At 65.0% G+C, this 227,682-nt stretch carries 196 protein-coding genes, 3 tRNA genes, 13 pseudogenes and 2 riboswitches (2 of these 214 cut by a window edge); of the genes and pseudogenes, 113 read left to right on the plus strand and 99 right to left on the minus strand.

The features are described 5' to 3' along the window. Positions 1-216, plus strand: partial view of a succinate dehydrogenase iron-sulfur subunit gene (locus ACUXVA_RS05575; protein ID WP_265081169.1) — the 3' portion only. 567 nt of this gene lie to the left of the window's left edge; the window shows 216 of its 783 coding nt (coding positions 568-783); its start codon lies off the left edge, out of view; it ends in the stop codon at positions 214-216. A gap of 199 nt (positions 217-415) precedes the next feature. Next, a complete protein-coding gene (locus tag ACUXVA_RS05580) occupies positions 416-1,444 on the plus strand; it encodes an LLM class flavin-dependent oxidoreductase (protein ID WP_445491195.1) in 1,029 nt (342 codons plus the stop codon). 196 nt (positions 1,445-1,640) lie between these two features. Here the strand turns inward: ACUXVA_RS05580 and ACUXVA_RS05585 are convergent, their stop codons facing one another. After that, positions 1,641-2,600 (minus strand): aliphatic sulfonate ABC transporter substrate-binding protein, encoded by a 960-nt coding sequence (locus tag ACUXVA_RS05585; protein ID WP_265081168.1) that lies wholly within the window; start codon positions 2,598-2,600, stop codon positions 1,641-1,643. 425 nt (positions 2,601-3,025) lie between these two features. Between ACUXVA_RS05585 and ACUXVA_RS05590 the strand changes: the two genes are divergently transcribed. From ACUXVA_RS05590 to ACUXVA_RS05605, 4 genes and pseudogenes are all read left to right on the plus strand, one after another. Beyond that, complete coding sequence (locus ACUXVA_RS05590) at positions 3,026-3,940, plus strand: aliphatic sulfonate ABC transporter substrate-binding protein (RefSeq protein WP_265083497.1); 915 nt, start codon at positions 3,026-3,028, stop codon at positions 3,938-3,940. Between the two features lie 583 nt (positions 3,941-4,523). Continuing rightward, positions 4,524-6,156, plus strand: a pseudogene (locus ACUXVA_RS05595) (methyl-accepting chemotaxis protein). 188 nt (positions 6,157-6,344) lie between these two features. Further along, positions 6,345-8,303, plus strand: a complete 1,959-nt coding sequence (locus ACUXVA_RS05600; protein ID WP_445491198.1) for an ABC transporter ATP-binding protein/permease — start codon at positions 6,345-6,347, stop codon at positions 8,301-8,303. Positions 8,304-8,366: 63 nt separating this feature from the next. After that, positions 8,367-8,753: a VOC family protein gene (locus ACUXVA_RS05605; RefSeq protein ID WP_265081166.1), complete on the plus strand. Its 387-nt coding sequence runs from the start codon at positions 8,367-8,369 to the stop codon at positions 8,751-8,753. Here the strand turns inward: ACUXVA_RS05605 and ACUXVA_RS05610 are convergent, their stop codons facing one another. Next, complete coding sequence (locus tag ACUXVA_RS05610) at positions 8,754-9,128, minus strand: MAPEG family protein (RefSeq protein ID WP_265081165.1); 375 nt, start codon at positions 9,126-9,128, stop codon at positions 8,754-8,756. A 121-nt stretch (positions 9,129-9,249) separates the two neighbouring features. On the opposite strand from ACUXVA_RS05610, the gene ACUXVA_RS05615 reads away from it, so the two are divergent. From ACUXVA_RS05615 to ACUXVA_RS05625, 3 genes are all read left to right on the plus strand, one after another. Further along, positions 9,250-9,735: a pyridoxamine 5'-phosphate oxidase family protein gene (locus ACUXVA_RS05615; RefSeq protein ID WP_265081164.1), complete on the plus strand. Its 486-nt coding sequence runs from the start codon at positions 9,250-9,252 to the stop codon at positions 9,733-9,735. Further along, positions 9,735-9,956 carry a hypothetical protein gene (locus ACUXVA_RS05620; RefSeq protein ID WP_265081163.1) on the plus strand — a complete coding sequence of 74 codons (222 nt, stop codon included), beginning with the start codon at positions 9,735-9,737 and terminating at the stop codon, positions 9,954-9,956. Before ACUXVA_RS05615 ends, ACUXVA_RS05620 begins: the two co-directional genes overlap by 1 nt. A 1,162-nt stretch (positions 9,957-11,118) precedes the next feature. Continuing rightward, a complete protein-coding gene (locus tag ACUXVA_RS05625) occupies positions 11,119-12,120 on the plus strand; it encodes an OmpA family protein (protein WP_445491201.1) in 1,002 nt (333 codons plus the stop codon). Between the two features lie 123 nt (positions 12,121-12,243). On the opposite strand, the gene ACUXVA_RS05630 is transcribed toward ACUXVA_RS05625, so the two are convergent. The 6 genes and pseudogenes from ACUXVA_RS05630 to ACUXVA_RS05655 form a co-directional block, all read right to left on the minus strand. Continuing rightward, entirely contained in the window at positions 12,244-14,004 is a 1,761-nt protein-coding gene (locus tag ACUXVA_RS05630; protein WP_265081161.1) for an alkaline phosphatase, read from the minus strand. 236 nt (positions 14,005-14,240) lie between these two features. Continuing rightward, a pseudogene (argG, locus tag ACUXVA_RS05635) lies at positions 14,241-15,577 on the minus strand (argininosuccinate synthase). 84 nt (positions 15,578-15,661) lie between these two features. Continuing rightward, entirely contained in the window at positions 15,662-16,468 is an 807-nt protein-coding gene (locus tag ACUXVA_RS05640) for a phosphatase PAP2 family protein (protein WP_445491204.1), read from the minus strand. A gap of 83 nt (positions 16,469-16,551) precedes the next feature. Beyond that, complete coding sequence (locus tag ACUXVA_RS05645) at positions 16,552-17,028, minus strand: hypothetical protein (protein WP_265081159.1); 477 nt, start codon at positions 17,026-17,028, stop codon at positions 16,552-16,554. A gap of 139 nt (positions 17,029-17,167) precedes the next feature. Then, positions 17,168-18,412 carry a 23S rRNA (adenine(2503)-C(2))-methyltransferase RlmN gene (rlmN, locus tag ACUXVA_RS05650; RefSeq protein ID WP_445491206.1) on the minus strand — a complete coding sequence of 415 codons (1,245 nt, stop codon included), beginning with the start codon at positions 18,410-18,412 and terminating at the stop codon, positions 17,168-17,170. A 230-nt stretch (positions 18,413-18,642) separates the two neighbouring features. Continuing rightward, the gene (locus ACUXVA_RS05655; protein WP_265083496.1) at positions 18,643-19,236 is read right to left on the minus strand and encodes an invasion associated locus B family protein; all 594 of its coding nucleotides are present in this window, start codon (positions 19,234-19,236) and stop codon (positions 18,643-18,645) included. A gap of 231 nt (positions 19,237-19,467) precedes the next feature. Here ACUXVA_RS05655 and ACUXVA_RS05660 point away from each other — a divergent pair, with 231 nt between their 5' ends. Further along, positions 19,468-20,442: an NADPH:quinone oxidoreductase family protein gene (locus ACUXVA_RS05660; protein ID WP_265083495.1), complete on the plus strand. Its 975-nt coding sequence runs from the start codon at positions 19,468-19,470 to the stop codon at positions 20,440-20,442. A 178-nt stretch (positions 20,443-20,620) separates the two neighbouring features. On the opposite strand, the gene ACUXVA_RS05665 is transcribed toward ACUXVA_RS05660, so the two are convergent. The 3 genes from ACUXVA_RS05665 to ACUXVA_RS05675 form a co-directional block, all read right to left on the minus strand. After that, a complete protein-coding gene (locus ACUXVA_RS05665) occupies positions 20,621-21,019 on the minus strand; it encodes a host attachment family protein (RefSeq protein WP_265081157.1) in 399 nt (132 codons plus the stop codon). A 103-nt stretch (positions 21,020-21,122) separates the two neighbouring features. Further along, positions 21,123-21,506, minus strand: a complete 384-nt coding sequence (locus ACUXVA_RS05670; RefSeq protein WP_265081156.1) for a YkvA family protein — start codon at positions 21,504-21,506, stop codon at positions 21,123-21,125. 77 nt (positions 21,507-21,583) lie between these two features. Further along, positions 21,584-21,889, minus strand: a complete 306-nt coding sequence (locus tag ACUXVA_RS05675; RefSeq protein WP_265081155.1) for a 4a-hydroxytetrahydrobiopterin dehydratase — start codon at positions 21,887-21,889, stop codon at positions 21,584-21,586. 201 nt (positions 21,890-22,090) lie between these two features. Here ACUXVA_RS05675 and ACUXVA_RS05680 point away from each other — a divergent pair, with 201 nt between their 5' ends. Continuing rightward, positions 22,091-23,527, plus strand: coding sequence for a TAXI family TRAP transporter solute-binding subunit (locus ACUXVA_RS05680; RefSeq protein WP_445491209.1), 1,437 nt, complete (start codon positions 22,091-22,093; stop codon positions 23,525-23,527). Positions 23,528-23,688: 161 nt separating this feature from the next. On the opposite strand, the gene ACUXVA_RS05685 is transcribed toward ACUXVA_RS05680, so the two are convergent. Beyond that, positions 23,689-25,140, minus strand: a complete 1,452-nt coding sequence (locus ACUXVA_RS05685; RefSeq protein ID WP_445491211.1) for a PepSY domain-containing protein — start codon at positions 25,138-25,140, stop codon at positions 23,689-23,691. Positions 25,141-25,142: 2 nt separating this feature from the next. Then, positions 25,143-27,422 carry a TonB-dependent receptor gene (locus ACUXVA_RS05690; RefSeq protein ID WP_445491213.1) on the minus strand — a complete coding sequence of 760 codons (2,280 nt, stop codon included), beginning with the start codon at positions 27,420-27,422 and terminating at the stop codon, positions 25,143-25,145. 105 nt (positions 27,423-27,527) lie between these two features. Continuing rightward, positions 27,528-27,721: riboswitch (cobalamin riboswitch) on the minus strand. Between the two features lie 142 nt (positions 27,722-27,863). Between ACUXVA_RS05690 and ACUXVA_RS05695 the strand changes: the two genes are divergently transcribed. From ACUXVA_RS05695 to typA, 5 genes are all read left to right on the plus strand, one after another. Further along, complete coding sequence (locus ACUXVA_RS05695; protein ID WP_265081153.1) at positions 27,864-29,417, plus strand: alkaline phosphatase D family protein; 1,554 nt, start codon at positions 27,864-27,866, stop codon at positions 29,415-29,417. 97 nt (positions 29,418-29,514) lie between these two features. Beyond that, positions 29,515-30,231: a prolipoprotein diacylglyceryl transferase gene (locus ACUXVA_RS05700; RefSeq protein WP_265081152.1), complete on the plus strand. Its 717-nt coding sequence runs from the start codon at positions 29,515-29,517 to the stop codon at positions 30,229-30,231. Further along, positions 30,212-31,627: a radical SAM protein gene (locus ACUXVA_RS05705; protein WP_265083916.1), complete on the plus strand. Its 1,416-nt coding sequence runs from the start codon at positions 30,212-30,214 to the stop codon at positions 31,625-31,627. Before ACUXVA_RS05700 ends, ACUXVA_RS05705 begins: the two co-directional genes overlap by 20 nt. Continuing rightward, positions 31,624-31,866 carry a hypothetical protein gene (locus ACUXVA_RS05710; RefSeq protein WP_265081151.1) on the plus strand — a complete coding sequence of 81 codons (243 nt, stop codon included), beginning with the start codon at positions 31,624-31,626 and terminating at the stop codon, positions 31,864-31,866. The genes ACUXVA_RS05705 and ACUXVA_RS05710 overlap by 4 nt, the downstream gene beginning before the upstream one ends. A gap of 306 nt (positions 31,867-32,172) precedes the next feature. Continuing rightward, the gene (gene typA, locus ACUXVA_RS05715) at positions 32,173-33,996 is read left to right on the plus strand and encodes a translational GTPase TypA (RefSeq protein ID WP_265081150.1); all 1,824 of its coding nucleotides are present in this window, start codon (positions 32,173-32,175) and stop codon (positions 33,994-33,996) included. A 226-nt stretch (positions 33,997-34,222) separates the two neighbouring features. Here typA and maiA read toward each other — a convergent pair whose 3' ends face one another. After that, entirely contained in the window at positions 34,223-34,885 is a 663-nt protein-coding gene (gene maiA / locus ACUXVA_RS05720; protein WP_265081149.1) for a maleylacetoacetate isomerase, read from the minus strand. Between the two features lie 150 nt (positions 34,886-35,035). Between maiA and ACUXVA_RS05725 the strand changes: the two genes are divergently transcribed. Continuing rightward, positions 35,036-36,289, plus strand: a complete 1,254-nt coding sequence (locus ACUXVA_RS05725; RefSeq protein WP_445491217.1) for a flavin monoamine oxidase family protein — start codon at positions 35,036-35,038, stop codon at positions 36,287-36,289. 3 nt (positions 36,290-36,292) lie between these two features. Here ACUXVA_RS05725 and ACUXVA_RS05730 read toward each other — a convergent pair whose 3' ends face one another. Genes ACUXVA_RS05730 through ACUXVA_RS05745 form a run of 4 tightly spaced genes read right to left on the minus strand, consistent with a single transcriptional unit; the run spans position 36,293 to position 39,418 of the window. Next, positions 36,293-36,715, minus strand: coding sequence for a thiol-disulfide oxidoreductase DCC family protein (locus ACUXVA_RS05730; protein WP_265083915.1), 423 nt, complete (start codon positions 36,713-36,715; stop codon positions 36,293-36,295). An 11-nt stretch (positions 36,716-36,726) separates the two neighbouring features. Continuing rightward, complete coding sequence (locus tag ACUXVA_RS05735) at positions 36,727-38,043, minus strand: SDR family oxidoreductase (RefSeq protein ID WP_445491219.1); 1,317 nt, start codon at positions 38,041-38,043, stop codon at positions 36,727-36,729. Positions 38,044-38,051: 8 nt separating this feature from the next. Then, entirely contained in the window at positions 38,052-38,522 is a 471-nt protein-coding gene (locus ACUXVA_RS05740; protein WP_265081146.1) for a DUF2269 family protein, read from the minus strand. Then, positions 38,519-39,418 (minus strand): dienelactone hydrolase family protein, encoded by a 900-nt coding sequence (locus ACUXVA_RS05745; protein WP_265081145.1) that lies wholly within the window; start codon positions 39,416-39,418, stop codon positions 38,519-38,521. Before ACUXVA_RS05745 ends, ACUXVA_RS05740 begins: the two co-directional genes overlap by 4 nt. Before the next feature lie 267 nt (positions 39,419-39,685). Between ACUXVA_RS05745 and ACUXVA_RS05750 the strand changes: the two genes are divergently transcribed. The 3 genes from ACUXVA_RS05750 (at position 39,686) to ACUXVA_RS05760 (ending at position 42,442) form a co-directional block, all read left to right on the plus strand. Continuing rightward, a complete protein-coding gene (locus ACUXVA_RS05750) occupies positions 39,686-40,195 on the plus strand; it encodes a GNAT family N-acetyltransferase (protein WP_265081144.1) in 510 nt (169 codons plus the stop codon). Positions 40,196-40,297: 102 nt separating this feature from the next. After that, the gene (gene ppa, locus ACUXVA_RS05755; protein WP_265081143.1) at positions 40,298-40,834 is read left to right on the plus strand and encodes an inorganic diphosphatase; all 537 of its coding nucleotides are present in this window, start codon (positions 40,298-40,300) and stop codon (positions 40,832-40,834) included. Positions 40,835-40,966: 132 nt separating this feature from the next. Further along, positions 40,967-42,442 (plus strand): M20 family peptidase, encoded by a 1,476-nt coding sequence (locus tag ACUXVA_RS05760; protein WP_265081142.1) that lies wholly within the window; start codon positions 40,967-40,969, stop codon positions 42,440-42,442. Positions 42,443-42,613: 171 nt separating this feature from the next. Here the strand turns inward: ACUXVA_RS05760 and ACUXVA_RS05765 are convergent, their stop codons facing one another. Continuing rightward, positions 42,614-44,536, minus strand: coding sequence for an FAD-binding monooxygenase (locus ACUXVA_RS05765; protein WP_445491223.1), 1,923 nt, complete (start codon positions 44,534-44,536; stop codon positions 42,614-42,616). Positions 44,537-44,746: 210 nt separating this feature from the next. Here ACUXVA_RS05765 and ACUXVA_RS05770 point away from each other — a divergent pair, with 210 nt between their 5' ends. Next, positions 44,747-45,229, plus strand: a complete 483-nt coding sequence (locus ACUXVA_RS05770) for a MarR family winged helix-turn-helix transcriptional regulator (RefSeq protein ID WP_265081141.1) — start codon at positions 44,747-44,749, stop codon at positions 45,227-45,229. 8 nt (positions 45,230-45,237) lie between these two features. On the opposite strand, the gene folD is transcribed toward ACUXVA_RS05770, so the two are convergent. Genes folD through ACUXVA_RS05785 form a run of 3 tightly spaced genes read right to left on the minus strand, consistent with a single transcriptional unit; the run spans position 45,238 to position 46,764 of the window. Further along, positions 45,238-46,122 (minus strand): bifunctional methylenetetrahydrofolate dehydrogenase/methenyltetrahydrofolate cyclohydrolase FolD, encoded by an 885-nt coding sequence (gene folD, locus ACUXVA_RS05775; protein WP_445491225.1) that lies wholly within the window; start codon positions 46,120-46,122, stop codon positions 45,238-45,240. A gap of 20 nt (positions 46,123-46,142) precedes the next feature. Beyond that, on the minus strand, positions 46,143-46,463 hold the full coding sequence (locus ACUXVA_RS05780) for a DUF167 domain-containing protein (RefSeq protein ID WP_445491227.1): 321 nt from the start codon (positions 46,461-46,463) through the stop codon (positions 46,143-46,145). 10 nt (positions 46,464-46,473) lie between these two features. Continuing rightward, entirely contained in the window at positions 46,474-46,764 is a 291-nt protein-coding gene (locus ACUXVA_RS05785) for a YggT family protein (protein ID WP_265081139.1), read from the minus strand. Positions 46,765-46,957: 193 nt separating this feature from the next. Between ACUXVA_RS05785 and ACUXVA_RS05790 the strand changes: the two genes are divergently transcribed. Continuing rightward, positions 46,958-47,033: transfer RNA gene (locus tag ACUXVA_RS05790), tRNA-Ala, on the plus strand. A 129-nt stretch (positions 47,034-47,162) separates the two neighbouring features. On the opposite strand, the gene ACUXVA_RS05795 is transcribed toward ACUXVA_RS05790, so the two are convergent. The 6 genes from ACUXVA_RS05795 to ACUXVA_RS05820 form a co-directional block, all read right to left on the minus strand. Further along, positions 47,163-47,930 (minus strand): glutamine amidotransferase, encoded by a 768-nt coding sequence (locus ACUXVA_RS05795; RefSeq protein WP_265083914.1) that lies wholly within the window; start codon positions 47,928-47,930, stop codon positions 47,163-47,165. Positions 47,931-48,097: 167 nt separating this feature from the next. Further along, the gene (locus ACUXVA_RS05800; RefSeq protein WP_445491229.1) at positions 48,098-48,877 is read right to left on the minus strand and encodes an SDR family NAD(P)-dependent oxidoreductase; all 780 of its coding nucleotides are present in this window, start codon (positions 48,875-48,877) and stop codon (positions 48,098-48,100) included. Between the two features lie 226 nt (positions 48,878-49,103). After that, positions 49,104-49,583 carry a tellurite resistance TerB family protein gene (locus ACUXVA_RS05805; protein ID WP_265081137.1) on the minus strand — a complete coding sequence of 160 codons (480 nt, stop codon included), beginning with the start codon at positions 49,581-49,583 and terminating at the stop codon, positions 49,104-49,106. A gap of 119 nt (positions 49,584-49,702) precedes the next feature. Beyond that, positions 49,703-51,112 carry an adenylate/guanylate cyclase domain-containing protein gene (locus ACUXVA_RS05810; RefSeq protein WP_265081136.1) on the minus strand — a complete coding sequence of 470 codons (1,410 nt, stop codon included), beginning with the start codon at positions 51,110-51,112 and terminating at the stop codon, positions 49,703-49,705. Between the two features lie 53 nt (positions 51,113-51,165). Further along, positions 51,166-52,554: a cytochrome P450 gene (locus tag ACUXVA_RS05815; RefSeq protein ID WP_265081135.1), complete on the minus strand. Its 1,389-nt coding sequence runs from the start codon at positions 52,552-52,554 to the stop codon at positions 51,166-51,168. An 85-nt stretch (positions 52,555-52,639) separates the two neighbouring features. Then, positions 52,640-54,013, minus strand: coding sequence for a hydrolase (locus ACUXVA_RS05820; protein ID WP_265081134.1), 1,374 nt, complete (start codon positions 54,011-54,013; stop codon positions 52,640-52,642). A gap of 166 nt (positions 54,014-54,179) precedes the next feature. Here ACUXVA_RS05820 and ACUXVA_RS05825 point away from each other — a divergent pair, with 166 nt between their 5' ends. Continuing rightward, complete coding sequence (locus tag ACUXVA_RS05825) at positions 54,180-55,865, plus strand: MFS transporter (protein ID WP_445491233.1); 1,686 nt, start codon at positions 54,180-54,182, stop codon at positions 55,863-55,865. Between the two features lie 2 nt (positions 55,866-55,867). On the opposite strand, the gene ACUXVA_RS05830 is transcribed toward ACUXVA_RS05825, so the two are convergent. Further along, on the minus strand, positions 55,868-56,080 hold the full coding sequence (locus ACUXVA_RS05830) for a cysteine rich repeat-containing protein (protein ID WP_265081133.1): 213 nt from the start codon (positions 56,078-56,080) through the stop codon (positions 55,868-55,870). A gap of 238 nt (positions 56,081-56,318) precedes the next feature. Here ACUXVA_RS05830 and ACUXVA_RS05835 point away from each other — a divergent pair, with 238 nt between their 5' ends. Next, a complete protein-coding gene (locus ACUXVA_RS05835; protein ID WP_265081132.1) occupies positions 56,319-57,620 on the plus strand; it encodes a L,D-transpeptidase family protein in 1,302 nt (433 codons plus the stop codon). A 186-nt stretch (positions 57,621-57,806) separates the two neighbouring features. Then, positions 57,807-59,111 carry an MFS transporter gene (locus ACUXVA_RS05840; protein ID WP_445491234.1) on the plus strand — a complete coding sequence of 435 codons (1,305 nt, stop codon included), beginning with the start codon at positions 57,807-57,809 and terminating at the stop codon, positions 59,109-59,111. 82 nt (positions 59,112-59,193) lie between these two features. Here the strand turns inward: ACUXVA_RS05840 and ACUXVA_RS05845 are convergent, their stop codons facing one another. Then, positions 59,194-60,783: a gamma-glutamyltransferase family protein gene (locus ACUXVA_RS05845; protein WP_445491236.1), complete on the minus strand. Its 1,590-nt coding sequence runs from the start codon at positions 60,781-60,783 to the stop codon at positions 59,194-59,196. A gap of 227 nt (positions 60,784-61,010) precedes the next feature. Here ACUXVA_RS05845 and ACUXVA_RS05850 point away from each other — a divergent pair, with 227 nt between their 5' ends. Next, positions 61,011-61,214: a hypothetical protein gene (locus tag ACUXVA_RS05850; protein ID WP_265081130.1), complete on the plus strand. Its 204-nt coding sequence runs from the start codon at positions 61,011-61,013 to the stop codon at positions 61,212-61,214. Between the two features lie 20 nt (positions 61,215-61,234). On the opposite strand, the gene ACUXVA_RS05855 is transcribed toward ACUXVA_RS05850, so the two are convergent. After that, positions 61,235-63,328: a molybdopterin oxidoreductase family protein gene (locus ACUXVA_RS05855; protein WP_265081129.1), complete on the minus strand. Its 2,094-nt coding sequence runs from the start codon at positions 63,326-63,328 to the stop codon at positions 61,235-61,237. A 288-nt stretch (positions 63,329-63,616) separates the two neighbouring features. On the opposite strand from ACUXVA_RS05855, the gene ACUXVA_RS05860 reads away from it, so the two are divergent. From ACUXVA_RS05860 to ACUXVA_RS05890, 7 genes are all read left to right on the plus strand, one after another. Beyond that, positions 63,617-64,366 carry a glucose 1-dehydrogenase gene (locus ACUXVA_RS05860; protein ID WP_265081128.1) on the plus strand — a complete coding sequence of 250 codons (750 nt, stop codon included), beginning with the start codon at positions 63,617-63,619 and terminating at the stop codon, positions 64,364-64,366. A gap of 172 nt (positions 64,367-64,538) precedes the next feature. Beyond that, complete coding sequence (locus tag ACUXVA_RS05865; RefSeq protein ID WP_265081127.1) at positions 64,539-64,739, plus strand: hypothetical protein; 201 nt, start codon at positions 64,539-64,541, stop codon at positions 64,737-64,739. Positions 64,740-65,066: 327 nt separating this feature from the next. Next, entirely contained in the window at positions 65,067-66,311 is a 1,245-nt protein-coding gene (locus tag ACUXVA_RS05870) for an ABC transporter substrate-binding protein (protein ID WP_265081126.1), read from the plus strand. Positions 66,312-66,331: 20 nt separating this feature from the next. Further along, positions 66,332-67,051: an ABC transporter ATP-binding protein gene (locus tag ACUXVA_RS05875; RefSeq protein ID WP_265081125.1), complete on the plus strand. Its 720-nt coding sequence runs from the start codon at positions 66,332-66,334 to the stop codon at positions 67,049-67,051. Further along, the gene (locus ACUXVA_RS05880) at positions 67,044-67,748 is read left to right on the plus strand and encodes an ABC transporter ATP-binding protein (RefSeq protein ID WP_265081124.1); all 705 of its coding nucleotides are present in this window, start codon (positions 67,044-67,046) and stop codon (positions 67,746-67,748) included. The genes ACUXVA_RS05875 and ACUXVA_RS05880 overlap by 8 nt, the downstream gene beginning before the upstream one ends. A gap of 12 nt (positions 67,749-67,760) precedes the next feature. Beyond that, positions 67,761-68,627, plus strand: coding sequence for a branched-chain amino acid ABC transporter permease (locus ACUXVA_RS05885; RefSeq protein WP_445491241.1), 867 nt, complete (start codon positions 67,761-67,763; stop codon positions 68,625-68,627). Next, positions 68,624-69,604, plus strand: coding sequence for a branched-chain amino acid ABC transporter permease (locus tag ACUXVA_RS05890; RefSeq protein ID WP_445491243.1), 981 nt, complete (start codon positions 68,624-68,626; stop codon positions 69,602-69,604). The genes ACUXVA_RS05885 and ACUXVA_RS05890 overlap by 4 nt, the downstream gene beginning before the upstream one ends. 41 nt (positions 69,605-69,645) lie before the next feature. Here ACUXVA_RS05890 and ACUXVA_RS05895 read toward each other — a convergent pair whose 3' ends face one another. The 3 genes from ACUXVA_RS05895 to ACUXVA_RS05905 form a co-directional block, all read right to left on the minus strand. Then, positions 69,646-69,813, minus strand: a complete 168-nt coding sequence (locus ACUXVA_RS05895; RefSeq protein ID WP_265081121.1) for a hypothetical protein — start codon at positions 69,811-69,813, stop codon at positions 69,646-69,648. A gap of 185 nt (positions 69,814-69,998) precedes the next feature. Next, complete coding sequence (locus ACUXVA_RS05900; RefSeq protein ID WP_445491246.1) at positions 69,999-71,582, minus strand: Na+/H+ antiporter; 1,584 nt, start codon at positions 71,580-71,582, stop codon at positions 69,999-70,001. Positions 71,583-71,949: 367 nt separating this feature from the next. Next, a complete protein-coding gene (locus ACUXVA_RS05905; protein ID WP_265081119.1) occupies positions 71,950-73,014 on the minus strand; it encodes a glycosyltransferase family 4 protein in 1,065 nt (354 codons plus the stop codon). A gap of 304 nt (positions 73,015-73,318) precedes the next feature. Between ACUXVA_RS05905 and ACUXVA_RS05910 the strand changes: the two genes are divergently transcribed. The 4 genes from ACUXVA_RS05910 (at position 73,319) to ACUXVA_RS05925 (ending at position 79,261) form a co-directional block, all read left to right on the plus strand. Then, positions 73,319-75,082, plus strand: coding sequence for an ABC transporter ATP-binding protein (locus ACUXVA_RS05910; protein WP_265081118.1), 1,764 nt, complete (start codon positions 73,319-73,321; stop codon positions 75,080-75,082). Positions 75,083-75,149: 67 nt separating this feature from the next. Continuing rightward, entirely contained in the window at positions 75,150-77,348 is a 2,199-nt protein-coding gene (locus ACUXVA_RS05915) for an amylo-alpha-1,6-glucosidase (protein ID WP_265081117.1), read from the plus strand. 43 nt (positions 77,349-77,391) lie between these two features. Further along, the gene (locus ACUXVA_RS05920) at positions 77,392-77,934 is read left to right on the plus strand and encodes a PRC-barrel domain-containing protein (RefSeq protein ID WP_445491249.1); all 543 of its coding nucleotides are present in this window, start codon (positions 77,392-77,394) and stop codon (positions 77,932-77,934) included. A 73-nt stretch (positions 77,935-78,007) separates the two neighbouring features. Beyond that, positions 78,008-79,261 carry an MFS transporter gene (locus ACUXVA_RS05925; protein WP_265081115.1) on the plus strand — a complete coding sequence of 418 codons (1,254 nt, stop codon included), beginning with the start codon at positions 78,008-78,010 and terminating at the stop codon, positions 79,259-79,261. 151 nt (positions 79,262-79,412) lie between these two features. Here the strand turns inward: ACUXVA_RS05925 and ACUXVA_RS05930 are convergent, their stop codons facing one another. The 4 genes from ACUXVA_RS05930 to ACUXVA_RS05945 form a co-directional block, all read right to left on the minus strand. Beyond that, entirely contained in the window at positions 79,413-80,591 is a 1,179-nt protein-coding gene (locus tag ACUXVA_RS05930; protein WP_265081114.1) for a pyridoxal-phosphate-dependent aminotransferase family protein, read from the minus strand. Positions 80,592-80,702: 111 nt separating this feature from the next. After that, entirely contained in the window at positions 80,703-81,554 is an 852-nt protein-coding gene (locus ACUXVA_RS05935) for an LssY C-terminal domain-containing protein (RefSeq protein ID WP_413776424.1), read from the minus strand. 59 nt (positions 81,555-81,613) lie between these two features. Next, positions 81,614-82,339 (minus strand): thermonuclease family protein, encoded by a 726-nt coding sequence (locus ACUXVA_RS05940; protein ID WP_265081113.1) that lies wholly within the window; start codon positions 82,337-82,339, stop codon positions 81,614-81,616. A gap of 131 nt (positions 82,340-82,470) precedes the next feature. Continuing rightward, positions 82,471-84,195 carry a hypothetical protein gene (locus ACUXVA_RS05945; protein WP_265081112.1) on the minus strand — a complete coding sequence of 575 codons (1,725 nt, stop codon included), beginning with the start codon at positions 84,193-84,195 and terminating at the stop codon, positions 82,471-82,473. 362 nt (positions 84,196-84,557) lie between these two features. On the opposite strand from ACUXVA_RS05945, the gene ACUXVA_RS05950 reads away from it, so the two are divergent. After that, positions 84,558-85,433, plus strand: coding sequence for a caspase family protein (locus ACUXVA_RS05950; protein ID WP_265081111.1), 876 nt, complete (start codon positions 84,558-84,560; stop codon positions 85,431-85,433). 75 nt (positions 85,434-85,508) lie between these two features. On the opposite strand, the gene ACUXVA_RS05955 is transcribed toward ACUXVA_RS05950, so the two are convergent. Beyond that, positions 85,509-86,387: a LysR substrate-binding domain-containing protein gene (locus tag ACUXVA_RS05955; protein WP_265081110.1), complete on the minus strand. Its 879-nt coding sequence runs from the start codon at positions 86,385-86,387 to the stop codon at positions 85,509-85,511. 98 nt (positions 86,388-86,485) lie between these two features. On the opposite strand from ACUXVA_RS05955, the gene ACUXVA_RS05960 reads away from it, so the two are divergent. Continuing rightward, positions 86,486-87,514 (plus strand): bile acid:sodium symporter family protein, encoded by a 1,029-nt coding sequence (locus tag ACUXVA_RS05960; protein ID WP_445491254.1) that lies wholly within the window; start codon positions 86,486-86,488, stop codon positions 87,512-87,514. 37 nt (positions 87,515-87,551) lie between these two features. On the opposite strand, the gene ACUXVA_RS05965 is transcribed toward ACUXVA_RS05960, so the two are convergent. Further along, positions 87,552-88,406, minus strand: a complete 855-nt coding sequence (locus ACUXVA_RS05965) for a DUF4118 domain-containing protein (RefSeq protein ID WP_265081108.1) — start codon at positions 88,404-88,406, stop codon at positions 87,552-87,554. Between the two features lie 375 nt (positions 88,407-88,781). Here ACUXVA_RS05965 and ACUXVA_RS05970 point away from each other — a divergent pair, with 375 nt between their 5' ends. Continuing rightward, positions 88,782-89,675, plus strand: a complete 894-nt coding sequence (locus ACUXVA_RS05970; protein ID WP_445491257.1) for a hypothetical protein — start codon at positions 88,782-88,784, stop codon at positions 89,673-89,675. Positions 89,676-89,956: 281 nt separating this feature from the next. Here the strand turns inward: ACUXVA_RS05970 and ACUXVA_RS05975 are convergent. The 4 genes and pseudogenes from ACUXVA_RS05975 to ACUXVA_RS05990 all read right to left on the minus strand — a co-directional run bounded on the left by ACUXVA_RS05975 (position 89,957) and on the right by ACUXVA_RS05990 (position 94,183). Next, a tRNA-Thr gene (locus ACUXVA_RS05975) sits at positions 89,957-90,032 on the minus strand. A 290-nt stretch (positions 90,033-90,322) separates the two neighbouring features. Next, positions 90,323-92,125 (minus strand): heme biosynthesis protein HemY, encoded by a 1,803-nt coding sequence (locus ACUXVA_RS05980; protein ID WP_445491259.1) that lies wholly within the window; start codon positions 92,123-92,125, stop codon positions 90,323-90,325. A gap of 7 nt (positions 92,126-92,132) precedes the next feature. After that, positions 92,133-93,383, minus strand: coding sequence for a COG4223 family protein (locus ACUXVA_RS05985; protein ID WP_265081106.1), 1,251 nt, complete (start codon positions 93,381-93,383; stop codon positions 92,133-92,135). A gap of 52 nt (positions 93,384-93,435) precedes the next feature. Beyond that, a pseudogene (locus tag ACUXVA_RS05990) lies at positions 93,436-94,183 on the minus strand (uroporphyrinogen-III synthase). A 136-nt stretch (positions 94,184-94,319) separates the two neighbouring features. Here ACUXVA_RS05990 and tsaD point away from each other — a divergent pair. From tsaD to ACUXVA_RS06010, 4 genes and pseudogenes are all read left to right on the plus strand, one after another. Next, a pseudogene (tsaD, locus tag ACUXVA_RS05995) lies at positions 94,320-95,392 on the plus strand (tRNA (adenosine(37)-N6)-threonylcarbamoyltransferase complex transferase subunit TsaD). 2 nt (positions 95,393-95,394) lie between these two features. Further along, a complete protein-coding gene (locus ACUXVA_RS06000) occupies positions 95,395-96,375 on the plus strand; it encodes an NAD(P)H-dependent glycerol-3-phosphate dehydrogenase (RefSeq protein ID WP_445491261.1) in 981 nt (326 codons plus the stop codon). Beyond that, positions 96,376-96,790 (plus strand): annotated as a pseudogene (locus tag ACUXVA_RS06005) (EVE domain-containing protein). A 31-nt stretch (positions 96,791-96,821) separates the two neighbouring features. Then, on the plus strand, positions 96,822-97,523 hold the full coding sequence (locus ACUXVA_RS06010) for a class I SAM-dependent methyltransferase (RefSeq protein ID WP_265081103.1): 702 nt from the start codon (positions 96,822-96,824) through the stop codon (positions 97,521-97,523). Positions 97,524-97,628: 105 nt separating this feature from the next. On the opposite strand, the gene ACUXVA_RS06015 is transcribed toward ACUXVA_RS06010, so the two are convergent. Next, entirely contained in the window at positions 97,629-98,738 is a 1,110-nt protein-coding gene (locus tag ACUXVA_RS06015) for a DNA topoisomerase IB (RefSeq protein WP_445491264.1), read from the minus strand. Positions 98,739-99,125: 387 nt separating this feature from the next. On the opposite strand from ACUXVA_RS06015, the gene acs reads away from it, so the two are divergent. After that, the gene (gene acs, locus ACUXVA_RS06020; protein WP_265081102.1) at positions 99,126-101,075 is read left to right on the plus strand and encodes an acetate--CoA ligase; all 1,950 of its coding nucleotides are present in this window, start codon (positions 99,126-99,128) and stop codon (positions 101,073-101,075) included. Between the two features lie 51 nt (positions 101,076-101,126). On the opposite strand, the gene ACUXVA_RS06025 is transcribed toward acs, so the two are convergent. After that, positions 101,127-102,092, minus strand: a complete 966-nt coding sequence (locus ACUXVA_RS06025; protein WP_445491267.1) for a glutathione S-transferase family protein — start codon at positions 102,090-102,092, stop codon at positions 101,127-101,129. A gap of 282 nt (positions 102,093-102,374) precedes the next feature. Between ACUXVA_RS06025 and ACUXVA_RS06030 the strand changes: the two genes are divergently transcribed. Next, positions 102,375-102,890: a L,D-transpeptidase gene (locus ACUXVA_RS06030; protein WP_265081100.1), complete on the plus strand. Its 516-nt coding sequence runs from the start codon at positions 102,375-102,377 to the stop codon at positions 102,888-102,890. A gap of 69 nt (positions 102,891-102,959) precedes the next feature. Here ACUXVA_RS06030 and ACUXVA_RS06035 read toward each other — a convergent pair. Both ACUXVA_RS06035 and ACUXVA_RS06040 read right to left on the minus strand, forming a co-directional pair. Continuing rightward, positions 102,960-103,526, minus strand: a pseudogene (locus tag ACUXVA_RS06035) (thermonuclease family protein); the annotation flags it as partial. A gap of 207 nt (positions 103,527-103,733) precedes the next feature. Beyond that, complete coding sequence (locus ACUXVA_RS06040) at positions 103,734-103,952, minus strand: DUF1674 domain-containing protein (protein ID WP_265081099.1); 219 nt, start codon at positions 103,950-103,952, stop codon at positions 103,734-103,736. A 197-nt stretch (positions 103,953-104,149) separates the two neighbouring features. Between ACUXVA_RS06040 and ACUXVA_RS06045 the strand changes: the two genes are divergently transcribed. From ACUXVA_RS06045 to purH, 3 genes are all read left to right on the plus strand, one after another. Further along, positions 104,150-105,502: an RsmB/NOP family class I SAM-dependent RNA methyltransferase gene (locus tag ACUXVA_RS06045; RefSeq protein ID WP_265081098.1), complete on the plus strand. Its 1,353-nt coding sequence runs from the start codon at positions 104,150-104,152 to the stop codon at positions 105,500-105,502. Between the two features lie 159 nt (positions 105,503-105,661). Then, positions 105,662-107,413, plus strand: coding sequence for a heparinase II/III family protein (locus ACUXVA_RS06050; RefSeq protein ID WP_265081097.1), 1,752 nt, complete (start codon positions 105,662-105,664; stop codon positions 107,411-107,413). 62 nt (positions 107,414-107,475) lie between these two features. Further along, positions 107,476-107,557, plus strand: a riboswitch (ZMP/ZTP riboswitch). 24 nt (positions 107,558-107,581) lie between these two features. After that, entirely contained in the window at positions 107,582-109,174 is a 1,593-nt protein-coding gene (purH, locus tag ACUXVA_RS06055; RefSeq protein ID WP_445491271.1) for a bifunctional phosphoribosylaminoimidazolecarboxamide formyltransferase/IMP cyclohydrolase, read from the plus strand. 187 nt (positions 109,175-109,361) lie between these two features. On the opposite strand, the gene ACUXVA_RS06060 is transcribed toward purH, so the two are convergent. Then, on the minus strand, positions 109,362-110,753 hold the full coding sequence (locus ACUXVA_RS06060) for an MFS transporter (RefSeq protein WP_445491273.1): 1,392 nt from the start codon (positions 110,751-110,753) through the stop codon (positions 109,362-109,364). A gap of 103 nt (positions 110,754-110,856) precedes the next feature. On the opposite strand from ACUXVA_RS06060, the gene ggt reads away from it, so the two are divergent. The 3 genes from ggt to ACUXVA_RS06075 all read left to right on the plus strand — a co-directional run bounded on the left by ggt (position 110,857) and on the right by ACUXVA_RS06075 (position 114,862). Next, a complete protein-coding gene (gene ggt / locus ACUXVA_RS06065; RefSeq protein ID WP_413776423.1) occupies positions 110,857-112,608 on the plus strand; it encodes a gamma-glutamyltransferase in 1,752 nt (583 codons plus the stop codon). 66 nt (positions 112,609-112,674) lie between these two features. Next, the gene (locus ACUXVA_RS06070) at positions 112,675-113,979 is read left to right on the plus strand and encodes an MFS transporter (protein WP_265081095.1); all 1,305 of its coding nucleotides are present in this window, start codon (positions 112,675-112,677) and stop codon (positions 113,977-113,979) included. Continuing rightward, entirely contained in the window at positions 113,966-114,862 is an 897-nt protein-coding gene (locus ACUXVA_RS06075; protein WP_265081094.1) for an amidohydrolase family protein, read from the plus strand. Before ACUXVA_RS06070 ends, ACUXVA_RS06075 begins: the two co-directional genes overlap by 14 nt. A gap of 145 nt (positions 114,863-115,007) precedes the next feature. Here the strand turns inward: ACUXVA_RS06075 and ACUXVA_RS06080 are convergent, their stop codons facing one another. Further along, positions 115,008-115,670, minus strand: a complete 663-nt coding sequence (locus ACUXVA_RS06080; RefSeq protein ID WP_265081093.1) for a glutathione S-transferase family protein — start codon at positions 115,668-115,670, stop codon at positions 115,008-115,010. 109 nt (positions 115,671-115,779) lie between these two features. Here ACUXVA_RS06080 and ACUXVA_RS06085 point away from each other — a divergent pair, with 109 nt between their 5' ends. The 5 genes from ACUXVA_RS06085 (at position 115,780) to panE (ending at position 120,409) form a co-directional block, all read left to right on the plus strand. After that, positions 115,780-116,385 carry a DUF2239 family protein gene (locus ACUXVA_RS06085; protein WP_445491277.1) on the plus strand — a complete coding sequence of 202 codons (606 nt, stop codon included), beginning with the start codon at positions 115,780-115,782 and terminating at the stop codon, positions 116,383-116,385. 118 nt (positions 116,386-116,503) lie between these two features. After that, entirely contained in the window at positions 116,504-117,802 is a 1,299-nt protein-coding gene (locus tag ACUXVA_RS06090) for an MATE family efflux transporter (RefSeq protein ID WP_265083910.1), read from the plus strand. 98 nt (positions 117,803-117,900) lie between these two features. Beyond that, positions 117,901-118,506, plus strand: coding sequence for a 2-hydroxychromene-2-carboxylate isomerase (locus tag ACUXVA_RS06095; RefSeq protein ID WP_265081091.1), 606 nt, complete (start codon positions 117,901-117,903; stop codon positions 118,504-118,506). Between the two features lie 121 nt (positions 118,507-118,627). Beyond that, positions 118,628-119,365: an SDR family oxidoreductase gene (locus ACUXVA_RS06100; RefSeq protein ID WP_265081090.1), complete on the plus strand. Its 738-nt coding sequence runs from the start codon at positions 118,628-118,630 to the stop codon at positions 119,363-119,365. Between the two features lie 123 nt (positions 119,366-119,488). Further along, a complete protein-coding gene (gene panE / locus ACUXVA_RS06105; protein WP_445491280.1) occupies positions 119,489-120,409 on the plus strand; it encodes a 2-dehydropantoate 2-reductase in 921 nt (306 codons plus the stop codon). A 149-nt stretch (positions 120,410-120,558) separates the two neighbouring features. Here the strand turns inward: panE and ACUXVA_RS06110 are convergent, their stop codons facing one another. The 6 genes from ACUXVA_RS06110 to ACUXVA_RS06135 all read right to left on the minus strand — a co-directional run bounded on the left by ACUXVA_RS06110 (position 120,559) and on the right by ACUXVA_RS06135 (position 126,836). Continuing rightward, a complete protein-coding gene (locus ACUXVA_RS06110; protein ID WP_445493250.1) occupies positions 120,559-121,155 on the minus strand; it encodes a c-type cytochrome in 597 nt (198 codons plus the stop codon). 175 nt (positions 121,156-121,330) lie between these two features. Then, positions 121,331-122,587, minus strand: coding sequence for a PQQ-dependent sugar dehydrogenase (locus ACUXVA_RS06115; RefSeq protein ID WP_445491282.1), 1,257 nt, complete (start codon positions 122,585-122,587; stop codon positions 121,331-121,333). Between the two features lie 198 nt (positions 122,588-122,785). Then, positions 122,786-125,077, minus strand: coding sequence for a DUF2235 domain-containing protein (locus tag ACUXVA_RS06120; RefSeq protein ID WP_445491284.1), 2,292 nt, complete (start codon positions 125,075-125,077; stop codon positions 122,786-122,788). Between the two features lie 130 nt (positions 125,078-125,207). After that, complete coding sequence (locus tag ACUXVA_RS06125; RefSeq protein ID WP_265081087.1) at positions 125,208-126,143, minus strand: DUF5996 family protein; 936 nt, start codon at positions 126,141-126,143, stop codon at positions 125,208-125,210. Further along, entirely contained in the window at positions 126,140-126,583 is a 444-nt protein-coding gene (locus tag ACUXVA_RS06130; RefSeq protein WP_445491286.1) for a hypothetical protein, read from the minus strand. The genes ACUXVA_RS06125 and ACUXVA_RS06130 overlap by 4 nt, the downstream gene beginning before the upstream one ends. Before the next feature lie 178 nt (positions 126,584-126,761). Continuing rightward, positions 126,762-126,836, minus strand: a tRNA-Gly gene (locus ACUXVA_RS06135). 295 nt (positions 126,837-127,131) lie between these two features. On the opposite strand from ACUXVA_RS06135, the gene trxA reads away from it, so the two are divergent. The 3 genes from trxA to ACUXVA_RS06150 all read left to right on the plus strand — a co-directional run bounded on the left by trxA (position 127,132) and on the right by ACUXVA_RS06150 (position 129,060). Next, complete coding sequence (gene trxA / locus ACUXVA_RS06140) at positions 127,132-128,049, plus strand: thioredoxin (protein WP_445491288.1); 918 nt, start codon at positions 127,132-127,134, stop codon at positions 128,047-128,049. Between the two features lie 30 nt (positions 128,050-128,079). Next, positions 128,080-128,754 carry an LON peptidase substrate-binding domain-containing protein gene (locus ACUXVA_RS06145; RefSeq protein WP_445491290.1) on the plus strand — a complete coding sequence of 225 codons (675 nt, stop codon included), beginning with the start codon at positions 128,080-128,082 and terminating at the stop codon, positions 128,752-128,754. A 105-nt stretch (positions 128,755-128,859) separates the two neighbouring features. Then, positions 128,860-129,060, plus strand: coding sequence for a Trm112 family protein (locus ACUXVA_RS06150; protein ID WP_265081084.1), 201 nt, complete (start codon positions 128,860-128,862; stop codon positions 129,058-129,060). Positions 129,061-129,108: 48 nt separating this feature from the next. Here the strand turns inward: ACUXVA_RS06150 and ACUXVA_RS06155 are convergent. Then, positions 129,109-130,338 (minus strand): annotated as a pseudogene (locus ACUXVA_RS06155) (ubiquinone biosynthesis hydroxylase); the annotation flags it as partial. A gap of 110 nt (positions 130,339-130,448) precedes the next feature. Between ACUXVA_RS06155 and tesB the strand changes: the two are divergent. The 8 genes from tesB (at position 130,449) to ACUXVA_RS06195 (ending at position 140,086) form a co-directional block, all read left to right on the plus strand. Next, the gene (tesB, locus tag ACUXVA_RS06160; RefSeq protein WP_265081082.1) at positions 130,449-131,324 is read left to right on the plus strand and encodes an acyl-CoA thioesterase II; all 876 of its coding nucleotides are present in this window, start codon (positions 130,449-130,451) and stop codon (positions 131,322-131,324) included. Between the two features lie 147 nt (positions 131,325-131,471). Continuing rightward, positions 131,472-131,810, plus strand: coding sequence for a P-II family nitrogen regulator (locus tag ACUXVA_RS06165; RefSeq protein ID WP_265081081.1), 339 nt, complete (start codon positions 131,472-131,474; stop codon positions 131,808-131,810). A 444-nt stretch (positions 131,811-132,254) separates the two neighbouring features. After that, positions 132,255-132,593 (plus strand): P-II family nitrogen regulator, encoded by a 339-nt coding sequence (locus tag ACUXVA_RS06170; RefSeq protein WP_068730208.1) that lies wholly within the window; start codon positions 132,255-132,257, stop codon positions 132,591-132,593. 37 nt (positions 132,594-132,630) lie between these two features. Next, entirely contained in the window at positions 132,631-134,070 is a 1,440-nt protein-coding gene (locus ACUXVA_RS06175; protein ID WP_265081080.1) for an ammonium transporter, read from the plus strand. Between the two features lie 285 nt (positions 134,071-134,355). Continuing rightward, complete coding sequence (locus ACUXVA_RS06180) at positions 134,356-135,615, plus strand: aminotransferase class I/II-fold pyridoxal phosphate-dependent enzyme (RefSeq protein WP_445491295.1); 1,260 nt, start codon at positions 134,356-134,358, stop codon at positions 135,613-135,615. Further along, the gene (locus ACUXVA_RS06185; RefSeq protein ID WP_445491297.1) at positions 135,612-138,089 is read left to right on the plus strand and encodes a DNA translocase FtsK; all 2,478 of its coding nucleotides are present in this window, start codon (positions 135,612-135,614) and stop codon (positions 138,087-138,089) included. The genes ACUXVA_RS06180 and ACUXVA_RS06185 overlap by 4 nt, the downstream gene beginning before the upstream one ends. 182 nt (positions 138,090-138,271) lie before the next feature. After that, entirely contained in the window at positions 138,272-139,123 is an 852-nt protein-coding gene (locus ACUXVA_RS06190) for an outer membrane lipoprotein carrier protein LolA (protein WP_265081078.1), read from the plus strand. 147 nt (positions 139,124-139,270) lie between these two features. Continuing rightward, positions 139,271-140,086, plus strand: coding sequence for an exodeoxyribonuclease III (locus ACUXVA_RS06195; RefSeq protein ID WP_445491299.1), 816 nt, complete (start codon positions 139,271-139,273; stop codon positions 140,084-140,086). Between the two features lie 51 nt (positions 140,087-140,137). Here ACUXVA_RS06195 and ACUXVA_RS06200 read toward each other — a convergent pair whose 3' ends face one another. Together ACUXVA_RS06200 and ACUXVA_RS06205 are read right to left on the minus strand one after the other, a co-directional pair. Next, entirely contained in the window at positions 140,138-140,587 is a 450-nt protein-coding gene (locus ACUXVA_RS06200; protein WP_265081076.1) for a cyclic nucleotide-binding domain-containing protein, read from the minus strand. 129 nt (positions 140,588-140,716) lie between these two features. Next, positions 140,717-141,403 (minus strand): response regulator transcription factor, encoded by a 687-nt coding sequence (locus ACUXVA_RS06205; RefSeq protein WP_265081075.1) that lies wholly within the window; start codon positions 141,401-141,403, stop codon positions 140,717-140,719. A gap of 191 nt (positions 141,404-141,594) precedes the next feature. Between ACUXVA_RS06205 and ACUXVA_RS06210 the strand changes: the two genes are divergently transcribed. Beyond that, entirely contained in the window at positions 141,595-142,161 is a 567-nt protein-coding gene (locus tag ACUXVA_RS06210; RefSeq protein WP_265081074.1) for a L,D-transpeptidase family protein, read from the plus strand. Here ACUXVA_RS06210 and ACUXVA_RS06215 read toward each other — a convergent pair. After that, positions 142,158-142,835, minus strand: a complete 678-nt coding sequence (locus ACUXVA_RS06215) for a YggS family pyridoxal phosphate-dependent enzyme (protein WP_265081073.1) — start codon at positions 142,833-142,835, stop codon at positions 142,158-142,160. The genes ACUXVA_RS06210 and ACUXVA_RS06215 overlap by 4 nt on opposite strands. Positions 142,836-142,961: 126 nt before the next feature. On the opposite strand from ACUXVA_RS06215, the pseudogene ACUXVA_RS06220 reads away from it, so the two are divergent. The 4 genes and pseudogenes from ACUXVA_RS06220 (at position 142,962) to holA (ending at position 149,085) form a co-directional block, all read left to right on the plus strand. Continuing rightward, a pseudogene (locus tag ACUXVA_RS06220) lies at positions 142,962-144,658 on the plus strand (diguanylate cyclase domain-containing protein). A 133-nt stretch (positions 144,659-144,791) separates the two neighbouring features. Continuing rightward, complete coding sequence (gene leuS / locus ACUXVA_RS06225) at positions 144,792-147,416, plus strand: leucine--tRNA ligase (protein ID WP_265081071.1); 2,625 nt, start codon at positions 144,792-144,794, stop codon at positions 147,414-147,416. Beyond that, complete coding sequence (locus tag ACUXVA_RS06230; protein WP_265081070.1) at positions 147,403-147,957, plus strand: hypothetical protein; 555 nt, start codon at positions 147,403-147,405, stop codon at positions 147,955-147,957. Before leuS ends, ACUXVA_RS06230 begins: the two co-directional genes overlap by 14 nt. A 96-nt stretch (positions 147,958-148,053) precedes the next feature. Further along, entirely contained in the window at positions 148,054-149,085 is a 1,032-nt protein-coding gene (holA, locus tag ACUXVA_RS06235; protein WP_265081069.1) for a DNA polymerase III subunit delta, read from the plus strand. A gap of 144 nt (positions 149,086-149,229) precedes the next feature. Here holA and ACUXVA_RS06240 read toward each other — a convergent pair whose 3' ends face one another. From ACUXVA_RS06240 to rsmG, 3 genes are all read right to left on the minus strand, one after another. Then, a complete protein-coding gene (locus ACUXVA_RS06240) occupies positions 149,230-150,117 on the minus strand; it encodes a ParB/RepB/Spo0J family partition protein (RefSeq protein WP_265081068.1) in 888 nt (295 codons plus the stop codon). Positions 150,118-150,267: 150 nt separating this feature from the next. Then, on the minus strand, positions 150,268-151,122 hold the full coding sequence (locus ACUXVA_RS06245; protein ID WP_265081067.1) for a ParA family protein: 855 nt from the start codon (positions 151,120-151,122) through the stop codon (positions 150,268-150,270). Next, a complete protein-coding gene (gene rsmG / locus ACUXVA_RS06250) occupies positions 151,119-151,832 on the minus strand; it encodes a 16S rRNA (guanine(527)-N(7))-methyltransferase RsmG (protein ID WP_265081066.1) in 714 nt (237 codons plus the stop codon). The genes ACUXVA_RS06245 and rsmG overlap by 4 nt, the downstream gene beginning before the upstream one ends. Positions 151,833-151,972: 140 nt before the next feature. Between rsmG and ACUXVA_RS06255 the strand changes: the two genes are divergently transcribed. Next, positions 151,973-152,188, plus strand: a complete 216-nt coding sequence (locus ACUXVA_RS06255) for a DUF4269 domain-containing protein (RefSeq protein WP_413776421.1) — start codon at positions 151,973-151,975, stop codon at positions 152,186-152,188. 63 nt (positions 152,189-152,251) lie between these two features. Then, entirely contained in the window at positions 152,252-152,593 is a 342-nt protein-coding gene (locus ACUXVA_RS06260) for an MmcQ/YjbR family DNA-binding protein (protein ID WP_265081065.1), read from the plus strand. 24 nt (positions 152,594-152,617) lie between these two features. Here the strand turns inward: ACUXVA_RS06260 and mnmG are convergent, their stop codons facing one another. The 4 genes and pseudogenes from mnmG to hemJ all read right to left on the minus strand — a co-directional run bounded on the left by mnmG (position 152,618) and on the right by hemJ (position 158,308). After that, entirely contained in the window at positions 152,618-154,489 is a 1,872-nt protein-coding gene (gene mnmG, locus ACUXVA_RS06265) for a tRNA uridine-5-carboxymethylaminomethyl(34) synthesis enzyme MnmG (RefSeq protein WP_445491307.1), read from the minus strand. Between the two features lie 241 nt (positions 154,490-154,730). Continuing rightward, positions 154,731-156,089 carry a tRNA uridine-5-carboxymethylaminomethyl(34) synthesis GTPase MnmE gene (gene mnmE, locus ACUXVA_RS06270; protein ID WP_445491309.1) on the minus strand — a complete coding sequence of 453 codons (1,359 nt, stop codon included), beginning with the start codon at positions 156,087-156,089 and terminating at the stop codon, positions 154,731-154,733. Between the two features lie 255 nt (positions 156,090-156,344). Then, positions 156,345-157,611, minus strand: a pseudogene (rho, locus tag ACUXVA_RS06275) (transcription termination factor Rho). Positions 157,612-157,885: 274 nt separating this feature from the next. Then, entirely contained in the window at positions 157,886-158,308 is a 423-nt protein-coding gene (gene hemJ / locus ACUXVA_RS06280; RefSeq protein WP_265081062.1) for a protoporphyrinogen oxidase HemJ, read from the minus strand. A gap of 475 nt (positions 158,309-158,783) precedes the next feature. On the opposite strand from hemJ, the gene ACUXVA_RS06285 reads away from it, so the two are divergent. From ACUXVA_RS06285 to dnaQ, 4 genes are all read left to right on the plus strand, one after another. Then, complete coding sequence (locus tag ACUXVA_RS06285; protein WP_265083909.1) at positions 158,784-159,623, plus strand: pyruvate, water dikinase regulatory protein; 840 nt, start codon at positions 158,784-158,786, stop codon at positions 159,621-159,623. Continuing rightward, the gene (locus ACUXVA_RS06290) at positions 159,620-160,228 is read left to right on the plus strand and encodes a Maf family protein (protein WP_445491311.1); all 609 of its coding nucleotides are present in this window, start codon (positions 159,620-159,622) and stop codon (positions 160,226-160,228) included. The genes ACUXVA_RS06285 and ACUXVA_RS06290 overlap by 4 nt, the downstream gene beginning before the upstream one ends. Positions 160,229-160,436: 208 nt before the next feature. After that, positions 160,437-161,036, plus strand: coding sequence for a dephospho-CoA kinase (gene coaE, locus ACUXVA_RS06295; protein ID WP_265081060.1), 600 nt, complete (start codon positions 160,437-160,439; stop codon positions 161,034-161,036). A 20-nt stretch (positions 161,037-161,056) separates the two neighbouring features. After that, entirely contained in the window at positions 161,057-161,749 is a 693-nt protein-coding gene (gene dnaQ, locus ACUXVA_RS06300; RefSeq protein WP_445491314.1) for a DNA polymerase III subunit epsilon, read from the plus strand. A gap of 139 nt (positions 161,750-161,888) precedes the next feature. On the opposite strand, the gene secB is transcribed toward dnaQ, so the two are convergent. Next, on the minus strand, positions 161,889-162,365 hold the full coding sequence (secB, locus tag ACUXVA_RS06305) for a protein-export chaperone SecB (RefSeq protein ID WP_445491316.1): 477 nt from the start codon (positions 162,363-162,365) through the stop codon (positions 161,889-161,891). 474 nt (positions 162,366-162,839) lie between these two features. On the opposite strand from secB, the gene ACUXVA_RS06310 reads away from it, so the two are divergent. The 3 genes from ACUXVA_RS06310 (at position 162,840) to ACUXVA_RS06320 (ending at position 165,833) form a co-directional block, all read left to right on the plus strand. Beyond that, entirely contained in the window at positions 162,840-163,544 is a 705-nt protein-coding gene (locus ACUXVA_RS06310; RefSeq protein ID WP_445491318.1) for a Tim44/TimA family putative adaptor protein, read from the plus strand. 124 nt (positions 163,545-163,668) lie between these two features. Then, positions 163,669-165,228: an MltA domain-containing protein gene (locus ACUXVA_RS06315; RefSeq protein ID WP_445493252.1), complete on the plus strand. Its 1,560-nt coding sequence runs from the start codon at positions 163,669-163,671 to the stop codon at positions 165,226-165,228. Beyond that, on the plus strand, positions 165,225-165,833 hold the full coding sequence (locus tag ACUXVA_RS06320) for a Smr/MutS family protein (protein WP_265081058.1): 609 nt from the start codon (positions 165,225-165,227) through the stop codon (positions 165,831-165,833). The genes ACUXVA_RS06315 and ACUXVA_RS06320 overlap by 4 nt, the downstream gene beginning before the upstream one ends. 167 nt (positions 165,834-166,000) lie before the next feature. Here ACUXVA_RS06320 and hslU read toward each other — a convergent pair whose 3' ends face one another. The 3 genes from hslU to hslV are packed head-to-tail and all read right to left on the minus strand — an operon-like array spanning position 166,001 to position 168,520. Continuing rightward, complete coding sequence (gene hslU, locus ACUXVA_RS06325; RefSeq protein WP_445491320.1) at positions 166,001-167,302, minus strand: ATP-dependent protease ATPase subunit HslU; 1,302 nt, start codon at positions 167,300-167,302, stop codon at positions 166,001-166,003. 40 nt (positions 167,303-167,342) lie between these two features. Continuing rightward, the gene (locus tag ACUXVA_RS06330) at positions 167,343-167,891 is read right to left on the minus strand and encodes a DUF2585 domain-containing protein (protein WP_265083907.1); all 549 of its coding nucleotides are present in this window, start codon (positions 167,889-167,891) and stop codon (positions 167,343-167,345) included. A 59-nt stretch (positions 167,892-167,950) separates the two neighbouring features. Then, entirely contained in the window at positions 167,951-168,520 is a 570-nt protein-coding gene (hslV, locus tag ACUXVA_RS06335) for an ATP-dependent protease subunit HslV (RefSeq protein ID WP_265081057.1), read from the minus strand. A gap of 178 nt (positions 168,521-168,698) precedes the next feature. Here hslV and hisB point away from each other — a divergent pair, with 178 nt between their 5' ends. From hisB to coaA, 7 genes are all read left to right on the plus strand, one after another. Beyond that, on the plus strand, positions 168,699-169,292 hold the full coding sequence (gene hisB / locus ACUXVA_RS06340; RefSeq protein ID WP_265081056.1) for an imidazoleglycerol-phosphate dehydratase HisB: 594 nt from the start codon (positions 168,699-168,701) through the stop codon (positions 169,290-169,292). A gap of 38 nt (positions 169,293-169,330) precedes the next feature. Then, positions 169,331-169,858 carry a DUF2628 domain-containing protein gene (locus tag ACUXVA_RS06345; RefSeq protein WP_265081055.1) on the plus strand — a complete coding sequence of 176 codons (528 nt, stop codon included), beginning with the start codon at positions 169,331-169,333 and terminating at the stop codon, positions 169,856-169,858. Next, a complete protein-coding gene (hisH, locus tag ACUXVA_RS06350) occupies positions 169,855-170,505 on the plus strand; it encodes an imidazole glycerol phosphate synthase subunit HisH (protein WP_265081054.1) in 651 nt (216 codons plus the stop codon). The genes ACUXVA_RS06345 and hisH overlap by 4 nt, the downstream gene beginning before the upstream one ends. 187 nt (positions 170,506-170,692) lie before the next feature. Beyond that, complete coding sequence (gene hisA, locus ACUXVA_RS06355) at positions 170,693-171,433, plus strand: 1-(5-phosphoribosyl)-5-[(5-phosphoribosylamino)methylideneamino]imidazole-4-carboxamide isomerase (RefSeq protein WP_445491324.1); 741 nt, start codon at positions 170,693-170,695, stop codon at positions 171,431-171,433. A gap of 8 nt (positions 171,434-171,441) precedes the next feature. Then, positions 171,442-172,218: an imidazole glycerol phosphate synthase subunit HisF gene (gene hisF / locus ACUXVA_RS06360; RefSeq protein ID WP_265081053.1), complete on the plus strand. Its 777-nt coding sequence runs from the start codon at positions 171,442-171,444 to the stop codon at positions 172,216-172,218. Positions 172,219-172,284: 66 nt separating this feature from the next. Further along, positions 172,285-172,608 carry a phosphoribosyl-ATP diphosphatase gene (locus ACUXVA_RS06365; RefSeq protein WP_265081052.1) on the plus strand — a complete coding sequence of 108 codons (324 nt, stop codon included), beginning with the start codon at positions 172,285-172,287 and terminating at the stop codon, positions 172,606-172,608. A gap of 16 nt (positions 172,609-172,624) precedes the next feature. Then, complete coding sequence (gene coaA / locus ACUXVA_RS06370) at positions 172,625-173,578, plus strand: type I pantothenate kinase (RefSeq protein ID WP_265081051.1); 954 nt, start codon at positions 172,625-172,627, stop codon at positions 173,576-173,578. A gap of 174 nt (positions 173,579-173,752) precedes the next feature. Here coaA and ACUXVA_RS06375 read toward each other — a convergent pair whose 3' ends face one another. The 3 genes from ACUXVA_RS06375 to ACUXVA_RS06385 all read right to left on the minus strand — a co-directional run bounded on the left by ACUXVA_RS06375 (position 173,753) and on the right by ACUXVA_RS06385 (position 177,860). Beyond that, the gene (locus tag ACUXVA_RS06375; protein WP_265081050.1) at positions 173,753-174,709 is read right to left on the minus strand and encodes a GNAT family N-acetyltransferase; all 957 of its coding nucleotides are present in this window, start codon (positions 174,707-174,709) and stop codon (positions 173,753-173,755) included. Positions 174,710-174,957: 248 nt separating this feature from the next. Then, positions 174,958-177,213 (minus strand): ATP-binding protein, encoded by a 2,256-nt coding sequence (locus tag ACUXVA_RS06380; protein ID WP_265081049.1) that lies wholly within the window; start codon positions 177,211-177,213, stop codon positions 174,958-174,960. Between the two features lie 161 nt (positions 177,214-177,374). Continuing rightward, a complete protein-coding gene (locus ACUXVA_RS06385; RefSeq protein WP_265081048.1) occupies positions 177,375-177,860 on the minus strand; it encodes a hypothetical protein in 486 nt (161 codons plus the stop codon). A 315-nt stretch (positions 177,861-178,175) separates the two neighbouring features. On the opposite strand from ACUXVA_RS06385, the gene ACUXVA_RS06390 reads away from it, so the two are divergent. Beyond that, positions 178,176-178,499, plus strand: coding sequence for a hypothetical protein (locus ACUXVA_RS06390; RefSeq protein WP_445491329.1), 324 nt, complete (start codon positions 178,176-178,178; stop codon positions 178,497-178,499). Positions 178,500-178,655: 156 nt separating this feature from the next. Here the strand turns inward: ACUXVA_RS06390 and ACUXVA_RS06395 are convergent. Beyond that, a pseudogene (locus ACUXVA_RS06395) lies at positions 178,656-178,910 on the minus strand (transposase); the annotation flags it as partial. Between the two features lie 149 nt (positions 178,911-179,059). Between ACUXVA_RS06395 and ACUXVA_RS06400 the strand changes: the two are divergent. The 3 genes from ACUXVA_RS06400 (at position 179,060) to ACUXVA_RS06410 (ending at position 184,192) form a co-directional block, all read left to right on the plus strand. Next, positions 179,060-180,790 carry an outer membrane beta-barrel protein gene (locus ACUXVA_RS06400; RefSeq protein WP_265081047.1) on the plus strand — a complete coding sequence of 577 codons (1,731 nt, stop codon included), beginning with the start codon at positions 179,060-179,062 and terminating at the stop codon, positions 180,788-180,790. A gap of 277 nt (positions 180,791-181,067) precedes the next feature. Then, entirely contained in the window at positions 181,068-183,029 is a 1,962-nt protein-coding gene (locus ACUXVA_RS06405; RefSeq protein WP_445491331.1) for an autotransporter domain-containing protein, read from the plus strand. A 77-nt stretch (positions 183,030-183,106) separates the two neighbouring features. Then, positions 183,107-184,192, plus strand: coding sequence for an IS5 family transposase (locus ACUXVA_RS06410; protein ID WP_265079700.1), 1,086 nt, complete (start codon positions 183,107-183,109; stop codon positions 184,190-184,192). 140 nt (positions 184,193-184,332) lie between these two features. Here the strand turns inward: ACUXVA_RS06410 and ACUXVA_RS06415 are convergent. Beyond that, a pseudogene (locus ACUXVA_RS06415) lies at positions 184,333-185,112 on the minus strand (IS630 family transposase); the annotation flags it as partial. 401 nt (positions 185,113-185,513) lie between these two features. On the opposite strand from ACUXVA_RS06415, the gene ACUXVA_RS06420 reads away from it, so the two are divergent. Next, positions 185,514-186,185: a hypothetical protein gene (locus ACUXVA_RS06420; RefSeq protein WP_265081044.1), complete on the plus strand. Its 672-nt coding sequence runs from the start codon at positions 185,514-185,516 to the stop codon at positions 186,183-186,185. Positions 186,186-186,217: 32 nt separating this feature from the next. Further along, a complete protein-coding gene (locus ACUXVA_RS06425) occupies positions 186,218-187,261 on the plus strand; it encodes a diguanylate cyclase domain-containing protein (protein ID WP_265081043.1) in 1,044 nt (347 codons plus the stop codon). Between the two features lie 33 nt (positions 187,262-187,294). On the opposite strand, the gene bchJ is transcribed toward ACUXVA_RS06425, so the two are convergent. The 6 genes and pseudogenes from bchJ to rsmI form a co-directional block, all read right to left on the minus strand. Next, entirely contained in the window at positions 187,295-187,909 is a 615-nt protein-coding gene (gene bchJ, locus ACUXVA_RS06430) for a bacteriochlorophyll 4-vinyl reductase (RefSeq protein ID WP_265081042.1), read from the minus strand. A 20-nt stretch (positions 187,910-187,929) separates the two neighbouring features. Beyond that, positions 187,930-189,276: pseudogene (gene bchE, locus ACUXVA_RS06435) on the minus strand (magnesium-protoporphyrin IX monomethyl ester anaerobic oxidative cyclase); the annotation flags it as partial. A 175-nt stretch (positions 189,277-189,451) separates the two neighbouring features. After that, positions 189,452-190,420 carry an MBL fold metallo-hydrolase gene (locus tag ACUXVA_RS06440; RefSeq protein ID WP_265081041.1) on the minus strand — a complete coding sequence of 323 codons (969 nt, stop codon included), beginning with the start codon at positions 190,418-190,420 and terminating at the stop codon, positions 189,452-189,454. Between the two features lie 229 nt (positions 190,421-190,649). Then, positions 190,650-191,591, minus strand: a complete 942-nt coding sequence (gene gshB / locus ACUXVA_RS06445) for a glutathione synthase (RefSeq protein WP_265081040.1) — start codon at positions 191,589-191,591, stop codon at positions 190,650-190,652. 37 nt (positions 191,592-191,628) lie between these two features. Then, positions 191,629-192,051, minus strand: a complete 423-nt coding sequence (locus tag ACUXVA_RS06450; RefSeq protein WP_265081039.1) for a YraN family protein — start codon at positions 192,049-192,051, stop codon at positions 191,629-191,631. Further along, entirely contained in the window at positions 192,029-192,997 is a 969-nt protein-coding gene (gene rsmI / locus ACUXVA_RS06455) for a 16S rRNA (cytidine(1402)-2'-O)-methyltransferase (protein ID WP_265083906.1), read from the minus strand. The genes ACUXVA_RS06450 and rsmI overlap by 23 nt, the downstream gene beginning before the upstream one ends. A 218-nt stretch (positions 192,998-193,215) precedes the next feature. On the opposite strand from rsmI, the gene ACUXVA_RS06460 reads away from it, so the two are divergent. After that, positions 193,216-194,421, plus strand: a complete 1,206-nt coding sequence (locus ACUXVA_RS06460; protein ID WP_265081038.1) for a penicillin-binding protein activator — start codon at positions 193,216-193,218, stop codon at positions 194,419-194,421. 150 nt (positions 194,422-194,571) lie between these two features. Here ACUXVA_RS06460 and hemW read toward each other — a convergent pair whose 3' ends face one another. The 3 genes from hemW to rph form a co-directional block, all read right to left on the minus strand. Next, positions 194,572-195,732 carry a radical SAM family heme chaperone HemW gene (hemW, locus tag ACUXVA_RS06465; RefSeq protein WP_265081037.1) on the minus strand — a complete coding sequence of 387 codons (1,161 nt, stop codon included), beginning with the start codon at positions 195,730-195,732 and terminating at the stop codon, positions 194,572-194,574. Next, on the minus strand, positions 195,722-196,360 hold the full coding sequence (gene rdgB / locus ACUXVA_RS06470) for an RdgB/HAM1 family non-canonical purine NTP pyrophosphatase (RefSeq protein ID WP_265081036.1): 639 nt from the start codon (positions 196,358-196,360) through the stop codon (positions 195,722-195,724). Before rdgB ends, hemW begins: the two co-directional genes overlap by 11 nt. Before the next feature lie 144 nt (positions 196,361-196,504). Continuing rightward, on the minus strand, positions 196,505-197,230 hold the full coding sequence (gene rph, locus ACUXVA_RS06475) for a ribonuclease PH (RefSeq protein ID WP_265081035.1): 726 nt from the start codon (positions 197,228-197,230) through the stop codon (positions 196,505-196,507). A gap of 155 nt (positions 197,231-197,385) precedes the next feature. On the opposite strand from rph, the gene hrcA reads away from it, so the two are divergent. Continuing rightward, on the plus strand, positions 197,386-198,474 hold the full coding sequence (gene hrcA, locus ACUXVA_RS06480; protein WP_445491338.1) for a heat-inducible transcriptional repressor HrcA: 1,089 nt from the start codon (positions 197,386-197,388) through the stop codon (positions 198,472-198,474). A gap of 105 nt (positions 198,475-198,579) precedes the next feature. Beyond that, a complete protein-coding gene (gene grpE, locus ACUXVA_RS06485; RefSeq protein WP_265081033.1) occupies positions 198,580-199,173 on the plus strand; it encodes a nucleotide exchange factor GrpE in 594 nt (197 codons plus the stop codon). A gap of 142 nt (positions 199,174-199,315) precedes the next feature. Here grpE and pncA read toward each other — a convergent pair whose 3' ends face one another. Together pncA and ACUXVA_RS06495 are read right to left on the minus strand one after the other, a co-directional pair. After that, positions 199,316-200,032: a bifunctional nicotinamidase/pyrazinamidase gene (pncA, locus tag ACUXVA_RS06490; protein ID WP_265081032.1), complete on the minus strand. Its 717-nt coding sequence runs from the start codon at positions 200,030-200,032 to the stop codon at positions 199,316-199,318. A 111-nt stretch (positions 200,033-200,143) separates the two neighbouring features. Further along, entirely contained in the window at positions 200,144-201,085 is a 942-nt protein-coding gene (locus ACUXVA_RS06495) for a hypothetical protein (RefSeq protein ID WP_265081031.1), read from the minus strand. Between the two features lie 360 nt (positions 201,086-201,445). On the opposite strand from ACUXVA_RS06495, the gene dnaK reads away from it, so the two are divergent. The 8 genes and pseudogenes from dnaK (at position 201,446) to ACUXVA_RS06535 (ending at position 208,721) form a co-directional block, all read left to right on the plus strand. Continuing rightward, the gene (dnaK, locus tag ACUXVA_RS06500; RefSeq protein WP_265081030.1) at positions 201,446-203,344 is read left to right on the plus strand and encodes a molecular chaperone DnaK; all 1,899 of its coding nucleotides are present in this window, start codon (positions 201,446-201,448) and stop codon (positions 203,342-203,344) included. A 153-nt stretch (positions 203,345-203,497) separates the two neighbouring features. Then, positions 203,498-204,640 (plus strand): molecular chaperone DnaJ, encoded by a 1,143-nt coding sequence (dnaJ, locus tag ACUXVA_RS06505; protein WP_265081029.1) that lies wholly within the window; start codon positions 203,498-203,500, stop codon positions 204,638-204,640. 93 nt (positions 204,641-204,733) lie between these two features. After that, on the plus strand, positions 204,734-205,336 hold the full coding sequence (locus ACUXVA_RS06510) for a class I SAM-dependent methyltransferase (RefSeq protein ID WP_265081028.1): 603 nt from the start codon (positions 204,734-204,736) through the stop codon (positions 205,334-205,336). A gap of 53 nt (positions 205,337-205,389) precedes the next feature. Continuing rightward, complete coding sequence (locus ACUXVA_RS06515; protein WP_445491343.1) at positions 205,390-205,965, plus strand: NADPH-dependent FMN reductase; 576 nt, start codon at positions 205,390-205,392, stop codon at positions 205,963-205,965. Positions 205,966-205,971: 6 nt separating this feature from the next. Then, the gene (gene pyrF / locus ACUXVA_RS06520) at positions 205,972-206,685 is read left to right on the plus strand and encodes an orotidine-5'-phosphate decarboxylase (protein ID WP_265081026.1); all 714 of its coding nucleotides are present in this window, start codon (positions 205,972-205,974) and stop codon (positions 206,683-206,685) included. 168 nt (positions 206,686-206,853) lie between these two features. After that, the gene (locus ACUXVA_RS06525; protein WP_265081025.1) at positions 206,854-207,156 is read left to right on the plus strand and encodes a DUF1330 domain-containing protein; all 303 of its coding nucleotides are present in this window, start codon (positions 206,854-206,856) and stop codon (positions 207,154-207,156) included. 106 nt (positions 207,157-207,262) lie between these two features. Beyond that, positions 207,263-208,079, plus strand: a pseudogene (dapB, locus tag ACUXVA_RS06530) (4-hydroxy-tetrahydrodipicolinate reductase). Between the two features lie 18 nt (positions 208,080-208,097). Further along, positions 208,098-208,721, plus strand: a complete 624-nt coding sequence (locus tag ACUXVA_RS06535) for a 2,3-bisphosphoglycerate-dependent phosphoglycerate mutase (protein ID WP_265081023.1) — start codon at positions 208,098-208,100, stop codon at positions 208,719-208,721. A 338-nt stretch (positions 208,722-209,059) separates the two neighbouring features. Here the strand turns inward: ACUXVA_RS06535 and ACUXVA_RS06540 are convergent, their stop codons facing one another. Both ACUXVA_RS06540 and ACUXVA_RS06545 read right to left on the minus strand, forming a co-directional pair. Continuing rightward, complete coding sequence (locus ACUXVA_RS06540) at positions 209,060-209,968, minus strand: bifunctional helix-turn-helix domain-containing protein/methylated-DNA--[protein]-cysteine S-methyltransferase (protein WP_265081022.1); 909 nt, start codon at positions 209,966-209,968, stop codon at positions 209,060-209,062. A gap of 54 nt (positions 209,969-210,022) precedes the next feature. Then, positions 210,023-210,541, minus strand: a complete 519-nt coding sequence (locus ACUXVA_RS06545) for a DUF2244 domain-containing protein (protein ID WP_445491346.1) — start codon at positions 210,539-210,541, stop codon at positions 210,023-210,025. A gap of 22 nt (positions 210,542-210,563) precedes the next feature. On the opposite strand from ACUXVA_RS06545, the gene nth reads away from it, so the two are divergent. Further along, on the plus strand, positions 210,564-211,331 hold the full coding sequence (gene nth / locus ACUXVA_RS06550; protein ID WP_265081020.1) for an endonuclease III: 768 nt from the start codon (positions 210,564-210,566) through the stop codon (positions 211,329-211,331). A gap of 172 nt (positions 211,332-211,503) precedes the next feature. Here the strand turns inward: nth and ACUXVA_RS06555 are convergent, their stop codons facing one another. Both ACUXVA_RS06555 and ACUXVA_RS06560 read right to left on the minus strand, forming a co-directional pair. Continuing rightward, the gene (locus ACUXVA_RS06555; RefSeq protein WP_265081019.1) at positions 211,504-212,658 is read right to left on the minus strand and encodes a winged helix-turn-helix domain-containing protein; all 1,155 of its coding nucleotides are present in this window, start codon (positions 212,656-212,658) and stop codon (positions 211,504-211,506) included. 4 nt (positions 212,659-212,662) lie between these two features. After that, positions 212,663-213,415: a sulfate transporter family protein gene (locus tag ACUXVA_RS06560; protein ID WP_265083905.1), complete on the minus strand. Its 753-nt coding sequence runs from the start codon at positions 213,413-213,415 to the stop codon at positions 212,663-212,665. Positions 213,416-213,816: 401 nt separating this feature from the next. On the opposite strand from ACUXVA_RS06560, the gene ACUXVA_RS06565 reads away from it, so the two are divergent. Both ACUXVA_RS06565 and ACUXVA_RS06570 read left to right on the plus strand, forming a co-directional pair. After that, positions 213,817-214,227 carry a response regulator gene (locus tag ACUXVA_RS06565; protein WP_265083904.1) on the plus strand — a complete coding sequence of 137 codons (411 nt, stop codon included), beginning with the start codon at positions 213,817-213,819 and terminating at the stop codon, positions 214,225-214,227. Continuing rightward, the gene (locus ACUXVA_RS06570; protein WP_445491349.1) at positions 214,211-216,187 is read left to right on the plus strand and encodes a PAS domain S-box protein; all 1,977 of its coding nucleotides are present in this window, start codon (positions 214,211-214,213) and stop codon (positions 216,185-216,187) included. The genes ACUXVA_RS06565 and ACUXVA_RS06570 overlap by 17 nt, the downstream gene beginning before the upstream one ends. A 27-nt stretch (positions 216,188-216,214) precedes the next feature. On the opposite strand, the gene ACUXVA_RS06575 is transcribed toward ACUXVA_RS06570, so the two are convergent. Then, a complete protein-coding gene (locus ACUXVA_RS06575) occupies positions 216,215-217,120 on the minus strand; it encodes a YiiX/YebB-like N1pC/P60 family cysteine hydrolase (RefSeq protein ID WP_265083903.1) in 906 nt (301 codons plus the stop codon). 192 nt (positions 217,121-217,312) lie between these two features. On the opposite strand from ACUXVA_RS06575, the gene ACUXVA_RS06580 reads away from it, so the two are divergent. Beyond that, complete coding sequence (locus tag ACUXVA_RS06580) at positions 217,313-218,722, plus strand: flavin monoamine oxidase family protein (protein WP_265081017.1); 1,410 nt, start codon at positions 217,313-217,315, stop codon at positions 218,720-218,722. Positions 218,723-218,897: 175 nt separating this feature from the next. On the opposite strand, the gene ACUXVA_RS06585 is transcribed toward ACUXVA_RS06580, so the two are convergent. The 5 genes from ACUXVA_RS06585 to rpmI form a co-directional block, all read right to left on the minus strand. Next, the gene (locus tag ACUXVA_RS06585; protein WP_265081016.1) at positions 218,898-219,083 is read right to left on the minus strand and encodes a hypothetical protein; all 186 of its coding nucleotides are present in this window, start codon (positions 219,081-219,083) and stop codon (positions 218,898-218,900) included. A 49-nt stretch (positions 219,084-219,132) separates the two neighbouring features. After that, positions 219,133-221,538, minus strand: a complete 2,406-nt coding sequence (gene pheT, locus ACUXVA_RS06590) for a phenylalanine--tRNA ligase subunit beta (protein WP_265081015.1) — start codon at positions 221,536-221,538, stop codon at positions 219,133-219,135. Further along, positions 221,535-222,617, minus strand: coding sequence for a phenylalanine--tRNA ligase subunit alpha (gene pheS / locus ACUXVA_RS06595; protein ID WP_265081014.1), 1,083 nt, complete (start codon positions 222,615-222,617; stop codon positions 221,535-221,537). The genes pheT and pheS overlap by 4 nt, the downstream gene beginning before the upstream one ends. Positions 222,618-222,798: 181 nt before the next feature. Continuing rightward, a complete protein-coding gene (rplT, locus tag ACUXVA_RS06600) occupies positions 222,799-223,158 on the minus strand; it encodes a 50S ribosomal protein L20 (RefSeq protein ID WP_265081013.1) in 360 nt (119 codons plus the stop codon). Positions 223,159-223,229: 71 nt separating this feature from the next. After that, positions 223,230-223,430 (minus strand): 50S ribosomal protein L35, encoded by a 201-nt coding sequence (gene rpmI / locus ACUXVA_RS06605; protein ID WP_044405954.1) that lies wholly within the window; start codon positions 223,428-223,430, stop codon positions 223,230-223,232. A gap of 428 nt (positions 223,431-223,858) precedes the next feature. On the opposite strand from rpmI, the gene ACUXVA_RS06610 reads away from it, so the two are divergent. Together ACUXVA_RS06610 and ACUXVA_RS06615 are read left to right on the plus strand one after the other, a co-directional pair. Then, the gene (locus tag ACUXVA_RS06610; protein WP_413776420.1) at positions 223,859-224,122 is read left to right on the plus strand and encodes a hypothetical protein; all 264 of its coding nucleotides are present in this window, start codon (positions 223,859-223,861) and stop codon (positions 224,120-224,122) included. 110 nt (positions 224,123-224,232) lie between these two features. Then, positions 224,233-224,667, plus strand: a complete 435-nt coding sequence (locus ACUXVA_RS06615; RefSeq protein WP_265081012.1) for a hypothetical protein — start codon at positions 224,233-224,235, stop codon at positions 224,665-224,667. Positions 224,668-224,795: 128 nt separating this feature from the next. On the opposite strand, the gene infC is transcribed toward ACUXVA_RS06615, so the two are convergent. Continuing rightward, positions 224,796-225,335, minus strand: a complete 540-nt coding sequence (gene infC / locus ACUXVA_RS06620) for a translation initiation factor IF-3 (RefSeq protein ID WP_265083902.1) — start codon at positions 225,333-225,335, stop codon at positions 224,796-224,798. A 285-nt stretch (positions 225,336-225,620) separates the two neighbouring features. On the opposite strand from infC, the gene ACUXVA_RS06625 reads away from it, so the two are divergent. After that, positions 225,621-226,412, plus strand: coding sequence for an alpha/beta hydrolase (locus ACUXVA_RS06625; protein WP_265081011.1), 792 nt, complete (start codon positions 225,621-225,623; stop codon positions 226,410-226,412). Between the two features lie 170 nt (positions 226,413-226,582). On the opposite strand, the gene queG is transcribed toward ACUXVA_RS06625, so the two are convergent. Beyond that, positions 226,583-227,682: the 3' portion of a tRNA epoxyqueuosine(34) reductase QueG gene (gene queG / locus ACUXVA_RS06630; protein WP_445493256.1), read on the minus strand. It continues 25 nt past the right edge of the window; the window shows 1,100 of its 1,125 coding nt (coding positions 26-1,125); its start codon lies beyond the right edge, outside the window — the gene reads right to left on this strand; it ends in the stop codon at positions 226,583-226,585.

Genomic DNA, 227,682 nt, shown 5'->3' on the forward strand with positions numbered 1-227,682 from the left:
CGCTTCCTCGGCCCGGCCGCCCTCCTTCAGGCCACCCGCTGGGTCAAGGACAGCCGCGACGAAGCCACCGGCCAGCGCCTCGACAATCTCGAGGATCCGTTCCGGTTGTATCGCTGCCACACCATCATGAACTGCGCCAAGGCCTGCCCGAAGGGACTGAACCCCTCCGAAGCCATCGCAGAACTCAAGCTGAAGATGGTCGAGCGCCAGATCTGATCGACGGACGGCTCACCAAATGCCACTGTCATCGCCCGGCCTGCGCGCAATTGCGCGCCAGGACCGGGCGACCCAGTAAACGCGAACGCTTGCGATAGAGCGGCGTTTCCAGCGTGTACTGGGTCACCCGCTTTCGCGGGTGACGACAACCGAGTGTCGTCCGTGCAATGCCCGGCAATGAATTAGACTGAATCCCATCATGGCAGCGCTCGAACTCGGCCTCGACACATTCGGCGACGTGACCAACGACGCCGACGGCACGCCGCTGTCGCACGCGCAGGTGCTGCGCAACCTGGTCGACGAAGCGGTTCTCGCCGACCGCATCGGCATCGATTTCATCGGCATCGGCGAACACCACCGCGCCGACTTCGCGGTGTCCGCGCCCGATGTGGTGCTGGCGGCGATCGCCTCCCGCACCTCGCGCATCCGACTCGGTTCCGCCGTCACCGTGCTTTCTTCCGACGATCCTATCCGGGTGTTTCAACGCTTCTCCACCCTCGATGCGCTGTCGAACGGCCGCGCCGAGGTGATCCTGGGCCGCGGCTCCTTCACCGAATCGTTTCCGCTGTTCGGCTTCGCGCTCGCCGACTACGAAATGCTGTTCGAACAGAAGCTCGACCTGTTCGCGGCCCTGATCCATGAAAAATCCGTCACCTGGGAGGGCAGCATCCGCCCGCCGCTGAAGGACCAGCAAGTGTTCCCGCCGATCGAGGTGGGAACACTGAAGACCTGGATCGGCGTCGGCGGCAGCCCTGAATCCGTGGTGCGGGCGGCGCGCTATAATCTGCCCTTGATGCTGGCGATCATCGGCGGCGATCCGACGCGCTTTGCACCCTATGTGGATCTCTCGAAGCGAGCTTACGCCCAACTTGATCGGCCGGTTCAGCCGATCGGTGTGCATTCGCCGGGCTACGTCGCCGACACCGACGAACTGGCCCGCGAGCGGCTGTGGCCGGACTATAAGATCATGCGCGACCGCATCGGCGCCGAGCGCGGCTGGCCGCCGATGCAGCGCCGGGAGTTCGACCAGGAGGCCGATCACGGCTCGCTCTATGTCGGCTCGCCGGAGACCGTCGCGAAGAAGATCGCCGCGACGGCGAAGGCGCTCGGCCTTTCCCGCTTCGACATGAAGTACTCCGCCGGCGGTTTGTCCCACGAGCGGATCATGCATTGCATCGAGTTGTACGGCACCCGGGTTATCCCGATGGTGCGCGAGATGCTGGGGTAGATCCTTTAAGCTTGCAGGGAACGTACCCCGGATGCTGCGCAACGCGCGGCCCTGGCCGCATGGTGCGCTGCTGATCCGGGGCCCACGCGATCACGCACAAGGACGGGGTCCCGGATCTGCGGAGCGGCATATCGGCGATGCAAGCGCATCGCCTGAGAATGCCGCACCGCGTCCGGGACACGATAGCAAAGCTTCCTCACGATCCCGGCGTCCACCTCCATACGATCTCCTTCACATCGATCGCCTTCGGAATCAGTCCGAGCTTGAAGAAACGATCCGCGGTGGCCTGCTGGCTCGCCACCACCCTGTCGGTGATCGGCGTGACCAGGAACGTCGAACGGTTCACCGCCCGCGTCAGCGCCTCGCTGTCCACGCCGGTGGTCTCATGCAGGCTGGCGACGATCTCGGCGCGGTGCTCGCCCGCCCATTTCGATTCTTCGGCAAAGGTCTGGTTCAGCAACGCGACGATGTCGACGTGCTTGGCGGTGAAGTCGCGGTTGGCCAGGAAGAACGAGTTGGCGTCGTGCACATCCTTCGCGGAAGCGATGACCCGCACCTTGCCTTTCTCCGCTAGCGCCAGATAGGGATCCCAGATCGTCCAGGCGTCGAGGTTGCCGCCGGCGAAGGCCGCCACGGCGTCGGCCGGGCCAAGCGTCACCGGCGTGATCTCCGAATAGGCAATGCCGCCCTTCTCCAGCGCCGCCACCGTCGTGTTGTGCGCGCTCGAGTCCTTGGCAAAGCCGATCTTCTTGCCCTTGAGATCCGCAAGCGTCTTGATCGGCGAGTTCTCCGGCACGATGATCGCCTCATTGGCGCCGGCCGACGGCAGCGCCGCAACGTAAAGCAGGTTGGCGCGCGCAGCCTGCGCGAAAATCGGCGGCGCGTCGCCGGTAAAGCCGAAGTCCACATTGCCTGTGTTGATCGCCTCTAGAATCGGCGGCCCGAACTGGAATTCAACCCACTTCACCTGGATGCCGCGCGACTTCAGCACCTTCTCGAGCGTGCCGCGGGCCTTCACGGCGGGAAAGATGCCGGCCTTCTGGAAGCCGATGCGGACCTCCTTCAACTCCTGCGCCATCGCAGGCAATGCGGCGAGGCCGGAGAATAGCAGCGCGGCCGAAAGGCCGGCGAGGATCGTTCTGCGGGATCTGGACATTTGCTTTCTTGCTCCGTTGCCATTGGCCATGGGGTGAATGCGGCATGACAAAGCTACGCCGGCGCCGCGAGATTATGCTTTCAAAGAAAAGCGCCAACCGACAACGTTTTGTTTTGATAGTTTTGCGGCGCGCGCGTTTACGTCTCTTTGCGGCGCGGGCGCGTGGAGGCGACGGCGGAACTCGCCGGCAATACCGGAGAATGTTTTCGCTACGTGAGGGGCGCTGCGCAGAACAATCGCGCCGTCGCGGTCACAACTACAGTCGGCCGTTCCATTGACTGGCGCTGGTCTGAGTCTAGCCTTCGGTCACCGTCTTCACAGCCCGCAAAGCACAGCCCTTCATGATCACCATCATCCTTGCCAATCTATTCAAACGTATGTCCGAGAGGTCAGCCCTGCTGCCTCTTGCCGCTGCGGCGTCGATCATGTCGGTGCATTTTGCCTGCGCCCAGACGCCTGCCGCCACCGAGACGATCCGGATCGGCTATCAAAAGTCGTCGACACTCACGGCCATCCTGAAAACCAACGGCGACCTCGACAAGGCGCTGGCGCCGCTCGGCATCCGCGTGTCCTGGCATGAGTTCTCAAGCGGTCTGCCGCTGCTAGAGGCAATCAACACCGGCAATATCGATTTCGGCGCTGACGTCGCCGACACCGTACCGATCTTCGCGCAGGCGGCCGGAGCGAAGCTCGCTTATATCGCCGAAGAGGCCGCATCGCCATCGGCGCAGGCGATTCTGGTGCCGGCGGAATCGCCGATCAAGACGCTGGCCGATCTCAAGGGCCGCAAGGTCGCCGTCACCAAGGGCGCCGGCAGCCACTTCCTGCTGCTCGCCGCGCTCGGCAAGGCCGGCCTCAACTTCAAGGAAATCACGCCGGCCTATCTGCCGCCGGCCGACGGCCGCATTGCCTTTGTCGGCGGCAACGTAGATGCCTGGGTGGCATGGGATCCATTCCTCACCAGCGCTCAACGCGCTTCAAATGCACGCGTACTCGCCGACGGCAGCAACGGGCTGGCGAGCTACAAACGCTATTATCTGTCTTCGGCCGCCTATGCCGATCGCCATGGCGATGCGCTCAATGTGATCTATCGCAAGCTCGATGAGACCGGCCAGTGGGTCAAGGCGCATCCGAAGGACGCCGCCGCCCTGCTCGCGCGCCTGTGGGGCATCGATGCCGCCACGGTCGAGGAGGCGAACAGCCACCGCTCCTATCGAGTCGGCACCGTCACTCCGGAAAAGCTCGCCGAACAGCAACGTATCGCCGACGCCTTTCACGCCGAAGGCCTGATACCGGTCAAGGTCAACGCGGCTGATGTAAAACTATGGGCTCCGAAATAGCGTGCTATCAACACAAGCTGAAGATGATCGCGCGCCAGATCGGACGTACAGCGGAATTGACAGGCGGGCAGGCGCGAGCTCCTGACTGATCGGACATCTAGCGGCGCCGTGAATCGATTTGCACGGCGCCGTTATCGTTCGGCAAAATGACGGAACCTCACGTTTCGCATTCAGGCAGAAATCGCCACGACGCGCAGCCGATTCGCGATAGCCACGCATGATCGAGCGGCCGCGCACCTCCGCACGTTGCTGCTCAAGCATTCAAACACCTCGGATTGCATTGCGGTAAGCCCTTATAATACCGTGGGTATTATAAGGCGCGCGCATTAGAGTTAACCGACAGGTAATGACAGCGAGGTACAATTAGTACCAAGTCATACAGGGGGCACTCAGCGTCTGAGCGTGTTGCTCAGACTCCTAGAATGACGACGATCATATTTTATTCGTTTCTCGGCTGCACGAGCCTCGTAGCCGATCTAGCACTGCCCCCATTTCAGCAACGTGCATTCGGAGCCATCAGAAGATGCTGTCCTTTTTCTCCAATCTTAAAATCGCCCAGAAGATCGCAGCAGTTTTCCTGCTGATGACGCTCATTTCGCTGACGGTCAACGGGCTGATCTGGCGCAATGTCTCCACGATGGAAAGCACCTCAGAGCGGATTGACCATACGCACAAGGTCGTCGAACAGATCAACCGCATCGTGGCGGCGATGGTCGACGGCGAAACCGGCGTTCGTGGATACCTCGTATCCGCCAAAGAAGGTTTCCTTGAGCCGTATCTCGCGCACGAGAAGAAATTCTCCGCGGCGGTGGACGAGGCGCGCCGACTGACGTCCGACAATCCGGTTCAGCAGCAGCGCTTTGCCGATATCAGCAAGGCCGCCCAGGGCTGGCGAACCGAGGTTGCTGAAAAGGAAATCGCGCTGATGAAGAATTCGCAGACCCAGACCGAGGCGCGACAGATGGAAGCCGGCGGCGCCGGCAAGAAGTACATGGACGGCATCCGTGAGTTGGCGAGCGCCGCAAGCGACGCCGAAGCCTCGTTGCTGGGCGCCCGTGCCGCTGCCAGCGCTGCGGCCGCCTCTTCGTCCTACACCACCATTGTCGGCGGCGGCGTCGGCATGGTCGCAATTGCGCTCATCGGCCTGTTCACATTGAGCCGCGGCGTTGCCCGCCCGATCGTCACGATGACCGGTGCGATGTCGCAACTTGCCGCCAACGACCTCGAAGCGGCGATTGAAGGCTCGGACCGCCGCGACGAAATCGGTGCGATGGCCAAGGCGGTTCAGGTCTTCAAGGACAATGCCATCCGGGTAAAGGCCCTGGAAGCCGCACAGGCTGAAACGGAACAGGCGAACGCTGCCCGGCGCAAGGCCGAGATGTTCCAGCCGGCGGACGATTTTGAAAGTGCCGTCGGCCGGATCGTGCAGACTGTCTCGTCCTCGTCGACGCAGCTCGAGAGCGCCGCCGGCACATTGTCGAAGAATGCCGATCGCGCGCAGGAGCAGACCACGATGGTTTCGGCCGCATCGGAAGAAGCCTCGACCAATGTGCAGTCGGTTGCTTCAGCGACCGAGGAAATGACGTCGTCGGTCAACGAGATCAGCCGCCAGGTCCAGGAGTCGGCCCACATCGCCCGCGAAGCCGTGGAGCAGGCACGCAAGACCAACAGCCGCGTCAGCGAACTCGCAAAGGCGGCTGCCCGTATCGGTGACGTCGTCGAACTGATCAACACCATCGCCGGTCAGACCAACCTGCTGGCGTTGAACGCCACCATCGAGGCAGCGCGTGCCGGCGAGGCCGGACGGGGCTTCGCGGTCGTGGCGTCCGAGGTCAAGGCCCTGGCGGAACAGACCGCCAAGGCCACCGGCGAGATCAGCCAGCAGATCACCGGCATCCAGGGCGCGACGCAGGAATCCGTCGATCTCGATCAAGGAGATCGGCGACACCATCGGCAGGATGTCTGAAATCGCTTCGACCATCGCATCCGCGGTCGAGGAACAGGGCGCGGCGACCCAGGAGATCTCCCGCAACGTCCAGCAGGCTGCGCAGGGAACCCATCAGGTTTCGTCGAACATCACCGACATTCAGCGCGGTGCCGGAGAGACCGGGGCGGCCTCTGCCCAGGTGCTGTCGGCAGCGCAATCGCTGTCAGGGGAAAGCGGCCGGTTGCGCGATGAGGTCGGCAAGTTCCTGAGCACCATCCGCGCCGCCTGACGCGGGGCACAGCACAGCAGCTTCAAGCGGGCGCCCCTCCGGCGCCCGCTTTTGTTTGAGGGCCACAGGCGCGGACCGGCACGGCGTGCCGTCAGCCACGCAGCAGCTCGTCAAATCTGCGAGGGAACCTGACGCACGAACTCCGGGAACCCGATGGAACCTTCTGATATCGTTCGCGTTGTTCGCGCATGAACAAACATTCTCCGAACGATTCCGCTTCTCCCTCCCCCGCGACCATCGTTGAAGTGGTTGCCGAGACGGGCAAGCAGGTCGAGCCACCGCCGCCGGAATTGCTGGAGCCTGATCCCGACCTGACTCCTGAAGAAGCGGAACAGGCGCGGAAAGATTATCTGCTGACGCGGTTCTGGATCAGCGCCAAGGGATTCTGGGGCGCTGCGGGCGACAAGCTGGCCTGGGCGTTTTCGATCGGCTTGCTGTTGCTGATCGTCACCAATGTCGGCTTCCAGTACGGCATCAACGTCTGGAACCGGTCCATTTTTGACGCGATCGAGAAGCGCGACGCCGCGAGCGTCTGGCATCTGACCGGCATCTTCTTTCCACTGGCCATCGGCAGCGTGCTGCTGGGAGTCGGCCAGGTCTATGTGCGGATGTGGCTGCAGCGGAACTGGCGCGCATGGCTGACCAACTCGGTGGTGTCGCGCTGGCTGACCTCGGGTCGCTACTACCAGCTCAATCTGGTCAGCGGCGATCATCAGAACCCGGAATATCGCATCGCCGAGGACCTGCGCGTCGCCACCGATTCGCCGATCGACTTTGCCTCCGGCGTGGTCTCGGCGTTTCTCTCGGCGACGACCTTCATCGTGGTGCTGTGGACCATCGGCGGCGCGCTAACGCTGACATGGGGCGGCTCGACCGTCACCGTTCCCGGCTTCCTGGTGATCGCAGCCGTGCTTTACGCAGGCATCGCCTCCGGCTCGATCATGGTGATCGGCCGCGCCTTCGTACAGACCTCCGAAGACAAGAATCAGGCCGAGGCGGAGTATCGCTACGCGCTGACGCGCGTCCGCGAGAACGGCGAGAGCATCGCGCTGCTCGGCGGCGAAGAGGAAGAACGCGCCGGCATCGACAAGACCTTCGGCAATACGCTGCGCCAGTGGGCCCGCCTGGCGCACCAGCACATGCGCACCACGCTGGTGTCGCAGGGATCCGGCCTGATCGCGCCGGTGGTCCCGCTTCTACTCTGCGCGCCAAAATTTCTTGAGGGCAGCATGTCGCTGGGGCAGGTGATGCAGGCGGCCAGCGCCTTCACCATCGTGCAGGCGGCGTTCGGCTGGTTGGTCGACAACTATCCGCGGCTTGCCGACTGGAATGCCTGCGCGCGGCGCATCGCCTCGCTGATGATGTCGCTCGACGGGCTGGAGCGCGCCGAGCGCGGCGATGGCATCGGCCGCATCACGCGCGGCGAAACCACCGGCGACACCGCGCTCAGCCTGCACGATCTCTCGGTGACCCTCGACGACGGTACCGCCGTGGTCGGCGACACCGAAGTCAAGATCGAGCCCGGCGAGCGCCTGCTGGTGGCCGGCGAGTCCGGCACCGGCAAGAGCACGCTGGTGCGCGCCATTGCCGGTCTGTGGCCGTGGGGCGGCGGCAGCATCAATTTCCATCCCGACCGCCGGCTGTTCATGCTGCCACAGAAGCCCTACGTGCCATCCGGCACGCTGCGCCGCGCCGCCGCCTATCCGGCTGCCGCAGAGGATTGGAGCGTCGAGGAGATCGGCCGCGCGCTCGACAAGGTTGGGCTCGGCCATCTCAAGGAGAAGCTCGAGGAAGACGCGCCATGGGACCAGACCCTGTCCGGCGGCGAGAAGCAGCGACTGGCCTTCGCACGGCTGTTCCTGCACAGCCCCGATATCATCGTGCTGGACGAGGCGACCTCGGCGCTCGACGCCAAGAGCCAGGACAAGATGATGGAGCTGCTCACCGAGGAACTGCCCAACGCGACCGTGGTCTCCGTGGCCCATCGCGAAGAGCTCGAAGTCTTCCACAGTCGCAAGATCGTGCTGGAACGTCGCAAGGGCGGCGCCAAGCTCGTCAGCGACATCGAGCTGGTGCCGCGCAAAAGCAAGCGGAAGCTGCTCGGCCGGTTTCTGCGGGGCCGCAAGGCACCGACGAAGGCCGCGTGATTGCCGTTGTCTGTGGGGCGGGAATCGACTTAGGATTTCGGTTCAGAAGCGAGGTGGTTGCTGATGCTCGACCATATCGGTTTTTCGGTTTCCGACTACGAGCGTGCCAAGGAATTCTACGTCCGTGCGCTGGCGCCGCTGGGCTATGGCGTGGCCATGGAAGTCACCGAAGAGGAAACCGGCGACTATGCCGCCGCGGGCTTTGGCGCCAATGGCAAGCCGGATTTCTGGATCAGCGGTCAGGGCGCGATCAACATTCCCGTGCACATCGCCCTTGTCGCCAAGGATCGCGCCACGGTCGATGCGTTCTATCAAGCCGCGATGGCTGCGGGCGGCACCGACAACGGCCCGCCCGGCATCCGCGCCCATTATCATCCGAACTACTACGGCGCCTTCGTGCGCGATCCCGACGGCCATAACATCGAAGCCGTCTGCCACGCGCCGGCGTAGCTACTTGAACGCCGGCAGCACGAAGATCGCGATGTTGACGAACAGCGCTCCGGCATAGGCCATCGAGCGCAGGCTGGGCTTGTCCGCGACATAAAGCAGCCCGTGGGCAACGCGGAAGGCGATGTACAGCACCGCGAGCCAGTCCACCACGCCCGGGCTGGCGCCGAAGCTTAGCGCCGCCATCACCGCCACGGCGAAGAACGGAAAATTCTCGTAGGCATTCTGGTGCGCGGCATAAGCGCGGCGCTTGGCGCCGTCGAGCCGGTCCGCGTCGTCGCGCGGCGCGTTGTTGTCACGCGATCCCGATTTGGCATAGCCGACCCAGACCAGCGGCAGCAGCGCCGCAATCAAAATACACCAATAGGCAACCGGCATTGCACCCTCCCCTGCTTCATCCATGTGATGCGAGGTTCCTTGATCGCTGTCAAACGATGTTCGCGGAACCTCGTCGCCGCCGCGCCGTTATGCCTCCGACCGTCACAGGAGAATGCACATCATGGCCACCGACACCGCCGCCGACATCGACCGTACCTGGGAGTTGATGAAGAAGATTGGCTTCGCCATGCTGGTAACCCATGACGGCGACAAGTTGCGTGCCCGACCGATGGCCGCGCATGTGGATCGCGACGCCAACACCATCTATTTCCTGACCGATGCCCGTCGTCACAAAGACGAGGAGATTGCACGCAATCCCAACATCAATCTGTCCTTTGCGGACGCTAGTGACCAGAAGTATGTCTCGGTCACCGGCACCGCCGAAGTCTCCAATGACCGGGCCAAGATAAAAGAGCTGTTCTCGATGCCGGCAAAAGCCTGGTGGGACAGCGCCGAAGATCCCAACATCCGCGTGCTCAAGGTCACCCCTGACGATGCGGAGTTCTGGGATTCGCCGGGCTCGGCAATCAGCTATGTGAAGATGGCGGCGGCGGCTGTCACCGGCACGCGGCCGGACATCGGGACCAACCGCAAGGTTGCGATCTGATGGTCGGCCCGGTCGAGGACCCGCCCATCCAACCTGGCAAGCCGACGGAGCCGCCGCAGGAACAGCCGCCGGGAAATCCGCGACCCGAAATTCCTCCTCCGGTCCGCGAGCCCGGCGAGCCGCAACTGCCGGACGAATTGCCGGGCTATCAGCCTGAGGAAATTCCGGAGCGCGGACCCGACATCAATCCCGGGCCGCCCGAGCAACCCGCGACGATGTAGTTCGGCATGACAAGCGACGGCCTGAATGCGCAATGAACGAAGCGCATTCGGGCCGTTGTCATATCAGAAATAAAAGCTGACCGCGTCGGATGGGGTGCCACACTGCGGCCTTACCATTGTCAGTTGATTGCTCGCTGCGCCGGTGTGCGACCACCAGCGCTCGTTAGAATTTTCCAGAGGACTTCAGTTCATCATGACAAAAATTCGCCTCGTACTACTGGCCACGACAGCGCTCAGCGTTGCGTCGTTCGCAGCACCCGCTTTGCATGCGACGCAAACCGATGCATCGTTTGTAGTTGCACAGGCCGCGCCACCGGCACCCGAGGGAGAGCCGAAAGGTGAACCGAAGGCACCTCCGAAAGCCCCGCCGGCTGCAGCACCGCGTCCTGCTGCTCCTCCGGCTGCTGCGCCGCCGCGCCCTGCCGAGGCACCGCGTCCCGCACCACCGGCAGCCGAACGTCCGCCTGCGCCTGCCGCTGCGCCGGAACGCCCCAAACCGCCAGCGGCCGAGCCGCCGCGTCCTCCTGCGCCGCCGGCCGCCGAGCGCCCCGCACCGACGCCTCCGGCTGCGGAGCGTCCGCGCCCGGTGACACCGCCCGCCGCACCCGAACGTCCAGCTCCGCCCGCCGCGGCGCCCAAACCTGCGACGCCAACGCCACCCGCTGCACCGACGCCGCCCGCCGCACGGCAGACCCCGGCTGCAGTCGCGCCTGCTGCCAAGCCTGAAGCTCCTGGTGCCAAACCAGCAGCCCCCGCTCCCGCCGCCGCTGCGCCCGAACCCGATCGCCCCGCACCTGGTGCCGGCCGCCCCGGACGTCCCGGTGAGCCAGAGTCCGGTCGCCCCGAGCGCGACCGCAACGGCCCGCGCGGTCCTGCAGGGCCGAATGGCGCAGCCGCACCTGCTCCCGGCACGCCGGCGGCAACCGCTCCCGGCACCCCTCCCGCGGCTCCTGCAGCGCCGAACGCTGCCCCGCCAGCGCCGGCTGCTCGTACGCCTGGTGCGCCGGCGACCGCTCCAGGTGCGGCAGCTCCTGCAGCACCCAGCGCCGTTGCGCCCGGTGCCGCAGCGCCGGCCGCGGTAGCACCCGCCGCGCCTGCCGCAGGGGCGCCCGCCGCCGATCCCAGCTTCCAGCAGCGCCGCGAGCTGCAGAAACAGTCGACGTTGCCGCCCGGCGCACCGGTAGCGCCCGTTGCACCGCCCGCCGCAGCGCCGATCCCGGCGGCGCCCCCGCCGGCCCAGGCACTGGCTCCGATCGCGCCGGGTGCTCAGGCTCCAGGTCCGCGCAACATCACCGAATTCCGCGGCCAGCGTGTCGAGCGTCGCGAGGGCGGACGTACGGTGTTCACCGAACCCGGTCGCATCATCGTGCAGGATCCGAACGGGCAGTCGTTCATCCGGCACGACGAGATGGATCGCTTCCGCTACGGCGCACGCGATATTCGCGTCGAGCGCGACGGCGCCGATTCCCGCACGATCGTGATCCGTCCGGATGGATCGCAGATCATCACCGTCACCGGCCGCGACGGCCAGCTGCTGCGCCGCATCCGCCGCGACGACCGGGGCCGCGAGGTGATCATCATCGACAACACCTATCGCGATCCCCAGGCGATCGGTGGCTTCTATGTCGACCTGCCGCCGCCGGTGATCCGCATCCCGCGCGACCGCTACATCGTGGAGTCGGAAGATGCATCGCCGGAGCTCATCTACGACACCATGCTGGCGCCGCCGGTGGAACGCGTGCCACGACGCTTCTCGCTGGACGAGATTCGCTACAGCCCGTCGGTGCGGCAGCTGATGCCGTCGATCGACCTCGACACCATCAACTTCGCAACCGGGTCGTGGGATATCGCCCCCGACCAGGCGGCCAAGTTGCAGGCCATCGCGGACGGCCTCAACAAGGCGATCTCGCGCAATCCGAAGGAGGTCTTCCTGATCGAAGGTCACACCGACGCGGTCGGCTCGGACGTCGACAACCTGTCGCTCTCTGACCGTCGCGCCCAGGCCGCCGCCGAATTGCTGACCCGGCAGTTCCAGGTGCCCGAAGAGAACCTGACGTCGCAGGGCTATGGCGAGCAGTATCTGAAGGTGCCGACGGACGGCCCGGAACGCCGCAACCGCCGCGTCACCATCCGCCGCATCACGCCGCTGCTAAACGGCGGATAGGCGTCATTGCCGCCGCCGCCGGCCGGCATCGCGCCGCCACGCTGATCGGCTGGATTAAGAAAATGGCCGGGAGCAATCCCGGCCATTTTTATTTTGATAGTTGAAAGGCAGAGCCGGAAAAAGTCAGCGCTTCTCCGCCAGCCCCAGCGCATCGGCGATCACGCGAAACACCTCGGTATTATCCATCGATCCATGCACGCGATCGCTGCCCGGTCCGGTCGCGGTGAGGATGACGTCCTCGCCGGAATGCACGCTGGCATTCATCATCGCCGGCAGGTTGCCGAGTCGTAGCACCGCACCGGGCACATCCTTGTATTTCGCATTGGCCTTGAAGCTGCCGGGCGTGTCGCCCTTCTCGGTGGGCTCGTTGGGATTGTCGAGCTTGGGACGCAGCGTCTCGTAGTGATCGGGGATGCTCGCCGAGAAGATCGCCAAGCGGCGGCTGACGTCGACCCGCGAAGGATAACCGTCAGCGTCGGGAGCGGGATAGTTCGGGAAGCCGGCCTTTTCGTAGACGCCGACGCGCTCGCGCAGCGGCGTGTTGGGCAGCGCAGCCATGTCATCATTGACGGTGCCGACCAGGCTGTTCGGATGGTTGTGATCGGCGACCACCAGGATCAGCGTATCCTCGCCGCGCGCGGTCGACCAGTCGCGCGCCAGCCGCACAGCATTGTCGAGCATGATGGTGTCATAGACCGCGCGCTCCATGTCGAGGGCATGGGCATATTTGTCGATCAGGCCGGATTCGACCATCAGGAAGAAGCCGTTGTCGTTACGCGACAGGATGTTCAGCGCGCCCTGCAATTGCTCGGTAAGATCCGGCTGTTCCGGATTTTTCCTGACCCCACCGCCTTTCAGGAACTTGCGGTCGAGCACGCCGTCCATGTTGCCCGGCGCGAACAGGCCAAGCAGTTTGCGCGTGTCGGGTTTCGCCGCCAGCGCGTTGAGTTCGGGCGCGGTCGCCGCGAACGGATAGCCGGCGTCGCGGAATTTCGCGATGTAGTCGAGGTCATCCTTGCGCTTCGAGGCATCGTTGGCCTGCGGCAGGAAGTTCGCCGCGCCGCCGCCCATCAGCACATCCGGCTTCGCGGCGAAGAACTGCTCGACGATCTGGTCGTAGGCAGCGCGGCGGCGGGTATGCGCCACCATGGCCGCCGGCGTGGCGTCCTCGATCTCGGTGTTGGTGACGATGCCGATGGCCATGTCGCGCTGCCGGCGGATCACGCTGGTGATGGTCTCGACGCGCGGATCGTCGAACGGGTTGGCGGTGCGGTCCGCATAGACGCCCATCGCGTTGACCGCGGTCTTGTGGCCGGTGGCATAGGCGCAGGCCGCATTGGCAGAATCGGTGATGATCGAATCCGATCCTGCCGTCGCCACGAAAGCCATGTGCGGCATGTCGTCGATGGCCAGCTTGCCGAGGCTCTTGCCCTCGCTGATGCCCTTCGACAGCAGCCGCGCGCCGATGCGGTGCGCCGGCGACAGGCCGTCGCCGATGAACAGGATGACGTTCTTCGCCTTGCGGACGCCGGTGCCGTACACGTTCCAGGCGATGGAGCGGCTGGTCGTGCCGTCGCTGACCTCGATCGTGTAGGCCCCGGGCTTGCTCAGCGCGACGTCGCGCAGCAGCAGCGCCGACTGTTCCTTACCATCCTCGCGCGCGATGTAGGTCGCAGCCTTGCCGAACGCGGTGGCAACGTCTGCGCCGTTGACGGTGACCTTGATATTCCCGGCGTCGACCGGTCCGGGGAATTCCACCTTGAAGTCGAAAGTCGCGCCGGCAAGGATATCGGCGCGGTCTATCGGATAGATGGTCTGCGCGGCGAGCTGCGAAGCGCTGGACAGCAGCAGGGCAAACGCTGCGGCGGCAACGGGATACTTCATGATGGAGGCCTCAAGCGCCCGTCACGGGCGGGTGGCCTCCATTACGACGGCCGGATAACGGGTCAATGACGGAGCTGGAGTCAGTTCGCGGTGGTCGTTCCCCGGACGCGATGCACTGCGCCGCGTCTTCGCGGCGTGGTGCGCCGCAGATCCGGGGTCCAGCTTGCTGCAAGAAAAGATGGGTCCCGGATCTGCGGAGCGGCACTTCGCGCCGCACCGCGTCCGGGACACGATCCTCAGCTCTTGTCGTTATCCAGCTTCGGGATGCTGGAGCCCTCGCCGGCGCTCAGCAGGCCGGCCTTGGCGTAAAGGTCCAGCTTGGCGCGGGTGTCGCTGATGTCGAGGTTGCGCATGGTGAGCTGGCCGATGCGGTCGCCCGGCGTGAACGGCGCGTCCTCGACCTTTTCCATGCTGAGCCGCTCCGGCGCATAGGTCAGGTTCGGGCTCTCGGTGTTGAGCAGCGAATAGTCGTTGCCGCGGCGCAGTTCGAGCGTGACTTCGCCGGTGATGGCGCGCGCGACCCAGCGCTGCGCGGTCTCGCGCAGCATCAGGGCCTGCGAGTCGAACCAGCGACCCTGATACAGCAGCCGTCCGAGCTTCATCCCGCTCATGCGGTACTGCTCGATGGTGTCTTCGTTGTGGATGCCGGTGACGAGGCGCTCATAGGCGATGTGCAGCAGCGCCATGCCCGGCGCTTCGTAGATGCCGCGGCTCTTGGCCTCGATGATCCGGTTCTCGATCTGGTCGCTCATGCCAAGGCCGTGACGGCCGCCGATCGCGTTGGCCTCGAGGAACAGAGCGACGGGATCGGCGAAGGTCTGGCCGTTCAGCGCCACGGGCTGGCCTTCGACAAACCGCACCGTGACGCGCTCGGCCTTGACGACGCAATCGTCGCGCCAGAACGGCACGCCCATGATCGGCTTGACGATCTGGATGCCGGTGTTGAGGTGTTCGAGATCCTTGGCCTCGTGCGTGGCGCCAAGCAGGTTGCTGTCGGTCGAATAGGCCTTTTCGGCGGACATCTTGTAGGCGAAGCCGTGGGCGGTCATGAACGCCGACATTTCGGCGCGACCGCCCAGCTCGTCGATGAACTGGTCGTCGAGCCAGGGCTTGTAGATCTTCAGGTCCGGATTGGTCAGCAGGCCGTAGCGGTAGAAGCGCTCGATATCGTTGCCCTTGTAGGTCGAGCCGTCGCCCCAGATATTGACGCCGTCTTCCTTCATGGCCGAGACCAGCATGGTGCCGGTCACCGCGCGGCCCAGCGGCGTGGTGTTGAAATAGGCGATGCCACCGGTCGAGACGTGGAAGGCGCCGGCCTGGATGGCGGCGATACCTTCATGAACCGGCTGCGAGCGGCAATCCACCAAGCGGGCCTTCTCGGCGCCGAACTCCATGGCCTTGCGCGGAATCTCGTCGTAGTCGGCCTCGTCGGGCTGGCCGAGGTTCGCGGTATAGGCGAAGACGCGAGCGCCCTTCTGCTTCATCCACAGCAGCGCGGCGGACGTATCGAGCCCGCCGGAGAAGGCGATACCGACGTTTTTTCCTGGGGCAGGCTCTTCAAGATCGTGATCATCGAACGTCCAATCGGGGCAATTTCTGCCGCCAGCGATAGCCCGGCCAGGCAAAGCGCGTCAACGCGGCATCGCAAGCGGCCTGCTCAATCGTGATGCTGCTCGGTGATCCGGTCGACGAAGGACGGCTTGGAGGGCCTGCGGCCACCCAGCAGGCGCCGCCGCCAGGCATAGCTTGGCCAGGCCAGCTTGGTCAGTTCGGCATCGATGCCCTCATCCGTCAATCTTGTAGAGGGCCAGCGGTAGATGTAACCGTGGATCAGCCAGATCACCAGGAAGGTCACCAGCCCGGCAATCGCCACGTCGGTGAAGAAATGCCCGCCGAACGCCACTCTGAGGCCACTGGTCACCGCGCCGAACGCTGCGGCGGCCACATAGGCCACCGGCCGCCAGGCGGGTGGCGTCAGGGCGGCGGGCGCGAAGGTCCAGAATGCGGTGGCGCCCTCGCCCGAGAAGAACGAACAGTTGCGGCCGCATTCGCCGGTCGGATCCCACCACGCCTTGAACTGCCACGGACCGCTGAATTCGCTCACCATCACCGGCCGCGGCCGGCCCCAGTGGCTCTTGAAGGTCAGGTTGGTGAGGATGCCGGCAGCGAGGATGATGGTGACCAGCAGGAACATGACGGTGCGGCCGGGGACCAGCAGCTTGCGATTCGGCCAGATCAGCTTGACGAGCAAAGCGACGATGGACGGCAGAACGAAGGCCCAGCAGATCCACATGGCTGCATCGCGCGCGAATGCGGCCAGCGCATCGGATTTCAGCGGAAATGACTTGGTGGCGGGGTCGTAGAACAGCGCCGCCAGCTTCAGGTCGAGTTCCGGATGGAGCCCGAAGGTCAGTCCGACGACGAGGCAAAGCCCAAGCGCAATGAAGAGTCCGGTCCGGTTCATGGCGGGCGGTTTAGCCGACGAGGGTGCAGATGAAAAGGCTGCGAAATGTCATCCTTCGAGGCCGTCGCACCTGCGGCGGCGCCTCAGGATGAGGGCGGGGCTGGCGGCTGCGGCAAAACGCCCCTCGGCTGCCGCCAGCGGCCGGCATTGCGACCGGCGATCACCCAGTAGATCAGGCCACCAACGATGCTGGCCCCCGTCATCACTTCGAGGTGACGGCGAACGATGCCGTCGAAATGCAGTGTCGCGGGATCGAAGGGGATCAGGCCGAGATAGCAGGCAAGACCCACCACCGCGCCGCCGATCGCATAAGCCAGCGCGCTGCGCACGTCGAAGGCCTCGGTGATGACAACGATCACCAGCGCCGGCAGCAGCGCAAATCCGCTGACGAAGATAAAGCCGAAGCCGAGCAGAACATTGAGCGCGTCGGGATCGAAGCCGCCGGTGTCGAGTGCGCTCATTTCCGGAAATAGGATCGCACAGACGACAATGCCGCCGGCCACGAGGCAGGCGGCAAGGAAGCCGAACAGGACGACGAACAACCGGCCGATCAGGGACATTGTAATCTCTTCTTCGCCGCATCATGTGCTGGCCCCTCACCCTGAGGAGGCGCATTTTGCGCCGTCTCGAAGGGCGAGGGCAGTTCATCCTCATGGTTCGAGACGCGCGAAGTCGCGCTCCTCACCATGAGGTTCTGCATCAGTCCGTCATCGCCATGGCGCGCAATGCGGCGCGCTCGCGTGCCGAGAGCTTTTCGGTCTCCGACTTCGGCTGCCCGCAGGCGGCGAGAATGTCGCGGCCGCGCGGGGTGCGCACCGGCGAGGAGTAGCCAGCGTTGAAGACGTATTCGGAAAACTTCTCGATCTGGTCCCAGTCCGAGCACTCGTATTTGGTGCCAGGCCACGGGTTGAACGGGATCAGGTTGATCTTGGCGTGGATGCCCTTCAGCATCTTCACCAGCAGCTTGGCATCGTCGAGCGAATCGTTGACGCCCTTCAGCATCACATACTCGAAGGTGATGCGCCGCGCATTGGAGGCGCCGGGATAGTCGCGGCAGGCCTGCAGCAGTTCCGCCAGCGGATATTTCTTGTTGATCGGCACCAGCTCGTTGCGCAACTCGTCGCGCACCGCGTGCAGCGAGATCGCCAGCATCACGCCGATCTCGTCGCCGGTGCGGAAAATGTTCGGCACCACGCCGGAGGTCGACAGAGTGATCCGGCGGCGCGAGATGCCGATGCCTTCATTGTCGGAGACGATCAGCAGCGCGTCGCGCACCGCGTCGAAATTGTACAGCGGCTCGCCCATCCCCATCATCACCACATTGGTGACGAGACGGTTGCCGTTCGGAGTCTCCCGGTCGGCCCAGTCATTGAGGCGATCGCGGGCGACCATGACCTGGCCGACGATCTCGCCGGGTGTCAGGTTGCGCACCAGCCGCTGGGTACCGGTGTGGCAGAACGAACAGGTCAGGGTGCAGCCGACCTGCGAGGAGACGCACAGCGTGCCGCGGTCGGTCTCGGGGATATAGACGCACTCGACCTCATGGGCCTTCTCGCCGGCGGTGCCGCTCGGCAGCCGCAGCAGCCATTTGCGGGTCCCGTCATTGGAGATCTGCTCGGCCACGACTTCCGGCCGCGCGACCGTGAAATGCTGTTCGAGCTGCGCCCGCATATCCTTGGAAATGCTGGACATCTCCGCAAAGTTCTGGACCCCGCGGACATACATCCAGTGCCACAGCTGCTGGCTGCGCATCTTGCGCTGGGCCACCGCGACCCCGATCGAGCCGAGCTGATCGGCGATTTCCGCCCGCGACAGGCCGATCAGCGACGGTTTCGCCAGCGGAACATAGGTCTCGAGGGCAGTCTTCTCGAGCGGCGCTTCGCCGTGCGGAACGCCCGTCGGGACGTCAATGGCGGAACCGGCCTCGGCTGAAACAGGGGTCATGGTGGTCGATCTGTGATGTCGCGGGAATGTCAGCCTCAGATAGGCTTTCCGGCACGCCCTGAAAAGGCGCTAATTGCGGCAATATTAACGGCGGCAATGATTTAGCGGGAAATCGGCCACTTGTCCCGGACGCGGTGCGGCGCGAAGTGCCGCTCCGCAGATCCGGGACCGTTACGGCCACGGCTTTTTGGCGGTCCCGGTTCTGCGGCGCACGCGCCCGGGACAAGAAATTAGCGGCGGCAATCCTGAGCCAGCCGGTCCAGCGCCTGCGCCAGCCCCTTCAGCGAGAAGGTATCGGTGGTCTCGGTGCCCTTGGCAGAGACGCCCTTGACCGTGACATCGGGCGCCTTGCGCAGCGCTTCGACCATGCGCTCTTCCTCGGCGGCGTTCTTGATCCACAACCCGTCGCCCTGGGTATACATGGCGTAGCGCGCACCGCCGACTTCCAGCGCCGATTCCGAGCCGGGCTTGAGCTGGTAGCCGATCATGATCGAGACTTCGTTGACGACCTTCTCGGCCGGACGCGTCGAGATGAACGCATAGGCGGGATCGCGCGGGCGATTCGGCGGATTGGTTTTCGACGACGACGGCTTGGCCAGCGCGAAGCAGACCTTCTTGCCGTTCGGGGTCGCGGTGTAGGCGCCCCAGGTACCGAACTGGCCGATCAGGGTCGGCTCGGCGCCGCCGCTCGCGGCGGCAGGCGTGGCCGCAGCGGGCTTGGCGGCAGTAGTGGCCGGCTTCGCCGGCGCAGGTTTCGCCGCAGCCGGTTTTGCGCCTTTGGACGGGGCGCTCTGCGCATGCACGCCACTGGACATGCTGCCCATCAACGCGCCCATCGCCACAACCGTCAGAATTCGCCGCACCAACATCAAGTCTCGATCCCTCATTATTGTGACTGGAAGATGGCCCGCATCCGCGCCGTCACGTCGTCTGACTTAACCGGGAAACCCCGGTTTGGAAAGGCAGCCCGGCAGGCACGGATGCGAATCAGATTGTAGGCATCCGACAAATCCGGCAAGAAGCACCAACTGTCTCAATCAGAAGGTCAGATGTCGATGAAAGCCATTCTCTGCTCGCAGTTCTGCGAACCCGACGATCTCGTATTGGCCGACATCGCGGATCCCGTCGCCGAACCCGGCCAAGTGGTGATCGCGATCAAATCCGCGGCGCTGAATTTCTTCGACATCCTGATGATCCAGGGCAAGTACCAGATCAAGCCGCCGTTCCCGTTCTCGCCGGCGGCCGAAGTCGCGGGCGTGATCGACAGCGTCGGCGAAGGCGTCAGCGACCTCAAGGTGGGCGACCGCGTGGTGGCCTCGGTCGGCTACAACGGCGCGCGCGAGAAGGTCGCCGTGCCCGCGGCGTCTGCGGTGAAGATTCCCGACAACCTCGACTTCGATCGCGCCGCAGGCTGCATCATCACCTACGGCACCGCGCTGCATGCGCTGGAAGACCGCGCCAGCCCGAAGCCCGGCGAGACGCTGGCGGTGCTCGGCGCTGCCGGCGGCACCGGGCTTGCGGCCTGCGAACTCGGCAGGCTGATGGGCCTCAAGGTGATCGCCTGCGCATCGTCGGACGAAAAACTCGATTTCGCCAAACAGCACGGCGCGGAACTCGGCCTCAACTACGCCACAGAGGATCTCAAGGAAGGCCTGAAGCGGCTGACTGGCGGCAACGGCGCGGATATCATCTTCGATCCGGTCGGCGGCACCTACGCCGAAGCCGCCTTGCGCGCCATCGCCTGGGAAGGCCGCTTCCTGGTGATAGGTTTCGCGGCCGGCGACATTCCCAAGATGCCGCTCAATCTCGCGCTGCTGAAGGGTTGCGACATTCGCGGGGTGTTCTGGGGCGCGTGGGTGAAGAAGAACCCGGCGAAGAACCGCGCCAATCTGGAAAAGCTGGTGAGGTGGGCCGCCGAGGGCAAGATCTCATCCCACGTCGACCGCACCTTCCCGCTGGCGCAGACCGCCGACGCGCTCAACGTGCTGGCGGGACGGCAGGCCATGGGCAAGGTGATCTTGAAGCCGTAGCTATCCGCTTATCATCCGCAGCTACCTAATGCTCCGTTGTCATCGCCCGGCCTGGCGCGCAATTGCGCGCCGGGACCGGGCGACCCAGTAATCGCCGGCATTGGCGATGGATCTCGACGACAGCGTTTACTGGGTCCCCGCTTTCGCGGGGACGACAAGCGAGTGTGTGGTCGAATTATTACGCGGCGTGGATCGACTTCTCGATGTCGGCGATCGAATGCCCCGTGAGGTCCTTGGCGATCTCGCCGACCAACGCCTCTTCCAGCTTCTTGTGATAGTGCTTGCGCATCTCGCCCAGCGTCTTCGGCGCGGCGATGATCACGATATTGCTGAACTTGCCGGCCAGCACACGCTGGTTCAGCATCGCGACAATGCCGGTGGCGAAGCCGTCTTCCTCGACGCGGCTCTGGTCGGGATTGGCCGACGAGCTGTTCGTGCCGCCGGCGCCGACGGCGGCTTCGACGTCCTGATCCGCAGCCGCAACAAGGCTCATCTCGGTTTCGGTGCCGGTATTGCGGAACAGATTCAGCTTTTCGCCGTCGGCGACGGCGACGATGGTATCCGTGGGAAGGATCATCGAATTCTCCATGATGGGATGATTGCCGGAGTGAGATCGCTCAAACGGCTCATCGCACCAATGGATCAGACGTCGCGAAGTTCCTGCCGCGCGCCGCGACAAATCAGGCCGCGGCGTCGCCCTTGTCGAGACCGCGCGCCATCGCCGCACGCGCCGCCTCGTGATGCTCCGGCCTGATGTGGCTGGCGACCATGCGCAGCGCGGTAGCGAGGATCGCGGCGTCGTCGGTGAAGCCGAGAATGGGCAGCATGTCCGGCACGAAATCGAACGGCAGCACGAAATAGGCGATGGCGCCCAGCAGCGCTGCCTGGACATGGCGCGGCGTCTGGCGGTCGAATGCGCAATAATACGCAGCCAGCAGATCCTCGACAAAAGGCAGCCGCACGGCCAGCCGCTTCAGCTTGATCCAGAACCGCCTGCGCACGCTGTCATGGTCCTGCGCCAGCCGGTCGGCCGGCTCGAAGCCCACGCTATGCTCGAATTCCATCGACAAGATCCTCTCGACCGTAACCGGCCGCTGTCAGGAAAGTGGTGATGTCGGCCGTGCCTCGCAAGATTGGGCGCTCAGGCAACGCCGGACTGCGCGGCGATGGCGTTCATGGCGGTGGCCAGGGCAACGTCGCGCGCGGTCACGCCGTCGGCGTCGTGGGTCGACAGCACCACCTCCACCACCTTGTAAACATTGCGCCATTCCGGGTGATGGTCGGCCTTCTCGGCGACCAGTGCGGCACGTGACATGAAGCCGAAGGCCTCGTTGAAATCCTTGAAGGTAAAGGTCCGGGCAATGGCATCGCGCCCGGTCACCTCGCTCCAGCCCGGCAATCCGGCCAGCGCCGCCTTGCGCGCCTCCGCCGACAGACGTTCCACCATCGCGACCTCCTGCTTCACTCACTGTTGACCTTAACACCCCGTGACAGCGGAAGGATCCCTGCCACAATAAGGCAGCAATGCCGTGCAGGATGCGAAAGGTAACCAAGGCCGCCGGTAACCATCATGCCGATGGAACTGCGCGCCGTCTGTGCGATTTGCTAAGCTCGATACACTGTCCCCGCAATCCGACCGTATGGCCAAATGACCTTCAGGCTGAAGCGATTGTTTTCGAGATCGATTGCGGACGGTCCCGAGGTGATCGCACCGGTCGGTCCGCCGTCGCCGCGTTCGGTCAAGCGCAAGATGACGCTGATCGTATTGGCCGGGACGCTGGCGCTGGTCGGTGCCATCTCCAGCGCCTATTATTTTGCGATGAAGCCGGTGCCGTTGCGGATCGCCGTCGGCCCGCCCAACAGCGACGACGTCAAGGTGGTGCAGGCGCTGGTGCAGGCGTTCTCCCGCGACCACAATACCGTTCGATTGCGCCCGGTCCTGACCGAGGGGGCGACCGCCAGCGCCAAGGCCCTGGCCGACGGCAAGGTCGATCTCGCCATCATCCGCGGAGACCTCGACGTGCCGAAGAATGCCCGCGCCGTTGCCACCTTGCGCAAGAACGTCGCGGTGCTGTGGGTGCCGCCGGCGGCAAAGGGCAAGAAAGCTGCGCCGAAGATTACCAAGATCTCACAATTGTCCGGACGGCGGATCGGCGTGATCGGCCGCACCCCGGCCAATATCAACCTGCTCAATATTATTCTCCGACAGTACGGCGTGGATCCCGCCAAGGTCACCAAGGTGCAGTTCTCCACCACCGAAGTGGCGGAAGCGGTCAAGGATCAGAAGGTCGATGCGTTCCTGGCGGCAGGCCCGGTCAACAGCAAGATCACCAACGACGCCATCACTGCGTCGTCGCGCGATGGCGGCACGCCGACCTTTCTCACCATCGATTCGGCGGAGGCGATCGCACAGAACTTCCCGATGTACGAGGCGGCGGAAATTCCCGCCGGCGTGTTCGGCGGCTCGCCGGCCCGGCCCGACGACGATCTCAAGACCATCAGCTTTTCGCACCATATCGTCGCCCGCCAGGGCTTGTCCGACGCAACGATTGCGGCATTCACCCGACAACTGTTCGCGATCCGCCAGCAATTGATCACCGACTTCCCGCTCGCCGCCAAGATAGAGACTCCCGATACCGACAAGGACGCGGTGATCCCGGTGCATCCCGGCGCCGCCGCCTATGTCGACGGCGAGGAGAAGACATTTCTCGACCGCTACAGCGACTATATCTGGTGGAGCCTGATGGGCCTGTCGGCGATGGGCTCCGCGGGCGCCTGGTTCGCCAGCTACATGAAGCGCGACGAACGCAACAACAACAGCACCCTGCGCGAGCGGCTGCTCGACATGCTGGCGATCGCCCGGCACAGCGAATCGCTGGAAGAACTCGACCGGATGCAGGCGGAAGCCGACGCTATCCTGCGCGACACGCTGAACTGCTTCGAGCATGGCGCCATCGAGGAGGGTTCGCTGACCGCCTTCAACATCGCGCTCGAGCAATTCCACAACGCCGTCGCCGACCGCAAGGCGCTGATCGGCATGATCCCGCCGGAGCCGGCGCGGCTGAACCGGGTCCAGGTGGCGTAAGCTGCGACACACTCGGTTGTCATCCCCCGCGAAAGCGGGGGACCCAGTAAACGCTGACGTTGTGGCTATCACCACTGCCTGTGTAGTGGGTCGCCCGGTCCTGGCGCGCAAATGCGCGCGACCGGCGATGACAGCAGAGAGTGCGGAGGCGTCGCAACGCCCTATGTCTTCCTTAGATACCGCCAGCCGATGACCACGCCGCTGACCGAAACAATCATTCCCAGCAGCGACAACAGCCACACCACCACATCCCAGGCTGGACGATAGGTCAGCAGCAGCGGGAAATCGAAGCTGTGCAGCGCATTGAACAGCCAGCGATAGCTGCGGCGGCTGGTATCGCTGCGGCCAAGCACGTCACCGGTCACGGGATCCAGATGAAACCAGCTCTGCGCGACATCGTCGAAGCCGGCGCGCAGCACCGGCAGCACGCGGGTTCCGTGATGCGCGTACCAGTATGAATCGTATTGGTCCAACCGCGCCTGCATGGTCATTGCGACGTCGGGCAGCAGGGTGCGGGCCGCTGCGAATATCCGATCATCGGACAAAGGCGTCGCTGTTCCAGTTAAGGGATCGACGGCAGCTTGCGCCCCCTGACGATTTGCCAGCAGCATCAACGGCGCGCCGCCCAGCCAGACGAAGCGCGCTTCGACGGCACGCGACGACGGCGTTACGGCAACGACAGCAGCGACGGTCGGCGCGTCATGGCCGGCGTAACGCTGCAGCATCTCGCGCGACGGCCCCCGGCTGCTGAAGACCTCGCCGGGATTGACCGACAGCCAGCCTGAGAACATCCAGGTCAGCACGAACACCCCCGCGAACAGGCCGGTGACGTGATGCCACGCCATCCAGCCGCGATAGGGCGTGACACGGCCGCCGCTATAGCGCCTGCGCAGCCGCACGCGCAGGATGCCGATCCAGATGCCGCTGACCGCCACCACCAGGCAGATCCCGGACAGCCACAGGATGACCTGTCGCCACAGCGCGTTGTCCTTCCGCAGAACGGTCGGATAGATCCAGTGCGGAATTGATCCGAGCCAGTTCCAGACGCGCTCGGTGGCGCTGGTATCGAGCACGATTTCGCCGGTACGCGATGACACGTAGAGCCGCGTCCCGGCGGCGTCGTTGAGAGCGATCTGATACAGCGGCCGAAACGGATCGTAGCGCGCGGTGACGCTCCACTGGTCACGCTCAACCATCTCGATCGATTGCACATCGGCGGCCCCCGGATAGTGGCGCGCCACCGCCAGCGCCCGATCCAGCGTCACGCCGTCGATGCCGTGGCCGTCACTGGCGGAGATCGTCTGGCGCTGTCCATCCCAGCCGGTCAGCCGGTACACCGGTTCGTCGTCCAGCATCTGGAGCCGGAGATCGCGCGGAAAGGTCTTGGCGCCGGCCGCGGCCATCGCCGCGTCCGGCGACAACCGGACCTTTTCCCACGCCATGTCGGGCAGCGCCGCCAGCCTCTCCTTTTCGGAAAGGCCGGGAAACGCCACATACATCATCACCACGCCGGACACGAACCACATGGCAAAGAACAGACAGGTGATAATCCCGATCCAGCGGTGGCCGATATACAGCCACCGCCGCAGTGTCCGCGTCAGTCTGCGCGGCACGCTCAGAACTTCACGTTCACGGCGAGTTGTGCTGTGCGCGGCATGCCGAGCAGCCACTGATTGATGCCGCCCGACGTCGCATAGATCGTGTCGAACAGGTTATAGACGCGCAACGAGACGGTGGTGTTGACGTCCGGCTTCCATTGCAGGCCGGCGTTGACGACGTTGTAGGCCGGCATTTCCAACGTATTGGCGAGGTCGGCAAAGCGCTTGCCTATGATCTGCACGCCGGCATTGGCCGACCAGTTCTGCGCGAAGGCCCAGGTCACCCAGATATTCGAGACGTTTTGCGGCACGTACACCGGCACGTTGCCGGCGTAGTTAATCGGGACGCCGCTGACCACCTGCAGGTTGTTGTCATACTTCGCACGCAGGAAGGCCGTGTTGGCGTCGATGCGCCAGCCCTGGTCGAGGGCAAGTCCGACCGAAGCCTCGATTCCACGCGACGATTGCTGGCCGATCTGCAACGTCACGTTCAGGTTGTTCGGATCGCGCGCCAGCAAATTGTTCTTCACGATCTCATAGCCGGCGAGCGTCCACTCGCCGCGCCCGTTCCAGAACAACTGCTTGACGCCGACCTCCACTTGGTTGCCGTTGGACAGCTGATAGGTGCTGTTCGCCGCCGAGTTGGTGATCAGGTTGCTCACCGGATCGACGGCCACGGAATACTGGCCATAAAAGGCGAGATCCTTGATCGGCGTATAGACAGCACCGGCGCGCCAGCTGGTCGCGTGATACGACTTCTCATAACTGTTGGCGGGCGTCACGTAATCAGTGCGCGCGACGGTCGGCTCGTCCTGACGGATACCTGCGATCAGCGCCAGCTGGTCGGTGACCGAAAGGCGATTTTCCGCAAATACGCCATACTGGTTGGTGGTGGAGCTGAAGCCCGGAACGGTCGGTGACGTGGTGGCGGAGAACGAGCCGGGATTGAAATTGAACAGCGGCACTGACGACGCGCCCGCATAGGGCGAGTTGTTGGTGTGGGTGAAGGAAATGTTGTTGACGTCAAAGCCGGTGACGAATTCGTTGGCCATGCCGAGGAGATGGCCGTGGAACGTCGCATCGAAACGATCGCCGATCTGCGCTTGGTCGTGAAAGATTTCGATATAGTTGCCGCCGCCCCGATCGATCAGGCCGGTTCTGGCGTTGTAGACGTAGCTTTCCTCGTCGCGCCAATGCCGCTGGCTGTCGAGGTAATACAACGTATTGCGCAACGTGACCCCGTCGCTCACCTGCCACTCGGTCTTCACCTGACTCTGGCTGTCCTGATAGCGGATGCTGCTGTCGCCGACGTTGTAGTTCTGGAAGCGCAGCGACGTGTCGAGCTTGCCGTTGATCAGCGGCGTGCCGAAATAGCGCGACGGGCTGCGATCGCCGTAATCGGTCGAGATTGTCCAGCCGATGTCTTCGGTCTGCTTGATCTGCACGGCAGCATGAACTTCGACATTGGACTGGCGGTCGCGATCGACCCAGCCGTCCGACATGTTGCCGGTGGCGGTGATGCGATAGGCGAGGTCCTTGCTGATCGGGCCGCCGCTATCGACGGCGATGCGGCGCTCCAGATTGGTGTCGAGCGAAATTTCCGCCTGGTTGCGCGGCACCCACAGCGGCAGCTTCGAGATGACGTTGACGGCGCCGCCGATGGCGCCTTCGCCATACATCACGGATGCCGGACCGCGCAGCACTTCGATGCGCTCCGACGACCAGGTGTCGTAGGGAAAGGTCAGCGTACCCGAGCCGACATAGAGACGGGTGCCGTCAAGCAGCGTCATGACAGTGCCGTTGCCGGTAAAGCCGCGTGTGTTGAAGGCGATGCTGCCGTTGCCCGGCGCCGGCGCGGCGGTGAAGCCGGCGGCATTCTGCGTCACAGCGGCAATGATGTTCTGCTGACCACGCTCGGCCATTGTCTCGGCGGTGATGATTTCGACACTTGCCGGCGTCTGCAATCGTGTCAGACCAAGGCGGCTGCCGGTCGATGACGTACCGGTGAGGTTGAGCGTCGGCGCGGCAAAAGCTGCGGGGCCGGCCGGCGATGCCACGGGCGCACCGGTGGCTGTCGCACGCTGCTGGCGCGTCCGTATTGCGCGCGACGCGCTGCCGCTGTTGGCCACGCGGCGCCTGGCGGACGGTGCGGCCGGCGATTGCACCACGACTGGGTCGAGCGCCTGGCTGGGGCTGGCACCCTGGCTCCAGCCGTCAGTCGGGCAGAGCAGGCAAGAGAATGCGACGGAATACAGGAAGGGATTGCATCGGTTCGATGCAGAGACGACGGAGGTCATGTTCGACTCGCGGTTACGTGGCACGTCACCGCGAACGAAGTCGGACCAAATCCCTGAGGGGATACGGTTCGGCTACCACCAGGACACCCCGCCCAATGTGCTCGCGTGTGACCACGACTGGCGGCAGGTCTCCTGGCTCGCGGGTCAGTGCCTTGTGCCGCCTTCCCAGACGCGAACGTCCAGTGGCTGATGGCAGAAGGCTCGCCGCTTACAGTTGCGGGGGCAGCCGCGGAATCGGGAAATCCCTCACCGCATTCCCTTTTTGATCCCCGAAGGGAACCGTCGCGGCCACGTTACGGTGCGATTTCGGAATGTGTCAATGCGGATTCATCTGTCGTGCCGGCGTGCGCCAGGACGAAGGAAAGAGCTGCGACCGCATGTCACAGCGCCGTCAGCAAAACTCTTTAGAGCCGTTCTCATCCGGGACTTCAGGAGTTTTCCATGGCCACGACCTTTTCGCGCCGCCGTTTCCTGTCCACGACCGCCGCCGCCGGCATGGGCGTGCTGGCGATGCCCTATCTCAGCCGCGCCGCGGACCGGCCCGTGATCGGCCATGGCGTGCAGTCCGGCGACATCGGCGTCGACAGCGGCATGGTGTGGTCGCGCGCAGACCGGGCGTCGCAGATGATGGTCGAGGTCTCGACCACCGAATCCTTCAAGAATGCCCGCGCGCTGCCGCCGATCAACGCCCTGCCGGAGAGCGACTTCACCGCAAAAATGCTGCTGGAGAACCTGCCCGCCGGGCAGGACATTTTCTACCGCGTCAAGTTTCGCGATCTCTCGCACTTCGACATCGTCAGCGAGCCGGTGATCGGCCGCTTCCGCACAGCGCCGGCCGATCGCCGCGATGTCAGCTTCGTGTGGGGCGGCGACGTCGCCGGCCAGGGCTTCGGCATCAATGCCGACGATGGCGGCATGTTCACCTTCGCCACCATGCGGAAACACAATCCGGATTTCCTGATCCACTCCGGCGACACCATCTATGCCGACGGCGTCATCACCGCGGAAACCAAGACCACCGACGGCAGGGTCTGGAAGAACACCACCATTGTACCGGAGAAGGCAAAGGTCGCCGAAACGCTCGACGAATTCCGCGCCGCGCACAAATACAACCTGCTCGACGAGCATGTCCGCGCCTTCAATGCGCAGGTGCCGGTGTTCGGCCAGTGGGACGACCACGAGGTCACCAACAACTGGTCGCTGTCGAAGCAATTGCCGGCCTCCTACAAGGAGCGCGACGTCACGCTGCTCGCGGCGCGGGCCGGGCGCGCCTATCACGAGATGTATCCGATCCGCGAGAGCATCGTCGAACCCGGCCGGGTCTACCGCACGCTGAATTACGGTCCGTATCTCGACGTCTTCATGCTCGACGAACGCAGCTATCGCGGCCCCAACGGCGCGAACCTGCAGGAAAAGTACGGTCCCGATGCGTATTTCGTCGGTCCGGACCAACTGGCCTGGCTGAAGCGCGCGCTGCTGGCCTCGAAGGCGACCTGGAAGGTGATCGCGTCGGATATGCCGATCAGCATCATCGTCGAGGACGACGCCGTCAACCACAAGGGCTCCGAGGCGATCGCCCAGGGCGATGGCCCGGCGCGCGGTCGCGAGCTGGAAATCGCCGAGCTCCTGCGCTTCATCAAGTCCTCGGGCGTCCTCAACACCGTGTGGCTGACCGCCGATGTGCACTACACCGCCGCGCACTACTACAATCCGGAGAAGGCCCAGTTCCAGGATTTCGAACCGTTCTGGGAATTCGTCTCCGGCCCGTTCCATGCCGGCTCGTTCGGCCCGGGCGGCATGGACAATACGTTTGGACCCGAGGTGAAGTTCGTCAAGGCACCGGGCGCCGACAAGCAGAACCTGCCGCCCTCCGCCGGCATGCAGTTCTTCGGCCACGTCAGGATCGACGGGGCCTCCGGCCAGATGACCGTCACCCTGCGCGACCGCGCCGACGTGGCGCTGTGGGCCACCACGCTGGATCCGAAGATCGCCTGATCGGCATTGCGGGGCGCGCAAGGCGCCAGCCGCACGCGCCCCGCAACGACAGTGAATTGGCGGGACATCCCCGCCGCATCCTTGCTACGCTTCTTTCATGAGCGGATCGATCCACGCCATCTTCGATATCGCGGCATGGCTTGCCGCCGGCTTTGCCGGCCTGTGGCTGTCGCGGGTGCGGCATCTGCAGTTTCCGAAACAATCCACCGCGCTGCCCTATGTCGCGGCGCTGGTGTTCGGCGCCGGCGTCGGCGCCTACCTGTTCGGCAGTCTGAATCTCTGGCTGTCGGGCGTGCCGGGCGTCGCGCGCTCGGTGGAAGGCGCCATTGCCGGGGGCGTCGTCGCCATCGAACTCTACAAATGGCGCCACGGCATCACGCAGCGCACCGGCGCGCGTTTCGCGCTGCCGCTGGCGGTGGGCATCGCCGTCGGCCGGCTCGGCTGCTACTTCGCCGGGCTCGACGACTTCACCTATGGCACGCCGACATCGCTGCCCTGGGCGCATGACTTCGGCGACGGCATCTTGCGGCATCCGGTGCAGCTCTATGAAAGCATGGCCATGGCCGGCTTCGCTGCCGCCTATGCCGTCGCCGTATTCCGGCACAGTACCTTCATCATCGCCAACGGCTTCTATCTCGCGCTCGCCTTCTATGGACTGCAGCGCTTTGCGTGGGAGTTTTTAAAACCCTATGCTGCGGTGGTTGGCCCACTGACGCTGTTTCACCTGCTGTCGCTCGGCATCGCGGTCTATGCCGCGCTGATGCTAGGCACGGCGCCCGTCGCGAGATTGAATGATGAACGCGCCGCTGCGTAGATCGCGCCCTTACATTTTCTGGGGCCAGACCCAATCGCTGTGCGAAGTCTGCCTCAAGCTGGTGCCGACAAAAATCCAGATCCTCGGCAACGAGGTCTGGTACGAGAAGCGCTGCCGGCAGCACGGCGTGCAGTCGACGCTGGTGTCCGATGACGCCGCCTACTGGCGCAAGTGCAAGGATTTTATCAAGCCCGGCGACAGGCCGTTGTCGTTCCAGCACAAGACCGAATTCGGCTGCCCCTATGATTGCGGGCTATGCCCGGATCACGAACAGCATTCCTGCCTGGCACTGATCGAGATCACCGACCACTGCAACCTCACCTGCCCGGTGTGTTTTGCCGAATCCTCGCCGGCGCGCTCGACCTTCCTGCCGCTGCCGACCATCGAAAGGATGCTCGACGCGCTGGTGGCCAGCGAGGGCGAGCCGGACCTGGTGCAGATCTCCGGCGGCGAACCGACGCTGCATCCCGACTTTTTCGCCATCCTCGACGCGGTGCGGGCGCGACCGATTCGCCATGTGATGATCAATACCAATGGGCTGCGCATTGCCCGCGACGTGGAATTTGTGAAGCGCCTCGCCGAACAGAAGCGCGGCCTGGAAGTCTATCTGCAATTCGATTCGCTACAGCGCGACGCGTTGGTCAACCTGCGCGGCGCCAACCTGCGAAAGATCCGCCAGCAGGCGCTGGAAAATCTCGAGGCGCACGGAGTCTCGGCGACACTGGTCGCCACCGTGAAGCGCGGCGTCAACGACCACGAGATCGGCGACATCGTGCGTCATGCCTTGACGTGGAAGTGCGTGCGCGGCGTGACCCTGCAGCCGGTGCAGGACGCCGGTCGCAACGAGAATTTCAACAAGGATACCGACCGCATCATGCTGTCGGAGATCCGCCGCCGCGTGGTCGAGACCGGCGTGTTCGGCGATGCCGATATGATTCCCCTGCCGTGCAATCCGGAAAGCATTTCCATCGGCTACGGCGTGCGCAACGGCGACAAGGTGCTGCCGGTGACCTCGCTGATCCCGCAACAGCAGTTGGTCGACATCATGCCCAACACCATCAGCCTGGAAAAACATCCCGTGCTGCGGGAAAAATTCATCGAGCTGTTCTCGCTGTCATCGGGGCCGCTGAACACCGGGCAGCGCATCAGCGAATTCCTGTGCTGCCTGCCGCAGTTCGAGGCGCCGGCCAATCTCGGCTACGAAAGCGTGTTCCGCGTCACCATCGTGCAGTTTCTCGACCGCTTCAATTTCTGCGTCGGCAACGTCAAGCGCTCCTGCATCCACTTCGTGACACCATCTGGCCAGATCATCCCGTTCGACACCTACAACCTGTTCTACCGCGACGGCAGCATCGACGGCATCCGCAAACGCATGGCGAAGGAGGTCATCCCATGAGCGACCCGGCGAACGACGCGCCACAGCAGCAGCAGCCGCGCAGTGGTTGGCTCACGGCCCTGATGGTCGTCACCGGAACCATCCTGCTGCTGCCGGGCCTGTGCGCACTGGTGGTCGGGGCGGTGTCCATCAACGACCCGATAGTCTCGACCTTCCTGCCCCTGATCCTCGTCTGCCTCCTGATCGGATTTGGCGGCATCATGCTGCTCCGGGCCGCGTTTCGGGGGCGCCGGCGTTAAGCATTGGCGCGGGAATCGGCTCCGGGCCGCAAAAATCCCCGAAAACGCCGGGAACGGCCGCCGTTTTTTGGCCGACCCGGCGACCTTTATCGTTGTTTTCTAGCGATTTCCCACTATATTGCGACGCAACGCGTCCGAGTACCCGGCCCCCTTTGGCCGGGTTTGCTTTTGGAGGGATTGCCCCAGCGCGTTTTCAGACGAGGCAGAACCGACGGCGCGGTGAGCGCAAGGCCTGATGGCTTTGTTGGACATGCCTTAGTTGAACCCGCTCCGGGCACCCAGACCGTAGAACCCAGAAGAAGACCTATGAACCTTCGCAACATCGCCATCATCGCACACGTTGACCACGGCAAGACGACCCTCGTCGACAAGCTGCTGCAGCAGTCCGGCACCTACCGCGACAACCAGCGGCAGGTCGAGCGCGCCATGGATTCGAACGACATCGAAAAAGAGCGCGGCATCACCATTCTCGCCAAGTGCACCTCGGTGCATTGGGAAGACGTCCAGATCAACATCGTCGACACCCCGGGCCACGCCGACTTCGGCGGCGAGGTCGAGCGCATCCTGTCCATGGTCGACGGCGTGATCGTGCTGGTCGACGCCGCTGAGGGCCCGATGCCGCAGACCAAGTTCGTGGTCGGCAAGGCCCTGAAGCTCGGCCTGCGCCCGATCGTCGCCATCAACAAGGTCGACCGTCAGGACGCCCGCATCACCGAAGTCGTCAACGAGGTGTTCGACCTGTTCGCCGCCCTCGACGCCACCGACGACCAGCTCGACTTCCCGATCCTGTACGGGTCCGGCCGCAACGGCTGGATGGCCGACAGCCCGGACGCGTCGCATGACGTCGGCATGAAGCCGCTGTTCGACCTGGTCATCAAGCATGTGCCGCCGCCCGTGGTCGAAGAAGGCCCGTTCCGCATGCTCGGCACCATCCTCGAGGCCAACCCCTATCTCGGCCGCATCATCACCGGCCGCATCGCGTCGGGTTCGGTGAAGCCGAACCAGGCCGTGAAGGTCATCTCGCGTGACGGCAAGCTGGTGGAAACCGGCCGCATCACCAAGATCCTCGCCTTCCGCGGCCTCGAGCGCCAGCCGGTCGACATCGCCGAAGCCGGCGACATCGTGGCCATCGCCGGCCTGCCCAAGGGCACCGTCGCCGACACCTTCTGCGATCCCTCGGTCGAGATCCCGATCCAGGCCCAGGCGATCGATCCGCCGACCGTGTCGATGTCCTTCATCGTCAACAACTCGCCGCTCGCCGGCACCGAAGGCGACAAGGTCACCAGCCGCCTGATCCGCGACCGCCTGCTGCGCGAAGCCGAAGGCAACGTCGCGCTCAAGGTCGTCGAATCCGCCGACCGCGATGCGATGGAAGTGTCCGGCCGCGGCGAATTGCAGCTCGCCATCCTGATCGAAAACATGCGCCGCGAAGGCTTCGAGCTTTCCGTGTCGCGTCCGCGCGTGGTGCTGACCAAGGACGAGGACGGCAACGTGCTCGAGCCGGTCGAGGAAGTCGTCATCGACGTCGATGAGGAGTTCTCCGGCGTGGTCGTGCAGAAGATGAGCGAACGCAAGGCCGAGATGATCGAGATGCGCCCGTCGGGCGGCAACCGCCTGCGTCTGGTGTTCTACGCACCGACCCGCGGCCTGATCGGCTATCAGGGCGAGTTGATGACCGACACCAAGGGCACGGCGATCATGAACCGCCTGTTCCACGCCTACCTGCCGTACAAGGGCGAGATCGCCGGCCGCCGCAACGGCGTGCTGATCTCGAACGACGCCGGCGAAGCGGTGGCCTATGCCATGTTCAAGCTGGAAGACCGCGGCCCGATGATGATCGAGCCCGGCTGGAAGGTCTACAAGGGCATGATCATCGGCGAGCATACCCGCGAGAACGATCTCGAACTCAACGTTCTCAAGGGCAAGCAGCTCTCCAACATCCGCACCACCTCGAAGGATGAAGCCGTCCGCCTGACCCCGCCGATCCGCATGACCCTCGAAAAGGCGCTGGCCTATATCGAGAGCGACGAACTGGTCGAGATCACCCCGAAGTCGATCCGCCTGCGCAAGAAGCATCTCGATGCCAACGAGCGCAAGCGCGCGGAAAAGACCAAGGAAGTTATCGCGTAAGCGACGACGACTTGAGTTGATAATTACAAAATGCCCGGCTCATGCCGGGCATTTTTATTTTGAGTGCAGGGTTTTCAGCCCACCACACACGCCGCTGTCATCGCCCGCGAAAGCGGGCGACCCAGTAAACATCGTCGTTCATGAGCCGCGAAGCCGGCGTTTACTGGGTCGCCCCGGTCCTGGCGCGCAATTGCGCGCCGGCCGGGCGATGACAGTTGCGTTGTGGTTAGACCGGCGCACCGATCTGCTTCATCGGATCGGCCTTGGCAAAGGCCTCCAGCGCCTCGCAGCGCGCCACGATGGCACCAATGGTCGGAATATCCTGCACCGTGATGCCCAGCGCACGCATCACCGCGGTGATGCTGGCAAGGCAGATGTCCGCCATGGTCACCTGGTCGCCATGACAGAACGTCCCTGTCGCGGCCTCGCCGGCGAGCCGCGTCTCGACGGCCGCCAGCCCCACCGTGAACCAGTGCACGATCCAGGCGCGCACCGCCGCATCGTCAAAACCGCCAGTACCTGCCAGATATTTCCGCACTCGTGGCGTGATCAGCGGATGGGTGTCGCCGGCCAGCATCTGGGCGATCGACCGCACCCGGGCGCGGCCGTGCGGATCGGCCGGAAGCAGCGGCGGCGCCGGATGGGTCTCGTCGAGAAACTCCAGAATCGCCAGCGATTCCGTCAGCGGCGGATGACCGGGCGTGACCAGCGCCGGGATCGCGCCCATCGGATTGATCTTCAGAAAGGCCGGGCTGAGCTGCTCGCCTTTGTCGAGATCGATGACGTGCTCATGGGCCACCAGCCCTTTAAGATTCAAGGCGACGCGGACCCGGTAGGTCGCCGACGTCCGCCAGAAGCCATAGAGCTCGAAGTCCGGGGTGTCAGTCATGGAACGATCCTTTGTGAACGGGCTTGGGACGGACACGACCGTGACGCCCGGCGGCTTGAATAATTCAAGCAAGACGATATCCCACTGTCACGACAATCCGGCGTGAGGCCGCATCACGATCCCTGCAACCCGCAACGATTCACCGGTGCGATGACAAACTTTCCCTCCGAGATCGACGTCGCCATCATCGGCGCCGGTGCCGCCGGCCTCGGCGCGGCCCGCGCGCTGGAGAATTCCGGCCTGTCAGCGATCGTGCTGGAAGCCCGCGACCGGATCGGCGGCCGCGCCCATACGGTGATGGCCGCGCCCGGCATCCCGTTCGACATGGGCTGCGGCTGGCTGCACTCCGCCGACAAGAATTCATTCGTGGCCATCGCCCAACAACTCGGCTTCGCGATCAACAAGGCCCGCGCGCCGTGGCGCGAGGGCAGCTATGAGAGGACCTTTCCGAAGGCCGACCGGATCGATTTCTTCCAGGCCATCGACGCCTTCTACGACCGCGCCGAGGCCGCCGCCGAGAACGACGCGGACGCCCCTGCCAGCACCTGCCTGGAGCCGGGCAACCGCTGGAATCTTATGATCGATGCCATCAGCACCTATATCAACGGCGTCACCCTCGACCGTGTCTCGCTGCACGACATGGACGCCTATGAAGACACCGAGGTGAACTGGCGGCTGTCGGCCGGCTATGGCGCGCTGATCTCGGCCTATGGCGCGCCGTGCCCGGTATCGCTGAATACCCGGGTGACGCTGATCGATCATTCCGGCGCGCGCATCAGGATCGAAACATCGAAGGGCACGCTGAGCGCGGCAGAGGTCATCGTCACCATGCCGAGCAACCTGCTCGCCAATGAATCGATCCGCTTTGATCCGCCGCTCGTCGCAAAGGTCGATGCCGCCCGCGGGCTGCCGCTCGGCACCAACAACAAGGTGCTGCTGGCGCTCGCCGGCGCCGACAACACGCCGAGCGATTCCGGCCTGCGCGGCGCCACCACTAGTAGCGGCGTCGGCAGTTTCCAGATCCGGCCGTTCGGCACGCCCACCATCGAAGGCTTTTACGGCGGACCGTTCGCCCGCGAGCTGGAAGACGCCGGCGCCGGCGCGCTGTCGGCGCAGGCCATCGACGAGATCGTCGCCCTGCTCGGTTCGGATTTTCGCAGACGCCTGACGCCGCTCGCCGAATCGCGCTGGGCCCACGACCCCTTCGCGCAGGGCGCCTACTCCGCCGCCAGCCCCGGCCACGCCGGCGCCCGCGCCATCCTTGCGGCGCCGGTGGATGGCCGAATGTTCTTTGCCGGCGAAGCGACGTCACCGAACTTCTTCTCGACGGCGCATGGGGCAAGGGACAGCGGGGAACGGGCGGCGGGGGAGTTGCTCCAGGAGCTTGATCGCCAGCGAACCTAGCGTCTACTCCATTACCCTCTTCCGCAACTCCGCATCCGGCACCATGCACACCGCGCTACGCCCAAAAATCCGATAGCGATTTCTGGCGACGAGATTGTAGACGGCGTCGCGCAGCCCTCGCGGCACGACGCGCAGGACACGCACCCATCCAAAGCCTGGCAGCAGCGACAGCACGGTCAGTGCGGCGTCAGATTTGAAGTACGCGACGCCGCCATGGATTACGGCGTTGGTGTCAGGATTTTCCGGATCGATGCCGAAATGTTTCGCAAGACTTATGCCGTAGTCCGACTGTATCGCGGTGAAGCGGAAGCGCCTGCTCACGTCGCGTGCGGCGACGAAGCGGATCCAGTGCGAACAGAAGATGCAGACGCCGTCGTAAAGGATGACGTCGTCGTCGGGCCAGGCTGGCGTCACGTTGTCCGTCATCGCAAGATCGCTCACCGATTGTCCAGCGTCAGCAGCGCCACCAGCATCAGCACGATGGCCGGACCGGTCTTGACCAGCGCGCCGAGCGGTTCGAGCCAGAGGTCCGGGGTTAGCAGCGCGCAGCCCACCATGTAGCCGAGCGACACCAGCATGCCGGCGATCAGACCGAATGCGCAACTGCGGCGGAATGCGATCAGCACGCCGATGGTCATGTCCATCACGCTCGTGCCAATGGCGAGCGGCGCAACCCAGACCGACGGGAAATCATGACTGACGAGGATCGCTTTGGTGGCCGGCAGCGACAGCACCACGGCGATGAAGCCCGAGGCGATCCAGAACAGCGCCAGACTGGTAATGACCAGCGCCTTGATCAGGAACAACCGGGCGAACCACTTGTCCTGGATGCTGGCGCCGCGGTCGCCCACCGCCTGTGCCAGCGTCGTTGGCGCGATGCCGGTGGCCGCCATCCACGGCGCGGGATCGCCCCGCACGCCGCGGCGCAGTTCGGCAATGGCCGTGCTGCGCATCGGCGGCGACCAGCCTAGCCAGCCGACGCCATCGCCGAGTCGCGCGCCGAGATCGAGCAAAAATGCCGGCAGCGCGAAGCGCGGTATCTGGGTCGTACCGAAGGCATGGCGGAATTGTGCGACCACATCGCCCAGTGCTGCCGGATGTGGCGCCATCAGGTCCCATACCACGCCGGGGCCGGCTGCCGCATCGTGCTCCGCCAGCCATGCCACGGTGGCGGCGACGTCCGTCACCGCCACCGGCTGAAACGGCGTCGCAGACTCGGCGGCCGGCAGGTCCACCGGCAGCGCCGCCAGCGCACGCAGCATGGCGCTGCCGCCATAGGCCGATGGCGCGATCACGAAGCCGGGCCGCAGGATGGCGTAGCGCACGGCAGAGGCAATGATCAGCTGTTCGGCCTCGCGCTTGGTGCGGCTGAATGCGGTCTGGTCGTCGGCAGCGCTGCCCGGAATCGAGACGTGGACAAAGCGGATGTCGCGGCCGCTGTCGCGGATTGCCTGCAGCAGCCGCGCGACAAAATCGCGATGCACCGCGCCGGTATCGCTGCCCGGACCGTCCTGCAGTATGCCGAGACAGTTGACGACCAGATCGATCTCCCGCGTGCGCATCAACTGTGCCAGGGCGGTAACGTCCATCGCCATCACCGGCAAGGCGAGATCGCCGGCGGATGCCTGCGATGGCGAGAACCGTCGCGCCAGGCCGGTTGCCGCAAAGCCGCGAGCGCGCAGATCGTCGGTGATAAAACGGCCGATCAGACCGGAGGCGCCGAGCACCAGAACATGTGGCATGGCGTGGGTCATGAGCATTCCTAGAATTGCGGTTTGGCGATCATCAGCCACAGGATCGTCATCACCGATCCGAAGCCGGGAATTCCAAATGCGAACCAGCGGCGATACAGCGCAAAGTAGCGCGGCGGCAGCGGCGCGCCTCGGGTCACCGCAGCACGCGCTAGGTCCCGCATCTCGATCTGCATGAACACCACGGGAATCCAGAATGCGCCGGCCACCGCGTACAGCGCCAGCGATGTCGCCAGCCAGCGCTCGCCCGGCGCGGTCGATGACAGCAGCATCAGCACGCCGCCGCTCAGCGGCTGCAGCACGACGGCGCTGGCGGTGAACAGCATGTCGGCAATCACCACGGTCGCGGCGGTGCGCGCGATAAAAGCAGCGTCGCCGCTGCGGTGGGCCATCAGCATGAAGAAGGCGATGCCGGTCCCGGTGCCAAGGATGACGATGGCACCGAGCACGTGCAGATACTTGGCGATGAAATACAGGGTCATCGCTTGCGCGCCGGCCGTGCGGTGAACGCCTTCAGCGCGCTGTCCAGCGTCGCGCCGTAGATCTCGTCGCCGCCGTCGCTGTCCGCCAGGAAGTGGCCCTCGCCGCGAAACTCCGGCAGCACGCGAAAATCCACCTTGCCGCCGGCGCCGCGAAACGCCTCGGCCATCTGCCGGGAAAACTCCGGCGCGAAATAGCTGTCGTTGCGCGTCACCAGCCAGACCACCGGCACATGGGCCTGCCGGCCGAACTCGCCCGCGGTCGCGACCAGCGCCTGCGGCGCGCAGATCTGGTTGGGCCGGTCATGGGCATGGCCGCCGCGGCCCGGCGCAAAGGCGACGATGGCGGTCACGCCGAGCAGGTTCTGGCCGGCCAGCGCCAGCGCGCCCAGACCGCCGGCGGAATGGCCGACGATCAGCGTGCCTCCCTGGCGGATGAAATCCTGGCTGCGCAGATAGTCCATCGCCAGCGCGATCGACTGCGCGGTGGCGCGGCCGGCATTGAGATAGTTGGCGTCGTCGCAGCCGCCCTGGTCCTCGAGATAGCGACCGCCGGTGCCGCCGTGGCCGGGCCGTTCCGGCACCAGCACCGCATAGCCGCGCGTCACCAGCCAGCCGGCCAGCGCGCGATAGTCCGGCTGCGCCATCTGCGCACGACGCAGCGGATTTTGCGTGCTGGCATGGGCGATCACCGCCAGCGGAAACGGCCCCTCGCCCGGCGGGCGATACAGGATCGCCCGCGCCACCGTCCCTGACGCCGGCGTCGGCACCGACCAGACCTGCCTTCGGTCCGGTGCGGCCTCGGCGCCCTGCGCGCCAAAACGGGATTGCGCCAGCCCCGGCTGTGTCCAGAGCCCGCCGAGCGCCGCGACGACGCTCCAAATCTGCAACAGTCTCATATCCGCGGCGCCGCCCACCCGATGTCGTCCCCGGGACAGATTAGCCGCAGCGAATCAAATCCGGCGCTTTTTCTTGCGACGCCGAATCGTCGCGAATCGGTTTCCGGTGAGGTTTTGGGGAAAACGCGCGCGCAGTGGGCATTCCGGACGCCACCTGTCCCTTTTCGGCACAGAAGGACGGCCAAACTGATGCTGAAAATCCACAGGTTAACCGATAATTAACGATGGACCTTGAAGCCGGGCCGCTGACTTGCTTTGATCAGGTTCATGAGCACAACCCTAATCGAGGTTCGTCCCGCCAAGACTTCGGATGCGTCCGCGGTGGCGTCCACCCATGATGAAGCCTGGCGCTCCGCCTATCAGGGACTGATCCCCGGGGCCGAGCTGGAAAAGCTGATCAACCGCCGCGGTCCGCAGTGGTGGGATTCGGCGATTCGCAAGGGTAGCCGCGTCAGCGTGCTGTGCTTCGGCGACAAGGTCGCCGGCTATGCCAATTACGGCCGCAACCGCGCCCGCAGCCTGCATTTCGAAGGCGAAATCTACGAGCTTTACCTGCGCCCGGAATTCCAGGGCCTCGGTTTCGGCCGCCGCCTGTTCACCGCCGCCAAGCGCGATCTGGTGCAGAGCGGCCTCAAGAGCATGGTGATCTGGGCGCTGTCGGACAACGAGGGCGCCACCGAGTTCTACCGCGCGCTCGGCGGCCGCATGGTAGCCCGCTCCTCCGAGCGTTTCGGCGCCAAGTCCCTCGACAAGGTCGCCTTCGCCTGGACCAACTGAGCTCTTCACCGGGCTCGCCATTCGTGGCAATGCAGGCGTTGAATCCGGGCGCCCGCTCGGCTAGGCCTGTTGCAACTTTTCTTACATTTTCTGGAGCTTCCCATGCGCATTGACGCAATCAAGCTTGGCGTCAACCCGCCCCATGACGTCAACGTCGTCATCGAGGTGCCGGTCGGCGGCGAGCCGATCAAGTACGAGATGGACAAGGAATCCGGCGCGCTCATGGTTGACCGCTTCCTGTACACGCCGATGCGTTACCCCGGCAATTACGGCTTCATCCCGCACACTTTGTCCGGCGATGGCGATCCCTGCGACGTGCTGGTGGCCAACACCCGCGCCATCGTGCCCGGCGCGGTGATGAGCGTGCGCCCGGTCGGCGTGCTCCTGATGGAAGACGAGGCCGGCCTCGACGAGAAGATCATCGCGGTGCCGTCGTCGAAGCTGACGCAGCGCTACGACAAGGTGAAGAACTACAGCGACCTGCCGGACATCACGCTGCAGCAGATCCAGCACTTCTTCGAGCACTACAAGGATCTCGAGCCCGGCAAATGGGTCAAGGTCGTGCGCTGGGGCAGCGCCGACGACGCCCACAAGCTGATCCTCGAAGGCATCGAACGCGCCAAGGGCGCGAAGGTCTGAGACTTTTCCGGCCTTATCCCGGACGCGGAGCGGCCCGCCTGGACCGCTCCGAAAGGCGACGCGCAGCTGCGTCTCGCAATGATCATCGAACATCGCTAGCCTGAGCGCGACAACGCCACATAAGGGCCTGCGATGCGTATTTTCAGACTGCTCCGCAACCTCATTCTGGTCATCGTCGCGGCCGTCGTCGTGCTCGCCGGTGTGCTGGCGTTCAATGCCGTCACGGTGTCATCGCGGCAGTTGCAGGTCGCGGCCATTCCGCGCGTGGCGGTGGACGAAGCAGCGGCCAACCGGCTCGCCGAAGCGATCCGCTTCCAGACCATTTCCAGCGCCACCAATCCCGAGCAGAACGCCGAGGCGCTGCGTGCCATGCAGGCGCATATGGCAGCCAACTTTCCGGCGTTTCACGCCGCGGCGAAACGCGAGACCATCGGCGGCTACGGTCTGCTCTACACGTGGCAGGGCTCCGATCCGGCGCTGAAGCCGATCGCACTGCTGGCGCATCAGGACGTGGTCCCGGTGGCACCGGGCACCGAGAAGGACTGGCAGCATCCGCCGTTCCAGGGCGTGGTCGCCGACGGTTTTATCTGGGGCCGCGGCTCGTGGGATGACAAGGGCGACCTGTATGCGATCCTCGAAGCAGCCGAACTGCTGGCGAAGCAGGGCTTTCGCCCGAAGCGCACCATCTATTTTGCGTTCGGCCATGACGAGGAGGTGTCCGGCCAGCGCGGCGCTACCGCCATAGCCGCGCTGCTGGCATCGCGCCATGTAAGGCTGGAGTTCGTCCTCGACGAGGGCCTGCTGATCACCGAAGGAATCCTCAAGGGGATCGACCGGCCGCTGGCGCTGATCGGCGTCGCCGAAAAGGGCTACGCCACGTTGACCCTGACCGCGCAGGCAACCCCCGGCCATTCCTCGATGCCGCCGCACGACACCGCCATCGGCCTGCTCAGCGCCGCGCTGGTGCAGCTCGAGGAGCACCGCCTGCCGATGCGCGTCAACAGCACCGTCGCCGCGATGCTGGCCACCATGGCGCCGGAGATGCACGGCATGAACCGCGTGGTGCTGTCGAACCTGTGGCTGCTGCGGCCTTTGCTGCTGCACGAATTCGAGAAGATCGGGCCGACCGAGGCCAATGTGCGCACCACCACCGCGCTGACCGTCTTCAAGGCCGGCGAGCAGGACAATGTGCTGCCGGGCAATGCCGAGGCCACGGTGAATTTTCGCCTTCTGCCCGGCGACACCCAGGCCAGCGTCACCGAGCATGTCCGCCGCACCGTCAACAATGAGCGCATCGCGATCGCGCCGTATCCCGGCAATACCGATCCGCCGCCGGTCACCGCCGCGGATGGACCGTCCTACACGGCGCTGAACCGTACCATCCGCGAGGTCTTTCCCGACGTCCTCGTCGCCCCCGGCCTGATGGTCGCCGCCACCGATTCGCGGCATTACGCTGGGATCGCCGACAACATCTTCCGCTTCTCGCCGGTGCGCGCCACCTCGGAAGACCTCAAGCGCTTCCACGGCACCGACGAACGCCTCAGCATCGACAACTACGGCGACATGATCCGGTTCTATCGCCGACTGATCGAAAACGCGGCGGAGTAGTCGGGCGGCATCGCGGTGCATTCATGCTGTCATCACCCGCGAAAGCGGGTGATCCAGTAACCGGCGTCATCGCGCCTCGTCGCTACCGTCGCGGAATACTGGATCGCCCGGTCCTGGCGCGCAATTGCGCGCCGGCCGGGCGATGACAGCTTTATTTGTGGCACGGGCGATTCACACCGGCCGAATCATGAAGCCGTCGAAGAACACCGCGAGCGCGGCGTGACCATCGAGCGGCAACACATGCGCCACATACTGGTCGGGCCGCACCACCACCATGCAACCCAGCTTGCGATCGATGCCGCGCATGGCGAAAATGTCGTTGCCGCTCTTGAGGTCGGCGCTGAACATTTTCTCATAGTCGCAGAGACTGTAGCGTCCCTTGCGCGGCAGCAGCAGCGGCGGCGTGGTATCGATGGCGATGTCGCGGTGGTCCTGCTGGAACACCGCGCGGACATCGATCACCGAATCGATGTCATCCCCGTGCGGCGTATATTTCTTCACCGGCGACTCCGCGGCCTCGGCCAGAAAGCGGCACAAGCTGCCGATGCCGGAATCCGGCGCGGCCGGATCACCGGCGCCGGCGAACGCAAAAATGCGCCAGCGGCCATCGGCCTTCACCGTGTGGCCGAGTTGCATCGGCCGGGCGTCGGCGACGCGAATCACCGGCGCGGAATGAAAGCGCATGCCGATCGTGAGCCCCGCGGCGAGATGCTGATGGGGCGCCGTGCCGGTCAGCAACGACGGGCTGTAGCGCGCCGCCGTGCCCGCGGTGTAGCGACCGTGCCTGACGAAGTAGTCCTGGGTCCTGGCGGCATCGAAGCCTTTGCTCGATGCCAGCATCGCGGCCCATTCGCGATCGAACTCGATGAGCTCCCGGGCGATGGCCTGACGTTCGGCCGAATAGCTGTGCAGCAGATTGGGCGCGCAGCGCTTGCGCAGCACCGCCGCCAGCTTCCAGCCGAGATTGAATCCGTCCTGCATGGAGACGTTCATCCCCTGCCCGGCTTTCGGGCTGTGGGTGTGACAGGCATCGCCGGCGATGAACACCCGCGGCAGGCGCTGCGCGGTGTCAGCTTCGGGCACGTCGTCGAACTTGTCGCAGATGCGCTGGCCGATCTCGTAGACCGACCACCAGGCGATCTCTTTGACGTCGAGCGTATAGGGATGGAGAATGCGGCGCGCAGCGCCCACCAGATCGTCGGACGTGATGTTGCGGTTGGATACCCGTTCGCCGGCATCGAGCTTGTCCATCTCGATATAGAGGCGGAACAGATAGCCGCCTTCGCGCGGGATGATGATGATACTGCCATGCGCGGCGGACTGGATCAGCGACTTGAAGCGGACGTCCGGAAAGTCGGTCACGGCCAGCACATCCATCACGCCCCAGGCATGGTTGGCGGAGTCGCCATGCAGCGCGCGCCCGATCAAGCTGCGCACAGCGCTGCGGGCGCCGTCGCAACCGACCACATAGCGCGCCTTGATGGTCTCGGTCTGCGGCGCCTGGCCGGCATCGCTGCGCTCGAGCCTTGCCGTGACGGTGTAGGGGTCGTGGTTATCGCCGGCAGGCTCGGGGGCAATCTGCAGATCGAGCAGACGCCGGCCGTAATATGGCGCGAGCCGAGCCGGTGCGCTACGCATGACGTCGAGATAGAAGTCGTGCACCCGGACCTGGTTGAGCACGACATGGGGAAATTCCGACAGCCCGTCCTCGGTGTCCTGCACCCGTCCGCTGCGCACGATGTTATCAGGCTGTGCGGCGTCCGGTTTCCAGAACGTCGTCTCGTTGATCCAGCTGGCTTCCTTGAGCACGCGTTCGCTGAAACCGAAGGCCTCGAACATCTCCATGGTGCGGCAGGCAATGCCATCGGCCTGGCCACGCAGCATCGGCCCCGGCTTCTGCTCGACGATGCATGTCCTGATGTCGGGAAAGGCGGAGAGTTGTGCGGCCAGCGTCAGCCCCGCCGGACCGCTGCCGACGATCAGCACGTCGACCTCCTCCGGCACAGGGCCGGGCGATCCTGCAGCAGGAGTCCGCTGCGCGGGGTCGGCGATCCCCGGGTCTCCGGGTTCGAATCCATTGAGGTGAAACTGCACGAAACCTCCCTTTCAAGCTGGCGACCCGTTCCGGCCGCAAGGGCGGAGGAGAGGCGCGGTCAGGTCTGACCCGGCTCGGCGGGTCTTTGCGGCGATGGCTGCAGCTCACGAGTCGCCCGGGATCGGTGGCTGCATCAAACACCGCTTCCATATTGATATGTATGCTGATCATCAGTATGCTTGTCAATATTTCGCCACCGCGGGGATTTCATGACCGACAACAATGACAAGCCGGGCCATCTGGCGCGCCGCTTCCAGCAGATCGCGGTGGCGGTGTTTCATGCCGAGGTCGAGGCGGCCGGCTACGACCTCACGCCGGTGCAGTATGCTGCGCTGACCACCATCGCCGCACATCCCGGAATCGATCAGGCGACCCTTGCCGGCGTCATCGCCTATGACCGGACCACCATTACCGGCGTGGTCGACCGGCTGGCGCAGAAGGAGCTGGTGCTGCGCCAGGCCAACAGCAGGGATCGTCGTGTTCGCGAATTGCAGATCACCGAACAAGGCCGGCGCATTCTCGACGGCATCGAGCCGGCAGTGCAGGCGGCCCAGCGCAGCATGCTACGCGGCCTCACCGCGGATGAGGCCAGCCAGTTGGTGCGGCTGCTGCAAAAGGCGATCGCCGCCGGCAACGAACTCAGCCGTGCGCCGATGCGGGATGCGTCGCCCGATGCAGCAAAGGCGGAATAGCCTGCCGGCTAAACCTTTGGCGCCGCGAGTCCATGGATCGCGCAAGCCGCGCGCAGGGTGTTGACCAAAAGGCACGCCACTGTCATCTGGCCGACGCCGCCCGGCACCGGGGTGATGGCGCTGGCGACCTCCAGCGCTTCCTGAAAAGCGACGTCGCCGACCAGCTTGGTCTTGCCGTCGTCGCCGGCAATCCGGTTGATGCCGACGTCGATCACTGTGGCGCCCGGCTTGATCCAGTCGCCGCGCACCATTTCCGGCCGGCCCACCGCAGCATAGACCAGATCGGCCTGCGCGCAGAGTTTCGCCAGATCGCGCGATCGCGAATGCGCAATGGTCACCGTGGCATTTTCGTTGAGCAGCAGCTGCACCAACGGACGGCCGACCAGATTCGAGCGGCCGATCACGATGGCATTCATGCCTTCCAGCGATGGATGCACCGTCTTCGTCAAAATGATGCAGCCCAGCGGCGTGCACGGCGACAGCGCGGGCAGTCCGCCGGCGAGACGGCCGGCATTGTTCGGGTGCAGCCCGTCGACGTCCTTGGCGGGATCGATGGCATTGATGACCGCCTCGGTGTCCAGCCCCTTGGGCAGCGGCAGCCGCACCAGGATGCCGTGCACCGTGGTGTCGGCATTCAGCTTTGCCACCAGCGCCAGCAGATCGGCCTGCGCCACATCGGCGGGCAGCTTGTGTTCGAACGACGCCATGCCGGCGGCCTGGGTCTGCTTGTGCTTGCTGCGCACATAGACCTCGGAAGCGGGATCGGAGCCGACCAGCACCACCGCGAGACCCGGCGTCACGCCATGCTCGCTCTTGACCCGCGCCACTTCGGCGGCGACGCGGTCGCGCAGCTCGGCGGCAATGATCTTTCCATCGATGATGCGGGCAGTCATGGTCTTGCGTCCTGTTTGCGTCAGTCGGGTTGGGCGGCGGTCAGGCTGCGCATGAGCTCGCCGAGTTTTTTGGGATCGCCGTCGACGGCGATCTGCTTGTGCCGCGACGTGGTGCCCGACAGCACCCGCACGTCGCGTTTCTTGACGCCGAGCGCCTTCGCCAGCAGTTCGGTCACGGCGCGGTTGGCCTCGCCGCCCTCGGCGATGGCGCGGACCCGCACCTTCACCACTGCGCGGCCGTCGGCCAGCGTCTCGATGCCGTCGATGCCGTCACGGCCGCCGCGCGGCGTCACCCGCAGCGCGATGCTGATTCCTTGGGTGGAATAGCGCCACGGATCCACCGGACCGCGATCAGATGACGTTCGGGTAGATGTAGTAGGTAATGACCCGCTGGATGAACATGATGATCAGGATCAGCACGATCGGCGAGATGTCGAGGCCGCCGAGGCTGGGCAGCGAGCGGCGGATCGGCGCCAGCACCGGCTCGGTGATGCGGAACAGGAATTCCGCGATCGAGGCAACGAACTGGTTGCGGGTGTTGACGACATTGAAGGCGATCAGCCAGGACAGGATCGCCGAGGCAATCAGCAGCCAGACATAGAGATCGAGGACGATCAGCACGATATCGAGAACGGCACGCATGACGGGGCTTGCTCGCGGGGTTACGTCGCGGATTCGACTGCCACGTAAATATCGACTCGTTCCCCTGCAAACAAGGGAACTGGCCGCCCAAAAGACCGACAAAGCCGCGATTCCGGTCGTTCTTGACTTGCCGTTGGCGGGGATTGTAAATGGCGGCGATTGCCGACCGGTTTGTTCGCGAACCGTCCGCAACGGGGCCATAGCTCAGCCGGGAGAGCGCGTCGTTCGCAATGACGAGGTCGGCGGTTCGATCCCGCCTGGCTCCACCATCCTTCGCTTGCTTCGCAAGCTACGGCTCGGCAAGCCACGCCGGTCTATCGGGGCGAAGCAAGCGAAGGATGTCACGCCGTAGCCCGCAGGGCGCAGGCGGACCTCGGCAACCGCCCTGCCAAACTCAGCTACTCCGCCGCCTCGCGCATCGCCGCCACCAGCGGCATCTGCGCCAGCCAGCCATCGAGAAAATGCTTCAGCCAGGCGCGCTCGGCGACGTCGTGCAGGGCGCGATAGGCGAAATGATCGCCGCGCGGCCGCGCGCCCGGCAGCGCCAGCCGTTCATGGCCCCGCGTGGTCCAGCGATGCATCATCGCGGTGGTGACGTCGGGATGAAACTGGAAGCCGTAGGAATGGCCGTAGCGCAATGCCTCGACCGGGAAATCGCTGCCTTCGGCGAGCAGCTCGGCGCCTGCCGGCAATCCAAAACCCTCGCGGTGCCAGTGATAGACGTGGTCCGGCCAGTCGGCGCAGACCGCCAACCCTGCCGCGGTGGGGCGGATCGGATAATAGCCGATCTGGGCGCGGCCCTGCGGATGCGGCGCGACCGTGGCGCCGAGCTGGATGGCCAGCATCTGGGCGCCGAGGCAGATGCCGAGGAACGGCCGGTCTTCCTTCAGCGGTACGGAAATCCAGTCGATCTCCCGGCGCACATAGTCGTCCGGATCGTTGGCGCTCATCGGGCCGCCGAACATCGCCGCGCCGGCGTAGTCGTCGAGCGACTCCGGCAGCGGATCGCCGAAACGGGGGCGGCGGATGTCGAGCGGATGGCCAAGCAGCCGGAGCGCATTGCCGACCCGGCCGGGGGTGGAACTCTCTTGGTGCAGGATGATCAGGACCGGGCGCGGGTCGGCGGCATGCAGGGGAATCGGTGGCGCCGGTGCAATCCCGCGCACTCCGGCCAGATCTGACAGGCGTGACACCGTCCCGGCGTCAAAGGCTGCCGCTCCAGCAATCAAGTGAATCTCTTCGTCTTGCTGCTTCATCTGGACAGAAGCGTACCTTGCACGTGGTTAACCAGATCTGAATTCAAGCAAATGATGGGCCAAATGAGACCCGCAGGTCAGGTGCGGCGCAACTGTATCCGCGCTACCACGCCGGCCACGAAGCCGCGCGGGAACAGGCGCAGCATCAGCGGGATCATCTTGATCCCGAGGCCCGGCAAAACCACCCGCTTGTTGGCCATCAGGCCGCGATAGCCGGCCAGCGCGACCTTGGCGGGCGAGACGCTCAGGATCGCCGAATCGAGGCCGGGCTCGAAGCCGGCGCGCAGCCGGAATTCCGACGACACCGGCCCCGGGCACAGCGCGGTGACGCGGACGCCTTTCGGGCCGAGCTCCTGATGCAGCGCCTCGGTGAGGGACAGCACATAGGCCTTGCTCGCATAATAAACCGCCATGCCGGGCCCCGGCAGAAAACCGGCGATCGAGCTGACGTTCAGAATCCCGCCGCCGGTCCGGATCACGCTCTCGGAAAACCGCAGCGACAGCTCGGTCAGCGCGCGCACGTTGACGTCGATAAGCCCGAGTTGCTGGACGCGATCCATCTCGACCGCCTTGCCGAACATGCCGAAGCCGGCATTGTTGACGACAAATTCAACGTCGACATCGGCAGCCACCAGCGCCGCGGCGATGCAGTCGCCGGCATCGCGCGCTTCGAGGTCGCAGGGAATGATGATCGGCGCGGCGCCGCCGGCAGCAACGATCTCGGCGGCGAGCGCTGTGAGCCGGTCGCCCCGGCGCGCCACCAGCGCAACGCGGTGATCGTTGGCCGCGAACACCTTCGCGAGCTCGGCGCCAATGCCGGCCGACGCACCGGTAATCAACGTCACGCGTTCAGTCACAATGCAATGCTCTTGAAAAACGACACAACCAGCGGGCGCGAAAACAGCCCTTCATAGGCATTAATGGGGATACCCCGCTGCTGCAAGCCCGAATGAATATTCAAATACCTTGAGTTGACTTCGTACACATCCCGACGAGACAATTCATCGCGCCGTCATGCAACATAACCGGTCGTTGGATCCGCGATGCGGCCGAGCTACCTGTCGACCATTCCACCCTTCGCCCTCAGCTGGTCGCGCCGGTGTCCGCCGCGTCACCGGCAATGCGGCGCTTGAGGTTGATACGATCCCGCGACGAGACCGCGAGCAGATCCGCTGCGCGCCACACCACATTCTCCTCGAACTCGCTGACGCGGCCGTCCACATAGACCAGCTCCCACATCATTTCGATGATGCGCAGCCGGCCCTCTTCATCGACCGAACGCATGATGACGCTGGTGAAGTGGTAGAGATCGACCGCCTCGCCTTCCTCCAGCGTCGCGGCGGCGATCAGCCGGTCCGCAGTGCCGGGATCGAGCCCGAAGCGCGTTTCGATCAGGCTGTGCAGCTTGCTCTTCTCGATGGCCGACGGTTCGCCGTCCAGCGAGATCACGTGGATGAGCAACGCCGTCGCCGCGAGGCGATAGCCGCTATCGTCGAATGCCTGATTGGCGTGCGCGTCAGGGGAAACCACGTCGGCAATGAATTGGCGCAATGTCTCCAGCATCAAGTCCTGCTTCCGTCCAGAATTGAAGTTCTCGATCGATTGATTTCGGGCCTCGCATCGGCGAATGCAAGCCTTCTACCCTGTCGCAATTGCCGCAGCAGCATTAAAGTTCCGCAAGGTTATGGGATTTCGTAAACCATGATCTTGTCGGTGATGCCGCGTAGTGCCGCTTGCTTTTCGATCGGCGTGATCGCTGCCTGCTGCAGCATCGCCTCCACCGCGCCGGCTGCCATGATCGGGCCGGTGACGTGGATGGCCTGCGAATTGGACAGGCCCTGGACGCGCGCGGCGATGTTGACCGTCTGGCCGAAGTAGTCCTGCCGCTCGTTGAGCATCACCGCCAGGCACGGACCCTCGTGGATGCCGATCTTCACCACCAGATCGCGGGTGCCGCGCTGCTCGTTGAGCTTGTCCATCGCCGTGCGCATGCGCAATGCGGCGGCAAGCGCCTGTTCCGGCCGCACGAAGGTGGCCATCACCGCATCGCCGATGGTCTTCACCACCGCGCCGGCCTCCGAAGAAATGATCTCCAGCAGCGCATGGAAATGCGCGCGCACCAGGTCGAAGGCGGCGAGATCGCCGACACGCTCGTAGAGCGCCGTGGAGCCCTTGAGGTCGGTGAACAGGAAGGTCAGCGAGGTGATCTTCAGCCGCTGGTCGATGTCGAGATTGTCGGCCTTATAGACGTCCCGAAACGTCTGGTTGGACAGTATCCGCTTGGCGGTGACGAACGGCTTGCGCTTACCTATCAGGTGATGGAGCGCATCCGCCGCCACCAGCACCGACGGCAGCACCCGCGCGCCGGTTTGGTTGTCGAGCGACAGCCGCAGCGGCCCCGGCCGCAGCGTGGTGGTCTGGCTCGGCGCATGGTCGCCGCGGTAGACCAGTGCGAGCTGCTGCACCTCCCCGGTCGGTTCGCCCTGCACGTCGATGAACTGCGCGACATGGGTCACCGGTTCGAACACGATCAGGAACTGAGGCGGCAGTTGCAACGCCAGGTCGGCCTTCTGGTGCGCCGGCAGTTCGCGCGCGGCGAGCACGATGTCGTCCGACAGCGAGGCAAAGGACGCCGCGTCGAAATCGACGCCAGAACTCCAGAACACCTGCCTGAAGTACTCCCAGATTGGCAGCGAGTTGGGATCGTGCGCAGCGATCCGCCGGATCCGCGGCGCCACCGTGAAGGCAACCTCGACCTGCTCGTCCACCGACGCCGCATAGCCGCAGCCGCACAGGCCGCATTGATAGTCGTCGGATCGCAGCGACTTCAGCGTGCCGTGGGCGTCAAGCACCCCGCTGCAACCCGGGCACAATACGTTCCAGGTGAGGTCGAACAGGCCGAGCCGCGCCGCATGCAGGAAGCCGGCGATCGCCCGCTCCTCGTCGAGGCCGTTGCGCGCTGCAAAGTCGAGCACGTTGATGCGGTTGAGCGCGTGGTCGGCGCCATCGACGATCAACTGCTCGATGGCCCCGGCAACGGCAGGATCGACCGCCTGTTTTAGCGCGGCGAATTGGACGTGAAGATCACTCATCCAGCAAGTTTAGTGGAATTGCGCGACGCGTCCAAGACAACGAAACGTGCAGCTCAGCGACGTTCGATCCGGAACCTGGGCGAGCGGTCCGGCTGGGTGGTGACGATGCCGACCGGCATCACCGGCTCCTGGTCCTGCAGCGTCACGCGAAAGCTGCCGACGATCTTCGCCAGTGCCAGCGTCGCCTCGACCAGCGCAAAATGTGCGCCGATGCACACCCGCGCGCCGACCCCGAACGGCAGATAGGCAAAACGATCCGGCGGCGGCGTGCCGGGCAGGAAGCGGGCCGGCATGAAGGCCTCGGGATCGCGCCACAATTTCTCGTGCCGGTGCAGCAGCCATGGCGCGATCAGGATCACGTCGTTGCGCGCCACATCGAACTCGCCGAGCCGGTCCGGTCCGGAGGCCGCACGCGCGATCAGGAACGCCGGCGGATACAGCCGCATGGTCTCGTCGATCACCGCGCGGGTGAACGGCAGGTTTTCGGCGGCCAGCGGCCCATGCGCAGCGGCGGCGTTTGCCTCCGCGGCAAGCTGCTGCTGCGTCGCCGGATCGAGCGCCAGCAGATACAGCGCCCAGAACAGCGCTGTCGCCGTCGTCTCATGGCCGGCGAGGATCATCGTCGCCACCTGGTCGCCGAGCTGTGCATCGGAAAACGCAGCACCGGTTTCCGGATCGCGCGCCGCCACCATCAGGTCGAACAGGTCGCGCGGCGGCGCGCTTTCGTTCTTGCCGGCGGCACGGCGGGCGGCGATCAGTTCGGCCACAAAGCGGGTCCAGCGCTTGCGAAACCGGTTGCGGGCAAATTCCTGCGGCGTCGGCCAGGACAGCGGCAGCAGCAGGTCGAAGAAGTGCGGCCGCGCCAGCTTGCTGCCGTATTCCAGCACGAAACCGCGCAGCTCCGCCCCACGCGCGCCCATGTCGAAGGAGAACATGGTGCGGCCGGCGATTTCCAGCGTCATGCGCTGCATGATCTCGCGCAGGTCGACCGGACCATGGCGCGCGGCCTCAAGCTCATCCAACGTCTCGTCCACCGCCGAGATCATGTGCGGCACCAGGGTATTAACCGCGCGCGGCGTGAAGGCCGGCGCGAGCGTGCGGCGCTGGTGCTTCCAAGCGCGGCCCTCGGCCAGCAACAACCCCTCGCCGAGCATCGGCCGGAGCACGCGGATACCAGCGGCGGTGCGGGTGTAATTCTCGTAGTTGTCCACCAGCACATGGCGGATGGTGTCGGGTGTATTCAGGATGAAGGAGGCACGGCCGAAGAAGCGGCCCTTGATGATGTCCTCTTCATAGGCGCGCTGGCCCCAGGTTCCGATGACGCTCTTGCGCGTCGCCGCCATCCGCCCGAGCGGCCCCATGGTCGACGACGCCCGCGGCGGTGACGGCGGCACCAGCGGCGCGCGCGCCAGGAGATGATCGAAGGTTTCGGCGATGCTCATGGACGGCCTCGCGGTTGGATCGAGCTGGTGAGGTTATCGCGGCCAGTGGAGGCGGCAATCCGGGCGCGATGAAGGCGCCCGCCGCTCAGTAGGTCAGCTCCGCCACCGTGATGCGGTTTTCCGCCGCGGGCCAGGCCCGGGCCACGATGCGCTCCTCGTTGAACAGCGCCGGCACCGGGCGGCCGACATCGGTCGCCGCGAGCCGCAGCGTCGCCGACGTATCGGTCGGCACGCCCGGCTTCACATCGGCGGGCTCGCGACCGTCGAACAGCACCACGTCGCGTGGCAGACCGAAATAGCCGCGCGCCCGCGACAGGATGACCACCGCGCCGGCGCCGGCATCGGCGGCGCCCAATGGACGCGCGGCGCGCAGATGCACCACTTCGGAGGAGCGCGGAAACGGCGAACGATAAGTGTGGGTGATCGGCGCGCCTGCCTGGGCCAGCACGATTTCCAGCGGCCAGGTGGGATCGACTTGCACCGGACCCCAGCGCCCGTCGGCCGCCGTCCGTGCCGAGAGAAGCGCGGCGCCGATCCGCTCACCGGAATCCGGCGCCACGCGGAACACCTCGACGGACGCGTCGGCCACCGGCCGGTTCGTCGGCACACCACCGGGCGTGCCGGTCACCAGTCCGCTCAGCCGCACCTGTGCTTCGGGAACGATGGCGATCCGCTGCGGCTCGCGGCCGGCGATGAACTTGTAGATCTCGCGGAAAGCGCGCGGATGGTAGGCGGTCTCGCGATGGTCGACGGGGCCGAGCACCAGATTGGTGGCGCCGCGCAGCTCGGGCCCTTCGGCGGTAACGCCGGTGGCCACGCCGGGCTTGCCGAGAAACCGGCCGTCCGGCTGCGCGTACTTGTCCATGCCGTCGCTGCGCAGGGTCAGGAAGGCCGTGCCCTCGGTCACTTCCGACCCGTCGCTGCCAATGAGGCCGCGCAAAAACGGCCCGCTGCCGTTGAACTCCATGCCCGGCGCCTCCGGCCAGGTATGGACACCGTGGTTGGGCGTGCCGCACAGCACGGCGTGACCGACGTCCTTGCCGCCGCCGTTCTTGATGTAATTGCGCAGCGCATTGCCGCCACGTGAATTGGCCACCAGCGCGACGCGGCTGGCGCCGGTCCGCTGCTTGAGCTGGGCCACCGCTTCGCCGAGCTCGCGACGCGCATCCTCGGTCGAGGACCGGTATTGCTGTGGAACCGCATCGTCGTTGCGCGCCAGCGGATCGGTGAAGTTCAACGCCATCAGGCGGTCGCGCGCGACGCCGTTGGATTCCATGCGCCACAGCGTGGTGAGCCACAAGGCGGCGTGGTCGCCATTGCCATGGACGAACAGGATCGGCGGCACATCGGTGACATCAGGCGCAACAGCGGGCGTTTGCGCTGCGGCGCGGAAACTGACCGCCCCCGCGAAGGGCAGCGCCGCCAAGCCTTTGAGGATCGCCCGTCGCACTGGCTGCATCGTTCCGTCTCCCTTGGTTGCGCGCTGACGGCGCTTGATCGCCGTGATAGCGGATCAGCCACTGGACAGACAACGCGTTTCGCAGGCATCAACCTGTTTCGGTCCCGCAGAATCATATCTGCTGCGGTTGCCGCGATCCCTCACCGACGTTGACGACGGGACGATGATGACCGACGCACCGAGATCCAGCCTGTTCCCCGCCGACGGCGTTGCCGCACCGCTGCGCTATCCGGTGTTCCGGCGGATCTGGCTGGCCAGCCTGCTGTCCAATCTCGGCCTGATGATCCAGAGCGTCGGCGCGGCCTGGGCGATGACCCAGATGACCTCCTCCGCCGACAAGGTGGCGCTGGTGCAAACCGCCTTGATGCTGCCGATCATGCTGATCTCGATGCCGGCCGGGGCAGTCGCCGACATGTATGACCGCCGCGTTGTGTCGCTGGTCTCGCTGGTGCTGTCGCTGGTCGGCGCCGGCACGCTGACGGCGCTGACCTGGCTCGGGCTGGTGACGCCCAATATCCTGCTGGCATTCTGCTTCATCATCGGCAGCGGCATGGCGCTGTTCGGCCCGGCCTGGCAGTCCTCGGTCAGTGAGCAGGTGCCACACGAAGTGCTGCCGTCGGCTGTGGCGCTGAACGGCATCAGCTACAATATCGCGCGAAGCTTCGGCCCCGCGATCGGCGGCATCGTGGTGGCCAGCGCCGGTGCGGTGGCTGCCTTCGCCTGCAATGCGGTGCTCTACGTGCCATTGCTGGTGATGCTGCTGATCTGGCGCCGCAACGTCGAAGTATCGCGGCTGCCGCGCGAGCGGCTCAGCCGTGCCATCGTCTCCGGCGTGCGCTACATCCTGAATTCGCCGTCCATCCGCGTCGTGCTGGCGCGCACCCTGATCACCGGCATCTGCGGCGGCTCGGTGTCAGCGCTGATGCCCCTGGTGGCGCGCGACCTGCTGCACGGCGGCGCGCAGACCTACGGCATCATGCTCGGCGCCTTCGGCATGGGCGCGGTGATCGGTGCGCTGAATATCGGCCATGCCCGCAAGCACCTCAGCGGCGAAGCCTCGATCCGGCTCTGTGCGCTGATCATGGGCGCGGCCATCGCGGTGATCGCCGTCAGCTCGGAGCCGGTGCTGACCGCGGCGGCTTTGGTGGTCGCGGGCGCGGTCTGGATGCTGGCGGTGGCGCTGTTCAACATCGGCGTGCAGCTGTCGGCGCCGCGCTGGGTGGCCGGGCGCTCGCTGGCCGCGTTCCAGGCGGCAATCGCCGGCGGCATCGCCATCGGCAGCCGGGGCTGGGGCTACCTCACCGATCACGTCGGCGTCGAGCTGGCCTTGCTGACATCGGCTGCGGCGATGTTCGTCTCGCCGCTGTTCGGCCTGTGGCTGCGGATGCCGCCGATCGGCGCCCGCGTCGAGGATGCCGATTCGCTCGAAGATCCCGAGGTCCGGCTGGCCCTGACCGGACGCAGCGGCCCACTGGTGGTGGAGATCGAATATCGCGTCGACCAGGAGCAGGCCCGCGCCTTCCACGGCGTGATGCAGGACGTCCAGCTCAGCCGCCAGCGTAACGGCGCCTATGGCTGGTCGATCGCCCGCGACATCGCCGATCCCGAATTGTGGACCGAGCGCTATCACTGTCCGACTTGGCTCGACTACCTGCGCCAGCGCAACCGCTCGACCCAGTCCGAACGCGCGCTGCACCAGCGCGCCATGGCGTTCCACCTCGGCCCCGATCCGGTCCGGGTGCGCCGCATGCTGGAGCGGCCGTTCGGATCGGTGCGCTGGAAGGACGATACGCCGGACATCGCCGCCAACGACGTGCTGCCGGTATCGACTCCGGCCGGCAGCAGCGGCTGAGCCTACTGGCCGTTATCGGTCAGCACCTTGGCGCAAGCCTTGCTGAGCCTGGCGCGATTCTCCTTCAGGCAGGCCAGCACAACGGAATCGCCGTCGTTCATCTTGGCCCGGCAGAACCGCGACACGTCGCGCGCGCAGGCCGAATGGCTATCGTTGGTCTGCGCGGACGCCGGCGCGACCGGCAGCAGAAATGCAATGAGCAACAGACGCTTCATGGGACACCTCTCACACTGACAGCAATGCCGCCGATATTGCCCCATGCGGTCATGCGCGCCAGCGCAAAATAGCCGGTCACCCGATAGCGGCGCGGCTACACCGGCCGAGCTTCGCGCCACCCACATGATTAATGTTTGGTTGACGATGTTTCCTTAATCTGAGGCATCGCGCGCAACGCCGCCTCCGGGCGGGCGTTTATGTCCCAGTCGCGCTGCGCGATGGTTCAGGACTGAAGATATGAAGCATTTTTCAATCATTGCCGCGACGCTGCTCGCCACCGGAACGGCCTGGGGCCAGACCGCCGTTCAGCCGCCGGCAGCGCCCGCTGCGGCCGCGGCCAGCACGGTCGGCGCTGCCGCGACGACGCCGCAGCCTGCCCGCAATGTCGTCTCAAGCCCGGATGCGCGTTCGGCCGCCGCGCTGGCGCTGTCCGACCAGCCGACCTTCGACACCGGCACCGCCGCTCGTCTTCTCCACGCCATTGTCAGCTATAGCGAGATCGCCCGAAGCGGCGGCTGGCCGTCCATCCCGGCGGACGCCAAGTTTGCCCTCGGCGTGAACGGCAGCAGCGACGCCTTGTTGCGCCTCCGCCTGATCGTCACCGGCGACCTCGCCGCCGACAAGGCCAGTGGCGCTTACGACAAGACGCTCGCAGACGCCGTCAAACACTTCCAGGCACGCCATGGCCTGCCCACCACCGGCATGGTCGGGCCGCTCACCCTCGCCGCACTCAACGTGCAGGTGCAGAAGCGGGTCCAGCAGCTTGAGGCTTCGCTCGAGCGCATCAAGCAGATGGGCTTCGGTTTCGGTCCGCGTTATGTGGTGGTCAATCTGCCCGCCGCCTATGCCGAGGCGATCGAGAACGACGTCGTGGTGCGGCGCTATCGCGTCATCGTCGGCAAGACCGAGAAGCCGTCGCCGACGCTGATCGCCGAGATCAGCAACGTCAACCTCAACCCGACATGGACCGTGCCGACCTCGATCACCAGGAACGAGATCGCCGCGCATATGCGCAAGGATCCGACCTATCTGACCCGCATGCACATGCAGCTGCTGGACAGCAAGGAAGCGGTGATCGATCCGGCCACGGTGGACTGGTCGCAGACGCCGAACTTCACCGTGCGACAGGTCCCGGGCGAGTGGAACGCGCTGGGCCAGGTGCGCATCGACATGCCGAACAACTACGCCGTCTACATGCACGACACCAACCAGAAGAACCTGTTCACCGACGACTATCGTTTCGACTCGCACGGCTGCGCCCGGATCGACAATGTCCGCGATCTCGCCGCATGGATCCTGAAGGACCTGCCGAAGTGGGACCGCGCCGCCATCGACGCCAAGATCGCCAGCGGCGAGCGCGAGACCATCAAGCTGCCGACCAAGATTCCGGTGGCCTGGACCTATCTCACCGGGTGGATGACCCGCGACAACACGGTCAACTTCCGCAACGACATCTACGACCAGGATGCGCAGCTGGTGGAAGCCACCGCAGAGGAAGAGGCGTTCTTCGGCAAGGCCGCGCAGCCGGTCGCGAGGTAGTTCGCCCGAGCTGCCAGTTCGAAAGGAGCTTCAGCCGGGTGGTCGGCGGAACCGATATTCCGCCCGATGCAATGCAGCCTCCCGAAATCAACGGAGCAAGCGCAATTTAATTACGTTAAAGCACCCTGAAATGGGTTTGGACGTCACGCAGGTGCGCGGCGAGACCGCATCTGCTGAGTTCTGACAATGATCGACGCGACAACTGCCATGCCATCTGCTGCCGCCGCGCAGCGTGCCACGCCGCTGAATTCCCCCGCCCGGGTGCTGCTGGCGAGCCTAATCGGCACCACCATCGAATTCTTCGACTTCTACGTCTATGCCACCGCCGCGGTGCTGGTGTTCCCGACGCTTTTCTTTCCCAACTCCGATCCGACCACGGCGCTGCTCGCGTCGTTCGCGACGTTCTCCATTGCGTTCTTCGCGCGTCCGTTCGGCGCCATCATCTTCGGCCATTTCGGCGACCGCGTCGGGCGCAAGACCACACTGGTGGCGGCACTGCTGACCATGGGCATTTCCACCGTGGTGATCGGCCTGCTGCCGACCTACGCACAGATCGGCGTGATCGCGCCGCTGCTGCTGGCGCTGTGCCGGTTCGGCCAGGGTTTTGGGCTCGGCGGCGAGTGGGGCGGCGCGGTGCTGCTGGCCACCGAGAATGCGCCCGAAGGCAAGCGCTCTTGGTACGGCATGTTTCCGCAGTTCGGTGCGCCGCTCGGGCTGTTCCTGGCCTCCGGCGCGTTCTGGATCCTGCTGCACTTCATGTCCCAGGAGGCGCTGCTGAGCTGGGGCTGGCGGATTCCCTTCGTCGCCTCGATCGCGCTGATCGGCATCGGCCTGTGGGTGCGGCTGTCGATCACCGAGACGCCGGAATTCCAGAAGGCCATCGACAAGGCCGAGCGCGTCGCCGTGCCGGTGGTGGAGCTGTTCCGCAGCCACAAGATGAGCCTGTTCCTCGGCACCTTCATGGCGCTGGTGACCTTCGTGCTGTTCTACATCTGCTCGGCCTATCTGTTGTCCTACAACGTCAAGGTCGTCGGCATCTCCTTCCTCGACGCGCTCGCCGTGCAGATCTACGGATCGGTGCTGTTCGGTCTCACTACCGTTGCCGCCGGCAAGCTCGGCGACCGCTTCGGCCGGCGCGAACTGCTGATCGTCAGCACCATCGCGGTGGCGGTGTTCTCGTTTGCGCTGGGGCCGCTGCTGAGCTCCGGCATCGTCGGCATCTACGTCTTCATCACCGCCGGCATGCTGCTGTTCGGCCTCAACTACGGCGTGATCGGCACCGCGCTGGCGGCCCCCTTCCCGACCGAGGTGCGCTACACCGGCTCGTCGATCACCTTCAACCTCGCCGGCATCTTCGGCGCTTCGCTGGCGCCCTATGCCGCGACCTGGCTGCAGGTCAATTACGGCATGGCCTATGTCGGTTACTATCTGCTGGCGGCGTCGCTGGTGACGCTGGCCTGCATCTTCGCGGCGCCGAAGGGCGATATCTGACGTCTGAGGCGGCTCGTTATCCCCTCTCCCCGCTTGCGGGGAGAGGTGAAGGAAGCTACCGCGCTGGATTGAAATAGTTACATCACCACGCCGCCACCGCGCCATCGGAGCGCGGGTCGGTGGCGCCGTCGAGCACGCCGTTGGGATGCAGGACGATGGCGCCGGCGTGGCCCATGGTGCTGGAATAGCCCTCGAGCACCTCGACCTCGTGGCCGGCGGCCTTCAATTGCGCAACCAGCTCCGGCGCAAAACGGTCTTCCAGTTTCAGCGTGACGCTGGCGTCGCCCCAGGTCTTGCCGAGCAGCCAGCGCGGCGCCGACACCGCCTGCTGCAGCGGCATGCCGAACAGGCCGTAGCGCGAGAACACCGCCGACTGGGTCTGCGGCTGGCCTTCGCCGCCCATGGTGCCGTAGACCATCCGCCTTCCGTCGTCGAAGATCGCCATCGCCGGGTTGAGGGTGTGGAACGGTTTGCGGTTGGGCTTCAGCGCATTCCAGCCGCCCTCGGCCAGCCGGAATGACGAGCCGCGGTTCTGCCAGCAGATGCCGGTCTGCGGCAGCACGACGCCGGAGCCGAATTCGAAATACACCGACTGGATGAAGGAGACCGAACGGCCCTGGCCGTCGATGACGCCGAGCCAGATCGTATCGCCGGGCTTGGCCACATGGGGCCACGGCAGCGCGTGATTGCGATCGATCCTGGCGGCCAGTCTGTCGAGCAGCGCGCTGTCGAGGAAGGATGCGGGATCGGCGGTCATGTGGTCGGGATCGCCGACGTGCTCGTCGCGCACGATGAAGGCCTGCTTGGTGGCCTCGACCAGACCGTGGATGTGATCGAAGCCTTCGCCCGCGGTGACGCCGAGGCGGTCGAACAGCGCGAGAATCATCAGCGACGACAGTCCCTGGGTCGGCGGCGCCATGTTGTAGAGGCAGGCATGATGCAGCCGAGTCGACAGCGGCGGCCGTTCGCTGGCGCTGTGGCGCTGCAGGTCGGCTGCGGTGATCGGCGCACCGGTCGCGGCGAGGTCGGCTGCGATATCGTCGGCGAGCTTGCCCTTGTAAAAGGTGTCGAAGCCGTCGGCCGCCAGACGCTTCAGGGTCTGCGCCAGCGCCGGCAGCCGCAGCAGGTCGCCTTCCTTCGGCGCCTGTCCGCCCGGCATGAAAGTCGCGGCGAAATTGGGCTGGCCCGCCAGTTCGGGCGCCTTGGCGGCAGTCAGTTCGGCCTGGCTGCGGGTGACGACGATGCCGTCCTCGGCATAGGCAATCGCGGTTTCCAGCGGCTGCTCGCGCGTCAGCGGCGCCTGCCAGTGGCGCGTGGCGTCGAGGGATTTCTGCCAGCCGGAGACCGTGCCGGCGACGGTATTGGCGGCCAGCGGGCCGCGGTTCGGAATGACCGTGCAGCCGTGCTTGGCGTAATAAGCGAGGTCGACCGCGGCGCCGGAGCGGCCGCAGGCGTCGATGGACACCGGCGGCTTGCCGGGCTCGGCGATCAGCCAGAAGCCGTCGCCGCCGATGCCGGTCATGTGCGGATAGACCACGGCCAGCGCGGCGGCCACGGCAATCGCCGCTTCGACGGCGGTGCCGCCGTCCTTGAGGATCTGCAGGCCTGCTTGCGAAGCAAGGTGATGCGGCGAGGTGACCATGCCGCGGCGGGCATGCGGTGTTTCAATCATGTCGTGGCTCCCATAGGCACCTACGCATGCCTCCATCCTGCAACACTGTCAAAGGTGCGCGGGCACTGCGCGCGCGATGAATCGGAGTGGCCGGGGACCGGGACAGCCCCGCATTCTTACGGTCAGCGGCGTTAACGAGCGTGAATTCCCGCCGGTGCTAGCCTTTGGCCAGACCGACGTATTGCTGATCGACACGCGAGCAAAGCGCGGCAGGAAAGGCGGACAACATGCAGACCATCGAAACAGACTGCGCCAAGGAAGCCAGGCGGTGCCGTTTTGCCCAATTCTCTGGCCGCAGCACGACCCTGGTTCTCAGCGGCGCGAAGGTGAGCGGCGTGGTCTGGGCGGTGAAGCCTGACAAGCCGAAGGCGCCGTCGCGCTGGACCATCACCATCATCCCCGAGCACTCCCGCAATGTGAGCCTCGGCTGAGTTGACGGCGCCCTGAACGGTCAGGACGCCGCCTTTTTCACCCACACCTTGTTGTCGTGGAAGGCCGCGCCGCCATACGGCGCCACGGCTGTGGCACCGGTCAGCATGTTGATACCGTGGCCGCCCTTGTGCGAACGGTTCGGATGTACCGACTCGGCGATCAGCACGCCGCGTTGCAGTCCGCCGAAAAGCTTTGCCGTCAGCGTGGTCTCGCCGCGAGTATTGCCGAGGGTGACGAAATCGCCATCGGCGATCGACAATCCTGCAGCATCTTCGGGATGGATCATCACGCTCGGCGCGCCCTCGCGCGCCTGCGATGACGGGGTCTCGTTGAAGCTGGTATTGAGATAGCTGCGGGACGGGCTGGTGGCGAGACGGAACGGATGTACCTCGTCGGCCTCCTCGATGACGGCGCAGTGGTCGGGCAGGCCCGGAAGCTTCTGCCAGTCGCCCATCATGCCGTCATTGTTGAGCGGCACCGCAGCCCAGTCGGCCTTAAAGTGAAACTTGCCGTCGGGATGCGCGAAGCCATCGAGACAATGTGACGCGCGAAAATCCGGCTGGATGTCGCGCCACAGCTCCTTTTCCAGCGCATCGATACCGCCATGGCCGCTGTCCGCCAGGGTCTTGTCGATCAGTTGGCGCGGCGTCATCGCGAAGCCCGGATGCTGCGCGCCGAGCCGCGCGGCCAGCGCCACAATCACCTCGTGATTGCTGCGGCATTCGGCGGGCGCATCGATCAGCTTTGCGCCGACGGAGATATGCTGGTGGCCGCCGCCGTAATACATATCGTCATGTTCCATGAACATGGTGGCCGGCATCACGATGTCGGCCATAGCGGCGGTCTCGGTCATGAATTGCTCATGCACCGCGACGAACAGGTCGTCGCGCGCAAACCCCTGCCGCACCAGCGCCTGTTCCGGCGCCACCACCATCGGGTTGGTGTTCTGGATCAGCATCGCCTTCACCGGCGGCCCGTGCTTCAGCGCCGCGGGATCGCCGGTCAGGATGCGCCCGATCTTGGACTGGTCGAGCAGCCGCGTAGTCCTGTCCATCGCATCGCGGCCCTCGATCACCGATTCATCGAAATGCCAGATCGAGAAATTGTTGAAGAAGGCGCCGCCGCCTTCGTGCTGCCACGCGCCGGTCACTGCCGGGATGCACAGCGCCGCATGCATCTGCGCCGCTCCGTTGCGGCTGCGGGTGAAACCGTAGCCGAGCCGGAAGAAGGTCCGCGGCGTCTCGCCGACGGCGCGCGCGAAGGCCTCGATGTCGGCGACCGGGACGCCGCAGATGGACGAGGCCCATTCCGGCGTGCGGCTGGCGAGGTGCGCCTCCAGCTCGGCAGGGCAATCGGTGTAGTCGGCAAGATAGACGCGATCGGCATGGCCGTCGCGAAACAGCACATGCATGACGCCGCAGGCAAAGGCGCCATCGGTGCCCGGCCGCAGGATGATCTTGATGTCGGCCTGCTTCATGGTGTCGTTGTCGTAGATGTCGATCGCCGCGATCTTCGCCCCGCGTTCCTTCCGCGCCCGCGTCGCATGCGTCATCACATTGACCTGGGTCGACACCGGGTTGGTGCCCCAGATCACCACCAGGTCGGATTTGGCCATCTCGCGCGGATCGACGCCGGCGACCTTGCCCGTGCCGGCGGCGAAGCCGACACGCGCGATGGTCGAGCAGATCGTGCTGTAGAAGCGCGAATACTTCTTCACATGCGACAGCCGGTTGATGCCGTCGCGCATCACCAGACCCATGGTGCCGGCATAGTAATAGGGCCACACCGATTGCGCGCCGAAGTCGCGCTCGGCCGCATCGAACCGGCCGGCGATTTCGTCCAGCGCCTCGTCCCACGAGATGCGTGCGAATTGTCCGGACCCCTTCGGGCCGGTGCGGCGCATCGGATGCATCAGCCGGTCCGGATGATGGATCCGTTCGGCGTAGCGCGCGACCTTCGCGCAGATGACGCCGGCGGTGTAGGTCTGCTGTTTCGAGCCGCGCACCCGGCCGATCGCCGAGCCGTCGATGACCTCGATGTCGAGCGCGCAGGCAGAGGGACAATCGTGCGGGCAGGTGGAATGGCGGATGTCGATCTTGGCTACAGAATTCATGCCGTCACGATAGCATAGGACATTCCGCAGGGAAGCGCGCACCACCCTGCGCTGCGCCCAACATCGCGGCACGGACGGTGAAAATTCGGCAGCACACCCGGTGCACACAACCCGTCGTTGAATACCGCCGTCATGCGATCTTTTTCGGGCGCGATGAAATGCGAAGGGCGACGGGCCAGGACGACCGGCGTTCGTGCCCTTCTCAGAGGCGCGAGCGACGTCTAGTCTCCCGCGGTACGTTGTTACGACCAGCGCCGGGAGACACGGCGCGGATCAGGGAGTTGAACCATGAGACTGCAGGGAAAATCCGCCATCGTCACCGGCGGCGCGTCTGGATTCGGCGCCGAGATCGCCCGCGCCTATGTCCGCGAGGGCGCCAGCGTCGTCATTCTCGACCTCAATGACGAGGGCGCCCGAAAGGTCGCTTCCGAGATCGGTGCCGGAGCGGTGGCGATCGGCGGCGATGTCACCAGCAAGGCCGACATCGCAGCCTGCGTGAAGCTGGCGATCAGCCGGTTCGGCAAGCTCGACATCGTAGTCAACAATGCCGGCTGGACGTTTCGCAACAAGCCGCTGCTTGAGGTGACCGAGGAGGAATTCGACCGCACCTTCGCCATCAACGTCAAGTCGATCTTCCTGATGACCAATGCGGTGGTGCCGATCATGCGGCAGCAGAAGAGCGGCCGCATCATCAACATCGGCTCGACCGCCGGCGTACGGCCGCGGCCGGGCCTGACCTGGTACAATGCCAGCAAGGGCGCGGTGAACCTGATGTCCAAGTCGATGGCGGTGGAACTGGCGCCCGACGGCATCCGCGTCAACTGCATCGCGCCGGTAATCGGCGAAACCGCGCTGCTGGAATCCTTCATGGGCGTGCCCGATACGCCCGAGAACCGCGCCAAATTCGTCTCGACGATTCCGCTCGGCCGGATGTCGCGTCCATCGGACATCGCCAGTGCCTGCGTCTACCTCGGCAGCGAGGAGGCCGAGTTTCTGACCGGCGTGATCCTGCCGGTCGATGGCGGCCGCACCATTTGAGGCCGCCGTCGGGCGGGCGCCGCAGCACCGCGGCCATCACTTCCACGGCGATGGTAATCCCCGGGGGCTGGTCGGATCGGTTTTTCGCGCTATGCTCCGGTTTGCGTCGTACTGATGACGCATATCGACAACAGTCGGTCGAGGCGCCGCCAGAGCGCCGGGAGGAGGTCTCTTGCCTTATTTCGTGAAAGCAACTGATACGTCGGGCACGGTCACTTTGCGGCGCGATACCGTCGCGGCAGCGCTGAAGAAAGCGACCGAGCTCACCAATGACGGATCCTGGGACGTCCAGATCGGGACGCCCGACGGTCGCGTCTACGAGTCGGACGCCTTCGGGGAGCTTCGCGCCGACGCCGAAGCGCACTCCGGCTGACCTTGCGTATCTGAGGCGCGACATGCTGCTTCCCGGTCGATCGGCGCCGCTGGCGCCCGTCGACCGCGATACTTCATTGCAGCGTCTGTTTCATGAGCCGGAATATCGTCGTGTGGAGACGATGATATCGCGGCCATGCATGCCGCGCATTCGCGATGCGCATCGGCAGCGCATTTGACGACGTCGCGCAAAGCCGGCTAAATCCGATCAAGCGAAATTTCGCAGGTGGCAGCTTTGATCGGCCCCGTGAGGGCCGATCGGACCGTCATTCAACGATAATAAAATGGCGCACGCGTTGTCGTGTGCCCGCCGACCGGAGGAAGCCGCATGACCATCACCCGCCGCACATTTAGCATTGGCGCATCCGCCGCGCTGCTCGGGCCGGTTGCGGCGCCGTTCATTCGCACGGCGGGCGCGGCCGAGCCGGCGATCCGCATCGGCGTGGTCAATTCCATGAGCGGCGGTCTGGCCGCCTATGCCCAGGAAGGCCAGCCGGCCTTCGAATACATCATCAAGAAGATCAACGCCGAAGGCGGCATCAAGAGCAAGGGCGGCGCGAAGATCGAGCTGGTGATGGCCGACGACACCAGCCAGCCGGCGCGCACCGCCGCCGAGGCACGCCGGCTGATCACCGAAGAGAAGATCCAGCTGCTCACCGGCACCATCCTCAGCGCGCAGATGCTCGCGCTCACGCCGGTCATCGACGAAGCGAAAATGCCGACGCTGTCGGTCTGGGCCGGCGGCGCGCAGTCGAACTACATGTTCACGCTGGGCTATCCCTACGACCGCGGCTACGCGCAATCGATGCATGACTTCGTCATCTCGCTGCGCGACGACAGCAAATTCCCGATCAAGACCGCGGTGATGGGCTATTCCAACTACGAAGCCGGTCAGCAGTCCAACAAGTTCCTGGTGGAGAAGCTGAAGAAGAGCGGCATCGAGATCATCGGCGAGGCCGCGCTCGACATTCGCGCCCAGGACCAGACTGCGGCGATGATCCGCATCCGCTCGCTGAAGCCCGACGTGGTCGTCGGTCTCGTCACGCCGCGGGATGGCATCCTCCTGCATCAGGCGCGCTACAACCTCAACTATCACGGCAGCATCTTCTGCGGCGGCACCGGCGGCTATTCCGACCTGTCGCTGTGGAAGGATCTCGGCCCCGAAATCGGCAAGGCCGTGCTGACCCGCAACCTGTTCGGCATGACCGGCTTCAGCGAAGGCGCCAAGATTCCGTCGATGCAGGCCATCGTCAAGGAATTGCGCGACGTCGCCAAGCTGGACAAGATCGGCCAGGGCGCCATCCAATATGCCCAGGCCGCCCGCGTGCTGCAGCAGGCGCTGGAGAATGCCAAATCGCTGCAGCCCGACGATCTGCTGTCGGCGCTGAAGAACGTCAATATCCCCTATGGCGATCCCAACCTCTACGTCTCCAAGCCGCAGGGCTTGCAGTTCGCCGAGGATCGTCTGCTCAAGGACGGATCGGCGATGTTCATCCAGTGGACGCCCGAGCAGCAGCAGCAGGTCGTGTTCCCCAAGGAATTCGCCCAGGTGGCGCCGCGGCCCAAATCCTAGCAACGGCTTGAGATCCCGCCGTGGCATTTCTTGAAATCGCTGATGTCACCAAGAAGTTCGGCGGGCTGGTCGCGGTCAACGCGATCAGCTTCTCGGTCGAGAAGGGCGAGATCGTCGGCATCATCGGCCCCAACGGCGCCGGCAAGACCACGCTGTTCGGCGTCATCTCCGGCTTCATGGCGCCGACCAGCGGCGACGTGCGGTTCGACGGCGCCAGCATCACCGGCGTGTCGCCGGACCGTCTGGTGCGCCGCGGGCTGATGCGCAGTTTCCAGATCGTGCAGAGCTTTGCCGACATGACGACGCTCGACGTGGTGACGACGGCGGCGCTGACGCGCCGGCCGATGCGCGAGGCCGTGGACTACGCGGCCGAGACGCTGCAGCGCGTCGGACTCGGCGGCAAGGAACTGATGACGCCGCTGACCCTGTCGCTGCAGGACAAGAAGCTGCTCGAGCTGGCGAAGTGCATCGCCACCGATCCACGCTGCATCCTGCTCGACGAGGTGATGGCCGGCCTGACCATGGCCGAGACCGCGGCGCCGATCGCCATCATCGAGGAGTTGAACCGGCAGGGCGTCACCATCGTGATGGTCGAGCATGTGATGCCGGTGATCATGCGGCTGGCGCGACGCATGGTGGTGATCAATTTCGGCGAGAAGATCGCCGAGGGCACGCCCGACGAGATCATTAGGGATCAGCGCGTGATCGATGCCTATTTCGGGGATCACATCGATGCTTGAGATCGATCACCTGGTCGCAGGCTATGGCGGCGTCGCGGTGCTGCACGATATTTCCGCCACGATTGGCGCCGGCGAGATCGTCGGCCTGCTCGGCGCCAACAATGCTGGCAAGACCACGCTGATCAACGCGCTGTCCGGCACGGTCAAACCGATGTCCGGCCGCATCCGCTTTCAGGGCAAGGACATCTCGAAGATGACGCCGCAGGCCCGCGTCGAGGCCGGCATCGTCCAGGTGCCGGAAGGCCGGCTGGTGTTCCCCGACATGACGATCCGGGAAAACCTCCTGCTCGGCGGCATCAATGCGCGCGCGCGAAAAGGCCGGCCGCAGCAGATGGACAGGGTGCTCGGCCTGTTTCCGCGGCTCAAGGAGCGGCTGACGCAGCATGCCGGCTCGCTGTCCGGCGGCGAGCAGCAGATGCTGGCGATCGGGCGCGGGCTGATGGCCGAGGCCAAGCTCCTGATGCTCGATGAGCCCTCGCTCGGCCTGTCGCCTCTGTTCGTGCAGTACATCTTCGAGATCATCGACAGGCTGCACGCCGAGGGCCTGACCATCCTGCTGGTCGAGCAGAACCTGAACCTGACATTGCGCCATGCGAAGCGCTGCTACGTGCTGGAGCGCGGACAGGTGGCGGTCGAAGGCGAGGCCGACCTCGTCCGCAACGATCCGCGCACCCGCAGCGCCTATCTCGGACTGTGACCGGAGAACGATGTGACTGAGCTCTATCAGGCGCTGGCGCAGGGCCTTCTGATCGGCAGCACCTACGGTCTGCTGGCGCTCGGCATGGGCCTCGTCTATGGCGTGTCGGGCGTGGTCAATTTTTCCCACGGCGATTTCATCTCGCTGGGCATGTTCATGTGCCTGGCGCTGTATTCCGCCTTCTCGCTCGATCCCTACGTGTCGGTGATCATCACCGTGCCCGTGATGACCGCGATCGGCGCGCTGGTCTATCTCTACCTGATCCGGCCGATGGTCGGGCACCAGTTCCTGATGGTGGTGCAGCCGACCTTGGGCCTGAGCCTGGTGCTGCAGAACGGCATCCTGATGGTGTTCGGCGGCCAGCCCGCGCGCACGCCGTCGGTCGTGGAATCCAAGCTGTTCATCCTCGGCGACGTGGTGCTGCGCGTGCCGCACATCATCGCCTTCGCGATTTCCTTCGTGCTAGCCATCGGGCTCTACATCATGCTGCGCTCCACCGATTTCGGCCGCTCGATCCGCGCCGTGCACCAGAACGCCCATGCGGCGGCGCTGATGGGCATCGACGTCGGCCGCGTCCAGGTGCTGACCTTCGCGCTCGGCATCGGCATCCTCGCATTGGCCGCGGCGCTGCTGCTGCCGGGAACGCCGATCCAGCCGACGCAGGGACTGCGCTACACGGTGATCACGCTGCTGGTCGTGGTGCTTGGCGGCATGACCAATTTCGTCGGCATCATGCTGGGCGGGCTGATCATCGGCATCGCCGAGGCCTTCGGCACCATCTATCTGGACGGCCCGCTGGGATTGCTGATGCCCTACATTATCTTCGTCGCGATCATGCTGTTCCGGCCGCAAGGCCTGACCTGGAAGTCGCAGCGATGAGGGAGGAATTCTACAACACGCTGAGATCGCCGATCTGGTGGGGTGCGCTGGCCCTCGCGGCAATGGTGCCGTTCGTGCTGCCGAGCTATTACGTCCACATTCTCACGCTGTCGCTGGTCTATGTGGCGCTGGCCTCGTCGTGGAATATCGTCGGCGGCATGGCCGGGCAGATCTCGCTGGCGCACAGCCTGTTCATCGGCACCGGCGCCATGCTGTCGACCGCGCTGCTGCTCAAGCTCGGCGTCAACATGTGGCTGGGCCTGCTGATTTCGGCGGCGATCTCGGGCGTGCTCGGCGCGCTGATTGCCTGGATCGATTTCCGCTTCCAGCTCGGCCACCTCTCCTTCGTGCTGATCACCCTGGCCTTCGCGGAAATGGGCAGCATCGTGGTCGAGGGCTCGGAATTCTTCGGCGGCGCCTCGGGCCTGCTGCTGCCGAAGGACACCGGCAATTTCCTCGCCTTCCAGTTCGGCGGCGGCTCCGGTGCGTTCTGGATGATGCTGGCGCTGGCGGCGATCTGCGTGCTGGTCAGCGTCGCCATCCTCAATGCGCCGCTCGGCTATTATCTGCGCACCATCCGCGACAACGAGAAGGCCGCGCAGGCCATCGGCGTCGACATACTCCGCTACAAGATCACGGCCATGGTGATTTCCGCCGTGCTGGCGTCGGTGGTCGGCACCGCCTATGCGCGCTACCTCACCTTCGCCGATCCCTATCTGCTGGTGTCGCCGGTGATCACCATCGAGATCGTGCTGTTCGCCACCGTCGGCGGCCTCGGCCGCGCCTATGGTCCCGCACTGGGTGCGCTGCTGCTGGTGCCGCTCGGCGAGGTGCTGCGCGGCAAGCTCGGCAGCACCCTGCCGGGCCTGCATTATTTCATCTACGGGATCGTGGTGATCGCGGTGATCCTGATCACGCCGCGTGGCTTGCTGCCATTGTGCGAGAAAATGTGGGCGCGCCTCCGGCGCGCGGCATAGTCGTCGTCATTCCGGCTTCGCTCGCGCCCCGGAATGCAACCTCAGAATTTCTTGACGATCATCAGGCACAGCAGGATCGTCGCGCACGACGCCATCACCGCAGCCATGTTCAGCAGGTTGCGCGCGGCCACGATGACCGTCGAGGTCGGATAGACCGCGGCCGTTGCATTGGCCTTCTTGCGCGGTGCCGATCGTTTCTTGTTCGCCATGCTGGTTCCCGAATGGAGGGTCAGGCTGTTGTGCAACCTGACCCTGACGCCGTCCCTGCCGAGGTTTGTCCCTCGATCATGGCCGGACCATAGCATGAACGGGGGCTGAATTGCTTAATCGATGTGGTGAATCAATCCTGACCGGAATCGATGGTTTATGAAATTCTGCCGCCCGTACGCGCGGCTCACACGAAGCGACGCACGTTGACCTCTTCGAGATCGAGTTCCCGCTCGATGGCATGCAGCACGTCGTCATGGATCTCGCCGCTGCGATGCAGCCGCAGCAGTTCGGCGCGGCCGGCGGCATTGGCGGCCAGCACGGCGTTGTAGTGATCGATGCGATGCGGCGCGAGCGTGTCCTTCTCCTCGCTGAACCGTGTCGCCGCGCGGACGCGGTAGGAATACTGTTCGAACAGCCGGGGATGGCGATGGCTGCCGTCGGGATTGAGCGATTGCACCTCCACTGCAGCCGGCTGTGCGGTGGCGACGCGGGCGCGCGTCTGCTCCTCCGTCAGCGTCGAGCGGTGCTGTGCCGTGAAATCGCCGCGTAACACCAGCCGCACCAGCGGCGCCAAAGTGGTGCCCTGCACCAGCACGGTGACCAGGATCACGACGAAGGTCACGGCGAGAATGAAATCGCGGCCGGGAAAGCCTTCCGGCAGCGACAGCGCCACGGCGAGACTGACGACCCCGCGCAACCCGGCCCAGCTCATGATGAACGGCACCGCCAGCGGCGGATAGGGATCCCGCGCCCGCAGCGCCGGCGACATCAGCCGCGGCAGGTAGGTACCGGGAAAGATCCAGACGAAGCGCGCCACGATCACCGCGGCGACGATCGCCGCGGTGGCCGGCAACAGGCTCATCAGGGTGTCGCCGTTGTCGCTCAGCCGCGTCAGCACGCCCCTGAGCGACAGGCCGATCAGGATGAACACCAGCGATTCCAGCGCGAATACCATCACGCCCCACACCGAGAGCGCCCGCGTGCGCGTGGCGGCATCGATGATCTCGTGCTGCTTCCAGCCGAGGATAATGCCGCAGGTGACGGTGGAGAGCACGCCTGAAACCCCGAGCTTTTCCGCCGCGATGTAGGAGATCCAGGCGTTGAGAAAGGTCCAGATGATGATCAGGTCGGTGTCGCGCAGCCGCTTCACGGCGAAGATGCTGATGACGGCGCAAGCGATGCCGGCGGCGATGCCGCCCGCAGCCAGCCAGACGAAGGTCAGGCTGGCTTCGCCGATGCTGAAGCTTCCGGTCAGCGCCGCGGCGACCGCAAAGCGAAACAGCACCAGGCCGGAGGCATCGTTGACCAGGCTCTCGCCCTCGAGCAGCACGATGACGCGCGGCGGCAGCGGCAGCTTCGACAGCACCGCCTTGGCGGCGACGGAGTCCGGCGGCGACACGATGGCACCCAGCGCAAAGCACGCCGCCCATGGCAGCGACGGCATCACCAGATGGGTCACCACGCCGACCACCAGCGTGGTGAAGAACACCGCGCCGACAGCGAGCTGCAGGATGATGCGAATGTCGGCGCGAAAATCCCGCCACGAGGTGAACCAGGCGCTGGACATCAGCAGCGGCGGCAGGAACAGGACCAGCACCAGATCGGGATCGAGTTCGATATCCGGCGTGCCCGGGATCAGCGCGAAGCCGATGCCGCCCAGAATCAGCGCCGCCGCCCGCGGCAGGTTGAAGCGCCGGGCCACGAGGTCCAGCAATAGGATGACGGCCATCAGCAGAAGGATCAGTTCGAAGCGCGAGACGGCGGTCATGATGGCCTGACAATGCGAGAGAAAACGAATGAGCGTTTCTCGCAAATGCCGGGCGGGCTGTACAGGCTAACGGCCTAGCAGGATCCAAGCGGCTCATGCTCATCCCTCCCCCCGCGTCTTCGCGGTGGGGAGGGTGGCCGGCCGCAGGCCGGTCGGGTGGGGGGCGGCACAACATGGAGAGCAGCGCGTTGTGCGCCCCCCACCCCGGCCTCCACTTCCGACGATGCTGTCGCATCGTCGTTCGTTCGGCCGACCCTCCCCACCTTGCGCAGCTTCGCTGCGCTTGAGGGGAGGGATGTTATTGACGCCTCATCAAACAAAAAGGGCGGCCACCGGCCGCCCTTCGTCGTCGTCAAGAACTGCGCGTCTACTCCGCGCTGCTGACCAGCCGCAGCGGTGCGGTGTGCTCTGCCAGGCTGCGATACACCGCCATGTAGTCCAGCGCCATGCGCCGCGCCGTGAAGCGCGCCTCGAACTGCCTGCGGATGGCGCCGCGGTCCATTCCCGGCAGCCGCCCCACCGCCGCCACCGCGCTGGTCTCGTCTTCGACGATGAAGCCGGTCAGCGCCTCGTCGATGATCTCCGGCACCGAGCCACGGTTGTAGGCAATGACCGGCGTGCCGCAGGCCATGGATTCGATCATCACCAGCCCGAACGGCTCCGGCCAGTCGATCGGCAGCAGCAGGCCGAGCGCGCCCGAGAGGAATTGCGGCTTCTCGCGGTCGCCGATCTCGCCGATATATTCCACCAGCGGGTGATCCATCAGCGGACGGATCACCTCGTCATAATAGTCCTGATCGGCGCGATCGATCTTGGCGGCGATTTTCAGCGGCATGTTGGCGCGAATCGCGATCTTGATGGCGCGGTCGACACCCTTTTCCGGCGCGATGCGGCCCAGCACCGCGAGATAGCTCGGCGTCACCGACTGCGGCGTCAGCAGCTTCTCCGGCAGGCCGTGATGGATGGTGCGCACGAAATTCGCCTGCGGCACCGGGCGACGCTGCGCATTGGAAATCGAAACCACAGGGGCCTTGGAGAAGGTGGTGAACACCGGCTGATGTTCGGGAAGGTCGAGCCGGCCATGCAACGTGGTGAGAAACGGCGTGGGCTGGCGGGCGAACAGCGAGAACGGATAGTAATCGAGATGGAAGTGCAGGAAGTCGAACTCGTCGTCATCGGATTTCTGTCGGACCCTTTCCAGCATCTCCATGTGGAGTGCATTGGGATCGCGAACCGAGCCGTCGAGCCGCAACGCCTTGGGCCATCCGGCGTCGAGTCTTGCCGATGTCTGCGAATCGCCGCTGGCAAACAGCGTGACATCGTTTCCGAGTGCGACAAGTTCCTCGGTCAACCAGTGAACGACACGTTCGGTGCCGCCGTAAAGCTTGGGCGGTACGGCTTCCGTCAGCGGGGCAACCTGCGCGATGCGCATCTCAACGTCTCCTGTTGTTGTCGCGGATAAGAGTTCCCTCACGACTAGCGGCACCGGCATGCCGGATCGGGAACGTTTTCGCAGATGCGAAGTTCCTCACTGCGAGCGTACTTCCTCCACACTGTGGTCTTGCTGATGCCACCTCATCAAACCAGAGTTTCCCAATCGCTTGTGCTGCATGAATGTTGCGCAGTGATGGCGACAACATGGGGATTCGAAGTGAGCAGTATTGATCGGCGGCTCACCGGGCGGCGCGACCCTTCCTGACGATTCTCTTTATCCTCCAACGAGTTTTGTGGGTCACATGGACAGTCTTTCCGGATATTCGCACCGCCCTTTCGCCTTCGTGTTGCGCTATCTGAAGCAACGGCCTGCATCACATCTCATCATCCTGCTTTCGGTGATCGCAGCGGTCGCCTGCTCGGTGGGCACGCAATACGGCGTCAAGTATCTGGTCGACGGGCTTTCCGCCGGGCCATCGCAAGACAACCGCGTATGGCTGGCATTCGCATTTCTCGTGGCTCTGATCGCCGCCGACAATTTTCTCTGGCGGATCGCCAGCTGGACCGCGAGTTTCACTTTTGTGGGCGTCACCGGCGACCTGCGCCGCGATATTTTTCGGCATCTGACCGGCCACTCGCCGAACTACTTTTCCGACCGGCTGCCGGGCATGTTGACGAGCCGCATTACAGCGACTTCCAACGCGGTGTTCACCGTCGAGAACATGTTCGTCTGGAACGTGCTGCCACCGTGCATCGCGACCTTTGCGGCGATCATGCTGATCGGCACCGTCAGCCTGCCAATGGCGGCGGGCCTCACTGTCGTTGCCGGCATCGTGGTGGTGGCAATGTTCAAGTTGGCCGCCGCCGGCAAGCCGCTGCATGACGATTTCGCCGACAAGGCCGCCGCGGTCGATGGCGAAATGGTCGATGTCATCAACAATATGCCGCTGGTCCGCGCGTTCTGCGGGCTCGGCTACGAACACGACCGCTTCGACGCCACGGTCAACCGCGAACTCAATGCGCGCGGCCGCAGCCTGCGCTACCTCGAGAAGCTGCGCCTGACCCATGCCGTCATCACGGTGGTGCTGACCATCGGGCTGCTCGCCTGGGCGATCCGGCTGTGGCAGGCCGGCGGCGCCAGCACCGGCGACGTGGTGCTGGTCTGCACCCTCGGCCTGTCCATTCTGAGCGCGACGCGCGATCTCGCCGTGGCGCTGGTCGACGTCACCCAGCACGTGGCGAGGCTGACCGAAGCGATCGCCACGCTGCTGGTGCCGCACGATCTGAGCGATCATCCGGAGGCGGAACCGCTGGTGCGCAGCGGCGCGGCGATCGCCTTCAACAACATCTCTTTCAAGTATCCCGGCGGTCTGCAGGTGTTCGATCGATTCACCCTGCGTCTGCACGCCGGGCAGCGCGTCGGCCTGGTCGGGCAGTCCGGCGGCGGCAAGTCCAGCCTGTTCGTGCTGCTGCAGCGTTTTTACGACGTGGAAAAGGGCAGCATCACCATCGACGGCCAGGACATTTCGCGGGTCACCCAGCAGAGCCTGCGCGAGGCGATCTCCGTGGTACCGCAGGACATCTCGCTGTTCCATCGCTCCATCATGGAGAACATCCGCTACGGCCGACCCTCCGCCAGCGACGACGAGGTGCTGCGCGCGGCGATTGCGGCGCGCTGCGATTTTGTCGAGACCATGCCGGAAGGCCTGCACACCATGGTCGGCGATCGCGGCATCAAGCTGTCCGGCGGACAACGCCAGCGCATCGCGATCGCCCGCGCCTTCCTGAAGGATGCGCCGATCCTGCTGCTGGACGAGGCCACCGCGGCGCTCGATAGCGAATCCGAAGAAGCGATCCGCGAGGCGCTGTCGCGTCTGATGCGCGGTCGCACCGTGATCGCCATCGCTCATCGCCTTGCGACGCTGCGCAACTTCGACCGCGTGGTGATGTTGCAGGGCGGCAAGATCATCGAGGACGGCAAGCCGGACAGCCTGATGCAAGGCACCGGTCCGTATCGCGAACTCGTGACTCAGGAAATGAGCCGCCTGGCTCAGCACGCCGCCTGAGCGGCTTACAATCCCGGACCGGATCGCCTGCGATTCGGTTCCGTCCCGGAACCTGCCGAGGTCTCCCATGCCCATCGACGCCGCCGCCAAGATCAGCGCCATCCCGGTCGAAACCGTCTCGGAATCCCCGTTCTATATTCCGATGACCGGCCCCGCCGCGCGACCGCGCCGCGCCCTGAAACACGACGACACCTTCGTGGTGCTCGATAGTCATGGTGACATCGGCGCCTCCGCTGGCGGTCCCGACGGTCTGTTCAACGCCGACACCCGCTATCTGGCGCGGCTCGAACTGACGCTCGACGGATTGCAGCCGCTGCTGCTCGGCTCCAACCTGCGCGACGACAATTCGGCGCTGACCGTGGATCTCACCAATCCGGACATCTACAGCGGGGGTCGCCTGGTGCTGCAGAAGGACATGCTGCACATCGTGCGCACCTTCTTTCTCTGGCGCGGCACTGCCTATCAGCGCATCGGCCTGCAGAATCATGGCGAGCATCCGGCCAGCTTCGATCTCACGCTGGCCTTCGACAACGATTTCGCCGATCTGTTCGAGGTGCGCGGCTCGCAGCGACCGCGCCGCGGCGTGGCTACCAGCCGGCTGCTCGGCCCCAGCGACGTTGCGCTGGAATATACCGGCCTCGACGATACGCCACGCAGCACCATGGTGCATTTCGACCCGCGGCCAACGCGGCTGTCGCCCAATCTGGCGACCTATCATTTCGAACTGGCGCCGCAGCAAGCCACCTCACTGTTTGTCGCTGCGTCTTGCAACGCCGCTCCCGGGCATCAGCCGGCGCCGTTCTTCAAGGCCCTGCTGGCGCACCGGCGCGAGATGCGCAACTTCTCGAAGGGCGCCACCTCGATTGAAACCTCCAACAACATCTTCAACGAGGTGCTGTGCCAGGCCATGGCCGACCTCAACATGCTGCTGACCGAGACGCCGCAGGGCCGCTATCCCTATGCCGGTATTCCCTGGTATTCGACCACGTTCGGCCGCGATGGCCTGATCACCGCATTGCAGATGCTGTGGATCGATCCGCGCGTCGCGCGCGGCGTGCTCAGGCGCCTCGCCAGGTTCCAGGCGACGACGGTCGATCCGCTCAACGATGCCGAGCCCGGCAAGATCCTGCATGAAATGCGCGGCGGCGAGATGGCCGCTCTGCGCGAGGTGCCGTTCGCGCAGTATTACGGCAGCGTGGATTCCACGCCGCTGTTCGTGATGCTGGCCGGCCTCTATGTGGAGCGTACCGGCGACGACCACACGCTGCGCGAATTGTGGCCGGCGATCGAGGCTGCCTTGCGCTGGATCGATGGGCCCGGCGATCCCGACGGCGACGGATTTGTCGAATACCAGCGCGCCACCGACCAGGGCCTGCAGAACCAGGGCTGGAAGGATTCCTTCGACGCTATCTTCCACGCCGACGGCAAGCTCGCCGAGGGCAATATCGCGCTCGCCGAAGTGCAGGGATATGTCTACGCCGCCAAGCAACTGGCCTCGAAGCTGGCATTGCGCATGGGCTTGACCGACAAGGCCAGCGAGTTGTCAACGCAAGCGGAGAAACTCGCCGCAGCGTTCGAGGATGCATTCTGGTGCGAGGAGCTCGGCACCTATGCGCTGGCGCTGGACGGCGAGAAGATGCCTTGCGAGGTGCGGACCTCCAATGCCGGTCAGGTGCTTTTCACGGGCATCGCCCGCGAGGACCGCGCGCGCATGGTCGCCGCCGATCTGATGCGGCCGCACTTCTTCACCGGCTGGGGCATCCGCACCGTCGCGCGCGGCGAGGCGCGCTACAATCCGATGTCCTACCATGACGGCTCGATCTGGCCGCACGACAATGCGCTGATCGCGCTGGGCCTTGCGCGCTACGGATTGAAGCATTCGGTGGAGGCGGTGTTCAAGGGCCTGTTCGATACCGCGACCTATATGGACCTGCGGCGGCTGCCGGAACTGTTCTGCGGCTTCCAGCGCGAGAAGCGCCGCGGGCCGACTCTGTATCCGGTGGCCTGCGCGCCGCAGGCCTGGGCCAGCGCCACGCCGTTCACGCTGCTCGAAGCCGCGCTCGGCATCGAATTCGACGCCGCGCGCGGCGAGATCCGGCTGCGCAACCCACGGCTGCCGTCATTCCTGACCGAAGTGGTCCTGCGCGATCTCACACTGAATGAGTCCAGCGTCGACCTGCGGCTGCGCCGTCACAACGACGATGTCTCGCTAGAAGTGCTGCGCACCCGTGGCCGCATCCAGGTCTCGATCGTGCTGTCGCACTGACATGGCGGCGCGGTCGCTCCGCCGAACCTTGCCGGGAGGCTGTATGCGTCAATCAGGTTGGACGATCGCCGTAATGATCGCCGTCGGGCTTTCGACGGGTCGGGCATGGCCGGCCAATGACACACTTGCGCCGCAAGCTGCCCCGGCTTCGCCGCAAGCGATTCCGGGCGCTCCGGACAAGAAACCGGCCGATGCCGCGCCGGCCGAGGCGACGACACCGCCCGTGGTGACCGTGATCGACGCCGTCGATGCGCGCGGCATTCTCGGCCGCGACGTGCGCAGCCCGACCGGCGATAACATGGGACGCATTGCCGATGTGATCGTCGATCGCGGCGGCCAGACCCGCGCCGCGGTGATCGACTTCGGCGGCTTTCTCGGCGTCGGCAGCCGCAAGATCGTGGTCGACTGGAGCGCGCTGCGGTTTGGCAACGTCGCCAACAAGAGCGAGAGCATCAGCCTCGGCCTGACCCGCGAGCAGGTCCGCGCCGCGCCGGAATACAAGGATGACCAGCCGATCGTAGCGCTCGGAGCCTCCGGCAAGCTGGAGCCGCTGCGCTATCCGCCATTGAACGGACAGGAGAAGTAGACTGTCCACGCATGCACCCATCCTTGCCAATGACGATGCTCCGCGCGATGACCACGCGGTACCGGAACTTGGCGTGCATGCGCCCGGCATCGCGCCGGATCTCGACGGCGAGCCGCCGCCGAAGCCTGCGCCCTCGCGGCAAAGCCTGCGCGGCCTCGACTGGTTCATCTTCTTTCTCGCCGACGTGCAGACCGGCTTCGGTCCGTTCGTCGCGGTCTATCTCACCACGCAGAAATGGACGCAGGTGGAGATCGGCTTCGTGCTGTCGATCGGCGGGATCATCGCGCTGATCGGACAGATGCCGGGCGGCGCCATTGTCGACGCCGCCAAATCGGAAAAGCTCGTTGCCGGTTTAGCGGTGGCGACGATCGGCTGCTGCGCGCTCGGCTATGCCGCGCTGCCGATCCTGCCGGTGGTGATGACCGCGGCAACGCTGCATGCCATGGCGAGCTGCGTGCTCGGTCCGTCGATTGCCGCGATCAGCCTCGGCCTGGTCGGCCCGCTGCGGATCGGCGAACGGCTCGGCCGCAACGCGCGCTACGCCTCGCTGGGCAACGGCGTTGCCGCCGCGGTGATGGGCACCTGCGGCTATTTCCTGTCGAGCCGGTCGGTGTTCGTGGTGACGTTCCTGCTGGCGATGCCCACCTTGCTGGCGCTGTCGCGGATCCGCGCCCGCGAGATCGACGCGGCGCAGGCTCATGGCGCGACGCCGCACAAGAGCGCCGAGCGGAAATCCATTCGCGTGGTCGATCTGCTGCGCCAGCGCCCGCTGCTGATCTTCGCCGCCGCAGTGCTGCTGCTGCAGCTTGCCAATGCGGCGATGCTGCCGCTGATGGCCGGCGTGGTGACGACGCGGTCGGCCGACTGGGCACCGGTGCTGATCGCCTTCTGCATCGTGGTGCCGCAGGCCATCGTCGCGCTGTCATCGCCGACTGTCGGCCGCAAGGCGCAGCAATGGGGCCGCCGGCCGCTGCTGCTGCTTGGCTTCGCCGCGCTGGCCATCCGCGGCCTGCTGTTCGCGATCGTGAAGGATCCTTACGTGCTGGTCGCCGTGCAGGTGTTCGACGGCATCACCGCCGCGGTGTTCAGCGTGATGATCCCGCTGATCGTCGCCGACGTCGCCTTCGGCAGCGGCCGCTTCAGCCTCGCCCAGGGCATCGTCGGCACTGCGACCGGCATCGGCGCCTCGCTCAGCACGATACTCGCCGGCTTCGTCGCCGATCGCTTCGGCGCGCCGGTGGCCTTTGTCGGCCTCGCCTGCGTCGCAGCCCTCGGGCTGTTGATGATCTGGACCATCATGCCGGAGACAAGGCGGGAAGTTTCATAACCTCTCCCCGCACACAGTTGTCATCGCCCGGCCAGGCGCGCACTTGCGCGCAAGGACCGGGCGACCCAGTATTCTGCGGCGTCGGTGGCGACGCCGCAGCGCTTGCGTCTACTGGGTCACCCGCTTGCGCGGGTGACGACAACCGAGAAGGTTAGGCCGCGACGTTCTCGCCGAGATAGTTGATCGCAGCTTCGGTGCCGCCCTTGCCGTGGGGAATGCCGAGCGCCTGCAGGCCCATCTCGATGACCCCCAGCGTGCCGAGGATCATCGGCGCATTGACGTGGCCCATATGGGCGATACGGAACGCCTTGCCCGAGAGATCGCCGATACCGACGCCGAGAACGACGCCGCACATGTTCTTGCAATAGGCCAGCAGCGGCGCCGGATCCTGAATCGTCACCGTCGTCACTGTATTGGAGCGCTCGCGGGCCTCCTCGATGTTGAAGTTGACCACCTGTCCCTCTGACCACACGGCGACCGCGCGGCGCACCGCTTCGGCGAGCAGGCTGTGGCGCCGGAACACGTTGTCCAACTTCTCATCGAACAGCATGTCGATGGCCTGTCGCTGAGCGAACAGCAGATGAACCGGCGCGGTGCCGGAATATTTGTTGTAGTGCTCCGGCCCCTCGCGCTCGGTCCAGTCCCAATAGGGCGTGCGCAAATTCGCAGTCTTGTGCACCGCGCGGGCGCGATCGTTGGCGGCGACGAAGCCGAGGCCGGGAGGCGCCATCAGGCCCTTCTGTGAGCCGGACATGGCGACGTCGATGCCCCATGCGTCCATCTCGAACGGCATGCAACCGAGCGAAGCGACGGCATCCACCATGAACAGCGCCGGATGGCCGGCGGCCTTGATCGCCTTTCCGATGGCTTCAATGTCGTTGTAGGCGCCAGAAGCTGTGTCGACCTGTACCGCCAGCACCGCCTTGATCTCGTGGTTGGTGTCCGCGCGCAGCCGCGCTTCCACTTCCGCGGGGCGGATGGCGCGGCGCCAGTCGCCCTTGAGGCCCTCGACATCGACGCCCATCGCCCGGGCAGCCTGCCCCCAGCCGATCGCGAAGCGACCGCTCTCCAGCACCAGGATCTTGTCGCCGCGCGACAGCACATTGGTCAGGGTCGCTTCCCACGCGCCATGGCCGTTGGCGATATAGATGTAGGTCCGGCCCTTGGTGGCGAACAGCGTGCCGAGATCGCGCAGGATGCTCGCGGTCATCTGCACCATGGTGTCGGAATAGATGTCGAGGGCCGGGCGATGCATGGCGCGCAGCACTTCGTCGGGCATGGTGGTGGGGCCGGGGATGGCCAGAAACTCACGCCCCGCTCGAACGACCATTTCAAATTCCTTGCTGGCAACCGGATGACTGGATGGGGATGGTGGCATGACGCAGCGCGGAATCAAAGCGCGCGCACCGCATGCGATGGATGCAGCGCCGGAGCGGGAATTTCAAGGCGGCGCGGCGTTATTTCCGAGCGCGGTGCTGATGGCGCTCCAGATGGCATCCTTGATCTCGGTGGCCGGCGGGCTCGGGATCGTCACCGCGGGCCCGTCGCGCTTCTGGCAGGCGACCACCAGGCGCACGATCCACACCTCGCCGTCGGTGAAATACGCATCGCCACCGCCATTGCGTCCGGCCAGCGTCGGTCCGATGCCGGTCACCTGATATTTCGCGGTGACCATGCCGGCATTTTCAAGGTCGCCGGTCAGCAAGGTGCGCTCGGCATCGATGTCGGCGGCGATGTGGTGGGTGATGGCACCGGTGTATGAGCTGATGCCGACGCTTCGATCGAACGTGGCGTCGCCGAGCCAGACCGGCCGGTCTTCCTGGCCGCGGTCGAGCACCTTCCAGAACCGCACATGGTGGCGATGATCGGCGCTGCTGCCGACCGGCTTCTCGAAAGCGAGATCCTCGCGACGGCCGAGATAGAAAAGCGGACTCACCGGCGCGTCGCGATAGGGCCGGTCAAGCAGCACGCTGCCGACGATCTCGACCGACGATTTCAGCGTCACGGGATCGGCGGGATACCAGCCCGCTTTGCTCATCGCGCACAGCACGTCCGTGCGGTCGCCGATCAGCCCGACATTGATGGGGTCGCCAGCGATGCCCTGCGCGGTCATGGTGACCATCGGCAGGCCGGCCAGCCGCTGCTGGTGCTCGTAATGGGTCCAGAACGTCGGCAGCAGAAAGTAGGCGACGGCGCCGTAGACTGCGAGCAGGAATACGGTGAGCCGTGCGGTCTGGTGCAGCCGTCCGCGCCGGGGCTTCGGCGCCGGCGCGTCGGGTCGGATGTCAGCCAATGCGTCGCGCCCTCGAGAGTCCGACTGGCGTGAAGCCTAGCATGGGATCGCGGAAAAGCTCAGCGCCGGGTCTCGCGGCAGCCTGCGGCCTGGGCCTCCTCCACCGAGCAGAACCAGCGCGTGCCCTTGCTGATCTTCATGCTGATCTTGGCGTACCAGCGGCTCTTCGGCGTATGATAGATGCAGACGCCGGAGCGGTTGACGTTGCCCTTGATGGTGCAGGTCGGCGACGGCGCCACCGATCCGGACGCCGAGGCCAGCAGGATGGCCAGCGCATTCTCCGGCGGCTTGACCGATCCGAGGATGGTCGTCTTCTTGTTGCGGACGCGCCAGTCCCACGGCGCGATGAAGGCGCCTTCCCACAATCCAATCTTGGCGTCGCGCGCGACCTTCTCGTCGGCGTCATAGGTGTGCGCGAACTGCACGAAGGACAGCGCCCAGCCGTTGGCCACCATCCATTTCTGGACGTCTTCGCCGTCGACCTCGCATTTGGCCACCGAGCGGCCGAAGCGGTCGGTGCGGGTGACATGGCAGGTCCAGCTCTTGTCGCCGACATGCTTCACCAGCGCGTCGTGGGCCGCGACGCCGCAGGTCCAGCGCTCGCCGGTCGCATTGATGCAGAGCTGGTCGAGCGCCGGCGCGTCGATGCCGGCGAGACGGATGCGGGTGCTGCCGATGGCGATCTGGTCGCCGTCGCGGATTTTCGGGATGCCGGTGATATCCGCCGCCTGCGCCAGGGTCGGTAGGCCGAGCAGCAACAGCGACAACAGAAATCGATTGAACATTATCAATATCCCGGCAATGGGCGGAACTGAGCTTTGAACACCAATTGTGCGGGGAATTGGGCAGCCGCGCCAGCACGGCGACACGTGCCGGATTCAACTTAGCGCGATATGGCGCGGCGCTGGGAGATGCGTCACGACTTGATAGCCCGCCGCGCCAGCGCCAGTCCCATCAGCACGAAGGCCGAGGTCACCTCCGGCCCGCCCACCAAAATCCGGGTCGGCGTCTTCATCTTGTTCCATTCATAGGCCCGAAACGGCCCCTTGCGGCCGCCTTCGCCGAAATGGCCGACGATGCACTGCAGCGCCGGGGCGAAGCTGCTCGCCTCGGCGCCGAGGTGGCCGAGCGCGATCAGCGCCAGCGCCGCGTCGAACACGTTCATCTCGGCGGCCATCAGCGTGTGCTGCACGTAAGCCAGCACGCGGCTGCGGATGAAGGCAAAGGCGCCATCGGGATCGATCGCCTGGCGGGCGGCTGGCGGCAGCAGCAGGAACGCGGCATGGCAGCGGCCGAAATAGGCGCAGTACAGTTCCGGCAGGTAATAGATGTGCGAGCGCGGATCGGCGAAGGCGCCGGACGCCACCAGCCGGTGCTGAAAGCCGATGATTCGCTGCAGCGTCTGCAGCCGCTGCGGCGTTTCCAGAATCCTCCAGCGCGCGCAGTTGCGAAAACTGACCTCGAGAATGTCGAGGTTCAGCGTCGGATCGAGATCGTTGCCGAACGGCCGCTCGTTTTTGAGATTGTCGATCCAGGTGACCACGCCGCCGGCGTAGTCGATATGATCGTTGAGCGGCACGGTGACCATCGGCGCGTTGGCGCCATTGCCGACCTGGTAGCCGGCGTAGAAATCCAACAGCGGCTGGTCGAGCAGCGGATCGCATGAGCCGGCCTGGGTGGCCGCGGAAAACGAACAGGCGGTGGTGTCGCAGTCCGGCACATAGACGTCGAAGCCGAGGCTGTGCTTGATCCCGGTAAAGAACTTGCTGAAGCGCGGCTGCGGAGGCGGCGCCAGCGCGGTGATGACGCCGACCGTGCGGCCGTCATGGCAACGCACCTGCTCGCGGCTGGTGGTCAGGCAGAACGTGACCATGTCCGAAATCGCGCGCTCTGTCGCCTGCGCCTGCTCGGCCGTGGCGAGTCCGCTGCCGGCAAAGCTCAGCAGCGCCTCGGTGAAGAACGCATCGTAATAGGCCGAGCGATGGCGGATCTGCACCGGCGCCCACATCGGCTCGGCGATTCCCGTCCATGGCGGATTGATCAGTTTTGCTGCCGGCGAGCGCGCGATGAAGACGCGCGCCAGGTTGAACAGCAGCGTCGAGTTCTTGTAGTTGCGGGCGTTGAGCCCGGTCAGCGCCATCAGGAATTCGCGGCCGTGCAGGTCGGGATCGCCGATCAGGTTGAAGGCGGCGTAGGCCGGAATGAAACCGTTACTGCCGAACGAGCGCAGCAGATGCGCGCCACAGGTGCGGATCACATGGTCGATCGCGGCGAGATCGGGCGCGGTTGCCGGCGCGGACACTTGCGGAGGCGCGGGATGGCTGAGTGTCACGCTGTCCAGCAGCTCGGCCACCGGCCGGCCGATCGCCGCCCAGTCCGGCGCCGCGTCGTCGCGGGCGCGGATCAGGGCGTCCTGCAGGCTGCGAAAGCGGCCGGGATCGCGCAATTCCGGCAGTCCGGCCCGCCGCAGCAGGGCCCGCAGCGCCGGATTGCCCAGCGCCGTCTTGTAGAATCTTGCGATGTGGGGATCGCCGCCGCGATCGCCGAGAAAGACGGGGTCGCAGAGATCGTACAGCGACGGGCCATCCTTCGGGCCAGTGAGCGCCTGGCAGGCGGCACGGACGAAATACGGGATACTCATCTGCGGGTCCGGCGCTGAGGCATGCAAGTCCTTGCAGAAATTACACAAATGCAACGGGAACACAATCTCGTGGAACCCGCAGCGGGAGATGCCGATGGCAGCAAGCCCTCTTGCTGCCGCAAGCGAGCCGTTCGGCACGGCAGTCCGGAGGCAGCGGCGCGTGCCTGGATACCTGCAGCGTGCGGCGGCCAGGCGCGGCGCGCACGGGTTGCCGGGAAAGCCGCACCGGGTTAACTGTCTGTTTGCTGCGGTGCCGCAAATTGAGCGCAATTGCTGCCCAATAACTCGGGCACCCCCACAAACCTATATCGACGTTGGCGCGACCAAGAAGCGCGTGTCCAATGCTGACAGGGATGGCTTATATGAATGTACGGTTGTTTGGCGTCACGCGCCGCTCCATCACCATTGCAGCCGCTTTTGTCGGCCTGGTGTCGCTGGCGCTGGGTGCCAACGCCGCGTTCAACAAGCGGCCCATCGCTGTCGCCGCCGCGACGCCGTCGAATGCCACCGTCGACGTCGCCGGCAAGGCCGGGCGCATCGCGCTGGTGATCGGCAACGGCCATTATCCCGACGCCAGTGCGCCGCTGACCCAGCCGATCAACGATGCGCGCGCGTTGACCAGCGCCCTGCGCCATGACGGCTTCGACGTCGATGTGGTGGAGGACGCCACCCGCGATGATCTCGCGCGCGCAGTGCAGCGCCTGAAGGCGAAGATCAAGCCGGACTCCATCGTGATGCTGTATTTCGGCGGCTACGGCGTGCAGGTCGGCCGCGAGAGCTACATGATCCCGGTCGATGCCGCGATCTGGAAAGAGGCCGACATCCGCCGCGACGGCGTCAGCATCGAGGCCGTGCTCGACGTCATGAAGGAGAAGGGCGCCCACGCCAAGCTGGTGGTCATCGACGCCTCTCGCCGCAATCCCTATGAGCGCCGCTTCCGCGGCTACTCGCGCGGCCTGGCGCCGATCAACGTGCCGGACAATGCGCTGATCCTGTCCTCGGCGACGCCCGGCAAGGTCGCCGACGACGTCGAGGGCGCCAACAGCCTGCTGGCCGGCGAGCTCCTGAAGAACCTCAAGGAAAAGGCCTCCGGCGCCGAGGCGCTGTTCACCCGGACCCGCGTCGCCGTCACCCGCGCCTCCGACGGCGAGCAGGTCCCGGCGGTGTCGTCGTCGCTGGTGGACGACATTCCGCTCGGCAGCGGCCTCGCCAGCACCGCCGAAAAGGCCGGCAGCTAGCTTCGGCGCCGCTGCTCCGGCCGGGCAATTCCACGAGCTTGCCCGTTGCTGACATCGTCCATGCCATCTTCGCCGTCACATCCGCTCGCTTGAGCTGGCGCGATCGCGCGGTCCCGCCCAGTTCATGATGGTCGCGGCGAGGGCCTGGACCGCGGGGCTGGGGCCGTCCGGGGCGATCACCGCGAACTGGATGTCCGGCAGTTTCGGCAGGCCCTGGCGCGGCGACAGGATCGTCAGGCCCGGCGGCATCAAACGGGTGGAATGCGGCAGCACGCCGATCCCGGCCCGCGCGGCCGCGCTCAGGCCGGAGACGTTGGCGCTGGTGAATGCCACGCGCCACAGCCGCCCCGACGCTTCCAGCGTCTGCAGGACGCCGACGCGCGTGATGCTGGGCGGCGGATACATGATCAGCGGCAGGGGACTGTCGGGGTCGAGGCGGAATTCGGGATGAGCCATCCATTCGATCGGCTCCGTCCAGACCATCTGGCCGCGGCTGTCGCCGTCACGCCGTTTGATCAGAGCGAGATCGAGCCGCCCCGCATCGAATTCGGCACGCAGATTTTCACTCAGTCCCGAATGCAGTTCGATGTCGAGTTCGGGATGCTGGCGCGCGAAGGCGGCGAGCACGTTCGGCAAGGCCGACAGCACGAAATCCTCGGAGGCGCCGAAGCGCAGCCGGCCGCGCAGCGGCGCTGCCGCCAGATGCTGATGCAGATGCGCGTAGCGGCCCAAGATCGACCGCGCATGGTCGAGCAGGGCCTCGCCATCCGGGGTCAGAGCGAGGCTGTGCGTGTCGCGGTCGACGAAGCGGCGCCCGGTCTGTTCCTCGAGACGGCGGATTTGCTGGCTGACCGTCGACTGGCGCAGGCCCAGCAGACGCGCGGCGCCGGTGAAGCTGCCGGCATCGGCGACCGCGACGAAGGTTTGCAGGAGATCGACGGGCAGATAGGTCATGGTCATCACCATACGTGATGACTAATATCGTGGTTATGAGGATTTCGCATGACAGGGCGCCGACCTAGATTTGCCTCGATCAAACGAGGTCCTTCCCAATGTCCAGCTTCCCGCTCCGCCGTATCCGCCTGCCCGTCGACCCGTTCCTGCTGCTGCTGATCGGCACCGTTGCTTTGGCCGCGCTGCTGCCCGCCCGCGGTGCCGCGACCGGCTATGTCGACCATGCGGTCACAGCGGCCGTGGCGCTGCTGTTCCTGCTGTACGGCGCCCGGCTGTCGCCCGCCGCGGTCAGGGAAGGCCTGCTGCACTGGCGCCTGCAATCGATGGTGTTCGCCAGCACCTATCTGCTGTTTCCGCTGGTCGGCCTCGTGGCCAGCCTGTTGCTGCGCCCCTATCTGCCGGGCGACCTGGCGATCGGCATCCTGTTCATGTGCCTGCTGCCCTCGACGGTGCAGTCGTCGATCGCCTTCACGGCGATCGCCCGCGGCAATGTGCCGGCGGCGCTGTGCAGCGCCTCGGTGTCCAACCTGCTCGGCGTGGTGCTGACCCCGCTCCTGGTCTCGCTGCTGCTGTCGTCCGCCGGCGGCGGAGTCTCCATGGTGGCCTTCGAAGAGATCGCCGCGCAGATCGTCGCGCCCTTCATCGTCGGTCAGCCGATCCGGCCGTGGGTCGGCGCCTGGCTGCTGCGCCATGCGCGCATCACCTCGGCGGTCGACCGCGGCTCCGTGCTGCTGATCGTCTACGCCGCCTTCAGCGCCGGCATGGTCGAGGGCATCTGGGGCCAGTTGTCGCCGGCCAGCCTGGCCTTGGTGCTGGCGATCGATCTCGCGGTGCTGACCATGGTCATCGTCACCACCACGCTGGCCAGCCGCTGGATGGGCTTTGCCACGGAAGACGAGATCGCCATCGTGTTCTGCGGCTCGAAGAAGAGCATGGCCAGCGGCATTCCCATGGCCGCCATCCTGTTCTCCGGCCACGCGCTGGGATTGATCGTGCTGCCGATCATGCTGTTTCACCAGGCGCAGCTGTTCGTCTGCGCCATCCTGGCCCGGCGCTACGCGAGGCGCACGACGGCGCACGACATCGAAGCGGGGACTGCCATGCTGTCGACGCCAACCGCATCCTGAGAGCGCGATCGCGCCGGCCGCGACCGCTCGGCCGACTTCAGCCGGCCGGCGGGGCCGCTTGCCCAGCGCGCGGCTGCTGGCGGTCCAGCACCAGGCCCAGCATCCGCACGACGACGTCGACCGCCACGTCCGGCAGCGGCGGGCGCTCATCGGGATCGAAGGCGAGGCCGATGACGGCAGTGCGGCCCTCGGCCGCCGGCACCGGCCAGAAGTCGAAGCGCGAGGCCAGATCCGGATAGACGCCGCCGCGCACCACGGTTCCGGTCGCCAGCGCCGAGCGCGCCGCCTCCAGTTCGGCCTCGCGCGGTTCGAGCTCGCCGACCTGCCGGAGCGCCACCACCCGGCCCTCCGCCATTAGCATCACCACCGCGGGAACCTGGAACAGCGCCGCCAGCGCCTGGGCGGTGACGGTCAGGACCCCATGGACATTGCCGGCCGCGACCACGTCGCGGCTGTAGCCGCTCAGCACATTGGCCTGCCGTCGCAGCAGCGCCGCCTCGCTGGCGCGCTGGCGCGAGGTGAAGGCCACGCCGCTGACGATGACGCCGACCACCAGCAGCAGCCCAATCGCCCAGATGTTCGCGGCGTCGTCGACGGCCAGCGAGTAGCGCGGCTCGGTCAGGAAGAAATTGAACGCCAGCGCGCCCAGCACCGCCGAACACAGCGACGGCCCGAGGCCGAGGCTGACGCCGGCGATGACCACCGGCACGACGAAGACCAGGGACAGGTTGGGGATCGACACCTTGCTGTCGGCCGCGATGGCGGCGAGCGTGGCGACGGCGGTCATGGCGATCGCCGCCAGATAGCCGATCAGCCCGGATGCGACCGGGCCAAGCAGCGGGGCGGCCTCCGGCGCGATGTCCTGCTGCAGGTTCGATTGGGTATCGGCCACGGCTTGCCTCCTGCCCGGCACCTGAGCGGCAACGCATTGGCTAAAGGAACCAGCCAAAGCAAGGTCGCGGCCCGGACCGACTGGTTAAGTATATCCCAACTTCATCGGTGCGCGAACCACATGAAGCGGAAATTCGCTTCTCCCGCCGGTCGCGTTCTCGCGCCTCGATGAGCCGGACCTTTGCGAAAATTCTCGGATCGAGATGAGGGAGACAGCGCGCCCGGCAGACGGGGGATGGTGGTTGGGATCCGATCCGCATTGCTGCGAAGCGCGGCGCCTATACCGCGCCACATCGCAGGCAATTGACGCAGCCTGTGGCTGCTATGGGTGGGCGATCGAAATTCGATCCGGAAAGAGATTGCTGGAAAATTGCGGGTGGCAATCCGCGACGAGACTTTGAGAGACTATTTTAGAAACTTTTGTGCCTTTCCAATCGCCGATCTCAGAGAAGGCAGGTTGGATAGTGGATCAGAGGAATTTTCGGCAGCTTTGGTTGCCGTTGTCGCGGAGCTGAAACGCGCCTCAAAAGACGCTCCTTCTTCAATCGAAAAACTTGTTACAGATTTGGGGCTGCTAGAGTCTGCAAGCCACTTCCCAGAAATTGTTAGATTGAGATCTCGGATTGAGCAAATAGACCTACTCGTCACTTTCGTTACGGAAATGGAGGACGCGACGCGGGCGGAAATCCGAGCGCAAACTACTTCAGTCATCAAAAGCATTAGCGACGATATCCAAAAAATGTGGGCCGTCCTTCATCCTCAAGAACCTATAGATAGCGTGCATCTCTACCAACCAGAGGCTGCGGACAAAGCTTTGGATTTGGCACTGCGTTTCTACGGCAGAAAGCAGTTAAGCCTGCGGCTGACGCTATCGGAAGGACATCGTAATAGCTTAGGCCTCTGTGTGTTCTTGGCTTTTGCCAAACGGGACGGAACTAATATTCCGCTTGTTCTAGACGATGTTGTGAGCAGCTTTGATCGTGAGCACCGGAGTTACGTGACCGACCTTTTGACCCAAGAGTTCTCTGACCGACAGGTTTTTATCTTCACACACGACTACGATTGGTATGTTGAACTACGGACTCGCCTGCCCGGTAAATTCTGGCGCTTCGGCATTTTGCTCCCATGGAAAGAACCTACGGTAGGAATTCGGTGGGCTAACAACGTCGGGGGCTTCGATCTTGCCCGGGAGCTACTAGCTAGCGATCCAGCGAGCGCTGCGGCTAAGGCCAGAGCCGTTATGGATACGCAGCTAGCGGCAACAGCTTAAGACGCAGAGCTCGGAAGCTTTCGCGCGAGAGGTTCCACCACCACAGCGCGCCTACGCCAATAGCCTCAGTGCACGAAAACTATCGTGGCGCCTTAATCATTCTTATATGATCGGCCGACCGTCCTGATAACCGAACTGCAGTCACACCTTCTTGATAGGCCTCTGCGACTCCGAGCGATCTACAAATAGCGTCATAGATCACGAAAATCGCCGCCTTTGATGCGGCGTGAGCGTGCGGCCCCACGCAAGGTTGGCAATTTCGTTCGGGACGGAGGAATGGTTGGTGCCGCAAACAGGACTCGAACCTGTGACCCCGTCATTACGAATGACGTGCTCTACCAACTGAGCTATTGCGGCGAACCAACGGTGCGTTCGGCGAGGGGCCGAAACACAGGCGCATCTGATATCGGGCGCGGGGTGATTTTGCAAGAAGCGGCAGCGCTGGAAGGGGCGGAATCGGGCGAGGGGCGGAATGCTGCGGAGCGGCCGAGGGGCGCTTTGCCGGGGTTTCGCGCCAAGGTGGTCCGATTTAGCACTCAGCGGGAGTGAGGCCGTCGGGCCGCCGAGAGTCCCCTCACCCGGAACCGGGCTGGCGCCCGGCTCCGACCTCTCCCCGCAAGCGGGGAGAGGTTAAGGAGCGGCGGGCTTCAGCCGCCCCAACGGGCCAGGAAGCCGCGCCAGCCGCCGGCCTGCTGGGCGCCGTTCAGCTCGGCGAATTCGTCATGCAGGGGATCGTCGTCGACGCCGGGGTCGTCGGGCGCGCGGACGATGGGAATCACCGCGGGAATGGGGCGGACGATGTCCGCGCGCGCCCGGAACAAGGGCGGCGGCGCGGCGGGGGCGGTTGAGGCCGGGGCGGGCGGCGCGGTGGGAACAGGGGCCGCAGCGGGGGCCGCGGGCGCAGCCGACGTGGCGGGCGCAACCGGCTCTGGCGGCTCGGCGGCCTCCGGCGGCGCGGGCTTAGGTGCAGGCTTGGGCGCGGGCTTGGGCGCGGGCTCGGCCGTGACAGCGGGTTCGGATTCGGCCGCAATCGGCGCCGGGACATTGTCCTGCGCCGCGGGCGGCAACGGCTCGGCCTCGGCCACCGGCCGGGCCGGCACGGGCGCCGGCGGTGCCAGCACGGTGGCGTGCAGGATCTCGGATTCGATGGTCGACATGCGGTCCGACGGCAACGAGGCCAGCGGCGTCTGCCACTGGAACGCGTCGAGTCTCCCGGTGACCGGCGACACCGGGCGCCAGCGGTCGGAGACGTAGCCGTCGGCGGTCCATACCGGATCGTGGGCGGCGCGCACCGCGCGCAGGGTCCAGGCGCGGGCACGGCCGCTGTCGCCGTGCTCCAGCCGCTCGATCTCGGCCATCAGCATGGCCACGCGCTGGGTCGGCGCCGCCACGAAGGGCTCCAGCGCCGCGCGGGCGCGGGCGAATTCGCTGGCGTCGACGGCGGCGCGGGCCAGCGCCAGCGCGCTTTCGATATGGCCGGGCGCCTTCTGCGCCAGAGTCTCGACCCGCACCAGCCGCTGGCGGGCGGAATCGCCGAGCTTGATATGGGCATAGGCGTCGGCGAGATCGGGATGCGGCTGCGCCAGCCAGGCGGTCTCGACCGTCTTCATGGCACGGCGGATCTGATGCGCCTCGCTCTCGAATTTCGCGGCCAGCACCGCCGCCGGGATCAGCGTCGGCGCCAGCTTGACGGCCTCCATCACGCTTTCGCGCGCCAGATCGCGGTCCAGCGTCTCCAGCGCCAGCGCGCGGGCCGTCAGCAGCACGCCGCGCTGGCGGCGAAACGCCGGCTTGTCGATCAGGCCGGAGGCGAGATTGTTGTCGAGGATCGCCAGCGCGCCGCTCCAGTCATTCTGCGCGCAACGGAAACCCAGCACGGCGTGGGAGGCCCAGGTCGAGCCCGGCGCCAGCTTCAGCGCCTCCTCGGCGATGGTCACCGCGGCCAGCGGATCGTCGGCGCGCTGCGCCTCGATGAACAAGCCGCGCAGCCCGAGCAGCCGTGTGTCGGCGCGCTCGGCCATGGCGTGGAAGGCGCGATGGGCGCCCTCGCGGTCGCCGTCGAGCTGCGCCGATTGCGCATGCAGCAGCAGCGCCAGCGGATCGTTGGCGGCAAAGCGCCTGGCGTGGCCGGCATGCAGCCGCGCGGCCTCGCTGTCGCCGTGGCCGATGGCCAGCAGGCCCTGCGTGATCGCATGACGGCCTTTGGCCAGCCGCTTCTCGCGCCGGCTCGTGCGCAGCCGCGCCGGCGTCCGCCACAGCCCGCGCAGGATCGCCCACGCCACCATGGCCGCGATAATCGTCAGCAGCAGCACCAGCAGGAACACCGGCAACGACGGCGCGGCGCGCCGGCTGCCCCATGTCAGCACCACATCGCCGCCCTGATCGGCCACCCAGGCCGCGCCCAGGGCCGCGAGCGCGATCAACACCAGAAACAGAATGATTCGGAGCATCGGATTCCTATGGCGCCGGCTTGTTGAGCGCCGCCATCGCGTCGGCTGCGAACTGGCGGGAAGCGGCGAGCGCGGCATCGCGCGCGTCGACCTTGTCGATCCAGGCCTGCACGGCGCCGCGATCGGCCGGCTGCAGCGCATTGAGCTCACGCCGCGCCGAAGCGACGTCGTTGCGCAAGGCCGCGGCGGTGGCGCGGGACACGATGGCGTTGCGGTCGTCGCCGGCCACCGCGTCGGTGCGTTCGATGCGCAGCAGCCGGACGGCGCCGGCCTGCAGCCGGTCGACGAATCCGGTGCCGGTGGTCGGCGCCGGCTCCGGCGTCGCGGTCAGCTTCGGCAGCACCGCGAGCAGCTCGCGGCTCAGCGCCGCGGCGGTCGGCAGGCCGGACGCGGCGAAGGCGTCGAGCGGCTTCAGTGCATTGGCGTCCTCCGCCAGCGGCTTGGCGGCGCCGAGCTGCGCCGCATAGGGCTCACTTTGGCGCAGCGTGCCGTCGAGCAGCGAGGCCGCGACGACGCGGCGCAACGGTCTGTCGTCGGCGGGTTTTGCGGCCTGCTGCGCAGCCTCGGCCCGCAGCGCCGTGGCGGCACGTTCGATCTTGCTGAGCCGGTCGTTGATCGGCGCAAGATTCACCGGCGGGGCAGCGGCCGGCGGCGCGGATTTGAGGTCGGCGACCGCGGCTGCGGCGCGTTCCGACTGGGCGCTGATGGCGGCGAGGTCGCTGCGCAGCGCGGTGACGGATTTTTCCAGCGCATCGAGGCGCGCGGCCAACGCGGGATCGGGCGCCGCGGCAGCGCCTGGCGACGCGGTCGGCGCCGGCCGCGACTCGACGCGGGCAATGCGGGCGCTGAGCGCGTCCAGCGCCATGCTGTTGGCCTGCGGGGCTTCCGGGGCACTCGGGGTCGCCTGCCAGCCGGCGAACCATGCAATGCCGACCACGACGGCTGCGGCAAGGGCGCCGGACCCGGCGGCGAGGGCGGCAGAGGATTTGGGCGCAGGGGGCGCGGCCGGCTCGGTGGCGGCGGCCTCCACTTCGGCGGGGGATTCAGTCTCAGCGGCGGCCGGGGGCTCGGACGTATGCTCCAGCTGGGGTTCGGCCTGCGTCTCAGCCGGGGCTTCGGGGGCACCGGCGTTGCTGGCGGCGGTTTCGCTGGTCACCTCGGTGGCCGCGAGGTCGATGGTCGGCGGCGGGCGCTTCGGCCTGCCCAGATCGGGCCGGCCCAGATCCGGCGCAGTGTGTTCGGGCCTGTCATCGACCATCGCCGGAGTTCCTTGTTACGGGCATCAAGACCTAGCAGATTCGTCCCTCTCCTTAGCGCGATAACGGGGCCAAGGCACGGTCGAGCGCAGCAAAAAGGGCGGCCTCGTCGGGCCGGTCAGCGACCAGCACCCGGGTTGCGCCGGCGTCGCGCACGATCGACGCCACCTGCTCCGACAGGCAGCATTGCGGGATCGCCAGCGCTGAGATCTCCACCCCGGCGGCGCGGGCGGCATCGACGAAGGCGCGGGCGCTGCGCCGGGAGTAATTTAATACCGCCTCCACCCCGCCGGAGGCGAAGGCCTCACCGACCTCGGCGGGAAACGCGGTCACCGGCACCATGCTATAGGTGGTCTGCACCGTCACATTGAAGCCGCGCGCGCCGAGCTCGCCGGCCAGGTCGCGCGCCAGATCGGCGCCGGCCAGATAGAGCAAGGTCTGCGACTTCCTGAGACGTTTGCTCCGCACGCTGTCGGCCACCAGATCGCGCAGCGCATTGGCATCGCCGTCGGCGGACGTCACGTCGTCGAAGCCGACCTCGCGCGCGGCCTCCGCCGTGCGCTCGCCCACCGCAAACAGCGGCAGCTTGCGCAGCGTTGCGAGCACCGGCTGATCGGCGATGGCGCGCAGGGCGTTGGCCGAGGTGACGATGACGGCGCCATAGCTGGCGCCGGCATCGTCGTTGAAGGGGATCTGTTCGAAGCGCAGCATCGGCGCCGGCAGCACTTTGAGCCCGCGCGCGCGCAAGGCTGCGGCGGTCGAGATCATTGTCCGGCTGCGGGCGGGTGACGAGAATGGCCATGGCGACAGCGCCTGTGCTTTGGGGGTCATCGCGGCCGCTGGCGATTGCATGGCGCGACCTCGGAATGCTACGCCGGGGAAGCAAAAGCCCGGCTGGGCCGCAAACGCAAGGACCGAGATTGACAACCGACCGACCGATGCTGGTGCTGGGGATCGAGACGACCTGCGACGAGACCGCCGCCGCCGTCATCGAACGGCACAGCGACGGCCGCGGCAGCATCCTGTCCAACATCGTGCATTCGCAGATCGCCGACCACGCGCCGTTCGGCGGCGTGGTGCCGGAAATCGCCGCGCGGGCCCATGTCGACCTGCTCGACGGCATTATCGGTCGCGCCATGTCCGAGGCCGGCATCGGCTTCGCCCAGCTCGACGCCGTGGCCGCCGCCGCCGGTCCCGGCCTGATCGGCGGCGTCATCGTCGGTCTGACCACCGCCAAGGCCATCGCCATGGTGCACGACACCCCGCTGATCGCGGTCAATCATCTCGAGGCCCACGCGCTGACGCCGCGGCTGACCGACAATATCGCCTTTCCCTATTGCCTGTTCCTGGCTTCCGGCGGCCACACCCAGATCGTCGCCGTGCTCGGCGTCGGCGATTATGTGCGGCTCGGCACCACCGTCGACGACGCCATGGGCGAGGCCTTCGACAAGGTCGCGAAAATGCTCGGCCTGCCCTATCCCGGCGGCCCGCAGGTCGAACAGGCCGCACGCGACGGCGATCCCGCCCGCTTCGCCTTCCCGCGCCCGATGCTGGGCCGGCCGGACGCCAATTTCTCGCTGTCGGGCCTGAAGACTGCGGTGCGCAACGAGGCCAGCCGGCTCGACCGGCTAGACCGGCAGGCCATCGCCGACCTCTGCGCCAGCTTCCAGGCCGCAGTGATGGACGCCACCGCCGACCGGCTGCGCGTCGGGCTGCGGATCTTTCACGAACGGTTCGGCACGCCCAACGCGCTGGTCGCCGCCGGCGGCGTCGCCGCCAACCAGGCGATCCGCGGCGCATTGCAGGACGTCGCGACCAAGGCCGGGACGCAGTTGATCATGCCGCCGCCGGCGTTGTGCACCGACAACGGCGCGATGATCGCCTGGGCCGGCGCCGAACGCCTCGCGCTCGGCCTGGTCGACGACATGGAAGCCGCCCCCGTGCGCGCTGGCTGCTCGACAGCAATGCCACCGCGCCGGCAGGTTTCTCCAAGACCCGCGCGGCATATTGACCGTGGCCGCCTTCAACAGCATCGCGGTGATCGGCGCCGGGGCCTGGGGCACCGCGCTGGCCAGCGTCGCCGCGCGGGCCGGGCGCGATGTGGTGCTGTATGCGCGCACGCCAGCCGCAGCGACGCTGATCGACGACAGCCGGGAAAATCCACGGCTGCCGGGCGTTCCGCTGGACGACGCCATCAAGGTCACCAGCGATCTCGCACTGGCCGGGCGTGCCGATATCATCCTGCTGGCAACCCCGGCGCAGAATCTGCGCGAGGCGCTGACCGCGCTGGCGCCGCATCTGCGCGACGCCGCGCCGGTGATCGCCACCGCCAAGGGCATCGAGCGCGGCACCCACCAGTTCATGACCGAGGTGATCGCCGCAGCCGCGCCGACGGCGATCCCGGCGATCTTGTCCGGACCGAGTTTCGCCGACGACGTGGCGCGCGGGTTGCCGACCGCGGTGACGCTGGCGACCTCGAATGAGGCGCTAGCCATTGCGCTTGTGCATGCGCTGGGCTCGGCGACGTTCCGGCCCTATCACTCCACCGACGTGCGCGGCGTCGAGATCGGCGGCGCGGCGAAGAACGTGCTGGCGATCGCCGCCGGCATCGTCGCCGGCAAGCGGCTCGGCGCCTCGGCGCTGGCGGCGCTGACCACGCGCGGCTTCAGCGAATTGTCGCGGCTCGGCCGCGCCTGCGGCGCGCGCGTTGAGACCATGGCCGGCCTGTCCGGCCTCGGCGACCTGATCCTCGGCTGCTCCAGCGCGCAGTCGCGTAATTTCTCGCTCGGCGCGGCGCTCGGCCGCGGCGAGCAACCGCCGCGCAACAAGCTCGCCGAGGGCGAATTCACCGCGCCGGTGCTGACCGAACTGGCGGCGTCGAAAGACGTCGACATGCCGGTCGCCCGTGCCGTCGCCGCCATTCTCGCGGGGCATGCCACCATCGACCAGGCCATCGAGGGCCTGCTGACACGACCGTTCAAGGCTGAGGGATAGATGAAACACTGGCTGATGAAATCCGAGCCCTCGACCTGGTCGTGGGACCAGCAGGTCGCCAAAGGCGCCAAGGGCGAGGCCTGGACCGGCGTGCGCAACCACAGCGCCAAACTGTTCATGATGCAGATGAAGAAGGGCGACCGCGCGTTCTTCTATCACTCCAACGAGGGCAAGGAGATCGTCGGCGTCGTCGAGATCATCAAAGAGCACTATCCCGACCCTACCGATGAATCCGGCAAGTTCGTCTGCGTCGACATCAAGGCCGACAAGCCGCTGAAGACGCCGGTGACGCTGGCCGCGGTCAAACTGGAGAAGCAGACTGTCGGAAATGGCCTTGATCAAACTGTCGCGGCTGTCGGTGCAGCCGGTGACACCAGAGGAATGGAAGATCGTCTGCAAGATGGGCGGGTTCTGAGCGTGCGCCCGCACGCACGCGTCGTTTCACGGTGAGCGCCGGCGACGCCACCAACCTTCCGGCGGTCGGCGATCCGGCCGTCTTCGTCCTCGCCAATACCTTGCTGCTGCCGGTGCCGATGGTGCCGGAGATAAAGCTGCACGTCGCAGCCGAAGCCGTGCCGCTGTGGAGCAAGACCGAGGACGAGCTCAGCGAAATCGGACTACCCCCGCCTTTCTGGGCCTTCGCCTGGGCCGGCGGCCAGGCGCTGGCACGTTATGTCATCGATCATCCGGCCAGCGTCGCCGGCCGGACCGTGATCGACCTTGCATCCGGGTCGGGGCTGGTCGCCATCGCCGCCATGAAGGCCGGCGCCGCGCGCGTGATCGCCTACGACATCGACAGCTTTTCCCGCACGGCCATCGTGCTCAACGCCCGTGCCAACAAGGTGATGGTCGATGTCAGCGGCGACGATCTCCTGGCGGCAGCCGAAGCGCCTCTCGCTGAGACGATTCTCGCCGGCGACATTTTTTACGAGCGCGACACTGCCGAGCGCGCGTTTGCCTTTCTCGCCGCCAAGGCCGCCGAGGGTGCGCTGGTGCTGATCGGCGACCCCGGCCGCAGCTATCTGCCCAGGGACAAATTGCGCAAGATCGCGGAATACCAGGTGCCGGTGACGCGCGACCTGGAAGATGCCGATATCAAGAACACCGCGGTGTGGACGCTCCTGTCTGCTTGCGATGCCGCAACATAAGGCTGTCATCACCCGGCTTTACCGGGCGATCCAGGAAGCGCCGGCGTCCCAACATACTGGGTCACCCGGTCAAGCCGGGTGACGACAACTGCGAGGTGAAGGGGGTCACCCCGCCGCGGCGACCACCTGCGCCAGCGGCTGCTCGCGCTTCGATTGCGAGCGGTAGCCCTTCATCGTCGCGGCGAAGCGTTCGAGGATGCCGTCCTCGAAGGCGGTGACGATGGTGTCGTGGACGTAGCTCTTGCGGCAGATCGCCGGCGTATTGGACAATTCATCGGCAGCGGCGCGCACGGCTTCCAGCACCTGCATCTTGCGACCGGTCGCGCTGGTCGCAGGCGTGATCCGCGACAGCGATTCCAGCACCACGGCCGAGGCCATCAGCGTGCGAAAATCCTTCAGCGAGATCTTGATGCCGGCGATGTCGCGCAGAAACGCATTCACCGCGGTGGTGTTGACGTTGTAGACGCGGCCGGCATCGTCCCGATACTGGAACATGCGCTTGCCCGGCACGGTCCGCAGGATGCCGATGGCGCGCACCAGCTTGGCGGCGTCGCATTCCTTGCGCACGGCCTTGCCCCCCTTGGCCTTGAAGGTCAGCACGATGCAGTCGCCTTCCAGCGCAACGTTGGACTTCAGCAGCGTGGTGGCGCCGCGGGTGCCGTTGAGCTTCATGTAGGATTCGTTGCCCGGCCGGATCGCGGTGCGCGCGATCAGCTTGATCACCGCGGATAGCGCCAGTTCGCGGGTCGGCGCATCGCCGGACAGATGCATCGATACGGCGCGCCGGATTTTCGGCAGCGCGCCGACCAGCGTGGCGAGGCGATGCGCCTTGCGCTGCTCGCGCACCTTCTCCCAGTCCGCATGATAGCGATATTGCAGCCGGCCGGCGGCATCGACACCGACCGCCTGCAGATGCGAGGCCGGATCGGCGGCATAGCGAACCTTGGCATAGGCGGGCGGCACGGCCATGGCGTTCAACCGCTTGATGGTGCCGGTATGCTTGATGGCCGTGCCGTTGGCCCGGACGAAGGAATACGCCTTGCCGCGCCGGATCCGGCGGATGGTCAGGTCGGTCTGATCGCCGAGCCGGAGACCGAGTTCGCCGGCCAGCGCCGCGACGCTCGCCGGAACCGGGCTGTTGCCGCGCGAGGGCGCCACGGCGACGGATTCCGCGGAAGGCAGCCCGCCCGGCACAAAATTCTGCTGATCCATCATCTCGTTACGGCCTCAAGCGGCACTCAGCGCGGTAATGCCCACAGTCGGTTTTTGGTTCCGACCCCGTTTTGGCGCTCGACGAGGCCATTTAGGAGTTTGGACCGGCCATTGCGAGTCGATTTGGCCGCAATCCGGGCCACTGGTATCGGGAACCCGCCGAAATGACCGCAAAACGCCCGTTTCCGGCACCTGAAACGCGATCGTGATCGGTCCGGCTTGACCCAGCGCAATGCCGCCGGCCACGCCGGATGGACATTTGGGGTACCGGAAAGCAGACAAAAGGCTGAGGCGGGCTGCCTTGTACCGGTACACCGCGCCGACGCATAATCAGACCAAGAATGAAGCTCGGCCAACCACGCTGGAGGCGGTCGCGCGATGGAGGGAACCATGTCCGAGAAGATTTACGACGTACCTGCCGAATGGAAGACGCGCGCCTGGGTCGACGACGCCAAGTACAAGGACATGTATGCGCGCTCGATCTCCGATTCCAATGGCTTCTGGGGCGAGCAGGCCCAGCGGCTTGACTGGATCCACCCTTTCACCAAGGTCGAGAACAGTTCGTTCGCGCCGGGCAAGGTGTCTATCAAATGGTTCGAGGACGGCGTCCTCAACGTCGCCTGGAACTGCATCGACCGCCACCTGAAGACCCGCGCCAACCAGACCGCGATCATCTGGGAAGGCGACGATCCCTCGCAGTCCAAACACATCACGTATCAGGAGCTGCACGACGAGGTCTGCAAGTTCGCCAACGTGCTGCGCAACCGCAACGTCGTCAAAGGCGACCGTGTCACCATCTACCTGCCGATGATCCCCGAGGCCGCCTATGCCATGCTGGCCTGCGCGCGGATCGGTGCAATCCATTCGGTGGTGTTCGCGGGTTTCTCGCCCGACAGCTTGGCGCAGCGCATCGGCGACTGCCAGTCCAAGATCGTCATCACCGCCGATGAAGGCCTGCGCGGCGGCAAGCGGGTGCCGCTGAAGGCCAATGTCGATGCTGCCATCGCCAAGTCCGGCGGCGTCGACTGGGTCGTCGTGGTCAAGCACACCGGCGGGGCAGTCGAGATGGATCCGTCGCGCGACTTCTGGTACCGCGAAGCCAGCGAGGTCGTGACCACCGAATGCCCGTGCGAGCCGATGAATGCGGAAGATCCGCTGTTCATCCTCTATACGTCCGGCTCGACCGGCCAGCCCAAGGGCGTGCTGCATACGTCAGCCGGCTATCTGATGTATGCCGCGATGACGCATCAATACGTGTTCGACTATCACGACGGCGACATCTACTGGTGCACCGCCGACGTGGGCTGGGTCACCGGCCACAGCTACATCCTGTACGGACCGCTCGCCAATGGCGCGACCACGCTGATGTTCGAGGGCGTGCCGACCTATCCGACCGCATCGCGGTTCTGGGAAGTCATCGACAAGCACAAGGTCAACATCTTCTACACCGCACCGACCGCGATCCGCGCGCTGATGCAGGTAGGCGACGATCCGGTGCACCTCACCTCGCGCAAGAGCCTGCGGTTGCTGGGCTCCGTCGGCGAACCGATCAATCCGGAAGCCTGGGAATGGTATCACCGCGTGATCGGCGAAGAGCGTTGCCCGATCGTCGACACCTGGTGGCAGACCGAGACCGGCGGCATCCTGATCACGCCGCTGCCAGGCGCGACGAGGCTGAAGCCCGGCTCTGCCACTCGGCCGTTCTTCGGCGTAGTGCCTGAAATCGTCGATGCCGACGGCAAGGTGCTGGACGGCGAATGCCAGGGCAATCTGTGCATCGCCAAGTCGTGGCCGGGCCAGATGCGCACGGTCTATGGCGACCATGCCCGCTTCGAGCAGACCTACTTCTCCACCTATCCCGGCAAGTACTTTACCGGCGACGGCTGCCGGCGCGACGCCGACGGCTACTACTGGATCACCGGCCGCGTCGACGACGTCATCAACGTGTCCGGCCACCGCATGGGTACCGCGGAAGTCGAGAGTTCGCTGGTGGCGCATGCCATGGTCTCGGAAGCCGCGGTGGTCGGCTATCCCCACGACATCAAGGGTCAGGGCATCTACGCCTATGTGACGCTGATGAACGGCGTGGAGCCATCCGATGCGCTGCGCAAGGAACTGGTGGCCTGGGTGCGCAAGGACATCGGCCCGATCGCCTCGCCGGACCTGATCCAGTTCTCGCCCGGTCTGCCGAAGACACGCTCCGGCAAGATCATGCGCCGCATCCTGCGCAAGATCGCCGAAGACGAATCCGGCAGCCTCGGCGATACATCGACCCTGGCCGATCCCGCCGTGGTCAACGACCTGGTCGAGCACCGGCAGAACAAGAAGGCCGGGGCGTAAGCCGGTTGGACCGCTAACGTCGACGGGATCTTCCCGTCGACGGCGCCGCCGTCATGAGCACCGCGCTAAGAAATCCAGCTTAGGCCCGACCGGCACGATCCGGCTCGGGTTCGGCTGCGGATGGCTTTCGTAGTAGTGATGCTTGATGTGATGGATATTGACGGTCTCGGCGATGCCGGGCTGCCGGTACAGGTCCTTCAGGTAACGCGTCAGATGCGGATAGTCGGCAATGCGCCGTATGTTGCATTTGAAGTGCCCGACATAGACGGCGTCGAATCGGACCAGGGTGGTGAACAGCCGCCAATCCGCTTCGGTCAGGCGGTCGCCGGTGAGCCACCGTCGGCTCGATAGCATGTCCTCGAGCCAATCCAGCGACTCGAACAAGGTCGCCACTGCCTCGTCATAGGCCTTCTGGGAGCGCGCGAAGCCCGACTTGTAGACCCCGTTGTTGACGGTGTCGTAGACCCGCGCATTGATCGCATCGATCTCCTCGCGCAGGTCTTCCGGATAGAAATCGCCGGGCGCGGCGCCGACGCCATCGAAGGCGGAGTTCATCATGCGGATGATCTCGGACGATTCATTGTTGACGATCTGCGCGGTCTTGCGATCCCACAGCACCGGCACGGTGATCCGCCCGGTGAAATGCGGGTCGCCGGCCGTATAGACCTGATGCAACAGCGTCGCGTGCTGGATCGGATCGGGGATCACGCCGGCGACGTCGACGAAGGTCCAGCCGTCCGCGCCCATGTACCAGTGCACCACCGACAGGCCGATCATCTCCTGCAGGCCTTTCAGGACGCGGAAGATCAGGGTGCGGTGCGCCCACGGACAGGCCAGCGAGACATAGAGGTGATAGCGGCCGGGCTCGGCGGCAAAGCCCCCGATGCCGCTCGGTCCGGCTGCGCCGTCGGGCGTCACCCAGTTGCGCAGCGGCGACGCCACGCGGGTGAACCGCCCGCTGCCGTCCGTCGGGAAGGCATCCTCCTGACGCCAGACTCCATCGACCATAAAACCCATGCGCGATCATCCATGTTTGAACTGCTCTTCTATAGACGAGAGCGCCCTGCGCTGGCGAGCGCGTCTGCTTCCTGGCCCGCTCACGCAAAAGTCAGGGACAGGCGTGCGGCGCAGACGCTTTTGCCGACGGGTGTTGTTTTCCGGGCATTTACTTTGTTGGCAGGATTTTCTTTGTTGCCGCCGCTGGCGTCCGGCCCGGGCAGGCAAATGCACGGGTTATTTAACGCGACCGGCCGAAGATCACCGAAGTGCTACATATTACTGTCGGATTGGAGATACTTGATGTCATTGAAGATGGCGGTGGCTCTGGCAGCCACCATCGTGGTTGGCGCGGTGGCCGCGAATCCTGCGCAGGCGCGACCCGATCTGGTTGGCTTCCGTGGCGACTATTCGCCGGGCACCATCGTGGTGAAAACCGGCGAACGCCGGCTGTACCTGGTGCTCGATGATGGCCATGCCGTGCGCTATCCCGTCGGCGTCGGCAAGGCCGGCAAGCAGTGGGCCGGCACCACCAAGATCGACGGCAAGTATCGCCAGCCGGCCTGGGCGCCGCCGGCCGACGTGAAACGCGACAACCCGAACATTCCCGACGTCATCGCCGGCGGTTCGCCGGCCAACCCGATGGGCGTGGCGGCGATGACCCTGGCCGGTGGCGAATACGCCATCCACGGCACCAACCGTCCGGCGTCGATCGGCGGCTACGTGTCCTATGGTTGCGTGCGCATGTACAACGAGGACATCAGCGACCTGTTCGAGCGCGTCCCGGTCGGCACCCGGGTGGTGGTGACCCAGCGCTAGGCGCTCTCTCCGGTCCGAGCGAGTGAATGCCGCGCCCAAGGCGTGGCATTTTGCTTGCGGGGTCATCGATCTCGCATCACACCAACCGTTGCGGTGTCCGCCGCCATAGACGCGCACGTGGCCGCTGGCGAGCAGCGCGGCCGAAACGTTGGGCGTTCGCCGGGTCGCGACGTCCGCCACCACGCGGCCGGGATATTTGTCGGGACCGATATTGTAGATGGTGATCTCACCATCGCCGAGCAGGCCGCGCAGGGCGTAGCTGGCGGCTTCCGCCAGCCTCACCTCCTGCGCGCATTGGCCCTTGAGCTCCGGCGCATCGATGCCGCGCAGCCGGATTCGCGTCTTCAGGTCGATGCCGGGCAACAGGTGCACCCGCGCTTCAAACGTATCGCCATCGATGGTGTAGAGCACATCGACCGGATGTCGCACGGCGGGATTGCCGGCGCGCTTCCAGATCGTCTCTGCGTCGCGCGCCGCCGGGGTCTGGTCCTGTTCGGCGGACGGAAACGGCCAGAGCACCCAGCGCTTCACGGGCAGCATGGTGCCGGCCGCCATGCCCAGCACGAACACCCACGGCAGCGCTGCAGAGAACCTGCTCCGCCACGGCGTCGAGCGATGGATGCGCGAGGGATTCATACAGAGAGAGATCAATGCGAGTCGCGGATGCGCGCAAGCCAAATGTCATTCCGGGGCGCGGGCGGCGGAAGTGGCGGCACCAAACTGGGTGTCCTCACCCGGCTTGACCGGGCGACCCAGTAATCATTGGCATGGAGATCGCATCGCGCCGTCTGCGTTTACTGGATCAACCGCATGCGCGGGTGACGACAGTCCGGCCTCGCCTCCTCAAAAATCCGAGGCGATGCCCTTGCGTTCCCAGTCGCCGAATCGGGTCGGTTCGGGCCCGGTCGGCCCGTTGAACTCTTTTGCTGCCGCGGCGGCATTCGCTGCGGCCGCAGTGCGCCGCGCCTCGGCTTCGGCCAGCGCGCGCTGGGCCGCCGGCGGCAACGGCTTGCGCGCGGCCTCGTCGGTCTCAGTTGCAGGTGTGGAAGGAATGTCGTTCATCTGGTGTTCCCGCTGAACCGGCGCGCTTCGCACGCGTTGGCACTGGTCGGATTTGGACAGGCCATATCTGACCATGAGCATATAAGGCGATTCTTACATTTGGCATATTCGCATGCGATCAGACCGCTTCCCATACGACGATACGCGCTGAGGCCGGCCGTATCGTTGCCCTTTCTCTGTCGCGATGTTCACCGCTCATGCCGCCAGTAAGATTTGCATTGCCCGTAGAGGTGCCCGGACTGGCTGCCCGCCGGATCGCGGCCGATATTCTCGATGGCGTGCTGCAGAAGCATCGGACGCTCGACGAGCAGCTTGAGGGTGCGGGGGCGCATCCCGGCCTGAAAGCCCTGTCTGATCGCGACCGGGCCTTGATGCGCCGTCTGGTCGCGACGATTCTTCGCCGATTGGGAACGCTCGGCCATGTGCTCGGCAAACTGCTCGACAAGGGCATCCCCACCGACGCACCGCGCGCGCAGAGCGCGCTGCTGATCGGCGCCGCGCAGATTCTCTGGATGGATGTTCCCGACCACGCCGCCGTCGATCTGTCGGTGCGGATGGTCCAGTCGGACCGGCGCGCCGCGAAATATGCCGGCCTCGTCAATGCCGTGCTGCGCCGCTGCGCCCGCGAGGGCCAGCCGCTGATCGATGAGATCGCCGGCCAGTCTCTCGACGTTCCGCCATGGCTTATGGCGCGCTGGACCGCGCATTACGGCGAGGAGACCGCCCGGGCGATCGCCGTCGCCCTCAGCCATGAACCGTCCCTCGACCTGACCGTGAAGTCGGAGGCCGCCGCCTGGGCGACTCGCCTGCACGGCGAGGTGCTGCCGACAGGGTCGGTACGCACCCTGTTGCAGGGCTCGGTGACCATGCTGCCCGGATTCTCCGATGGCCAATGGTGGGTGCAGGATGCCGCAGCCGCGCTGCCGGCGCGGCTGTTCGGCGACATCAAGGGCAAGGCCGTCGTCGATCTGTGCGCTGCGCCAGGCGGTAAGACCGCGCAGCTGATCCATGCCGGCGCCCACGTCACTGCCGTCGACCGGTCGCAGAACCGGGTTGCGCGGTTGCGGGAAAACCTCGCCCGGCTGTCGCTGGAGGCCGAAACGTTCGTCGCCGACGGCGCCGAATGGCAACCCGCCGCCGGCCATGGCGGCTTTGACGCCGTGTTGCTCGACGCGCCCTGCGCCTCCACCGGCACCATCCGCCGGCATCCCGACGTCGCCTGGCTGAAGCAGGAGTCCGACATCATTCTGCTGACCGCACTGCAGCGTCGGTTGTTGAAAAACGCGGTCACCGTGCTGAAGCCCGGCGGAACCCTGGTCTATTGCACCTGTTCGCTGGAGCCGGAGGAGGGCGAGCACGCCATCGCCGACCTGCTGGCCACCGATTCCAGCATGCGCCGCGCCCCCATCGATCCGAGCGAGGTTGCGGGTCTGGCGGAAATCGTGACCCCCGACGGCGATCTGCGCACCCTGCCCTGCCACCTGCCCCACGACGACCCCCGGCTCGGCGGTCTCGACGGCTTCTATGCGGCGCGGCTGGTTAAAGCCTGATATTTACAGGTTGTTTTCGCGAATCGGGCAACTTCCACAAGAAGCTGCCCGATTAGTGTGTGTTGAGCGCGTTTCCGGATTAAAAGGATTTGCGGCAAAGTTTAATAATCCTCAGCCCGATCCCAAGGCTTATTCCCAAGGCTCATTCCCAAGGCGCGCGTGGTCGCTCATCGCAGACGTATTTCAAGATTGATACTTGGCCGGTTCGCGCGGAATGCGTTGTCGCGCGCGTCTGGCGGATCTGTTGCATTGGCGCGGCTGTGGCCCGGCCGCACCGACCGGCTGATCATCGCGCCCCACGACCTGCGCACCGCCGACGCCACCCGCGCCGCCGAAATCTATGCCGGGCGCTTCGTGTTCGCCGGCAAGATCGTCACCTGCCATGGCCGCTCGATCTTCGATCTGGAACCGCCCTCCGAAGATTGGGAGGTCGCCCTGCTCGGCTTCGGCTGGCTGCGCCACCTGCGCGCCGCCGACACCGCCATCACCCGTGCCAATGCCCGCTCGCTGGTGGATGACTGGATCTCCAATCCCAAGCGCAAGCGCCCGATCGGTCGCCGCGCCGACGTGCTGGCACGGCGTGTCATCTCGCTGCTGTCGCAGGCACCGCTGGTGCTGGGCGATACCGATGGCAAGTTCTATCGCCGCTACCTGCGCGCGCTGAGCCGCGAAATTCACACCCTGCGCTACACAATGGCGGACACCGCCGATGGCGTGCCGCGGCTGCAGGCGCTGATCGCGCTGTGCTACGCCTCGCTGTGCCTGGCCAACCAGGCGCGCCACATCCGCACCGCCACACGAAAACTGTCCGACGAGCTGCAGCGCCAGATCCTGCCGGACGGCGGCCATATCTCGCGCAATCCAGGCGCGCTGATCGAGCTGCTGATCGACATGCTGCCGCTGCGGCAGACCTTCGCCGCGCGCAACATCGCGCCGCCGCCGGCGCTGCTCAACGCCATCGACCGCATGATGCCGATGCTGCGCTTCTTCCGCCACGGCGACGGTTCCTTCGCGCTGTTCAACGGCATGAGCAATGCGCCGTCGCATCTGCTGGCCACCCTGCTGGCCTATGACGACACCCACGGCGTGCCGATGGCGCACATGCCGCATACCGGTTTCCAGCGCCTCGATGCCGGCGCCATGACGTTGATCATGGACACCGGTCCACCGCCGCCGCCCAATGTCAGTCACGACGCCCATGCCGGCACGCTGTCGTTCGAACTGTCGTCCGGCACCAGCCGGATCGTGATCAATTGCGGCATGCCCTCGACCGGCCGCGACAACTGGCGCGCTTTTGCGCGCAGCACGCCGGCGCACTCCACCGTGACCTACCACGGCACCTCATCGTGCCAGTTCATCGAGCGCTCGGCCATGAAACGCTTCCTGCAGGGCGCGCCGATCGTCACCGGTCCCCAGGTGGTGGAGAGCTATCGCGAGGTGACGGCGAGCGGCACCATGCTGACGACCTCCCATGACGGCTATCTCAGCCGCTTCGGCGTCGTACACCGCCGCATCCTCAGCATGGCAGAAGACGGCAACCGGCTCGACGGTGAAGACATCCTGGCGGCCGCGCCGGGCGCCCGCATCAGGGGAGCCAATACCGACTACGCGCTGCGCTTTCACCTGCATCCCTCGGTCAAGGCAAGCCGGCTCTCCGACGCCCGCGGCGTCATGCTGGTGCTGCCCAACCGCGACGTCTGGACCTTCGAGGCGCTCGACGACAAGGTGGAACTCGAAGACAGCGTGTTCCTGGCCGGCAATGACGGGCCGCGCCGTACCGCGCAGATCGTGATCCACCAGAATTCCAAGCAGGCCGCCAGCGTGCGCTGGAGTTTTGTCCGCTCCAACGCCTCGGCCTCCGCCACCTCGGCGCGCCGCAACGCCCGCCGCGAGCCGGAATTGCCGCTGTAGGGGTTCGATACCAGGGGCTATTCGGTCCACGTTGTGCACGACGGCGAAAACTGCTAATTGACCCTCGCTCGCGCGACTGGCGACCTTGGATGGAGCACCATCGGGAAGCGCGAGCCATATCTGCCGCGCGCCTGGGCATCATATTCCTTCAACCAGAGGATTTTGCCCATGACCGATCACCCGCGTAAGATCACCCGCGCATTGCTGTCCGTTTCCGACAAATCCGGCCTTATCGAATTCGCCCGCGCGCTTGCAGCTCACGGCGTCGATCTGGTGTCGACCGGCGGCACCGCCAAGGCGATCGCCGCTGCCGGCCTCAAGGTTTCCGACGTCTCCAATCTCACCGGCTTTCCGGAAATGATGGACGGTCGGGTCAAGACGCTGCATCCGAAGGTCCATGGCGGGCTGCTGGCGATCCGCGACAATGCCGAGCACGCCAAGGCCATGAAGGATCACGGCATCGCGCCGATTGATCTCTTGGTGGTCAATCTCTACCCGTTCGAAGCCACTGTCGCGAAGGGCGCGGCCTACGACGACTGCATCGAGAACATCGACATCGGCGGCCCCGCGATGATCCGCGCCGCGGCCAAGAACCATGACGATGTCGCCGTGGTGGTCGAGCCCGCCGACTATCAATCGGTGCTCGACGAACTCGCCACCAACAACGGCGCCACCACCCTGACGCTGCGTAAGCGTCTCGCTGCCAAGGCCTATGCACGCACCGCGGCCTATGATGCCGCGATCTCCAACTGGTTCGCCGACCAGCTCAAGATCGGGACGCCGGATTTCCGCACCATCGGCGGCCACCTGATCCAGTCGCTGCGCTACGGCGAGAACCCGCACCAGGCCGCCGCCTTCTACCGCACGCCGGATGCACGGCCGGGCGTCACTACTGCGCGACAGCCGCAGGGCAAGGAACTGTCCTACAACAACATCAACGACACCGACGCGGCCTATGAGTGCATCGCCGAGTTCGACGCCAAGCGCACCGCCGCCTGCGTCATCGTCAAGCATGCCAATCCCTGCGGCGTCGCCGAAGGCGACGACCTGCTCGATGCCTATCGCAAGGCACTGGCCTGCGATTCCACCTCGGCATTCGGCGGCATCGTCGCGCTGAACCGCACGCTGGATGCGGAAACTGCCCGCGCCATCACCGAGATCTTCACCGAAGTCATCGTGGCGCCCGACGCCACCGAGGAAGCCATCGCCATCGTCGCCGCGAAGAAGACCCTGCGCCTATTGCTGGCCGGCAGCCTGCCGGATCCGCGCGCGCCTGGCCTGACCTGCAAGACCGTCGCCGGTGGATTGCTGGTGCAGTCGCGCGACAATGCCGTGGTCGACGACATGACGTTGAAGGTGGTGACGAAGCGCCAGCCCACCGACGCCGAGTTGCGCGATCTGAAGTTCGCCTTCCGGGTGGCCAAACACGTCAAGTCCAACACCATCATCTACGCCAAGGACCTTGCCACCGTCGGCATCGGCGCCGGCCAGATGAGCCGCGTCGATTCGGCCCGTATCGCCGCGCGAAAGGCCCAGGACGCCGCCGACACGCTGAAGCTCGCTGAGCCGATGACCAGGGGTTCGGTGGTCGCCTCCGATGCCTTCTTCCCGTTTGCCGACGGCATGCTGGCCTGCATCGAGGCCGGCGCCACCGCGGTGATCCAGCCCGGCGGCTCGGTTCGCGACGACGAGGTCATCAAGGCCGCCGACGACGCCGGCATTGCCATGGTGCTCACTGGCGTGCGGCATTTCAGGCACTGAGCCACTGGAAGCCACGAGGCTTCCCCATACGCGACTGTCATCGCCCGGCCGGCGCGCAATTGCGCGCCGGGACCGGGCGACCCAGTCAACACCGCCGCCGGTGATGGAGCCGAAGCCCCTGCGTTTACTGGGCCACCCGCTTCCGCGGGTGACGACAGCGGAGTGTGGTGCAGCTTCGATGTTGCTTCTACTTGTCCTTCACCCGCGCCAGCAGAACGAGCCCCGCTAAAAAGAACAACACCAGCACCGCCATGCCGGCCTTCTGGCTGGCCGTCACCGCCGTGACGAACCCGATCAGCAGCGGCCCGATGAACGACGTCACCTTTCCGGTCAGCGCGAACAGGCCGAAGAATTGCGCGATGCGGTCCTGCGGCGCCATGCGGATCAGCAGCGTGCGCGATGCCGCCTGCAAGGGGCCGCCGGCTATCCCGATCAGGCAGCCGAGCAGCAGATAGGCTTTTTCGGCCGGTGCCGCGAACAGCGCGCCCCCCGGCACTGGCGGCGCCACCTTGATAAAGAGGATGGAATCCTTGTCGATCAGCAGGATGCCGGCAATGGACAGCAGCAGCAGCAGCATGCTGCCGGCGATCACGCGTTTTGGTCCGAGCAGATCGTCGAGCCGCCCGCCGGCGAACGCGCCGAAGGTGGCGGCCACTGCCAGCGTGACGCCGAAGCTGCCAATCTGGATCGTGTTCCAGCCGAATGTGCCGGCGGCGTAGATGCCGCCGAACGCGAACAGCGACACCAGGCCGTCGGTGTAGATCATGTTGGCGATCAGGAACGCCAGCATCGAGCGATGTTGCGGCAATTCGCGCAACGTGGCGCGCAGGTCGGTCAGTCCGCCACGCACCGCCGCGCGCGCCGACAGTTTCGCCGGGAAATCCGGCGTCAGCAGAAACATCGGCAGCACGAAGACGACGAACCATAGCGCCGTCAGCGGCCCGGTGATGCGGTCGCCCTGGAATGTTGCGGGATCGAGCCCGAACAAGGGGACGAAACCGAACAGGGTCCGCCCGCTCTGCGGATTTGCGGCGAAAAATCCCAGCACGATGACCAGGCTGATGATGCCGCCGACATAGCCCAGCGCCCAGCCGGAACCGGACAATCGGCCGATCTTATGCGGCGGCACCAGCGACGGCATCATGGCGTTATTGAAGACCGTGGCGAATTCCACGCCGACTGTGGCGATCGCATAGGCGATCAGCAGCGGCGGGATGATGGCTGGATTGCCGGGCTCGCCGATCCACATCAAGCTGGCGCCGATCACCAGCAGCGCGCCGAACGCGGCAATCCACGGCTTGCGTCGTCCGCTGGCATCGGCAATCGCCCCCAGCACCGGCGACGCCAGCGCGATCAGCAGCCCCGCAGCGGCGGTGGCGAATCCCCACAATGCTTGTCCGGTCGCCGGATCGGCGGCGACATGGGTGGCGAAATAGGGCGCGAACACGAAGGTGGTGATCAGCGTGAAATAAGGCTGCGCCGCCCAGTCGAACAACATCCAGCCGACCACGGCGGAATAAGGTGGGTAGCGGGTCACGACCTCGGCAACCCCTTCGTCTGCGGCGGCGGTGAGCGCCATGTGTCATCCTCGCGAATCGCCGGGGGCGTTGTGCCTGCCGTCTCGACAGCCATATAGCATTCATCCTGGTCACGAGATTGTGGCAGTCCCCGCGTCGGAGCAAATGATGATTCCGCTGGCCACCCGTCGCTTCGTTCTGTTCCTCGCTCTCGTCCTGATTTCCGGCAGCTGTGGCGCGGCGCGGGCGCAGGACCTGCGCAACGGCACCGTCGCGCCCCTGGCGGGCGACGTGCGCCCGGTGGTCGCCAGCCACGGCATGGTGGTCGCGCAGGAAAAGCTCGGCGCGCAGATTGGCCGCGACGTGCTGGCGCGCGGCGGCAACGCCGTCGATGCGGCGGTGGCCACCGGCTTCGCTATGGCGGTCACCTATCCCCGCGCTGGCAATATCGGCGGCGGCGGTTTCATGGTGATCCATTCCGCAGATCGCAAAGAGGACATCACCATCGACTACCGCGAGACGGCGCCCGCGGCGACGACCCGCGATATTTTCCTCGGTGCCGACGGCAAGCCGGACGCCGCGGCGTCGCGTTTCTCCGCGCTGGGCATCGGCGTGCCCGGCACCGTCGCTGGGCTGGCGCTGGCGCTGGACAGATACGGCTCGCAGAAGTTCTCTTTGTCCGACCTGCTGCAGCCGGCGATTGCACTGGCGCGCGACGGTTTTGTCATCGCCGACGACACGGCAGCGACATTGCCCGAACTGCAGGGGCGGATCGCGCGCTGGCCGTCGTCGGTGGAGATCTTTTCACGTCCTGACGGCACGCCGCTGCGGCCCGGCGACACGCTGGTGCAGAGCGATCTTGCCGCGACGCTGACGGCGATTGCCGCGCAGGGGCCGCGCGGCTTTTACGAAGGACCGGTCGCGGAAAGGCTAGTCAGCAGCATTCGCGGCGCCGGCGGCATCTTCACCGCCGATGACCTCAAATCCTACCAGCCGGTGATTCGCCCGCCCGTCCGCGGCAATTATCGCGGCTACGACATCGTCGCGATGCCGCTGCCCTCCTCCGGCGGCACGGTGCTGATGGAGACGCTGAACATTCTCGAAGGCTTCCCCATGCGCGACCTCAAGCAGGGCTCGGCGCCGTCGCTGCACCTGCTCATCGAGGCCATGAAGCGCGCTTATGCCGACCGTGCGCGCTATCTCGGCGATCCGGCCTTCGCCCATGCGCCGATCGCCACGCTGCTCTCGAAGGATTATGCCGCGCAACAGCGCGCCTCGATCGACATCGCTCGCGCCACGCCATGGACCGATGCGCTGTCGGCGGTGCCGCCGCGCGAGGGACAGAACACCACGCATTTCTCGGTCATCGACAGCGCCGGCAATGCGGTGAGCAACACCTATACGCTGAACTTCCCCTACGGCGTCGGCCTCGTGGCGGAGGGCACCGGCGTGCTGATGAACAACGAGATGGACGATTTCACCGCCGCGCCGGGCGCGTCCAATGCTTTCGGTCTGGTCGGCTTCGAGGCCAACCTGCCCGGCCCCGGCAAGCGGCCGCTGTCCTCGATGTCGCCGACCATCGTGCTGAAGGACGGCAAACCGGTTTTGATCACGGGCTCGCCGGGCGGCAGCCGCATCATCTCCACCGTGCTGCAGGTGATCGTCAACGCGCTGGACTACGATATGAATATCGCCGCCGCCGTCGCCGCGCCAAGGTTGCATCATCAATGGCTGCCCGACGAGGTGCGGATCGAGCGCGGATTTTCGGTGGAGACGCTCACGACGCTGAAGGCGATGGGCCACAACGTCATCGAGCCGATGGGCCAGACCTCGGCCAACTCCATCGCGGTGACGCCCGACGGCTTGCTCGGCGCGCCAGATCCGCGTACGTCCGGCGCGGAAGCATCGGGATATTGACAGCCTGATGCCGCGGTCGAGCCGGGTGCACAACACCGGCCGTAGTCAATGCTGGGGAGCATCGCCATGAACACGGGTCAACCGGACAAATCCGGCGCCATCGAAGTCGCCGAGATCGAAGATTCCAGCCTGCTGGCCTTTTACCGCGACATGAACGCTCCGGAACGCCGCACCTTCTGGGCCTGCGCCACGGGCTGGGCGCTCGACGGCATGGACTTCATGATCTATCCGCTGGTGATCGGCACCATCATCGTCATGTGGAAAGTCGATCCCGGCACCGCCGGCCTGGCCGGTACCGTGACTCTGCTGGCCTCGGCCATCGGCGGCTGGCTCGGCGGCTACCTTGCCGACCGCATCGGTCGCGTGCGAACGCTGCAGATCACCATCCTGTGGTTCTCCTTCTTCTCGTTGGTCTGCGCCTTCGTGCAGAATTTCGATCAGCTATTGGTCGCCCGCGCATTGCTCGGTCTCGGCTTCGGCGGCGAATGGGCGGCCGGCGCGGTACTGATGGGCGAAGCGATCCGCCCGCAATATCGTGGCCGCGCGGTGGGCTCGGTGCAGTCGGGCTGGGCGATCGGCTGGGGCCTCGCGGTGCTGTCGCAGGCCATCCTGTTCTCGTATCTGCCGCCGGAAATGGCCTGGCGCTGGATGTTCGCGATCGGCGCGCTGCCGGCGCTGCTGGTTTTATATCTTCGCCGCTATGTCGAAGAACCCAAGATCGCTAAGGAGACCCGCGCCCGGCAAAATGCCAGCGGCGACCGGCCGAAACTGCGCGAGATCTTTGCGGGCCCGATGCTCAAGACCACGATCCTGGCCTCGCTGGCCGCGACCGGCTGCCAGGGCGGGTACTATGCCATCACCTTCTGGGTGCCGCGCTTTCTCACCACTGAACGCAAGTTGTCGATCGTCTCTTCGACCGGCTACCTCTCGGCGCTGATCATCGGTTCTTTTGTCGGATATCTCGTCGGCGCCTGGCTCGCCGACAAGATTGGACGGCGCAACCTGTTCCTGACTTTCTCGTTGGGCGCCATCGCCGTGATCATCGTTTACACGCAGGTGCCGCTGACCAATGAAGTGCTGTGGCTGCTCGGCTTCCCGCTGGGCTTCTTTGCCTCCGGCTACTTCTCGGGCATGGGCGCGTTCCTCACCGAACTCTATCCGACGCGCCTGCGCGGCTCCGGCCAGGGCTTCTGCTACAATTTCGGCCGCGGCGTGGGCGCCCTGTTCCCGTTCCTGGTCGGCACGCTCTCGACCACCACGACGCTCGGCAATGCCATCGCGATCTTCGCGGTGCTGGCCTATGGACTGTTCTTTATGGCGGCATTCGCGCTGCCGGAAACCCGCGGACGTATTCTCTATGCAGACAGCTGATCCTGCCAGCGCGGCCCCGGCATGCCCGGGGCCGCAACCGGTGCAGCACCGCGCCACGCGCTTCAACGTGCCGAAGGGCGCGGTGGATACCCATGCCCATGTGATCGGACTGCCGCCAGAATACCCCTTCGTCACCGCGCGCAGCTACACCCCACCGGCGGCAACGGCGACCGAGTATCTTTCGATGCTCGACGCGACCGGCATGACCCATGGCGTGCTGACGCAAGTCAGCGTGCACGGCACCGACAATCGTCTGCTGGTCGAGACGCTGCAGGCCAACCGCGCGCGGCTGCGCGGCATCGCGGTGATTGCACTGGATTGCCCGGAGAGGGACAAGGCCGCACTGAAGGACGCCGGCGTGGTCGGACTGCGCATGAACGTGCTGTATGGCGGCGGGGTGGGTTTCGCGCAGCTGGAGGGGTATGCCGCCTTGTGTGCAGAGATGGGCTGGCATCTCCAGTTCCTGATCGACGCCAAGGACATTCCCGCGCTGGCACCGCGCTTCGCAAAACTGCCCGTGCCGTTCCTGATCGACCACATGGGCCACTTTCCCACCACACGCGGCACCGACGAGGCCGGCTTTCAGGCGCTGCTCGGCCTGGTCCGCGATGGCGCCTGGGTGCGGCTGTCCGGCGCTTATCGCACCAGCGTGCAGGGCGGCCCGCCCTACAGCGACACGATCCCGTTCGCGCGGCTGCTGGTCGAGGCAAATCCCGACCGCTGCGTGTGGGGATCGGACTGGCCTCACGTGGCCAATTGGGACGCGATGATGGGCGTCAGCGATCTGCTCGATCTGCTGGTTGACTGGGTGCCCGACGGCGCGCAGCGCAACCGCATCCTGGTGGACAATCCGCAACGACTGTTCGGATTTCCCGCGGCTTAGTTCGGCAATAGTTACTTGCCCCGGACGCGATGCGATACGGAGTATCGCTTCGCAGAGCCGGGGCCGTAGCAAGCACCGGCGTTTGGGATGGTCCCGGCTCTGCGCGGCAGCACTTCGTGCTGCATCGCTTCCGGGACACGACAAATTACTTCCCCACCGTATACGGCCCGCCCTTGTCCAGCGCGCGTTGATACGCCGGCCGCGCATGGATGCGCGCGAGCCACGCCATTGCCTTGGGGTGGCCCTGCGCTAGGCCGGCGCGCGCCGAGGCGGCCTCAAGCGGAAAGCTCATTTGGATGTCGGCCGCCGTGAATTCGCTGCCGGCGAACCAGTCGCTCTTGCCAAGCTCGCTTTCCCAGAACGACATGTGGGTCCTGAGTTGCGGATCGACCAGCGTCGCCAGCGCCTTGGATGAGATCGCATTGACCAGCGGGCGCAGCAGCAGCGGGGCGCGTTTGGGCAGCATCAGGAAGATCAGCTTCAGCAGCAGCGGCGGCATCGCCGAACCCTCGGCGTAATGCAGCCAGTAGGTGAAGCGCAGCCGCTCCGGCGTGTTCGGCGCCGGAATCAGGCCACTGCCGTAGGTGTCGACGAGGTACTGAACGATCGCGCCGGATTCCGCGACCGTGTTGCCGTTGTCGGTGATGACCGGCGACTTGCCGAGCGGATGGATGGCGCGCAGCTCGGGCGGCGCCAGCATGTTGGACTGGCGCTGGTAACGCACGATCTCATAGGGCACGCCGAGCTCTTCGAGCAGCCACAGCACCCGCTGGGAGCGGGAATTGTTGAGATGATGGACGGTCAGCATGGTCGATGCACCTCATTGCCCGGCTGCATTATTATCCGGGTGTTATTGACGCAGATATGATCCGGGTATAAATAGGCGTGCTAAACCCTCATGATCTGAAAGCCTTACCATGGATCAGGCAGCCGCAGGCCCGTTCACCGCATTCTCCGGCCACCACCGCCTAGCCTCCGGGCGGCTTGCCGAGGTGGCGCTCGCGGTCAAGATCGCCTCGGCGGGCGAGGCGCCGCCGCCGATTGTGATCTTCGACGACTCCACCGGCCGCTCCATCGATCTCGATCTGCGCGGCAGCCACCGCGAGATTGTGGCGCGGCTGACGCCGCCGGCCGAGCCTCCCGAGGTGGATGCGGTGGCGCAGCCGCGCGGACGCGGTCGGCCGAAACTCGGCGTCGTCGCCCGCGAGGTGACGCTGCTGCCGCGGCACTGGGAGTGGCTCGGCGCCCAACCCGGCGGCGCTTCGGTGGCACTGCGCAAGCTGGTCGAAGAGGCCCGGCGCGTCAACGCCGACAGGGATCGTGCGCGCGCCGCGCGCGATGCCGCCTACCACTTCATGTCGGTGATGGCCGGCAACCTGGCGGGCTTCGAAGAGGCGACGCGCGCTTTGTTCGCCGCCGACCGAACGAAATTCGATACGTTGATCGCCGCATGGCCAGACGATATTCGCAACCACATCATCAAGCTTGCTTTCGGCGATCGGTCAGAACCGACGTCGCTATAGTCAGGTGGATCGGCTTCCCCGGCCGGACTGACTGACTCTCTCAACCTTTGTTCGCAAGGAATACGTCGTGCCGAACGCAGATCCGCTCTGGAAAAGATTTCTGGTCTTTCTGCTGCCGATGATGCTGAGCAACATCCTGCAGTCGCTGATCGGCACCATCAACAGTATCTATGTCGGCCAGATGATCGGCATCGAAGCCCTGGCAGCGGCTTCGGTATTCTTTCCGGTCATGTTCTTCTTCGTGGCCTTTGTCATCGGGCTGGGCGCCGGCGCGTCGGTGCTGATTGGCCAGGCTTGGGGCGCCGGCGAGACCGACAGGCTCAAGGCCGTCGCCGGCACTGCGCTCGCAGTGGCACTTCTCATCGCCGTGGCCATCGCCGTACTGGGCGGCGTCTTCAGCCGGCAGTTCATGATCGCATTGGCCACGCCGCCGGATATTCTCGACGATGCCAGCGCCTATGCCCGCATCATGATGCTGACGATGCCGGCAACCTTTACCTTCATCCTGTGGACTTCGACCATGCGCGGCGTCGGCGACACGATCACGCCGCTCTGGGCGCTGGCGCTGTCAACCGTGATCGGCCTCGCGCTGACGCCTGCGCTCATCCGCGGCTGGCTGGGGCTACCGCCGCTGGGCGTCGCCAGTGTCGCCTGGGCCTCGGCCGTATCGACCCTGGTGACGCTGCTTTTCGTTGCCGTTATTCTTCGCCGCAGAAATCATCCGCTTGCGCCTGATGCAGAGCTGTTGCGCAATATCCGTCTGAATGCCGGGTTGCTGCGCAAGGTCTTGCGCATCGGCATTCCCGCAGCCTTGGGCATGGTCGTGATGTCGCTGGCGGAACTGGTGCTGCTCGGCCTCGTCAACGGCTTCGGCTCCAACGCCACCGCGGCCTATGGCGCGGTCAATCAGGTGCTGAGCTATGTCCAGTTCCCGGCGATGTCGATCTCCATTACCGTATCGATCTTCGGCGCACAGGCGATCGGCGCCGATCGCATCGACAGACTCGATGCCATCGTCCGTACTGGCCTGCTGATGAATCTCGTGCTGACCGGCAGCATGGTCGCGCTTGCCTATCTGTTCTCCCGCAACCTGATCGGGTTGTTCATCGTCGACCCGACAGTGCTGGAACTGGCGCAGCGTTCGCTGCACATCGTGCTGTGGAGCATGGTCCTGTTCGGCATGGCGACGACCTTCTCGGGAATGATGCGCGCCAGCGGCACCGTATGCGCGCCGCTGGCGCTACTGGTCTTCGCGATCGTCGCCATCGAGGTGCCTTTCGCCATCGTTCTCAGTCGCGAAATCGGCCTCGATGGCGTCTGGATGGCCTATCCGGCCGCATTCGGCTCCATGTTCGTTCTGCAGATGGGCTATTACATGTTGGTATGGCGCAAACGCGCGGTGCGGCGACTGATTTGAGCCGGCCCCGGATCATATTACGACCGTCATAAAGCGGTGGACGTTTCAGGTCTGCTGCGCCACACTGCGGCAACAACAAGATAACCCGGGAGGCCAACTTGACCGCGACATCCCCGCTCTTCCTGTTCGATTTCGGCAGCCCCAACGCCTACCTCGCCCATGAGGCGATCCCCGCCATCGAGGCGCGCAGCGGCGTGAAATTCGCCTATGTCCCGGTGCTCCTCGGCGGCATCTTCAAGGCCACCAACAACAAGTCGCCTGCCGAAGCGCTGGCAGGCATCAAGAACAAGCGCGAGTTTCACGAGATCGAGACCGAGCGCTTCCTCAAGCGCTTCCAGGTGCCACCCTATGTGATGAACCCGTTCTTTCCGGTCAACACGCTGAACCTGATGCGCGCGGCGGTCGCCGCCCAGCTCGAAGGCGTGTTCAAGCCATACATCGAGGCGGCGTTTCATCACATGTGGCGCGAGCCGAAGAAGATGGACGATCCCGAGATAGCGGTCGCCGCACTCACCGCGTCCGGACTCGATGCCGCCAAACTGTTCGCGCGCGCGCAAGAGCCCGAGGTAAAGGCCAAGCTTGTCGCCAATACGCAATTCGCCGTCGATCGCGGCGCGTTCGGCTCGCCGACTTTCTATGTCGGCGACGAGATGTTCTACGGCAAGGAGCAGCTGCGCGACATCGAGGAGCTGATCTCGCGCTAGACGTAGGATGGGTTGAAGCCGTCACGCGTCTGCGCGGCCGGCGAAACCCATCGACCGCACTCGCTGCAAGAGGATGGGTTTCGCAAGAGCTCAACCCATCCTACGAAAATGGAGAGGTCGATTGCAAAAGCGCAACGCAACCGTCGCGGTGATCGGCGCCGGCGATTTCATCGGCGCCGAGATCGCCAAAAAGTTTTCCGCCGAGGGATTTACGGTGTTCGCCGGGCGCCGTAACGGCGACAAGCTGGCGCCGCTGGTGGCCGAGATCGAGGCGGCAGGGGGCACCATCTTCGCGCGTTCGCTCGACGCGCGAAAGGAAGACGAGGTGACGGCCTTCCTCAACGACGCCGATGCCCACGCGCCGCTCGAGGTATGCATCTTCAACGTCGGCGCCAATGTCAATTTCCCGATCCTGGAGACCACCGAACGGGTATTCCGCAAGGTGTGGGAGATGGCCTGCTATTCCGGCTTCCTCGCCGGGCGCGAGGCAGCGCGGCTGATGCTGGCGCGCGGCGCCGGCAAGATCTTCTTCACCGGCGCGACCGCCAGCCTGCGCGGTGGCTCGGGCTTTGCCGCCTTCGCCTCGGCCAAGTTCGGCCTGCGCGCGCTGGCGCAGGCGATGGCCCGCGAACTCGGGCCGAAGAACATCCATGTCGCGCACCTTGTTATCGACTCCGGCGTCGACACTGCCTGGGTGCGCGAACGGCGCAAACAACTGTGGGGCAAGGAGGCACTCGACAATCCCGATTTGTTGATGCCGCCCGCCTCGGTCGCTGCGTCATACTGGCAGCTATACCAGCAGCCCCGCAGCGCCTGGACGTTCGAAATGGAGATTCGTCCATTCGGCGAAAAGTGGTAGGACGCTGATCGAATTGCTGGACGCGGTCATGCCCGGCCTTTGTGCCGGGCATCCACGTTCTTCCCAGATGTCGTGGATGGCCGGGACAGGCCCGGCCAGGACGGAGAGAAACAGGAACAACTCATGCGTATTCTCGTGGTTGGGGCCGGCGCGATCGGCGGCTATTTCGGCGGCAGGCTGTTGCTGGCCGGCCAGGACGTCACCTTCCTGGTGCGGCCGAAGCGCGCCGGCGAACTCGCCAGCGCCGGCCTCGTCATCAAGAGCCCGCATGGCGACGTCGTGTTGAAGAACCCGCCGACCGTTCAGGCCGACCAGCTCACAGACAAGTTCGATGTCGTGTTGCTGAGCTGCAAGGCATTCGATCTGGACGATGCCATCGCCTCCTTCGCGCCCGCTGTCGGCCCCGGCACCGCTATCATCCCGCTGCTCAACGGCATGCGCCATCTCGACGTGCTGGAAGCGAAATTCGGCGCCGACGCGGTGCTCGGCGGCCAGTGCAAGATCGCCGTCACGCTGAACGAGGCGCGTGAGGTGGTGCAACTGGCGCCAATGCAGTCGCTGTCGTTCGGCGAGCGCAAGGGCGGCAGTTCGGACCGGGTCAAGGCGATCGCCGAGGTCATGGCCACGGGCAAGTTCGACGGCGTCGCAAGCGCCACCATCATGCAGGACATGTGGGAGAAGTGGATCTTCCTCGCCACCATCGCCGGCGCGACCAGCGCCATGCGCGCCGCAGTCGGTGACATCGTGGCTGCACCCGGTGGGCGCGATTTCATTCTCGGCGTGCGCGACGAATGCAGCGCCGTGGCGTCCGCCAACGGTTTTACCCCCCGCACGCCATTCCTCGAAAGCAGCGGCGCCATGCTGACGGCCGAGGGTTCGAAGATGACGGCATCGATGTATCGCGACATCCTCAACAACGCGCCCATCGAGGCCGACCAGATCATCGGCGACCTGATCGCCCGCGCCGACGCCGCCAAGGCACCGGTGCCGCGGCTGCGCATGATCTATACGCACCTGAAGGCCTATGAAGCGCAGCGCGACTAGGCGCTTAACCGCCACGGGTGGAATTATCTGTAGGATGGGTAGAGCGACGGCCGCGCTTGCGCGACCGTCGGCGAAACCCTTCGCGACATCGCCCGCTATCGATGGGTTTCGCTTCGCTCTACCCATCCTACGCGATTGTGAGTCGCTCCCTACAAATGCGCGAGGTAGTGCGCCAGCGCGTCGATCTCTTCCGCGCTGAGCGGATAGGCGACGTCGGCCATCGCCGCCATGCCGCCGCCGGAGCGCACGCCGGACTTGTAGTCATGCAGCGCCTTGCGCAGATAGTCCTCGCGCTGGCCGGCGATCCGCGCCACGCCCTTGGTCCCGGCATAGGTGTCAGTGTGGCACGACGCGCAGCGGCGGCCGGCGGCTGCCTGGGCGCCCTTCGCCGACAGATCCGGATCGGCATCCGGCGTCTTGTCCTTTTTCGGCGGCAGCGACGCGAAATAGGCACCGAGATTTCGCACGTCCTCATTGCTGAGGGTTTCGATGATCGGCTGCATCGCCTCATTCTTGCGGGTGCCGCTGCGGAAGAAGATCGGCTGCCACTGGATGAACAGATCGGGTTGCCCCGCCAGCGACGGGATATTTTCGGTCTGCGAGATACCGCCCTCGCCATGGCAGGCGGTGCAGACCTCGGCCTTGGCCTTGCCGGCGGCGAGATCCGCGGCGTGGATTTTGTCCAGGTGGGTGAAGAACAGCAAAGGAAGTGCAGCGAGAACCAGTCGGAGTCGCATGAGGGGCATTTCCATTCAAACTTAGAAGCTCGTCATCCCGGGATGCGCTTCGGACGGCGACGCCGGCCGGAGTGCAGACCCGGGATCTCGAGATGTTCAGCCACTTCGGGATTCCCCGTCACTCCAATTGGAGTGGCTGAGGTTCGCGCGCAGCTTGCGCTGCGCGCGTCCGAAGTGACAACGGTCACTTCTTGTAGCTGATGCGGTAGATCGCACCGGCCCAGTCGTCGGCCACAAGGATCGCGCCGTCCTTGGCCATCACGATGTCAGCGGGACGGCCGAGATAGCCCTGATCACCCTCGATCCAGCCCGAGGCGAACACCTCCTGCTTGGCGTTCTTGCCATCCGGCCCGACCATCACCCGCATGATCCGCGCGCCCTGGTACTTGTGCCGGTTCCAGGATCCGTGCTCGGCGATCAGGATGTTGTCCTTGTACGCGGCCGGAAACATGCTGCCGGTATAGAACTTCATGCCGAGCGGAGCGACGTGAGCGCCGAGGTTCAGCACCGGCGGCGTGAACTCCGAACACTTGTGGCCCATGGCAAATTTCGGATCCGGCATATTGCCCTGGTGGCAGTGCGGATAGCCGAAATGTTCGCCGAGCTTGGAGATCATGTTGAGCTTGTCGCTTGGCGTATCGTCGCTCATCCAGTCGCGGGCGTTTTCGGTGAACCAGTATTTTCCGGTGCGCGGATCGATATCGCCGCCGACGCTGTTGCGGACGCCGAGCGCCACGATCTCGGCATTGCCGGTTTTCGGATCGACACGACGGATCTGCGACAGCGAGGTCGGCGGAATGCCGATATTGAACGGAGGTCCGAACGGCACGTAGAACCAGCCGTCCTTGTCCGCGACCAGATACTTCCAGCCGTGGGCGGCATAGGACGGCATGTCGTCATAGACCACCTTGCCGTCGCCGAGCTTGTCGAGATTGGCCTCGGCATTGTCGTAACGGATCAGCTTGTCGATATCGATCACGTATAGGGCGCCATCGCGGAACGCGATGCCGGTGGGCATCTTCAATCCCTTGATGACGGTCTTGACGTCCTTCTTGCCGTCTTTTTCGGTGATGGCGTAGACGTTGCCGAGACCGAACGAGCCGACGAACAGCGTGCCCTTGTCGCCCCATGCCATCTGCCGCGCTGCCAGCACGCCTGACGCATAGACCTCGATCTTGAAGCCCGCCGGCAGCTTGATCTTCTTCATCATGGTGGCGAGTTCGGCCTCCGACGAGCCGGTCGGCGGTCCGGATGGCGGTGCCAGCCCCTTCTGGGCTTCGGTCTCGTCACCGAGGAACCAGTCATCCGGCGGATGAGTCCAGAATTCCTTTTTGCCGGATTCGTATTTCTTGAGTTGTTGCTGGGCGCTGGCCTGGCTGATCCCCGCGATGGCGATGATGGCGGCGCATGCAAGCACGGATCGACGGAACATCGATGGCATCGTGTCACTCCCTGGGCAGCTCGTTGCGGCTGCAATGTTTTATTGAACGTACGAGACGAACCTTGTTGGTCTGGCTTAGCCCGACGGCGCGATGCTACCACAAGTTCTGCAAGCGCCAAGGGCCACCACGATCAGGCAATGCTGCACGAGCTGGCACTTCGTTGCATTGCGGCAATAGCGGATCCGCGACGCGTCCCTTTACTTGGTTCGGGTCACCGTGATCCGCGCAGAACCCTGATTGTTGCGATAGAAGCGATCGTACAACCCCGGCACACCGATCACTGCATCGTTGACGAAGATGAACAATTCGCCATCGCGAGTCGGGGTCATGTTGAAGCGAATGAGGGGATCGGTCGGATCATAGAGATAGAACGCCTCCTCCCCGCCCGTCCTGCCATAGCGGAAGACGACCTCGAACCAGTCCTCGAACAGCTCACGTCGTAACGGAACGGCCGCGTAGAACAGAATGGACTTGAACCAGCCGGCCGACGGCAACGGCGATGCCCCGGCCTTGACGGCAATGCCTCCGTCGGACCAGTCCGCCGTCGGCACCATCCTGATATTGTATTTGGTCCGGCCACCCTTCAGCATCACGCCGGTGGCGTGACAGAATTCCGCAGTCCTGAACTCCACCGGCAAATCCACGCTCTGATTGACGTCGAGATGGATCGTCTCGGCTGACTCCTTGCAGGTCGCTCCCCAGACATCCTGAATGTTGAACAGCAGGTGGCTGGCGATCGCGAGCCCCAGATACAGGAACATCACGGCAAAGACGAACGGCGCGACATGGGATTTGGCGCCGGTGAGAACCGCGGAATACACCGCGCTGCTGCGGATCCGGTAGAGCAGGCTGCTCGGCAGGCCGCCGGGCGCGCCGGGCCGTCGTAGCCAGATGGCGCCCATCTTTCCAGACGTCACGCCGGCGATATGGCTCCCGAGATAGAGCAGACCGGCAACCAGCGCGACCGAGAACAGGAAAAGGCCAGGCTCCCGGGCATAGCCGTCGATCCAGAACCGCGCATGGGTCGGTAGAAAGCCCTGAAAAACACGGAGGATGTCGGAGGCCCAACGAAACCGGCTGTTCAGCTCGTCGACGGGCTGGGCGTCGCGCACCAGAGGAAAGATCACCAGCCACAACGTCGCCGCCACCGTCAGGAAGTAGACGGCGCGCCGCTTCCAGATTTCATTCCAGACGTGTTCCTGCGCCAGCGCACGCTCGGCCGCGGCCGCATTGCTTTCGAATGGCCGGCCATCCGGCGAGAGAGTGAACTGGTCGGGCGTTACGATCTCGCCATCGTCCTTCACGACATCGTAGAGCGGCGGCAGGCCGACCGGGGCATAGGCATGGGCGCGATTGCCGATGCGCTTGAAGACGCTCTCATGAATCTTGGCACGGCCGACCTGCACCTCGTCGCCTTCGCCCTTGGCGGCCTGCGGATAGAAGTCAGGCACCAGCTTGCGCGGACCGTAGCGGTAATAGCCGCCCATTCCCTTGCGCGGATCGTAGAGCCGGCCATCCTTGTCGCGCTTCGAGATGGCGTTCTTGAACGTGTCGGGATCGGCGATCATGGCGCCGGGCGGCGGCGGTGCGGGCAGCAGGCCTGAGTAATCCGTCTTGAACCGCAGACCGCAGCGCTGCGCCTCGACAATCATCCAGACCAGCGCGACGTAAGCGAGCGAATCGTCGGGGTAGCCGCCACCGACATTCGAATGCACGCCGGGAAACCAGACCTGCGCGATGCGCTCGGCCGCGACGGTGCGGTTTCCGGCCGGGCTGGCGGCGGTGGCGTTGTCTTCGCGCCACGGCTGCGGGTGAAAGGTCGTGCGCTCCTCGTCGAGCGCCAGCGCCTGCCGCGCCCAGGTGACCTTGTCGCTCAACTGACCGTCGGGAAGCTCGATCGGCCACAAGTACTTGTGAATTCCGTCGTTCATCTCCTTCACCGGGAAACCGTAGGCGGAAACGGTGTCCCACACCCCGATGAAATGAATTTTCGCGACGGCATCCTTCTTCCCGACGGGCGGATAGACCGGTCCGAACTTGTTGCGAATATATTGATAGGGGCCTTCGAGCAGCAGCCGCTTGTAGCGATCCTTGCGGTAGGCGCGATAGGCGGCACTGGCGAGACTGTGCAACTCGGCTTCGTTGTCCGATCTCACCAGCCCCTGATTGGCAATCACGCCCATGACAATGCGGATCGTGAAAGCGCCGCGGCTGAAGCCGAAACCGAACAGCCTGTCGGATTCGTCGCGGTAGTTGCGGCAGGCGAACTTGTAGATTTCGATCACATTGCGCCGCAGCCCGAAGCCGAAGGCGCCGCCGAGAATCGCCCACGGCTTGAACGAGGACGTGCCGACGCCGTCGTCGTAATAGGCAACCTGGTCAGACTCCGACAGGTCGAGCGCCTCGAAGATGCGCCAGACGTTGGTTCGCCAGACCTTGGCCGACGAATTGCCGGTGCCGTCCGACAGCAGGACAATGTTTCTGCCCATCAACGCCTCCCCGAACGACACGACCGACCATTGCCCGCAGGCGAGGGAGGATCATCTCGCCGGGCGGCAAATTCAATCGCCCATTGTAGTTGGAACGAGGATCGCGCGGCGGTCTGTGAGGCAGCGCACACTACAGTTGGCGCGGCTGGCCCGTCTGGCCGATGGCGCACTCCAGCGCCCCGCGATCCCACCCGGCAAGATTGGCGGCGGCTTCGTAGGTACTCTGCAGGAATTGCATCAGGGCGGCGTCGGGATCGGCGGCGGTGCGAACCGCATCGTAAGGCAGAATGAATTCGCCGAGGTCCTTGCTGAAGAATGCCGCATCGGGCCGCACCGGCGCATCGGCAAAGCCGGCCGGCGCCGGATAGGCGTAGGAATAGAAGGCGGGATAGTCGATGGCGCCGCCGCCGGGCCAGAAGCCGGCGCTGGAGACCTCGTGCGAATAGGCCTCGCGCGCGACGGCGTCGGCGAGATGCGGCACGCCACCTGGATGCGGGGGTGCGCCGCGTCCGGAAAACCGCGTCACCGCCAGATCAAAACTACCCCAGAAGAAATGCACCGGACTGGCTTTGCCGATGAAGCCGGTACGGAATTGCTTGAACACGCGATCGGCCTGCCGCAGCACCTGCCCGAACCGCGCAACAGCATCGGGATCGTAGGACGCATGGACCGTATCGGCACCGAACCGGATCGGATTGGCGACCTCGTTGGGCAGGTCGTCGATGCTGACGGAAATGTCGAGCTCCGCCAGCAAGGCGATCAGTTCGGCGTAGAACGCCGCGACGCTCTGCGCCCGCAACGGCAATTGCCGCTGTGGCCCGTCGCTGGTGGTGATTAGCAGGACGTGGTCGACCAGATCGAAGGCGAGTTCGAAGCTGCGATCGCCGTCGGGGATCGGGGAGGTCGTTAGTCCGCGCGCGGTGACATAGAGCGCCACGTGCCACGAATGGTTCAGCCACGGCGTGCGCGACAGCCTGATCTTGCCGACGATCTGTGTCCACAGCTGCAGCGTCTCGCAGCTGTCGCGCCATGCCGCATAGGGCAGCGCCGGCCAGCCGCCGCTCAAAGAGCCCCTCGGCTGAGATAGTGCCAGGCCACGGCCAGCACGATCAGGCCGATGAAGATCAGCGCCACCGGCAGCTTCTTCTTTTCGCGCGGCGGCGGCGCGCTCGGCTTGATCTTGCGGAAGGGCGTGACGTTGTCGTTGTTGTCGGGCATTTGTCTCGTTCTCGGAGCGGACTTGATGTCGGGAGGCGTTCCGGTGCCGCCGAGGCGAGCATAATAGCTCCGGTAGACGATCCGGATGGTGGTGTCCGCGGCAGCGGACTCAGCGACCTTGTTCTGTGCCAGCAAGGCGCGATAGCCGGCGAAGAAAGCCTGGGCCTCCTGCGGCAGGGCGTCGATGCTGTTGAGCTTGGCCATCATCAGCCAGGTCGCAAAATCGGCCCGCGCCTCGTCATTGGCGCGCTTGGCAATTTCGAGATTGGAATCGGTTGTCGCCGGCATCGCGCGCCCCACCCTGAGGATCGGATTGTCTGCCCAACGTGGGACGATTTCAAGCGGCGCGGCTTTGACCTGGCACAAACGAGCATGACGCCGGGCAATGATGACACAAACGACAAGGCCGCCTTGCGGCGGCCTGTCATGGTGTCGTGTTAGATCGTCTGAAGTGCCAAGAAAGTTCTGGAGCGGGCGAAGGGATTCGAACCCTCGACCCCGACCTTGGCAAGGTCGTGCTCTACCACTGAGCTACACCCGCATCCGAGAAGCTGGCGGCGCGTTCGCGCCGCCGACGCGCAGACCTATGCCAAATGCGGCACGCGAATGCAACAGCAAGACTGCTCTTCGCACGCAATCGGTTAATCGGACCAAATTGGGCGGTATTTGCCGAATTCGGCTGAAAAGCCGCTCAAATCATGGAAATTGCGCCTGTCGGGCCGAATCGCCCGCCGGTCGGCCTGTTCCAGCCGATTGTAAAATGACGCGGCGAGCGCCATTTAAATGCCGGGCCATGCTAGAATCGGCCAAATCTTTCGACATCAGACGAGGTTCACGTGACCATTATGGAACAGGGCGGCGCAGCGCCGCAGGCAGCCTCCGGTCTCATCAAGGAGACGACCACCCAAAGCTTCGTGAAGGACGTCATCGAGGAATCCAAGCACCAGCCGGTGCTGATCGACTTCTGGGCGCCCTGGTGCGGCCCGTGCCGGACTCTGACCCCAATCATCGAAAAGGCCGTGATGGCCGCCAAGGGCCGGGTCAAGCTGGTCAAGATGAACATCGACGAGCACCCTGACATTCCCGGGCAGATGGGCATCCAGTCGATTCCGGCCGTGATCGCCTTCGTCGATGGCCGACCGGCCGACGGCTTCATGGGCGCGGTGCCGGAAAGCCAGGTGACCGCCTTCATCGACAAGCTCACCGCCGGCATGCCGGGGGCCGAGCCCACCGTGGCTGAATTGCTGAAAGAAGCGGAAACCATCCTCGCCGAGGGCGACGCCGCCGGCGCCGCCGCCGTCTATGCCGAGGTGATCGCCGCCGACGCCGCCAGTATCCCGGCGCTGGCCGGCCTGGCGAAGTGCTACGTCGCCACCGGCGCCCTCGAGCAGGCAAAACAGACGCTGGAGCTGGTGCCGGCCGCGAAGCGCGAGGATGCCGCGGTCAAGGCCGTGCAGGCGGCCATCGATCTGGTCGAACAGGCGGCTGCGCTCGGTCCCGTCACCGAACTGGAACAGAAAGTCGCCGCAAATCCGTTGGATCATCAGGCGCGCTTCGACCTCGCGATCGCCCTGAATGCTGCCGGCCAGCGCCCGGAGGCGACGAGTCATCTGCTCGAGATCGTCAAGCGCGACCGCAAATGGAACGAGGACGGCGCGCGCAAGCAGCTGATCCAGTTCTTCGAGGCGTGGGGACCGACCGACGAGGCCACCCTCGACGGCCGCAAGCGGCTTTCCACCATTCTGTTTTCCTGAGCAATGGCGACTTCAGCATCGGAACCGGACATGGCGATCAATGCCGACTATCGCGGACCCGGCGATCTGCCGGAGGTGATTCCGGTCTTCCCGCTGCCCGGCGCCCTGCTGCTGCCGCGCGGCCAGATGCCGCTGAACATTTTCGAACAGCGCTATCTGGCCATGGTGGATGATTCGTTCCGGGACGGGCATCGCCTGATCGGCATGATCCAGCCCGATGTCTCGCACTCCCCCGACGAGGACAAGCCGGCGCTGTTCCGGGTCGGCTGCGTCGGCCGAATCACCCAGCTCGCCGAAGCCGGCGACGGCCGCTACATCCTTGAACTGACCGGCATCGCCCGTTTCAAGGTGCTGGAGGAGCTTTCGGTGCTCACGCCTTACCGGCAATGCCGGGTCGACTACTTTCCCTTCGTCGACGATTTCACCGCGCGCAAGGGCGAAGAGGCGGTGAACCGCGAGGCGCTGCTGGAAGTGCTGACGGACTTCCTCAAGGCCAATAATCTCAAGGTCGACTGGGAAGGCGTGGAGAGCGCGCCGAACGAGGCGCTGGTCAATGCGCTGGCGATGATGTCGCCCTATGGCGCCCCGGAAAAGCAGGCCATGCTGGAAGCCCCGGATCTCAAGACCCGCGCAGAAATCCTGATCGCAGTCACCGAGATGGACCTGGCAAAAAAACGCACCAGCGGCGACCCGCCGCTGCAGTGACTGCCCGCGCGTCGTCGGCTTCCGATGCGTCGCCCGGCGAATTGTGTTGCGCCGGCATCCTGATAAAATACCAAGCTTGATCGTTCGAGTTGCCGGAGCGCGCCCATGACTGCCACACCCGTTGAACGCCTCGAAGGCACCGTCGATCCGAAATTGCTGGAAATCCTGGTGTGCCCGCTCACCAAGGGGCAGCTGGAATTCGATGCGACCCGGCAGGAACTGGTCTCCCGGAAGGCGAAACTCGCTTATCCGATCCGCGACGGCATCCCGATCATGTTGCCGGAAGAAGCCCGCAAGATCGATTGAGCACGTCGTCCCGGCAAATTCGCGCGCGAGCGCAGGCCGGGACGACCGCTACAGCGCCTCGCCCTTCAGCAGCCGCGGCACTTCGCCCGACAGTCCGGCGGCCTGGCGGATGAACACGCTCTTCAGCGGCGGCAGGCGATCGACAAGGCCGAGACCAATGTCGCGTACGCTGCGCAGCAACGTCGACTTGTTGGAGAACAGCAGGTTCAGCGCGTTGGTGGCGACACCCATCGCCATGGTGTCGAAGCGGCGCCAGCGCTGGTAGCGATCGAGCACGTCGGCCTGGCCGAAGTCGATGCCGAGGCGCGCGGCATCGACGATGGTCTCCGCCAGCGCCGCCACATCCTTGAGGCCCATGTTGAGCCCCTGCCCGGCGATCGGATGAATCAGGTGCGCGGCGTCGCCGACCAGCGCCAGCCGCTCGCCGATGAAGGAACGCGCCACGAAATAGCCGAGTGGAAACGCACGCGGTCTGTCCAGCGCCTTCACCTCACCGAGATGCAGGCCGAAGCGCTGTTCGAGTTCGGTGTGAAACTCGTCGTCCGGCAAGGCCGCGATGCGCGTCGCCTCGCTGCGCGTCTCGGTCCATACCAGCGACGAGCGCCGCCCGGTAAGCGGCAGGATCGCGAACGGACCTGCGGGGAGAAAGTGCTCTTCTGCGCGGCCCTGATGGTCGCGCTCGTGGCCGACGGTGACCACGATGCCGGACTGGTCGTAGTCCCAGCCGTGGGTGGCGATGCCGGCGCGTTCGCGCAGCTTCGAGCGCGCGCCGTCGGCGGCAACCAGCAGGGCCGCCTCGATCACACTGCCATCGCCGAGCGTGACGCTGATGCCGTCGGGGCGCGAATCGAAGGTGGTCACCATGGTCGGCCGCAGGTCGACGCCCGCGGCTTCCGCGCGGGTCACCAGCGTATCGATCAGAAGTCGGTTTTCCACCATATGGGCGAACGGTTCGCCGGGTTCGACATTGCCCGCAAAGGTCAGAAACACCGGCCGCGTGGCATCTTCGAGCTTGGAATCGGTCACCACCATGTCGAGGATCGGCTGCGCCTGCGCCGCCACCTCGTCCCAGACGCCGATGGCGCCGAACAGCCGGCGGCAGGCGGCGACGATGGCCGTGGCGCGCTGGTCGCGGCTTGGCCGCGCCGCCAGCGCCGGATCGGCAACGATGATCGGAATGTCCGGCCCAAGCCCCTGGCGCAGCGCCAGCGCCAGCGCCAGTCCGGCGAACGCCCCGCCGCCAATCACGATGCCTCGTTGCGATGCCATGTCAGACCGATCCGTACTCGCTGTTGCAACAGGCTTATAGCTGGGCGAAACAGGAACCGAAACAAGGGTGCACGCGGTATCTTGCCTTCCGTGCCTGCAACCGCGACCGGATGACGCCGATGTCCAAGAGCCTGATCGACCTGCTGGATATTCTCAACCTCGAGACCCTCGAGGTGAACATGTTCCGCGGCACCAGCCCGAAGACGCGTTGGCAGCGGGTGTTCGGCGGTCAGGTGATCGGCCAGGCCATGGTGGCCTCATGCCGGACCGTGGAAGGTCGCTTTCCGCACTCCCTGCACTGCTATTTCATCCTCCCGGGCGACCCCGCCATCCCGATCATCTATGAGGTCGAGCGGCTGCGCGACGGCAAGAGCTATTCGACCCGGCGCGTCACTGCGATCCAGCACGGCCAGGCGATCTTCTCGATGATGGTCTCGTTCCATGTCAGCGAGCCCGATTCCTTCGACCATCAGGACCAGATGCCCGACGTGCCGCCGCCGGAAAAACTGTCCGCCGAGGAACTGGCCAAGGATCCAATCATCAACCAGATGCCGGAATTCATCAGGCGCTATTACGAGTCCGATCGTCCGATCGAACTGCGGCCGGTGGAATTTCAGCGCTATTTCGGCACCGCGGTCCCCGATGGCCGGATCAACATCTGGATCCGCACCGCCGCCAAGCTGCCGGACGATCCGGCGCTGCACATGTGCGCGCTCGCCTATGCTTCCGACTTTTCGCTGCTGGATTCGGTAATGGCGCGCTACGGCCGCACGTTGTTCGATGGCAAGGTGATGGCGGCGAGCCTCGATCACGCCATGTGGTTTCACCGCCCGTTCCGTGCCGACGAATGGCTGCTCTACAGCCAGGACAGCCCCAGCGCCCAGGGCGGACGCGGGCTGGCGCGCGGGCTGATCTTCAAGCCCGACGGCACACTTGTCGCGTCGGTGGCGCAGGAGGGCTCGATCCGCGAGCGGCGGGAGAAGCCCGCGACCTAGCCGGCCCCGATCGCCTCTCACTGCGCAAAGCTTTGGCGCCGCGATAGATTCCGCTTATTTTCCACGCGCCATGCCGATATAACTGGCATAGATATACGTCACGTTCCCGCCTTGGCGGGCGCCTGGGGAATTGCACAGGAAGCTTTCATGAAATTGGTCGTTGCGATTATCAAGCCCTTCAAGCTGGACGAAGTTCGCCAGGCCCTCACCGCCATCGGCGTGCACGGCATGACCGTCACCGAAGTGAAGGGTTATGGGCGCCAGAAGGGCCACACCGAGATGTATCGCGGCGCCGAATATGTGGTGAACTTCCTGCCCAAGCTGCGGCTCGAGATCGCGATTGCTGCCGACCTCGCCACCAAGGCCGTCGAGGTGATCACCTCCAGCGCCCGGACCGGCCAGATCGGCGACGGCAAGATCTTCGTTGTCCCCATCGATCACGCCCGTCGGATTCGGACCGGCGAGACCGACCGCGACGCACTCTGAGGCACGGCGCTTTCGCGCGACAGTCGCCTTGATGACCGGCGGCGCCAGGACCGCACCCTGTCAGGTTGCTCCAGTGAGAAAAACACGCCCCGGTTAAAACGGCCTCAGCTTTGCGCAGATTTGGCGGAATGGCGGATAGGCGCATATTATATTACCATTCAGCTGCCTTCCCCATAAGCACGAATATGTCGACAGCCTGTCGTGGCGCTATTTTGATCGGGGCTGCGTAATTCTTGGGCGCGACCGAATAGCGCACCCGGGGCCAAACCCCCAAAACCTCGAAAAGCTGGGCGTTCAGAGACCGTTAGGAAATTCCACCGATCTGGCACGGCATTTGATTCTATCTGGGCTGGCTGTGCCCGCGTAGTGATCTTCTCCGCGTGGTGAACCTCAGTCGAGATCGCCCGGCCGTGTTGGGCCCGGGCACAAGCGGGGATAGGACCCATGAAAATTGTTATGGCGATCATCAAGCCATTCAAGCTTGAGGAAGTCCGTGATGCTTTGACCGCCATCGGCGTTCACGGTTTGACGGTGACGGAAGTGAAGGGCTACGGCCGACAGAAGGGCCATACGGAAATCTATCGCGGTGCTGAATACGCGGTGAGCTTTCTGCCCAAGATCAAGATCGAGGTTGCTGTCGCCTCGGACCAGGTCGACAAAACCATCGAAGCCATCACCACCGCGGCCAAGACCGGACAGATCGGCGACGGCAAGATCTTCGTCATCAACCTCGACCATGCGGTGCGCATCCGCACCGGCGAGGCCGATGCTGCAGCCCTCTGATTTCGCGCTCACCCTTTACCAATCAGGAGTATAAAAAATGACGTTCAAGCGTCCCTCTGGCGCGGGATTGGCGGCACTGGCCGTCGGCCTGTTTGCCGCAACCGCGGCATACGCCGACCCGACGGTCAACAAGGGCGACAACGCCTGGATGATGACCTCGACGGTGTTCGTGCTGTTGATGACCATTCCCGGCCTTGCGCTGTTCTACGGCGGCCTGGTTCGCTCCAAGAACATGCTCTCGGTGCTGATGCAGGTCTTCTACACAACCTGTATCGTCATGGTCCTGTGGGCGCTGTACGGCTACAGCATCACCTTCACCGGCGGTTCGCCCTACATCGGCGGCTTCTCCAAGGCTTTCCTGTCGGGTGTCACGCCTGACTCGATGGCTGCGACCTTCACTGCGGACGCCAATATCTCGGAACTGGTCTACTTCTGCTTCCAGATGACCTTCGCCGCCATCACCCCGGGCCTGATTGTCGGCGCCTTCGCCGAACGCACCAAGTTCGCGGCGATTGCCCTGTTCATGCCGCTCTGGGTGACGCTGATCTACTTCCCGATCGCGCACATGGTTTGGTACTGGGCTGGACCGGATGCCGTTGTGGCCGCCGCCAAGGCGCTCGCCGCAGCAGCTCCCGATGCCAAGGCAGCGGCGCAGGCCAAGCTTGACGAAGTCATGGCCGATGCCGGCCAGGTGTTCCTGTGGGGCGCTCTCGACTTCGCCGGCGGCACCGTGGTGCACATCAATGCCGGCATCGCTGGCCTGGTCGGTTGCCTGATCATCGGCAAGCGCACCGGCTACGGCAAGGACCTGATGGCTCCGCACTCGCTGACCATGACCATGATCGGCGCCTCGCTGCTGTGGGTTGGCTGGTTCGGCTTCAACGTCGGCTCCAACCTCGAAGCCTCCGGCACCGCCGGTCTGGCGATGACCAACACGTTCCTCGCCACCGCCATGGCGGCGATGTCGTGGATGTTCGCGGAGTGGATCACCAAGGGCCACCCGTCGCTGTTGGGTGCCGTGTCCGGCGCGGTTTCCGGGCTGGTTGCCGTCACGCCGGCCTGCGGCTTCGCGGGTCCGATGGGCGCGCTGGTTCTTGGCCTGATCGTCGGCGTCGTCTGCCTGTTCTTCTGCACCGTGATCAAGAACGCCATCGGCTATGACGACTCCCTCGATGTGTTCGGCGTCCATTGCGTCGGCGGCATCGTCGGCGCCCTGGCCACCGGCATCCTGGTCAACCCGGCCCTCGGCGGCACGGGCGTGATGGATTACGTGGCCGGCAAGATCGCCGACTACGACATGGTCACCCAGATGATCGCGCAGTGCAAAGCTGTCGCGACCACGCTGGTGTGGTCCGGCGTCGGCTCGGCGATCCTGTTCAAGGTCGTCGATGTCATCGTCGGCCTGCGCGTCAACGTTGAAGTCGAGCGCGAAGGCCTCGACGTCACCGAGCACACCGAGCGCGCCTACAACATGTAAGCGCCACGCCGCTGCGGACGATCGCATCGTCCGCAGCGAGCATCGGGGATCGGTTGGGGCACATACCCGGCAATGCTCCACCCGTCGAAGGGCTCCAGCGCAAGCTGGGGCCCTTCACCTTTGGGGCCCACCGCTGCCGCCACATCGGCCCCTGGAACCCGGCCATTTGCGACGCGGGCCGTCGATGGTTAATCGCGTCTTAACCTCGCCGTATCTATGGTGATTTGATCCTGTTTTGGTCGATCGCGAGTGGTCGATGGTTCCGAAAGTGCTGGCGCTTTACAGATGACAATGTCGGCTTCTTCCCATGCGGCGCCAGGCGTCGGCAGCTTGAGCGCGGCCGCTGCGGAGGGCGAACGTTCGCCATTCGCCCGGCTGACCGAGCTGTTGGCACCGTACCAGCCCGGCAAGCCGCTGATCACGCTGTCGCTGGGCGAACCGCAGCATCCGGTGCCGGATTTCGTCGGTCCCGTGCTGGCGCAGCACGTCGCCGAATTCGGCCGCTATCCCGCCGCCAAGGGCATCGAGCCGTTTCGCCGGGCCGCCGCGACCTGGATGGGGAAGCGTTTCGCACTGCCGCGGCCGCTCGATCCGGAAACCGAACTGCTCGTGCTGAACGGCAGCCGCGAAGGCCTGTTCCTCGCCGCCGTCGCCGCCGCACGTTACGTCGGCCCCCGCAAGGGCACGCCGGCGATCCTGCTGCCGAATCCGTTCTATCCCGCCTATGGCGCCGGCGCGCGCACCGCGGGCTGCGAGGCGATCTTCCTGCCGACCACATTGGCCAACGGTTTCCTGCCCGACCTCGACGCGCTTGATGAGGCGACCCTGTCGCGCACGGTGGCAATGTACATCGCGTCACCCGCCAATCCGCAGGGCGCGGTGGCCACGCCAGCCTATTTTGCACGCCTGCACAAATTGGCTCTGCGTTACGGCTTCATCGTGCTGTCCGACGAATGCTATTCAGAGATCTACACCCGGGAGGCCCCCGGCAGCATGCTGGAATCCGCCGGGCCGGACTTCGCCAACGTGGTCGCGTTCCAGTCGTTGTCGAAACGCTCCAACCTGCCGGGCATGCGGATCGGCTTCGTGGCCGGCGACAGGAAGTTTCTCAGCGCATTTCACGAGCTACGCAACGTCGCGGCACCTCAGGTGCCCGTGCCGCTGCAGCACGTCGCGGTCGCGGCTTACAACGACGAGACGCATGTCGAGGAAAACCGCCGGCTGTATCGGCAAAAGTTCGATCTCGCCGACCAGATCCTCGGCAACCGTTTCGGCTACAAGCGCCCGGCCGGAGGCTTCTGCCTGTGGCTCGACGTTTCCGCGCATGGCGGCGACGAAGCGGCGACATTGAAGCTCTATCGCGAGGGCGGCGTGCGGGTCGTGCCCGGAAGCTACCTGGCGCGGCAGCAACCTGACGGCAGCAATCCCGGCGCCGGCTATATTCGTCTGGCCCTGGTGCAGGACAGTGATACGACCGCCGAGGCATTGCACCGGCTGGTCGAAATTCTGGATTCATCGCAGGGCGTCAAGAGCACGACTCCATGAGCACCACGATCGAACGCGTCATTCCCCTGGTCGGACAGCTGCCCGCATCGATTCGCGAAATGCTGGCGCGACGGCTGCGCGAACTCGCGGGTCTCGGCCTGATCGGCGTCGCCGGCGTCGCCGCTGCGGCGCTGATGACCTGGTCGGTGCAGGATCCGAGCTTCAGCCACGCCACCTCTCGCGCAATCCGTAATATCGTCGGCTATCCCGGCGCCATCGGCGCCGATCTGCTGATGCAGATTCTCGGCCTTGGCGCCATCATGCTGATCCTGCCGATCGCGGTTTGGGGCTGGCGGATGATGACGCACCGCCATTTCGATCGCGAGGCGCTGCGCATCGGCTGCTGGGTCCTCTGCACCATCCTCGCCTCGGGTTTCGCCAGTTGCTGGCAACACGGCGGATCGTGGCCGCTGCCCACCGGCGTCGGCGGCGTGGTCGGCGACGCGCTGTTTCGCGCGCCTGCGGTGGTGTTCGGTCCGGTCGGCTTCATCTATCGCTTCGTGTTGGGCATCATCCTGTGCACGGCGATGACGGCGACGTTCCTGATCGCCTGCGGCCTCGGCGCAAAGCAGAAGGAAGAAGAATTCGCCGAGATCGAGGACGATGACGCGCCATTCGAACACGAAGACAACGACCGCGGTTCGGTGTCACTGGGCTGGGTCGTGCACGCCGCCATGAGTGCCAAGGCGCGGCTCGGACGCCTGCTGTCGACGATCTACGGTCTGATGGTCGCAAGTGCGCCGGAGAAGGGCCGCGCATCGTTCGAGCGCCAGGAGCCCAATCTCGGCGGCCGCCGCTCGAGCCCGCCGATTGCGCCGCAGAGTCGCGACGACGACGACGACATCGACGACGAAGCGATGGATGACGACGAGGACGTGGACGACGAAGAGCCGGCGCCTGTCGCCAGCACGCCGCGCAAGAAGCCGGCCCAAGAGCCGAAGCGCAAATCCGGCGGCACATTCGAACTCCCCTCCGTCAACGTGCTGACGGCGCCCCGCGCAGCCGATCGGCAGCCGCTCAGCAAGGCGGAGCTGGAAGCCAATTCACGTGCGCTCGAAGTCGTGCTGAGCGACTTCGGCGTGCGCGGCGAAATCGTCAAGGCGCATCCAGGCCCGGTCGTCACGCTTTACGAACTCGAGCCCGCGCCTGGTATCAAGTCGTCGCGTGTCATCGGCCTCGCCGACGATATCGCGCGCTCCATGAGCGCCTTGTCCGCGCGTGTCGCCGTGGTGCCCGGCCGCAATGCCATCGGCATCGAGCTGCCGAACGCGCACCGTGAAAACGTCTATCTGCGCGAACTGCTGACGGTGAAGGACACCAATGACGGCAGCATCAAGCTGCCGCTGTGCCTCGGCAAGAACATCGGCGGCGATTCGATCATCATCGATCTTGCACGCACGCCGCACATGCTGATCGCCGGCACCACCGGTTCGGGTAAATCCGTCGCCATCAACACCATGATCCTCAGCCTGGTGTACCGGCTGCGGCCGGACCAGTGCCGCCTGATCATGGTCGATCCCAAGATGCTCGAACTGTCGGTCTATGACGGCATCCCGCATCTGCTGACGCCGGTCGTGACCGATCCCAAGAAAGCCGTGGTCGCCCTGAAGTGGGCGGTGCGCGAGATGGAAGAGCGCTACAAGCGCATGGCCAAGCTCGGCGTCCGCAATATCGACGGCTACAATGCGCGCCTGCTCGAAGCCAAGGGCAAGGGCGAAGAACTCAGCCGTACCGTTCATACCGGTTTCGACAAGGAGACCGGCAAGGCGATCTACGAGGAAGAGAAGCTCGATCTCGAGCCGTTGCCCTATATCGTCATCATCGTCGACGAAATGGCCGACCTGATGATGGTCGCCGGCAAGGACATCGAAGGCGCGGTACAGCGTCTCGCCCAGATGGCGCGCGCCGCCGGCCTGCACGTCATCCTGGCAACGCAGCGGCCGTCGGTGGACGTCATCACCGGCACCATCAAGGCCAACTTCCCGACCCGCATCTCCTTCCAGGTCACGTCGAAGATCGACAGCCGCACCATCCTCGGCGAGATGGGCGCCGAGCAGCCGCTCGGCCGCGGCGACATGCTGTACATGGCCGGCGGCGGACGCATCAGCCGCGTCCACGGCCCGTTCGTGTCCGACGAGGAAGTCGAGAAGGTGGTGCGCCATCTCAAGAGCCAGGGCCAGCCGGAATATCTCGAGGCGGTCACCGCGGAAGAGCCGGCCGAGGGCGAGGATGGCGCGGTGTTCGACGCCACCGGCATGGGTGCCGATGGCGGCGGCGACCTGTTCTCGCAGGCGGTGGCGATCGTCAAGCGCGACCGCAAGGCCTCGACCAGCTACATCCAGCGCCGACTGCAGATCGGCTACAACAAGGCGGCCTCGCTGATGGAGCGGATGGAGAACGAAGGCATCGTGGGCCAGCCCAACCACGCCGGCAAGCGCGAGATCCTGATAGAGGAAGAAGAGAGCGGCTTTTGACAAGGGTGATCGCCCAGATCGACAATCCCCGCGCCGCGACGCGAAATCGCCACAGCGCCGGGTTAGCGCCAGCCGTTGCGACCGCGGACGCAGTGTTGCGGTCCCGCGCGCGTAAAGCGTTACCCGCTGGGGCGGGAAACGCGGTAAAAAGCGCCGTAGTTGCCGAACAGGACCACGCCTTGATGAGACGCGCGACCCATCTCGCCGGACACCGGCTTTCGCTCCATGGGCTGCGTTTCGGCGCGGCTGCGCTGGCCGTTGCATTTGGCGTCGGCCTGCTGGTTCCCGCGGCCTTTGCGCAGGCGATTCCGTTACCGAGGCCGGCGCCCAAGGGGCGCGGCGGTAATATCGTGCTGTCTGCGTCCGAGACCTCGCCGCGACAGCCGGTCATCAACACCGGTACGACCGCGGCGGCGGCACCCAATCCGGTGATCCCCGATCCGCGCCGCAACGTGCCGGCGAGCATCTTCACGACGTTCGACGCCACCCAGAAGGCCCAGGCCGCCAAAGTCAGCGCCTATCTATCGTCGCTCAGCACGCTGGTCGGGAACTTCGTCCAGGTGGGGCCCGACGGCAGCAAGACCAAGGGCGATTTCTATATCCAGAAGCCCGGCAAGGTGCGCTTCGAATATGACCCTCCGACCCCGATCGCCATGATCGCCGACGGCTCGTCGCTGGCGGTGCGGGACACCAAGCTGGCGACGCAGGACATCTATCCGCTGTCGCAGACCCCGCTGCGTTATCTCTTGTCCGACCGCATCGACCTGCTGCGCGATACCAATGTCGTCGCGATCACCGGCGACGATCTCTACACCTCGGTGACGATCGAGGAGAAGAATGCGCTGGTGGGCACTTCCCGCCTGATGCTGATGATCGGCACCAAGGACGGCCAGCTCAAGCAATGGACCGTCACCGATCCGCAGGGCTATGACACCACGGTGGCGATCTACAACCTCGACACCACGAAGAAGCCGGATCCCGGCATGTTCAAGATCGACTTCACCAAATATCCCACCGGCAACGGCAACAACTAGCTCTCTGACCCGGATAAGGGTTTCCCGGGCTCGACGCCTGCTGTACTCCTCACCCGTCTCGACCGCCCGTGCGAAGCAAAGCTTCGCTAGAGCGGTCGATCCACCCTCTCCCGCAAGGGGAGAGGGAAGTGAGAGAACGATCTTCCCATGCACTTCAAACTGACCACCTGGAACATCAATTCGGTGCGGTTGCGCATCGACCTCGTCGCTAAATTTCTCGAGGAGGTGCAGCCCGACGTCCTGTGCCTGCAGGAAACCAAGACGCCCGACGATGCCTTTCCGCTGAAGCGACTGAAGCAGCTCGGCTACGAGCACATCGCGATCCACGGCCAGAAGGGTTATCACGGGGTCGCCGTCGTCTCTAAGCTGCCGTTCGAGTCCAGCGACGTCCGGGTGTTCTGCAACAATGTCGATTCGCGTCACATTTCCGTGGCGTTCGGCGAGAAAGCGGGCATGTCGGTCCCGCTGATCCTGCATAATTTCTACGTGCCTGCCGGCGGCGATATTCCCGATCCCGAACTCAATCCGAAGTTTGCGCACAAGCTGCAGTTCCTCGACGAGATGAGAGCCTGCGAGCCGCTGCATCCACGCGGCGATGCGCGCCACATCCTGGTCGGGGACCTCAACGTGGCACCGCACGAGCACGACGTCTGGTCGCACAAGCAGTTGCTCAAGATCGTGTCGCATACGCCGATCGAATGCGAGAAGTTGCTGGCGGTGCAGAGCGAGGGCGGCTGGATCGACGTCGCGCGCGAACGCATCCCGATGACCGAAAAGATCTACACCTGGTGGAGCTATCGCGCCGCCGACTGGACCTCCGCCAACCGCGGCCGCCGGCTCGATCACATCTGGGTATCGTCGGCCATGAAGGACATGATCCGCGATTTCACCGTGACGCGCGATGCGCGCAGCCGGGAACGGCCGTCCGACCACGTGCCGGTGACGACGGTACTGGAATTGTAGTGCGCTTCACTTCACCTCTCCCGCTTACGGGAGAGGGAAAAGCGCAGCGAACTACAAACTCAGCTTTGACCCGACCAGCATGACATCGCTGGCAAGCTGGCTGACGCGGGTCGCGACCTCGTCGCGCAGGCGACGCGCCGCGGCGGGATCGCTGTCGAGCACGCGCTGAAACATGCTGCGCGCGATGCGGATCACAACGGCGTACTCCAGCGCGACGGCGGTCGATGGCCGCTGCATGGCGACGACGAGTGCGAGCTCGCCGATCAGCGTGCCCGGTCCGGCAATTACCTCGTGATCGCTTCCGTCATCGAGGCTAACGCGAAACGAACCGCGCTGCACGACGTAACCGCAATCGGCCTCGTCGCCGAGGCGAAACAGCACCGAGCCGCGCGAAAACTCCTGCTGCTCCGAGCCGATCGCCAGCACGCGCAAGGCCGCGTTGCCCAACAGGCGCAATGTCGGGACGCGCTCGAGCAGGGCAACATCATCATCGATCGACATGCAGGACCGGTTGACTGCGACGCATGAACGGATGCCGATCCGTTGCCGCACGGTCCGCCGGCACCTGCGCGCCGTGGCGGACGTTCATGCGACTCGTGGGAAAATGAGCGAATCGACGCCCGAATCGTATCACGGGACCAGCTTGTAGCCACCGGCTTCCGTCACCAGGATTTCGGGGTTGGCGGCGTCCTTCTCGATCTTCTGGCGCAGCCGATAGATATGGGTTTCCAGCGTGTGGGTGGTGACGCCGGAGTTGTAGCCCCAGACTTCCTGCAACAGCGTCTCGCGCGACACCGGCAACTGGCCGGCCCGATACAGGAAGCGCAGGATCGCGGTTTCCTTCTCGGTCAGCCGCACCTTCTTGGCATTGGCTCCGGTGAGCATCTTGGAGCCGGGCCGGAAGCTGTAGGGACCGACCGTGAACACGGCGTCCTCGCTGGCTTCGTGCTGGCGCAGCTGGGCGCGAATCCGCGCCAGCAGCACGGCGAAACGGAACGGCTTGGCGACGTAGTCATTCGCGCCGGATTCGAGGCCGAGGATGGTGTCGGAATCGGTGTCGTGCCCGGTCAGCATTATGATCGGCGCCTTGAAGCCGCCCTTGCGCAGCGAACGCACGACTTCACGACCATCCGTGTCGGGCAGACCGACATCCATCAGCACCAGATCGGGCGAATTGGTCTTGGCCGCATGTGCGCCCTTGGCCCCCGTATCCACCGCCGACGCTTCGAATTCCTCGTGCAGCGACAGTTGCTCGACCAGGGCGTCGCGCAGGTCGGTATCGTCGTCCACGATCAGGATCTTGCGAGCGTTGGGCATTCTTGAATCCTTTGGACGGCGGCGGTGCGAGAATTCGCTAGAAATGCAGGTAATCACTCAAAACAGCGCATCAAGCTCCGAAATCACCGGCTATCCTAGCGCAAAATCCGGATCATTCTTGCCGCGATGTCATTTGCGGCGCGAAATAGAGCATTTGCGGTGAACGGCGCAAGACGGAGTTTGCGATTCCCATGAGGAAGCTCGTAGTTTCAACCACTTACCGGAAGATTTTGGGCGATCGCCCGTTGTCGTCGATCATTATCCGCACCGCGGCCGGGGATCCGCGGCGCGGTTGGCTGGTGGCCGATCAGCAGATCATACCGGTGGCGCTGGGTCGCGGCGGAATCAAGGCGGACAAGCGGGAGGGCGACGGCGCCACGCCGCGTGGCACGTTTCATCCGCTGCGGCTGTGGTGGCGGGCCGACCGGCATCCGCGACCGCGCACCTTCCTGCCGGTCCGCGCCATCGGTCCTTATGACGGCTGGTGCGAGGATCCGGCCAGCCGGCACTACAACCAGGCGGTGCGGCTGGACAACGGGGGCGGCGACCGACTGCGGCGCGACGATCACCTCTATGACTTCATTATCGAGATCGATCACAACGTAAGGCCGCGCGTCGCCGGCCGCGGCAGCGCCGTTTTCCTGCACCTCGCACGCGACAATTTCGGCCCCACCGCCGGCTGCGTCTCGATGACCAGGCCGGCGATGTTGCGCCTGCTCGCCCGGATCGGTCCGAAGACGCGGATCGATATTCGCTAGCGCTTGCCGAAAATCGCCGAGCCGATCCGCACATGGGTTGCGCCGAACTGGATGGCGATGGCGAAGTCGGCGCTCATACCCATCGACAGCCCGGTCAATCCGTTACGCGCGGCGATCTTGGCCGTGAGCGCGAAATGCGGTGCCGGGGCATCGTCGACCGGCGGGATGCACATCAGCCCGGCGATCTGCAATCCATAGCCGTCGCGGCACCGCGCGATAAAAGCGTCGGCGTCGCTCGGCGCGATGCCGGCTTTCTGCGGCTCTTCGCCAGTATTGAGCTGGACGAACAGTTCCGGTGCGCGGTTCTGCAGCGCCATTTCCTTGCTGAGGGCTTCGCAAATGCTGGGGCGATCCACCGAGTGGATTGCATCGAACAGCGCCACGGCTTCCTTCGCCTTGTTGGATTGCAACGGCCCTATCAGGTGCAGCCTGATGTCCGGTTGCGCGGAGATCAGCGCCGGCCATTTACCCTTGGCTTCCTGCACCCGGTTCTCGCCGAATACGCGCTGACCAGCCTCGATCACCGGCGTAATCGCATCGGCTTCGAAGGTCTTGGAAACCGCGATCACGGTCACCGACGCGCGTTCGCGGCGTGCCTCGTTGCAGGCCCTGAACACGTCGTATTCGACCGCAGCGAGCGCCTCGCGTGGTGAAGGAGACGTTAACGAGGACATGGGCTGCGGCGCATGAATTTCAACCAAAGCGCGAACTTTCCGCAGGTAGGTTCAATTTTAGCGAATCAGAGAAAGGCTTTTTGAACTCTTTACCTTACTTTGGTACGCGGGGCTCAGGGGTCGACGATGTCACGCATCCGTATCAACCGCAAGAAAGCGCAAATCAAGGCGCTGCTTGGCATTCGTGCGCGGCTGGTGCTGTTCGCGTTGATCCTGGTTGGCCCGCTGATGGTCGAACGCATTCGTTCGCTTCACCAGATCCGAACCAGTCAGGTCGAGCAGGCAAAGCGCGATTTCGCCAGCGTGGCCCAACACAGCGCCGACGCCCAACGCGAAGTGCTCTCCTCGGTTGAGGCGGTGCTGAAATCGTCGGCCTTTATCTATACGTCCGCGGGCCAGGTGAACCGCAGCTGCGCCATTATGCGCGCCAGCCTGCGCGGTGACATGCCCTGGATTCGCAGCCTGACGGTGGCAGGCAAGGACGGCAGGGCGATGTGCTCGACCTGGTCCGAAATGGTCGAGCAGGGAATTAACTACAGCGACCGCCCCTACTTCCAGCGCGCGCTGGCATCCGGCGATTTCGTGGTAAGTGATTACCTGTTTGGCCGTACAACGAACGCGCCATCGGTGGTTGCAGCCTATCTCGCGCCGGGCATGGACAATGGCGATGATGCGGTGATCATCGCGACCATCAATCTCGGCTGGATGTCCAAGCTGATGAACAATCTGGGCGGCCGGCCCGGGGTCTCGGCGGTGCTGGTTGATGGCACCGGGGTCGTGCTTGCAGCGCCGTCCGACCAGGCGAGCAAGATCGGGCGCAAGATGGACGATCCGGAGATTCTGGCCGCCATCATGGCCAAGACCGCGAATGTCAATCGCATCGCAGGATCGCTCAGCGTCAAGGCTGATGACGGCAGCGAGCAAGCGGTGTCCTATGCCACCCTTCCCGGCAGCAGTGCGCGGTTGATCGTCAGCATCGACGAGTCCATTGTGGCGGCAACGGCCGACCGTGACATTCGCACCGCATATCTGCAGCTGGGCTTTGTTTGTCTGTTTGTCCTGCTGGGCGCGCTGGTGGTGGCGGAGCGGCTCATCATCCAGCCGATTCACCTGATGGAGACCATGGCCAAGCGCTTCGGCCGGGGCGACTGGTCGGCCCGGGTCGCCCGCGCCAGCCTGCCCGCGGAATTCACCCCCTCGCCCGGGCATTTTACGGCATGGCCGCCCAGTTGCGGGGCCGGGAACGCGAATTGCGCGCCACCAACGAGCAACTCACGGTGATCGCCTCCATCGACATGCTGTCCGGCCTCGCCAATCGGCGCGGATTCCAGAGCCGGCTCGATTTCGAATGGCTGAAGGCCCAGCAGTCCGGCGACGATCTGGCCCTGCTGATGATCGACGTCGACCATTTCAAGCTGTTCAACGACACCTATGGCCATCCCGAGGGCGATGCCTGCCTTGCCCGCCTCGGTGAGGCGCTCGGCGCCATCGCGACCCAGGTGTCGGGATTTGGCGGCCGCTACGGCGGCGAGGAATTCTGCCTGCTGCTGCCCAATACCGACACCGCACGGGCGGTGAACATCGGCGAAATGGTGCGGGCTGCGGTCTGGAGCCTGGCGATTCCCCACGCCACCAGCGCCTATCAGCACGTGACTGTCAGCATCGGCGTGGCATCGGCGGTGCCGGCCAGGCTTTCGGGGGCGAAGGACCTGATTGAGGCTGCCGACGCCTCGCTCTACGCAGCCAAGCGGCGCGGCCGCAACAACGTGGTCGAACACGGCTTTGTCCGGGCGTTCGAGACCTCGGTGGCGCTGGCCGGGTGAGCCCTGCCGTTCGCGGCGCGGGGGCAACGCCGGAGCGAACCCGGTACGACGGCGCCGCCAAACCATTGACCCCGCATCGGCTTTCATGGCCTAGTCCCCGGCCTTAAGCCTTGGGACGGACTGCCGAATCCAGATGACCAGTGAACGCTACAACGCCCGCGAGACCGAGCCGCGCTGGCAACGCCAGTGGGACGACAAGGCGATCTTCGCCACGAAGAACGACGACGTCAGGCCGAAATATTACGTGCTCGAAATGTTCCCGTATCCGTCGGGCCGCATCCACATGGGCCACGTCCGCAACTACACCATGGGCGACGTGGTGGCCCGCTTCCAGCGCGCCCAGGGCAAGAACGTGCTGCATCCGATGGGCTGGGACGCCTTCGGCCTGCCCGCCGAAAACGCGGCGATCGAACGTAAGGTCGCGCCGAAAGCCTGGACCTACGACAATATCGCTTCGATGAAGAAGCAGCTGCAGACCATGGGTCTGTCGCTCGACTGGTCGCGTGAATTCGCCACCTGCGATCCCAGCTACTACAAACATCAGCAGAAGATGTTTCTCGATTTCATGAAGGCCGGGCTCGCCGAGCGCGAGCAGCGCAAGATCAACTGGGACCCGGTCGACATGACCGTGCTCGCCAACGAGCAGGTGATCGACGGCCGCGGCTGGCGTTCCGGCGCCGTGGTCGAGCAGCGCGAAATGAATCAGTGGGTCTTCAAGATCACGAAGTACTCGCAGGAGCTGCTCGACGCGTTGGACAATCTCGACCGCTGGCCGGACAAGGTGCGGCTGATGCAGCGCAACTGGATCGGCCGCTCCGAGGGCATGCTGGTGCGTTTCGCGCTGGATGCGGCAACCGCGCCCAATGGCGAAAGCGAGCTGAAGGTCTTCACGACGCGACCGGACACGCTGTTCGGCGCCAAGTTCATGGCGATGGCAGCGGATCATCCGCTGGCGCTGGCGGCCGGCGTGAAGAACCCCGAGCTTGCGGCGTTCATTGCCGAGACCAAGCGTCAGGGCACCGCGCAGGAAATCATCGACACCGCCGAGAAGCAGGGATTCGATACCGGCATCCGGGCGATCCATCCGTTCGACCCGACATGGACGATTCCGGTTTACGTCGCCAACTTCGTGCTGATGGAATACGGCACCGGCGCCATCTTCGGCTGCCCCGCGCATGACCAGCGCGACCTCGACTTCGTCAACAAATACGGCCTCGGCAACACGCCTGTGGTCTGCCCCGAGGGACAGGATCCCGCGACCTTCATCATCACCGACATCGCCTATGACGGCGACGGCCGCATGATCAATTCGCGGTTCCTCGACGGCATGACCATCGACGAAGCCAAGGCGGAAGTGGCCAAGCGACTCGAAGGCGAGATGCGCGGCAACGCGCCGGTTGGCGAGCGCAAGGTCAATTTCCGCCTGCGCGACTGGGGCATCTCGCGCCAGCGTTACTGGGGCTGCCCGATTCCGGTAATCCACTGCGAAGTCTGCGGCGTCGTTCCGGTGCCCGACAAGGAGTTGCCGGTGGTGCTGCCGGACGACGTTACCTTCGACAAGCCCGGCAATGCCCTCGACCATCACCCGACCTGGAAGCACGTCGCCTGCCCGCAATGCGGCGGCAAGGCGCAGCGCGAAACCGACACCATGGACACCTTCGTGGATTCGTCCTGGTACTTCGCGCGCTTCACCGATCCATGGAACGAGAACGCGCCGACCACACCTGACGTGGCGAACCGGATGATGCCGGTCGACCAGTATATCGGCGGCGTCGAACACGCGATCCTGCATCTGCTGTACAGCCGCTTCTTCACGCGGGCGATGAAGGCCACCGGCCATATCGGCCTCGATGAGCCGTTCGCCGGCATGTTCACCCAGGGCATGGTGGTGCACGAGACCTACAGGAAGGCCGACGGCACCTTCGCCTCGCCCGCCGAAATCAGCATCGTTCCCGATGGCGACGGTCGCCGCGCGACCATGCTCGACGACGGCTCCGAGGTGGCGATCGGCGCCATCGAGAAGATGTCGAAGTCCAAGCGCAACACCGTCGATCCCGACGACATCATCGGCACCTACGGCGCCGATACTGCGCGCTGGTTCATGCTGTCGGATTCGCCGCCGGACCGCGACGTGATCTGGAGCGAGGAAGGCGTCAAGGGTGCCTCGCGCTTCGTGCAGCGGCTGTGGCGCCAGGTCAACGATTCGGCCGAGCACGGCAAGTCGGCGCCATCAGCCCGACCCGCCGAGTTCGGCGCCGAAGCGCTGGCGGTGCGCAAGTCCGCCCATGGCGCCCTTGCCAAGGTCTCGAGCGAAATCGAGAAGCTGCATTTCAACGTCTGTCTCGCCCATATCCGCGAGTTCTCCAACGCGCTCGGCGAGGCGCTGGCCCGGCCGGGCACGCCCTCGCCCGACATGTGCTGGGCACTGAACGAGGCCGCGGTCATTCTTGTGCAACTGTTTGCGCCGATGATGCCGCATCTGGCCGAGGAGTGCTGGACCGTGCTCGGGCAGAGCGGCATGATTTCCGAGGCGTCGTGGCCGCAAATCGAGCCCAATTTGCTGGTTGAAGACACCATCACCCTGCCGGTGCAGGTCAACGGCAAGAAGCGCGGCGAGGTCGTGGTGGCCAGGGACGCGCAGAACCCGGAAATTGAGGCTGCCGTTTTGGCACTCGATACGGTAAAACAAGCCCTGGACGGTAAACCCGTGCGCAAGATCATTATTGTTCCGCAGAGGATCGTCAATGTCGTCGGCTAAACTCCGCATCGCCGCCAGGCTGATGGTCGTCGTCGTGCTGGGCGCGCTGACCGCAGGCTGTTTCCAGCCGCTGTACGGCGAGCACAGTGTGGCCGGCGGCGTCGGTGTGCGCGAAAAGCTGGCCGGCGTCGAAGTGCCGCCGCTGGTGCTGCCGACCGGATCGCCCTATCAGCGCGTCGGCATCCAGGTTCGCAACGACCTGATGTTCAAGATGTACGGCGACGCCGCCGGCGCACCGCCGACACATCGCCTGATCCTGCGTCTGTCGTCGAGCCGCACCTCGCTGATCGTCGATCCGGCGACCGCCCTGCCGACCAGTGAGAATTACGGCCTCGATGTCAGCTACGGGCTGATCGAGATCGCCACCGGCAAGCAGGTCCTGACCGGCAACACCTTCTCGCGCATCACCTACGACATTCCCGGCGGCCTGCAGCGCTTCGCCCGTGCGCGCGCCTTCCGCGACGCCGAGGACCGTGGCGCCAACGAGGTCGCCGAGAACATCAACACCCGGCTGGCCGCATTCTTCTTCGCCGGCACCTGACCTCGTGTGATGGGTTGAGCTGTTGCGAAACCCGTCAGACGCAATGCCCGCGGTGGGTTTCGTAAAGATGCTCAACCTGTCCGACGGATACTGCTGATGGTCGCGCTGCGTGGACGAGACATCGACGCTTTTCTGGCCCGGCCTGATGCCGGGCGCCCGGTCATCCTGCTCTATGGCGCCGATGCCGGCCTGGTGCGTGAGCGCGCCGATGCGCTGATCGCTTCCGCGGTTGACGATCCCAAGGATCCCTTTGCCCTGGTGCGGATGGACGGCGATGCGCTCGCCGCCGAGCCGTCGCGCCTGGTCGAGGAAGCCATGACGGTGCCGCTGTTCGGCGGCCGCCGCGCCATCCGGATTCGCGCCGGCTCCAAGAGTTTCGCCGGCGCGATCGATACACTCGCGGACACCGCGCTGAACGATTGCCGCATCGTTATCGAAGCCGGCGAGTTGCGCCCGGAGTCACCGCTGCGCAAGGCCTGCGAGCGCTCGAAGAGCGCGGTGGCCATCGCCTGCTATCCCGACACCGAACGCGATCTCGCCAAGCTGATCGATGACGAGTTGCGGCTGTCGAACCTGCGCATCGCGGCGGACGCACGCGCGTCGCTGATGGCGCTGCTTGGCGGCGACCGCCAGGCCTCGCGCAACGAGTTACGCAAGCTGGTGCTGTATGCCCACGGCCAGAACGAAGTCACCCTCGACGACGTGATGGCGGTAGTTGCCGACGCCTCCGAGCTCAAGATAGATCCGATCGTCGACGGCGCCTTCGCCGGCAACGCCACGGTGGTCGAGACCGAATTCACCAAGGCGATGATCGCAGGCACCTATCCCGGCATGATCATGATGGCCGCGCAGCGCCAGGCGGCGCTGCTGCACAAGGCCAGCCTCGCGGTGCAGGACGGCGCCTCGCCCTCGCAGGTGGTGGAGAGCGGCTTTCCACGATTGCACTTTTCAAGGAAGGGTGTGGTCGAGGCCGCCTTGCGCAACTTCACGCCGCAGCGGCTGGTGGCGATCATCGAGCAGCTCGCCGTGGCCGCCCTCGACGTCCGCAAGCAGAACACGCTAGGCGCCGTGATCGCCCAGCGCGCGCTGATGTCGATTGCAGTTAATGCGAGGCGAAGGGGTTCGTAGATACTCCACCACCGTCATCCTGAGGCGCTCGCCCGCAGGGCGAGCCTCGAAGGATGCGGTCACGAGCGCCGGCGCTTGCAGCCCATCCTTCGAGGCGCGCAAGAGCGCGCTCCTCAGGATGACGGCTGAGTGTGGTGTGCCGAGCTACAAATCCGTTTCCAGCTTCTTGATGATCTCATCGAGCTGGTCGAGGTCGCGGTACTTGATCTGCACCACGCCACCGGGATCACGGTGGTCGACGGAGACTTTCAAACCGACCGCGTCGCTGAGACGTTTTTCCAATGCGACCATATCGGCGTCCTTGGCGACCTTGGCAGCACCGCCACGCGGCTTCTGCGGCTTGCGCTCGGGCACGCCCTCTTCATGGGCCAGTGCTTCGGTCTGCCGCACGTTCAGGCCTTCGGCGACGATACGCTTGGCCGCCGCCGACGGATCCGGCAGGCTGATCAGCGCGCGCGCGTGACCGTTGGACAGTTGCCCCGTCGCGATCAGCGCCTGCACGTCATCGGGCAGCTTGGTCAGCCGCATCATGTTGGCGACATGGCTGCGGCTCTTGCCGACGATCTTGGCGATGTCCTCCTGGCTGCGTTTGAACTCGGCGGCGAGCGCGTGATAGCCCTGCGCCTCTTCCATCGCGTTGAGGTTTTCGCGCTGCACGTTTTCGATGATGGCGATTTCCATCGCCTCGGAATCGGTCACGTCGATCGGCACAATCGGCACTTCATGCAGGCCGGCGATCTGCGACGCGCGCCAGCGGCGCTCGCCGGCGATGATCTCGAAGCGGTCGTTGGTGCCCTTCACCGCGCGCACCACGATCGGCTGGATCACGCCGTGCTGCTTGATTGAGTCGGATAGTTCGCCGAGTTCGGCATCGGAAAAATGCCGCCGCGGATTGCGCGGATTGGCCTTGAGGAATTCGATCGGCACCTTGCGCTGCGCGCGCGGCCGCTCCATGTGCGCGGCCTCGCCGCCCACATCGCCGATCAGACTTGCAAGGCCCCGGCCCAGTCGCGAACGCGCTTCATCGGCCATCGTCATCTCCCTGGGACTCACTCGCGATACTCCGCGTTAGACGCTTGAACTTGGTGTCGTCGTAGGATGGGTAGAGCGCAGCGAAACCCATCGATACCCACGATGCAGCTGTTGGGTTTCGCTACGCTCTACCCAATCTACGAAAGTGGCTCAATGCGCGGTGCGCAGCTCGCGCTCGCGCTGGATCACTTCGGTGGCGAGCTTGAGATAGGCTTCGGAGCCGGCGCACTTCAGATCGTAGACCAGCACCGGCTTGCCGTAGGACGGCGCTTCCGAGATGCGCACGTTGCGCGGGATCATGGTGTCGTAGACCTTCTTGCCCATGAACTGGCGCACGTCGGCGACGACCTGGTTGGACAGGTTGTTGCGCGAGTCGAACATGGTGAGCACGATGCCGTGGATCGACAGGTTGGGATTCAGCGTGGAGCGCACCTGCTCCACCGTCTGCAGCAATTGCGACAGACCTTCGAGCGCGAAGAACTCGCACTGCAGCGGCACCAGAATGGCATCCGAGGCGGCCATCGCATTCACGGTCAGAAGATTCAGCGACGGCGGGCAGTCGATCAGCACATAGGTGTAGTCGGAGTCCGGCGAGACGTTGGTGTTGAGCAAGGCGATGGCATCGCGCAAGCGGAAGGCGCGGTCCTTGGTCGAGCCTAGTTCGAGCTCAAGGCCGGACAGATCCATGGTGGACGCCGCAATGTGCAGACGCGGCACCGCGGTGACGACAATGGCGTCGCGCAGCGGCGCTTCGCCGATCAGGACGTCATAGGTGGAGCAATTGCGGTTGCGGCGATCGATGCCGAGGCCGGTCGAGGCGTTGCCCTGCGGATCGAGATCGACGATCAGTACGCGCTCGCCGATGGCAGCGAGTGCCGTGCCGAGATTGATCGCTGTGGTTGTCTTGCCGACGCCGCCCTTCTGGTTGGCAAGCGCGATGATGCGCGGATGGCCGAGCGCGGCCTTCTCGCTAACATCCTGATAATGTTCATCAATGACGGTCATGCGCGTGTGCCATGTTGTGCCGGGGCGGACTGGGCCTGCCGCTCGATGCTGTCGAGCTCGACAATCCAGCCATGTCCGCCGGTGAGGCTGGGGTGCAGGCGTGGGCTTATATTCCAATATTTAGTAGCTTCGGTCAATTCTGTATCTACATCTTGACCCTTGAGAAATAAGGCCTTTGTACCCGGTTTCATCAGGGGTTCCGCATAACCGATAAGCTGGTGTAGCGGAGCGACGGCACGGGCAGTGATGCAATCGACAGCCTGTGGGAACCTATCCACGTTATCCCCAATGTCGGCGAGATGAATCGTGCCGGGGGCTTGCGTCACACGTAGTGCTTCGCGCAGGAACGCCGCCTTCTTGGCATTGCGCTCGACGAGGTGGACATGTCCGCCTGCGACGTCGCCCATGGCACAGGCCAGCACCACGCCGGGAAAGCCGCCGCCGCTGCCGAAGTCGAGCCAGACCTTCGCCCCGGGCGCCAGCTTCAGTAGCTGCAGCGAGTCGGAGATATGCCGGGTCCACAGCGTCGGCAGCGTCGATGGCGCGATCAGATTGGTCTTGGCCTGCCACTGCACGAGGAGATCGACATAGGCGTCGAGACGCGCCTCCGTTTCACGTGAAACAGGGGTGAGCTTGAGTGCCGCCGCGCGGTCGCTGCGCGAGATCGGCGACGGAGCATTGGCGGGGGTGGGTTGGGAGCGTTGGGCCATCGAAGTTGTCTGACTGCTGGTGAGGCCCTGTCATAGCCCTCCCCCGCCATCTTCGCCATCAGTTTGCACCATTCAACCGCCAGCAAAGACCGATGTCTGTTCGCGTCCCCTATTAGGCAGCCGTCCAGCGCCTCGACATCATGCGGATCCTTGCGCTGTTCGATCCGCACGTGGTCGGCACGTTGCCGCTTGGCATCGACCGCCCCGATAGCGACATCGACATCGTCTGTCATGCGAAGGACCCGCACGCGATCGTCGACGTTATACCGAACCCGCTTTCGCGATGGCTTTGGGCCTCTCGAGCGACCCCTACTGTCTCGTCAGCGCACTGTTTCACTATCCCGACGACCAGTTGATCGACCTCCTCGTGAAGCGTGGCTTCCCCAGCGGTCGACAGCAGAGCCCGGACGCGAGGCATCATGAGTGACGGCACAACATTACGACGGCTGGCTCTCGCCCTTGACGGCGTCAGCGCCGCCCCGCACTTCGATCGGACCGCTTTCAAGGTGAAGCGCACCTTCGCGACCCTCGCCGCGGACGGGCTGAGCGCCAATTTCAAGTTCTCGCCGGACGAACAGGCGCTCAAATGCGCCATCCTATCCAGGGCATTCGCTCCGGTCGCGAATGCCTGGGGCTTGCAGGGATGGACGGTCGGGATCCTGGCTGAACTCAACGAAGCCGACTTGGCAGATGCGTTGGAGATGGCCTGGCGTCACGCCCTCCCGGCGCCCCGCATGAGGGCTTCTCGCCCACGATCCTGACAATCTGTTTCACGTGAAACAGAGTCAGGCCAATCCAGTCTTCGCTTTCCGCGACTCCCGCCGCAGATACGCCGCCAGAATGCCCAGCGCCGCCGGCGTCATGCCGTCGATGCGACCCGCCTGCCCCACCGTGCGCGGCCGGGCCTTGCCGAGCTTGTTGCGGGCTTCGTTGGAGAGTCCCGGCACCGCGTCGTAGTCGATATCGGTGAGGATCAGGCCCTCGTCACGGCGAAAAGCATCCACATCGGCGGTCTGCCGCTTCAGATAGACGTCGTATTTGGCGTCGATCTCCAGATGGGTCGCGATGGCTGGGTCAATGGCCGATAATTCCGGCCAGATCGCGCGCACCTCATCCCAGCCGACGTCGGGATAGGCCAGTAGTTCAAAGGCCGAGCGGCGCACCCCATCGTGCTTCAGTGACAGGCCATGCTTGCTCGCCTCATTGGGGGTGATTGTCAGCGCTTGCGCCAGCGCCTTCGCCCCATTTAGCGCCTCCATCTTGGCGGAGTGGCGGATCGCCCGCGCGGAACCGACGCAACCGAGCGCGATGCCGGTGTCGGTCAGGCGCTGGTCGGCATTGTCGGCGCGCAGAGTCAGGCGGTATTCGGCCCGCGAGGTGAACATGCGATAGGGCTCGGTGATCCCCCGCGTCACTAGATCGTCGATCATCACCCCGAGATAGCCATCGGCGCGGTCGAACACGACCATCTCGCCGCTGCTGGCCGACAGCGCCGCGTTGAGGCCTGCCACCAGACCTTGGGCAGCGGCCTCTTCATAGCCGGTGGTGCCGTTGATCTGCCCGGCCAGGAACAGGCCACGGAGCCGCTTGGTCTCCAGTGTCGGATCCAGCTCCCGCGGATCGACATGGTCGTACTCGATGGCATAGCCCGGCCTGACCATCCGGACCTTTTCCAGCCCGGGGATGGTGGCCAGAATCGCCAGCCGCACCTCTTCCGGCAGCGAAGTAGAAATGCCGTTGGGATAGACGGTAGTGTCGTCGAGCCCTTCAGGTTCCAGAAAGATCTGGTGGCCGTCGCGATCGCCGAAGCGGACGATCTTGTCCTCAATGGACGGGCAATAGCGCGGGCCGCTGCTCTTGATCTGGCCGGAATACATCGGCGAGCGGTGGACGTTGGCGCGGATCACGTCGTGGGTCGCCGGCATGGTGCGGGTAATGCCGCACTGGATCTGCGGGATGGTGATGCGATCGGTCAGCACCGAGAACGGCTCGGGGGGATCGTCGCCGGGCTGCATCTCCACCGCCGACCAGTCGATGGTGGCGCCATCGAGCCGCGGCGGGGTGCCCGTCTTGAGACGGCCAAGCGTGAAGCCGGCGCGCTCGAAGGACACGGACAGGCCGAGCGCCGGGGCTTCGTCGACCCGGCCGGCGGGCCAGTTGCGTTCACCGAGATGGATCAGGCCGCGCAAAAAGGTGCCGGTGGTGATGACCACGGCGCCGGCGGCAAGCTCGCGGCCATCGGCCAGGCGGATGCCGGTGACGCGGCCATCGGCGACGATCAGGTCGTCGGCTTCGCCTTCGATGACGCTGAGATTGTCAGTGGCGACGATCGCGGCCTGCATCGCGGCCGCATAGAGCTTGCGGTCGATCTGGGCGCGCGGGCCGCGCACCGCCGGACCCTTGCGCCGATTGAGCATGCGAAACTGGATGCCAGCCTGGTCGGCGACGCGGCCCATCAGCCCGTCCAGCGCGTCGACCTCGCGGACCAGATGGCCCTTGCCGAGTCCGCCAATGGCCGGGTTGCATGACATCGCACCGATGGTGGCAAAGCGATGCGTCACCAGGGCTGTGCGTGCGCCCATGCGCGCCGACGCAGCTGCGGCTTCGCAGCCGGCGTGGCCTCCCCCGATGACAATGACGTCGAATGAGCTGTGCATGGCGCGCGTTCTAGCGCGGGACAGGAAATGCGGAAAGTGGAAATCGAGGCGGTGTTTCACGTGAAACAGACGGCCGAGGGGGGCATCCCATCCGTGTCTCGTCAGAGGCAGATATCTCCGGGATGAGATCGTGCGCTCAGGCACGGACGGACGGAACTTGAGCCAGCCACTCGTTTCACGTGAAACAATTAAGTGAATTAAAATTCAAATCTATAAGAAAAAAATACAAAATATTCCTTCTCTACTTTCCTATACAGAACTCGCGAAAGATCACGTCTAGGATGTCTTCGACATCGACCCGACCGAGCAACTGCCCCAGCCGGTGCGCGGCCACACGCAGATCCTCCGCCATCAGCTCCGCCTGCTCCGGCAGATCGACGGCGCGACCCAGCGCATCCGCGGTCTGCCGCAGCAATTCGCGATGCCTGGACCGGGTGATCAGCGACGACTCCTCGGCAAAATGCAGCGACGCGAACTGCGCCAACGCCTCCATCAGTTCCGGTACCCCAGCGCCATTCGCCGCCGAGATGGCGAAGCAAGGCCAGCCCGACGGCGACACCGCAGGCGCCGACACGCCGATCTCATCGACCTTGTTCCGCACCACCCAGAACCCGTCCTGCCCCTCTTCCATCCAGTCGCGCAGCCCGGCTTCCCCGTCGGCGCCGTCCACCTCGGCCTTGGCGTCAACCAGCCAAAGCCGAAGGTCGGCATCGGCGGCCCGCATCCGGGCCCGGCGCACACCCTCCTGCTCCACCGCATCGATCGCCTCGCGGATGCCTGCGGTGTCGATCACGGTCACCGGGTAGCCGCCGAGATCGAGATGCACCTCGATCACGTCGCGGGTGGTGCCGGCGTGCGGCGAGACGATTGCCACGTCCCGCCGCGCCAGCCGATTCATCAGCGTCGACTTGCCCACATTGGGCGGCCCGGTGATCGCCACGACCAGGCCGTCGCGCAGCCGTTCGCCACGGCCCTCCACCGCCAGCACGGACTCGATGTCCAGCAGCAGCACGCGGATGCGTTCCAGCGCCGGCTCGATCAGCTCGCCCGGCACATCGCCCTCGTCGGAAAAATCGATGCCGGCCTCGATCAGCGCCGCCGCCTCGATGATCTCCCGCCGCCAGTCGCGCGCGCGGTCGCCCAGCAGGCCCTTGAGCTGGCGCAACGCCTGGCGCCGCTGCCTATCGGTGTCGGCGTGGATGAGATCGTCGAGCCCCTCCGCTTCCGTCAGATCGAGCTTGCCGTTCTCGAATGCGCGTCGGGTAAACTCGCCCGCCTCGGCCGGCCGCACATGCGGAAACTTCGACAGCGCCGCCACCAGCGCCGCCAGCACCGCGCGACCGCCATGGATATGGAATTCGGCCACGTCCTCCCCGGTGGCGCTGGCCGGGCCGGGAAACCACAGGGTCACGGCATCGTCGATGGCGTCGCCCGCGGCATCGCGCAGCAGCGCCCGGGTTGCCACCCGCGGCAGCAGAATCTTCTTGGCCAGCACGGACAGAACGCGGCCGGCCTCAGGGCCGGACACCCGAACAACGGCGATGGCGGTCGGCGGCCGTCCCGATGACAAAGCAAAGATGGTCTGGTCGCGTGGATGCATTTGACTATTTGTCCATGCCCGTCATGAGGCGTCATGTGATTTGTCTGGGATCAGCACCGGCTGTCGTCGCCCGGCCTGCGCGCAATAGCGCGCTTGGACCGGGCGACCCAGTATACGCCGGCACTGGCGATAAACACCGACGTATGTGTTGACTGGATCGCCCGCTTTCGCGCGCGATGACAATCGGGAATGCGCCCAAAGAAAAAGGCGCCGCTGGTTCACAGCGACGCCTTTCGCAATTCCAAACCTGAAAACTCAGGTGTTCATCGACTCGAAGAATTCCGCGTTGTTCTTGGTGTTACGGAGCTTGTCGAGCAGGAAGTCGATGGCGTCCATGGTGCCCATCGGATTGAGGATGCGGCGCAGCACGTACATCTTCTTGAGCAGCCTGCGGATCGGTGATGAGCTCTTCCTTGCGGGTGCCGGAGCGCGAGATGTCAATGGCCGGGAAGGTGCGCTTGTCGGACACCTTGCGGTCGAGGATCAGCTCCGAGTTGCCGGTGCCCTTGAACTCTTCGAAGATCACTTCGTCCATGCGCGAGCCGGTATCGACCAGCGCGGTGGCGATGATGGTGAGCGAGCCGCCCTCTTCGATGTTTCGCGCGGCACCGAAGAAACGCTTCGGACGCTGCAGCGCGTTGGCGTCGACGCCGCCGGTCAGCACCTTGCCGGACGACGGCACCACGGTGTTGTAGGCGCGGCCGAGGCGAGTGATCGAATCCAGCAGGATGACCACGTCGCGGCCATGCTCGACCAGACGCTTGGCCTTCTCGATCACCATCTCGGCGACCTGGACGTGACGCACCGCGGGTTCGTCGAAGGTCGAAGAGACGACTTCGCCCTTCACCGAACGCTGCATGTCGGTGACTTCCTCGGGCCTTTCATCGATCAGAAGAACGATGAGGTAGCATTCCGGGTGATTGGCCGTGATGGAGTGCGCGATGTTCTGCATCAGCACGGTCTTGCCGGTGCGCGGCGGCGCGACGATCAGTGCGCGCTGGCCCTTGCCGATCGGGGCCACGATATCGATGACACGGGCAGACAGATCTCGGCGGGTGGAATCTTCCAATTCAAGACGGAAGCGCTGATCGGGGAACAGCGGCGTCAGGTTATCGAAGTTGACCTTGTGCTTGGACTTCTCGGGGTCCTCGAAGTTCAGCGTGTTGACCTTCAGCAGCGCGAAATAGCGTTCGCCTTCCTTCGGGCTGCGGATATGGCCTTCGATGGTGTCGCCGGTGCGCAGACCGAAGCGGCGTATCTGCGACGGCGAGACGTAGATGTCGTCCGGTCCCGGCAGGTAATTGGCATCGGGTGAGCGCAGGAATCCGAAGCCGTCGGAGAGAACCTCGACGACGCCTTCACCGATGATGTCGGTTTCCTTGATCGCCAGCTGCTTGAGGCTGGCGAACATCAGCTCCTGCTTGCGCATGGTGCTGGCATTCTCGACCCCAAGCTCTTCCGCAAACGAGACAAGCTCGGCTGGCGTCTTGGCCTTGAGGTCTTGGAGTTTCATTTCCCGCATGGGGGGTGGTCCTGTGGAAGATCGGGGGGAGTGGGATGCGAGGTGGCCGGAAGAAATGCGGACGCTGGAAAAGATCAGGAAAGTCCGCAGGTCTTCAGAGATGAGGTCTTGAGCAAGGAAGGTGCCGAAGAGGCTTCAACCCTGATGCGGCGACCGGTTCAACAACAAACCGGAACGCAATCACATCCGCCTGCGTGGGGGTGGGATGCCCACAATATATAAAATCACCGTGCGTCGCGCAAGCCGTTCGCGATCCCCTCGCCATCAGCCCCGGCTAAAACGGTTTGACGATCACCAGCACGACGATCAGAATCATGAGGACCGTCGGTACCTCATTGATAATCCGATAGAATTTCTGGCTTCGCGTGTTGCGGTCGAGAGCGAAATCGCGCACCCGCGAGGTGAAAAAGCCATGCACGCCGGACATCGCGAGCACCAGCAGCAGTTTACCGTGGAACCAGCCGGCGGTGTACCAGTGGCCGGCCCAGGCGAGGTAGATCCCGACAATCCAGGTCACGACCATGGCCGGATTGATGATCGCCTTGAGCAGCCGGCGTTCCATCACCTTGAAGGTTTCGGATTGCTGCGATCCGACCGCTGCCTCGCAGTGGTAGACGAACAGCCTAGGCAGATACAGCATGCCGGCCATCCACGAGATGACAGCGATCACATGCAGCGCCTTGGCCCATTCGTACATTTTTAGGAAACTCTTAATCGTTCGGTAACGGTTGCGATGGCATCAATGCGGCTGGAACATTCGGCGAGATTTCAGCGTTGCAGCGGTGACGGATAAAGACCCGATCGGCGGGATATCCGCAAGCGAACCTTTTCTAAAACAATACTTATAGATTCTTAGGTTTGAGTCTGAGTAGCAGTGGATTAGGCCCGCGCAACGCCATCCCGTTTTGTCCCGGCCTTATGCACATCTCCAGTGCCGTCGCCGGATTCCGCCTCGATCAAAATAACATGACGAGGTTCAAGGACTTGGCGAGCGCCATCCCGGCTTTATCCAGAGACAAAACCGGATAACCCCATTATTGTCGAAAAGCGCGTTCGACTTTTCCATTCACGAGGCCTGTGAAGAAAAACGGCAGTTATCCCGGATCCCTCGCCGCCCCGGCGGGAAACCGGGAAAAGCTCCACAGGGATTCACAGGATACACAGGCTCCATGGTGCCCACCTCCGGCAGCTATTTTCATCTGCACCTCGTTTCCGATTCGACCGGCGAGACCCTGATCACGGTGGCGCGCGCCGTTGCCGCGCAATATGCCAACGTCACGCCGGTGGAACACGTCTATCCGCTGGTGCGCAGCCAGAAGCAGCTCGACCGGGTGTTGACCGAGATCGAGGAAGCGCCCGGCATCGTGTTGTTCACCCTGCTGGAAAAGGATCTGGTCGGCCGCCTCGAAGCGAAATGCCAGGAGATCAACAGCCCGAGCCTGTCGATCATCGGCCCGGTGATGCAACTGTTCCAGGCCTATCTTGGTGCATCCACAACCGGCCGCGTCGGCGCGCAGCACACGCTCAACGCGGAATATTTCAAGCGCATCGATGCGCTGAACTATTCGATGATGCACGACGACGGCCAGCACGTCGAAGGGCTCGAGGAAGCCGACGTGGTTCTGGTCGGCGTGTCGCGCACGTCGAAGACGCCGACATCTATCTATCTTGCCAATCGCGGCGTGCGCACCGCCAATGTGCCGCTGGTGCCCGGCATTCCCATTCCACCGCAGCTGGAAGTGCTGAAGAAGCCGCTGGTCGTCTCGCTGCATGCGACGCCCGAGCGGCTGATCCAGATCCGGCAAAACCGCTTGCTCAGTCTCGGCGCCGATTCCGGCAATGAAGACTATATCGACCGCCAGTCGGTCACTGAGGAAGTCACCTTCGCGCGCCGGCTCAGCGCCAAATATGGCTGGCCACTGCTCGAGGTGACGCGTCGCTCCATCGAGGAAACCGCCGCGGCGATCATGAAGCTGCTGGCCGACCGGCAGCGACAGCGGTTTCCCGAATGAGCATCTGGCAAGGCGAACATCCGCTGATCCTGGCGTCGCAGAGCAGCGCGCGAAAAACGCTGCTGCGCAATGCTGGCATTGCCTTCGAGGCCATCCCCGCGGATATCGACGAGCGCAGCATCCAGCGCGACTCCGGACTGACATCGCCCGGCGAGATCGCCGCGATGCTCGCCGAACGCAAGGCCGCCTTCGTCTCCCTCCGTCATCCCGGTCGCTACGTGGTCGGTGCCGACCAGACCCTGGCGCTGGGCAGCGAATTGTTCAGCAAGCCGGCCGGCCGCTCCGCCGCCGCCGCGCGGCTGGCGGCGCTGGCCGGCAAGACCCACGAGCTGCATTCGGCCATCGCGGTGGCGTGCGACGGCGCGACATTGTTCAGCAGCGTCTCGGTGGCACACATGACCATGCGCAAGCTGGACGATGCCGCCATCGATGCCTATCTCGACGCGGCCGGCGATGCCGTCACCACCAGCGTCGGCGCCTACCAGGTCGAAGGCCTTGGCGTGCACCTGTTCGAACTGATCGAAGGCGATCACTTCACCATCCTCGGTCTGCCGCTGCTGCCGCTGCTGAAATTTCTGCGCGGCGAGAAGATGATTGCGATCTAGTCGGCACCTTCGTTTCCCGGGCGCGCTGCGGCATCCTTATGCCGTTGCGCAGAACCGGAATCCCGATTTCTTACCAACAATCGGGACCCCGGATCTGCGAAGTGATACTGGCGGCGATGCAATAGCATCGCCTGGTATCGCATCGCGTCCGGGGAACCAGACTGGACTGACTTGAGCCATCCCAGACGGAATTGATGGATGTAACGAGATGATTGTTCTTGGACTCACCGGTTCCATCGGGATGGGTAAATCGACCACCGCAAAACTGTTCGCCGAAGCCGGCGTGCCGGTCTACGACGCGGACGCCACGGTTCATCGGATCTACGAAGGCGAAGCCGCCCCGGCCGTCGAGGCGGCGTTTCCCGGCACCACGGTGGACGGCAAGGTCGATCGCGCGAAACTGTCCGCGCAGGTGGTCGGCAATGAGGCGGCGATGAAGCGGCTGGAGCAGCTCGTGCATCCCATGCTCGGCGCCTACCACAAGAAGTTTCTCGACGATGCCGAGCGCGGCGGTGCGCCGGTGGCCGTGGTCGATGTGCCCTTGCTGTTCGAGACCGGCGGCGAGAAGCGCGTCGACGCCGTCGTGGTGGTGACTACCGACGCCGAACAGCAGCGCCACCGCATTCTTGCGCGCGGCACCATGTCGGAGCAGGCGCTAGATGCCATCCTGGCTCGGCAACTTCCCGACGTTGAAAAGCGCAAGCGTGCCGATTTCGTGGTGGATACCTCGCATGGGCTGGAGCCGGTGCGGCTGCGGATCCGTGAAATTCTCGATCAGGCTGCTAGGATGCCGCGACGGCGACCCTGATTCGATAACCGGCCAGAAGCATGCGTGAAATCGTTCTCGATACCGAAACCACCGGCCTCGATCCGCTGCGCGGCGACCGGCTGGTCGAGATCGGCTGTGTCGAGATCTTCAACCGCATGCCCACCGGCCAGACCTTTCACCGGCACATCAATCCGCAGCGCGACATGCCGCTGGAAGCCTTCAACGTTCACGGCCTGTCGGCCGAGTTCCTCGCCGACAAGCCGCTGTTTCATGAGGTGGTGGACGACTTTCTGGAATTCATCGGCGACGCGCCGCTGGTGATCCACAACGCCTCGTTCGACATCGGCTTCATCAATGCCGAGCTCGACCGCATCAAGCGGCCGGCGATCGCCCGCGATCGCCTGGTCGACACGCTGATGCTGGCGCGGCGCAAGCATCCCGGCGTGTCGAACCGGCTCGACGATCTCTGCTCGCGCTACGCCATCGACAATTCACGCCGTACCAAGCATGGCGCGCTGCTGGATTCCGAACTGCTGGCGGAAGTCTATATCGACCTGATCGGCGCCCGGCAGTCGAGCCTGATTCTGGCCGACGACGTGCCGATGCAGCGCACCGGCGGTATCAATGACGCGCCGCGCCGTCAGCGCCCGGCACCGCTCGCCCCCCGGCTCACCGAGGACGATGTCGCCGCACACCGCGCCTTCGTGGCGACAATGGGCGACAAGGCGATCTGGAACGAATTTCTGGGCTGATTGGTCGTTCCGGGGCGCGGGCGGCGCTAGCCGCACGCGAACCCGGAATCCCGAACTGCGATGCGATGAGCATCTGGAGATCCCGGGCCTGCATCAGCCGGCTTCGCCGCCTGCTGCATCCCGGGATGACACGAACGTGTCAGCTCTGCATCGGCTGCTGGGCCTGGCGTTCCATGTTCTGGCGGTACAGGCCGACGAAATCGACGGGGTCGAGCATCAGCGGCGGGAAGCCGCCGTCGCGCACCGCGGTGGCGATGATCTCGCGGGCGAACGGGAACAGCAGCCGCGGGCATTCGATCATCACCAGCGGATGCAGGTTTTCCTGCGGGACGTTGAGGATGCGGAACACGCCGGCATAGGCCAGCTCGAAGCTGAACATCACGGTACCGGCGTTCTCGGCCTTGCCCTCGACCGACAGCGTCACCTCGAATTCGTTCTCGGACAGGTTGTTGGCGCCGACATTGATCTGGATGTTGATGTTGGGCTGCTGGGGCTGCGGCGCCAGCGAGGCCGGGGCGTTCGGGTTCTCGAACGACAGGTCCTTGGTGTATTGCGCCAGCACGTTGAGCTGGGGGGGAAGACCCGCCTCGGGAGGGGTGCCGTTGCCGTTGGTCATGGAGTTCTCCTGAAGCGTTTCGGAAGTGGAGCGGCGTCGGATGTCGCCGGATCTCGGAAAGCGATGTCGGGCGAGTGGCTATCATAGCCCCGCCGTGCTGGACAAGGACGGCACGCCCCGGTCGCGCCATTCGCGGGAGCCGCCGAATCGCTGCCGCCGGCCCGGAGGAGCCAAAGACCGCCGCTTTTGCGGCCAAAATCGCCTAAACGGCTGAGGGCGCGGGCGTTCCGGTCGCAATCCGGTTTCCACTGCAGGCCGAAACGCGCTAGAATCGATCAAGACCAAGGCCCGAAGAGGTCGCTATCCGGCTGCTATGCCGCAGACTGAGTCAAACCGCGCCATTGGCTGGGCTCAATTTCGTGCCTACATGAAGCGGGTCCACCCTTGATGTGACTGCTGCCGTTTCCCGGACCGTATCCGGCAGGACATTTCCCCGCCGGGCCCGGCCCGGCGCCGATCAGAAAGCAATGCGACGTGGATATTTACACCATCATCTTCCTGGCGCTGGCCGTCTTCATTTTTCTGCGGCTGCGCAATGTCCTCGGCCAGCGCACCGGCACCGAACGGCCGCCGTTCGACCGCGCGGCCCGCGACGTGGTGCAGGGCGCGCCGGATAGCAATGTGGTGCCCATGCCCGGCGCCATCGTGGACCAGCCGTCCGCGGCGCCGACCGCCGACGTGACCCCGACCGCCGATCGCTGGAAGGGCGTTGCCGAACCGGGCACGCCGCTGGCCGCCGGGCTTGATTCGATCCTCGCCCAGGACGCCTCCTTCGATCCGCGCCATTTCATCTCGGGGGCCAAGGGCGCCTATGAGATGATCGTGCTGGCCTTCGCCAATGGCGACCGCCGCGCGCTCAAGGACCTGCTGTCGTCCGAAGTGTTCGAAAGCTTCGACGCCGTCATCAAGGACCGCGAGAAGAACGAGCAGAAGACCGAGACCCGCTTCGTCTCGATCGACAAGGCCGAGCTGGTCAATGCCGAGGTGCGCGACCGCAACGCCCAGCTGACGGTGCGCTTTGTCTCGCAGATGATTTCGGTCACCCGCGACAAATCCGGCGCGATCGTCGATGGAAATGCCGAAAAGGTCAGCGATATCACCGATGTCTGGACATTCGCCCGCGACATCGCCTCGCGCGATCCGAACTGGAAGCTGGTTGGCACCGGCAGCGTCAACTAGGGCGCGCCGCACTACGGCGTCCGTCGCGGTTTGTGCGGCGATCGCCGCCGTGGTGTCGCTTGTGCAGCCGGTCCCCGCTGTCGCGTCGCGGCTCCACCTGCACACGCAATGGCCGTTCGAGATCATGGGCAGCCAGTACGCGCCGGTGGCCTGGGCCGACATCGACGGCTGGGCCGACGATGACCATCTGCAGGCCTTCCAGGCCTTCCGCACCAGCCGCAAGCCGATTTCGGCGCAGCGCATCCCGCCGGTGGACTCCAAGGCGCTGGGCGGCTCGCTGCGCGATCCCTGCCATGTGGCGAAAGCCGCCGACATCTCCGACACCGCCAAGGCGAAGGCCTTCTTCGAAAACAACTTCCTGCCGCTGCGCATCTCGCGGCTCGGCGAGGCCGACGGGTTCGTCACCGGCTATTACGAGCCGGTGATCGAAGGCTCGCGCACCCGGACCGGCGTCTACAACGTGCCGGTCTATCGCAAGCCGTCCAACCTGTTCGTGCGCGGCGTTCCGCAGAGCGCCACCAGCATGCCCAACAAGGGTGAGGTGTTCCGCAAGATCGGCCGCCGCAAGCTGGTTCCCTATTACGATCGCGCCCAGATCGAGGACGGCAAGATCGCCGGCCGCGGCCTCGAAATCTGCTGGCTGAAAAGCCAGACCGATCTGCTGTTTACCCAGATCCAGGGCTCCGCCCGGGTCAAGCTGGAGGACGGCGGCACTGTGCGCATCAACTACGAGGCGCATAATGGCTTTCCCTATACGCCGGTGGGCCGCGTACTGATCGACCGCGGCATCGTGCCGAAAGAGCAGATGTCGATGCAACGTATCCGACAATACATGGAGGAGAATCCCGACGCCGCCAACGAGCTGCGCCGGCAGAACCGCTCCTACGTTTTCTTCCGCGAGGTGCAGTTGTCCGACAAGGACGAGGCGGTAGGTGCGCAGGGCGTGCCGCTGACCCCCGGCCGCTCGATCGCCGTCGACAAGTCGCTGCACGTCTACGGCACGCCGTTCTTCATCGAGGGCGACCTGCCGATCGACTCCGAACAGTCGAAGACCCCGTTCCGTCGGCTGATGGTGGCGCAGGACACCGGCTCGGCCATCGTCGGCCCTGCCCGTGCCGATCTGTATTTCGGCGCCGGCGTCGAGGCCGGCCGCGTCGCCGGTCGCATGCGGCATCCGGCGCGTTTTGTCATGCTGGTGCCGAAGAGCATCGATCCCGTCGCGCGCGGCAGGACCATGCCGCTGCCCGAGGACCGTCCGTCGGCGAAAATTGCAAAGTTGTTTCCGCAGGTCGAGCCCAAGGTCGAGCCGCCGAAGGAGCCCGCCAAACCTGTCGATGCCAAACCCGTCGATATGACAAAGCCTGCCGACGTAAAGCCGGCGGACGCAAAGGCGCCCGACGGCAAGATTGCCGATACCAAGCCGGCCGAAAAGCCGATTGAGAAAGCAGCGGATGCGCCGGCCGCGCCTGTCGTGAAGGACGCGTCTGTGCCGGCCGATGCCGCCAAGACGGCTGTGCCATTGCCGGTGCCGTCGCCGCTGGCACAGGCGACGCCGCAACCCGCGGCAACGGCGGTGCCGCTGCCCGAGGCGCGGCCGCAGATCGCGCGTGAGCAGCCGAAGCCGAAACGCCGCGTTCATCGCCGCGGCCATTCCCATCACCGCCATCGCTTCTTCTGGCAATGAAGAAGCGTCAGCGTCCGCCGCAGATCCTCGATGCCCCCGTGTCGCGCCGCAAGCGCGTGCTGAACGAGGAAGAGCTCGAGCTGTGGCACAGCATCGCCAAACAGACGCGCCCGCTGCGCAAGAAAGTTCGCGTGGCAAAGCCACACGCGGCCGAGCCTGAACCGGTTGCGAAGAAAGCGGCGACCTCGGCGAAGCCGGAACATCCCGCGCATCCGGCGCATCTGGTCAAGATCGTGCGGCCGGACGTGCGCCCGTCACCGCCGCCTCTGGCGCCGCTTGGTCGCCGCGAGCGCTCGCAACTGTCGCGCGGCCGCAAGGATATCGACGCCCGTCTCGACCTGCACGGCATGACCCAGATCCGCGCCCATCGTGCGCTGCTGTCGTTCCTGCAGCGCGCCAACTATGAGGGCCATACCTTCGTACTGGTCATCACCGGCAAGGGTCGCACCGTCGGGCCGGAGTCCGAGCGCGGCGTGCTGCGCCGACAAGTGCCGGAATGGCTCGGCCTGCCGGAATTCCGCACGCTCGTCGTCGGCTTCGAGGAAGCCCATATCGGCCACGGCGGCGAAGGCGCGCTGTATGTGCGGGTGAGACGGGCGAGGTAGTTCGCCGCCGCCAACAGACACTCCGTTGTCATCGCCCGCGAAGGCGGGCGATCCAGTAAGCGGCAGCGTTCCGGCTCCATCACCGACGTCTGAGTTTACTGGGTCGTCCGGTCCCGGCGCGCAGTTGCGCGCCGGGACCGGACGATGACAGGTGAGTGTGTCGCAGCCTACAGAATAAACCGGCTCAGATCCGCATTCTTGGCGAGGTCGCCGACATACTTCTGCACGTAGGCGGCGTCGACATGAATGGTCTCGCCGTTGCGGTCCGGGGCGGCGAAGGAGATATCGTCGAGCACCCGCTCCATCACCGTCTGCAACCGTCGTGCGCCGATGTTCTCCACGCTGGAATTCACGGCCACCGCGACATCGGCCAGCGCGTCGATGGCGTCATCGCCGAATTCCAGCGTCACGCCCTCGGTCGCCAACAGCGCCACATACTGCTTGATCAGCGACGCTTCCGGCTCGGTGAGGATGCGACGCATGTCGTCGCGGGTCAGGGCGTTGAGTTCGACGCGAATCGGCAGGCGGCCTTGCAGCTCCGGTAGCAGGTCCGAAGGCTTGGCGATGTGGAACGCGCCCGAGGCGATGAACAGGATGTGGTCGGTCTTCACCGCGCCGTGCTTGGTGGAGACGGTGGTGCCTTCGATCAGCGGCAGCAGATCGCGCTGCACGCCCTCGCGCGACACGTCGCCGCCGCTGCGGCCGTCGCGCACGCAGATCTTGTCGATCTCATCGAGAAACACGATGCCTGAGTTCTCCACCACGGAGATCGCTTCCTGCGTCAGCTGATCGGAATCCAGTAGCTTGTCGGATTCCTCGTTGACCAGTAGTTCATGCGACGCCTCGACCGTCAGACGCCGCGTCTTGGTGCGCTGTCCCATCTTGCCGAAGATGTCGCCGATATTGATGGCGCTCATCTGCGCGCCGGGCATGCCCGGGATTTCGAACATCGACGGGCCGCCGGAGGCCTGGGTCTCGATCTCGATCTCCTTGTCGTTCATCTCGCCGGCGCGCAGCTTCTTGCGAAACGATTCGCGCGTGCTCGGACCCGAGCCCGGCCCGACCAGCGCGTCGAGCACACGTTCTTCTGCGGCCTGTTGGGCGCGCGCCTGCACGTCCTTGCGCTTGCGTTCGCGAACCTGGGCAATGCCGACCTCGAGGAGGTCACGGATGATCTGCTCGACGTCGCGGCCGACATAGCCGACCTCGGTGAACTTGGTGGCCTCGACCTTGATGAACGGCGCGCCGGCGAGTTTTGCCAGCCGCCGCGCGATCTCGGTCTTGCCGACTCCCGTAGGTCCGATCATCAAAATGTTCTTCGGCAGCACCTCGTCGCGCAGGTGGCCGGTGAGCTGCAGCCGCCGCCAGCGGTTGCGCAGGGCGATGGAGACGGCGCGCTTGGCGTCGTGCTGGCCGACGATATAGCGGTCGAGTTCGCTGACGATTTCACGGGGAGAAAAGTCGGTCATGGCTGTTCAACACTACAGGTTTGTCGCCGGCACAAGCCGGTCAGATGATGGGCGGCCCGGCCTGCCATTGACGGATGGCGTCGGTGGGATGGATCAGCATGATGATGTTGAGGGTCAGGTTGTCGCGGATATGCAGGCCGACCGCGACTTCGAACACCAGTGCGATGGCGACGGTCGCCGCCACCGGCAGTCTGCGCGCCAGCAGGAAGCCGCCGACCATGGCCAATGTATCGGCCAGCGAATTGACGATGCTGTCGCCGTAGTAGTCGAGCGACATGGTGGCGGTGCGGTAGCGGTCGATGATGAAGCTGGAATTCTCCAGCAACTCCCAGCCGCCCTCGATCAGCATCGCCACCAGCAGCCGGCAGATCCACGGCATCCGCCGCAGCACCAGCCAGGTGGCGGCATAGAACAGGAAGCCGTGGATGATGTGCGAGAACGTGTACCAGTCGGTGAGGTGCTGGGAATTTTCCGAACTCATCACCACGCCATGCCACAGCTTGACGTAGCCGCAGGCGCAGATCGGCAGCCGGCCCATGGCGTAGAGAATGACCGCCTGCAGCACCAGCAGGCCGGCAGCCATCGCCATGCCTTGCGCCAGAGTCGGGCGCGGCAACGTGGGCAAGCTCGCCGGCCGGACCTCCGCGGTCATGCGGACAGCGTCTCCAGCGTCACGTTGCGGTTGGTGTAGACGCAGATGTCCGCGGCGATATCCAGCGCGCGGCGCACGATGGTCTCGGCGTCCTTGTCGGAATCCACCAGCGCGCGCGCCGCGGCCAGCGCGTAATTGCCGCCGGATCCGATGGCCATGACGCCGGCTTCCGGCTCCAGCACGTCGCCGGTGCCGGTCAGCACCAGCGAGACATCCTTGTCGGCGACGATCATCATGGCCTCGAGCCGGCGCAAATAGCGGTCGGTGCGCCAGTCCTTGGCCAGTTCGACGGCCGCGCGGGTCAATTGGCCCGGATACTGCTCCAGCTTGGCCTCCAGCCGCTCGAACAGGGTGAAGGCGTCCGCGGTGGCGCCGGCAAAGCCGCCGATCACGTCGCCCTTGCCCAGCTTGCGGACCTTTTTGGCGTTGGATTTGATGACGGTCTGGCCGATCGAAACCTGGCCGTCGCCGCCGATGACGACCTTGCCGTCCTTGCGGACGGTCAGGATGGTGGTGCCGTGCCAGACCTGGGGCGAACCCTCGCTGGCCGAATATGATGCGCTCATGGAATTCCTCGTGGGGCCTCTGATCTAGGCACTGGCCTCTCACGTTGCAAATGCGGCGAAAGCGCCGGATTCCGGTCACCATAGGCGCAAGATCGGGCCGAAACCGTCCTGCCGCGGTAGCGAAGCTGTCATGACCCTGTTAAAAGGGCGCGTTTTCAGCACCCGGAAAGCCATTTTCATGCGTCAGGCGACGATCAAGCGCAAAACCAAGGAAACCGACATCGAGGTCTCCGTGAACCTCGATGGCACCGGTGTGTCCCAGGTTGCCACGGACATCGGCTTTTTCGATCATATGCTGGACCTGCTCGCCCGCCATTCCCGCATCGACATCGCCGTGAAGGCGGTCGGCGACCTCCATGTCGACTTCCACCACACCACGGAGGATGTCGGCATCGCGCTCGGCCAGGCCGTCAAGCAGGCGCTCGGCGACATGGCCGGGATCACCCGCTATGCCTCGATCCACATGCCCATGGACGAGACGTTGACCCGGGTGGTGATCGACATCTCCGGTCGTCCGGTGCTGGTGTTCAAGGCGGCCTTCCCGACCCACAAAATCGGCGAATTCGACACCGAGCTGGTGCGCGAGTGGTTCAACGCCTTTGCCGGCAATGCGGGCGTGACTTTGCATGTCGAGACCCTATATGGCGAGAACAGCCATCATATCGCCGAATCCTGCTTCAAGGGTCTGGCGCGGGCGCTGCGCACGGCGGTTGCGATCGATCCGCGCAATGGCGGTGAAGTGCCATCCACCAAGGGTCAGCTCGGCGGCTGATTTGCTTGTCTTTTCCTTGCATCGGCGGAGTTGATGCCATGCCGGTCTATACAGTTCATGCGCCTGCGGCCTCGCGGCCGGAGGTCGCTTCGACCGACCGTTTCGTGTTCGTGCGCGACGGCTTCTACGTCTGGGCGTTTCTCGCAGCCTTGGTCTGGATGGTCTGGCATCGGCTGTGGTGGGCGCTGCTGGGCTATATCGCGATCTCCATCGTCGGCGAGGTCGCGCTGTCGGCGCTGCACGCCGGCTTCGGCGCGCGTCTGGCGGTCATGCTGCTGTTTGCTCTCCTGATGGGCCTCGAAGGCGGCAGCCTCAGGCGCTGGACCCTGTCGCGCGGCAAGTGGCGGCAGATCGACGTGGTGGTCGCCGATGACGAGCAGTCCGCCGAGCGCCGCTTCTTCGATCGCTGGACCGCACGGCGCAACATCGTCAACGACCAGACGGCCGTCGAGCGCGGTGGGCCGCCGCCGACCCGCCATGTGGCGGGCGAGCCGTTTTCGCGCCCGCCCTCGGGCGCCCACGAGGCCATCATCGGCCTGTTTCCACAACCGGGAGCGTCGCGTTGAGCGTTGCCATCATCGATTACGGCTCCGGCAATCTGCACTCGGCGGCGAAAGCCTTCGAGCGCGCGGCGCGCAGCATGGACGTGCCTGAAAAGGTCGTCGTCACCCGCGATCCCGAAGTGGTGTTTCGCGCCGACCGCATCGTGCTGCCCGGCGTCGGCGCTTTCGCCGACTGCCGCAAGGGACTGGATGCGCTGGACGGCATGGTGGACGCCATGACCGAGGCCGTCAGGCAGAAGGCGCGGCCGTTCTTCGGCATCTGCGTCGGCATGCAGCTGATGGCCACCCGCGGCAAGGAGCACGTCACCACCGAAGGTCTCAACTGGATCGCTGGCGACGTGGAAAAGATCACGCCGCGCGAAGAGAACTTCAAGATCCCGCACATGGGCTGGAATACGCTGGACATGGTGCGCGAGCACCCCGTGCTGGAGCGGCTGCCGCTCGGCCCCAAGGGCCGCCACGCCTATTTTGTGCACTCCTATCACCTCAATGCCGCCAACGAAGCGGACATCCTGGCGCGCGCCGACTACGGCGGCCCGGTCACCGCCATCGTCGGCCGCGACACCATGATCGGCACCCAGTTCCATCCGGAAAAGAGCCAGCGCTTCGGGCTGGCGCTGATCTCGAATTTTCTGAAATGGAAGCCGTGATTTTGATTTCGACATCGGCGGTCACACCCCTCCCCCCGCGAGCCCTTGCGAGCGGTGGGGAGGGTCGACGCCGCAGGCGTCGGGGTGGGGGGCGCTTTCTTGGCCGAGCAGCCCCCCACCCCCGACCCCTCCCCGCCAAGTGGGGGGAGGGGAGCTACAGCGCTCCTGGTTTCCGGATATTTGCATCATGATTCTCTTCCCCGCCATCGATCTCAAGAACGGCCAGTGCGTTCGCCTCGAACAGGGCGACATGGCGCGTGCCACCGTGTTCAATCTCGATCCCGCCGCCCAGGCGCGTGACTTCGAGAGCCAGGGCTTTGAATATCTGCACGTGGTCGATCTCGACGGCGCCTTCGCCGGCAAGCCGGTCAATGCCGGGGCCGTGGAGGCGATGCTGAAGACGGTCAAGATGCCGGTGCAGCTCGGCGGCGGCATCCGCGATCTCGCCACCGTCGAGGCCTGGCTGGCCAAGGGCATCACCCGCGTCATCATCGGCACCGCCGCGGTGCGCGATCCCGCTTTGGTCAAGGAAGCCGCGCAAAAGTTTCCCGGCCGGGTCGCCGTCGGCCTCGATGCGCGCGACGGCAAGGTCGCGGTCGAAGGATGGGCCGAAACCTCGACGGTGACCGCGCTGGAAATCGCGCAGCGTTTTGAGGATGCCGGCGTCGCCGCCATCATCTTTACCGATATCGCGCGCGACGGCTTGTTGAAGGGCCTCAATCTCGACGCGACCATCGAACTCGCCAACGCCATCTCGATTCCGGTGATCGCCTCCGGCGGCTTCGCCTCCATCGCCGATGTCGAGGCGCTGCTGCAGCCGCGCGCGCGCAAGCTCGAAGGCGCGATTTCCGGCCGCGCGCTGTATGACGGCCGCGTCGATCCGGCGGCGGCGCTGGCGCTGATCAAATCCGCACGCGCAGCGGCATAGGGGTCCTCATGTTCAAGATGCGCGTCATTCCCTGCCTCGATGTGAAAGACGGCCGCGTCGTCAAGGGCATTAACTTCGTCGACCTGCGCGATGCCGGCGATCCCGTCGAAGCCGCGGTGGCCTATGACGCCGCCGGCGCCGACGAGCTGTGCTTTCTCGATATCAATGCGACGCACGAAAACCGCGGCACCATGATGGACGTGGTGCGGCGCACCGCCGAGGCCTGCTTCATGCCGCTCACCGTCGGCGGCGGCGTGCGCACCACCGACGATATCAAGGCGCTGCTGCGCGCCGGCGCCGACAAGGTGTCGATCAATTCGGCGGCGGTGGCCGATCGTCAGTTCGTCAAGCAGGCGGCGGAGAAATTCGGCGACCAGTGCATCGTGGTGGCCATCGACGCCAAGCGCGTGACACGCGCCGGCGGCGGCTCGCGCTGGGAGATATTCACCCATGGCGGCCGCAAGGGCACCGGCATCGACGCCATCGAATTCGCCCAGGAAGTGGTGTCGCTGGGGGCCGGCGAGATCCTGCTGACCTCCATGGACCGCGACGGCACCCGCCAGGGTTTCGACATCCCACTGACCCATGCGGTGGCCGACAGTATCAACGTGCCGGTGATCGCTTCCGGCGGCGTCGGCAATCTCGATCACCTTGTCGAAGGTATCCGGAGCGGCCACGCCACCGCGGTGCTGGCAGCGTCGATTTTCCACTTCGGGGAATTTACCATTCGTGAGGCCAAGGACCATATGGTCCGGGCGGGTCTGCCGATGCGGCTCGACCCGTAATCCAAAGTCTGGCAGGAAATCCAGCCAGTTCGCGGCCCCATCGGGGGCCTGACAGAAAGCGCCGCAATGGCCCGCTTCACGATCCACGACCTGGCTGCCATCATCGACGCCCGCGCGGCGGCGGGCGGCGAGTCGTCCTACACCCGCAAGCTGCTCGACAAGGGCGCCGAGCACTGCGCCAAGAAGTTTGGCGAGGAAGCGGTCGAAACCGTCATCGCCGCGGTCGAGAACGACCACACCAATCTGATCAATGAAAGTGCGGATCTGCTGTTCCATCTTCTGGTGCTGCTGAAATCGCGCAACGTGACCCTCGAAGAGGTCGAGACGACGCTCGGACAACGCACCAGCATGTCCGGGCTTGAGGAAAAGGCCTCGCGCAAGCGCGATTGAACAAGGCGGCGGCGCAATGGATATGCGGTCAGAGCAGCAATACAATCCCTACCGGACCTTCACCCGCGCGCAGTGGGCGGCATTGCGCGACGATACGCCGATGACGCTGCAGGCCGGCGAGGTCGCGGCGCTGCGTTCGATGTATGACCGCCTCGATCTCAAGGAGGTCGAGGAGATCTACCTGCCGCTGTCGCGGTTGCTGTCGATCTACGTCACCGCCACGCAGCGGCTGTATTACGCGCAGCGAAAATTCCTGGGCATCGAAGACCGCAAGATGCCCTACATCATCGGCGTCGCCGGCTCCGTGGCCGTCGGCAAGTCGACCACCGCGCGCGTGCTGCAGGCGCTGCTGGCGCGCTGGGGCGCCAAGCCCAAGGTCGATCTCGTCACTACCGACGGCTTCCTGTTTCCAAATGCGGTGCTCGAGCGCCAGGGGCTGATGCAGAAGAAGGGCTTTCCGGAAAGCTACGACCTGCCGACGCTGCTGGCCTTTCTCAGCGACATCAAGGCCGGCCGCTCACCGGTGCGCGCGCCGCTGTATTCGCATCTCACCTATGACGTGCTGCCCAACAAATGGCAGGAGATCGACCAGCCCGACATCCTGATCGTCGAGGGCGTCAACGTGCTGCAGACCGGCCGGCTGCCGCGCGACGGCAAGGCGGTGCCTGTCGTCTCCGACTTCTTCGATTTCTCGGTCTATATCGATGCCGAAGAGCCGGTGCTGCGTGACTGGTATGTGCGCCGCTTCTTGGCCCTGCGCGACACCGCATTCCACGACCCGCGATCCTACTTCCATCGCTACGCGCCGCTGTCGGACGAGGAAGCCACCGCCACCGCGCTGGCGATCTGGGAACGCACCAACCTCGCCAACCTCGAGGACAATATCCTGCCGACCAGGCCGCGGGCGACGCTGATCCTGAAAAAGGGCGCGGATCATGTGGTGGAGACGGTCGCGCTAAGAAGGCTGTAGTCGCACAACGGACGCGCCATACACTCGGTTGTCATCGCCCGCGAAAGCGGGTGATCCAGTAAACGCCGGCATCGCGGCTCTATCATCAACAACAGCGTTTACTGGGTCGCCCAGTCCTGGCGCGCAAATGCGCGCGGCCGGGCGATGACAGCGGAGTGTGTCTCCGCTGTGCGCTTACGCCGCCCGCGCGTCGCCGCCGAAGTGCTCGATATACTTCGCGCCGATGGCGGCCACAGGCATCACGATCAGTACGTCCGTCGTGCCGAACTGGTGGTCGATCACCGCGCCATCGCCGATCATGGCGCCGAGCCGCAGGTAGCCCTTGATCAGCGGCGGCAGCATGCGCAGCGCGGCCTTGCTGTCGATCGCCTCTTTCGCCATCCGGTTCATCTCGACATAGCGGCCGGGATGCGCTCGGGCGCGCCACGCCTCGGGCGCGCGGGCGTGGTGATGCAGAAATGACAGCGGCAGCGCCAGGCGGTCCGGGTCGGTGCCCTCGAAACTGGCGCAGCCGATCATGACGTCGAAGCGGTTCTGTTTCACATAGGCCCAGATGCCCTGCCACAGCAGTTCAACGGTGCGCTTGTTGCGATAGGGCGGCAGCACGCAGGAGCGGCCGAGTTCGAGAAAGCGCAAAGCGGCATGGCGCTCGATCATGCCCGACAGGTCGAATTCGTTGTCGGTGTAGAAACCGCCGTTGCGCATGGCCGTCTCGTGGCGCAGCAGGCGATAGGTGCCGACCACCGGCTGGCGGCCGGACAGAGTCGGCTTGGCGGCGTGGTCGATCACCATCAAATGGTCGCAGATCTTGTCGAAGGCGTCCTTGTCGCGCTGCGCCAGCATGGTGGCGGCGTCGGCGATGGCGCTGCCGTCCTTGTAGAACACCTTGTAACGCAATTTCTGGGCACGCTTGATGTCGCGCTTGTCGCGGGCGAGCCGCACTTCCAGCGGGCCCATCCGGCCGAGCGTCGCCGGCGGCAGTCCGACGCCGTCGGGCAACGCGGCGTTGGGCAGCGTGATCTGCGGCGGCTTGAAGAAGGTAATGGTCTTCTGCGCGGCGAGGCCGACATTCTGCGGCCGCAGCATCTGCAGAAACCCCAGCTTCGATCCCGTCAGCTGTTCACCGCGCATGAGACTCCCCTCAGCCGCGGGCTGATTCGAATCCGTGCGGCTTTCAGGACAGACAGATCACGCGCAACCGACAACGGGATGACGAGCTTGTTGCGACTGTGTGACAAGGCCAATGGCTGGGCCACCCGCGAAAGCGGGTGGCCCAGTAAACGAGAGCGGTGCGCCACTATCACTGGCGCGGAATACCGGATCGCCCGGTCCTGGCGCGCAATTGCGCGCCTGGCCGGGCGATGACATTCTGAGATGGTTCAGGCGGCGATATGCCGCGACCGCGCGAGGTCTGCCAGCGCTTCCGACAGCTTGTCGCGGTCGAGCGGTTTGACGAGGAAGCCGTCCATGCCGGCGTCGAAGCAGGCATAGCGATCTTCCACCAGCGTGTTGGCGGTCAGCGCCAGGATCGGCGTGCGGCGGCTGCGGCTGCCGGCCTCGCGGGCGCGGATCCGCCGGGCGGTCTCGATGCCGTCGAGGCGCGGCATCTGCAGATCCATCAGCACCAGGTCGTAGGGCGTGCCGGCGGAGGCCGAGGCCTGCCAGGACTCCAGCGCCTCCTCGCCGGAGGTGGTGATGACAACCTGATGGCCGAGGCGTGTGAGCAGCGCACGCATCAGCAGCGCGTTGATCTCGTTGTCTTCGGCCACCAGGATCGACAGGCCGCGAATGGCGCGGGCCGGCGGCGCGTCGGGCTGCGGCTCGAACAGGTCGTCGATGGTCATCGCCGGTGCGATGGTTTCCGCGGGCGCCCCGAGCCGGGCGGCCAGTGACACCGTGCGCAGCGGCTTCACCAGATAGCCGGTGAAAGCGGTGGTCGGCACCGGCTGCAGCTCGTGGCGCATAGCCGGGGTGAACATCACGATGCGCTGGTCCGCATGCGGCACCGCCATTTCGGCGAACGCCTCCACATCGGCGGCGCCGAAGCCGCGGTCGATCAGCACCGCCTGCCACGGCCGTTCCGGCAGCAGCGCCCGCGCCACCGCGATATCGGACACCGTGCAGGTCTGGGCGCCCCAGCGCTCCAGCCGTCGCGCGGTCAGCGCCGTCTCGATGCTCTGCGGCGACACCAGCATGATCGACTGGCCCGCGAGGTCCGGTGCGTCGAACGTTTGGCGATCGCCGCCGTCGGCGTCAGCCGCGGCCAGCGGGATCGACACTTCGAAGGTCGAGCCGACGCCGGGCTGGCTCTGCAGGGTGATGCGCCCGCCCATGCGCTTGACGATGCGCTCGCTGATGCTGAGCCCGAGGCCGGTGCCGCCGTAGTTGCGCGCGGTGCCCTCGTCGGCCTGCTCGAACTCCTGGAAGATGCGTTGTTGCGCGTCCGGCGCGATGCCGATGCCGGTGTCGCGCACCCTGAAGCTGATGTCGCCAGGCGAGACGCCCGGCTCGACGATGATCGCGACGCCGCCGGCCGTGGTGAACTTGATGGCGTTGCCGGCGAGGTTGAGCAGCACCTGACGCAATCGCGCGGCATCGCCGACCACGTCGCGCGGCAGTCGCTCGTCGACATAGGCCGCGATCTCCAGTCTGCTGGCATGGGCGCGGGGCGCCAGCAGTTCGGTGATGTCCTCGATCATGGTCGCCAGCGCAAAGGGGCGATGTTCGAGGTCGATCTTGCCGGCCTCGATGCGCGAATAGTCGAGCAGTTCCTCGATCAGCGAGAGCAGCGCGTCGCCGGAGGTCTTCACGGCGCGGGCATAGCTCGCCTGCTCTGGCGAAAGCTGGGTGTCGAGCAACAACCCGCTCATGCCGATGATGCCGTTCAGCGGCGTGCGGATCTCATGCGAGGCCATCGCCAGGAAACGCGACTTGGCGCGGTTGGCGGCATTGGCCTGGTCGCGCGCTTCGCCGAGCGCCCGCTCGGTTTCGCTGCGGTCGGTGACGTCGCGGCCGACGCATTGCAGTTCGGCCGGCTGGCCGGCCTCGCTGTGCACCAGCCCTTCGCGCCAGGCGATCCAGCGCGGGCCCAGCGCGCTGGCGATGCGCTGGTCGTGGATGCGGGTGCCGTTGGGTTCGGTGGTTGTGTCGCCCTGCTCCACCACGTCGAACGTAAAATCGCTGCCGATCAGCGACGCGCGCGATCGCTTTGCCAGCGCGCAATAGGCGTCGTTGACGAAGGTGATCTGGCCGTTGCCGTCGCGCATCACGATCAGGTCGCCCTGCGCCTCGAACAGGCTGCGCGCACGCTGCTCGGCCTCCTGCAGTTCCCAGTTGCGATCGACCAGCGCCTCGTTGTGCTGCGCCAGCTTGCGCATCCGCCGCGCCACGAAGCGCAGCCGCATGCTCAGCATGGCGAGACCGCCGCAGGCCAGCGCGAACAGGAAGCTGGCGCCGATGGCGAAGGCGTGCGGATCGTAGCCGGAGCCGGGCGACCTGCTGCCGGAAATGAAGCCATAGGCGCCGCCGAACGCCGCCGAGAAGATCATGAAGGAGCGGATCGCGAAGCTCAGGGTGGGATGGCGCCGGACGAAGCAGCGCAGACGCGTCTTGATCCGGAAGAACCTGGGTCTCACTGCTCACCCGCCAATGTTGTCGGCCGCGCGCCGGGGCGCTCGGGCGCCCGCAGGACTCGGGATCGCTGCGTAATAATGCGGGGATGACGTTGCAAAGTGCTTGATGGTGCAGGTTTCGAGCGCGATCGCTGGCAGCAGGGTTAGCGCCGGGTTAACGGCGCTCAGAGCGCCGCCGCGGCCAGGCGCGCCGCGCCGCCGTGGCCTGGCCCGTCATGGGCGCCGACGATCAGCGCCGCGGCGTCGCGCGGCGTGAAGGAATTCGACGTCACGAAGATCCGGTAGTCCGCATCGCCGTCCTGCGACAGGTAGATCACCGCAGCGTCGGCGGCGGGTGCGGCACTGATGCCGATCAGGCGCGTGGCGGCATTGCTCCTGCAGGCATCGCCATCGCTGCTGTCCTGGACGTCGTCGACCACCGCGAAATCGGCAGCTTCGGCGCTGTCGACGATCTGCACCCGCACGGTGGCGCGGCGGGGATCGTCGGTGAAGCTGACCTGGCTCTGCGCCTGCCACGGGCCTGCGGCGATGCGCACCGTCGTCTCGCCGATCGCGATGCACGGCTGGGTGGCCGGCGCGAAGCCGCCGCGCGCGAACACGGCGGCGAGGACGAGCGGAAACGTCGAGGCAAGGATCTTGAAACGCAACATGCTACGCTACTCGCTGGCCCGGGACGTGCCCCTATGGTTTGTAGAGCGTAAACAGAAGTCGTTACTTTCGGGTTGACGACGCGATGGTGTTGCGGTCGCTGGCACCGGTCATGGTCGGTTTCTTCCCGTGAAGCCATGCGGCCGGTGCGCGTGCCCGTCAGGCTGCGCGGCGGGCGTCGTCGGCCAGCGCCCGGTAGGACAGGGCTTCGGCGAGGTGCAGCCGTCCGATCCTGTCGGCGCCGTCACAAGTCCGGTGGTTCTCGCAATAACCATGACACCGCCATTGCAACCTTCAGCGGTTGAGCGGAGCCTATGATGAAGACAGATGAAATGGTTCGCGCGGATCTGGTTAAGCGACACGGGCCCGCATACACCGATGATGTCGTCCAGTTCTTGTCGTTCAATGGTCCGACTACACCGGAAGAATTGGCTCGGCTGCGTGAAGCCATCTGCAAAGAAAGTGACGTCGGTCTATTCGCTGGAACGAAACGCTCTATACGGGGGCCTGGCACAAGCTACGACGTATTCTTCTGCAGAGGTCCATATGGATCCATGGGCATCGACCAGAAGGAAGTTCCGGACCTTCTACGGGTGCTTGATCAGATCGAGGCGTTTGGCACATACCGGGCCGCCAACTAGATCGGGTTGTTCTCAGCATGGGGAGGGGGCGCAGTGCGCCCCCTCCCCTAATTCTGTTGCGATTGCCGGCGACCGATCCCTTGCCGCCGAGACTCTAATTGCCACTGGATGAAAGTTTAGGGGCAGGTCAAGCGAGGCAAAGATTCCACCACGCGACCACGCGTAGAAATAGCCCTGCACCGTCGAGTAGGGTGGGAAGTCCTTGGGCAACTGCCGCCATTGGCAACCGGTGGACGCAATGTAGAGGATCGCATCTATCACCGTTCGCATGTCTGTTGCACGTGGACGCCCGAGCGCTGAAGCAGGCGGCAGAAGCGGCTCCATCACAAACCACTCTGCATCCGTCGTTTCGCTTTCATACCGCAAGCCTTCGCGTCTATAATGTCGACGAGTGATTTCAGTCCAGCCCATCGTGTTCTCCCTCGAATCTTCGCAAATCCGAAGGAATCACAACTGGCTGAAATCACCCAGCTTCTTTTTCAGTCCGGCTCTAATCCTCATGAGTTGATCGTTGATCCCTGCTCCTTTGGACGTGCTGTTGGGAGGCTCGAGAGATGGCAATGAGAAATCTATTCGCGGCGGGACTGTCGCTTTTGGTTCTGGAGGCGGTGGGCGCGGCTAACGCCGCGGACATCCCCGTGAAGGCGCCGATCGCCAGGGCGATGCTGGCATGGAGTTGGACGGGATTTTACGTTGGCGGCCACCTGGGTGCCGGTGTCGGCTCAACGACGGTTTCCAATCCCTATGGCCCGTCGGCATTTGGCGACGTGGTGACAACGCCGGCGGCGCTTCTTGGTCTCCAGGCCGGGTATAATTGGCAGATTTCACCCCAGACCGTTGTCGGTCTGGAGGCTGATACCAGCTTTCTCGACTCCAGCGGAAGCAATACCTGTCTGCAGATTTCGCCGCTTGTCGTGAATCAGGTTGGATCGAACTGCAACGCGAGGCCGCGGTGGACCGGAACGTTAACCGGTCGCCTGGGTCTGATCACCGGCGCCCAGGGGCGGACGTTAGTCTACGGCAAGGGCGGGCTCGCCTGGATGCATGGCGATGTCTCAATGGATCCAAATAATCAGTTCTATAATTCCGCTGCCCAGGCGTTAGCCGTCCCGACTAGCCTGTCGAACACACGGTGGGGATGGACGATCGGCGCCGGTGTCGAGCATGCGATGACGCCGGCATGGTCGCTCAAAGCCGAATATGACTACAGCCGATTCGGCAATTCCAGCATGACGACCCCGGCGACCTCTTTCATCGCAGGCTCTCTTTTTCCGGTTCTTCCCGCGACCTCGTCGGTTGCACAGGATGTTCATGTCGTGAAACTCGGCGTGAACTATCACATGGGTCAATCGGAAAGCTTTGGAGCCCTCCCCGTAGTGCCTCGCAAGGCTGCTCCCGTCGTGGCGTCCGGCTGGGCCGTCGATACCGGGGCGCGGTATTGGTACAGCTCCGGCAAATTCCAATGGGATAATTTCGCCTCGCCGAATGTCGCGCAGTCGCGTTTGACGTATGATAGTCTGACGGCGTCATCAGGCGAGATTTTCGCACGCATCGATACGCCGGTGAATCTGTTCGTGAAGGGCTTTATCGGTGGCGGCCGCATCAACAGTGGCAAGATGAACGATGAGGATTGGGGTATGGATGCCCCCGCAAATGCCTCGGTCAACACTGCCTATACCAATACCCTGTCAAACCCGGTCAACGGGCCGATCTCCTACGGCACGATCGATGTCGGTTACGATTTCCTCAAAGGTGTGGATTACAAGGTTGGCGCGTTCCTCGGATACAATCGCGTCCACGAGGTCATGAATGCGTGGGGCTGTACGCAACTGGCACTGCCGGCGTCCGGCATCTGCGCGCCGTCCTTTCCATCCACCGTCCTGACGATCACGGAAACCGCCACCTGGCAGTCGTTGCGGGTCGGTTTGTCCGGGGAATCCGTGCTTTGGAATCGCATAAAGATCGGCGGCGACGTCGCCTATCTGCCCTATGCTCGCTTCGACGGACTGGACAATCATTGGCTGCGCGATGTCCCGACCTGGTTTGCGCAATGGGGAACGGGAAGGGGCGTGCAGGCTGAACTTGTCGCCTCTTACCTCGTAACCGACAACTTCACGGTTGGTGTTGGTGGACGTTATTGGGCGATGTGGACGACCAATGGCGAGTTCAACTGCACGGGCTGCGACAAGGCAGCCCCGACGGTGACGAGCGAGGCGTCCCCGTTCAAGGGCAATGCTGAACGCTACGGCATGTTTGTGCAGGCATCCTATAAGTTTGGTGCCGAACATTGACAGGCTATCGGTGGGAAACCGGACATGGCGCTGAAAGCCCGATTTGATCGAAAATAACCCAAACCGCTACCTGATAGGTCCGAGCAAGCCTGGCGTTGGCAAGATCGGGCTTGAGTATCTCGTTGATTGGCCTGTGTGCCGCGCGTGGTCGCACCCCACCACCGAAAGTTGAATCAGACTTGACCTGGAACAAAGCGTTGCCAGTGCGAATCACTTAGCCGCCTTGAGAACTAAGTCGCGACTGTGTCCGACGGACCAGTCTCAGGGAGGAATTGGGATGAGCCACGACCTTTCGCGGATGCTGTCGATTTCGCTGCCGTTGAATCGAGGGCGAACCGCGCTTGGCGGCACCGCGGCGGCGGCGATCGTCTCCGTAGTGATACTGGGAGCCACAATCCTTCCGGCCAAGGCGCAATTCACCGCGATATACGGCTTCGGCGACAGTTATGCCGATACCGGTGCTGCGCCGGGCGGTGCGTTCCAGCTTGGACACCTGAACTGTGTCTACTCCCCCAATTGCACGTTCACCGGCAGCACCACCTTCGTTCAGTCGCTGCAGTCGATCTATGGCCTGCCGGGAATGACCAATTATGCGATCGGCGGCGCGCGAACTGACAATACCAACACGCTCGCCCCTCTCAACCCCGGGTTCGGCTTCAGCTACGAACTCGTCCAGTCGGCCGGCCTGCACTACGCCAGCAGCGACCTGATCGCGCTGTCGATCGGCGGCAACGATCTGTCGGCCATCACCCTCACTGGCGTGGCCGCGGCCGATCGGCAGCTGATCGTCTTGGGCGCGACCACTTCGGCGGGGTTGGCGGCCGCCGGCGTGCAACAGATGGCGGCGCAGGGCACCCGCAACATCGCCTGGCTCAGCACCGGCAGTTCGAAATGGTTTCCCGCCCCGCCCGGCTCCACCTTTCTCACCGACCCGTTGCGCGACGCCTGGGCGAACACCTATTACCAGCAGACCCAGCAATTGCTGGCGCCGCTGGCGCAATCCGGTGTGCGCATCTTTCTGTTCAATTTCGGCATCCTGCAGGAGCGCGTCGCCAACAATCCGGGGATGTACGGCTTCACGAGCGCCACCGCTTGCGAAGCGGGGCCGGCACAGCCGGGAGTACCCCCGCCTGCCGGCGTCACCGTGAATTTCGCAGGCTGCTTCTATCAAAACTCGGTCCATCCCACCGGCGCCGCGATGGCGCTGATCGCGACCTACATGGCGAACCAGATCGACGCGCCGACCACCGTAGTGCCGCAGGGCGCCATCACCGCCAGCCTTGCCGCTGGCTTCGCCGGTTCGGTGTTTGGCCGGCTCGACGCCTCGCGCACCTCCCAGCCGTTCGGAATCGGCAACGCGATGGCGATGGCCTATGCCGGCCCGACCAAGGCTCCATCTCCGCTCAAGCCGGAAGACAGATGGTCGGTTTACAGCGACTTCAGCTACGCCAGCGGCAGCCTCGACAGGCAGTTCTTCAATGCTGGCTATGATTATCACGCCCCCGGCGGCACCTTCGGAATCGAGTACCGCTATGATTCCAGATGGCGGCTGGGATTTGCGCTGGGCTACTCCGAACCCGATGTCACTCTCGGCGTTCAGAACGCGCATGATCACGTGAAATCCTATCAGTTTGCCGGCTACGGCTCGTTTACCGATGCCAACTGGTTCGTCGACGCGCTCGCCGCCTATGGCCGCCACGACTTTGCGCTGGATCGCCAGGGCGTGATCGACGTGATCCACGGCAGCACCAGCGCCGACACCTTCACGACGGCTGCCAGGGCCGGCTACCTGGTCAACGCGGGAGCGGTACGCGTCGGGCCGATCGCCGGATTCAGTTATACCCACGGGGTCATCGGCGGCTACACCGAGAGCGGGGACGTCCTGCTGACCATGATGGTCGACAGGCAAACGATCAACGCCTTGACCGCCAACGCCGGGCTTCAATTGCGATTGCCATTCGTCACGGGAATGGTGCTGTACAGCCCCTTCATCAACCTCACTGCCGAGCAGGATTTCGCAGGCTCTGGCCGCAACGTGACCACCACGCTGGTAACCGCACCGCTGCTCCCGATCCTGACGCCGGTCTCCGCGCAGGACCGCACCTACGGCAGGGTCGCCGCCGGCATCGGCGCTGGAATTGCCGGGAATATCAACGCAACACTCACTATCACGTCGACCTTCGCACGCGCCGGCGGCAACGACTTTGCGGTCAGCAGTGGGATCCGGGCTGCGTTCTAGCAGTCTGCTGAAAAACCAGCTCGCCAAGCGGTTTTCTTGATGATTCACTTTGTCATCTCGAATCGGTGGAGACGAGCATGCGCGGCAATTTTGTGGATCAGGGCGGGTTGTTTTCGTACATTTCACCAGACAAGCGGGTGCCGACGAACCACCCTCTGAGGAAGATCCGCGAGCTTGTCCGGGATGTGCTGGGTGAGTTGAGCCGTAGCCTGGCGAAGCTTTACGCCAGCGAGGGACGTCCTTCGATTCCTCCCGAACAATTACTGAGCGCGCTGTTGCTGCAGGTGTTCTACGGCATCCGCTCGGAACGCCAGCTGATGGAGCAGCTGAACTATAATCTTTTATATCGCTGGTTCGTAGGGCTTTCACCGGACGATCCGGTCTGGGACCCGACCACCTTCACCAAGAACCGCGACAGGCTGCAGAACGGCGAGGTGTTTGCGAAGTTCATGGCCAGGCTCCTGAACCATTCCCAGGTCAGGCCGCTATTGTCGAACGAGCATTTTTCGGTGGACGGGACGCTGATCGAAGCCTGGGCTTCGCAGAAGAGCTTTCGTCCCAAGGACGGCAGTGGCGACGATGACAACGGCGCCAATTTCCATGGCCAGAAGCGCAAGAACGACACCCATGCCAGCACCAGCGATCCCGACAGCAGGCTCTACCGCAAGGCGGCCGGGCGCGAGGCCAGGCTTTGCTATATGGGCCACGCGACCATGGAGAACCGGCATGGCCTGGCAGTCGCCGGCATGGTTACGCACGCCAATGGCACGGCCGAGCGCCGCGCTTCGGAGACGATGTTGAAGGCTCGGCGCAAGACGGCCCGCCGCCGCATCACGGCCGGTGAGGACAAGGCCTACGACACCGCCGATCATGTGGCCAAGCTTCGCGCCATCGACGTGACGCCGCATGTGACGCAAAACAACGCCGTCACCAAAGCCGGCAAGACCCGCACCAGCGCCATCGACGATCGCACCACACGACATCCCGGCTATGGCATGTCGCAATCACGCCGAGCGATGATCGAGTGCATCTTCGGCTGGGGCAAACAACACGGCACCATGCGCAAGACCAAGCATCGCGGCATCGGTCGCGTCGCCGCCGACTTTCTCCTTAACCTGATCGCCTACAATCTGATCCGCATCCCCAAACTGCTCGCAGCATAGGCCACCGGCTTCGGGGACAACCCCGGCACCCCGCCGATAAGCGCGCTCCCTCACCGCTCCCCACTTCGATAACGACCGCAGAGAGACAAGAAAACTCTCAAATCTAGGGTTTTTCAGCAGACTGCTAGAGCGTGATTTTGTCACTTTGAAGCGTATCCTGAGTTGACGAGGTAGTTGGCGCATTCTTGAGGGCTGAAGGCGTTGAGGAGCGTTCCGATTCTTCGCCATGTGGCTTCGACGGTTCGTTCTGCGGCCTTGCGCAGGAGGGTTTTAAGCTTGGCAAACATCTGCTCGATCGGATTGAGGTCGGGGCTGTAAGGCGGCAGGAAGAACAGCTTTGCGCCGGCCGCGCGGATTGCGCGACGGACGGCCTTTCCCTTGTGGCTGCCGAGGTTGTCGATGACGACGATGTCGCCCGGCTTCAAGGTCGGAACCAGCATTTGCTCAACATAGGCAAGGAAACTGTCGCCATTGATCGGCCCGTCGATCACGCAGGGAGCGTCGATGCGGTCGGCGCGCAGCGCTGCGAGGAAGGTCAGCGTCTGCCAATGACCGTGCGGCACCTTCGCCACCAGCCGTTCGCCCCGCCGCGCCCGGCCATGAGTACGTGTCATGTTGGTCTTGGCCCAGGTCTCATCGATGAAGACGAGCCGTCCTGGATCGAACTTGTGTTGCAGGCGCTTCCATCGTGCCCGCCGCCTGGCCACGTCGGGCCGATCCTGTTCGCTGGCGTGAAGGCTTTTTTTGAAGCTGATGCCTTCATGCTCGAAGAAGTGCCACATCGCGTAGTAGCTGATCTTGATGCCGCGCGCCGCAAGCTCCGCTACCAGCGCCCGCAACGTCACATCAGGCTGATCGGCGAGGCGCTTCAGCAGCCAGTCCCGCTGGCCGGCCAATGCATAGGGCCGGTTGCCACCCATCGGGCGGGCTGCAGGGCTAGCCGGGGTGTTGTTTGCGCCGCAAAGTGCACGAAGGCAGAAAGCCATATTAATAGTACACACCATCAGGAAATTCGGCGGGCCGGGCACGACCTGCACCTGGACATCGACGGCGCGCGCCTCGATTCCCTCGTTCGCAACCGAAGGTAGCGCGAGGCGCGTCGTTCCGCAAGAACATTAAGTGAACATTACCTGCGAAGATTTACCGCGGAACTCGCCAGGATGAGAAAGTAATAACTCCGATCTTTACCAAATATTATCGATAATATTCCTTAATATCTATGGTTAACCAACTATTAAGGCATTCGTTTACTTCGCTGCATTATAATTTACCTTGATCCTTACTTCGGATTGGGGAGAATCACATGCCGATGTCGAGAGGGTTGCTGTGCGCGATGCTTGTCGTTTTGCAGGCGGGGGCGGCGCTGTCGCAGACGCTTTCAGGCGATCCGGGCAGTCCCGCTCTGCTCACCCGGCAGGGCGGTTTCGTCTGCCAGGTGCCGCCGCGGTCGACCGAGCCTTTCGATCCGCCGACCACGTCGGCGCTGCCGGGCGCCGAGAGCTTCGTGGTTCGTCAGCACTTCCGGCTCGACACCGCGCCCGCTGCCGACGTGGCGCTGTCCTGGCTCGGCGCCACGTTCATGCAACGCTACGGCGGCAAGATCGAGAACGGCGTCGCCGTCGCCCCGTTGCAGATCTTCACGCTGGGGGTGGCGGCGCGCGATCGCGAGATCATGGCCGCGCTTGCAGGTCGTCACGAGACGGAACTCGGCGCGATCTGGTGCAGTCTCCGGATGCAGGCGCATGGCGAAGGCGGCGCGCTGCTGACCACGGCGGTCCCGAATGTCTTCTATGCGCGCGATCCGCCGGTGCGCTGGCCGCGATCGACGTGGTTTGGGGCGGCGCCGGATGGGAGATCGGCGCGAGCAGCATCGAGGGCGAGCGTCGTTGGCCCGCCGGCGTGCGCGTGTTGTCACGCGAATAGTTCCACATGGAACCCGGTGCGACGCACTGCGACAGTGCCGCGGGTTACCCTCACCTATAGAAAATCTTAAACGCTGACGTGCGAGCTTTGCCGAATTCATCCATGACCAAATCGAGCGGCAGTATGTCCGATCCCTTCCCCGTGCAGTCGGTCTTGTCTGACCAGGCGGAATTGATCGAATTGTTGAAGGCGCGCGTCGCGGCGCAGGCGGAACTGATCCGCGCGCAGGCTGCCTCGCTCGCGCACAGCCAGAAGATCTTCAATCGCTCGTCGGCGGCGGCGCGCATTGGTGTGTGGGAGTGCAACCTCGCCGATGAATCGCTGGCTTGGACAGATGTCGTCTACGACCTGTTCGACCAGGAGCGCGGCACGCCGCTGGACCGCGCGGTCACGCTCAAATGTTATCCGGAGGAATCGCTGCGGGCGCTCACCGCGGCGCGCAGCAAGGCGATCGCCGACCGCACCGGCTTCACGCTGGAGACCGAGATCGTCACCCCGAAGGGCAACCGGCGCTGGATCCGCATCACCGCCACGGTGGAATGCGTCGACGACGTCGCGGTGCGCATTTTCGGCATGAAGCAGGACATCACCGAAGAAAAGATTCTGGCCGACCGCAATCGCTACCTTGCCGAGTTCGACGTCATGACCGGGCTGGCCAACCGCAGCCAGTTTCAATCGCGCCTGTCGGAACTGAGCGCCGCCGAGAGGCCGTTCGGCGCGCTGCTGCTGATCGACCTCGACGAGTTCAAGTCGGTCAATGACAGCTATGGTCATGCCGCCGGCGACGAATGCCTGCGCGAGGCGGCGCTGCGCATCGGCAATGCCTGTCCCGGTGCCGAACTGGTGGCGCGGATCGGCGGCGACGAGTTCGCGGTGATGCTGGCTCCGCATCTGCAGTTCGCGGAGATTTCGGAAACCGCGCGCGCCATCGTCGAGGCGATGCGCCGCCCCGTCGTCTTCAACGGCCGCGAGCTGCAGCTCGGCGCATCGGTGGGCATCGCGCTGGTCGATGGCTGCGCGCCGTCGCAACTGTTCATGATGGCGGACGCCGCGCTGTATGCGGCGAAGGCCGCCGGCCGCAGCACGTTCCGGATTCACAAGCCCGGTCCGGGCCGCCGCCCAAGCGGCTCGTCGGCCGCAGCCTGACGCCGTGCGTCATCGCTGCGATCGCGGTATTTGCTACCACGCGATCGTAAACACGCAGGCCCTGGCGCCCATGGCCTGGCAGTCGGTCTCCACCACGCGGGCGCCCGCGTGGACCAGTCGCCCGTAGAGCCGCTCGAACGTCGCCGCATAGAAATCGCAGTACGGGCTCGTTGCGTCTTGTCCGCGGCAGATCGGGCAGTTGGCGATGGTGAAGGTGGTCGGGCGGCCATGGCGTGCGGCGAAGCTGCCGGTGCCGGCGAAGGTCCAGGCGTTGCCGGCGATGGCCCTGGCGAGCAGCCGGCTCGCGGCCGGCGCCGGCAGGGCGCGCAGCAACCTCTGCGCTAGCTGCGGAATCCGGTGCGCGAGCAGATAGTCGGCGGTGCGCTGGCCGGCAATCCAGCCGACCGTGCGGGCGCGCGCGCCTCCGAGATCGCCGCGCAGCGCCAAATGCAGCCGCGTCACATGCCGTTCGTCCACCATGTCCGCGGGAGCGGCGGCGAGATAGTCCGTCAGCCCCGCCGTCTCGAACACGCGACGGACGGCGCCGGCGCCGTCGATCGCGCCCAGCGCCTCGGCGACGCGGGTGATCGCATTGGGGCCGATGCGGCCGAAGGATGCGTCATGCGTAGCGTGAACAGCGTCGGACATTCACACCGTCCCTCATCGTATCAATGCACGGCAGGAGTCGCCGGTTCGGCATGGTCATGGCCGCCGCAGCCCATCAGCTCGGCCTGCTGCGGGCCGCTGACCTTGCGGTTATGGCTGGTCTTCCATTCCACCGCGCTGATGTCGGCGCGCTTGTGCGTCGCGTCGAGGGCGAACTTCACCTTGTCCTTGGATTGCGGCCCCCAGTCGTTGACGCGGCCGAGATCGTAGAACTTGCGCTCGAAGCCGGATTTGAGAAACGCTTTCAGGCAGCCGAGCAGATAGCGGCGCCGTTCGCCGGTGCCGGCCCAGGGATAGGAGAACAGCGCCTTGTTCATGTAGAAGCGCCGGTAGTTGTGCATCACCCGGTCGAGCAGCTCGGCGCGGTCCATGGCATCAGGCTTCATGATCGGCGAAACGAAATTGCACTTCTCGTAGTCGAACACCTCGACCTTGTCGCCGAGCTCGCGGAAGAGGTCGGAGAACGGCCATGGCGTGTACATCGCCCAGTTGGCGAGATCGGGCTTCCAGTCCCGCGCCATCCGGTAGGTCTCTTCCAGAGTCTCGCGGGTCTCGTTCTCCAGCCCGACGATGAACTGCGCCTCGACCACGATGCCGGCGTCGCGCAGCAGCTGGATCGCCTTCTTGTTCTGCGCGACGGTGGTCTCCTTGTTGAAGCGGTCGAGCTTGAGCTGCGCCGCCGCCTCGGTGCCGAGCGAGACGTGGATCAGGCCGGCCTTGCGGCACAGCGGCAGCAGCGCCTCGTCGCGCAGGATATCGGTGACGCGGGTGTTGATGCCCCACAGGATCCCGAGGTCGCGGCGGATCAACTCCTCGCAGAACGCCACGAACTTCTTCTTGTTGATGGTCGGCTCCTCGTCGGCGAGGATGAAGAAGCCGATGTCGTGGTCGCGGATCAGACCCTCGATCTCGTCGACCACGCGCTTGGGATCGCGAATCCGGTAGTCGCGCCAGAACTTCCACTGCGAGCAGAAGCTGCAGGTGAAGGGACAGCCGCGCGCCATGTTGGGAATGGCGACGCGCTTGCCCATGGGAATGTAGATGTACTTGCTCCACTCCAGCACGCCCCAGTCCGGCGTGATGGCGTCGAGGTTCTTCACCGTCGGCGCCGCCGCGGTGGCGACCACCGTCTCGCCGCCGCGGAAGGCGATGGCTTTGATGTCGTGGCGCTGCCCGGGCCAGCGCCCGTCTTCGAGCGCCCGCAGCAGGTTGACGAAGATCTCCTCGCCCTCGCCGCGCACGATCGCATCGATCCACGGCGCCTCCGTCAGCACCTGCTGATACATGAAGGTGGCATGGATGCCGCCCAGCACGGTCAGCGCCTTGGGATGAATCTCCTTGGCGATCTCAAATGTAAAGGAAGCATGACATCAGGTTGTCTTGACGCTTTGATGTGAATCAAATGCGGTTTGACGGGGGGCGGGTGCATTGCAGCGCTGCTGATGACCGGCGGCGCGTGGCGGCAGGCCTGCCTCAGGTCTGCCGCACGCTGTCACGGGTTTGCCGTAACGATTTTCGGCGGGGTCAAAGGCTCATGTTCATCGGCTCGGCGATGTAGTGGAAGCCGTCGCCATTCTTCACCACATGGCCAAAGCCGGGCCAGGCGAAGTGATAGGACATCACCGCGATCTTGTTGGCCGCGAGCATGTCGAGCATCTTGACCCGCGTCGCCGCCGCCATCTTCGGATCGGAATCGTAGGAGAACTCCATCCGCGGCTTCTCCATCAGCAGGATCGCGTGATGGGTGAGGTCGCCGAGGAAGGCGAAGGATTGGCCGTTCGACTGGATCATGAACATGTGGTGGCCGAAGGTGTGGCCGGGCGCTGCCAGCGCGGTGACGCCGGGGAGGAATTCCTGGCCGTCCTTGAAGAACACCAGGCGTTCACGCACCGGCATCAGGTTCTTTCGCGCGTGGACGATGAAGTCCTTGAGCGGCGAGCCGAGCTTGCCCTCGTCGGTCCAGAACTTGAGGTCCTCCTCGCTGATATAGACCTGCGCATTGGGAAACAGCGGCTTGTCGTTGGCGTCGACGATGCCGCCGATATGATCGACGTGGGCGTGCGAGCACACGATGGCGTCGATGTCCTCCGGCTTGAGACCGGCCTCGCCGATACTCTTCATCAAACGCCCGGTAGTCGGCCCGAATAATTTCGACGTGCCCATGCCGGTGTCGAACATGATCAGCCGGTCGTCCATGTTGACGATCGGAATGTTCTGCTCGAGCACCACGTTGCCGGGATCGAGGAAGTTGTCGGTGAGCATCTTCTTCACCTCCTCCTGGGGCACGCCGATGAAGGTGCCGGAGGGATCGCCGAGCGGCAAAGGTCCGTCTGAGACCACCGAGACCTCGGCGCTGCCGAGCATGAAGCGATGGAAGTAGGGCGATTGCGTTCCGAGCTTGGGCGCCTTCGCCAATGCGCCTCCGCCGACCATGCTGGTGGTCAGTCCGGCACCGAGGGCGAGCAGCGAGCGTCGCGACAATTCGAGCGTCATTCGGAATCTCCCTTGATTGCTTTCTTGCCGCTGTCAGGCGGGCCGCCCGATTGGCCGGGCGCGTGCGCATATGCTGCCCCCGCCGCCAAATGCTGGCAAGCGGAACCGCGAAGAGCGAAACGGCGTCACAGAAGTTTCATGCGTTGCGGTCGTTGACGCGACGCAGCGAAGCCGTGTGTCAATCTGGGGCATGCACGCGCAGCACGCGTGAGCCCCGGATATCAATGCATCAGCCGCGCTTCTTCTCGATCACGTCCCACAGCCGTGCTGCCACATCCGGGCCGCCAAGCCTGGCGATGGCGCGGATGCCGGTCGGCGAGGTGACGTTGATCTCCGTGAGGTTGCCGTCGATCACGTCGATGCCGACGAACAGCAGCCCGCGCTCGCGCAGCGCGGGGCCGAGCCGTGCGCAGATCTCGCGCTCGCGCGGCGTCAGCTCGGTCTCCTTGGCGGCGCCGCCGCGCACCATGTTGGAGCGCAGGTCGTCTTCGGCCGGCACGCGGTTGACCGCGCCGGCGAATTCGCCGTCGATCAGGATGATGCGCTTGTCGCCGTGTTTCACTTCGGGAAGGAAGCACTGGATCACCCACTGCTCCTTGAAGGTCACCGAGAACATGTCGTAGAGCGAGCCGAAATTCATGTCCTGCGGCAGCACGCGAAACACCGCGGCGCCGCCATGGCCGTGCAGCGGTTTCATCACCACCGCGCCATGCTCGGCGCGGAACGAATTGATCTCGCCGAGATCGCGCGAGATCAGCGTCGGCGGCATCAGGTCGGAAAAGCCCATCACGAAGATCTTTTCCGGCGCGTTGCGCACGGAGGCTGGGTCATTGACCACCAGCGTCTTCGGATGGATGCGCTCGAGCAGGTGCGTCGAGGTGATGTAGGCGAGATCGAACGGCGGATCCTGGCGCAGCAGCACCACGTCGAAGGATTCCATGTTGACGCGCTCGGGTTCGCCGAGGCTGAAGTAATCGCCCTCGACGTCGCGCACGGTCAGCTTCTGCACCGGCGCCACCACGTTGTTGCCGCGCAGTGAGAGCTTGTCCGGGGTGTAATAGGACAATGCGTGGCCGCGCTTCTGCGCCTCCAGCATCATGGCAAAGGTCGAATCGCCCTTGTGGTTGATGCGCGCGATGGGGTCCATCTGGACGGCGACGTTCAAGGTCATGCAGGAAATCCGGAGTTGTGGTCGGGAAGGTGGAGGGTCAGGCGCTGGCGTCGAATGCCGCTAACAGATGGCGTGGCAGATGTCCCGGCGCAATCAGCATGACGTCGAAACGCAGGTCGAATTCGGCGTGTTCGGGGTGGGTCATCAGCCAGGCCTGCGCGGCCTCGACGATACGGCGCTGCTGCCGCGGTGTCACCGCATAGGCGGCCTCGTCGAGGCTGGCCCGCGCCTTGACCTCGACAAAGGCGACCAGGCGGCGCCGGCGCGCGACGATGTCGATCTCGCCATAGGGCGAGCGAAACCGCCGCGCCAGGATCGAATAACCCTTGGCGATCAGCCAGGCGGCGGCACGGCTTTCGGCCGAGAGGCCGGTGCGGAACGCGGCCACGCGCTCCGGCGCGGGGACTTTCGCCGCCGGCGCGCCGTGCGCGAGCTCGTCAGTCTTCCGTGTCTTCGCCATCTTGGCGGTCCGGCCGGTTCTGCTTGGCGAGTTCGAGGGCGCGGGCATAGATCTCGCGGCGCGGCCGGCCCGACACCTCGACGGCATGGGCCACCGCATCCTTGACGCTGTCATGCGCCAGCGAGGCGCGCAGCATGGCGTCGAGATCGCCCTCGGTCATCAGTTGCGCATCGGCTGCCGGCGGGCCGATCACCAGCACGAACTCGCCGCGGGTCTCAAGTTCGCCAGCCACGGCGGCAAGTTCGGAGACTTTTGCGCGGCGCACTTCCTCATGCATCTTGGTCAGTTCGCGGCAGATCGCGGCGTCGCGGTTGCCCATGATGTCGGCGAGGTCGGCCAGCGTGTCCTGCACGCGGTTGCCGGAATCGAACATCACCAGCGTGGCGTCGATGCGCGACAGTTCGGTCAGGCGGGCGCGGCGCGCCATCTGCCGCGACGGCAGAAAGCCTTCGAAGAAGAAGCGGTCGGTAGGCAATGCCGCTACGGCGAGTGCCGCCAGCACCGAGGACGGGCCGGGGAGGGCGATGACGTTGAATCCGGCGGCGTAGACCTCGCGCACCAGCTTGAAGCCGGGATCGGAAATCAGCGGCGTGCCGGCGTCGGAGACCAGCGCGATGGAGGCGCCCTGGGCGAGCTTTTCGAGAATTTTCGGCCGCGCCTGCTCGGCATTGTGCTCGTGATATTGCTTCAGCAGCCCGGAAATCGAATAGCGCTCGGTCAGCCGCCGTGTGATCCTGGTGTCCTCGCAGGCGATGATGTCACAGCCAGCCAGCGTTTCCAGCGCGCGGATGGTGATGTCGCCGAGATTGCCGATCGGGGTGGCCACCAGATGCAGCCCGGGCGCCGCCTTCGGCGCCGTCAGCAGGTGGCCGGAGATGGCGAAGGTCCGCGCCGAGGCCGGCTGCGGATCCGCGGGGAGCGATGGGGAGGCTTGAGTTGGGCGCATCGCGCCAATGTAGGGAATTGCAGAAACCGGGGACAGCCGTTTTTCCGACATTTCGCTTCCGTTCATCGGCGCCATGCCATGGTCGGTGGGTGACCGGGTTGAACCGGCCATAAAGCTTTTGTTTTGGTTAACTTTTTGCCGACAATATGTCGGAATTGACCCTCCATGTCTGGAGGTGGAAGTCCGGGCCGATCTCGGTCGGTCGAGGAAGAAATGCGATGGCGGGACCGTTCAATCCCAGGTTTGGCAGGCAGGGTTCGAGCCGGCGCACCGCGCTCGGGCTGCTTCTTGGCGCGCCCCTGCTGGGCGCCTGTGCCGGAGTCCAGCAGACCCTGAGTAACAATTTTGGTGGTGGCCCCGGCCAGCCGCCGGCCGGCCCGGCGCAGCAGCCGCTCGCAGTCGGAACCGGCCAGGTCAAGGTCGGGCTGCTGCTGCCGCTGTCGGCGGCGGGCAATGCCGGCGTTGCCGCGCAGTCGATGAAGAACGCCGCCGAAATGGCGCTGGCCGAATTCCAGAATCCCAATATCCAGCTGCTGATTAAAGACGACGCCGGCAGCCCGCAGGGCGCCCAGCAAGGCACCCAGCAGGCGCTCGACGAAGGCTCGGAAATCATTCTCGGACCGCTGTTCGCGCAGTCGGTGCCGGCGACGGCGCAACTGGCGCGCGCCCGCGGCGTCTCGGTGATCGCATTCTCCACCGATGCCAGCGTGGCCGGCCGCGGCGTCTATCTGCTCAGCTTCCTGCCGGAGTCCGACGTTAACCGCATCATCGATTACGCCGCCTCGACCGGAAAGAAATCCTTCACCGCCATGCTGCCGGAAAATGCCTATGGCAATGTGGTGGAAGCCGCGTTCAAGCAGGCGGTCGCCCGCAAGGGCGGACGCATCGTGGCGTTCGAGAAATACGGCACCGACCGCAGCAATGCCGCCCGCAACATCGCGGCGGCGCTGGGCGGCGCCGACGCGCTGTTCCTGGCTGACGATGGCGACGCCGTGGTGACCACCGCCGATGCGCTGGTCGGGGCGGGCGCCAATCTGCGCAACGTGCAACTGCTCGGCACCGGGCTGTGGGACAATCCGCGGGTCTATGGCAGCGCCAATCTGCAGGGCGGCCTTTACGCCGCGCCGGATCCGTCCGGCTTCCGTGCCTTCGCCGGTCGCTACCGCGCCAAGTACGGCGCCGATCCGGTGCGCACCGCGACGCTGGCCTATGACGCGGTGGCGCTGGTCGCCGCGCTCGCCCGCACCCAGGGCGGCCAGCGCTTTTCGCCGGAGGTGCTGACCAATACGTCGGGCTTCGCCGGCATCGATGGCCTGTTCCGCTTCCGCAGCGACGGCACCAACGAGCGCGGCCTCGCGATCATGCGCGTGGCGCCCGGCGGCGGTCAGTCGGTAGCGGGATCGCCGAAGAGTTTCGGGACGTAACACTGAAACTTGTCCCGGACGCAGTGCAGTGCGCCTCCATCAGGAGGCGTAGTGCACTGCAGAGCCGGGACCGTACCAAACTCGGTCGCCCGCGATGGTCCCTGCTCTGCGGAGCGGCATGAAGGATGCCGCACCGCGTCCGGGACAAGTTCAGGCCGCCAGATCCGCGACCACCGCATCGAGCACTGGAAAGCCCTCCTGCGTGACGCGCAGGCGGCCGCTGTCCTCGACAACGATGGCGCCTTCGTCGCGCAGGATTCTGATGCGGTCGGCATCGAGCGCGCGGCCGGAGAGCGCCTTGTAGCGCGCGGGGTCGATGCCTTCCCTGAGCCGCAGCCCCATCAGCAAAAACTCGTCGGCGCGTTCTTCGCTGTTCAGCAGGTCGTCGGTGATGACGCCATCGCCGGTGTCCTCGACGCGCGTCACCCAGGCCTCCGGCCGCTTCTCGGTGGCGATGGCGTGGCGGATACCGTCGATGTCGAGCCGGCCGTGGGCGCCCGGGCCGATGCCGGCATATTCCTGGCCGCGCCAGTAAACGAGGTTATGTTTGCATTCCGCGCCGGGGCGGGCGTGGTTGGAAATCTCGTAGGATGGCAGGCCCTGTTGCGCGCAGACCTCCTGTGTCACGTCGTACAGACGCCGCGCCATGTCTTCGTCCGGCGTCTTCAGCTTGCCGGCGGCGTGCAGGCCGAAGAACGGCGTGCCTTCCTCGATGGTCAGTTGATACAGCGACAGATGCTCGGCGGCTTCCGAGATCGCGAGCTTGAGTTCGCTGGTCCACATCTCCGGCGTCTGGTCGGGGCGCGCATAGATGAGATCGAAGGAATAGCGATCGAAGGCGCTGCGCGCGATCGCCACCGCATCCAGCGCCTCGCGCGCAGTGTGGAGACGGCCGAGGGATTTCAGCGAGGCATCGTCGAGTGCCTGCACGCCGAGCGAGACGCGATTGACGCCGGCGGCGCGGTAGCCGTGAAAACGCGTCGCATCGACGGAGGTCGGATTGGCTTCCAGCGACACTTCGGCATCATCAGCGACGTGCCAGTGCTTGCCGATGGAATCGAGGATGGCGCCGATGGTCTGCGGCTTCATCAGCGACGGCGTGCCGCCGCCGAAAAAGATCGACGACACGGTGCGGCCGGGTGTGCGCGCCGCGGTGGTCTCGATCTCGCGCGCGAAGGCGCGGGCAAAACGTTCCTCGTCGATCGGCTGGTGGCGGACATGGCTGTTGAAGTCGCAATAGGGACACTTCGACAGGCAGAACGGCCAGTGCACATAGACGCCGAAGGCGTCCTGTCTCGCGTCAGCGCTCAAGGCAGATCTCCGCCAGTTTGACGAAGGCTTTTGCGCGGTGCGACAGGCCGAGGCCGAGTGGCGGCAGGCCGTGCTTCTCGATGCTGGTCATCTCGCCGAATGTGCGGGTGTGGCCGTCCGGCAGGAACGACGGGTCGTAGCCGAAGCCGGCATCGCCACGCACCGGCCACACCAGCGTGCCGTCAGCGCGGGCCTCGACCTCTTCCAGATGCCCGTCGGGCCAGGCGACGCACAGCGCCGAGACGAAATGCGCCTTGCGCTTGTCCGGCGTGGTGGCGCCGCGCTCCTGCAGCAGTCGTTCGATTTGCGTCATCGCCGCGGTGAAATCCTTGGACTCGCCGGCCCAGCGCGCGGAGTAGATGCCCGGAGCGCCGTCGAGCGCGTCCACCACCAGACCGGAATCGTCGGCAAAGGCCGGCAGTTGCGCAGCCTGCGCTGCGGCAATCGCCTTGATGGCGGCATTGGTTTTAAAAGTATAGCCGGTCTCGTCGGGCTCGCCGAGCCCGAGTTCGCCGGCAGAGACGGCCTCGATGCCGTAAGGCGCCAGCAGCTCGCGCATCTCGGCCAGCTTGCCGGGATTGTGGGTGGCGATCACGAGGCGGCCGGTGATTCGGCGATGTTGAGTCATGAGAGAATCTTAGTCCGTAGCCCGGATGGAGCCAACGGGTCGCGCGAAGCGCGCCCGATGATAAACTCCGCGCAATACGGGGCCCGCGTGCATGTGATGAATGGGAATCCCGGATTTCGCTTGGCTCCATCCGGGCTACGGCAGTTACGCCACCGCGATCTTCTGCAGCTCGACCAGCCGGCCGATGCCCTGTTGCGCAAGGCCCATCAGCTTCAGGAATTCGTCCTGCGAGAACGGGGTCTTCTCCGCTGTGCCCTGCACCTCGATGATGCGGCCGTCACCGGTCATGACGAAGTTGGCGTCGGTATCGGCCTCGGAATCCTCGGCATAGTCGAGGTCGAGCACCGGGGTGCCGTTGTAGATGCCGCAGGAGATCGCCGCGATATTGTCGCGCAGCACCTTGTCGCCGTCGCCGTTCTTGAACATGTTGCGGCTCTTCATCCAGCCGATGCAATCGGCCAGAGCTACCCAGGCGCCGGTGATCGAGGCTGTGCGGGTGCCGCCGTCGGCTTGGATCACGTCGCAGTCGATAGTGATCTGGCGTTCGCCGAGCGCTTCGAGATTGACCGCGGCGCGCAGCGATCGGCCGATGAGGCGCTGGATCTCGACGGTGCGCCCGCCTTGCTTGCCGGCTGCGGCCTCGCGGCGGGTGCGCTCCAGGGTGGCGCGCGGCAGCATGCCGTATTCGGCGGTGACCCAGCCCCGCCCCTGGCCCTTGAGCCACGGCGGCAGCCGTTCTTCCAGCGTCGCCGTCACCAGCACATGGGTGTCGCCGAATTTCACCATGCAGGAGCCTTCGGCATATTTGACCACGCCGCGTTCCAGCGACACGGCGCGCAGTTCATCGGGCGCACGACGGCTTGGCCGCATGAGTAAAATCCTTCCGAAAATTCAAAAAAGCCAGTTCGCGGTGCTTTTAGGGGGTGGGCCGGCAGCGGCAAGGGCTGCACGGACCTATTGCCGCAATGGGTGCTTGTAAGTCGGGCCCCGGAGCGACAAATTAGGGGCTGTCACAGGAGTTGCCCTTGGCCCATCACGATCCGATCGGCCTGATTGCCGCCAATGCCGGGCTCGCGCAGCTCAACGAGCGGTCGCGTGAGATTTTCCGGCAAATTGTCGAAAGCTACCTGGCCACCGGCGAACCGGTCGGCTCGCGCAACATTTCCCGCCTGATCACGGTGCCCTTGTCACCGGCGTCGGTGCGCAATGTGATGTCGGACCTCGAGCAGCTCGGGCTGATCTACGCTCCGCATACCTCCGCCGGGCGGCTGCCGACCGAGCTCGGCCTGCGCTTTTTCGTCGACGCCCTGATGCAGGTCGGAGATCTCACCGAACCGGAGCGGCAGTCGATCCAGGCCCAGTTGAGTTCCGCCGGCCGCCCGCAGTCGGTCGAGGCGGCGTTGGGCGAGGCGCTGACCCGATTGTCCGGCCTGACCCGCGCAGCGGCGGTGGTTCTGACCGCCAAGGCCAATTCGCGGCTGAAACACATCGAATTCGTCCGGCTGGAGCCGGAACGGGCGCTGGTGGTGCTGGTGTCCGAGGACGGCCAGGTAGAAAACCGCGTGCTCACCCTGCCGCCGGGGGTGCCGACATCGGCGCTCACCGAGGCCACCAACTTCCTCAATGCGCGGATTCGCGGCCGCACCCTCGACGAGGCCCGGCTGGAACTGGAGACGGCGCTGGCGCAAAACCGCGCCGAACTCGACCAGCTCACCCACAAGGTCATCGCCGCCGGCATCGCCGGCTGGTCGGGCGGCGACAATGACGACCGGCAGCTGATCGTCCGCGGCCACGCCAACCTGCTGGAGGATCTCCATGCGCTGGAGGATCTGGAGCGGGTCCGGCTGCTGTTCGACGATCTCGAGGCCAAGCGCGGCGTCATCGACCTCTTGGGCCGGGCCGAACGCGCCGAGGGCGTCCGGATCTTCATCGGCTCGGAAAACAAGCTGTTCTCCCTGTCCGGTTCCTCGACCATCATCGCGCCCTATAGCGACGGCGCCGGTCAAATCGTCGGCGTGCTCGGCGTGATCGGACCGACCCGGCTGAATTATGCGCGGGTGATCCCGATGGTCGACTATGCCGCAAGGGTGGTCAGCCAGATGCTCGGCGGATGACCGGACGCCGCCCCGATTTACCGGTTGCGCTTGATTTTTGCCCTGCAAACCACGATATCCGGCGCAGCAATCCCCCATACCAAGCGTTTTTCAGAAGGCAGCGTGATGACTGATTCCAACGGGTCGAACGAGAATCCCGAAAAGCAGGCTCAGCCCGCCGAACCGGTGGTCTCCAAGCCGTACATCATGCCCGACGATCCGGAGCCGAATTCGGTCGAGGCCCTGACCAAGGAAGCCGCGGAATCGCGCGACAAGATGCTGCGCACGCTGGCGGAAATGGAAAACCTGCGCAAGCGGACGCAGAAGGAGATCGCCGACGGTCGCACCTATGCGATCACCAATTTCGCCCGCGAGGTGCTGGATATTGCCGACAGCCTGCAGCGCGCCCTCGATGCGCTGCCCGCCGAGACCAAGGCCCAGGCCGAATCCGGCATCAAGGCGCTGATCGAAGGCGTCGAGCTGACTGAGCGCTCGCTGCACAACACGCTGGAAAAGAACGGCGTCAAGAAATTCGATCCGGCCGGTGAGAAGTTCGATCCGAACTTTCAGCAGGCGATGTACGAGGTGCCGGACGCTTCGGTGCCCGCCGGCACCGTGGTGCAGGTCGTGCAGGCCGGCTACACCATCGGCGACCGCGTGCTGCGCCCGGCGCTGGTCGCGGTGTCCAAGGGCGGCGCCAAGGCCGCCGCATCGGAGTAATCGTAGTCTGTCGTCACCCGGCTTGACCGGGTGACCCAGTATTCACTTAAAGGTCTGAGTTTACTGGATCGCCCGGTCCTGGCGCGCAATTGCGCGCAGGCCGGGCGATGACAGCCGAGTATGACGTAAAGGCGTTGTGCCTCTACGCCACCAGATCCGTCGAATTGATCCGCCTCACCCCGGCCTTGGCCATATCGGCCCAGGCCTTCGCCAGCGAGCCCTGGGTGTCGATGCCGCGGCAGGCGTCCTCCACGACATAGGTGTCGAAGCCGGCTTTGCGCGCGTCGAGGGCGGACCAGGCCACGCAGAAATCCGTCGCCAGGCCGGCGATGAACACGCGTTGCAGCTTGCGTGACTTCAGGTAGGCGGCGAGGCCGGTCGTGGTCCTGCCATCGGCTTCGGTGAAGGCCGAATAACTGTCGACGTCCTTGTGAAAACCCTTGCGGATCACCAGCCCGGCCTGCGGGATCGCGAGGTCTTTGGACAGCCCGGCGCCGTCGGTGCCCTGCACGCAATGGTCCGGCCACAGCACCTGTTTGCCGTATTTCAGGTCGACGGTCTCGAACGGCTTCTTGCCGGCGTGGGACGAGGCGAACGAGACGTGACCCGGCGTGTGCCAGTCCTGGGTCATCACCACATCGGCGAATTTCTTCGCCATAGCGTTGATGACAGGCACCACCTTGTCGCCGTCCTTCACCGCGAGGCTGCCGCCCGGCAGGAAGCAGTTCTGCACGTCGATCACCAGCAGCACGGATGTCTTGTCGATGCTGACCTTGCCTGCAGCCTGTCCCGTTTTCGGCACCAGACTGGCCATGGCCGCGACTCCCAACCCCGCAACAATCTCTCGTCTGTTCGGCATCGCTGATCTCCCGAAGAACACCAGCAAATCAGGTCGCGGGGAGCCGGTAAAGGCGGATGCGCGGCCGAGGCGGACCAAATTTCAGCCGCCGCCTGCATGTTTTGCGCGCCGTCAGCGCGGCTCGATGCCGTCGCGCACCGCCCGGAACCGCGGGAAGGCCTTCGACCAGTCGTCGCGCGGCGTGCTGGCAACGATCCGCATCGCCACATTGCCGCTGGTGAAACGCAACCATTGCACCACGGTGACCGGGGTGTTGGCCTTGCCGCTGACCGCGTCGATGCGCGTCTCGTAACCGGGGGCGCCGTCGAGCCGCATCGGCTCGGACATGGTGATCCTGGCGTCGCGCAGGCCCGGGATCATTGTCGCCGCCTGCTGGGCGAAACGGCCGCGATCTTCCGCCTTTTCCGGCGCCGAGGCGGTGGTGCCGATCACCATGTAGGGCGACGCTTCGACGCCGGTTTCGGCGGCTTCGTCGGTGGCGTCAGTCAGCAGGATGGTTGCGCCCGGCGCCAGCGTGCGCACCGTCTTGAAGTTGCTCATCTCGGTGATCTTGAAGGGCAGCAGGCCGAGCTGTTCCTCGATCGGCACTTCCTTGCGCACCGACGCGGAAGAGAACATCTGGCGCACCGCGTCGTCGGTGTAGATCTTCATGGCGTTTTCCGGGACCTGCACGGCAATGTAGCCGGAGAAGGTGCCGCCCGGCATGATCATCGAATAGCGCCTGATGTTGCCGGTGGCATCCTTGCCGTTCTCGACGGTGTAATAGGCCTTGCCCGCTGCCGTCTCGAGGGTCTCGGGCTTCACGCCGCCGGCGGGGCCGGCCTTGAAGGCGTTCTCGACCTCGCCATAGGCGGCGGCCGGAAGCTCCGTGACCAGCACCTTGACGCCCTGGTCGGAGGTCTCGAAGCCGGTGAAGGTCTTCGCCGGCGCCAGGCCGACCAGCGGCGTCATGCCGATCCTCAGGCCCGGCGGGTAGACCGCGTCGGCGGCGAGAGCCGAGGTCGCGGCCCCCAGCAACAGGGTCAGCGCGAAAAGCGGAGCGATGTTTTTCATGAAAATCTACTGGGTTCGCATTGCGGCTGTACGATGGTCGCGGACTGCGGCCATTGATGCCAGGACGCCGCAGCCGACGGCCATGCTGTAGCGGATTTCGCGTTCCGGCAACAGATCAGGGCCCAATGCGTTCCCGTCCGGTCCGCCCCTGCCGCCCGGCGCAACCGGCCGGATCGATTAATCTTTTGCCTTGCAGGCGTTTTCCTTGGCTTGGCCATGGGTCCGGTCCTTGCGGCCCCCACCCCCCCTCCTATATGAGGCCTACCGTCGCAATATCGCGAGCATTTGATTATTGGGGGTTTGGATTGGTGCGCCGTCAGGGCCCAGCCAACCTGCCGCAAAAAGAAGGGTATGAGGACCATGGGAAAGGTCATTGGCATCGATCTCGGCACCACGAATTCGTGCGTCGCCGTCATGGATGGAAAGTCACCTAAAGTCATCGAGAACGCGGAGGGCATGCGCACGACGCCGTCCATCGTTGCTTTCAGCGACGACGGCGAACGCCTCGTTGGCCAGCCGGCCAAGCGCCAGGCCGTGACCAATCCCGAGCGCACCATTTTTGCGGTCAAGCGCCTGATCGGCCGCCGCTACGACGATCCGACCGTGGAGAAGGACAAGAAGCTTGTCCCCTACAAGATCGTCAAGGCATCGAACGGCGACGCCTGGGTCGAGGCCGACGCCAAGACCTACTCGCCCTCGCAGGTCTCCGCCTTCATTCTGCAGAAGATGAAAGAGACCGCGGAAGCCCATCTCGGCGCCAAGGTCGACCAGGCCGTCATCACGGTCCCCGCTTACTTCAACGACGCCCAGCGCCAGGCCACCAAGGACGCCGGCAAGATCGCCGGCCTTGAAGTGCTGCGCATCATCAACGAGCCGACCGCGGCGGCGCTGGCCTACGGTCTCGACAAGTCGAAGAGCGGCACCATCGCGGTGTACGATCTCGGCGGCGGCACCTTCGACGTCTCGATCCTCGAGATCGGCGACGGCGTGTTCGAAGTGAAATCCACCAACGGCGACACCTTCCTCGGCGGTGAAGATTTCGACATGCGCCTGGTCAGCTATCTCGCCGACGAATTCCAGAAGGAGCAGGGCATCAACCTGCGCAACGACAAGCTTGCCTTGCAGCGCCTGAAGGAAGCCGCTGAAAAGGCCAAGATCGAGCTGTCGTCGACCACCCAGACCGAAATCAACCTGCCCTTCATCACCGCCGACGCTTCGGGTCCGAAGCATCTGACCATGAAGCTGACCCGCGCCAAGTTCGAAGCGCTGGTGCAGGATCTGGTCGAGAAGACCATCGAGCCTTGCCGCAAGGCGCTCAAGGACGCCGGTCTGACCGCGGCCGAGATCGGCGAAGTGGTTCTGGTCGGCGGCATGAGCCGCATGCCGAAGGTTCAGGAAGTCGTCAAGCAGCTGTTCGGCAAGGAGCCCCACAAGGGCGTCAACCCGGATGAGGTCGTCGCGATCGGCGCCGCCATCCAGGCCGGCGTGCTGCAGGGCGATGTCAAGGACGTGCTGCTGCTCGACGTGACCCCGCTGTCGCTGGGCATCGAGACGCTGGGTGGCGTGTTCACCCGCATCATCGAGCGCAATACCACGATCCCGACCAAGAAGAGCCAGGTGTTCTCGACCGCCGAGGACAACCAGAACGCCGTGACCATCCGCGTCTTCCAGGGCGAGCGTGAAATGGCGGCCGACAACAAGCCCCTCGGTCAGTTCGACCTGATGGGCATTCCGCCCTCGCCGCGCGGCATGCCGCAGATCGAGGTCACCTTCGACATCGACGCCAACGGCATCGTCAACGTGTCGGCCAAGGACAAGGCGACCGGCAAGGAACAGCAGATCCGCATCCAGGCGTCCGGTGGTCTTTCGGAAGCCGACATCCAGAAGATGGTCAAGGACGCCGAAGCCAACGCCGCCGACGACAAGAAGCGTCGCGAAGCGGTGGATGCCAAGAACCACGGCGACGCCCTGGTTCACACCACGGAGAAGGCCCTCACCGAGCACGGCGACAAGGTTGCCGCGCCCGAACGCCAGGCCATCGAGGATGCTTTGAGCGACCTCAAGGAAGCGCTGAAGGGCGACGACGCCGAGGCGATCAAGACCAAGACCCAGACGCTGGCGCAGGCTTCGATGAAGCTCGGCGAGGCGATGTACACCCAGCAGGCCGAGGCCGACGCGGCCAAGGATGCCGCGAAGGATGACGTGGTCGACGCGGAGTTCACCGAAGTCGACGACGACAAGCCGAAGAAGTCGGCCTGATAGGCGAGCAAAATGGTGGCCCTCATCCGGAGCAGCGCGTAGCGCGTCTCAAAGGATGAGGGTCATTTTTTGTTAAGTGAGGGGCGGCATCCTGTGAAGCGAGTTGCTTCGGATGCGCCTCGGATGAGGACGAACTTCGGGCGGATTTGACGGATGTCGACCACCAAGCGCTGCTATTACGAGTCCCTTGAAGTCGAACGCACGACGGATGACGCTGGCCTGAAGTCGGCGTTCCGCAAGCTGGCGATGAAATGGCATCCGGACAAGAATCCGGGCGATGCCGCCGCCGAGTCCCGTTTCAAGGAAATCGCCGAAGCCTACGAGGTCCTCAAGGACGGCGACAAGCGCGCCGCCTATGACCGCTACGGCCATGCCGCCTTCGAGCAGGGCAATGGCGGCGGCGGCGCGGGCTTCGGCTCCGGCTTCGCGTCCTCGTTCTCCGATATCTTCGAAGACCTGTTCGGCATGGCCGGCCAGCGCGGCGATCGCAGCAGCGGCGGTCGCGAGCGCGGTGCCGACCTGCGCTACAACATGGAGATCACCCTCGAGGAAGCCTTCACCGGCAAGACCGCCCAGATCGAGATTCCGGTGGCGGTGACCTGCGAGTCCTGTTCCGGCACCGGCGCCAAGGCCGGCACCAAGCCGAAGACCTGCACGACCTGCGGCGGCGCCGGCCGGGTGCGCCAGGCGCAAGGCTTCTTCACGCTGGAACGGACCTGCCCGAGCTGCCAGGGCCGCGGCCAGATGATCGAGGATCCCTGCCCGGGCTGCGAAGGTGCCGGGCGCATCGAGCGCGAGCGTACTTTGTCAGTCAATATCCCGCAGGGCGTTGAGGACGGCACCCGCATCCGGCTATCCGGCGAGGGCGAGGCCGGGGTCCGCGGCGGGCCGGCGGGCGACCTGTACATTTTCCTGTCGCTGGCGACCCATGAATTCTTCCAGCGCGACGGCGCCGACCTGCATTGCCGCGTGCCGATCTCCATGGTGACGGCATCGCTGGGCGGCGAGTTCGAGGTGCCGACCATCGAGCGCGGCAAGACCAAGGTGAAAGTGCCGTCCGGCACCCAGTCCGGTCGCCGTTTCCGCGTTGCAGCGAAGGGCATGCCGGTGCTTCGTTCGCGGCAGATGGGCGACATGTATGTTCAGGTGGTGGTCGAGACGCCGCAGAACCTGACCAAGAAACAGCAGGAGCTGCTGGCCGAGTTCGAAAAGCTGTCGTCCGGTGCAACGCAACCGGAGGCGGCGGGTTTCTTCACTAAGGTCAAGGACTTCTTTGGCACCCGGGCCGGCTCCTGAGGTCCGATTCGCTTGACCGTTCGAGCCTTGGCCTGTACCTCTTTATGACCAAATTCTGACAGCCCGCGTTTCGCGGTCCCGCCTGGAAGCGACATGCCTCTGCAATCGTCCGCGCGAGCGTTGAAAAAGCCCCAGCGTCTTGACGATGAGGTGCGTTTCCTGCGGTCATGGATCGAGAAGCCGCTGCGTATGGGCGCGGTGATGCCGTCGGGCAAGGTGCTTGCCCGCACCATGGCGCAGTATGTCGATGTCGATTCCACCGGTCCTGTGATCGAACTCGGGCCAGGCACCGGCGCGATCACCACCGCATTGCTGGCCCACGGCATCGACCAGAAGCGTTTGGTGCTGGTCGAATTCAATCCCGCCTTCTGCGCGCTGCTGCGCGAACGTTATCCGCAGGCCACCGTGGTGCAGGGCGACGCCTATGCGCTGCGCGACACGTTGTGGAACGTGCTGAAGGAGCCGGCGGCCGCGGTGGTGTCCGGGCTTCCGCTGGTGACCAAGCCGATGCTGACCCGGCTCAAGCTGATCCGCGATGCGTTCGTCGCTCTGGCGCCTGGCGCGCCGTTCGTGCAGTTCACCTATTCGGTGGCGCCCCCGATTCCCAAGACGCTGCCCGGCGTATCCACAGAGGCGTCCGAGCGGATCTGGATGAATCTTCCGCCCGCCCGCGTCTGGGTGTATCGCAAGGGCTGATACGGTCCGATGCCGTGACCTCGCGGCGGGCCAGCCCCGAACGCGATTGAATCATGTCCGCGCTGAAAATCCTCGTCATTCCCGGCTCATTGCGCAGCGGTTCGCTGAATGCGCGGCTCGCGGCCGTTGCCATTGACGAGCTGGTGCGCGCCGATGTCGAGGTGACCCTGCTGTCGCTCGGCGATTTTCCGCTGCCGATCTATGACGGCGACCTGGAGACGTCCGGCGTGCCGAAACACGCCGTCAATCTGAAGCGCATGATCGGTGCGCATCATGGCGTGCTGCTCGTCACCCCCGAATATAATTCATCGCTGCCGCCGCTGCTCAAGAACGCCATCGACTGGGTCTCGCGGGTCCAGGATGCCCACGAGACACGGGGCGAGGTGTTTCGCGGCCGGCCGTTCGCGATCGCCGCGGCATCGGGCGGGCGGCTCGGCGGCAGCCGCTGCCTGCAGGCGCTGCGTCTGGTGCTGTCGGCGTGCCGGGCTTTGGTGATCCCGAACCGGCTGGCGCTGTCCTTCGCCAATGACGCCTATGACGAGACCGACCGGCTCAAGCACGCCGCCGACAGGGAGGTGCTGTCCGCGATGGTGCGGCGGCTGGTCGATGTCGCGCAGCAAATGAAGTGAGGTGAGATGCAGTCCCCGAACATGACTCCCCGCGACCGGCTGATTGTCGGTCTCGACCTGCCGAGCGTTGAAGCCGCCGAGGCGATGATCGCGCGGCTGGGCGACAGCGTGACCTTCTACAAGATCGGCTACCAGCTCGCTTATGCCGGCGGCCTGCCGCTGATCCGCAAGCTGGCCGATGCAGGCAAGAAGGTGTTCGCGGACCTCAAGCTGCACGACATCGGCAATACGGTGGCGAGCGGCGTCGCAAGCGTGGCTTCGCTCGGCGCCACCTTCCTCACCGTGCATGCCTATCCGCAGACCATGCAAGCCGCGGTGCAGGGACGCGGCAGCTCGAGCCTGAAGATCCTCGCGGTCACCGTGCTGACCTCCTATGACGACAACGACCTGCAGGCCGCCGGCTACCGGCTCGGCGTCACCGAGCTGGTCGAGGCCCGCGCCCGCCAGGCCCAGGCGCTCGGCATCGACGGCATCGTTTGCTCGCCCGAAGAGGTCGCCAACCTCCGCAGCATCGTCGGACAACAGATGACCCTGGTGACCCCCGGCGTGCGCCCGGCAGGCAGCGCGCTCGGCGACCAGAAGCGGGTCATGACCCCCGGGGACGCCATCCGTGCGGGAGCCGACCATGTGGTGGTGGCGCGACCGGTGATGCAGGCGTCCGATCCCAAAGCGGCGGCGGAAGCCATTGTCGAGGAAATCGCGGAGGCGGTTCGGTCTTAGTATTGTGCCCCGGACTCGATGCAACACGTAGTGTTGCTTCGCAGAGCCGGGGTCCCGGTATCGAGAAAATCGGGATCCCGGGTCTGCGCAGCAGCGTAAAGAACGCTGCAGCGCGCCCGGGAAACAAGGGAAGTTGCTGCAAGAAACAACGAAATCACGGAGGACCATATGGCCAAGGGTTACTGGGTCGCACGCATCGATGTGCACAACATGGACGGCTACAAGGACTACATCGCGCAGAACGGCGCGGTATTCGCGGCATTCGGCGCCAAATTCCTGGTGCGCGGCGGGCAGCACGAGACGCGGGAGGGCAGTTCCCGCTCGCGCAACGTGGTGCTGGAATTCAAGGACTACGCCACCGCGCTGGCCTGCTACAATTCGCCGGAATACCAGCGTCTGGTGGCGATGCGCGCGCCGCATTCCGAAGGCGATCTGGTGATCATCGAAGGCTATGACGGTCCGCAACCTTAAGCATGGCGTCACTGTTTCAGCCGTTTGACGCCCGGTATCCGACGGCGCGTGTTGCCGCAGGGCCGCGGCGTGGTTATATCGCCCCTACAGACTTGAAAGGCGTTCGATGTCCCCAATGCGATTGATCGTTGCTGGCGCCGGCGGCCGCATGGGCCGGGCATTGATCCGCGCCATTTCGGACACCGAAGGCGCCGTGGTGGTCGGAGCGCTGGAAGCGCCGACCTCGGAACTGCTCGGCAAGGATGCCGGCGTGCTGGCCGGACTGCCGGCCAGCGGCGTCAAGCTGTCGGCCGATCTGTGGACCATGTCGAAGGATGCCGACGGCATCCTCGACTTCACCGTTCCCGCCGCCACCATCGCCAATGTGGCGATCGCCGCCGAGCGCGGCATCGTCCATGTGATCGGCACCACCGGGCTGTCGGCCTCCGACAATGCGGTCATCAAGAGCGTCACCTCGCAGGCCATCGTGGTGCAGTCGTTCAACATGAGCCTCGGCGTCAACCTGCTGGCGGCGCTGGTCAAGCGCGTGGCGCAGTCGCTTGGCGAGGGCTTCGACATCGAGATCGTCGAGATGCATCACCGCGCCAAGATCGACGCGCCGTCGGGCACCGCTTTGATGCTCGGCGAAGCCTGCAGCGCAAGGCCGCGGCATCGTGCTGGCGGATCATTCGGCGCGCGGCCGCGACGGCATTACCGGCGCCCGCACTGCCGGCGACATAGGCTTCGCCAGCCTGCGAGGCGGCACCGTGTCGGGCGATCACAGCGTGATCTTCGCCGGGCCCTATGAGCGCATCGAGCTGACGCACAAGTCCGAGGACCGCATGCTGTTCGCCCACGGCGCGCTGAAGGCGGCGCTATGGGCGCATGGCAAGAAGCCCGGACTGTATTCGATGGCCGACGTGCTCGGCCTGGGTGACATCTAAGCAGAAACGGAATCAGGAATGACCGACCGCCTTCTCGTGCTCGTGCGTCACGGCCAGAGCGACTGGAATCTGAAAAATCTCTTCACCGGCTGGAAGGACCCCGACCTCACCGAGAAGGGCGTGGCCGAGGCGAAGGAAGCCGGGCAGAAGCTGAAGGCGCAGGGGCTGGTGTTCGACATCGCCTTTACTTCGGCGCTGACCCGGGCCCAGCACACGCTGGATCTGGCGCTGACGGAGATGGGCCAGACCGGCCTGCCGATCACCCGGCATCAGGCGCTGAACGAACGCGACTACGGCGATCTGTCCGGCCTCAACAAGGACGACGCCCGCAAGAAGTGGGGCGAGGAGCAGGTGCTGATCTGGCGCCGGTCCTACGACGTGCCGCCGCCCGGCGGCGAAAGCCTCAAGGACACCTTGGCCCGCACGTTGCCGTATTACGTGCAGGAGATCCTGCCCTGCGTGCTGCGCGGCCAGCGCACGCTGGTCGCCGCCCACGGCAACTCGCTGCGCGCGCTGATCATGGTGCTGGAGAAGCTGTCGCCGGAAGGCATCCTGGCCCGCGAACTGGCCACCGGCGTGCCGATCATCTACCGGCTCAATGCGGATTCCACGGTGGCGTCGAAGCTCGATCTGGCGGGGTAGGTCTCGTACCCCGGACGCAGCGCAGTGCGCCGCGGAGCGGCGTAGTGCGCTGCAGATCCGGCCCATTTGTGATCAAGGGCTGGGTCCCGGATCTGCGAAGCGGCATAAGAATGCCGCATCGCGTCCGGGACACGATTGGAAGTCTAGTAGTTCCCCCCTACCTGACCCGCTTTCCAGCCCTCTCAACTGTCATCGCCCGGCCGGCGCGCAATTGCGCGCCTGGACCGGGCGATCCAGTAATCGCCGGCAGTCGTGATGGAGTCGCGGCGCCGGTGTCTACTGGATCCCCGCATGCGCGGGGATGACATGAGAGTTTGAGGCACCGACGTGGCGGCGTATCAATTCGCCCCCACCTGACCCGCTTCCCAGCCGATCATCGCCTGCTTGCGGGTGATGCCCCAGTGATAGCCGGTCAGCGCGCCGGACTTGCCGAGCGCGCGATGGCACGGCACCACGAAGGAGATCGGGTTCTTGCCGACCGCCGCACCCACGGCACGCGAGGCCTTCGGGCTGTCGATCTTGCTGGCGATGTCCGAGTAGCAGACCGCGCGGCCCATCGGGATCTTCAGCAGCGTCTCCCAGACCCGGACCTCGAAATCGGTGCCGATCAGCAGCACGCGCAGCGGCTGCTCCGGATTCCACAGCCTGGCGTCGAAGATGCGCCGCGCCATGGCGGCGGTGCCTGCATTGTCCGCAATGAATGTCGCGCGCGGCCAGCGCGCGGCCATGTCGGCGAAGGCCGGCTGCTCCTCGCCGGGATCGGAAAATGCCAGTCCGGCAAGCCCGCGATCGCTGGAGATCACGATGGCCGAGCCGAACGGACAGGGATGGAAGCCATAGCGCAGCTCCATGCCGGCGCCGCCGGTTTTCCATTCGCCGGGCGACATGGCCTCATGGGTGACGAACAGGTCGTGCAGCCGGCCGGGGCCGGACAGGCCTGAGTCCAGCGCCGCGTCGAGCACGCTGGCGGAATCGCGCAGCAGGCCCTTGGCATGGTCCAGCGTCAGCGCCTGCATGAAGGCCTTCGGCGTGAGCCCGGCCCAGCGCCGGAACAGGTGATGCAGCTCATCGGGCGTGAGTCCGGCGGCGTCGGCGATGGCCTCGATCTCCGGCTGGCTGCGCCAGCGCGCCGAGATGAAGGCGATGGCGCGGCGCACGCAATCATAGTCGCGCAAGGCGGCATCCTGGGCGCCGGGCCGGGTGAGGCGATGGTCACTCATCGCTAGGTTTTTGGCGAGGTTCATCATGGCTGCAAGCTAGCCCCGGGCAACGTTGCCAACCACCCGATTTCCGACCTGCGGTCATGTCAGCGGATTATAGGTCGGGCCCCGTTTGGCGGCCTGCAGCGCGGCTCTGAAGGCTTTGACGAAGCTGGCTTTTTCGTCCGGTCCGAGGAACCTGGCGATGGACACCCGCCGGCCGCGCGAGACCAGGAACGGCTGCTCGATGCCGAATTCTTCGTGGGTGACATGGTCGAGCTGGACCCACAGCGGATTGAGCACCCATTCGACCACCTGGCCGCGATGGCTGACCCGGCGCACCCGCAGCTCGGTCGGCGTGACGGTGATCTCCTCGGTGTCCCCGGCGCGGCGGTAGCTGACCCGGAACGCCCACCAGATCGCCAGCACGTCGAGGCCGAAAAAGCCGAACACCGGCCAGGCGCCCATCATCAGGAAGACGATGCCGGCGATGAACGAGACGCCACCGACGAACAGCATCAGCGCCAGAAAGCCGGTGCGGCTGAGCGAGCGGTGTGGGGTCAGCAGCGCCGTGAACAGCTTTGGCTCTGCCGCTTCGTCAAAATCGTTGCCGGGTGTCATCGGCTGTCAGTATATCCCGATCATGGCGAAAATCACCCGCAAGCTGCCGGCCAGGAAAATCGGAACCGCCGCAAAATCCGTCGGCGCCACGCCGAAGGCCAAAGTCGGCAAGGCTGCGCCGAAGCCGAAAAAGCTGAAACCCAATTCTTTAAAGCCTTGGAGCCCTGCCGAGGTCCGTGAGGCCTTCGTGCGCTTCCGCCGGGTGAATCCGGAGCCGAAGGGCGAGCTGGAGCACGTCAATCCGTTCACGCTGCTGGTGGCGGTGGTGCTGTCGGCCCAGGCCACCGACGCCGGCGTCAACAAGGCGACCCGCGCCCTGTTCGCCATTGCCGACACGCCGCAGAAGATGGTCGAACTCGGCGAGGAGACAGTGCGCGAGCACATCAAGACCATTGGTCTCTACCGCAACAAGGCCAGGAACGTCATCGCGCTGTCGGAGAAACTGATCGCCGAATTCGGCGGCGTGGTGCCGCGCACCCGCGCCGAGCTGGAATCGCTGCCCGGTGCCGGCCGCAAGACCGCCAATGTGGTGCTCAACATGGCGTTCGGCGAACACACCATGGCGGTGGACACCCACGTGTTCCGCGTCGGCAACCGCACCGGCATGGCACCGGGCAAGAACGTGCTCGAGGTCGAGCTCGAGCTGGAGCGTGCGATCCCGGAGGAGTTCATGATGCACGCGCATCACTGGCTGATCCTGCACGGGCGCTACACCTGCCTGGCGCGGCGGCCATTGTGCGAGAAGTGCGTGATCAACGATCTCTGCAGGTGGCCGGAGAAGACGGTGTAGCTGACGTGTATTGGACGCTGTCGCGTTTCCCGGACGCGGTGCAGCGCACTTGCGCTGCTCCGCGTCCGGGATCCAGCTTTCTTAGCTGAGCTGGGCCCCTGATCTTCAGCGCACCACGCTGCAAGTGCAGCGTAGTGCACTGCGTCCGGGGAACGACTGAGCGTGCGTCGATTCACTCCGCCAGCTGAAACCGCTCGAACCGGTGCAGCTCGTCCTCGATGCGCGCCTTCATGCCCTTCGGCGCGCGGCCGCCGACCCAGCTCCATTTCTGCATCAGCAGCTTCTGCTGCTTGCGATCGGTCTTGAGATCGATGGCGGCGACGATGCGGTCGCCGACCAGCACCGGCAAGGCGAAGTAGCCGAACAGCCGCTTCTCCTTGGGCAAATAGGCTTCGAAGCGATGTTCGTAATCGAAGAACAGATGCGTGCGCTTGCGCTGGATGATCAGCGGATCGAAGGGCGACAGGATGTGCACCAGTTCTGAAGCGTCGCCGGAACTCTCCAGCACCTCCGGCTGGCCCCAGTGCTCGACCTTGCCGGCGCCTTCCAGCGCCACCGGCACCAACTCGCCGCGCCGGACGCGCGTCTCGATCACCTTGCGGATCGCCGGCTTGCTGCCGGCGGCGAGATGGCAGATCGAATCGAGGCTGACGAGACCCTGCGCGCGCAGCGCGCGGTCGAGCAGATAGCCCAGTCTGTCCGATGGCGAGGCTGGCTTCGGCAGCCTGTCCCAGCCGAAATGGCGCTCCATCAGCTCATAGGTCTTGAGCATGCCGTCGCGTGCGCTGACGGTCAGCACGCCGGTGTAGAACGCCAGTTGCAGCGCGCGCTTCGACGGCTTGCGACTGCCCCACGCATGCTGCTTGTCCACCAGCACGTCGTCGTCGATGTCGCGAATGGTCAGCGCGCCGTCCGTGCGGATCAGCGTCAGCACTTTTCGCAGATCCGCCGGCGTCACGGTGCCGAACCACTTGTGACCCTCGCGCTTGTGCCGCTTCATGGCGGGCAGGAAGAAGCGCAGGTCCTTCGACGGCACGTAGGCCAGCGCGTGGGTCCAGTATTCGAACACGCTCTTGTCGACGCTCTGGGCCTGCTGCAGGTCGGCGCGCCGATAGGCCGGGATGCGGGTGAACAGGATGTGGTGGTGGCAGCGCTCGATGACGTTGATGGTGTCGATCTGCACATAGCCGAGATGGTCGATCGCCGCCGCCGTGGCCCGCGGCCCGTCGCCGAACGGCGCGGATGTGTCGAGCCGCTGCGCGCGCAGCCAGACGTTTCGCCCCTGCGCCTTGGTCAACATCAAAGGTTGGGCGGGGCTGCGCGCCATCGTGTCAGGCCATCGGCATTCTGCCCGGCCGCGCGGGCTCGATCAGCTCGGGGCGTGGGCCGCTCAGTCGCTTGTGCATGTGCACCATGAAGGCCATGCCGAACAAGGGCGTGGCGAGGTTGACGATGGGGATCGAAACGAAGGCGGCGATCACCAGGCCGGCGGTGAAGATCGTGCCGGCATATTGCTTGCGCATCAGCTTGGCCTCGGCCGGCGAGCGGAACCGCATGGCGGCAAGCTCGAAATATTCGCGCCCCAGCAGCCAGGCCGTGGCGATGAAGAAGGCGATGAAGCCGAGGCCCGCGAGGAACACGAAGGGCAGCGCGACCAGATAGACCAGGATGGTCAGCAGGGCCGTCTTGACGCCCTCGGTGATGGCGAGGCCGAACGGCAGCGCAGTGCCGACGCGCTCGGCCGGATAGTGCTCGCGCTCGACGATGTCGGCGACGTCGTCGACGAACACGCTGGCCACCAGCGACGTGATTGCGGGCATCAGGAAAACCGCGCCCAGCACCACGCCGAGGCCGGCGGCGATCGACAGGATCCACGCCAGCACGTTGAGTGCGCCGTGGGAGCCCGGTCCCAACGCCGTCTCGGCCCAGACTTCGCCGGACACTGCGAACCAGCTCAGCAGGCGCTGCAGTCCGATCGCGAGCACCACGATCAGCACCAGCGCCAGCCCGATCGACTTCCACAGGATGGCGCGCATCGGCGGCGACAGGATCTGCGAAAGTGCCTTCGCGGCGGCATCGAGCATCATGGGTTCCTCAGCAAAATCGTTGTCCGAGAGGTATTCATGTCCCTGTATTTGGACAAGAGCCAGATGGCGACCTCCGTTGTACTTCGTGGCGTCGCGACATCTGCCTCTCGACGCGAATCACCGACGCGATTGGCCGAGCGCGGCAGACGATCGACTTGCGAGTCGCTCGGAACGTCAAATACCCAAGCGAACTGTGCCTGACCGGGTAGCATGATAAGCGATCTACGCAGTTTATCGTCTTTTTCGCGCAGAATCGCGCTTATGTTCAGCGCTGCCCTTGACGCAACCAGCGTGCAAGTCCCTGCTGCAGCACGTCCATGTTGTAGCCTCACTCACACGGTGCAATCTCAGTTGACGGGACGTGTCGCGTGAACAACGCTGTGCACAGGGAGGCAATTGTGCTCCAAGTCCTCGTCGTCGATGACGATCTTCTGGTCCGATCAGCGATTCGCGCCTGGCTCAATCATCGCGGCTTCAACGTCGTCGTCGCCGATGGCGGAGAAAGCGGCTTGCGGGAACTTGAGCGCACACATTTCGATGTCATGATCGTCGACATTTTCATGCCGCACATGCGCGGCTTCGAGTCCATCAGGGTGTTCCACGAACGTGCCCCGCAGATACCTTTGATTGCCATCTCTGGCTACGTGTTCGCCGAGCAGCGTGCGCCTGCGCCTGATTTCCTGCGCATGGCGCTGGGTCTCGGTGCGTCGCGATGCCTGCGCAAGCCGTTCACGCCGGCCACCCTGATGGCTGTGATCGATGCCTGTCTGCGCGAAAGCGAAAGTTATCCGCATGAAGCCGACGGATAGTCCGCAAATCCCGGAAAGCACCGACGCGCGATGGCTGCGCGCCGTCGTCGAGACAGCGGTCGATGGCGTCATCCTGATCGATGCCGCCGGCAAGGTGCTGAAATTCAATCCGGCCTGCGTCAAGCTGTTCGGATACAGTGCCGACGAGGTGATCGGGCAGAACGTCAAGATGCTGATGCCCGGGCATTACCGGCAGGAGCACGACCGCTACCTCGACAACTACAATAGCACCCACGAACGCAAGATCATCGGCATCGGCCGTGAGGTGACGGGTCAGCGCAAGGGCGGAACGACCTTTCCCATGGACCTGTCGGTCGGCGAGGCCAAGGAGGAAGACGGCTCGATCTTCGTCGGTATCATCCATGACCTTACCGAGCGCGAGCGTACGGAGCGGGCGCTGCGCGAAAGTGCCGCGCGGCTGCGCGCGGTGGTCGATACAGCGGTCGATGGCGTCATCCTGATCGATGCCCGTGGCCGCATCCTGATGTTCAATCCCGCCTGCGAACGGCTGTTCCAGTATCGCGCGGAGGAGGTCATCCACGAGAACGTCAAGGTGCTGATGCCGACGCCCTATCGCGCCGAGCACGACGGCTATCTCAAGCACTTTCGCGACACTGGCGAGCGCCGGATCATCGGCATCGGCCGCGAGGTGATGGGCCGTCGCAAGGACGGCTCCACGTTTCCGATGGACCTGTCGGTCGGCGAGGCCAAGCAGGACGGCGAAGCGATCTTTGTCGGCATCATCCACGATCTCACCGAACGCAAGCGCACCGAGGAGCAACTGGTGCAGGCGCAGAAGATGGAGATCGTCGGCCAGCTCTCCGGCGGCATCGCCCACGACTTCAACAATCTGCTGACGGTGATCGTCGGCAACGCCGAATTCCTCAGCGAGCAGTTGAGGGCACGGCAGGATCTGCGGCAGCTCTCCGATGACATCGGCAGGGCCGGCGACCGCGGCGCCGAGCTGACCCAGCAACTGCTGGCGTTCAGCCGCCGGCAAATCCTTCGCCCGGTAGCGATCGAGTGCAACAAGCTGCTCGACGGCATGCACAAGCTGCTGCGTCGCACGGTGCGCGAGGACATCGAGATCAAGACCATGTTCGAACCGGAACTGGCGCTGGCCTTTGCGGATCCTGCACAGCTCGAATCCGCGGTGCTCAATCTCGCCGTCAATGCGCAGGACGCGATGGTCAAGGGCGGTCGTCTCACCATCTCCACCGCCAATGCATCGCTCGACGATCACTACCAGCGCCTGCATCCCGAAGTGGCTCCCGGCGACTATGTGCTGGTGGCCATCACCGACGATGGCGAAGGCATGGCGAAGGAAGTGATCGACCGGGTGTTCGAGCCGTTCTTCACCACCAAGGAAGTCGGCAAGGGCAGCGGGCTCGGGCTCAGCATGGTCTACGGCTTCGTCAAGCAGTCGAGCGGTCACGTCTCGATCTACAGCGAGCCCGGCCTCGGCACCACCGTGCGGATCTATCTGCCGCAGGCCGCGATGAAAGCGCCGCGCTCGCCGGAGCTGATTCGGCTGGAGGAAACCGTGCTCCCCAGCGGCACCGAGACCGTCCTGGTGGTCGAGGACGATCCGTTCGTGCGCTCCTACGCGGTGATGCGCCTGCAAAACCTCGGCTACGCCGTGGTCGCAGCCGTCAATGGCGCCGACGCGCTGGAGAAGCTGAGGGCGGATAGCTCGATCGACGTGCTGTTCACCGACATCGTGATGCCGGGCGGCATCAATGGCTGGGAGCTAGCGGAGCGCGCCCAGCAGGTACGGCCGGGATTGCCGGTGCTGCTGACATCCGGCTATGCGCTGGAAACCCTAGCAAGGCACGGCCAGCACCGGGAAGGCTCTGTCGTCCTCGTCAAGCCCTATCGCAAGGCCGAACTTGCGCAGCGGCTTCGCGAAGTCATCGGTCAGGCGCCAGCGCTGCAACCGCCGTCGCCGCAGACAGGCTAACCCGCCGCGCAGCGAGGCGGGCTGAGGCTACGCCAAGCGGACCCGGCGTGCGGCCAGTTCGTCGTGCAGTATCACTACTTCTGCAGCGAAAATCGACGCCTCCGCGTCAGCCGTTTCAGGAACAAGCGGCGGCGCCTCGACGGGCCCTTGAAATGGACCGAATGCGTCCGCTACCTCCCGGAGCGGCTTCTGCTTGTCGGCCCAATGCAGCGCGGTGTAGTCGAAGCCCAGCTCGATGGTCGGCTTGACCACTTCGAAATACGGCGAGATGTCGAAGTCACGCGGCATGTACAGCGAGGAATCGCGGATGTGCAGGATCTCGCGGCGGGCAGCGCGGCTGCCGGCGCGGGTGATCTTCGGCAGGATCGGATAGCGCACGGCGTCAAAGGCCTGGGCGATCAGTGCCGAGCAGATGATCTTGGTGGGGTCGCCGGAACCGAAGGCGATCATGCGCCGGCGCCAGCGCTGCGGGATCGGCAGCGGAATGAGGAAGCGCATGAGGTCGACAATGTTCTTGGTGTCGTAGCCGAAGCCGATGCGGTTGATGGCGTAGCGGCACACCGTGTAGCGATCCTCAAACGACAGCCCGACCGGGCGACAGATCCGTGTGTGGTAGGGAAAGTATTTCGACAGCGGCGCCGAGGTGACCCCTTCGCCAATATTGGCCTCGATCAGCACGTGCGGTTCGCCGTCGGGCTCGGCTGCGCCGTCGATCTCGCCGACGAAGAGCGCGGCGTGCGACCATGTCGATTGCGTCAGATACTTGATGATGCCGGAGACACGGTTGTTGCCCTCGACCAGGATCACGTCGCCGGGTTGCACGATATCGCGCAACCGTTCCGGATCGCTGGGCGTAAAAGGTTCATAACCCGGCACCTCCTTCTGGAGGTAGCCGGCGATCAGCTTTCCGACCGTATCGAGCACGACGCCCATCTTGGTCACTCCCCTGCGGTTCGTCCCGACCGCTCTGTTCGTGCTACATGATGGTCGAAAGCCATTGCAATTTGGTTCACGTGCCGCGCGTCCCACTCATGATTGATTCACCATGGCAGTTGCCGCATCCCCATGAATGCGGCAAAGTTCGTCGCACGTTCTCCCGTTTCGCAAAGTCTTGGAAACCATCACATGACAATTACGCGCCGCGATTTCGTCTCGGCGTCCTCGGCATTTGCACTGGCCACCGCGTTCGGTGCAAGCGCGCGGGCCGCGCCGCTGCCGCGCGATGCTGACATTGTCGTGATCGGCGCCGGTGCCGCCGGTATCGCTGCGGCCAGGCGGATCGTCGCTGCCGGCCGCAAGGTGATCGTGGTGGAGGCGTCCGGCCAGATCGGCGGTCGTTGCCTCACTGATACCACCAGCTTCGAGACCCCCTTCGATCGCGGGGCGCGCTGGTTGCATAATCCGGAAACCAATGCGCTGGTGAAGCTCGCCCGTGCCGTCGGCGTGGAACTCATCCCGACGCCGGGCAGCCAGAAGATCCGTATCGGCCGCCGCAACGCGCGCGCCGGCGAGACCGAAGAGTTTCTCGCCACCCTCGTGCGCGCCAACCGCGCCATTGATGACGCCGCGCGCAAGGGCGATCCATCCTGCGCATCGGCGCTGCCGAAGGATCTCGGCAACTGGGCCGGCGCTACCGAATACGTGCTCGGCGCCTATGCCGCCGGCAAGGACCTGAAGGACCTCTCCGCTCTCGATCATGTCCGCGCGCAGGAACGCGGCACCGAGATCGCCAGCCGGATCGGGCTCGGCGCGCTGATGGTCAAGCTCGCCGACGGTTTGCCGGTGGCATTGTCGACGCCGGCCACGCGGGTGAACTGGAGCGGTCGCGACATCGCGGTCGAGACGCCGGCGGGGCGGATCGCGACCCGCGCGGTGATCGTCACGGCATCGTCCAACGTGCTGGCTTCCGGTGCCATCGGCTTCACGCCGGAGTTGCCGAAGCGGCAGCTCGACGCGGCCGCGAAACTGTCGCTCGGCAGTACCGACCGTATCGCGCTGTGGATGCCCGGCAATCCGCTCGCGCTCGGCCGCGACGAGCTGATGATCGAGCAGAGCACCGATACGCGCACCGGCGTGATGCTCGCCAATGTCGGCAGCTCCGCGCTGTGCACCGTCGATGTCGCGGGCGCCTTCGGCCGCGATCTGTCGGCGCAGGGCGAGGCGGCGATGGTCGCCTTTGCGGTGGAGTGGCTGACCAAGCTGTTCGGCAGCGACATTGCGAAAGCGGTGACCAAGAGCAGTGCCACGCGCTGGAATGCGTCGCCCTTCATCAAGGGCGCCATGTCTGGCGCAGTGCCCGGCGGACAGTTCGCCCGCCGCGCATTGATCGAGCCGATGGGCAATCTGTTTCTCGCCGGCGAAGCGACCCACGAAACCCTGTGGGGCAGTGTCGACGGTGCCTGGGAAACCGGCGAACGCGCTGCCGACGCCGCGCTCAAGAAGATCGGCGCGTTGAAGGATACCGAGGCGGAAAGGCCGGCGCGCCCGGCGCGCAAGCCGAAGCCACGGGCGCGATCGAGCAACGCGGTGGAGTAATTACAAGAGCCTCTTTGGCCGTCATCCCAGCAGAAACGCAATTGCGTTTCGGCTGGAGGTGCCGTCGCACTTGCGACGGCCATCGAAGGATGGGCCGCGCGCTCCGACACCCATCCTTCGAGGCTCGCCCAAGCGGGCGAGCACCTCAGGATGACGGCAGAGTATTTGTCTGGCTTTAGCGAAGTACGCCGTCGAACAGCGGTATGAAGATCACCGCCGGGCCGAAACCGGAAACCCCGCGGGCGAGGCCGGCCACGAAGGCGGTGACAACGAGGCAGATGAGCGAGGCATTGCTGTAGGAGGCGAGGCCAAGATTCTGAAAAAGATCCTGAGCAAGATCCTGAACGAGACCCGCCGTCACGCTTTCACGTCCGGCAGGTCGCCCGAAAACCGTCCCGCATCGTCCGGCCTCATGCCCGCAGCGTACCGCCGGTCTTCTTCGTCACTTCCGCCACGACCTTCGCGCCGATTGCGTCGATCTCCTGATCGGTCAGGGTCTTTTCGCGCGGCTGGATGGTCACGGCGATGGCCAGCGACTTCTTGCCGTCCTCCACGCCCTTGCCTTCATAGACGTCGAACAGCGTCACGTTGCTGATCAGCTTCTTGTCGACGCCAACAGCGGCGCGCACCAGATCGCCGGACTTGACGCTGCGATCGACGATGAAGGCGAAATCGCGCGACACCGGCTGGAACGCCGACAGTTCGAGCAGCGGCTTGGCGCGCGTGGCCCTGACCTTGGCGTCGGGGATGCGATCGAGGATCACCTCGAACGCCATCAGCGGGCCAACGGCGCCGAGCGCTTCCGCAGCGCGCGGATGCAGCTCGCCGAAATAGCCGAGAATGTTCTGCGGACCGATCTGGATGGTGCCGGAACGGCCGGGATGAAGCCAGCCCGGACCCCCGGCGACGATCTGCAGCGCCTGCATTGGCGCGCCGGCGGCAGCCAGTACCGCGAAGGCATCGGCCTTGGCATCGAGCGCGTCGGCGTTCGCGGCACCCGACCAGTGCCGTCCCATGCCCTTCGACGATGCGAGGCCATGACGGATGCCGGCGGCGGCGATGAACTGATCCTCCGGGCGGTCGCCCTTGAAGATCTGTCCGACCTCGAACGACGCGAGATCGGCGACGCCGCGATCGGCGTTGGCCTGCGCAGCTTTGACCAGGCCCGGCAGCAGGCTGGGCCGCATGTCCGAGAGATCCGCCGCGATGGGATTGGCCAGCGCCAGGGCGGCGCTGCCGCCGCCGAACAGTTCGGCATGCGGCTTGGCGATGAACGAATAGGTTACGGCTTCCACCATGCCGCGCACGGCCAGCGCGCGTTTGGCGCGGCGGGTGCGCGACTGGATCTGGGTCAGGATCGGCTTGCGCGGCGCGTCGCCGCGCTCGAACGGCGTCATCGGCACCTTGTCGACGCCGTAGATCCGCATGATCTCCTCGACGATGTCGGCCTTGCCATGCACATCGCTGCGCCAGGAGGGCACGGCGACCTTCACCACCGGGCCGGTGCCGGCCATCATGAAGCCGAGCCGCGTCAGGATCAGCCGCATCTCGACCATCGGCACGTCGATGGCAGCGAGGCGCTTCACTTCCGCCAGCGGGAAATCGATGATGCGGTCGTCGGCATGGGCGTTGCCGACCACGGTGATCTCCGACGGCGTACCGCCGCACAATTCCATCACCAGTTTGGTCGCGAGTTCGAGGCCGGGCAGCATGAAGGCCGGATCGACGCCGCGTTCGAAACGATAGCGCGCATCGGAGTTGATGCCGAGCCGGCGGCCGGTCTGGGCGATGTTGATCTCGTTCCACAGCGCGGATTCGATCAGCACGTCGGTGGTCTCTTCCGAGCAGCCGGAAGCCTCGCCGCCCATGATGCCGGCCAGCGACTCCACGCCGTTGTCGTCTGATATCACGCAGGCCTTGTCGTCGAGCGTGTAGGTCTTGCCGTCCAGTGCCAGCAGCGTCTCGCCGGCGCGGGCACGGCGCACCACGACGTCGCCCTTGACCTTGGCGGCGTCGAACACGTGCAGCGGCCGGGCGCGATCGAAGGTGAGATAGTTGGTGATGTCGACCAGCGCATTGATGGGTCGCAGCCCGATCGAGATCAGCCGCTTTTGCAGCCAGTCCGGCGACGGACCGTTCTTGACGCCGCGCACCAGCCGCAGGGCGAAGCCCGGGCACAGGGTGGCGTCTTCGACGGTGACCTTTACCGGGCAGGGGAATTCGCCCTTGATCTGCTTGATACCGGGGTCCTTGAACTTGCCCATGTCGGCGGCGGCGAGATCGCGCGCAATGCCGTGCACGCCGGTGCAGTCCTGGCGGTTCGGCGTGAGATTGATCTCGATCACGGGATCGCCGAGCTTGGCCCATTCGGCATAGGATTCACCGACCGGCGCATCGGCCGGCAGTTCGATGATGCCGTCGATGGCGTCGAGCAGTCCGAGTTCGCCGGCGGAGCACATCATGCCCTGACTCTCGACGCCGCGGATGTTGCCGAGACCGATGGTGAAATCCTTGCCCGGGATGAATGTGCCCGGCCTTGCGAGGACGGTCTTCAGCCCCGCACGCGCATTCGGCGCGCCGCACACGATCTGCAGCGGTTCGCCGTCACCGGTATCGACCTTGCACACCCGCAGGCGGTCGGCATTGGGATGCTGCTCGGCCGACAGGATATGCGCGATCGTGAACGGCTTAAGCAGCTTTGCCTTGTCGTCGATATGCTCGACCTCAAGCCCGATCATGGTGAGCTTGTCGGCGAGCTTTTCGAGGGGCTCGTCGGTGTCGAGATGATCTTTCAGCCAGGACAGGGAGAATTTCACGAGCTTAATCCTCCGGCCAGGCTGGGCACGTCGAGCGGCTTGAAGCCGTAGTGGCTGAGGAAGCGGACGTCGCCCTCGAACAGCTGGCGGAGATCGCCGATGCCGTATTTGAGCATGGCGATGCGGTCGATGCCCATGCCCCAGGCAAACCCCTGGTACACATCGGGATCGATATCGCAGGCGCGCAGCACGTTGGGATGCACCATGCCGCAGCCGAGAATCTCCAGCCAGTCCTCGCCCTCGCCGAAGCGGATCTCGCCCTTGTCGCGGCGGCACTGGATATCGACTTCCAGCGACGGCTCGGTGAACGGGAAGAACGACGGCCGGAACCGCATGTTGATGTTGTCGACCTCGAAGAATGCCTTGCAGAACTCGTGCAGGATCCATTTGAGGTGGCCGAGATGCGCGGTCTTGTCGATCACCAGGCCTTCGACCTGGTGGAACATCGGCGTGTGCGTCTGGTCAGAGTCGCTGCGATAGGTGCGGCCCGGACAGATGATGCGGATCGGCGGCGCCTGCGTCAGCATGGTGCGGACCTGCACCGGCGAGGTGTGGGTACGCAGCAGCTTGCGCACGCCCTCCGAGTCCGGATTGAAATAGAAGGTGTCGTGCATCTCGCGGGCCGGATGACCCTCGGGGAAGTTCAGCCGCGTGAAATTGTAGTCGTCGATCTCGATGTCCGGACCTTCGGCGATGGCAAAGCCCATGTCGGCGAAAATGGTGGTGAGTTCGTCCATCACCTGGCTGAGCGGATGGATGCGGCCCAGTTCGGCGGCGGGATCGCGCAGCGGCAGCGTGACGTCGATGGTCTCGGAGGCCAGCCGCGCATCGAGCGCGGCGTTCTTCAGGATATCGCGCCGCGCTGTCAGCGCCTGGGTCACGACCTCCTTGGCGAGGTTGATCGCAGCACCCTCGGTCTTGCGCTGTTCCGGCGACATCTTGCCGAGCGTCGCGAGCAGAGCGGAGATCGAGCCCTTCTTGCCGAGCGCGCCGACGCGCACCGCCTCGATGACGGCTTCGTCGGAGGCCGCGGCGATATCGGCCAGAATGGTCTGTTGAAGCGTCGTCAGATCGGACATGAGCAACCTCGATAAGAGAGGCAAGAGCCTCTCGCCGCCTGCGGGCTCGACGGACCGTCGAGGACGCAAGGTTTACAGCACGCGTCTACCAGGGATTAAGACGTCAATGGCCGGGACAGGAGCGTGTGAACGCTTCTGCCCGGCCATGACAATGTCGAGGAAACCGCGGGAAGCGGAAAGCTCAGGCTGCGAGAGCGGCCTTGGCCTTTTCGGCAATCGCGTTGAACACCGCGGGCTCGTTGATCGCGAGATCGGAGAGCACCTTGCGGTCGACCGTCACGCCGGACTTGGCGAGGCCGTTGATAAACACGCTGTAGGTCATGCCGAGCGGACGCACGGCGGCGTTGAGGCGCTGGATCCACAGAGCGCGGAACGTGCGCTTCTTGCGCTTGCGGTCGCGGAAGGCGTACTGGCCGGCCTTTTCGACTGCCGCCTTGGCGGTGCGAATGGTGTTCTTGCGGCGGCCACGGAAACCCTTGGCGGCCTTGTAGACTTTCTTGTGCTTGGCGTGAGCCGTCACACCGCGTTTGACGCGAGCCATGACTGATCTCCTTCAGTTCAAAATGGGAAACAGAATGCCGCGCGAACGCGGCCGTGATGACGCGGCTAACGTCAGGCGTTCGGCAAGAAATACTTCTTGATGTTGTCGCCGTCGGTCTTGAACAGCACGCGGGTGCCGCGGAGCTGACGAATCTGCTTCTTCGTCCGCTTGATCATTCCGTGGCGCTTGCCGGCATGCGCCGACATCACTTTGCCTGTTCCGGTCACTTTGAAGCGCTTTTTGGCGCCCGACTTGGTCTTCAGCTTGGGCATTTGGCTCTCCTATGGCCCGCACGCCTCATGCGCCCCGTGGGGGCGCTGCGCCGGCTAAAATGCTCGCTAGAGCGTTGAAAGTGCTCGACTTTTTGCCTCACGGAAGAAGTCAGCACGGCATCGCCACGGCAGCCCTTGATCAGCCGGACGATGAAGGTTGGGCTTATGGCAGAGGAAGCGCGAATTGGCAACGATTAACGCCAGAAATGGTGCTTGCAGCCGGTCGGAGGATGCTGCGTGCGATTTTATCCGGATTCGGGACGCCGCGGTTGAACGCAAAGGCTTCACCGCCAACCAACCGGGATCGCCCCTCCAATCAACGGATCGACATGCCTGTTTCACCCCGATCGATGGCCCTCGTCGCGCTGTTGGCGCTGCCGACGGTATACGGCCCCGGCCGCCGCCGCCCGCTATGATGGTGTCTGAACGTGGTTTTCGCCACCACGGCCGGTAATTGCAGCTCCGGCTACAGCGTGCCGTTCAACGTGGCGGGCCGCCGGGTGTCCTCGGCCGGCGGTGGCAAGGTCACCGGCGGTCTTGGCCGCAGCGGGGTCGTTGCCGTCCGGATCTCGGTCGGCGCATCGAAGGCCAGCGGCTCCGGCCAGCTGAACGGCAATTCCGGCGCGGGACACTGGAGCGGGATCATTTCCGGCGATCGCTGTAGCGGATCGTGGCAGGCCACACGCAGCTGACACGCGGCCTTCATTGCAGGAATGCTTGTTGCGCGGGTGTGCCACAGTGGCAGGAACAGATGCGCCTCACTATGTGTTGCTCGACGATAAGCAACTGCATGGGACGTGACATGACCGGGAACTCCAGGAAACAAGCCAAAGCAATCGCAATCAAGCAGGACGCCAAGGCGCTCACCACGTTGAAGTGGCTGTTCGCCGCCGCTGGCGTCGCCGCGGCGATCGCGCTGGCTGGCGCCGCCCATGCCGGGGCCTCCCATGACGGCACTTGGAAGGTCACCATCATCACCCAGACCGGCAACTGCGATCCGGCCTACTCCTATCCGGTCAAGGTGTCCGGCGGTGTCGTCAGCTATAATGGCGACGGCAGCTTTACCATTGCCGGCAATGTCGCCGACGCAGGGACCGTCAAGGTCTCGATCGCCCGTGGCGATCAACGCGCCGATGCGACCGGCAAGCTGACCGGCGATTCCGGCACCGGCCAGTGGAGCGGCAAATCCGCCACCACGGCGTGCAGCGGGCGCTGGGAAGCCGTGCGCGCGAGCTGATCCTCAAGCTCATTCCGGATTCGCTCTGGCTTCGCCCTCGCGCCCGGAACGACAAGTCTCCCCCAAGAAAAAGGCCCGCCAGAAACTGACGGGCCGAAATCTTTCAGTCGCTGCGGATCGCAAGGCGATCAGCGCGGCGCCAGAACCATGACGACCTGGCGGCCTTCGAAGCGGGCGTCCTGCTCGACCTTGGCGTATTCGGCGACGTCCGCCTTCACCTTGTCCAGCAGCTTGGTGCCGATTTCCTGATGGGCCATTTCACGGCCGCGATAGCGCAGGGTGATCTTGACCTTGTCGCCTTCTTCGAAAAAGCGCTGCATGGCGCGCATCTTCACTTCGTAGTCGTGGTCGTCGATCATCGGGCGGAGCTTGATCTCCTTGATTTCGACGATCTTCTGCTTCTTGCGGGCTTCGGCGGCCTTTTTCTGGGCCGAATACTTGAACTTGCCGTAGTCCATGATCTTGCAGACGGGCGGGCTGGTATTGGGCGAAATCTCGACCAGATCCATGCCGGCTTCCATCGCCATCTTCACAGCAGTCGCCGTTTCGACAGTGCCGTGATTGAGGCCAGTCTGATCGATCAGCTGGACCTGGGCGTTGCGGATTTCATCGTTGGTGCGCGGCCCGTCTTTGGTTGCGGCGGGCGGGGCTCTGTTGGGACGGCGAATGGGTGACTCTCCAATATTGTTTGCGAAGGCGGCAGTGTGAAGGAATAAGGCCGTGCGAGCAAGCAAACTCACGCGCCGCGTGCCAAAAAGCCTCAAATACGAGGCGTTTCGGTCGCGGCTGTCGGCGGGGCCGGGGTGCCCCTAGGCCTGACACGGCAGACCGGGACCACATAGAGTGCCAATGCCGGTTCCGCAAGCGTCCGCGGTACTGACGCACTGCAGCAAGGTGCGTTGACGCCGGCCATCTGCTCAATCAAATAGCAGGCCGAACCGAGCGAGTGATCCATGAGCAATACCAAAGCGGCCGCCCCGACCTTCCTGCCGGTCGGCAGCGGCCCCGACCGCCGCGACATCGCGGTGCGCGCCCGCGCCGGTGGCGCGCCCGGCCTGTTGTGGATGAGCGGCTTCAAGTCCGACATGCAGGGCGGCAAGGCGGTGGCGCTGGACGCCTGGGCCGCCGAGCACGGCCGCGCCTGTGTGCGCTTCGATTATTCCGGCCACGGCGAATCCGGCGGCGCCTTTGTCGACGGCACCATCGGCCGCTGGCTTGAGGACAGCCTTGCGGTGTTCGACGCCTTCTGCGAGGGCCCGCAGGTGGTGATAGGCTCGTCCATGGGCGGCTGGATGGCGCTGCTGCTGGCGCGCACGCTGGCCCGGCGGGGCAGCATCGGCCGCGCCACCCTGAAGGGCCTGGTTCTGATCGCGCCGGCGCCGGATTTCACCGAGGAGCTGATGTGGAAGGGCTTTTCGCCGGCGATCCGGCAGGAGATCGAGACCAAGGGCGTGTGGATGCGGCCGTCGGAGTATGGCGAGCCCTATCCGATCACCAGGCGGCTGATCGAGGAGGGCCGCAACCATCTGCTGCTCGGCGGCAGCATCGAGCTCGGCTGCCCGGTCCGCATCCTGCAGGGCCGGCAGGACCCCGACGTGCCCTGGCAGCACGCCTTCGCGCTGGCGCACCGGCTGCCCGGCGAAGATGTGGTGCTCACCATGATCCCCGACGGCGACCACCGGCTGTCGCGACCGCAGGATCTCGCGCGCATCATCGCGGCGGTGGAGGAACTGGTGGAGGGGTAGCGCCCTCGGTCGTCATTGCGAGGTCGTAGGATGGGTGGAGCGCAGCGATACCCATCGCGTGCCCGCCTCAACGAAGATTTTTCGATTGTCACCGCCGCCATGGCTCCAGCCATGACGAGCCGGAACGTTTGTGAGTACGAGATGATGGGTATCGCTGCGCTCCACCCATCCTACGCGATCGCGTCGCGCCATTCCGCGCCAACGCTATCGTCGCCTTCTACGCCGTGGTGCTTTGATTTGAGCGCGTGAAATGCATTCACGTCCATCGGCTGCGCCAGCGCCCACACCGCGGCGCCGCGCACCAGTGCGCTGTCGTCCGAGAGCAATCGCTGCGCCTCGACGATCAATGTCGCATCGCCGGAGTTGCCGATAGCGATCAGCACGTTGCGCAAAAACCGGTCGCGCCCGATGCGCTTCACCGGTGACTTGGTGAACAGCGCGCGAAACTGCGCATCGTCGAGACGCGATAACTTTGCCAGCGACGGCGCGCGCAGTTCGTCGCGCGCGGCCAGCTTTATCTCGCGGCCTTCCTGCGCGAACTTGTTCCACGGGCACGCTGCCAGGCAGTCGTCGCAACCATAGATGCGGTTGCCCATGCTCTTGCGGAATTTGTGCGGGATCGGGCCCTTGTTCTCGATGGTGAGGTAGGAGATGCAGCGCCGCGCATCGAGCTGGTAAGGCGCCGGAAACGCCGCGGTCGGGCAGATGTCGAGGCAGGCCTGACACGAGCCGCAGTGATCGCGCTCGGCCGCATCGCGCGGCAATTCCAGCGTGGTGAAGATGGCGCCGAGAAACAGCCACGAGCCGAATTCGCGCGAGACGAGGTTGGTGTGCTTGCCCTGCCAGCCAAGCCCCGACGCCTGCGCCAGCGGCTTTTCCATCACCGCGGCCGTGTCGACGAACACCTTCACGTCGCCACCCGCCTGCGCGATCAGCCAGCGCGCCAGCGCCTTCAGGCGCTTCTTGATCAGGTCGTGATAGTCGTCGCCCTTGGCATAGACCGAGATCGCCGCATGCGACCGTTGCGCGAGAATTGCCAGCGGATTCTCATCGGGGCCGTAGTTGACGCCGAGCATGATCACCGAGCGGACGTCGGGCCACATCACCCGCGGGTCGCCGCGGCGCGGGTCGGCGAGCCACGCCATCTCCCCATGGGCACCGGACGCAAGAAACGCCTCGAGCTTTTCGCGCACGCCGGCGATGGCGCCGGGGTCGGCGATGCCGATGGCGTCGAAGCCGAGCGCGCGGGCCTCACCGGTGAGCGCGTCTT

The sequence above is a fragment of the Rhodopseudomonas sp. RCAM05734 genome (assembly GCF_052658035.1).

Bases quoted from the DNA above. Each gene is read 5' to 3' on its own strand.
- ACUXVA_RS05580 (WP_445491195.1), top strand. From the start codon at position 416: ATGGCAGCGCTCGAACTCGGCCTCGACACATTCGGCGACGTGACCAAC.
- ACUXVA_RS05585 (WP_265081168.1), bottom strand. From the start codon at position 2,600: ATGTCCAGATCCCGCAGAACGATCCTCGCCGGCCTTTCGGCCGCGCTG.
- ACUXVA_RS05590 (WP_265083497.1), top strand. From the start codon at position 3,026: ATGTCGGTGCATTTTGCCTGCGCCCAGACGCCTGCCGCCACCGAGACG.
- ACUXVA_RS05600 (WP_445491198.1), top strand. From the start codon at position 6,345: ATGAACAAACATTCTCCGAACGATTCCGCTTCTCCCTCCCCCGCGACC.
- ACUXVA_RS05605 (WP_265081166.1), top strand. From the start codon at position 8,367: ATGCTCGACCATATCGGTTTTTCGGTTTCCGACTACGAGCGTGCCAAG.
- ACUXVA_RS05610 (WP_265081165.1), bottom strand. From the start codon at position 9,128: ATGCCGGTTGCCTATTGGTGTATTTTGATTGCGGCGCTGCTGCCGCTG.
- ACUXVA_RS05615 (WP_265081164.1), top strand. From the start codon at position 9,250: ATGGCCACCGACACCGCCGCCGACATCGACCGTACCTGGGAGTTGATG.
- ACUXVA_RS05620 (WP_265081163.1), top strand. From the start codon at position 9,735: ATGGTCGGCCCGGTCGAGGACCCGCCCATCCAACCTGGCAAGCCGACG.
- ACUXVA_RS05630 (WP_265081161.1), bottom strand. From the start codon at position 14,004: ATGAAGTATCCCGTTGCCGCCGCAGCGTTTGCCCTGCTGCTGTCCAGC.
- ACUXVA_RS05640 (WP_445491204.1), bottom strand. From the start codon at position 16,468: ATGAACCGGACCGGACTCTTCATTGCGCTTGGGCTTTGCCTCGTCGTC.
- ACUXVA_RS05645 (WP_265081159.1), bottom strand. From the start codon at position 17,028: ATGTCCCTGATCGGCCGGTTGTTCGTCGTCCTGTTCGGCTTCCTTGCC.
- rlmN (WP_445491206.1), bottom strand. From the start codon at position 18,412: ATGACCCCTGTTTCAGCCGAGGCCGGTTCCGCCATTGACGTCCCGACG.
- ACUXVA_RS05655 (WP_265083496.1), bottom strand. From the start codon at position 19,236: ATGGGCAGCATGTCCAGTGGCGTGCATGCGCAGAGCGCCCCGTCCAAA.
- ACUXVA_RS05660 (WP_265083495.1), top strand. From the start codon at position 19,468: ATGAAAGCCATTCTCTGCTCGCAGTTCTGCGAACCCGACGATCTCGTA.
- ACUXVA_RS05665 (WP_265081157.1), bottom strand. From the start codon at position 21,019: ATGATCCTTCCCACGGATACCATCGTCGCCGTCGCCGACGGCGAAAAG.
- ACUXVA_RS05670 (WP_265081156.1), bottom strand. From the start codon at position 21,506: ATGGAATTCGAGCATAGCGTGGGCTTCGAGCCGGCCGACCGGCTGGCG.
- ACUXVA_RS05675 (WP_265081155.1), bottom strand. From the start codon at position 21,889: ATGGTGGAACGTCTGTCGGCGGAGGCGCGCAAGGCGGCGCTGGCCGGA.
- ACUXVA_RS05680 (WP_445491209.1), top strand. From the start codon at position 22,091: ATGACCTTCAGGCTGAAGCGATTGTTTTCGAGATCGATTGCGGACGGT.
- ACUXVA_RS05690 (WP_445491213.1), bottom strand. From the start codon at position 27,422: ATGACCTCCGTCGTCTCTGCATCGAACCGATGCAATCCCTTCCTGTAT.
- ACUXVA_RS05695 (WP_265081153.1), top strand. From the start codon at position 27,864: ATGGCCACGACCTTTTCGCGCCGCCGTTTCCTGTCCACGACCGCCGCC.
- ACUXVA_RS05700 (WP_265081152.1), top strand. From the start codon at position 29,515: ATGAGCGGATCGATCCACGCCATCTTCGATATCGCGGCATGGCTTGCC.
- ACUXVA_RS05705 (WP_265083916.1), top strand. From the start codon at position 30,212: ATGAACGCGCCGCTGCGTAGATCGCGCCCTTACATTTTCTGGGGCCAG.
- ACUXVA_RS05710 (WP_265081151.1), top strand. From the start codon at position 31,624: ATGAGCGACCCGGCGAACGACGCGCCACAGCAGCAGCAGCCGCGCAGT.
- typA (WP_265081150.1), top strand. From the start codon at position 32,173: ATGAACCTTCGCAACATCGCCATCATCGCACACGTTGACCACGGCAAG.
- maiA (WP_265081149.1), bottom strand. From the start codon at position 34,885: ATGACTGACACCCCGGACTTCGAGCTCTATGGCTTCTGGCGGACGTCG.
- ACUXVA_RS05725 (WP_445491217.1), top strand. From the start codon at position 35,036: ATGACAAACTTTCCCTCCGAGATCGACGTCGCCATCATCGGCGCCGGT.
- ACUXVA_RS05730 (WP_265083915.1), bottom strand. From the start codon at position 36,715: ATGACGGACAACGTGACGCCAGCCTGGCCCGACGACGACGTCATCCTT.
- ACUXVA_RS05735 (WP_445491219.1), bottom strand. From the start codon at position 38,043: ATGACCCACGCCATGCCACATGTTCTGGTGCTCGGCGCCTCCGGTCTG.
- ACUXVA_RS05740 (WP_265081146.1), bottom strand. From the start codon at position 38,522: ATGACCCTGTATTTCATCGCCAAGTATCTGCACGTGCTCGGTGCCATC.
- ACUXVA_RS05745 (WP_265081145.1), bottom strand. From the start codon at position 39,418: ATGAGACTGTTGCAGATTTGGAGCGTCGTCGCGGCGCTCGGCGGGCTC.
- ACUXVA_RS05750 (WP_265081144.1), top strand. From the start codon at position 39,686: ATGAGCACAACCCTAATCGAGGTTCGTCCCGCCAAGACTTCGGATGCG.
- ppa (WP_265081143.1), top strand. From the start codon at position 40,298: ATGCGCATTGACGCAATCAAGCTTGGCGTCAACCCGCCCCATGACGTC.
- ACUXVA_RS05760 (WP_265081142.1), top strand. From the start codon at position 40,967: ATGCGTATTTTCAGACTGCTCCGCAACCTCATTCTGGTCATCGTCGCG.
- ACUXVA_RS05770 (WP_265081141.1), top strand. From the start codon at position 44,747: ATGACCGACAACAATGACAAGCCGGGCCATCTGGCGCGCCGCTTCCAG.
- folD (WP_445491225.1), bottom strand. From the start codon at position 46,122: ATGACTGCCCGCATCATCGATGGAAAGATCATTGCCGCCGAGCTGCGC.
- ACUXVA_RS05785 (WP_265081139.1), bottom strand. From the start codon at position 46,764: ATGCGTGCCGTTCTCGATATCGTGCTGATCGTCCTCGATCTCTATGTC.
- ACUXVA_RS05805 (WP_265081137.1), bottom strand. From the start codon at position 49,583: ATGCTGGAGACATTGCGCCAATTCATTGCCGACGTGGTTTCCCCTGAC.
- ACUXVA_RS05810 (WP_265081136.1), bottom strand. From the start codon at position 51,112: ATGAGTGATCTTCACGTCCAATTCGCCGCGCTAAAACAGGCGGTCGAT.
- ACUXVA_RS05815 (WP_265081135.1), bottom strand. From the start codon at position 52,554: ATGAGCATCGCCGAAACCTTCGATCATCTCCTGGCGCGCGCGCCGCTG.
- ACUXVA_RS05820 (WP_265081134.1), bottom strand. From the start codon at position 54,013: ATGCAGCCAGTGCGACGGGCGATCCTCAAAGGCTTGGCGGCGCTGCCC.
- ACUXVA_RS05825 (WP_445491233.1), top strand. From the start codon at position 54,180: ATGACCGACGCACCGAGATCCAGCCTGTTCCCCGCCGACGGCGTTGCC.
- ACUXVA_RS05830 (WP_265081133.1), bottom strand. From the start codon at position 56,080: ATGAAGCGTCTGTTGCTCATTGCATTTCTGCTGCCGGTCGCGCCGGCG.
- ACUXVA_RS05835 (WP_265081132.1), top strand. From the start codon at position 56,319: ATGAAGCATTTTTCAATCATTGCCGCGACGCTGCTCGCCACCGGAACG.
- ACUXVA_RS05840 (WP_445491234.1), top strand. From the start codon at position 57,807: ATGATCGACGCGACAACTGCCATGCCATCTGCTGCCGCCGCGCAGCGT.
- ACUXVA_RS05845 (WP_445491236.1), bottom strand. From the start codon at position 60,783: ATGATTGAAACACCGCATGCCCGCCGCGGCATGGTCACCTCGCCGCAT.
- ACUXVA_RS05850 (WP_265081130.1), top strand. From the start codon at position 61,011: ATGCAGACCATCGAAACAGACTGCGCCAAGGAAGCCAGGCGGTGCCGT.
- ACUXVA_RS05855 (WP_265081129.1), bottom strand. From the start codon at position 63,328: ATGAATTCTGTAGCCAAGATCGACATCCGCCATTCCACCTGCCCGCAC.
- ACUXVA_RS05860 (WP_265081128.1), top strand. From the start codon at position 63,617: ATGAGACTGCAGGGAAAATCCGCCATCGTCACCGGCGGCGCGTCTGGA.
- ACUXVA_RS05870 (WP_265081126.1), top strand. From the start codon at position 65,067: ATGACCATCACCCGCCGCACATTTAGCATTGGCGCATCCGCCGCGCTG.
- ACUXVA_RS05880 (WP_265081124.1), top strand. From the start codon at position 67,044: ATGCTTGAGATCGATCACCTGGTCGCAGGCTATGGCGGCGTCGCGGTG.
- ACUXVA_RS05890 (WP_445491243.1), top strand. From the start codon at position 68,624: ATGAGGGAGGAATTCTACAACACGCTGAGATCGCCGATCTGGTGGGGT.
- ACUXVA_RS05895 (WP_265081121.1), bottom strand. From the start codon at position 69,813: ATGGCGAACAAGAAACGATCGGCACCGCGCAAGAAGGCCAATGCAACG.
- ACUXVA_RS05900 (WP_445491246.1), bottom strand. From the start codon at position 71,582: ATGACCGCCGTCTCGCGCTTCGAACTGATCCTTCTGCTGATGGCCGTC.
- ACUXVA_RS05905 (WP_265081119.1), bottom strand. From the start codon at position 73,014: ATGCGCATCGCGCAGGTTGCCCCGCTGACGGAAGCCGTACCGCCCAAG.
- ACUXVA_RS05910 (WP_265081118.1), top strand. From the start codon at position 73,319: ATGGACAGTCTTTCCGGATATTCGCACCGCCCTTTCGCCTTCGTGTTG.
- ACUXVA_RS05915 (WP_265081117.1), top strand. From the start codon at position 75,150: ATGCCCATCGACGCCGCCGCCAAGATCAGCGCCATCCCGGTCGAAACC.
- ACUXVA_RS05920 (WP_445491249.1), top strand. From the start codon at position 77,392: ATGCGTCAATCAGGTTGGACGATCGCCGTAATGATCGCCGTCGGGCTT.
- ACUXVA_RS05930 (WP_265081114.1), bottom strand. From the start codon at position 80,591: ATGGTCGTTCGAGCGGGGCGTGAGTTTCTGGCCATCCCCGGCCCCACC.
- ACUXVA_RS05940 (WP_265081113.1), bottom strand. From the start codon at position 82,339: ATGTTCAATCGATTTCTGTTGTCGCTGTTGCTGCTCGGCCTACCGACC.
- ACUXVA_RS05945 (WP_265081112.1), bottom strand. From the start codon at position 84,195: ATGAGTATCCCGTATTTCGTCCGTGCCGCCTGCCAGGCGCTCACTGGC.
- ACUXVA_RS05950 (WP_265081111.1), top strand. From the start codon at position 84,558: ATGAATGTACGGTTGTTTGGCGTCACGCGCCGCTCCATCACCATTGCA.
- ACUXVA_RS05955 (WP_265081110.1), bottom strand. From the start codon at position 86,387: ATGACCTATCTGCCCGTCGATCTCCTGCAAACCTTCGTCGCGGTCGCC.
- ACUXVA_RS05960 (WP_445491254.1), top strand. From the start codon at position 86,486: ATGTCCAGCTTCCCGCTCCGCCGTATCCGCCTGCCCGTCGACCCGTTC.
- ACUXVA_RS05980 (WP_445491259.1), bottom strand. From the start codon at position 92,125: ATGCTCCGAATCATTCTGTTTCTGGTGTTGATCGCGCTCGCGGCCCTG.
- ACUXVA_RS05985 (WP_265081106.1), bottom strand. From the start codon at position 93,383: ATGGTCGATGACAGGCCCGAACACACTGCGCCGGATCTGGGCCGGCCC.
- ACUXVA_RS06015 (WP_445491264.1), bottom strand. From the start codon at position 98,738: ATGATGGATCAGCAGAATTTTGTGCCGGGCGGGCTGCCTTCCGCGGAA.
- acs (WP_265081102.1), top strand. From the start codon at position 99,126: ATGTCCGAGAAGATTTACGACGTACCTGCCGAATGGAAGACGCGCGCC.
- ACUXVA_RS06025 (WP_445491267.1), bottom strand. From the start codon at position 102,092: ATGGGTTTTATGGTCGATGGAGTCTGGCGTCAGGAGGATGCCTTCCCG.
- ACUXVA_RS06030 (WP_265081100.1), top strand. From the start codon at position 102,375: ATGTCATTGAAGATGGCGGTGGCTCTGGCAGCCACCATCGTGGTTGGC.
- ACUXVA_RS06040 (WP_265081099.1), bottom strand. From the start codon at position 103,952: ATGAACGACATTCCTTCCACACCTGCAACTGAGACCGACGAGGCCGCG.
- ACUXVA_RS06045 (WP_265081098.1), top strand. From the start codon at position 104,150: ATGCCGCCAGTAAGATTTGCATTGCCCGTAGAGGTGCCCGGACTGGCT.
- purH (WP_445491271.1), top strand. From the start codon at position 107,582: ATGACCGATCACCCGCGTAAGATCACCCGCGCATTGCTGTCCGTTTCC.
- ACUXVA_RS06060 (WP_445491273.1), bottom strand. From the start codon at position 110,753: ATGGCGCTCACCGCCGCCGCAGACGAAGGGGTTGCCGAGGTCGTGACC.
- ggt (WP_413776423.1), top strand. From the start codon at position 110,857: ATGATGATTCCGCTGGCCACCCGTCGCTTCGTTCTGTTCCTCGCTCTC.
- ACUXVA_RS06070 (WP_265081095.1), top strand. From the start codon at position 112,675: ATGAACACGGGTCAACCGGACAAATCCGGCGCCATCGAAGTCGCCGAG.
- ACUXVA_RS06075 (WP_265081094.1), top strand. From the start codon at position 113,966: ATGCAGACAGCTGATCCTGCCAGCGCGGCCCCGGCATGCCCGGGGCCG.
- ACUXVA_RS06080 (WP_265081093.1), bottom strand. From the start codon at position 115,670: ATGCTGACCGTCCATCATCTCAACAATTCCCGCTCCCAGCGGGTGCTG.
- ACUXVA_RS06085 (WP_445491277.1), top strand. From the start codon at position 115,780: ATGGATCAGGCAGCCGCAGGCCCGTTCACCGCATTCTCCGGCCACCAC.
- ACUXVA_RS06090 (WP_265083910.1), top strand. From the start codon at position 116,504: ATGATGCTGAGCAACATCCTGCAGTCGCTGATCGGCACCATCAACAGT.
- panE (WP_445491280.1), top strand. From the start codon at position 119,489: ATGCGTATTCTCGTGGTTGGGGCCGGCGCGATCGGCGGCTATTTCGGC.
- ACUXVA_RS06110 (WP_445493250.1), bottom strand. From the start codon at position 121,155: ATGCCCCTCATGCGACTCCGACTGGTTCTCGCTGCACTTCCTTTGCTG.
- ACUXVA_RS06115 (WP_445491282.1), bottom strand. From the start codon at position 122,587: ATGCCATCGATGTTCCGTCGATCCGTGCTTGCATGCGCCGCCATCATC.
- ACUXVA_RS06120 (WP_445491284.1), bottom strand. From the start codon at position 125,077: ATGGGCAGAAACATTGTCCTGCTGTCGGACGGCACCGGCAATTCGTCG.
- ACUXVA_RS06130 (WP_445491286.1), bottom strand. From the start codon at position 126,583: ATGCCGGCGACAACCGATTCCAATCTCGAAATTGCCAAGCGCGCCAAT.
- ACUXVA_RS06145 (WP_445491290.1), top strand. From the start codon at position 128,080: ATGGCGATCAATGCCGACTATCGCGGACCCGGCGATCTGCCGGAGGTG.
- ACUXVA_RS06150 (WP_265081084.1), top strand. From the start codon at position 128,860: ATGACTGCCACACCCGTTGAACGCCTCGAAGGCACCGTCGATCCGAAA.
- tesB (WP_265081082.1), top strand. From the start codon at position 130,449: ATGTCCAAGAGCCTGATCGACCTGCTGGATATTCTCAACCTCGAGACC.
- ACUXVA_RS06165 (WP_265081081.1), top strand. From the start codon at position 131,472: ATGAAATTGGTCGTTGCGATTATCAAGCCCTTCAAGCTGGACGAAGTT.
- ACUXVA_RS06170 (WP_068730208.1), top strand. From the start codon at position 132,255: ATGAAAATTGTTATGGCGATCATCAAGCCATTCAAGCTTGAGGAAGTC.
- ACUXVA_RS06175 (WP_265081080.1), top strand. From the start codon at position 132,631: ATGACGTTCAAGCGTCCCTCTGGCGCGGGATTGGCGGCACTGGCCGTC.
- ACUXVA_RS06180 (WP_445491295.1), top strand. From the start codon at position 134,356: ATGACAATGTCGGCTTCTTCCCATGCGGCGCCAGGCGTCGGCAGCTTG.
- ACUXVA_RS06185 (WP_445491297.1), top strand. From the start codon at position 135,612: ATGAGCACCACGATCGAACGCGTCATTCCCCTGGTCGGACAGCTGCCC.
- ACUXVA_RS06190 (WP_265081078.1), top strand. From the start codon at position 138,272: ATGAGACGCGCGACCCATCTCGCCGGACACCGGCTTTCGCTCCATGGG.
- ACUXVA_RS06195 (WP_445491299.1), top strand. From the start codon at position 139,271: ATGCACTTCAAACTGACCACCTGGAACATCAATTCGGTGCGGTTGCGC.
- ACUXVA_RS06200 (WP_265081076.1), bottom strand. From the start codon at position 140,587: ATGTCGATCGATGATGATGTTGCCCTGCTCGAGCGCGTCCCGACATTG.
- ACUXVA_RS06205 (WP_265081075.1), bottom strand. From the start codon at position 141,403: ATGCCCAACGCTCGCAAGATCCTGATCGTGGACGACGATACCGACCTG.
- ACUXVA_RS06210 (WP_265081074.1), top strand. From the start codon at position 141,595: ATGAGGAAGCTCGTAGTTTCAACCACTTACCGGAAGATTTTGGGCGAT.
- ACUXVA_RS06215 (WP_265081073.1), bottom strand. From the start codon at position 142,835: ATGTCCTCGTTAACGTCTCCTTCACCACGCGAGGCGCTCGCTGCGGTC.
- leuS (WP_265081071.1), top strand. From the start codon at position 144,792: ATGACCAGTGAACGCTACAACGCCCGCGAGACCGAGCCGCGCTGGCAA.
- ACUXVA_RS06230 (WP_265081070.1), top strand. From the start codon at position 147,403: ATGTCGTCGGCTAAACTCCGCATCGCCGCCAGGCTGATGGTCGTCGTC.
- holA (WP_265081069.1), top strand. From the start codon at position 148,054: ATGGTCGCGCTGCGTGGACGAGACATCGACGCTTTTCTGGCCCGGCCT.
- ACUXVA_RS06240 (WP_265081068.1), bottom strand. From the start codon at position 150,117: ATGGCCGATGAAGCGCGTTCGCGACTGGGCCGGGGCCTTGCAAGTCTG.
- ACUXVA_RS06245 (WP_265081067.1), bottom strand. From the start codon at position 151,122: ATGACCGTCATTGATGAACATTATCAGGATGTTAGCGAGAAGGCCGCG.
- rsmG (WP_265081066.1), bottom strand. From the start codon at position 151,832: ATGGCCCAACGCTCCCAACCCACCCCCGCCAATGCTCCGTCGCCGATC.
- ACUXVA_RS06255 (WP_413776421.1), top strand. From the start codon at position 151,973: ATGCGGATCCTTGCGCTGTTCGATCCGCACGTGGTCGGCACGTTGCCG.
- ACUXVA_RS06260 (WP_265081065.1), top strand. From the start codon at position 152,252: ATGAGTGACGGCACAACATTACGACGGCTGGCTCTCGCCCTTGACGGC.
- mnmG (WP_445491307.1), bottom strand. From the start codon at position 154,489: ATGCACAGCTCATTCGACGTCATTGTCATCGGGGGAGGCCACGCCGGC.
- mnmE (WP_445491309.1), bottom strand. From the start codon at position 156,089: ATGCATCCACGCGACCAGACCATCTTTGCTTTGTCATCGGGACGGCCG.
- hemJ (WP_265081062.1), bottom strand. From the start codon at position 158,308: ATGTACGAATGGGCCAAGGCGCTGCATGTGATCGCTGTCATCTCGTGG.
- ACUXVA_RS06290 (WP_445491311.1), top strand. From the start codon at position 159,620: ATGAGCATCTGGCAAGGCGAACATCCGCTGATCCTGGCGTCGCAGAGC.
- coaE (WP_265081060.1), top strand. From the start codon at position 160,437: ATGATTGTTCTTGGACTCACCGGTTCCATCGGGATGGGTAAATCGACC.
- dnaQ (WP_445491314.1), top strand. From the start codon at position 161,057: ATGCGTGAAATCGTTCTCGATACCGAAACCACCGGCCTCGATCCGCTG.
- secB (WP_445491316.1), bottom strand. From the start codon at position 162,365: ATGACCAACGGCAACGGCACCCCTCCCGAGGCGGGTCTTCCCCCCCAG.
- ACUXVA_RS06315 (WP_445493252.1), top strand. From the start codon at position 163,669: ATGGGCAGCCAGTACGCGCCGGTGGCCTGGGCCGACATCGACGGCTGG.
- ACUXVA_RS06320 (WP_265081058.1), top strand. From the start codon at position 165,225: ATGAAGAAGCGTCAGCGTCCGCCGCAGATCCTCGATGCCCCCGTGTCG.
- hslU (WP_445491320.1), bottom strand. From the start codon at position 167,302: ATGACCGACTTTTCTCCCCGTGAAATCGTCAGCGAACTCGACCGCTAT.
- ACUXVA_RS06330 (WP_265083907.1), bottom strand. From the start codon at position 167,891: ATGGCGATGGCTGCCGGCCTGCTGGTGCTGCAGGCGGTCATTCTCTAC.
- hslV (WP_265081057.1), bottom strand. From the start codon at position 168,520: ATGAGCGCATCATATTCGGCCAGCGAGGGTTCGCCCCAGGTCTGGCAC.
- hisB (WP_265081056.1), top strand. From the start codon at position 168,699: ATGCGTCAGGCGACGATCAAGCGCAAAACCAAGGAAACCGACATCGAG.
- ACUXVA_RS06345 (WP_265081055.1), top strand. From the start codon at position 169,331: ATGCCGGTCTATACAGTTCATGCGCCTGCGGCCTCGCGGCCGGAGGTC.
- hisA (WP_445491324.1), top strand. From the start codon at position 170,693: ATGATTCTCTTCCCCGCCATCGATCTCAAGAACGGCCAGTGCGTTCGC.
- hisF (WP_265081053.1), top strand. From the start codon at position 171,442: ATGTTCAAGATGCGCGTCATTCCCTGCCTCGATGTGAAAGACGGCCGC.
- ACUXVA_RS06365 (WP_265081052.1), top strand. From the start codon at position 172,285: ATGGCCCGCTTCACGATCCACGACCTGGCTGCCATCATCGACGCCCGC.
- coaA (WP_265081051.1), top strand. From the start codon at position 172,625: ATGGATATGCGGTCAGAGCAGCAATACAATCCCTACCGGACCTTCACC.
- ACUXVA_RS06375 (WP_265081050.1), bottom strand. From the start codon at position 174,709: ATGCGCGGTGAACAGCTGACGGGATCGAAGCTGGGGTTTCTGCAGATG.
- ACUXVA_RS06385 (WP_265081048.1), bottom strand. From the start codon at position 177,860: ATGTTGCGTTTCAAGATCCTTGCCTCGACGTTTCCGCTCGTCCTCGCC.
- ACUXVA_RS06390 (WP_445491329.1), top strand. From the start codon at position 178,176: ATGAAGACAGATGAAATGGTTCGCGCGGATCTGGTTAAGCGACACGGG.
- ACUXVA_RS06400 (WP_265081047.1), top strand. From the start codon at position 179,060: ATGAGAAATCTATTCGCGGCGGGACTGTCGCTTTTGGTTCTGGAGGCG.
- ACUXVA_RS06405 (WP_445491331.1), top strand. From the start codon at position 181,068: ATGAGCCACGACCTTTCGCGGATGCTGTCGATTTCGCTGCCGTTGAAT.
- ACUXVA_RS06410 (WP_265079700.1), top strand. From the start codon at position 183,107: ATGCGCGGCAATTTTGTGGATCAGGGCGGGTTGTTTTCGTACATTTCA.
- ACUXVA_RS06425 (WP_265081043.1), top strand. From the start codon at position 186,218: ATGACCAAATCGAGCGGCAGTATGTCCGATCCCTTCCCCGTGCAGTCG.
- bchJ (WP_265081042.1), bottom strand. From the start codon at position 187,909: ATGTCCGACGCTGTTCACGCTACGCATGACGCATCCTTCGGCCGCATC.
- ACUXVA_RS06440 (WP_265081041.1), bottom strand. From the start codon at position 190,420: ATGACGCTCGAATTGTCGCGACGCTCGCTGCTCGCCCTCGGTGCCGGA.
- gshB (WP_265081040.1), bottom strand. From the start codon at position 191,591: ATGACCTTGAACGTCGCCGTCCAGATGGACCCCATCGCGCGCATCAAC.
- ACUXVA_RS06450 (WP_265081039.1), bottom strand. From the start codon at position 192,051: ATGGCGAAGACACGGAAGACTGACGAGCTCGCGCACGGCGCGCCGGCG.
- rsmI (WP_265083906.1), bottom strand. From the start codon at position 192,997: ATGCGCCCAACTCAAGCCTCCCCATCGCTCCCCGCGGATCCGCAGCCG.
- ACUXVA_RS06460 (WP_265081038.1), top strand. From the start codon at position 193,216: ATGGCGGGACCGTTCAATCCCAGGTTTGGCAGGCAGGGTTCGAGCCGG.
- rdgB (WP_265081036.1), bottom strand. From the start codon at position 196,360: ATGACTCAACATCGCCGAATCACCGGCCGCCTCGTGATCGCCACCCAC.
- rph (WP_265081035.1), bottom strand. From the start codon at position 197,230: ATGCGGCCAAGCCGTCGTGCGCCCGATGAACTGCGCGCCGTGTCGCTG.
- grpE (WP_265081033.1), top strand. From the start codon at position 198,580: ATGACTGATTCCAACGGGTCGAACGAGAATCCCGAAAAGCAGGCTCAG.
- pncA (WP_265081032.1), bottom strand. From the start codon at position 200,032: ATGCCGAACAGACGAGAGATTGTTGCGGGGTTGGGAGTCGCGGCCATG.
- ACUXVA_RS06495 (WP_265081031.1), bottom strand. From the start codon at position 201,085: ATGAAAAACATCGCTCCGCTTTTCGCGCTGACCCTGTTGCTGGGGGCC.
- dnaK (WP_265081030.1), top strand. From the start codon at position 201,446: ATGGGAAAGGTCATTGGCATCGATCTCGGCACCACGAATTCGTGCGTC.
- dnaJ (WP_265081029.1), top strand. From the start codon at position 203,498: ATGTCGACCACCAAGCGCTGCTATTACGAGTCCCTTGAAGTCGAACGC.
- ACUXVA_RS06510 (WP_265081028.1), top strand. From the start codon at position 204,734: ATGCCTCTGCAATCGTCCGCGCGAGCGTTGAAAAAGCCCCAGCGTCTT.
- ACUXVA_RS06515 (WP_445491343.1), top strand. From the start codon at position 205,390: ATGTCCGCGCTGAAAATCCTCGTCATTCCCGGCTCATTGCGCAGCGGT.
- pyrF (WP_265081026.1), top strand. From the start codon at position 205,972: ATGCAGTCCCCGAACATGACTCCCCGCGACCGGCTGATTGTCGGTCTC.
- ACUXVA_RS06525 (WP_265081025.1), top strand. From the start codon at position 206,854: ATGGCCAAGGGTTACTGGGTCGCACGCATCGATGTGCACAACATGGAC.
- ACUXVA_RS06535 (WP_265081023.1), top strand. From the start codon at position 208,098: ATGACCGACCGCCTTCTCGTGCTCGTGCGTCACGGCCAGAGCGACTGG.
- ACUXVA_RS06540 (WP_265081022.1), bottom strand. From the start codon at position 209,968: ATGATGAACCTCGCCAAAAACCTAGCGATGAGTGACCATCGCCTCACC.
- ACUXVA_RS06545 (WP_445491346.1), bottom strand. From the start codon at position 210,541: ATGACACCCGGCAACGATTTTGACGAAGCGGCAGAGCCAAAGCTGTTC.
- nth (WP_265081020.1), top strand. From the start codon at position 210,564: ATGGCGAAAATCACCCGCAAGCTGCCGGCCAGGAAAATCGGAACCGCC.
- ACUXVA_RS06555 (WP_265081019.1), bottom strand. From the start codon at position 212,658: ATGGCGCGCAGCCCCGCCCAACCTTTGATGTTGACCAAGGCGCAGGGG.
- ACUXVA_RS06560 (WP_265083905.1), bottom strand. From the start codon at position 213,415: ATGCTCGATGCCGCCGCGAAGGCACTTTCGCAGATCCTGTCGCCGCCG.
- ACUXVA_RS06570 (WP_445491349.1), top strand. From the start codon at position 214,211: ATGAAGCCGACGGATAGTCCGCAAATCCCGGAAAGCACCGACGCGCGA.
- ACUXVA_RS06575 (WP_265083903.1), bottom strand. From the start codon at position 217,120: ATGGGCGTCGTGCTCGATACGGTCGGAAAGCTGATCGCCGGCTACCTC.
- ACUXVA_RS06580 (WP_265081017.1), top strand. From the start codon at position 217,313: ATGACAATTACGCGCCGCGATTTCGTCTCGGCGTCCTCGGCATTTGCA.
- pheS (WP_265081014.1), bottom strand. From the start codon at position 222,617: ATGTCCGATCTGACGACGCTTCAACAGACCATTCTGGCCGATATCGCC.
- rplT (WP_265081013.1), bottom strand. From the start codon at position 223,158: ATGGCTCGCGTCAAACGCGGTGTGACGGCTCACGCCAAGCACAAGAAA.
- rpmI (WP_044405954.1), bottom strand. From the start codon at position 223,430: ATGCCCAAGCTGAAGACCAAGTCGGGCGCCAAAAAGCGCTTCAAAGTG.
- ACUXVA_RS06615 (WP_265081012.1), top strand. From the start codon at position 224,233: ATGACCGGGAACTCCAGGAAACAAGCCAAAGCAATCGCAATCAAGCAG.
- ACUXVA_RS06625 (WP_265081011.1), top strand. From the start codon at position 225,621: ATGAGCAATACCAAAGCGGCCGCCCCGACCTTCCTGCCGGTCGGCAGC.